231 protein-coding genes and 1 tRNA gene are annotated in these 229,532 nt (G+C 50.6%); 115 read left to right on the top strand and 117 right to left on the bottom strand.

From position 1 onward, the window contains the following. Positions 1-161 precede the first annotated feature (161 nt). The 5 genes from frhB to mptA all read right to left on the bottom strand — a co-directional run bounded on the left by frhB (position 162) and on the right by mptA (position 5,220). The gene (frhB, locus tag McpAg1_RS01160; protein WP_338093450.1) at positions 162-1,034 is read right to left on the bottom strand and encodes a coenzyme F420 hydrogenase subunit beta; all 873 of its coding nucleotides are present in this window, start codon (positions 1,032-1,034) and stop codon (positions 162-164) included. Between the two features lie 17 nt (positions 1,035-1,051). Continuing rightward, positions 1,052-2,017 (bottom strand): coenzyme F420 hydrogenase subunit gamma, encoded by a 966-nt coding sequence (frhG, locus tag McpAg1_RS01155; protein ID WP_338093449.1) that lies wholly within the window; start codon positions 2,015-2,017, stop codon positions 1,052-1,054. Between the two features lies 1 nt (position 2,018). Next, positions 2,019-2,501, bottom strand: coding sequence for a coenzyme F420-reducing hydrogenase, FrhD protein (gene frhD, locus McpAg1_RS01150; RefSeq protein ID WP_338093448.1), 483 nt, complete (start codon positions 2,499-2,501; stop codon positions 2,019-2,021). A gap of 8 nt (positions 2,502-2,509) precedes the next feature. Continuing rightward, on the bottom strand, positions 2,510-3,877 hold the full coding sequence (gene frhA / locus McpAg1_RS01145) for a coenzyme F420 hydrogenase subunit alpha (RefSeq protein WP_338093447.1): 1,368 nt from the start codon (positions 3,875-3,877) through the stop codon (positions 2,510-2,512). A 407-nt stretch (positions 3,878-4,284) separates the two neighbouring features. Continuing rightward, on the bottom strand, positions 4,285-5,220 hold the full coding sequence (gene mptA, locus McpAg1_RS01140; RefSeq protein ID WP_338093446.1) for a GTP cyclohydrolase MptA: 936 nt from the start codon (positions 5,218-5,220) through the stop codon (positions 4,285-4,287). A gap of 111 nt (positions 5,221-5,331) precedes the next feature. On the opposite strand from mptA, the gene ilvC reads away from it, so the two are divergent. Further along, on the top strand, positions 5,332-6,336 hold the full coding sequence (gene ilvC, locus McpAg1_RS01135; protein ID WP_338093445.1) for a ketol-acid reductoisomerase: 1,005 nt from the start codon (positions 5,332-5,334) through the stop codon (positions 6,334-6,336). Between the two features lie 727 nt (positions 6,337-7,063). Here the strand turns inward: ilvC and McpAg1_RS01130 are convergent. Next, positions 7,064-7,438, bottom strand: coding sequence for a VOC family protein (locus tag McpAg1_RS01130; protein ID WP_338093444.1), 375 nt, complete (start codon positions 7,436-7,438; stop codon positions 7,064-7,066). 626 nt (positions 7,439-8,064) lie between these two features. Here McpAg1_RS01130 and McpAg1_RS01125 point away from each other — a divergent pair. Continuing rightward, on the top strand, positions 8,065-9,558 hold the full coding sequence (locus tag McpAg1_RS01125; RefSeq protein ID WP_338093443.1) for a RecQ family ATP-dependent DNA helicase: 1,494 nt from the start codon (positions 8,065-8,067) through the stop codon (positions 9,556-9,558). Between the two features lie 475 nt (positions 9,559-10,033). After that, positions 10,034-11,854, top strand: coding sequence for a Na+/H+ antiporter NhaC family protein (locus McpAg1_RS01120; RefSeq protein WP_338093442.1), 1,821 nt, complete (start codon positions 10,034-10,036; stop codon positions 11,852-11,854). 89 nt (positions 11,855-11,943) lie between these two features. Here McpAg1_RS01120 and McpAg1_RS01115 read toward each other — a convergent pair whose 3' ends face one another. Beyond that, positions 11,944-13,182, bottom strand: a complete 1,239-nt coding sequence (locus McpAg1_RS01115) for a hypothetical protein (RefSeq protein ID WP_338093441.1) — start codon at positions 13,180-13,182, stop codon at positions 11,944-11,946. Continuing rightward, complete coding sequence (pepD, locus tag McpAg1_RS01110; protein ID WP_338093440.1) at positions 13,179-14,609, bottom strand: beta-Ala-His dipeptidase; 1,431 nt, start codon at positions 14,607-14,609, stop codon at positions 13,179-13,181. Before pepD ends, McpAg1_RS01115 begins: the two co-directional genes overlap by 4 nt. Before the next feature lie 269 nt (positions 14,610-14,878). On the opposite strand from pepD, the gene McpAg1_RS01105 reads away from it, so the two are divergent. From McpAg1_RS01105 to McpAg1_RS01080, 6 genes are all read left to right on the top strand, one after another. Continuing rightward, positions 14,879-15,460 (top strand): NfeD family protein, encoded by a 582-nt coding sequence (locus McpAg1_RS01105; protein ID WP_338093439.1) that lies wholly within the window; start codon positions 14,879-14,881, stop codon positions 15,458-15,460. After that, complete coding sequence (locus McpAg1_RS01100; RefSeq protein WP_338093438.1) at positions 15,461-16,522, top strand: SPFH domain-containing protein; 1,062 nt, start codon at positions 15,461-15,463, stop codon at positions 16,520-16,522. It abuts the gene before it with no gap. Between the two features lie 340 nt (positions 16,523-16,862). Further along, on the top strand, positions 16,863-17,795 hold the full coding sequence (locus McpAg1_RS01095) for a DUF432 domain-containing protein (protein ID WP_338093437.1): 933 nt from the start codon (positions 16,863-16,865) through the stop codon (positions 17,793-17,795). A 1-nt stretch (position 17,796) separates the two neighbouring features. After that, the gene (locus McpAg1_RS01090; protein WP_338093436.1) at positions 17,797-18,810 is read left to right on the top strand and encodes a mechanosensitive ion channel family protein; all 1,014 of its coding nucleotides are present in this window, start codon (positions 17,797-17,799) and stop codon (positions 18,808-18,810) included. Next, positions 18,810-19,289: a HEAT repeat domain-containing protein gene (locus tag McpAg1_RS01085; protein ID WP_338093435.1), complete on the top strand. Its 480-nt coding sequence runs from the start codon at positions 18,810-18,812 to the stop codon at positions 19,287-19,289. The genes McpAg1_RS01090 and McpAg1_RS01085 overlap by 1 nt, the downstream gene beginning before the upstream one ends. A gap of 2 nt (positions 19,290-19,291) precedes the next feature. Further along, positions 19,292-22,723 carry a DNA polymerase II large subunit gene (locus tag McpAg1_RS01080; protein ID WP_338093434.1) on the top strand — a complete coding sequence of 1,144 codons (3,432 nt, stop codon included), beginning with the start codon at positions 19,292-19,294 and terminating at the stop codon, positions 22,721-22,723. Positions 22,724-22,885: 162 nt separating this feature from the next. Here the strand turns inward: McpAg1_RS01080 and aspS are convergent, their stop codons facing one another. The 6 genes from aspS to McpAg1_RS01050 form a co-directional block, all read right to left on the bottom strand. Beyond that, a complete protein-coding gene (gene aspS, locus McpAg1_RS01075) occupies positions 22,886-24,175 on the bottom strand; it encodes an aspartate--tRNA(Asn) ligase (RefSeq protein ID WP_338093433.1) in 1,290 nt (429 codons plus the stop codon). A 265-nt stretch (positions 24,176-24,440) separates the two neighbouring features. Continuing rightward, a complete protein-coding gene (locus McpAg1_RS01070; protein ID WP_338093432.1) occupies positions 24,441-26,123 on the bottom strand; it encodes a cache domain-containing protein in 1,683 nt (560 codons plus the stop codon). An 82-nt stretch (positions 26,124-26,205) separates the two neighbouring features. After that, the gene (locus tag McpAg1_RS01065; RefSeq protein WP_338093431.1) at positions 26,206-26,457 is read right to left on the bottom strand and encodes a 4Fe-4S binding protein; all 252 of its coding nucleotides are present in this window, start codon (positions 26,455-26,457) and stop codon (positions 26,206-26,208) included. Further along, positions 26,458-26,985, bottom strand: coding sequence for a 2-oxoacid:acceptor oxidoreductase family protein (locus McpAg1_RS01060; protein WP_338093430.1), 528 nt, complete (start codon positions 26,983-26,985; stop codon positions 26,458-26,460). Further along, complete coding sequence (locus tag McpAg1_RS01055) at positions 26,985-28,115, bottom strand: transketolase C-terminal domain-containing protein (protein WP_338093429.1); 1,131 nt, start codon at positions 28,113-28,115, stop codon at positions 26,985-26,987. Before McpAg1_RS01055 ends, McpAg1_RS01060 begins: the two co-directional genes overlap by 1 nt. Then, on the bottom strand, positions 28,112-29,002 hold the full coding sequence (locus McpAg1_RS01050) for a thiamine pyrophosphate-dependent enzyme (protein WP_338093428.1): 891 nt from the start codon (positions 29,000-29,002) through the stop codon (positions 28,112-28,114). The genes McpAg1_RS01055 and McpAg1_RS01050 overlap by 4 nt, the downstream gene beginning before the upstream one ends. 131 nt (positions 29,003-29,133) lie before the next feature. On the opposite strand from McpAg1_RS01050, the gene McpAg1_RS01045 reads away from it, so the two are divergent. Next, positions 29,134-29,895 carry a hypothetical protein gene (locus tag McpAg1_RS01045; protein WP_338093427.1) on the top strand — a complete coding sequence of 254 codons (762 nt, stop codon included), beginning with the start codon at positions 29,134-29,136 and terminating at the stop codon, positions 29,893-29,895. Positions 29,896-29,906: 11 nt separating this feature from the next. After that, positions 29,907-30,872 carry a biotin--[acetyl-CoA-carboxylase] ligase gene (locus tag McpAg1_RS01040; RefSeq protein ID WP_338093426.1) on the top strand — a complete coding sequence of 322 codons (966 nt, stop codon included), beginning with the start codon at positions 29,907-29,909 and terminating at the stop codon, positions 30,870-30,872. Positions 30,873-31,157: 285 nt separating this feature from the next. Here the strand turns inward: McpAg1_RS01040 and cbiB are convergent, their stop codons facing one another. The 5 genes from cbiB to McpAg1_RS01015 all read right to left on the bottom strand — a co-directional run bounded on the left by cbiB (position 31,158) and on the right by McpAg1_RS01015 (position 34,859). Further along, complete coding sequence (gene cbiB, locus McpAg1_RS01035) at positions 31,158-32,081, bottom strand: adenosylcobinamide-phosphate synthase CbiB (protein WP_338093425.1); 924 nt, start codon at positions 32,079-32,081, stop codon at positions 31,158-31,160. After that, positions 32,063-32,626: a DUF7524 family protein gene (locus McpAg1_RS01030; RefSeq protein ID WP_338093424.1), complete on the bottom strand. Its 564-nt coding sequence runs from the start codon at positions 32,624-32,626 to the stop codon at positions 32,063-32,065. The genes cbiB and McpAg1_RS01030 overlap by 19 nt, the downstream gene beginning before the upstream one ends. A gap of 12 nt (positions 32,627-32,638) precedes the next feature. Continuing rightward, entirely contained in the window at positions 32,639-32,818 is a 180-nt protein-coding gene (locus tag McpAg1_RS01025) for a methytransferase partner Trm112 (protein ID WP_338093423.1), read from the bottom strand. Position 32,819: 1 nt separating this feature from the next. Continuing rightward, a complete protein-coding gene (locus McpAg1_RS01020) occupies positions 32,820-33,830 on the bottom strand; it encodes an adenylosuccinate synthetase (RefSeq protein ID WP_338093422.1) in 1,011 nt (336 codons plus the stop codon). A gap of 327 nt (positions 33,831-34,157) precedes the next feature. After that, positions 34,158-34,859, bottom strand: coding sequence for a JAB domain-containing protein (locus McpAg1_RS01015; RefSeq protein ID WP_338093421.1), 702 nt, complete (start codon positions 34,857-34,859; stop codon positions 34,158-34,160). 132 nt (positions 34,860-34,991) lie between these two features. On the opposite strand from McpAg1_RS01015, the gene McpAg1_RS01010 reads away from it, so the two are divergent. From McpAg1_RS01010 to McpAg1_RS00995, 4 genes are all read left to right on the top strand, one after another. Then, positions 34,992-35,492, top strand: coding sequence for a rubrerythrin family protein (locus McpAg1_RS01010; RefSeq protein ID WP_338093420.1), 501 nt, complete (start codon positions 34,992-34,994; stop codon positions 35,490-35,492). Positions 35,493-35,807: 315 nt separating this feature from the next. Further along, positions 35,808-36,851: an AI-2E family transporter gene (locus tag McpAg1_RS01005; RefSeq protein WP_338093419.1), complete on the top strand. Its 1,044-nt coding sequence runs from the start codon at positions 35,808-35,810 to the stop codon at positions 36,849-36,851. A 353-nt stretch (positions 36,852-37,204) separates the two neighbouring features. Beyond that, positions 37,205-38,380 carry an FAD-dependent oxidoreductase gene (locus tag McpAg1_RS01000; protein WP_338093418.1) on the top strand — a complete coding sequence of 392 codons (1,176 nt, stop codon included), beginning with the start codon at positions 37,205-37,207 and terminating at the stop codon, positions 38,378-38,380. 302 nt (positions 38,381-38,682) lie between these two features. Beyond that, positions 38,683-39,414 carry a pentapeptide repeat-containing protein gene (locus tag McpAg1_RS00995; RefSeq protein ID WP_338093417.1) on the top strand — a complete coding sequence of 244 codons (732 nt, stop codon included), beginning with the start codon at positions 38,683-38,685 and terminating at the stop codon, positions 39,412-39,414. Positions 39,415-40,321: 907 nt separating this feature from the next. On the opposite strand, the gene McpAg1_RS00990 is transcribed toward McpAg1_RS00995, so the two are convergent. Continuing rightward, positions 40,322-40,903 carry an FmdE family protein gene (locus McpAg1_RS00990; RefSeq protein ID WP_338093416.1) on the bottom strand — a complete coding sequence of 194 codons (582 nt, stop codon included), beginning with the start codon at positions 40,901-40,903 and terminating at the stop codon, positions 40,322-40,324. Positions 40,904-41,115: 212 nt separating this feature from the next. Here McpAg1_RS00990 and McpAg1_RS00985 point away from each other — a divergent pair, with 212 nt between their 5' ends. The 3 genes from McpAg1_RS00985 to McpAg1_RS00975 are packed head-to-tail and all read left to right on the top strand — an operon-like array spanning position 41,116 to position 44,173. After that, the gene (locus McpAg1_RS00985) at positions 41,116-42,180 is read left to right on the top strand and encodes an ABC transporter substrate-binding protein (RefSeq protein WP_338093415.1); all 1,065 of its coding nucleotides are present in this window, start codon (positions 41,116-41,118) and stop codon (positions 42,178-42,180) included. An 8-nt stretch (positions 42,181-42,188) separates the two neighbouring features. Beyond that, positions 42,189-43,253 carry a FecCD family ABC transporter permease gene (locus tag McpAg1_RS00980; RefSeq protein WP_338093414.1) on the top strand — a complete coding sequence of 355 codons (1,065 nt, stop codon included), beginning with the start codon at positions 42,189-42,191 and terminating at the stop codon, positions 43,251-43,253. Further along, a complete protein-coding gene (locus McpAg1_RS00975) occupies positions 43,250-44,173 on the top strand; it encodes an ABC transporter ATP-binding protein (RefSeq protein ID WP_338093413.1) in 924 nt (307 codons plus the stop codon). The genes McpAg1_RS00980 and McpAg1_RS00975 overlap by 4 nt, the downstream gene beginning before the upstream one ends. A gap of 184 nt (positions 44,174-44,357) precedes the next feature. Here McpAg1_RS00975 and McpAg1_RS00970 read toward each other — a convergent pair whose 3' ends face one another. Next, positions 44,358-45,581 carry an MFS transporter gene (locus McpAg1_RS00970; RefSeq protein ID WP_338093412.1) on the bottom strand — a complete coding sequence of 408 codons (1,224 nt, stop codon included), beginning with the start codon at positions 45,579-45,581 and terminating at the stop codon, positions 44,358-44,360. Positions 45,582-45,822: 241 nt separating this feature from the next. Between McpAg1_RS00970 and McpAg1_RS00965 the strand changes: the two genes are divergently transcribed. From McpAg1_RS00965 to McpAg1_RS00925, 9 genes are all read left to right on the top strand, one after another. Next, on the top strand, positions 45,823-46,245 hold the full coding sequence (locus tag McpAg1_RS00965; protein WP_338093411.1) for a GxxExxY protein: 423 nt from the start codon (positions 45,823-45,825) through the stop codon (positions 46,243-46,245). Positions 46,246-46,426: 181 nt separating this feature from the next. Then, entirely contained in the window at positions 46,427-46,582 is a 156-nt protein-coding gene (locus McpAg1_RS00960) for a rubredoxin (protein WP_338093410.1), read from the top strand. Between the two features lie 6 nt (positions 46,583-46,588). Next, complete coding sequence (locus tag McpAg1_RS00955) at positions 46,589-47,773, top strand: FprA family A-type flavoprotein (protein WP_338093409.1); 1,185 nt, start codon at positions 46,589-46,591, stop codon at positions 47,771-47,773. A gap of 68 nt (positions 47,774-47,841) precedes the next feature. Beyond that, positions 47,842-48,225 (top strand): desulfoferrodoxin, encoded by a 384-nt coding sequence (locus McpAg1_RS00950; protein ID WP_338093408.1) that lies wholly within the window; start codon positions 47,842-47,844, stop codon positions 48,223-48,225. 345 nt (positions 48,226-48,570) lie between these two features. Continuing rightward, entirely contained in the window at positions 48,571-50,055 is a 1,485-nt protein-coding gene (locus McpAg1_RS00945; RefSeq protein WP_338093407.1) for a TrkH family potassium uptake protein, read from the top strand. A gap of 66 nt (positions 50,056-50,121) precedes the next feature. Continuing rightward, positions 50,122-50,928 carry a Ni-sirohydrochlorin a,c-diamide reductive cyclase ATP-dependent reductase subunit gene (gene cfbC / locus McpAg1_RS00940; protein ID WP_338093406.1) on the top strand — a complete coding sequence of 269 codons (807 nt, stop codon included), beginning with the start codon at positions 50,122-50,124 and terminating at the stop codon, positions 50,926-50,928. A gap of 7 nt (positions 50,929-50,935) precedes the next feature. Next, positions 50,936-51,955, top strand: coding sequence for a nitrogenase component 1 (locus McpAg1_RS00935; protein ID WP_338093405.1), 1,020 nt, complete (start codon positions 50,936-50,938; stop codon positions 51,953-51,955). Beyond that, positions 51,948-53,084, top strand: a complete 1,137-nt coding sequence (locus McpAg1_RS00930) for a nitrogenase component 1 (protein WP_338093404.1) — start codon at positions 51,948-51,950, stop codon at positions 53,082-53,084. Before McpAg1_RS00935 ends, McpAg1_RS00930 begins: the two co-directional genes overlap by 8 nt. 164 nt (positions 53,085-53,248) lie before the next feature. After that, positions 53,249-53,821 (top strand): acetate uptake transporter, encoded by a 573-nt coding sequence (locus McpAg1_RS00925; protein WP_338093403.1) that lies wholly within the window; start codon positions 53,249-53,251, stop codon positions 53,819-53,821. A gap of 256 nt (positions 53,822-54,077) precedes the next feature. Here the strand turns inward: McpAg1_RS00925 and McpAg1_RS00920 are convergent, their stop codons facing one another. The 4 genes from McpAg1_RS00920 to McpAg1_RS00905 form a co-directional block, all read right to left on the bottom strand. Continuing rightward, positions 54,078-55,208: a pyridoxal phosphate-dependent aminotransferase gene (locus tag McpAg1_RS00920; RefSeq protein WP_338093402.1), complete on the bottom strand. Its 1,131-nt coding sequence runs from the start codon at positions 55,206-55,208 to the stop codon at positions 54,078-54,080. Continuing rightward, entirely contained in the window at positions 55,205-55,624 is a 420-nt protein-coding gene (gene ribH / locus McpAg1_RS00915) for a 6,7-dimethyl-8-ribityllumazine synthase (RefSeq protein ID WP_338093401.1), read from the bottom strand. Before ribH ends, McpAg1_RS00920 begins: the two co-directional genes overlap by 4 nt. Before the next feature lie 225 nt (positions 55,625-55,849). Then, positions 55,850-56,443, bottom strand: a complete 594-nt coding sequence (locus tag McpAg1_RS00910) for a LytS/YhcK type 5TM receptor domain-containing protein (protein WP_338093400.1) — start codon at positions 56,441-56,443, stop codon at positions 55,850-55,852. Positions 56,444-56,592: 149 nt separating this feature from the next. After that, positions 56,593-57,666, bottom strand: coding sequence for a DMT family transporter (locus tag McpAg1_RS00905; RefSeq protein ID WP_338093399.1), 1,074 nt, complete (start codon positions 57,664-57,666; stop codon positions 56,593-56,595). A 409-nt stretch (positions 57,667-58,075) separates the two neighbouring features. Here McpAg1_RS00905 and McpAg1_RS00900 point away from each other — a divergent pair, with 409 nt between their 5' ends. The 3 genes from McpAg1_RS00900 to McpAg1_RS00890 all read left to right on the top strand — a co-directional run bounded on the left by McpAg1_RS00900 (position 58,076) and on the right by McpAg1_RS00890 (position 61,100). Continuing rightward, complete coding sequence (locus tag McpAg1_RS00900) at positions 58,076-58,735, top strand: signal peptidase I (protein ID WP_338093398.1); 660 nt, start codon at positions 58,076-58,078, stop codon at positions 58,733-58,735. Beyond that, positions 58,732-59,844 (top strand): 5-amino-6-(D-ribitylamino)uracil--L-tyrosine 4-hydroxyphenyl transferase CofH, encoded by a 1,113-nt coding sequence (cofH, locus tag McpAg1_RS00895; protein WP_338093397.1) that lies wholly within the window; start codon positions 58,732-58,734, stop codon positions 59,842-59,844. Before McpAg1_RS00900 ends, cofH begins: the two co-directional genes overlap by 4 nt. A 356-nt stretch (positions 59,845-60,200) precedes the next feature. Next, entirely contained in the window at positions 60,201-61,100 is a 900-nt protein-coding gene (locus McpAg1_RS00890) for a 4Fe-4S dicluster domain-containing protein (RefSeq protein WP_338093396.1), read from the top strand. Between the two features lie 385 nt (positions 61,101-61,485). Here the strand turns inward: McpAg1_RS00890 and McpAg1_RS00885 are convergent, their stop codons facing one another. From McpAg1_RS00885 to McpAg1_RS00860, 6 genes are read right to left on the bottom strand one after another with little or no spacing between them, the layout of a single operon-like run. After that, entirely contained in the window at positions 61,486-61,752 is a 267-nt protein-coding gene (locus McpAg1_RS00885; RefSeq protein WP_338093395.1) for a DUF3781 domain-containing protein, read from the bottom strand. Further along, positions 61,752-62,597: a deoxyribonuclease IV gene (locus McpAg1_RS00880; RefSeq protein WP_338093394.1), complete on the bottom strand. Its 846-nt coding sequence runs from the start codon at positions 62,595-62,597 to the stop codon at positions 61,752-61,754. The genes McpAg1_RS00885 and McpAg1_RS00880 overlap by 1 nt, the downstream gene beginning before the upstream one ends. Next, the gene (locus McpAg1_RS00875; protein ID WP_338093393.1) at positions 62,590-63,405 is read right to left on the bottom strand and encodes a DUF7714 family protein; all 816 of its coding nucleotides are present in this window, start codon (positions 63,403-63,405) and stop codon (positions 62,590-62,592) included. The genes McpAg1_RS00880 and McpAg1_RS00875 overlap by 8 nt, the downstream gene beginning before the upstream one ends. 48 nt (positions 63,406-63,453) lie before the next feature. Then, on the bottom strand, positions 63,454-64,413 hold the full coding sequence (locus tag McpAg1_RS00870; protein ID WP_338093392.1) for a radical SAM protein: 960 nt from the start codon (positions 64,411-64,413) through the stop codon (positions 63,454-63,456). Continuing rightward, positions 64,398-65,285 (bottom strand): methanogenesis marker protein 11, encoded by an 888-nt coding sequence (gene mmp11, locus McpAg1_RS00865; RefSeq protein WP_338093391.1) that lies wholly within the window; start codon positions 65,283-65,285, stop codon positions 64,398-64,400. Before mmp11 ends, McpAg1_RS00870 begins: the two co-directional genes overlap by 16 nt. Continuing rightward, positions 65,269-66,222: a tRNA(Ile2) 2-agmatinylcytidine synthetase gene (locus tag McpAg1_RS00860; RefSeq protein ID WP_338093390.1), complete on the bottom strand. Its 954-nt coding sequence runs from the start codon at positions 66,220-66,222 to the stop codon at positions 65,269-65,271. The genes mmp11 and McpAg1_RS00860 overlap by 17 nt, the downstream gene beginning before the upstream one ends. A gap of 626 nt (positions 66,223-66,848) precedes the next feature. Between McpAg1_RS00860 and McpAg1_RS00855 the strand changes: the two genes are divergently transcribed. From McpAg1_RS00855 to McpAg1_RS00810, 10 genes are read left to right on the top strand one after another with little or no spacing between them, the layout of a single operon-like run. Beyond that, positions 66,849-67,130, top strand: a complete 282-nt coding sequence (locus McpAg1_RS00855; RefSeq protein ID WP_338093389.1) for an indolepyruvate ferredoxin oxidoreductase subunit alpha — start codon at positions 66,849-66,851, stop codon at positions 67,128-67,130. A 28-nt stretch (positions 67,131-67,158) separates the two neighbouring features. Next, positions 67,159-68,328, top strand: coding sequence for a 4Fe-4S binding protein (locus McpAg1_RS00850; protein ID WP_338093388.1), 1,170 nt, complete (start codon positions 67,159-67,161; stop codon positions 68,326-68,328). 9 nt (positions 68,329-68,337) lie between these two features. Further along, positions 68,338-68,922, top strand: coding sequence for a CoB--CoM heterodisulfide reductase subunit C (gene hdrC, locus McpAg1_RS00845; protein WP_338093387.1), 585 nt, complete (start codon positions 68,338-68,340; stop codon positions 68,920-68,922). Beyond that, positions 68,922-69,848, top strand: a complete 927-nt coding sequence (hdrB, locus tag McpAg1_RS00840; protein WP_338093386.1) for a CoB--CoM heterodisulfide reductase subunit B — start codon at positions 68,922-68,924, stop codon at positions 69,846-69,848. Before hdrC ends, hdrB begins: the two co-directional genes overlap by 1 nt. Before the next feature lies 1 nt (position 69,849). Then, positions 69,850-71,895: a 4Fe-4S dicluster domain-containing protein gene (locus McpAg1_RS00835; protein ID WP_338093385.1), complete on the top strand. Its 2,046-nt coding sequence runs from the start codon at positions 69,850-69,852 to the stop codon at positions 71,893-71,895. After that, a complete protein-coding gene (locus McpAg1_RS00830) occupies positions 71,896-72,330 on the top strand; it encodes a hydrogenase iron-sulfur subunit (RefSeq protein WP_338093384.1) in 435 nt (144 codons plus the stop codon). 1 nt (position 72,331) lies between these two features. Continuing rightward, a complete protein-coding gene (locus tag McpAg1_RS00825) occupies positions 72,332-72,904 on the top strand; it encodes a molybdopterin dinucleotide binding domain-containing protein (protein ID WP_338093383.1) in 573 nt (190 codons plus the stop codon). Then, positions 72,897-74,264 (top strand): formylmethanofuran dehydrogenase subunit B, encoded by a 1,368-nt coding sequence (locus McpAg1_RS00820; RefSeq protein WP_338093382.1) that lies wholly within the window; start codon positions 72,897-72,899, stop codon positions 74,262-74,264. The genes McpAg1_RS00825 and McpAg1_RS00820 overlap by 8 nt, the downstream gene beginning before the upstream one ends. A 2-nt stretch (positions 74,265-74,266) precedes the next feature. After that, on the top strand, positions 74,267-75,976 hold the full coding sequence (locus tag McpAg1_RS00815) for a formylmethanofuran dehydrogenase subunit A (RefSeq protein WP_338093381.1): 1,710 nt from the start codon (positions 74,267-74,269) through the stop codon (positions 75,974-75,976). A gap of 3 nt (positions 75,977-75,979) precedes the next feature. Then, on the top strand, positions 75,980-76,786 hold the full coding sequence (locus McpAg1_RS00810; RefSeq protein ID WP_338093380.1) for a formylmethanofuran dehydrogenase subunit C: 807 nt from the start codon (positions 75,980-75,982) through the stop codon (positions 76,784-76,786). Positions 76,787-76,862: 76 nt separating this feature from the next. Here the strand turns inward: McpAg1_RS00810 and McpAg1_RS00805 are convergent, their stop codons facing one another. Next, positions 76,863-77,681, bottom strand: a complete 819-nt coding sequence (locus McpAg1_RS00805) for a nucleoside 2-deoxyribosyltransferase (RefSeq protein WP_338093379.1) — start codon at positions 77,679-77,681, stop codon at positions 76,863-76,865. A 510-nt stretch (positions 77,682-78,191) separates the two neighbouring features. Here McpAg1_RS00805 and McpAg1_RS00800 point away from each other — a divergent pair. The 4 genes from McpAg1_RS00800 (at position 78,192) to hcp (ending at position 83,287) form a co-directional block, all read left to right on the top strand. Next, positions 78,192-78,908, top strand: coding sequence for a nucleotidyltransferase domain-containing protein (locus McpAg1_RS00800; RefSeq protein ID WP_338093378.1), 717 nt, complete (start codon positions 78,192-78,194; stop codon positions 78,906-78,908). Positions 78,909-78,918: 10 nt separating this feature from the next. Continuing rightward, a complete protein-coding gene (locus McpAg1_RS00795) occupies positions 78,919-79,440 on the top strand; it encodes a DUF367 family protein (protein ID WP_338093377.1) in 522 nt (173 codons plus the stop codon). 54 nt (positions 79,441-79,494) lie between these two features. Continuing rightward, a complete protein-coding gene (locus tag McpAg1_RS00790) occupies positions 79,495-81,141 on the top strand; it encodes an ABC1 kinase family protein (protein WP_338093376.1) in 1,647 nt (548 codons plus the stop codon). A 532-nt stretch (positions 81,142-81,673) separates the two neighbouring features. Continuing rightward, positions 81,674-83,287 (top strand): hydroxylamine reductase, encoded by a 1,614-nt coding sequence (gene hcp, locus McpAg1_RS00785; RefSeq protein ID WP_338093375.1) that lies wholly within the window; start codon positions 81,674-81,676, stop codon positions 83,285-83,287. 1 nt (position 83,288) lies between these two features. On the opposite strand, the gene McpAg1_RS00780 is transcribed toward hcp, so the two are convergent. The 14 genes from McpAg1_RS00780 to McpAg1_RS00715 form a co-directional block, all read right to left on the bottom strand. Beyond that, positions 83,289-84,911, bottom strand: coding sequence for a uracil-xanthine permease family protein (locus tag McpAg1_RS00780; protein WP_338093374.1), 1,623 nt, complete (start codon positions 84,909-84,911; stop codon positions 83,289-83,291). A gap of 357 nt (positions 84,912-85,268) precedes the next feature. Further along, on the bottom strand, positions 85,269-86,207 hold the full coding sequence (locus tag McpAg1_RS00775) for a cation diffusion facilitator family transporter (protein ID WP_338093373.1): 939 nt from the start codon (positions 86,205-86,207) through the stop codon (positions 85,269-85,271). Positions 86,208-86,565: 358 nt separating this feature from the next. Continuing rightward, positions 86,566-87,546, bottom strand: a complete 981-nt coding sequence (locus McpAg1_RS00770) for a hypothetical protein (protein ID WP_338093372.1) — start codon at positions 87,544-87,546, stop codon at positions 86,566-86,568. 162 nt (positions 87,547-87,708) lie between these two features. Continuing rightward, positions 87,709-88,923: a hypothetical protein gene (locus McpAg1_RS00765; protein ID WP_338093371.1), complete on the bottom strand. Its 1,215-nt coding sequence runs from the start codon at positions 88,921-88,923 to the stop codon at positions 87,709-87,711. Next, a complete protein-coding gene (locus McpAg1_RS00760; protein ID WP_338093370.1) occupies positions 88,920-89,264 on the bottom strand; it encodes a hypothetical protein in 345 nt (114 codons plus the stop codon). The genes McpAg1_RS00765 and McpAg1_RS00760 overlap by 4 nt, the downstream gene beginning before the upstream one ends. 3 nt (positions 89,265-89,267) lie before the next feature. Then, entirely contained in the window at positions 89,268-89,576 is a 309-nt protein-coding gene (locus McpAg1_RS00755) for a hypothetical protein (RefSeq protein ID WP_338093369.1), read from the bottom strand. A gap of 30 nt (positions 89,577-89,606) precedes the next feature. Beyond that, positions 89,607-89,963 carry a hypothetical protein gene (locus McpAg1_RS00750; RefSeq protein ID WP_338093368.1) on the bottom strand — a complete coding sequence of 119 codons (357 nt, stop codon included), beginning with the start codon at positions 89,961-89,963 and terminating at the stop codon, positions 89,607-89,609. Positions 89,964-89,980: 17 nt separating this feature from the next. Then, positions 89,981-90,409 carry a hypothetical protein gene (locus McpAg1_RS00745; protein ID WP_338093367.1) on the bottom strand — a complete coding sequence of 143 codons (429 nt, stop codon included), beginning with the start codon at positions 90,407-90,409 and terminating at the stop codon, positions 89,981-89,983. Between the two features lie 80 nt (positions 90,410-90,489). Next, positions 90,490-90,846: a hypothetical protein gene (locus McpAg1_RS00740; RefSeq protein ID WP_338093366.1), complete on the bottom strand. Its 357-nt coding sequence runs from the start codon at positions 90,844-90,846 to the stop codon at positions 90,490-90,492. 80 nt (positions 90,847-90,926) lie between these two features. Then, positions 90,927-91,763 carry a rolling circle replication-associated protein gene (locus McpAg1_RS00735; RefSeq protein WP_338093365.1) on the bottom strand — a complete coding sequence of 279 codons (837 nt, stop codon included), beginning with the start codon at positions 91,761-91,763 and terminating at the stop codon, positions 90,927-90,929. Between the two features lie 319 nt (positions 91,764-92,082). Next, positions 92,083-92,253, bottom strand: coding sequence for a hypothetical protein (locus McpAg1_RS00730; RefSeq protein ID WP_338093364.1), 171 nt, complete (start codon positions 92,251-92,253; stop codon positions 92,083-92,085). 402 nt (positions 92,254-92,655) lie between these two features. Beyond that, the gene (locus tag McpAg1_RS00725) at positions 92,656-93,021 is read right to left on the bottom strand and encodes a hypothetical protein (protein ID WP_338093363.1); all 366 of its coding nucleotides are present in this window, start codon (positions 93,019-93,021) and stop codon (positions 92,656-92,658) included. Further along, on the bottom strand, positions 92,999-93,322 hold the full coding sequence (locus tag McpAg1_RS00720; protein WP_338093362.1) for a hypothetical protein: 324 nt from the start codon (positions 93,320-93,322) through the stop codon (positions 92,999-93,001). Before McpAg1_RS00720 ends, McpAg1_RS00725 begins: the two co-directional genes overlap by 23 nt. A 3-nt stretch (positions 93,323-93,325) precedes the next feature. Beyond that, the gene (locus tag McpAg1_RS00715) at positions 93,326-93,463 is read right to left on the bottom strand and encodes a hypothetical protein (protein WP_338093361.1); all 138 of its coding nucleotides are present in this window, start codon (positions 93,461-93,463) and stop codon (positions 93,326-93,328) included. A 61-nt stretch (positions 93,464-93,524) separates the two neighbouring features. On the opposite strand from McpAg1_RS00715, the gene McpAg1_RS00710 reads away from it, so the two are divergent. After that, positions 93,525-93,776, top strand: coding sequence for a hypothetical protein (locus tag McpAg1_RS00710; protein ID WP_338093360.1), 252 nt, complete (start codon positions 93,525-93,527; stop codon positions 93,774-93,776). Between the two features lie 13 nt (positions 93,777-93,789). Here McpAg1_RS00710 and McpAg1_RS00705 read toward each other — a convergent pair whose 3' ends face one another. Then, positions 93,790-94,227, bottom strand: coding sequence for a hypothetical protein (locus McpAg1_RS00705; protein ID WP_338093359.1), 438 nt, complete (start codon positions 94,225-94,227; stop codon positions 93,790-93,792). A 31-nt stretch (positions 94,228-94,258) separates the two neighbouring features. After that, positions 94,259-95,368 carry a tyrosine-type recombinase/integrase gene (locus tag McpAg1_RS00700; protein ID WP_338093358.1) on the bottom strand — a complete coding sequence of 370 codons (1,110 nt, stop codon included), beginning with the start codon at positions 95,366-95,368 and terminating at the stop codon, positions 94,259-94,261. A gap of 82 nt (positions 95,369-95,450) precedes the next feature. Here McpAg1_RS00700 and McpAg1_RS00695 point away from each other — a divergent pair, with 82 nt between their 5' ends. Continuing rightward, complete coding sequence (locus tag McpAg1_RS00695) at positions 95,451-96,557, top strand: hypothetical protein (RefSeq protein WP_338093357.1); 1,107 nt, start codon at positions 95,451-95,453, stop codon at positions 96,555-96,557. A 1-nt stretch (position 96,558) separates the two neighbouring features. Here McpAg1_RS00695 and McpAg1_RS00690 read toward each other — a convergent pair whose 3' ends face one another. After that, entirely contained in the window at positions 96,559-97,059 is a 501-nt protein-coding gene (locus McpAg1_RS00690; protein ID WP_338093356.1) for an NUDIX hydrolase, read from the bottom strand. A gap of 131 nt (positions 97,060-97,190) precedes the next feature. On the opposite strand from McpAg1_RS00690, the gene McpAg1_RS00685 reads away from it, so the two are divergent. Next, on the top strand, positions 97,191-97,703 hold the full coding sequence (locus McpAg1_RS00685; protein WP_338093355.1) for a GNAT family N-acetyltransferase: 513 nt from the start codon (positions 97,191-97,193) through the stop codon (positions 97,701-97,703). Positions 97,704-97,936: 233 nt separating this feature from the next. Here the strand turns inward: McpAg1_RS00685 and queC are convergent, their stop codons facing one another. From queC to McpAg1_RS00670, 3 genes are read right to left on the bottom strand one after another with little or no spacing between them, the layout of a single operon-like run. Next, the gene (gene queC / locus McpAg1_RS00680; protein WP_338093354.1) at positions 97,937-98,605 is read right to left on the bottom strand and encodes a 7-cyano-7-deazaguanine synthase QueC; all 669 of its coding nucleotides are present in this window, start codon (positions 98,603-98,605) and stop codon (positions 97,937-97,939) included. After that, positions 98,602-99,219: a 7-carboxy-7-deazaguanine synthase QueE gene (locus McpAg1_RS00675; RefSeq protein WP_338093353.1), complete on the bottom strand. Its 618-nt coding sequence runs from the start codon at positions 99,217-99,219 to the stop codon at positions 98,602-98,604. The genes queC and McpAg1_RS00675 overlap by 4 nt, the downstream gene beginning before the upstream one ends. Beyond that, a complete protein-coding gene (locus McpAg1_RS00670) occupies positions 99,216-99,623 on the bottom strand; it encodes a 6-carboxytetrahydropterin synthase (protein ID WP_338093352.1) in 408 nt (135 codons plus the stop codon). Before McpAg1_RS00670 ends, McpAg1_RS00675 begins: the two co-directional genes overlap by 4 nt. Before the next feature lie 57 nt (positions 99,624-99,680). Between McpAg1_RS00670 and McpAg1_RS00665 the strand changes: the two genes are divergently transcribed. The 5 genes from McpAg1_RS00665 (at position 99,681) to McpAg1_RS00645 (ending at position 105,254) form a co-directional block, all read left to right on the top strand. Then, positions 99,681-100,820 carry a type III PLP-dependent enzyme domain-containing protein gene (locus McpAg1_RS00665; RefSeq protein ID WP_338093351.1) on the top strand — a complete coding sequence of 380 codons (1,140 nt, stop codon included), beginning with the start codon at positions 99,681-99,683 and terminating at the stop codon, positions 100,818-100,820. Positions 100,821-101,022: 202 nt separating this feature from the next. Further along, positions 101,023-101,451, top strand: a complete 429-nt coding sequence (locus McpAg1_RS00660; protein WP_268922812.1) for a 30S ribosomal protein S12 — start codon at positions 101,023-101,025, stop codon at positions 101,449-101,451. Positions 101,452-101,456: 5 nt separating this feature from the next. Beyond that, positions 101,457-102,044, top strand: a complete 588-nt coding sequence (locus tag McpAg1_RS00655; protein ID WP_338093350.1) for a 30S ribosomal protein S7 — start codon at positions 101,457-101,459, stop codon at positions 102,042-102,044. Positions 102,045-102,075: 31 nt separating this feature from the next. Further along, positions 102,076-104,274, top strand: coding sequence for an elongation factor EF-2 (locus McpAg1_RS00650; RefSeq protein WP_338093349.1), 2,199 nt, complete (start codon positions 102,076-102,078; stop codon positions 104,272-104,274). A 218-nt stretch (positions 104,275-104,492) separates the two neighbouring features. Beyond that, complete coding sequence (locus McpAg1_RS00645; RefSeq protein WP_338093348.1) at positions 104,493-105,254, top strand: protease inhibitor I42 family protein; 762 nt, start codon at positions 104,493-104,495, stop codon at positions 105,252-105,254. A 313-nt stretch (positions 105,255-105,567) separates the two neighbouring features. On the opposite strand, the gene npdG is transcribed toward McpAg1_RS00645, so the two are convergent. The 4 genes from npdG to McpAg1_RS00625 form a co-directional block, all read right to left on the bottom strand. Further along, positions 105,568-106,263, bottom strand: a complete 696-nt coding sequence (npdG, locus tag McpAg1_RS00640; protein ID WP_338093347.1) for an NADPH-dependent F420 reductase — start codon at positions 106,261-106,263, stop codon at positions 105,568-105,570. Between the two features lie 301 nt (positions 106,264-106,564). Beyond that, positions 106,565-107,467: a MerR family transcriptional regulator gene (locus McpAg1_RS00635; RefSeq protein WP_338093346.1), complete on the bottom strand. Its 903-nt coding sequence runs from the start codon at positions 107,465-107,467 to the stop codon at positions 106,565-106,567. Positions 107,468-107,570: 103 nt separating this feature from the next. Beyond that, positions 107,571-108,809 (bottom strand): L-lactate MFS transporter, encoded by a 1,239-nt coding sequence (locus McpAg1_RS00630; RefSeq protein WP_338093345.1) that lies wholly within the window; start codon positions 108,807-108,809, stop codon positions 107,571-107,573. Between the two features lie 28 nt (positions 108,810-108,837). Further along, complete coding sequence (locus McpAg1_RS00625) at positions 108,838-109,575, bottom strand: SDR family NAD(P)-dependent oxidoreductase (protein WP_338093344.1); 738 nt, start codon at positions 109,573-109,575, stop codon at positions 108,838-108,840. A 576-nt stretch (positions 109,576-110,151) separates the two neighbouring features. Between McpAg1_RS00625 and McpAg1_RS00620 the strand changes: the two genes are divergently transcribed. Beyond that, positions 110,152-110,988, top strand: a complete 837-nt coding sequence (locus tag McpAg1_RS00620) for a PHP domain-containing protein (RefSeq protein ID WP_338093343.1) — start codon at positions 110,152-110,154, stop codon at positions 110,986-110,988. A 321-nt stretch (positions 110,989-111,309) separates the two neighbouring features. Here McpAg1_RS00620 and purC read toward each other — a convergent pair whose 3' ends face one another. The 3 genes from purC to McpAg1_RS00605 form a co-directional block, all read right to left on the bottom strand. Continuing rightward, the gene (gene purC, locus McpAg1_RS00615) at positions 111,310-112,023 is read right to left on the bottom strand and encodes a phosphoribosylaminoimidazolesuccinocarboxamide synthase (protein WP_338093342.1); all 714 of its coding nucleotides are present in this window, start codon (positions 112,021-112,023) and stop codon (positions 111,310-111,312) included. 46 nt (positions 112,024-112,069) lie between these two features. Then, positions 112,070-113,044: a 7,8-didemethyl-8-hydroxy-5-deazariboflavin synthase subunit CofG gene (gene cofG / locus McpAg1_RS00610; RefSeq protein ID WP_338093341.1), complete on the bottom strand. Its 975-nt coding sequence runs from the start codon at positions 113,042-113,044 to the stop codon at positions 112,070-112,072. Positions 113,045-113,134: 90 nt separating this feature from the next. Then, on the bottom strand, positions 113,135-113,332 hold the full coding sequence (locus tag McpAg1_RS00605; RefSeq protein WP_338093340.1) for a hypothetical protein: 198 nt from the start codon (positions 113,330-113,332) through the stop codon (positions 113,135-113,137). 63 nt (positions 113,333-113,395) lie between these two features. On the opposite strand from McpAg1_RS00605, the gene cls reads away from it, so the two are divergent. Continuing rightward, complete coding sequence (gene cls / locus McpAg1_RS00600) at positions 113,396-114,898, top strand: cardiolipin synthase (protein ID WP_338093339.1); 1,503 nt, start codon at positions 113,396-113,398, stop codon at positions 114,896-114,898. A gap of 50 nt (positions 114,899-114,948) precedes the next feature. Next, complete coding sequence (locus McpAg1_RS00595) at positions 114,949-115,605, top strand: flavodoxin family protein (protein WP_338093338.1); 657 nt, start codon at positions 114,949-114,951, stop codon at positions 115,603-115,605. A gap of 684 nt (positions 115,606-116,289) precedes the next feature. Here McpAg1_RS00595 and ileS read toward each other — a convergent pair. Beyond that, entirely contained in the window at positions 116,290-119,496 is a 3,207-nt protein-coding gene (ileS, locus tag McpAg1_RS00590) for an isoleucine--tRNA ligase (RefSeq protein ID WP_338093337.1), read from the bottom strand. 274 nt (positions 119,497-119,770) lie between these two features. Between ileS and McpAg1_RS00585 the strand changes: the two genes are divergently transcribed. Continuing rightward, complete coding sequence (locus tag McpAg1_RS00585) at positions 119,771-121,234, top strand: ATP-binding protein (RefSeq protein WP_338093336.1); 1,464 nt, start codon at positions 119,771-119,773, stop codon at positions 121,232-121,234. Positions 121,235-121,361: 127 nt separating this feature from the next. Here the strand turns inward: McpAg1_RS00585 and McpAg1_RS00580 are convergent, their stop codons facing one another. The 4 genes from McpAg1_RS00580 to McpAg1_RS00565 form a co-directional block, all read right to left on the bottom strand. Further along, the gene (locus McpAg1_RS00580; protein WP_338093335.1) at positions 121,362-122,006 is read right to left on the bottom strand and encodes an HAD family hydrolase; all 645 of its coding nucleotides are present in this window, start codon (positions 122,004-122,006) and stop codon (positions 121,362-121,364) included. A 53-nt stretch (positions 122,007-122,059) separates the two neighbouring features. Next, positions 122,060-122,866, bottom strand: coding sequence for a transglutaminase-like domain-containing protein (locus tag McpAg1_RS00575; RefSeq protein ID WP_338093334.1), 807 nt, complete (start codon positions 122,864-122,866; stop codon positions 122,060-122,062). A gap of 10 nt (positions 122,867-122,876) precedes the next feature. Continuing rightward, positions 122,877-123,305, bottom strand: a complete 429-nt coding sequence (locus McpAg1_RS00570) for a hypothetical protein (protein WP_338093333.1) — start codon at positions 123,303-123,305, stop codon at positions 122,877-122,879. A gap of 344 nt (positions 123,306-123,649) precedes the next feature. Then, positions 123,650-125,335, bottom strand: coding sequence for a hypothetical protein (locus McpAg1_RS00565; RefSeq protein WP_338093332.1), 1,686 nt, complete (start codon positions 125,333-125,335; stop codon positions 123,650-123,652). A 336-nt stretch (positions 125,336-125,671) separates the two neighbouring features. Between McpAg1_RS00565 and def the strand changes: the two genes are divergently transcribed. After that, positions 125,672-126,163 carry a peptide deformylase gene (gene def / locus McpAg1_RS00560; protein WP_338093331.1) on the top strand — a complete coding sequence of 164 codons (492 nt, stop codon included), beginning with the start codon at positions 125,672-125,674 and terminating at the stop codon, positions 126,161-126,163. After that, positions 126,160-127,107: a methionyl-tRNA formyltransferase gene (fmt, locus tag McpAg1_RS00555; RefSeq protein WP_338093330.1), complete on the top strand. Its 948-nt coding sequence runs from the start codon at positions 126,160-126,162 to the stop codon at positions 127,105-127,107. The genes def and fmt overlap by 4 nt, the downstream gene beginning before the upstream one ends. Positions 127,108-127,311: 204 nt before the next feature. On the opposite strand, the gene McpAg1_RS00550 is transcribed toward fmt, so the two are convergent. Both McpAg1_RS00550 and McpAg1_RS00545 read right to left on the bottom strand, forming a co-directional pair. Beyond that, on the bottom strand, positions 127,312-127,764 hold the full coding sequence (locus McpAg1_RS00550; RefSeq protein WP_338093329.1) for a GIY-YIG nuclease family protein: 453 nt from the start codon (positions 127,762-127,764) through the stop codon (positions 127,312-127,314). Continuing rightward, positions 127,757-128,359 carry an MBL fold metallo-hydrolase gene (locus McpAg1_RS00545; RefSeq protein ID WP_338093328.1) on the bottom strand — a complete coding sequence of 201 codons (603 nt, stop codon included), beginning with the start codon at positions 128,357-128,359 and terminating at the stop codon, positions 127,757-127,759. The genes McpAg1_RS00550 and McpAg1_RS00545 overlap by 8 nt, the downstream gene beginning before the upstream one ends. A gap of 38 nt (positions 128,360-128,397) precedes the next feature. On the opposite strand from McpAg1_RS00545, the gene thiC reads away from it, so the two are divergent. Continuing rightward, positions 128,398-129,663, top strand: a complete 1,266-nt coding sequence (gene thiC, locus McpAg1_RS00540; protein WP_338093327.1) for a phosphomethylpyrimidine synthase ThiC — start codon at positions 128,398-128,400, stop codon at positions 129,661-129,663. Between the two features lie 164 nt (positions 129,664-129,827). Here the strand turns inward: thiC and McpAg1_RS00535 are convergent, their stop codons facing one another. The 5 genes from McpAg1_RS00535 to McpAg1_RS00515 form a co-directional block, all read right to left on the bottom strand. Beyond that, positions 129,828-131,999, bottom strand: coding sequence for a PAS domain S-box protein (locus McpAg1_RS00535; protein ID WP_338093326.1), 2,172 nt, complete (start codon positions 131,997-131,999; stop codon positions 129,828-129,830). Positions 132,000-132,567: 568 nt separating this feature from the next. Further along, on the bottom strand, positions 132,568-133,074 hold the full coding sequence (locus McpAg1_RS00530; protein WP_338093325.1) for a putative immunity protein: 507 nt from the start codon (positions 133,072-133,074) through the stop codon (positions 132,568-132,570). Further along, positions 133,074-134,471 carry an amidophosphoribosyltransferase gene (purF, locus tag McpAg1_RS00525; protein WP_338093324.1) on the bottom strand — a complete coding sequence of 466 codons (1,398 nt, stop codon included), beginning with the start codon at positions 134,469-134,471 and terminating at the stop codon, positions 133,074-133,076. The genes McpAg1_RS00530 and purF (McpAg1_RS00525) overlap by 1 nt, the downstream gene beginning before the upstream one ends. A 374-nt stretch (positions 134,472-134,845) precedes the next feature. After that, entirely contained in the window at positions 134,846-135,109 is a 264-nt protein-coding gene (locus tag McpAg1_RS00520) for a TfoX/Sxy family protein (protein WP_338093323.1), read from the bottom strand. Continuing rightward, entirely contained in the window at positions 135,102-135,659 is a 558-nt protein-coding gene (locus McpAg1_RS00515) for a pyruvoyl-dependent arginine decarboxylase (protein ID WP_338093322.1), read from the bottom strand. The genes McpAg1_RS00520 and McpAg1_RS00515 overlap by 8 nt, the downstream gene beginning before the upstream one ends. A 173-nt stretch (positions 135,660-135,832) precedes the next feature. Here McpAg1_RS00515 and McpAg1_RS00510 point away from each other — a divergent pair, with 173 nt between their 5' ends. From McpAg1_RS00510 to McpAg1_RS00500, 3 genes are all read left to right on the top strand, one after another. Then, positions 135,833-138,040, top strand: a complete 2,208-nt coding sequence (locus tag McpAg1_RS00510; RefSeq protein ID WP_338093321.1) for an adenosylcobalamin-dependent ribonucleoside-diphosphate reductase — start codon at positions 135,833-135,835, stop codon at positions 138,038-138,040. A gap of 308 nt (positions 138,041-138,348) precedes the next feature. Then, positions 138,349-139,221 carry a hypothetical protein gene (locus tag McpAg1_RS00505; protein WP_338093320.1) on the top strand — a complete coding sequence of 291 codons (873 nt, stop codon included), beginning with the start codon at positions 138,349-138,351 and terminating at the stop codon, positions 139,219-139,221. Between the two features lie 96 nt (positions 139,222-139,317). Further along, positions 139,318-139,797: a hypothetical protein gene (locus McpAg1_RS00500; protein ID WP_338093319.1), complete on the top strand. Its 480-nt coding sequence runs from the start codon at positions 139,318-139,320 to the stop codon at positions 139,795-139,797. Positions 139,798-139,807: 10 nt separating this feature from the next. Here the strand turns inward: McpAg1_RS00500 and McpAg1_RS00495 are convergent, their stop codons facing one another. Further along, positions 139,808-141,082, bottom strand: a complete 1,275-nt coding sequence (locus McpAg1_RS00495) for a hypothetical protein (RefSeq protein ID WP_338093318.1) — start codon at positions 141,080-141,082, stop codon at positions 139,808-139,810. A gap of 104 nt (positions 141,083-141,186) precedes the next feature. Beyond that, positions 141,187-141,738 carry a hypothetical protein gene (locus McpAg1_RS00490; protein ID WP_338093317.1) on the bottom strand — a complete coding sequence of 184 codons (552 nt, stop codon included), beginning with the start codon at positions 141,736-141,738 and terminating at the stop codon, positions 141,187-141,189. Positions 141,739-141,860: 122 nt separating this feature from the next. Here McpAg1_RS00490 and McpAg1_RS00485 point away from each other — a divergent pair, with 122 nt between their 5' ends. Then, entirely contained in the window at positions 141,861-142,310 is a 450-nt protein-coding gene (locus McpAg1_RS00485) for a hypothetical protein (RefSeq protein ID WP_338093316.1), read from the top strand. After that, positions 142,297-142,536 (top strand): DUF3413 domain-containing protein, encoded by a 240-nt coding sequence (locus tag McpAg1_RS00480; RefSeq protein ID WP_338093315.1) that lies wholly within the window; start codon positions 142,297-142,299, stop codon positions 142,534-142,536. Before McpAg1_RS00485 ends, McpAg1_RS00480 begins: the two co-directional genes overlap by 14 nt. A gap of 117 nt (positions 142,537-142,653) precedes the next feature. Here McpAg1_RS00480 and thsA read toward each other — a convergent pair whose 3' ends face one another. Beyond that, the gene (thsA, locus tag McpAg1_RS00475; RefSeq protein ID WP_338093314.1) at positions 142,654-144,309 is read right to left on the bottom strand and encodes a thermosome subunit alpha; all 1,656 of its coding nucleotides are present in this window, start codon (positions 144,307-144,309) and stop codon (positions 142,654-142,656) included. 161 nt (positions 144,310-144,470) lie between these two features. Next, a complete protein-coding gene (locus McpAg1_RS00470) occupies positions 144,471-144,890 on the bottom strand; it encodes a winged helix-turn-helix transcriptional regulator (RefSeq protein WP_338093313.1) in 420 nt (139 codons plus the stop codon). Between the two features lie 132 nt (positions 144,891-145,022). Here McpAg1_RS00470 and McpAg1_RS00465 point away from each other — a divergent pair, with 132 nt between their 5' ends. Continuing rightward, positions 145,023-145,577, top strand: coding sequence for a ferredoxin domain-containing protein (locus tag McpAg1_RS00465; protein ID WP_338093312.1), 555 nt, complete (start codon positions 145,023-145,025; stop codon positions 145,575-145,577). 387 nt (positions 145,578-145,964) lie between these two features. On the opposite strand, the gene McpAg1_RS00460 is transcribed toward McpAg1_RS00465, so the two are convergent. Then, positions 145,965-146,381, bottom strand: coding sequence for a winged helix-turn-helix transcriptional regulator (locus McpAg1_RS00460; protein WP_338093311.1), 417 nt, complete (start codon positions 146,379-146,381; stop codon positions 145,965-145,967). A 158-nt stretch (positions 146,382-146,539) separates the two neighbouring features. On the opposite strand from McpAg1_RS00460, the gene McpAg1_RS00455 reads away from it, so the two are divergent. Then, on the top strand, positions 146,540-147,094 hold the full coding sequence (locus tag McpAg1_RS00455) for a ferredoxin domain-containing protein (RefSeq protein WP_338093310.1): 555 nt from the start codon (positions 146,540-146,542) through the stop codon (positions 147,092-147,094). A gap of 23 nt (positions 147,095-147,117) precedes the next feature. Here the strand turns inward: McpAg1_RS00455 and McpAg1_RS00450 are convergent, their stop codons facing one another. Next, complete coding sequence (locus tag McpAg1_RS00450; protein WP_338093309.1) at positions 147,118-148,068, bottom strand: transcriptional regulator; 951 nt, start codon at positions 148,066-148,068, stop codon at positions 147,118-147,120. Positions 148,069-148,120: 52 nt separating this feature from the next. Between McpAg1_RS00450 and McpAg1_RS00445 the strand changes: the two genes are divergently transcribed. The 4 genes from McpAg1_RS00445 (at position 148,121) to pyrF (ending at position 152,447) form a co-directional block, all read left to right on the top strand. After that, positions 148,121-149,332, top strand: coding sequence for a TiaS agmantine-binding domain-containing protein (locus McpAg1_RS00445; protein ID WP_338093308.1), 1,212 nt, complete (start codon positions 148,121-148,123; stop codon positions 149,330-149,332). A 309-nt stretch (positions 149,333-149,641) separates the two neighbouring features. Then, complete coding sequence (locus tag McpAg1_RS00440) at positions 149,642-150,562, top strand: hypothetical protein (RefSeq protein WP_338093307.1); 921 nt, start codon at positions 149,642-149,644, stop codon at positions 150,560-150,562. A 307-nt stretch (positions 150,563-150,869) separates the two neighbouring features. Beyond that, positions 150,870-151,808, top strand: coding sequence for a deoxyhypusine synthase (locus tag McpAg1_RS00435; RefSeq protein WP_338093559.1), 939 nt, complete (start codon positions 150,870-150,872; stop codon positions 151,806-151,808). After that, the gene (gene pyrF, locus McpAg1_RS00430; RefSeq protein ID WP_338093306.1) at positions 151,809-152,447 is read left to right on the top strand and encodes an orotidine-5'-phosphate decarboxylase; all 639 of its coding nucleotides are present in this window, start codon (positions 151,809-151,811) and stop codon (positions 152,445-152,447) included. A 259-nt stretch (positions 152,448-152,706) separates the two neighbouring features. On the opposite strand, the gene cofD is transcribed toward pyrF, so the two are convergent. From cofD to McpAg1_RS00410, 4 genes are all read right to left on the bottom strand, one after another. After that, on the bottom strand, positions 152,707-153,621 hold the full coding sequence (gene cofD / locus McpAg1_RS00425) for a 2-phospho-L-lactate transferase (protein ID WP_338093305.1): 915 nt from the start codon (positions 153,619-153,621) through the stop codon (positions 152,707-152,709). Positions 153,622-153,928: 307 nt separating this feature from the next. Beyond that, positions 153,929-155,329, bottom strand: a complete 1,401-nt coding sequence (gene purF / locus McpAg1_RS00420; RefSeq protein ID WP_338093304.1) for an amidophosphoribosyltransferase — start codon at positions 155,327-155,329, stop codon at positions 153,929-153,931. A 12-nt stretch (positions 155,330-155,341) separates the two neighbouring features. Further along, positions 155,342-155,515, bottom strand: coding sequence for a 50S ribosomal protein L37e (locus McpAg1_RS00415; RefSeq protein ID WP_338093303.1), 174 nt, complete (start codon positions 155,513-155,515; stop codon positions 155,342-155,344). Positions 155,516-155,535: 20 nt separating this feature from the next. Further along, entirely contained in the window at positions 155,536-155,763 is a 228-nt protein-coding gene (locus tag McpAg1_RS00410) for an LSM domain-containing protein (RefSeq protein ID WP_338093302.1), read from the bottom strand. A gap of 216 nt (positions 155,764-155,979) precedes the next feature. Between McpAg1_RS00410 and McpAg1_RS00405 the strand changes: the two genes are divergently transcribed. Genes McpAg1_RS00405 through McpAg1_RS00390 form a run of 4 tightly spaced genes read left to right on the top strand, consistent with a single transcriptional unit; the run spans position 155,980 to position 158,876 of the window. Beyond that, entirely contained in the window at positions 155,980-156,477 is a 498-nt protein-coding gene (locus tag McpAg1_RS00405; protein WP_338093301.1) for an RNA-binding protein, read from the top strand. Between the two features lie 50 nt (positions 156,478-156,527). Further along, entirely contained in the window at positions 156,528-156,902 is a 375-nt protein-coding gene (locus McpAg1_RS00400; protein WP_338093300.1) for a cell division protein SepF, read from the top strand. A 6-nt stretch (positions 156,903-156,908) separates the two neighbouring features. Continuing rightward, a complete protein-coding gene (locus McpAg1_RS00395) occupies positions 156,909-157,463 on the top strand; it encodes a ZPR1 zinc finger domain-containing protein (protein WP_338093299.1) in 555 nt (184 codons plus the stop codon). Positions 157,464-157,478: 15 nt separating this feature from the next. Continuing rightward, a complete protein-coding gene (locus McpAg1_RS00390; RefSeq protein ID WP_338093298.1) occupies positions 157,479-158,876 on the top strand; it encodes a DUF8157 domain-containing protein in 1,398 nt (465 codons plus the stop codon). 141 nt (positions 158,877-159,017) lie between these two features. On the opposite strand, the gene McpAg1_RS00385 is transcribed toward McpAg1_RS00390, so the two are convergent. From McpAg1_RS00385 to McpAg1_RS00355, 7 genes are all read right to left on the bottom strand, one after another. Then, positions 159,018-160,229 carry a hypothetical protein gene (locus McpAg1_RS00385; RefSeq protein ID WP_338093297.1) on the bottom strand — a complete coding sequence of 404 codons (1,212 nt, stop codon included), beginning with the start codon at positions 160,227-160,229 and terminating at the stop codon, positions 159,018-159,020. Positions 160,230-160,268: 39 nt separating this feature from the next. Beyond that, positions 160,269-160,763, bottom strand: coding sequence for a hypothetical protein (locus McpAg1_RS00380; RefSeq protein WP_338093296.1), 495 nt, complete (start codon positions 160,761-160,763; stop codon positions 160,269-160,271). Positions 160,764-160,835: 72 nt separating this feature from the next. Beyond that, positions 160,836-161,831 carry a phosphoribosylformylglycinamidine cyclo-ligase gene (gene purM, locus McpAg1_RS00375; protein ID WP_338093295.1) on the bottom strand — a complete coding sequence of 332 codons (996 nt, stop codon included), beginning with the start codon at positions 161,829-161,831 and terminating at the stop codon, positions 160,836-160,838. After that, the gene (locus McpAg1_RS00370) at positions 161,828-163,225 is read right to left on the bottom strand and encodes an aspartate kinase (RefSeq protein WP_338093294.1); all 1,398 of its coding nucleotides are present in this window, start codon (positions 163,223-163,225) and stop codon (positions 161,828-161,830) included. The genes purM and McpAg1_RS00370 overlap by 4 nt, the downstream gene beginning before the upstream one ends. Before the next feature lie 387 nt (positions 163,226-163,612). Then, positions 163,613-163,798, bottom strand: coding sequence for a hypothetical protein (locus McpAg1_RS00365; RefSeq protein WP_338093293.1), 186 nt, complete (start codon positions 163,796-163,798; stop codon positions 163,613-163,615). Positions 163,799-163,839: 41 nt separating this feature from the next. Continuing rightward, positions 163,840-164,301, bottom strand: coding sequence for a riboflavin synthase (gene ribC, locus McpAg1_RS00360; protein WP_338093292.1), 462 nt, complete (start codon positions 164,299-164,301; stop codon positions 163,840-163,842). After that, a complete protein-coding gene (locus tag McpAg1_RS00355) occupies positions 164,298-165,431 on the bottom strand; it encodes a pyridoxal-phosphate-dependent aminotransferase family protein (RefSeq protein WP_338093291.1) in 1,134 nt (377 codons plus the stop codon). The genes ribC and McpAg1_RS00355 overlap by 4 nt, the downstream gene beginning before the upstream one ends. Positions 165,432-165,480: 49 nt before the next feature. Here McpAg1_RS00355 and McpAg1_RS00350 point away from each other — a divergent pair, with 49 nt between their 5' ends. Then, the gene (locus McpAg1_RS00350) at positions 165,481-165,873 is read left to right on the top strand and encodes a 5-(carboxyamino)imidazole ribonucleotide mutase (protein WP_338093290.1); all 393 of its coding nucleotides are present in this window, start codon (positions 165,481-165,483) and stop codon (positions 165,871-165,873) included. A 214-nt stretch (positions 165,874-166,087) separates the two neighbouring features. On the opposite strand, the gene McpAg1_RS00345 is transcribed toward McpAg1_RS00350, so the two are convergent. From McpAg1_RS00345 to McpAg1_RS00335, 3 genes are all read right to left on the bottom strand, one after another. Then, positions 166,088-166,945: a transporter substrate-binding domain-containing protein gene (locus McpAg1_RS00345; protein WP_338093289.1), complete on the bottom strand. Its 858-nt coding sequence runs from the start codon at positions 166,943-166,945 to the stop codon at positions 166,088-166,090. Between the two features lie 243 nt (positions 166,946-167,188). Further along, positions 167,189-167,482, bottom strand: a complete 294-nt coding sequence (locus tag McpAg1_RS00340) for a ferredoxin-thioredoxin reductase catalytic domain-containing protein (RefSeq protein WP_338093288.1) — start codon at positions 167,480-167,482, stop codon at positions 167,189-167,191. A gap of 405 nt (positions 167,483-167,887) precedes the next feature. After that, the gene (locus McpAg1_RS00335; protein WP_338093287.1) at positions 167,888-168,397 is read right to left on the bottom strand and encodes a peptide deformylase; all 510 of its coding nucleotides are present in this window, start codon (positions 168,395-168,397) and stop codon (positions 167,888-167,890) included. A 95-nt stretch (positions 168,398-168,492) separates the two neighbouring features. Between McpAg1_RS00335 and McpAg1_RS00330 the strand changes: the two genes are divergently transcribed. From McpAg1_RS00330 to McpAg1_RS00320, 3 genes are all read left to right on the top strand, one after another. Next, on the top strand, positions 168,493-168,807 hold the full coding sequence (locus tag McpAg1_RS00330) for a DUF1805 domain-containing protein (RefSeq protein ID WP_338093286.1): 315 nt from the start codon (positions 168,493-168,495) through the stop codon (positions 168,805-168,807). 40 nt (positions 168,808-168,847) lie between these two features. After that, positions 168,848-170,146: a PEGA domain-containing protein gene (locus tag McpAg1_RS00325; RefSeq protein WP_338093285.1), complete on the top strand. Its 1,299-nt coding sequence runs from the start codon at positions 168,848-168,850 to the stop codon at positions 170,144-170,146. Between the two features lie 220 nt (positions 170,147-170,366). Continuing rightward, positions 170,367-171,248: a PEGA domain-containing protein gene (locus tag McpAg1_RS00320; protein WP_338093284.1), complete on the top strand. Its 882-nt coding sequence runs from the start codon at positions 170,367-170,369 to the stop codon at positions 171,246-171,248. A 26-nt stretch (positions 171,249-171,274) separates the two neighbouring features. On the opposite strand, the gene McpAg1_RS00315 is transcribed toward McpAg1_RS00320, so the two are convergent. Then, positions 171,275-171,916 carry a hypothetical protein gene (locus McpAg1_RS00315; RefSeq protein ID WP_338093283.1) on the bottom strand — a complete coding sequence of 214 codons (642 nt, stop codon included), beginning with the start codon at positions 171,914-171,916 and terminating at the stop codon, positions 171,275-171,277. 120 nt (positions 171,917-172,036) lie between these two features. Between McpAg1_RS00315 and tfrA the strand changes: the two genes are divergently transcribed. From tfrA to McpAg1_RS00300, 3 genes are all read left to right on the top strand, one after another. Continuing rightward, positions 172,037-173,668 carry a fumarate reductase (CoM/CoB) subunit TfrA gene (gene tfrA, locus McpAg1_RS00310; protein ID WP_338093282.1) on the top strand — a complete coding sequence of 544 codons (1,632 nt, stop codon included), beginning with the start codon at positions 172,037-172,039 and terminating at the stop codon, positions 173,666-173,668. Beyond that, complete coding sequence (gene tfrB / locus McpAg1_RS00305; RefSeq protein WP_338093281.1) at positions 173,665-175,116, top strand: fumarate reductase (CoM/CoB) subunit TfrB; 1,452 nt, start codon at positions 173,665-173,667, stop codon at positions 175,114-175,116. The genes tfrA and tfrB overlap by 4 nt, the downstream gene beginning before the upstream one ends. A gap of 669 nt (positions 175,117-175,785) precedes the next feature. After that, the gene (locus McpAg1_RS00300) at positions 175,786-176,670 is read left to right on the top strand and encodes an SPL family radical SAM protein (RefSeq protein WP_338093280.1); all 885 of its coding nucleotides are present in this window, start codon (positions 175,786-175,788) and stop codon (positions 176,668-176,670) included. Here McpAg1_RS00300 and McpAg1_RS00295 read toward each other — a convergent pair. The 3 genes from McpAg1_RS00295 to McpAg1_RS00285 form a co-directional block, all read right to left on the bottom strand. After that, positions 176,652-177,155, bottom strand: a complete 504-nt coding sequence (locus McpAg1_RS00295; RefSeq protein ID WP_338093279.1) for an alpha/beta hydrolase — start codon at positions 177,153-177,155, stop codon at positions 176,652-176,654. The two genes, McpAg1_RS00300 and McpAg1_RS00295, sit on opposite strands and share 19 nt — an antisense overlap. Position 177,156: 1 nt before the next feature. Then, positions 177,157-177,315, bottom strand: coding sequence for a hypothetical protein (locus tag McpAg1_RS00290; protein WP_338093278.1), 159 nt, complete (start codon positions 177,313-177,315; stop codon positions 177,157-177,159). Between the two features lie 320 nt (positions 177,316-177,635). Next, the gene (locus McpAg1_RS00285; protein ID WP_338093277.1) at positions 177,636-178,133 is read right to left on the bottom strand and encodes a methylated-DNA--[protein]-cysteine S-methyltransferase; all 498 of its coding nucleotides are present in this window, start codon (positions 178,131-178,133) and stop codon (positions 177,636-177,638) included. Between the two features lie 380 nt (positions 178,134-178,513). Between McpAg1_RS00285 and lysS the strand changes: the two genes are divergently transcribed. The 4 genes from lysS to McpAg1_RS00265 are packed head-to-tail and all read left to right on the top strand — an operon-like array spanning position 178,514 to position 182,669. Then, positions 178,514-180,019 carry a lysine--tRNA ligase gene (gene lysS / locus McpAg1_RS00280; RefSeq protein WP_338093276.1) on the top strand — a complete coding sequence of 502 codons (1,506 nt, stop codon included), beginning with the start codon at positions 178,514-178,516 and terminating at the stop codon, positions 180,017-180,019. Between the two features lies 1 nt (position 180,020). Continuing rightward, the gene (locus McpAg1_RS00275) at positions 180,021-181,025 is read left to right on the top strand and encodes a radical SAM protein (protein WP_338093275.1); all 1,005 of its coding nucleotides are present in this window, start codon (positions 180,021-180,023) and stop codon (positions 181,023-181,025) included. Continuing rightward, positions 181,022-181,789, top strand: a complete 768-nt coding sequence (gene uppS / locus McpAg1_RS00270; RefSeq protein ID WP_338093274.1) for a polyprenyl diphosphate synthase — start codon at positions 181,022-181,024, stop codon at positions 181,787-181,789. Before McpAg1_RS00275 ends, uppS begins: the two co-directional genes overlap by 4 nt. A gap of 31 nt (positions 181,790-181,820) precedes the next feature. Further along, positions 181,821-182,669, top strand: a complete 849-nt coding sequence (locus tag McpAg1_RS00265) for a hypothetical protein (RefSeq protein ID WP_338093273.1) — start codon at positions 181,821-181,823, stop codon at positions 182,667-182,669. Positions 182,670-182,676: 7 nt separating this feature from the next. Here McpAg1_RS00265 and McpAg1_RS00260 read toward each other — a convergent pair whose 3' ends face one another. After that, positions 182,677-183,285: a flavodoxin family protein gene (locus tag McpAg1_RS00260; protein WP_338093272.1), complete on the bottom strand. Its 609-nt coding sequence runs from the start codon at positions 183,283-183,285 to the stop codon at positions 182,677-182,679. Positions 183,286-183,561: 276 nt separating this feature from the next. Between McpAg1_RS00260 and McpAg1_RS00255 the strand changes: the two genes are divergently transcribed. Both McpAg1_RS00255 and McpAg1_RS00250 read left to right on the top strand, forming a co-directional pair. Continuing rightward, a complete protein-coding gene (locus McpAg1_RS00255; RefSeq protein WP_338093271.1) occupies positions 183,562-183,942 on the top strand; it encodes a carboxymuconolactone decarboxylase family protein in 381 nt (126 codons plus the stop codon). Between the two features lie 139 nt (positions 183,943-184,081). Next, entirely contained in the window at positions 184,082-184,852 is a 771-nt protein-coding gene (locus McpAg1_RS00250; protein WP_338093270.1) for an A24 family peptidase C-terminal domain-containing protein, read from the top strand. Between the two features lie 17 nt (positions 184,853-184,869). Here McpAg1_RS00250 and McpAg1_RS00245 read toward each other — a convergent pair whose 3' ends face one another. From McpAg1_RS00245 to McpAg1_RS00230, 4 genes are all read right to left on the bottom strand, one after another. Further along, entirely contained in the window at positions 184,870-185,295 is a 426-nt protein-coding gene (locus McpAg1_RS00245; RefSeq protein ID WP_338093269.1) for a hypothetical protein, read from the bottom strand. Between the two features lie 12 nt (positions 185,296-185,307). Continuing rightward, entirely contained in the window at positions 185,308-186,981 is a 1,674-nt protein-coding gene (locus McpAg1_RS00240) for a hypothetical protein (protein ID WP_338093268.1), read from the bottom strand. A gap of 86 nt (positions 186,982-187,067) precedes the next feature. Beyond that, positions 187,068-187,970, bottom strand: coding sequence for a DUF1848 domain-containing protein (locus McpAg1_RS00235; protein WP_338093267.1), 903 nt, complete (start codon positions 187,968-187,970; stop codon positions 187,068-187,070). 3 nt (positions 187,971-187,973) lie between these two features. Continuing rightward, positions 187,974-188,576 carry an undecaprenyl diphosphate synthase family protein gene (locus McpAg1_RS00230; RefSeq protein WP_338093266.1) on the bottom strand — a complete coding sequence of 201 codons (603 nt, stop codon included), beginning with the start codon at positions 188,574-188,576 and terminating at the stop codon, positions 187,974-187,976. A 251-nt stretch (positions 188,577-188,827) separates the two neighbouring features. Between McpAg1_RS00230 and McpAg1_RS00225 the strand changes: the two genes are divergently transcribed. From McpAg1_RS00225 to McpAg1_RS00200, 6 genes are all read left to right on the top strand, one after another. After that, positions 188,828-189,145, top strand: coding sequence for a DUF2551 domain-containing protein (locus tag McpAg1_RS00225; RefSeq protein WP_338093265.1), 318 nt, complete (start codon positions 188,828-188,830; stop codon positions 189,143-189,145). A 43-nt stretch (positions 189,146-189,188) separates the two neighbouring features. Beyond that, positions 189,189-189,470, top strand: a complete 282-nt coding sequence (locus tag McpAg1_RS00220; RefSeq protein ID WP_338093264.1) for a hypothetical protein — start codon at positions 189,189-189,191, stop codon at positions 189,468-189,470. Then, positions 189,460-189,873: an archease gene (locus McpAg1_RS00215; protein WP_338093263.1), complete on the top strand. Its 414-nt coding sequence runs from the start codon at positions 189,460-189,462 to the stop codon at positions 189,871-189,873. The genes McpAg1_RS00220 and McpAg1_RS00215 overlap by 11 nt, the downstream gene beginning before the upstream one ends. Positions 189,874-189,876: 3 nt before the next feature. Further along, positions 189,877-191,316, top strand: a complete 1,440-nt coding sequence (locus McpAg1_RS00210; protein WP_338093262.1) for an RtcB family protein — start codon at positions 189,877-189,879, stop codon at positions 191,314-191,316. Then, positions 191,313-191,906 carry a hypothetical protein gene (locus McpAg1_RS00205; RefSeq protein ID WP_338093261.1) on the top strand — a complete coding sequence of 198 codons (594 nt, stop codon included), beginning with the start codon at positions 191,313-191,315 and terminating at the stop codon, positions 191,904-191,906. The genes McpAg1_RS00210 and McpAg1_RS00205 overlap by 4 nt, the downstream gene beginning before the upstream one ends. A 284-nt stretch (positions 191,907-192,190) precedes the next feature. Next, a complete protein-coding gene (locus McpAg1_RS00200; protein WP_338093260.1) occupies positions 192,191-193,177 on the top strand; it encodes a biotin--[acetyl-CoA-carboxylase] ligase in 987 nt (328 codons plus the stop codon). Positions 193,178-193,386: 209 nt separating this feature from the next. On the opposite strand, the gene bioB is transcribed toward McpAg1_RS00200, so the two are convergent. After that, a complete protein-coding gene (gene bioB / locus McpAg1_RS00195) occupies positions 193,387-194,358 on the bottom strand; it encodes a biotin synthase BioB (protein WP_338093259.1) in 972 nt (323 codons plus the stop codon). Between the two features lie 52 nt (positions 194,359-194,410). On the opposite strand from bioB, the gene McpAg1_RS00190 reads away from it, so the two are divergent. The 7 genes from McpAg1_RS00190 (at position 194,411) to McpAg1_RS00160 (ending at position 200,507) form a co-directional block, all read left to right on the top strand. Further along, the gene (locus McpAg1_RS00190; RefSeq protein WP_338093258.1) at positions 194,411-194,941 is read left to right on the top strand and encodes a biotin transporter BioY; all 531 of its coding nucleotides are present in this window, start codon (positions 194,411-194,413) and stop codon (positions 194,939-194,941) included. After that, positions 194,938-195,537 carry an ABC transporter ATP-binding protein gene (locus McpAg1_RS00185; protein ID WP_338093257.1) on the top strand — a complete coding sequence of 200 codons (600 nt, stop codon included), beginning with the start codon at positions 194,938-194,940 and terminating at the stop codon, positions 195,535-195,537. The genes McpAg1_RS00190 and McpAg1_RS00185 overlap by 4 nt, the downstream gene beginning before the upstream one ends. Before the next feature lie 50 nt (positions 195,538-195,587). Then, positions 195,588-196,100, top strand: a complete 513-nt coding sequence (locus McpAg1_RS00180; RefSeq protein WP_338093256.1) for an ATP-binding cassette domain-containing protein — start codon at positions 195,588-195,590, stop codon at positions 196,098-196,100. Then, positions 196,093-196,737, top strand: a complete 645-nt coding sequence (locus tag McpAg1_RS00175) for a hypothetical protein (protein WP_338093255.1) — start codon at positions 196,093-196,095, stop codon at positions 196,735-196,737. Before McpAg1_RS00180 ends, McpAg1_RS00175 begins: the two co-directional genes overlap by 8 nt. A 386-nt stretch (positions 196,738-197,123) precedes the next feature. Beyond that, positions 197,124-198,866 (top strand): pyruvate/oxaloacetate carboxyltransferase, encoded by a 1,743-nt coding sequence (locus McpAg1_RS00170; protein WP_338093254.1) that lies wholly within the window; start codon positions 197,124-197,126, stop codon positions 198,864-198,866. Then, complete coding sequence (locus tag McpAg1_RS00165) at positions 198,863-200,365, top strand: acetyl-CoA carboxylase biotin carboxylase subunit (RefSeq protein ID WP_338093253.1); 1,503 nt, start codon at positions 198,863-198,865, stop codon at positions 200,363-200,365. Before McpAg1_RS00170 ends, McpAg1_RS00165 begins: the two co-directional genes overlap by 4 nt. A 68-nt stretch (positions 200,366-200,433) precedes the next feature. Then, positions 200,434-200,507, top strand: a tRNA-Met gene (locus McpAg1_RS00160). Between the two features lie 14 nt (positions 200,508-200,521). Here the strand turns inward: McpAg1_RS00160 and McpAg1_RS00155 are convergent. After that, a complete protein-coding gene (locus tag McpAg1_RS00155; RefSeq protein ID WP_338093252.1) occupies positions 200,522-200,734 on the bottom strand; it encodes a type II toxin-antitoxin system CcdA family antitoxin in 213 nt (70 codons plus the stop codon). 627 nt (positions 200,735-201,361) lie between these two features. Here McpAg1_RS00155 and McpAg1_RS00150 point away from each other — a divergent pair. Then, positions 201,362-202,453: a Fic family protein gene (locus McpAg1_RS00150; RefSeq protein ID WP_338093251.1), complete on the top strand. Its 1,092-nt coding sequence runs from the start codon at positions 201,362-201,364 to the stop codon at positions 202,451-202,453. A gap of 3 nt (positions 202,454-202,456) precedes the next feature. On the opposite strand, the gene McpAg1_RS00145 is transcribed toward McpAg1_RS00150, so the two are convergent. Then, positions 202,457-203,323 carry a LysR family transcriptional regulator gene (locus tag McpAg1_RS00145; protein WP_338093250.1) on the bottom strand — a complete coding sequence of 289 codons (867 nt, stop codon included), beginning with the start codon at positions 203,321-203,323 and terminating at the stop codon, positions 202,457-202,459. 99 nt (positions 203,324-203,422) lie between these two features. Here McpAg1_RS00145 and McpAg1_RS00140 point away from each other — a divergent pair, with 99 nt between their 5' ends. From McpAg1_RS00140 to McpAg1_RS00115, 6 genes are all read left to right on the top strand, one after another. Then, entirely contained in the window at positions 203,423-204,301 is an 879-nt protein-coding gene (locus McpAg1_RS00140) for a DMT family transporter (RefSeq protein ID WP_338093249.1), read from the top strand. Positions 204,302-204,807: 506 nt separating this feature from the next. Then, a complete protein-coding gene (locus McpAg1_RS00135) occupies positions 204,808-205,671 on the top strand; it encodes an EFR1 family ferrodoxin (RefSeq protein WP_338093248.1) in 864 nt (287 codons plus the stop codon). Between the two features lie 82 nt (positions 205,672-205,753). Further along, positions 205,754-206,656, top strand: coding sequence for a protein translocase subunit SecF (locus McpAg1_RS00130; protein WP_338093247.1), 903 nt, complete (start codon positions 205,754-205,756; stop codon positions 206,654-206,656). Beyond that, a complete protein-coding gene (locus tag McpAg1_RS00125) occupies positions 206,653-208,119 on the top strand; it encodes a preprotein translocase subunit SecD (protein ID WP_338093246.1) in 1,467 nt (488 codons plus the stop codon). The genes McpAg1_RS00130 and McpAg1_RS00125 overlap by 4 nt, the downstream gene beginning before the upstream one ends. 109 nt (positions 208,120-208,228) lie before the next feature. After that, on the top strand, positions 208,229-208,726 hold the full coding sequence (locus tag McpAg1_RS00120) for a hypothetical protein (protein WP_338093245.1): 498 nt from the start codon (positions 208,229-208,231) through the stop codon (positions 208,724-208,726). A 27-nt stretch (positions 208,727-208,753) separates the two neighbouring features. Further along, a complete protein-coding gene (locus McpAg1_RS00115) occupies positions 208,754-209,839 on the top strand; it encodes a hypothetical protein (protein WP_338093244.1) in 1,086 nt (361 codons plus the stop codon). A 1-nt stretch (position 209,840) separates the two neighbouring features. On the opposite strand, the gene McpAg1_RS00110 is transcribed toward McpAg1_RS00115, so the two are convergent. The 4 genes from McpAg1_RS00110 to fhcD form a co-directional block, all read right to left on the bottom strand. After that, on the bottom strand, positions 209,841-210,401 hold the full coding sequence (locus McpAg1_RS00110; RefSeq protein ID WP_338093243.1) for a manganese efflux pump MntP: 561 nt from the start codon (positions 210,399-210,401) through the stop codon (positions 209,841-209,843). A gap of 4 nt (positions 210,402-210,405) precedes the next feature. Beyond that, on the bottom strand, positions 210,406-210,690 hold the full coding sequence (locus McpAg1_RS00105; RefSeq protein ID WP_338093242.1) for a DUF1894 domain-containing protein: 285 nt from the start codon (positions 210,688-210,690) through the stop codon (positions 210,406-210,408). Next, positions 210,669-211,133 (bottom strand): DUF1890 family protein, encoded by a 465-nt coding sequence (locus McpAg1_RS00100; protein WP_338093241.1) that lies wholly within the window; start codon positions 211,131-211,133, stop codon positions 210,669-210,671. The genes McpAg1_RS00105 and McpAg1_RS00100 overlap by 22 nt, the downstream gene beginning before the upstream one ends. A gap of 282 nt (positions 211,134-211,415) precedes the next feature. Beyond that, positions 211,416-212,300 carry a formylmethanofuran--tetrahydromethanopterin N-formyltransferase gene (gene fhcD / locus McpAg1_RS00095; RefSeq protein WP_338093240.1) on the bottom strand — a complete coding sequence of 295 codons (885 nt, stop codon included), beginning with the start codon at positions 212,298-212,300 and terminating at the stop codon, positions 211,416-211,418. Between the two features lie 119 nt (positions 212,301-212,419). Here fhcD and McpAg1_RS00090 point away from each other — a divergent pair, with 119 nt between their 5' ends. Together McpAg1_RS00090 and McpAg1_RS00085 are read left to right on the top strand one after the other, a co-directional pair. After that, complete coding sequence (locus tag McpAg1_RS00090) at positions 212,420-213,307, top strand: PEGA domain-containing protein (RefSeq protein WP_338093239.1); 888 nt, start codon at positions 212,420-212,422, stop codon at positions 213,305-213,307. Positions 213,308-213,754: 447 nt separating this feature from the next. Next, positions 213,755-214,453, top strand: coding sequence for a PEGA domain-containing protein (locus tag McpAg1_RS00085; protein ID WP_338093238.1), 699 nt, complete (start codon positions 213,755-213,757; stop codon positions 214,451-214,453). 256 nt (positions 214,454-214,709) lie between these two features. Here McpAg1_RS00085 and McpAg1_RS00080 read toward each other — a convergent pair whose 3' ends face one another. The 3 genes from McpAg1_RS00080 to dph2 are packed head-to-tail and all read right to left on the bottom strand — an operon-like array spanning position 214,710 to position 217,445. Next, entirely contained in the window at positions 214,710-215,891 is a 1,182-nt protein-coding gene (locus tag McpAg1_RS00080; RefSeq protein ID WP_338093237.1) for an MFS transporter, read from the bottom strand. Continuing rightward, positions 215,888-216,493: an METTL5 family protein gene (locus McpAg1_RS00075; protein ID WP_338093236.1), complete on the bottom strand. Its 606-nt coding sequence runs from the start codon at positions 216,491-216,493 to the stop codon at positions 215,888-215,890. The genes McpAg1_RS00080 and McpAg1_RS00075 overlap by 4 nt, the downstream gene beginning before the upstream one ends. Positions 216,494-216,497: 4 nt before the next feature. Next, positions 216,498-217,445: a diphthamide biosynthesis enzyme Dph2 gene (gene dph2, locus McpAg1_RS00070; RefSeq protein WP_338093235.1), complete on the bottom strand. Its 948-nt coding sequence runs from the start codon at positions 217,443-217,445 to the stop codon at positions 216,498-216,500. Between the two features lie 285 nt (positions 217,446-217,730). Here dph2 and carA point away from each other — a divergent pair, with 285 nt between their 5' ends. The 3 genes from carA (at position 217,731) to hpt (ending at position 222,646) form a co-directional block, all read left to right on the top strand. Further along, a complete protein-coding gene (gene carA / locus McpAg1_RS00065) occupies positions 217,731-218,804 on the top strand; it encodes a glutamine-hydrolyzing carbamoyl-phosphate synthase small subunit (protein WP_338093234.1) in 1,074 nt (357 codons plus the stop codon). Next, complete coding sequence (gene carB / locus McpAg1_RS00060; protein WP_338093233.1) at positions 218,797-221,961, top strand: carbamoyl-phosphate synthase large subunit; 3,165 nt, start codon at positions 218,797-218,799, stop codon at positions 221,959-221,961. The genes carA and carB overlap by 8 nt, the downstream gene beginning before the upstream one ends. 166 nt (positions 221,962-222,127) lie before the next feature. Next, entirely contained in the window at positions 222,128-222,646 is a 519-nt protein-coding gene (gene hpt / locus McpAg1_RS00055) for a hypoxanthine phosphoribosyltransferase (protein WP_338093232.1), read from the top strand. A 29-nt stretch (positions 222,647-222,675) separates the two neighbouring features. Here hpt and McpAg1_RS00050 read toward each other — a convergent pair whose 3' ends face one another. The 7 genes from McpAg1_RS00050 to McpAg1_RS00020 all read right to left on the bottom strand — a co-directional run bounded on the left by McpAg1_RS00050 (position 222,676) and on the right by McpAg1_RS00020 (position 227,530). After that, entirely contained in the window at positions 222,676-223,155 is a 480-nt protein-coding gene (locus tag McpAg1_RS00050; protein ID WP_338093231.1) for a C-GCAxxG-C-C family protein, read from the bottom strand. Continuing rightward, positions 223,152-223,676 carry an OsmC family protein gene (locus McpAg1_RS00045; protein WP_338093230.1) on the bottom strand — a complete coding sequence of 175 codons (525 nt, stop codon included), beginning with the start codon at positions 223,674-223,676 and terminating at the stop codon, positions 223,152-223,154. The genes McpAg1_RS00050 and McpAg1_RS00045 overlap by 4 nt, the downstream gene beginning before the upstream one ends. A 271-nt stretch (positions 223,677-223,947) precedes the next feature. Further along, positions 223,948-224,172, bottom strand: coding sequence for a sulfurtransferase TusA family protein (locus tag McpAg1_RS00040; protein ID WP_338093229.1), 225 nt, complete (start codon positions 224,170-224,172; stop codon positions 223,948-223,950). A gap of 10 nt (positions 224,173-224,182) precedes the next feature. After that, positions 224,183-224,704: a YeeE/YedE thiosulfate transporter family protein gene (locus tag McpAg1_RS00035; RefSeq protein WP_338093228.1), complete on the bottom strand. Its 522-nt coding sequence runs from the start codon at positions 224,702-224,704 to the stop codon at positions 224,183-224,185. A 1-nt stretch (position 224,705) separates the two neighbouring features. After that, the gene (locus McpAg1_RS00030) at positions 224,706-225,239 is read right to left on the bottom strand and encodes a YeeE/YedE thiosulfate transporter family protein (protein ID WP_338093227.1); all 534 of its coding nucleotides are present in this window, start codon (positions 225,237-225,239) and stop codon (positions 224,706-224,708) included. Between the two features lie 444 nt (positions 225,240-225,683). After that, entirely contained in the window at positions 225,684-226,319 is a 636-nt protein-coding gene (locus tag McpAg1_RS00025; protein WP_338093226.1) for a formate dehydrogenase accessory sulfurtransferase FdhD, read from the bottom strand. A 2-nt stretch (positions 226,320-226,321) separates the two neighbouring features. After that, positions 226,322-227,530, bottom strand: a complete 1,209-nt coding sequence (locus McpAg1_RS00020) for an aminotransferase class V-fold PLP-dependent enzyme (RefSeq protein WP_338093225.1) — start codon at positions 227,528-227,530, stop codon at positions 226,322-226,324. Positions 227,531-227,672: 142 nt separating this feature from the next. Between McpAg1_RS00020 and McpAg1_RS00015 the strand changes: the two genes are divergently transcribed. The 3 genes from McpAg1_RS00015 to McpAg1_RS00005 all read left to right on the top strand — a co-directional run. Further along, on the top strand, positions 227,673-228,239 hold the full coding sequence (locus tag McpAg1_RS00015; protein ID WP_338093224.1) for a hypothetical protein: 567 nt from the start codon (positions 227,673-227,675) through the stop codon (positions 228,237-228,239). A gap of 48 nt (positions 228,240-228,287) precedes the next feature. Further along, a complete protein-coding gene (locus McpAg1_RS00010) occupies positions 228,288-228,461 on the top strand; it encodes a rubredoxin (protein ID WP_338093223.1) in 174 nt (57 codons plus the stop codon). Positions 228,462-228,793: 332 nt separating this feature from the next. Then, positions 228,794-229,532 (top strand): molybdopterin-dependent oxidoreductase (locus tag McpAg1_RS00005; protein ID WP_338093222.1); only part of this gene is annotated, 739 nt, incomplete at its 3' end.

The following is a 229,532-nucleotide window of genomic DNA, read 5'->3' as shown; positions in this document are numbered from 1 at the left end:
GCTCCGTTTTTCCGTGGGCGGAGCAGTGAGTAGGAGGCCGTAGGCATGCGAACCGTGGGCGGAACAGGCAGTGAGCAAGCAGAAAAAAACTCATGAAAACAATTTTCAAAAATAGGTTGTACCCGAGAGGGGTGGGTACATGTACAACCCTTGGGACACGGTTAGATGTATGGGTTGCGCAGTGGTTTGAGTGCAGCGTGCTCCGCGTGGTTGCGGTGCTCGATGTAGCTCTGGTTCTTGGTGATCTTCTCAGTTGCGAGTTTGGTGACGAGTTCAAGTCCTGGCTTGACACCGTCCATAGACTCTGCAATGATCCAGCCTGCTTCGACTGCCTTGTTGAAGGCTGCCTCTCCTGCTGCGGAGCGGACGAAGACGGTAGACCATCCGTCCGGAGTTCCGACGGATCCGGTAGAGATATCTGCCATGTTTGCAACGTAGTCAAGACACACGTGGCATCCCGGCTGCTCGTACTTGTGAGTAACCTTCAGCGGGATCTGAGAGTTCACACCGCGCTCGGTGTAAACACTGAACTTGCCCTTTCCGATGTCCATCTTGGTGACGTTGTCGATCTTGGTTGCACAGTGGTCTTCAACCATCTGGAAGAGACCCTGGTACGGGAAGTTCTCCATACAGAAGATACCCAGTGCCAGTGCAATCTTGTCTGGAACGTCACGCAGTCCGATCGGATAGAGCTGTGCCTTACGAAGTGCCTGAATCTGACAGGGAGTACCAACAATACCGATCTTATCAAGACCGTAGCTGCGGGTTGCCTCCTTGATCAGGGCCATGTTCGGAGAGATCGAGTATTTCGTTCCACGTGCTGCGAGAAGCTCGTCAACGGTGGTGGCGATCATCGGCTCAGGCTTGTATGCCTCGTCTCCTGGTCCAGCGACGATTGCTCCGTCAATAATGCCTGTCTCAAGTGCGTAGGCAAACATTGCGGTGACGATTCCTCCGTCCTGGGACTTTGCGAGAATGTCTTCACAGCCGGCTTTGGCTTTGTAGACTGCCTTGTATTGTCCAAGATATTCCATTTTTTTCGCCTCCGACCTTATGGTTTCATGACCTCTCCAATGAGGTTCGTAATCGATTCATACTGTCCACAGACGTCGAAGCTGAAGAAGCTTCTCGGGCACTGTGCATAGCATGCGCCGCATTTGATACACAGATCGCGCTCGATCTGCGGCTTGCCGTACTGCATGGTAACTGCACGAACAGTACATGCTGCTGCACAGCTGCCGCATCCGCAGCAGAGGCCCTGGTTGATGACTTCGGTCATCAGGTCGCATCCGCATGCCTCGGTTCCTGCTGCTGCAAGGTTCATCAGCGGGGTGAGGTATGCAGTTGCAAGTGCCTTCTGTTCGTCGTTGCCTTTCAGCAGTAAGTATGCCATTAAGCACACGTTACGGATCTGCTGCGGGGTCGGTGCACATGCTGGGATGTAGACATCGACTTTGATCAGATCGCCGATCGGCAGGAAAGCCTCGTGCTGGGGCTGGTTCTGCTGGCCACCACGGCAGAAGCGGGTGGTGTTTCCATAGCAGGCACATCCTCCAAGAGCCACAACGATTGTTGCGTTCTCACGGGTTTCCAGAATCTCTTCCATTGAGCACTCGTCATTTAAACAGACGGAACCCTCGACCAGTGCGACATCCATCTTCGGGATGTGGCGCACATCGGCGAGCGTCAGGCAGTAGACGAGGTCAGCGTATTTGTCAAGGATAGTAAGTAATCCTTCGTAGTTATCTGCAAGGGACACGAGACATCCGGTACATCCGCTCATGTGTACGTGTCCTACAGTAATCTTGTCAGCCACTGGCTTCTCCTCCTTTGGTTTTTGAATAATTGGCTTTTGTTCGACCTTCATGTCAGCCGGCTTTGCCTCGTTAACAGGCGATTTGTGCATTGCTGACACAGGCTCATCCTGTTTACTGGCAACAGGCTTTTCGTCCTGCGTTCCCTCGCTGACATCGCCTTTTCCGAACAGTAAGCTTTTGAATTTATCGAATAATCCCATTTTAGCTTCCTATTTCTTTCAAGATGATACTAACAGTTTTGGGAATGGCCCCTTGTACTTCCGGACTCAGCTCAAGAGCGAACTCTTCGCTGTCCGGAGCTGGTATATACGCGGGCTGGCATCCGAGAACAATAATTTCCATCTTTCCTTTCAGTCTGCCGATAGGATCCAGCAGATTTCCGGAATGGGCATCCATGTAACGCTCTTCTCTGCCTTTGGGCAGAAGGTCGGCGGGGATCTTTGTCAGGTTTCCGGGTTCTCCCCCGAAATCCATGCAGTCCACAATGATCAGTTTCTTCGTCTCTTCCGGATCGATCATGGAAAAAATAAGGTGCGGGCCGCCAAGACCCACATCCATAGCTTTCACATTGTCGGGAAGTTCATGCTCGGAAAGTGCTCTGATCACGGCGGGACCAAATCCGTCGTCGCCAAAGAGTTCGTTACCGACACCGGCGATTATTACTTCTGGAAACAGTCCATCCATGTATATACTCACTCAAGGAGCTTCTGTGCCACAAGCCGGTTGTCTTCATCCAGTACAATCATGTGGGTTGCACAGGATACACAGGGGTCATATGCACGGACAATGACTTCTGCAAGTTCCCATGGTGCGCCGGTAAGTGCACGGCTGCAGGTCGGGAAGTTCCAGGTGGTCGGAACGAGCATAGAGAACCACTCGACTTTGCCGTTGCGTACCTTTGCAAGGTGAACGTCTGCGCCACGCGGTGCTTCGTTTGCTGCCCATCCGATGGATCCGTCGCCCTGCGGAATGACGTCTGCAACGACGCTTCCGGAAGTGTTGATGGCATCTGCTGCCTCAATCATCTTGTAGACGGAGTCCATGTATTCCATTTCACGTGCAATGTTGAGTCCAATGGCTCCCTTGCGGTCGTAGTTTCTGTACGTTGCAAGACGTGCACGCGGTCCGACTTCGACGGGCTGTCCGTCGTAGAGTGGGACACCAGTGCATGCCTGCATCTGCGGCCAGGCTTTTCCGCCTGCTTTGGTGGTTCCGCCAACCGGGTATGCCGGGTCTTCGAGGGTGATATCCTCTTCGCCCATGTACCAGTCCCAGGGTCTGACTTCGAGCCAGCGTGCCGGGTCCCAGGTCGGGTGCTCGTCAAGAGAAGAGCTTCCGTAGCACGGGTCGGTTGCCATGTATCCCTGGTTGTGGAAACCAAGGTCTTTCGGGATTGCAACTTCGCGACCGCACATCTCTGCCCAGTCACGTTTTCCATAGTTCTCGAAGATTGCAATCATGAACTCCATCTGCTCGCGTGCGAGCGGGAGTGCCTGCTTTGCAAGGTCATAGATCTTGGTTCTTGCACGCGGAGTGATATTCTTGTACATACCACCAACACGGGTGTTGGACGGGTGTACTGCTTCTCCGCCTACGATCTCACCAATGGTCTGACCGATCATACGCAGGGTCTGGATACGTTTTGCAACGGATCTGACCGGCTCTTCGGGAGAGAACGGGTTGATCTTCGAGTCAGTGCCTGGCAGGTACATATCCGGCAGTGCAAGAATGTCATGCAGTGCGTGGGAGTGCAGTCTGTTTGCACACTGGAGAATAATACGCAGAAGATATGCGTCGTCTGGGATCTCTACACCCATCGATGCTTCCATTGCCTCTGTTGCGGCAAGAGTGTGGGCAATCGGACAGATACCACACACACGGGATGCGATCTTGGGAACCTGCTCATAGGTCTTACCGATGGCAAGCTTTTCTACTCCACGAACCGGTGTGATGGAAAGCCAGTCTCCGCGCTCAATGATTCCTTCATCGTTTACTTTCAAAACGAGCTTGGAGTGACCCTCATGTCTGGTGGTCGGGGAAATTTCTACTACTTTCGACAATGTTATCGCCTCATCCTAAATATTTTAGGTTGTTCGATCAGCTATACAGGAAAATTACCATTGTCCTTTTGGGTTAATGACACGTACCGAAGTACGCTATCTTAATTTTCTTTCATAGGATTTATTAAAGATTTCCTCTTTCCGCGGGCAGGTATTTTCCCGATTATTTCTGATTTTATTTGAATATTCACACGATGATATTTTTTAACTCGCAATGGGTGTTACAACATTAACTCAAAATAGCACTTTGTGCAAAATGATCAGGTTTTTTCCAATTTCTTCCGAATTTTGTGATACATGATTTTCCCATGTCCGGCTCTTTCTTATGCGCTCCGGGAAAATTCCGAGAAAATACCGGCGAAATCCGTATAAACAAAAGTTATCCGAAAAAAAGTAGGTTGGGAGTGTTATATGTTCAGTTCTTCACGCAGTTCGGCAAGAGTTGCCTTGCGCTCTGCGTATGCATCATGCTGATGGATGCTTTCCTCGTTCGTCTGGCGGATCGTAATGTGGGTGTCGCCCGGGAGGTTGACGAAGGTGGTTACTACCTGACGTGCCATCTCACGCACACAATCCTCTACAAACCGTGCATTCTTGTGAGCTGCCATGACGACGTAGCTCTCGTCTCCGCGTTTGAGGAGTTCATAGATCTTTGCACTCATGGACTCTTTGAGAACGTTCACGATCGACTCAAGCGGAACAACGATGTCATCATCTGTTTCCACACAGAGGAATCCGCGTCCGCGCTGGTTGTGGCTCGCCATCGGAACTTCCTGGAAGAATGCATCAATTTTATCGTCAGCGATCTGCAGGTCCTGCATCACCCGCATTGCATGATCCTTCATGATGTTCTGTGCACAGGGGCATGCGGTAATACCGGTAACCTCTGCACCCACACTCTTGCGAACGATTGGTTCACCGTCGGTTCTCTGGGCGATCGCATGTGCGTACACATTCACGACCTCCTGACACGAGGTCTTGGAGACCGGCGTGTCGCGGTTGATCATGTAGAAGCTGCGCATGAACACTTCGGTCCTGTCCGCATACTCATGATGGTCGAGGAGTTTTCGGGAGACGATTCCACACACATCTTCAATACCACGGACGTCGCCGGAGGTTGCCTGCTGCAGTACCTCGTCGATGACCTCGAAGTTGCGGGAAAGGTTTGCGCCTTTCAGGCTGCTTGGGAGATCGACAAAGACGTCGAAGTCGGAGATGAAAATTGCCGGGCGTGCTTTGCCGGGGCGTCCAACTACAACGAGCTTCTTGACATTTTTCACACCGACACGGGTCAGGCTAATTCGTACGTCAGGAGCAGTGGACTGCACATCTGGTAATGACATTATACTATATCCTTCGTTACTCGCCGAAATATTCACAACAGGAACTGGCGGGTTAACGTGCATCTATCTGTATAGCCATGAGGGTATATAATTTTATACGTGTCCTGACCTATGTTATCAATAACGCGTATGCTGAAAAAATATTATGATGCTGACGTTAATTGGGCGGTAATCGCCGAAAAAACGGTGGCAGTGATTGGATACGGTTCTCAGGGGCGCGCCCAGGCACAAAATCTTCGTGACAGTGGTCTTGCTGTCATTGTGGGAGTTCGGCCTGGAAAAAGTTTTGAGACGGCGAGTCTGGATGGTTTTACCGTAATGCCGGTGTGCGATGCGGTGGCCGCAGCGGATGTTGTTGCGATGCTGGTCCCTGATGAGTCGGCTGCTGAGATATTCCGCCGCGATGTTCTTCCCTGGACGCATGACGGTCAGGCGATTGTGTTCGCCCATGGTTTTACGATTCATTACGGTCAGATAACGCCTCCGCCGAATCTGGATATTATCATGGTCGCACCAAAAGGTGTGGGTCCGCAGGTTCGCAGACTTTATGTTGAGGGGTCGGGCGCGGCTTCTCTGATTGCTGTTCATCAGGATGTGACAGGCCACGCAAAGCAGACTGCACTTGCATTTGCGAAGGGAATTGGTTCTGCCCGTTCTGTTATTATGGAGTCCACGTTTGCGGATGAGACCGAGACGGATCTTTTCGGTGAGCAGGCGGTTATCTGCGGCGGTGTTATGAATCTGATGAAGGCCGCGTATGAGACGCTTGTTGCGGCAGGTTACGAACCGGAGATGGCGTACTTTGAGTGCATGCATTCACTGAAGCTTATTGCGGATCTGTTGTATGAGGGAGGGTTTACGAAAATGCATGACTCGGTGTCGAAGACTGCCGGGTACGGCGGTCTGACCCGCGGCCCCCGAATGGCAGGGCCGGAGACGAGAGCTGCGATGAAGGAGATTCTTGCAGAGATTCGTTCAGGTGCGTTCGCCCGCGAGTGGCTGCTGGAAAATCTGGTGAATCATCCGCAGTACACTTCACTTGTGCGGCTGGAGAAGGAGTGCGGTTTGGAGAAGGCCGGGGAAGAGGTCCGCAGAATAATTTCCGGCGGAAAATAATTTTTTTTGTTTGTTTTCTTTGGTTTTGATCAGCTCCGCCCACGGAAAAACGAGACGCATGCCTTCGGCCTGCTTACCGCTTCGCGGGAACACACGGAAATTTTACAGAAAAAAAGATCACAGAGTAGACGTGAACATCACGGAAATTATTTTTTCGATTATTTTTGTATTCCGTGTTGTTCACGTCTACTCCGTGATGTTTTTTTCCGAGAATGTTCCGTGGGCGGAGCTACCGTACGATCAAAGCCGCAACCTCCAGAAAATATATCAGCTCTCACTACCGAAATACAGACTGATCGAAATGGTATAGATTCTGAAACGTCCACTATTTGGAGAATATTATAGTTGCACCTCAGTGGATACGCTGAGGCCCACCTCCTTCGGACAGAATCTATGATCTTCTCCATATTTTTTCGTACTTTATACGAGTACGTGTAGCGATTTTTTACCAACAGGCCGACTCTCTCTTCGCCTTGTTCAGGCTGAACGGAATAATTATGATTGGAACACAAACGAAAAGAAAAAACAGGTCGCACCTCACCGAGATGTACAGCTTGCAATCCAGAATCAATAAACATGGTCTGATTGCAAACCCTGTGCCCCGCAGATGCAACTGGAATCAGATGCATCAGCATCGCCGCATTACAAACTATAAGAGATAACAAAAAAAATTTCGTGCGGGAGAATCGTCTCCCGCGCCTCACTTCACAGGCCGCATTCAATTTTTTTATCCTCTTCCCGGAGGGAGCACCTCAAGCCAGTAACCGTCAGGATCGGTGATGAAATAAATTCCCATCTCTTCATTGATGAACTCAACACATCCCATCTTTGTGTGTTTTGCAAGAGCGCCTTCGTAATCGTCGGTACCAAACGCAAGATGGAACTCATTGTCGCCGAGATCGTACGGCTCATCGCGGTCCCGCAGCCAGGTCAGCTCCAGCTTGTGGCATCCTGATCCGTCTCCCAGATACACGATAATAAACTCCCCGGACTCAGGAGCGATGCGTTTCACTTCGGTAAGGCCAAGAGCCTCCTCATAAAACTTCATCGACTTTTCCAGATTCAGCACATTGATATTATTGTGAATCATCGTGAACTTCATAGGAAAACAGTTGTACCTGATCGGTTATCTACTCTGGGGCATCACATCATCATTTTTGCTCCGCCCACGGAAAATCTGAACACACGGAGCTTCACAGAAAAAACATCACGGAGCAGACGTGAACATCACGGAAATAAATTATTTTCGAATTCTGTGATGTTCTTGTCTGTTCCGTGATGTTTTTTGTGCTCTCACAAAAAGATTTAGTTGATTTTTTTTCTGGAAAACGTAAGAGGATGAGTGATGTACGTGGTTTTACTTGGAAAAATTAATTACTGTTTCACACTGATTGCATTTTTGAAAAAAAATGTGAGTGAACACACTGAGAAAAATCACATACCACTCCAACAAAAAACCGAAAAATTTGCCAGCTGTTATCCAGTGAGGTCGAAGAGGACGCAGGCGATTAGCCGAAGTCCCGACCGAACGCAAGATAACAGCGATTGGCAAATTTGGAATCTGCGTGAATCTGTGGTTGTTTTTTCACACAATGCCACACTCACCACTAACCCGTTTACATTTTTCAGAAAAGAATCAATTAAATCATTTCATGATATCACAATGATCAGTAGCCGAATCACACTATTTTATAATGCACCTTGCCGGATAACTAATCATACACCGCCATGACGCAGGACATCCAAAAAACTCTGGAAGCATTCTTCCACCACCAGACGTTCCGGCCCAATCAGGAGGCGATCATCAGCGATGTGGTCGCGGGCCGAGACGTTCTTGCAGTCATGGCAACTGGTGGTGGAAAATCCCTCTGCTACCAGCTCCCGGCCATGATGCTTGAAGGAATGACTGTTGTCATCTCGCCTTTGATCGCCCTCATGAAGGATCAGGTGGACGCCCTTTCTGCTCAGGGCGTGCGGGTCGGAACCCTCAACAGCACCCAGACCTATGATGAAAAACTCCGTGTCGAACGGGAAATATCTTCAGGCAGTCTCCGCATCCTCTACGTCTCGCCCGAGCGTGCCGTCACTCCTGCATTTTTTCAGGTACTCTCACGCTGCCGCGTCGCACTTTTTGCGGTGGATGAAGCCCACTGCATCTCGATGTGGGGGCACCAGTTCCGGCCCGAGTACCGCGAGATCAAAGTTCTGCGGGAAAAATTTCCAAACGTTCCGGTCATCGCCCTCACCGCGACCGCGACTGAACGCGTCCGCGAAGACATTGTCCGCGAGCTTGGCATGAAAAATCCCCGCGAGTACGTCGGCAGCTTCAACCGGAAAAATCTCAGATACGAAGCCTATGAGGAGTCGATTGGCATGGTGCGCATCCAGAGAATTGTCAGTTACGTGGTTGCCAACCCGAACGTTTCAGGCATCATCTACTGTTTTTCTCGTGCAAGCTGCGAAGAAATTGCCGAGCGGCTGAGACGCCATCATATTCTTGCAAGCCCGTACCATGCCGGCATGCCGACGCCTGAGCGCAACCGGATTCAGGAAGGATTTCTGAACAACACGATCCGCGTTATCTGTGCAACGGTCGCGTTCGGCATGGGAATCGATAAACCGGATGTCAGATACGTCATTCATGCCCATCTCCCCAAAGACCTTGAGTCCTATTATCAGGAGACGGGTCGGGCAGGCCGCGACGGAAAACCCTCGGACTGCATCCTCTACTACTCATCAGGCGACCGGGCAAAGATCTCGTCCATGCTGGAACGTGAGTTCACTGATACCCAGAGGCTGCGGATTGCAAAAGGAAAAATTGCTGATATGTACAGCTACTGCACGACGTCCGGCTGCCGGCGTAAGACCCTCCTCTCCTACTTTGGCGAGGATATTTCGCCATGCAAAAACTGTGACATCTGTGATCGGTCCAACACAAAACCAAAAAAGATCGCGGCCCCTTCAGGAGATCTTTCGAAGATTGTTTTTGATGCTGCAAAAGATCTCAGCGGCCAGATGACGATGTCATCGTTTGTTTCTTTTCTTCTCGGCCTTGACCGGGCACACACAAAAAGTTCAGGACTCACGACTCATTCGTTCTATGGAGCGGCAAAAGATTACGACAGGGCCGAGGTGATGGGTGTTGTGCAGGATCTTGTCGCTTCTAAAAAACTTTTTTTGAAAGGAAAGTCAGTGATGAAACTCTGCGTTGCGGAGAAATAATTCGTGTTTTACATCTTGATTGATCAGCTTCGCCCTGATCACGGCTCCGCCCACGGAAAAGCGGAACGCATGCCTTCGGCCTGCTTACCGCTTCGCGGGAACACACTGAATGCCGCAGAAAAAGATCACGGAGCAGACGTGAACAGCACGGAAATATTGTTTTAGAATTTCATGCGATGCTGCAAAATGTTTCATGACGAGTTTTCAAAAAACCAATTAAATTTTTTTGTTGTATCAATGTTTTAGAATTCCGTGCTGTTCACGTCTGCTCCGTGCTGTTTTTTCCGCGAAATTTCCGCGTGCTCCGTTTTTCCGTGGGCGGAGCAGTGTTCATGCCATAGTCATGTGAATCGTGGGCGGAGCTGGATGAAAAACACCAATCCCGAAAAACAAAGATCATAAATATATTCTCGTTTAATATCTTTTTCATTCAGGTAATTATTATCTGAGGTGTGTTCTTATGGAAAAATCAAAAATGGTTGATATCATCGCCCTGATTGTGGTGATCGTCGCCTTTGCAATACCGCTCGCAACCGGTCTTGTCGGCGCCGCTCCCGAAGGAGGGTCTGCAGCAGAATATGCTCAGATTCTCGGCGTCTGGACGTTGATACCGCCAATTCTCGCACTGATTCTGGCATTCCTCACAAGAAATGTCATTCTCTCCCTGTTCCTTGGCGTACTTTCCGGTGCATGGATGCTTGCCCTTCTTGGCGGCGACATCATTGGCGCTATCGGCGGGGCATTCTTCGGCTCAACCGAGTACTTTATCGGAACTCTCGCTGACCGCTGGAATGCAGGTATCATCATGCAGGTCCTTGTGATCGGTGCCTTAATCGCACTCATCACCCGGATGGGCGGCATGCGTGCCGTCGCAGAAGCGGTTGCCAAGCGGGCAAAAGGTCCCAGAACCGCACAACTTGCAACATGGGTCATGGGTTTTATCATCTTCTTCGATGACTATGCAAATGCTCTGATTGTAGGTCCGATCATGCGGCCGGTCTGCGATAAATTCCGCATATCCCGTGAACGTCTCTCCTACATTGTAGACTCAACGGCAGCACCTATTGCAGGTATCTTTGTTATCTCAACATGGATTGGGACTGAACTTGTCAACATCAATGAAGGTCTTGCAATTGCCGGCATTACCGGAGTCTCTGCATACAGCATCTTCATTGACACGATTCCGTACAGATTCTACAACATCCTTGCACTCTTCTTCGTGTTTGCCTCGGCAATGCTCCTTCGCGAGTACGGTCCCATGCTTACCGCAGAACTGCGTTCCCGCAATACCGGCGCAACACTTCGTCCGGACTCTGAGGTTGAGACTGACGATGACATGGTTCTGCAGGATGACACCGTCATCCCTGAAGAGGATCATGCGGTGGTAAAGCAGTCGAAAAAAGTGGTCAAGGCAAACATCTGGAATGCAATCATTCCGGTTGGTGTCCTGATCGTCTCGGCTTTGATTCTGTTCTACACAAACGGTGCGTCTGCTATTATGGCGGGAGCTGGAATCAATCCTGATCTCACTCCTGAAATGTTCCTCCAGCTTGGATTCTTCGACGCGGTGCGTGAAGCCTACAGTGCGTCTGATGCAAGTATTGTTCTGTTCCAGGCCGCACTGCTCGCATGTATTGTTGCGATCATTATGGGTTTTGTCCAGAAGATCTTTACGTTGAAGGTTGGTATCGAAACCTGGGCGCATGGTATGAAGTCGATGCTGTTTGTGTGCATCATTCTGATTCTCGCTTGGTCGATCGGGTCCATCATCGGTGATCTTGGAACCGCACACTATCTTGTCGGTGCGTTGTCTGAATCTCTGCCGATGTGGATTGTTCCTGCACTGATCTTTATTGTTGCCGGAGTTATCTCCTTTGCAACAGGAACTGCGTATGGTACGATGGCAATTCTTCTGCCGCTTGTGATCCCGCTTGCAGCAGCAATTGCAGGATTTTCTTCCGGCACGCCGGATCCTGAGATGTACTCATACATTGTTATCTGTTCATCGGGTGTTCTGACCGGTGCAATCTTTGGCGACCACTGTTCTCCTATCTCGGACACGACGATTCTCTCGGCAATGGGGGCCGGGTGCAGTCTGATTGACCACGTGGATACGCAGATATGGTATGCGCTGACGATTGCGGCTGTTGTTGTTGTCGGCTACATCATCGTTGGTTTCGGCATGAATGTGTGGATCACGCTTCTCATCACGATGGCAATACTGGTGGGAGTGCTTCTGGCGATCGGAAGAAAAGTTCCGACATGGAAGCCTGATGAAGAAAAACTGGTGGAGTAACTCTGCCAAAATATTTTTTTTTAGCCGGGATGTACGCGGTGTGATTCTGTGATCCGTGGTTCCTCGAAGTAAAACCGCATGCAATATAATCACTCAGTCTCTATCGACTCAAGAATCTCCATCATCCGCAAAAGAATGCGCTCCGCAATTTCAGCGGTTGCATCCCCTGCAGTAATGCAGAAGTGCAGAACATTCCGGTAGGTCAGCACCGTGATTGAAAACGGCATCCCTCCTTCCGCTACGCTGCAGAACTCCATGTCCGTAACCGCGACGCTATCACCAAAGTTCAGAAAATTTTCCGGAACAACTCCCGGGTTGGTAAGAAACGGAATGCCGGCAAACTTCTCCGCATCCTCCGGTGAAATTTTTGCGGTTGTAAACGGTTTTGCCGCTCCGATACCAATGAAGTTCTCCTTCAGATGTTTCGACAGCTGTACTGCTGACAAAACAGTCGCGGAAAAATTTTCTCCGCAGACAACCCCCGACCAGTAGGGAATCGTATAGTTTGCCGCAGGCGTTTCCTCTTCTTCAGAAATATATCTGCGAAGATCAACCGTTGAGCAGAGAGGAATTTTTTTCGGAATCTTAGTCCCTGACCTGCAAAGATGATCACGCAGCGCTTCAGCGTACGCTGCAACCAGAAGATCATGAATCGTTGCGCCAAAATTTTTTGCAAAAATTTTCATTCGTGCTAACGTCTCAGGTCCCGCGTCGGCCCTGAGGAGAATCGCATTCGCATCGGGAGTGACGGAAAAATATTTTTTGTACAAAAAAGTTTCCCGGGTTCGTTCCTCTTCAGTTGCAAAAATTTTTGCAAGCTCGTTTTCGGAAAATTTTTCGAACACCATCGCAAGTGTCCGGTCAATTTTTTTCGGCGAAAAATTTTCTCCAAATAATTTCTGCATCCTGTACTGATCACCGATCTGTTCTGCGATCTTCATCAGTCCGCGAAAATCCGTCAGGAGATGAGCGACCGAAAAGATCAGCGTGTCAGAATCTTTACCGCGGCAGATGGTGATCCGCAGCAGCGCATCATTTTCCGGATGCAGCGTTGTCATGACGGAATCAGGCGTCTGGTCCGTCACAATAACCGGGACCTGGGCCCGGTTCGGGCCCAAGCTCAAAAGAAAATATCCCAACTCTCTTCCCCCGACAAATCTGCCGGAGAGAATGGGAAACTCCGCGGCAGTGCGGGCGACTGCATCACGCAGCCGCTCTGCATCAATTCGCCCCGCAAGCGCAACTGCAAGACAGATCTGAAATGCCTGCTTTGGGTCTCCCAAGTACAGCTGAAACAGATCCAGAGATGAAGCAAAAACTTTGGTCACTTCTTCTCTCCGATCGTCTCAAGAATTTCGCAGAGATATTCCCAGACGCGATTTGCAGAAGATATCTGCATTCGTTCCTGTGGCGAGTGGGCGCCGGTAATGTTCGGCCCGATTGCGATCATGTCAAGTTCAGGGCGAACCCTTCGGAACAGTCCGCACTCAAGCCCTCCGTGCGTCGCCCCGATCAGTGGCCTTTTCCCGTAGATTTTTTCATGCACAATAACTGCTGTTTGCAAAAGCGGTGAGTCCGGGTCCGGCATCCATCCGGGGAATTCATTCTCTGTTGTAACAACGGCTCCGCATTGCTCAAACAGCTTGGTAATTTCCTCTGACACTGCGGTTTTTTCCGACTCCGCAACACTTCTCTGGAGCGTTGTGATCGTGAGTGAGTTGTTCTTCATCTCTAATGCCGCCAGATTTGTTGAGGTCTGCACAAGATCAGGAATGGTTGTGCTCATTGCAATCACTCCATTCTTGCATGCGTCAAGCGCTGCGACGAGACTTTTGGCAACGCCGGCAGGGATGCTCTCGGCCTCGAACGATCCGGGTTCAAGCGAGAGAGCGATGTCCGGATCAGTTTTCTGATATTTTTGTGTGGTCTCGCACGCAAACGCAGAGAACATGTTCTTGACATCTTCGACGTCCGCCGCCGGAACGCCAAAGATCGCCTCTGCATGCCTCGGGATTGCGTTTGATAAATTTCCTCCAAAGAGTCTGCATATGGTTGCTCCGGGAATTTTTGCAAGAAATTCTGCAAGAATTTTTATCGAGTTTGCCCGTCCGAGATGAATTTCCATTCCTGAGTGTCCGCCGGAAAGTCCGTCGATGGTGAACCGGAAGTAGATATTTTCTGCCGGAGACGGCGCTGGCGTCCATGAGATCTCAGCAACCGTCTCCACTCCTCCGGCACATCCGGTACAAATCGCTCCCTCCTCCTCGCTGTCAAGATTGATCAAAAGCGAGCCTTCAAACATCTCTGCCGAGACCGCTTTTGCGCCGGTAAGTCCGGTCTCTTCATCGACCGTGAACAGGCACTCGATTTTTCCAGCCCTGATATTTTCGGTCAGAGCCGCAAGACTGTAGGCGATGCCGATGCCGTTGTCTGCGCCAAGCGTTGTTCCTTTCGCGCAAATCCAGTCGCCGACAATCTCTGTTTCGATCGGATCTGTTTCGAAGTTGATTGTCTTCGTTTGATCCTTTTCACAGACCATGTCCATGTGAGACTGCAGAACAACTGCCGGAGCACTCCGGCAGGCAGGGTCCGGCTCGCGGACGATGCAGATGTTGCCTGCGGCATCCTCGCGTGCTGAAAGATTGTGTTCTTTTGCAAATGCCAGAAGGTACCTCCGCATTTTTTCTTCGTGTTTTGAGGGGCGGGGGATTTTTGTGATCTCCTCAAAGTACTGAAGAACTGGTCCGTGATTCATAAGAGCTCCTGCCAATTTTTTGGTTTGCAAGATATTGGGTGTAAAAAATTATCATCCTTCGGGTGGGACCCATCGGCTTTGGTCTTACATGAACCGCCCACGATTCGCATGCTTCCGCCTTGTTCACTGCTCCGCCCACGGAAAATCTGAAAACACGGAAATCCCACTGAAAAAGATCACGGAGCAGACGTGAACATCACGGAAATAGATTACGCTCGATTATTTCCAAATTCCGTGTTGTTCACGTCTGCTCCGTGCTGTTTTTTTCCGTGAAGCTCAGTGTTTTCAGATTTTCCGTGGGCGGAGCTACGATCAATGCCCGCAACACAAAACCAAACCGCACCCTACCATTTATTGCCTCTCCCCTGCTATTACTACATTATACCATGCTTGAAACACTTTTGGACCCTGCGGTACTCCCTTGGGTCCTCATAGTCGCTGGCGCGGCTTTCCTTGTCATCGAAGCGACAACGCCTGGATTTTTCATGGCTGTGCCCGGAACCGCCATGATCGTTCTCGGACTCATGGTCCTTGCCGGAGTTGACATCTTTGCATCGCCGGTCGGTGTCGGCGTTGCCGTTCTCGCCGCAATCGTTGCGGCGGTGATCAGTGTTCTGTTGTACCGGAGACTGTCTCCGGATCAGGAACCGATCACAACCGGCAGGGACTCGCTTATCGGAAAAACCGGCCATGTTGTTGTTGAGGTGGTTCCAGATACAATCTCCGGCAAAGTCGATATTGCAGGCGTTGTCTGGAGCGCAAAAAGCACGGGCGCAAAAATTGCGGCCGGAACAAAAATACAGGTGACCGCCGCGAGCGGCGTTCACATAACCGTTGAGGAGGTTTCCTAAATGGACATATTTACTCTCATCTCTATCGTACTGATAATTATCATTCTCTATATCTTTGCAAAAGGTGTTGTGATCATCCAGCCGTACCAGAAGGGTCTGGCGATTCGTCTTGGAACCTATGTGGGCCAGATGAATCCCGGATTCAAATGGGTCGTGCCGTTCATCACAACGGTCATCAAACTGGATCTCAGAACCCAGGTCATCGATGTTCCGTCCCAGGAGGTTATCACCAAAGACAACTCGCCTACCGATGTCGATGCGATCATCTACGTCCGCGTGATGGATCCTGAGCGGGCATACTTTGAGGTCTCAAACTATCGTCAGGCAACAGTGGCTCTTGCGCAAACGAGTCTTCGTGGCATCATTGGTGACATGGAGCTTGACGAGGTTCTCTACAACCGTGACATGATCAACCGCCGCCTCAGAGATATTCTCGATAAGGAGACCGATCAGTGGGGTGTCAAGATCGAGCGTGTTGAGATCAAAGAGGTCAACCCGATTGGTGCCGTCAAGCAGGCAATGACCGAGCAGACCGCGGCGGAACGTGAGCGGCGTGCGGCAATTCTTCGTGCTGACGGAGAGAAGCGTGCGGCGATTCTGAAAGCAGAAGGTCTTCGTCAGAGTATGATTCTTGAGTCCGAAGGTGAGCGGCAGAGTAAGATTCTCCGCGCTGAAGGCGAACGTCAGAGTAAAATTCTGCAGGCGCAGGGAGAAGCCCAGGGTCTGCGGATTGTGGCGCTCGGCTCGCGTCCTCTTGACAAGAGAGCAATTACGGTTCTCTCGCTGAACGCTCTGCAGAAGATGGCGGACGGTCAGGCAACGAAGATTATCTTCCCGTTCGAGGTCTCGACCCTCATCAAGCAGGGGGCAAAATTCCTTGGAGCTGAAGATCTTACCGAGGTTGATGATGCGGCCCCACTTGATCTCGACGAGAGCATCCTTGGCGATCTTCCAAACCCTGCCGAGATTGCAAAAGTCGTCGAGGCAATCAAGCCGCCGGAGGATCCGGTCGCTGATCCTGCTACAGCAGATGAAGTTCCGCCTATTGCCGGATCAACATAATTTTTTTCTTTTTTCCATTACGTTCTGCTCCGCCCACAGAAAAACGGAACACACGGAAATTTCACAGAAAAACATCACGGAGCAGACGTGAACATCACGGAATTTGAAAATGAAGTTTCGTGTTTACTCAAAGCGAAATCAATGACAGATAAAATTCCAAACAATGAAACTCACCACTGGGTAAGTCCTAAATAATTTATTTCCGTGTTGTTCACGTCTGCTCCGTGATGTTTTTTTCTGTGGCATTCAGTGTGTTCCGTTTTTCCGTGGGCGGAGCAACGAAGTAGTGAGTAGGCCAAGGGCATGAGAGTCGTGGGCGGAGCAGAACGTAACCCCCCTCTTGCCCAATACGAAACTGCATTATAGTTTTCCCTCCAACGTATTCATCAACCAACCGGAGGGAACGACAATACCGCTGAGAAGAATTACCCGTCGCAAATCTACCGAGCAGCCAGTACAGACTTCACCGTCCGCCCCCTCCTCAGCTTCTGCTACCCCGCCTGTGGATGACGAATCCTCAGACGAGATCCCTGCCTTTGCCTATGGCAGGTTCACGTTTGACTATGCCGTCAACTTTGCCGGCCTCTCCCTCGCGGTTGAACAGAGCCGCGGCATGTATCACTATCATCGTGCGATCGGAAAAGCAGTCCGCGAAGCAACCATCTCCTCCTCAGCAGGCGCCCGCATGATCATCCATCCGGTTGAGCCGCTCTATGTTCCTGATCCGGTCACCGACTTTCTGGAGATTAAATTCAGCGAGATCATGATCGAGCCGAACGGCAAAACCGTCATTTTCCTCACGTTCCCGATCGAGATTGGTGTCTTCATCGAGTCCAAGGGAGAGACCGATGTGATTGACGTGTTCACCTTCAAGCAGCCAAAGTACTCTATGTACGGCTCATCCCACCGCGGCGTCATCACCAAATGGCACAAATCGCAGGTTCATGCCTATCCGCCGCAGGTGAAAAATTATGAAGAAGGAGTTCTCAGGCTCACCATTCAGAACACCACCGACGAATGGGTGTATGTGTCACGCGTCATCATCTATGAAAAAGGAATGTTCATCCACTATGATGACTCCGTCGTCTCAATGGCTGCTGAGATGACCATTCTGAATCGCGAAAGTGCTGACGTTGCCGGTGTTGACCGACCTCTCAGGCCTGAGATGTCCCGCTCGATTCGTCTCTACAAACCAAGAAAAATGTCGGCATTCTCCAATGTCTCCGGCTCGCTTGTGGATACCGTCTTCACCATGGACCTGGGGCTGATCTGAAATGGCTGAGATTAACGTCTCCGGCATCATGGACAGTCTGTTCAACGGGGCGGAATCGCTTTCCACAAACGTTGAAAACACAAGTTTCCTTGCAACAAAACCCTTCGAAAGTTTTGGCATCGCCATGACCTACGGCGACATCATCGCTGTCGTCGTCATCATTGCCGCAACCTTCATCATTGCAAAACTGCTCTCCAACATCGTGCGCAGGATGTTCTCCGGAAAGATTGACAAAGGCAATCTCGCCTTCATGGAAAAGCTCACCCGCTGGACCATCTACTTCTTCGGATTCCTCGCGGTCAGCACCCCGCTCGGCATTGACTTCAGCGGTCTGATGGTTGCCGGAGGAATCATTGCGGTTGCGATCGGTTTTGCGAGTCAAAGCACTCTTTCCAACTTCATCTCAGGTCTTCTGCTGATGTTTGAGCGGCCGGTAAGCCTTGGCGACAACATCGCCGTCAAAGGAACCGAAGGCTACGTCGAGGACATCGGCCTGATGTCAACAACGCTCCGTACCTACAAAGGCGTCTATGTCCGCGTGCCGAACGAAGCGATGTTCACCTCAGACATCACCAACTACGTTGCCCATATCGCACGACGCTTTGACTACAACATCACCATCCGGTACAAGGATGATGCAGAAAAAGCGATGAAAATCATCAAGGATACGGTCGACAAACATCCGTATGCCCTGAAGAGTCCTGCCCCTTCCGTGTTCGTGGACAACCTCGGCCCGAACGGCTCGAACCTTCTGGTTCGTATCTGGGCCCCGTCCGGATACTGGTGGGATGCAAAGACCGAACTTCTCGGAAAAATTGTGCAGGCTCTTCGTGCCGCAGGCATTGTCATTCCGTTCGATCAGAACGTCGTCTGGTTTGGCCATGATCAGAACAAGTCGCTGGACCGGGCAATGTACGGCCGTCCGATGCAGCCCTCCTCCTCTCCCGAATATCTCCAGACCGCTGGTCCCGGCAGGGAACAGTCAGCTCCGGAAAATGTTGCCCAGGTGAAATAATGGAAAATCTGAACGCGTGTTTTAGTTCCCTCAATGATGAGTCCCTCGAAGTCCGGCATGCCGCTGTCGATGCAATCGCAGCAGCAGGCCGCACCGCACCGGAAAGAATTGTGCCGATTGTGATCGCCGAGATGTCTGATGCAACATTGGACAACCGCTGGTATCTTGGGAGATCACTTGTCAAGATGGGGCAGGGAATTATTCCGATCATTTTGGAGTACGCAGAGATTGAGCAAAATATGGATATCCAAAAATATTACGGTGCAGTTCTCGCCTCGTTTGGTGAGGACGCAGTGCCTTCCTTAATCTCGCTCTTCTCTTCAACGAATCCCACCGCTAGAGGCATGGCGTCTGCAGCTCTTGAGCGGCTGGAGGCAAAAGCTGTTCCCGCACTTGTTGAGGCGGCGAACGGTCGCGACCCGCAGGTGAAGCTCTGTGCAGAGCTGACGCTTGCAAAGCTCCACATCTTTGAGTATTAATTATGGCTGAACTTGCAACCTCACCCCGCTATCGTGCGTATCTGGATCATTTAATCAGTGAACTCGACCGGGCGATGGAGGTTGCACAGGCAGCAAAGGCGAAAGGGTTTGATCCGCGAACCGAAGTGGAGATCCCGATTGCAAGTGATCTTGCAGGACGTGTTGAGGCGCTCCTAAACTACAAAGGAGTTGCTGCATGTATCCGCGAACTGGAAGAGCGGATGAGCCGCGAGGAGGCGTCGCTGAAGATTGGTGATGCGTTTGTGTCCCGCCAGTTCGGAGAGACGACCCGCGAAGAGATTCTTGATCATGCGATTCGTGCGTCGATGGCGCTGCTTACGGAGGGTGTGGTCGCAGCGCCAACTGAAGGTATCGGCAAAGTCGGGATCAAGAAAAATGATGACGGGTCAGAGTATCTGGTGATCTATTATGCAGGCCCGATTCGTTCCGCAGGCGGAACAGCCCAGGCATTGTCGGTCCTTGTCGGCGATTATGTGCGGAGGCTGTTAAACCTTGACCGCTACAAGCCGCGGGAGGAGGAGGTCGAACGGTACATTGAGGAGATCAAGCAGTACAACGGCATTCAGAGTATGCAGTACCTCCCCAAAGATGATGATATCCGCCTCATCATCCAAAACTGTCCGGTCTGTATCGATGGCGAGCCGACGGAAAAAGAAGAGATCTCCGGACACCGGAACCTTGAGCGCGTGGAGACGAACGTTGTTCGCGGCGGTATGTGTCTGGTGATTGCCGAAGGTATCGGACTGAAGGCGCCAAAGATTCAGAAGAATGTTGCAAAAATGCGTCTTGACGGATGGGAGTGGCTGGAGACGCTGATCTCAGGAACTGCGTCTACTTCTGATGAAGAAGAAGAGCCGGGCATTCATCCAAAAGACAAGTACATGCGGGATATGCTTGCAGGCCGTCCGCCGTTTTCGTATCCGATGCGCAAAGGGGGTTTTCGTCTGCGGCTCGGACGCGGACGAAACACCGGGTTTGCAACCTGCGGATTTAATCCGGCGACACTTCACGTGCTGGATGATTATCTCGCGGTCGGGACCCAGATGAAGGTGGAGCGGCCAGGCAAAGCCTGCGGTGTTGTGCCCTGCGACTCGATCGAAGGGCCGACTGTGCGCCTGACCTCAGGTGAGATCCTGCGAATCGATACTCTTGAAGAGGCGAACAAGCATGTTGATGCAAAAGAGATTGAGTACATCCTTGACGTCGGCGAGATTTTGATCTCGTACGGTGAGTTCCTTGAGAACAATCACGTGCTTGCGCCGCCGAGCTACTGCGAAGAGTGGTGGATTCAGGAAGGCGGTCCCCGCCATCCTGAGAGTGAGGCTGAGGCAATCTCGTTCGTCGCTGAAGGTGCGTATCTGCATCCAGACTTCACCTGGTTCTGGGATGACTGCACTGAAGAGCAGCTTCTTTTCCTCTCTGACGCCGTGGCAAAAACCGGATCAGTGAAGGACGGTGTGCTCTACATCCCGCAGGATCCTGCGGTGAAGGCAGTACTTGAGGAACTCCTCGTTCCCCACACGGTGGAAAACGGTCAGTATGTGATCAAAACGCCGCTTGCCTTAATCGCAGGCCTCGGTCTGTCGTACTCGCTTGAAAGAAATGCGACATGGAACACACGACCTCCTTTCACGAACGGTCTTGCGATGGCTGCGTACCTTTCAGGAATGAAGATGCGGTCCAAAGCCGGAACCCGCATCGGCGGGCGTATGGGCAGGCCGGGGAAGTCTGCTCCCAGAAAAATGAAGCCGCCGGTTCACGTGCTGTTTCCGATCGGTGAGTCGGGAGGCATGAAGCGGTCGATCGACAACGCGGCAAAGTTCTGCAATGCGGATCTGTCTGGTGATATGTTTTCGGGAACCGCAGTGACGAGCGGACAGGTGGAAGGCATGATCCATGTCGAGACCGGAGAGCGGAAGTGTCCGTCCTGCGGTGCGGTGACGTTCAAGAGCAGGTGCAGCTGCGGCTCACACACCGACGCGGTTTATCGCTGCCCGCGATGCAACACTCTCGGCCAGCCGGGAGAAGAGGTGTGCATGCGATGCGGTGCACCGCTTGTCTGCCAGAAAGACAGCGTGATGAGTCTTCGTCAGGAGTATAACGCTGCTCTTGCGGTTACCGGTATTGCGGCAAATGAAATTCCCGAGCTGAAAGGTGTCCGCGGACTTATCTCAAAAGAGCGTGTGGTTGAGCCGCTCGAGAAAGGAATTCTTCGTGCGGCAAACGAGGTGTATGTGTTCCGGGACGGAACGGTCCGTTATGATATGATCGATCTGCCCTTGACGCATTTCCGTCCGGCAGAGATTGCGGTTTCGGTGGAGAAACTTCGGTCTATCGGCTACACTAAGGACATGCACGGCGCTGAACTGACTTCTCCTGATCAGCTGATCGAGTTAAACCCGCAGGACATCTTAGTCTCCGAGGACTGCGGCGAGTATCTGGTGCGGGTGGCAAACTACATCGATCAGCTGCTTGAAAAACTCTACGGACTTGATCCGTTCTACTGCGCAAAAACCTCAGAGGATCTGGTTGGCCAGCTGATTCTTGGCCTTGCTCCGCACACGAGTGCAGGCGTTCTTGCCAGACTGATCGGGTTTACGAAGGCGAAGGCAGGGTATGCACATCCGTTTTATCATGCGGCAAAACGGCGGAACTGCGACGGCGATGAGGACTGCGTGATGCTTTTGATGGACGGACTCGTGAACTTTTCGCGTTCCTTCCTTCCGAGTACCCGCGGCGGCACGATGGATGCTCCGCTCGTTTTGACCACGACGCTGAACCCGAAAGAGGTTGATAAGGAGACGCTGAACGTGGATGTGATGAGCCGCTATCCGCTCGCGGTGTATGAGGCGTGCCTGACCTACACGCCGCCGAAAAATCTGGAAAAAATTGTGGATCATGTGGAGAACCGCGTGGGGACTCCCGAGCAGTTTGAAGGATTCTCGTTCACGCATGATACGCAGGACATCTCCGCAGGCCCGCTTGATACGATGTACACCAATCCCATCCTGAAGGGAACGACCGACAAGATCAAGGCAGAGCTTGATCTTGCCGACCGCATCAGGGCTGTTGAGACAAATGATCTTGCGGAGCGAATCATCAACAGCCACTTGATGCCTGATATGATCGGTAACCTGCGTTCGTTTTCGAAGCAGTCATTCCGCTGCCCACGATGCAAGACAAGTTTTCGCAGGATTCCGATCTCAGGGAAGTGTACAAAGTGCGGGGCTGTGTTGAAGGCGACGATGCATAAAGGAAATGTGACAAAGTATCTGGAGATTGCGAAGTACATGGCCGAGCATTATCAGTTGTCCGAGTACACGAATCAAAGAATTGCAGTGACGGAGATGAACATCTGGTCAACGTTCGGGCAGGAAGAGAAACAGCAGATGGATTTGTCTGACTTTTTTTGAAATGCGTGTTTCCTCCGCATATCGTAGCTCCGCCCACGGAAAATCTGAAAACACGGAGCTTCACGGAAAAATTCTGTGTGTTCCGTTTTTCCGTGGGCGGAGCAACGAAGCAGTAAGCAGGCTATAGGCATGCGAATCGTGGGCGGAGCAAAAAAAATATTTTTACGGGCTGACTCTGTGCCGGTCGCGGGGGAAGAGTACGCCTTCGCGGATGTTCTGCAGATCAAGCATGGTCATCACAAGACGCTCTGCGCCAAGTCCCCATCCTGCGTGCGGCGGCATACCGTAGCGGAACGGGTTGAGGTAGAACTCGAATGCGTCCGGGTTGAGGCCCTTTCCTTTGATCTGTTCGACAAGTTTGCTGTGAACATGGCAGCGCTGGGCTCCGGAGGAGAGTTCCATTCTCGGGTGCATCATGTCAAACGCACGGCAGACTTCTGGGCGGTCTTCGAAGGCCATGGTGTAGAACGGTCTTGTTGAGGACGGCCACTCGGTGACGAAGTACATGGTTCCCATCTCTTCGCCGACAATTTTCTCTGCTGCGGTGGTGAGGTCGTCGCCGAAGGTGAGTGCCTCGCCTTTTTTGCTTGCGATCTCAATTGCCTCCTGATAGGTGATCTTCGGGAAGGGTGCTGTTGGCACCTCGAAGTCGTTTAAGCCGAGGACGGCGAGTTCGTTACTACACGTGTCGGCAACTTTTCCGTAGGCATAGGAGACGACCTCTTCGAGGACCTTCATCGCATCCTTCTCGTCAGCAAAGGACATCTCGATATCGATTGAGGTTGCTTCGTTTAAGTGGCGGACGGTGTTGTGCTCTTCTGCGCGGAAGATCGGGCCGATTTCGTACACACGGTCAAATCCTGCGCTCATGAGCATCTGCTTGTAGAGCTGCGGGCTCTGGTTGAGGAATGCTTCCTTGTCAAAGTATGCGAGGGGAAAGAGTTCTGTCCCTCCTTCGGTTGCGGCTGCGACGACCTTCGGGGTCTGGACCTGGGTGAAGTGGTGGTCCCAGAGGAACTCGCTGACTGCACGAAGTGCAGCGTTTCTGATCAGAAAAATCGAGTTGACGCGAGGCTTTCTGAGGTCAAGGTAGCGGTTGTCAAGGCGGGTGTCCAGTTCTGCCGGAACTTTTTCCGAGACATCCAACGGCAGAGGGGTGTCTGCACGGGAGATGACCTTCAAGGTCTCCGGGACAAGTTCACGTCCTCCGGGTGCTTTGTCGGTTGCCTTGACAACTCCTTCGCAGGAGATGACGGATTCGCGGCTTGCTTCTTTGACTGCGGCGAGCACTTCGGGGCTGACCTTTTTCTTCGGGATGGTCACCTGAAGAATTCCTGTTCTGTCGCGAACGAGAAGGAACGTGAGGCCGCCGAGGTCACGTTCTTCGTGAACCCATCCGGCAACTTCTGCACGTTCACATTCGGGGGTGACGTCTTTTATTGGAATGCGCATAAAATCTCTATATTATTTGCGGTGGAGATAGATTAGTGTTTGCCGTGGGGTGGTTGGTCAGAGTTTTTAGGTCGAAAAGTATCTGTGATCATTGGGTTTGGCTGGTACTATTTTCGGAAGTAAATCACTCACAATATCGGAAGTGAAATGTTGACAAAATGCGTGAGTCATCTTTTCTGATGATTCTGGCCGGTATTGAGATTGCTTTTCAGAAAAATAATTTTTTTCAAACAGACAACTTCATTTCATTTTATCCGGTCGAACATCACACCGTTTCCGCGACCGTCCCCAACTCAACCGTCGTCCCGATAACCCACTCATCATCCACTTGTTTGATGTACTCCAGAACAACACGGATACCTCCATTGGGTGCATCATGCAGCGACAGCATATACCCGCCGCCGTTCATTCCTGTCATCTCCCCAATCCGGCTCTGGGACCCGCCGTACCTGTCAATGAAGAAAAATCCGTTCTTTCCCACATTATACGGCCGCTTCCCGTCAGAAAGAATCGTCCCGTTCCTGTCCACCGCATACATCCGGATACCCTGCTTCAGAAAAATATCCTCAGGATCCATAAACGCAGCAAGGGTTGCATCTTTTCCGTTCTCCTCCAGGTACGTGAAAGCGGTCAGCACATTATCCAGCGCCTCATCGCGTTTGGAAATATTGTACGGAACCGGTGTCGAAGAAAGCGGCTGCACTGCTCCGATAAACCATGTTTCATTCACCGGCTGAACATATATCAGACAAAGCAGTGCCGTATTTTCTCCGAGTTCTCCATTCACCGGATAATAATAGGGCACATACCCCCCGCCCTGACTACTGCGTCTGATCAGCAGCTGAATCGTCTCAACCCCGTAACCATCATGGTAATTTAGGAAACTCTCCCCGATCAGCTCATCCCGCTCCGTATTTGCAAGAAGAGTGCCATTGACATCATAGGCAAACACCGCTCCATCCTCCAGAATAAATCTGCTTTTTGGATCACTAAGTGCCGCAAGCGTCTTCTCCTGACCGTTACTCTCAGCATAACTGAAGACATTGGTCGCAATGTCTTTCATGGACGTAAGATTATTGTCTGCTGCGTAATACACAACCGGAACCTCTTCGACTGGTTCTGTCATTATAACGGTGATGTTTTTGCCGCCTGTCTGCATACTCTTCCAGAGAAACACTTTCTCAATCATGCGGATGTACGCCGAATCATATCCTTTCCCGAACGTCACTCCTTCAGGAACGGTTTGAATATTTTGTATGATCTCTGCATGTTTCGAGTCTGCAAATACCGGACTAATCAGAACATTTTCTCCGGTTCCAATCCCTTCCGGAGAGCTGTAGACTACTCCTGATGCATCAATCATCCAGATCTGGTACCCGGGATAGTTTGTCTCCCGCATCATCTGCTGAGTATACATCCATGGATCAATCTCGAGAGTTACATATCCGTCGTACTCGCCGCTGCTCGTATATACCGGAGCAGACACGGACATGAGATCCATTCCTTTTGTATTGATCTTCGGCTGCGACAACAGATAACCAGTATCTGCAAATGCGTTTTCGGTAACTGATGAGTCACGCAGATACGGCGTGTCAGCTCCATACACCGGATATCCGGCAACCACCGTACTGTTGCGGTCATACCGGACAGCCCACTGTGCCCAGGGGTAGGTCTGACGCAGTTTCTGAAGCGAGGAGTTCAAAAACGGATCCGTATACGAATATCCTGACTGGCTGACTGCCGTGTTTTCCACGTCTCTTCCCATGGCATCCATTGAAAACTGGACATGCTCATATACGATGGAAAAAGTTTCGTTCATCTCCTCGGTTACAACATCCGGCAGCGGGGTCTCCCGGGTATCGATGCATCCTGCGGTGAGGAGCAGTACTGCAAGGAGAACTATCATCAGTACTCTTCCGGCAGTTCGTAAGTTAGCTATCGTATACATATATCATCGTCCACATTTACAATGAGATACTATCTTTTTGGGAGCAGAGTAGATATCTGCTTGGTTGAAAAAATTGAAAGTATTAGTGCTCTTCTCTCACCATTACAATACATTTCTTCGGGCACTCGTTTGCACAAATGCCGCATCCTTTGCAGTAGATTAAATCGATCTCCTCGTTGTCAGGGTCGATTACTGCATCAGGACAGAACATTGCACAGATACCGCAGTGGTTGCAGATATCGCGGTTCACCACAGGACGGAACGTCCGCCATGAACCGGTAAGCCCTGCTGCCCCTTCCTTTGGAACACTGATCGTCATCTTCGGCATCGCCATTTACTTCACCTCTTTGTATGCTTCCTTTGCCGCCGCAACATTTCTCGGATCGGCAAACGTCTCGGTAATGGATTTTGTTCCTGACTCAGGCGTAAAGAGTCCGAGTTTTGCCAGAGCTCCAATTACCGGCGTGTTCAGAATCGGACTTCCGGCAACAACCAGATTCTCGCGGAGTGCAATTCCGGTCAGGTCTGCTTTGTGCACGGTGAACTGTTTTGGAAACTGCACATCCTCATGCGTGTTGATGAAGATCGAACCGCCCTCCTTCAGACCGTCCAGCACATTTACGGTGTCCATGACGGTCGGGTCAAGGATGATGATCATGTCAGGTTTTTTGATCTGGGAGTAGATTCTGACCGGAGAATCATCAATCCGAACAAACGATACGATCGGTGCACCGCGACGCTCTGCTCCATAGAACGGGCAGGCTGTTGCAAACTTGCCGTCTTTCACGGCTGCTGCTGCCATCATCCGTGCTGCGGTCACACCGCCCTGGCCGCCGCGTGAGTGAATACGAATCTCGTACATTACTGCTCCTCCGAAGGAATACCGAACCAGAACTCGGTACCGACTTTCCGCGTGCGAACAAAGGTCGCCATATCCTCATATGTCACTTCCTGACCGCCGAGACCGGCGATCACGCTTGCAATTTTTGCCTGCGGGTAGCGTGCCTGAATCTCTCCGGCAACAACACCGCCGAAACCAAACGAGTAGTCACGGTCGATCACTACCAGATCCTTTCCTTCGATCTTCATATCAATCGGGAATGGACGCAGCCAGCGGATGCGCATTACGCCTGCCTTGACTCCCTCTTTTCTGAGGATATCTGCGGCGACCTCTGCTTCTTTACCAAGAGTTCCCATTGCAACGATCACAACATCCGCATCATCACAGAGATACTCTTCGATCGGAGCATAGCTTCTGCCGAAACGTTTGGCAAACGCGGCTTCGGTCTCTGCAATCACAGTGCGTGATGCACGCATTGCTTTTTCCATGTCATGACGGAACGTGAAGTGAATGTCAGATGGTGACATTGCGCCGTAACCTTTTGGATCATTCACATCGATCTTATGCGGCAGAGAGATCTGCGGAACAAAGTCTCCGGGCTCGGTCATCTCGAACGGCTGCATGATGTGGGAGAGCAGGAACCCATCCATGTTGATCATCACCGGCAGGAGAACACGGTTGTCCTCTGCGATTCTGAACGCCATGATCGTTGCATCGTATGCTTCCTGAACTGTTGACACATACACCTGAAGCCATCCGGTGTCGCGCTGCGAGAGAGCGTCAGAGTGTTCGGCCCAGATGTTCCATCCGGGGGCGAGCGTTCGATTGATCTGGCCCATCACGATTGGAAGTCTTGCGCCTGCTGCCCAGTGCAGCATCTCATGCATGTAGAGCAGTCCGTGCGAGCTTGTTGCGGTGAACACGCGGATGCCAGTAATCGATGCTCCGATACATGCGGTCATTGCCGAGTGCTCTGACTCGACCGGAATGTATCTGGCATCCATCTCGCCGCCGCCCACGTACTCTGCAATTGCTTCGATGACTTCGGTCTGCGGGGTGATCGGATACGCTGCGACCACGGTCGGCTTCACCATCTTCACGGCAGCTGCCATGGCCTTGTTGCCGGTTGACATCACCAGTTTATCGCTCATGCGTTTTCCTCCGAGTAGGCAGCTTCTGCTGCGATCTTTTTCAGGTTTTTGTCAACCTGTGCCTGAATCTTTGCGGCGGTTGCGTCGTCCACTTTGCGGAATCGTCCCTGCGCTTTCAGATAGTCAGCAACCGGCGAGGGCTTTTTCATTGCTGCGCGTGACGGTGCGCTGATGGTGAACTTGTCGTACTCTTTTTCCCAGAGTACCCAGATACCGGACTTGACCGCCATTTTTCCGATCTCAACCGTCTTCTCGGACGGTGTTCTCCAGCCCGGCGGGCAGGGAGCTAAGATGTGGATAAATTTCGGTCCCGGAATTGAGAGAGCCTTCTTGACTTTGTTGTAGATGTCAGCAGGGTACGATGCACATGCGGTTGCCTGGTAGGGCAGGTTGTGTGCTTCGATGATTCTGTCGAGATCTTTTTTGTTGACCGTCTTACCGTTCGGGGTTGTTGTGGTGATTGCACCAAGCGGTGTTGCTCCCGAGCGTTGCATACCGGTGTTGCCGTATGCTTCGTTGTCGTAGCAGATGTACAAGAAGTCCTCTCCGCGCTCCAGTGCACCGGACAGAGCCTGAATGCCGATGTCAGCGGTTCCTCCGTCGCCTGCGTACACGATGACGTTGGTCTTTTTTCCAACTGCTCTGAATGCCTCACTCATTCCTGAGGCGCAGGCAGCAGCAGCTGCAAAGGCGATGTTATACACAGGGACTGTGTGCAGCATGTAGGGATAGACTCCCTGAATGACACTGTTGCAGCAGGCAGGAATTACGAGAACCGTATCCTTTCCTGCGGCCTTCAGAATATAGCGAAGTGCCAGCAAAGATCCGCACCCGGCACAGGTGGACGGACATTTTAACAGCATCTCCTCTTTTGGAATTTCCGTCATGAAATGGTATCATATTTGTCATGATTAATAATGAGGCTTGTTCTTGAGTATGACAAATTTTATCTTCATTGATCTCTTCTCCTCCCCCCGTCAGCAAAAGTATTTATCCGCGCTTATCCATCAACTGTTATATGAGTCAAGACCCGAATACGGGAGCAGATCCGAAAAAAGTCGAGGAGCTGCAAAAAGAAGTCGAACGTCTCAATCGGGAAAAGGCCGAAGCCCAAGCTCAGGCTGAAGCTGAGGCTCATGCTGCTGCTGCAGCCGCAGATGAAAAGGCAGCAACCGAGATGAGAATGAAACAGGAGCTGGAGTCTCAGAAAATAGCAGCTGATGCAAAGATGCAGTCTGAGCTTGAGGCGCAGCGTCTTGCGGCAAAAGAGTCGGAGCTTAAACGAAAGGAGAAGCAGGCGACAAGCAAGAGCCGCAAGCGTAAGGTGATCGGCGGAATTATTCTTCTGATCATCCTTGTCCTTATTGTGCTTGCCGCCTCCGCGTCGGTTCAGGTACAGCCAGGATCAGCAACGAGCTATCCGTACATCACAACCTATGGCGTCTGGTTCCCCATCGGTCAGCCGGTTGATATCAGCGGCCACACCCTGATTGCCCTTGCTGACGGAAATGAGATGATGTTCTCTGCCGACGGCAGTGTTACGAAACTCGTTCGCGGCCAGCCGATAACGATCGGTGAGCAGAGCGCGAAGCTGACCACACTGTTTGGAAAAGTTCCCCTGATGACGATTAACTACAAGGTTATTCTTGAGTATCAGGGAAACACTCCGGAAAATCAGGCATACTTCAAGATGCTGATTCAGAGCGACAAGTCGATCCCTGAGTTTGTGGTGAAGTTCCTGCTGCCGAAGAATGTGATTGCCCAACCGATGGCATCATAACTTCTTTTTTTATGACGGTGAAAGAGTCTGTCCTCCGTGTTCTTGAAGAGAGACGGGGATCGTTTGTTTCAGGCGAGGATCTTGCGACGACTCTCGGGGTGTCAAGGTCTGCTGTGTGGAAGGCGGTGAAGTCGCTTGAGGCAGAAGGGCACTCGGTTACTGCGGTGACGAACAAGGGCTACTGTCTTGACGCCCTGTCAGATATTTTGTCGCAGGAGGGTATCCGCCCCTGGCTGCTGCCGAAGTATCAGCAGCTGCCGATCATCATTCACAAACGTACCGGCTCAACGAATGATGATGCAAAAGCTCTTGCGGTTGCAGGAGCAGTTCACGGAACTATGGTACTCGCTGAAGAGCAGACCGCAGGCAAGGGAAGGCTTGGCAGATCTTTTTACTCGCCGAAAAATTCCGGCATCTATCTGAGTGTGGTTTTGCGGCCCGAACTTTTGTTTACAGACGCTGTGCTGATCACGACTGCTGCGGCGGTTGCGGTCTGTCGGGCGGTTGAGGAGATGACGGATCAGACTCCTGAGATCAAATGGGTGAACGATGTGTTTGTCGATGGCCGAAAAGTCTGCGGGATTTTGTGCGAGGCGGTCAGCGGGTTTGAGTCAGGCCGCGTTGAGTGCGTGGTGGTTGGTATCGGGATCAATGTTTCTGCATCAGAGTTTCCTGAGGAGATTCGTTCTGTTGCAGGATCATTGTTTGAGGAAAATCCGGGGTTTTCCCGCAACCGTCTTGCGGCGGTTGTTGCAAATCATCTCTTCACTCTCTCAGAGACGATGACCGACCGGTCGTTTCTTGATGAGTATCGGAGAAGATCCATGATTCTTGGAAAACCGATCCGGTTTTTGGAAAAAGGAGAATGGCATGATGCGGTCGCGGTCGCGGTGGATGACTCGGGCGGCCTTGTGGTGGAGACTGCTGCCGGACGACGGACGCTTTCCTCGGGCGAGGTCAGTGTTCGTGCTGTATGAGCTCCGCCCACGGAAAAACGAGACGCATGCCTTCGACCTGCTTACCGCTTCGCGGGAACACACGGAATTTCACAGAAAAACATCACGGAGCAGACGTGAACATCACGGAAATATTATTTTAAAATATCATGCGATGCCACAAAATGTCCCGTGAAAATTTTTCAAAAAAACCAGCTAAATTTTTTTGTTGTAAATGTTTTAGAATTCCGTGGTGTTCACGTCTGCTCCGTGATGTTTTTCTGTGAAATTTCCGTGTGTTCTGATTTTCCGTGGGCGGAGCCGCGATCAGATCACAAGCAGAACAACAATCACAATCCCGGCAAAAAGTATCGTCACTTCCCGCAAAATTCTGATGATGCATCCTCCGCCCTCGGCGAGTGTCCGCTCGGGAGAGCCGATCGTGTAAACACCAGGCTTGTCAAACATAATACCGCATCCTCCGGCGATGAGGCTCATCGGGATGCCGCCGTTGAACCCCGGACGTTTTTTGTGGTCAGCACGGTATGCGGCAACAGCTTTTTTGTATCGACCACGGCAGGCAAACAGAATCAACAGAAGCCCTCCGGTGATCCGTGCCGGAATGTATGCAAGTACGTCGTCCATCCGTGCCGCAAACCAGCCGATGCGGATACGATCATCCTTGTAGCCGAGCATCGCATCCATCGTGTTTGCCGCGCGGAAAAGTGCCGCTCCCACAATGCCCATGCCGAACAACAGCTCAAAGACCGCAAACCAGAACAACGGAGCAACAATACTGTCCACCAGATTCTCCGCAGCCGACTCGTACGCAGCTGATCTGATATGCTCATGCGACAGCTTCGCCGTATCGCGGCTGACCAGCATCTGAACAGCAGCTCTCCCTTCCGCATCACCCTTGGAAAGCGCTGTTTCAACCGCTGCAACATGCTCCTCAAGAGACCGCGACGCAAAACAAAAACTCAGCAGAACAACAGCAAGCGGCAGCTGAACGAACCAGTACTGATCAGGTATCAGACAGATCAGAAGAAACGGCAGAGTGAACGCGGCAACCGTCAGCAACCAGCCGAGGATGCCAATGGGCCGTTCCATCTTTTTTGGATAATAATTTGTCCTGCCCCAGAGTCCTATCAGGCTCCCAAGCAGGGCAACCGGATGGAACCTTGAATGGGGGTCACCTATCAGCCTGTCGAAGATCAGTGCAAAAAAAAGAGTTATTGCGCCGAACGCCATGCGATGATGACTCCGGCGAGCATGATTAAGTAGATGATGATCGCCATGGCAAGTCCGTCGATGTTCAACGGAAGGTACTGCCAGAGAATCAGAATCACTGCCGCAATGATCGGCATAATTGCAATCACTGCAACATTTCCTGCGCCGCTGCCGAGATCCTTCGAACGTTTTCGTTTCGGGATCTCAACCTGCTCCTCGGGAAAAATGACCGGCTCCGGTGCAGGGACCGGACAGAATTTCATCACATTAATCGTAAACGACTCGCGCCGCATACCATAGCCGGTGATCACCTGCATGTTGAAACTTCCCGACCCTGCCTCCTCTCTTATCTTGATCTCAAGCTCGGCCTCGCTCTCGACATAGATGTTTTCATAGGTAAAGTCGGTGTACGCGGATGCTTCGCATCTGAGTGTTGCATGGGTCGGTGAGCCGTGGTTTATGAACCGGACGTGGAGTGCGGTTCCTCCGCTCACGTCCACCGCGTCAGTGGAAAGTTCTAACGAATTAATTCCAAGACGATTCAGCTGAATTTCAACAATGGCCATATACGTTCAACCTCATTTTTCTTCTTTTGGAAGAAGGTTTGCGATGCCGGAGGATATCGGGTACACCCGTTTGCAGGATGTGCAGGTCAGCAGTCCTTCGACAATATCTGTATCATTACCCTCCATCTCTGTAAGCATAAACTTTCCTTTGCAGACAGGGCAACAGATGATGTCGAGGACCCAGCGCTTCATCTTACAGCTCGTCTCTGATGTCGATGATCTGTGACTGTTCGGGTCCGGTTGAGATGATGCCGACCGGGCAGCCGGTGTCTTCTTCGATCTGATCAAGGAACTTTTTGACCGAGGGAGTGAGTTTGCTGTACTCTTTGACGCCAAAGACGCTCTTGTCGATGTGGTCAACGCCGGTGATGGCGATTGCCGTGCAGCCGTTGATCATTGCCGAGTAGCGTGCCATCTTTCCATCCCATGTACCGATTCTGCGTTCGCGGCGGGTGACGGTACCGAACTCCTGAATGCCCATTGCCATGGAGTCATCGTGGGAGAGTTCGGTCGGGAACGGGCCTTCGCCTACTCTTGTCGGGAATGCCTTGAAGACAACGATGACGTCGTCGATTTTGGTCGGGCCGACACCAACGTCTGCTGCCATCTGGGATGCGGAGGTGTCTTTGCTGGTGACATACGGATAGTTGCCGTAGTAAAGAGAGATGCCGAATCCTTGGGTTCCTTCAATGATGACCGAGTCGCCTGCATCGATTGAGTCGTTGACGTTCTGTGCAACGTCAATGATGTACGGGGCGAGTTCAGGGACGTCGCGTGCGAGCCGTGCGGTCCGCATTACGCGGTCAGAGTTTGCCGGTCCGCATCCGGAGCCGGTTGATCCGACGGTCTTTGAGAGGTGGGAGTCGTTCTTGTCTTTGTAGATGTGCTCTTCTTCGATGACACCGCAGCGGCCGTCAATGAAGGTACGGTCGCCACACTGCAGGGTTTCGAGTTCATGGGCAAAGACCCGCGGGTCCACCAGTACGCCGCTGCCGATCATGAGTTTTGCGTTCGGGTAGACAAAACCGGACGGTACCATTCTGACACCGTACTTTTTGTCACCCACTTCTACGGTGTGACCTGCGTTCGGACCGACACCGCCGCGTGCAATAATTTTTGCTTTATCCTGCTGGGCAATGTGGGCAACGATTTTTCCTTTTCCTTCGTCACCAAAAAAGCCGCCGACAATGATCGTGCTTGGCATAATTGTATCAGTAGTATTTGGCTTGGCACTCACATAAGGTCTTGGTTTTCTTTGGTGCTGTGTATCATATTCTGCCGTTCACGATTCGCATGTCTTCGGTCTGTTCGCTGTTCCGTTGCTCCGCCCACGGAACACACTGACCACACGGAAATTTTACGGAAAAAAACATCACGGAGCAGACGTGAACATCACGGAATCCAAAAATAATCGAAAAAATTCCGTGCTGTTCACGTCTGCTCCGTGATGTTTTTCCGTGATATTTTCAGTGTATTCCGTTTTTCCGTGGGCGGAGCAGTATGCGGGGCAGAGCATGATCTGTGGTGAGTGTTACTGAGCATGTTGATAATCTGCATCGTTTTCGCCAGACTCCTCCTCCTCTTCAAGGATGCTTTGGAAGCCATCGCAGGGGCCTATAATAATGTGGTCCAGCAGTTTGATGCCGAGGATTGTTCCTGCCGCCTGAATTTTTTCGGTGACCAGTATGTCCTGTCTGCTTGGTGCGAGGTTTCCTGACGGATGATTGTGAATGAGAATTATTGCCGCCGCACGGTCGGTGACGGCGCCGGCAAACACTTCTCTTGGATGCACATGACTTTCGTTGACAAGTCCGCGGGTGACGAGGCGGATGTTGAGTATTTCATGTGCGCCGGAGAGAGTGGCGGCAACGACGTTTTCCTGTTTGTCGTAGCGGTACTGACTGACGAACGGCAGGATGTCTTCGGCGCGTTTGATCACCGCATGTTTTCTGTCTGGCGGAGGAAATCTGCGGGCAAGTTCGAGCGCGGCAAGTATCTGACAGGCTTTTGCAGGACCCATGCCGTCAACGGATGCGATCTCTTTTACTGTGGTGTTGTAGGAGTTTTCCATCAGGATGTCGCTGACCATTTTTCCTATCTTGAGTGCATCGTTTCCTGCCGTGCCCCGGCCGATGATTGCCGCGACAAGTTCTGCGAGTGTGAGGTTTTGCGGTCCGTTTGCTATCAGTTTTTCCCGCGGTCGGTCTATCTCGGCGGTGTTTTTCAGACTCATCTTGGTTATGTGAGTATTGTTCAGAGAAAAGTAATTAAATTATCGTGGTATTTTTTCATATTTGATCCGCAATTTCTCCTGCAAAGTCCTCATCCCAAACCTTTATTCCCCAACTTCGGCAAATAATAGTGCATGGACACTAAGACATGCATTGCAGATGCTTTTGCCGGTGAATCACAGGCAAACCGTAAGTACAAATCTTTCTCAGAAGCAGCCGCAGACGAGGGATACGACCATGTTGCAAAGCTTTTCCGTGCAACCTCCGCAGCTGAGGAGATCCATGCACGCCGTCTTCTTCGTGTCGGCGGATACATTGGAACGACCGTTGCAAATCTTGAGGCAGGTATGGCAGGCGAGCTGCACGAGACCAACGAGATGTACCCCTCGTTCATCAAAGTCGCTGAGGCTGAGGGCCGTCAGGATGCACTCATCACGTTTGAGCATGCCATGAAGGCAGAGGCAATTCACGCTGATCTCTACAAGCAGGCGCTCGCAGCAGTGAAAGCAGGCAAGGACTTTGAGGTCAAGACTGTGTATCTCTGTCCGGTCTGCGGCAACATTGAGATCAACAAGACGACCGACCGCTGCCCGATCTGCGGCATCCCGGGCGCATCCTTTAAGATTGTTGAGTAAATTCTCACTCTATTTCCAACTTTTTTGTGCATTTAATTAATGATCAACCCACGGAAAAACGAGACGCATGCCTTCGGCCTGCTTACCGCTTCGCGGGAACACACGGAATTTCACGGAAAAACATCACGAAGCAGACGTGAACAGCACAGAAATATAATATTAAATGTGAATTCCGTGCTGTTCTCGTCTGCTCCGTGATGTTTTTCCGTGATATTTTCTGTGTCTTCAGTGTGTTCTGTGGGCGGAGCAACGAAGCAAAAAATGAAGCCACGCGCTTCCGTGAGTTTATCATCTCGGCAACCGATGTATTAACCAATGAATATTGGCGTCTTTGCACGGGATCATTTCAGTCTCATTGTTATTGCCGCAATTTTTCTTCTCACCCTAATTCTTGCCCGCGACTATCTTTTCATTGCCGTCTTTTCCTTATCGATAGCTGTTGTGTGTATGCCGCTTCACCGGTGGCTTTCCAAAAAGGTTCCTGATTGGATCTCTGCGGGATTTATTGCCACAGGTATCACGGCAGGTGTTGTCGGTGTCGGCATTGGAGCGATTATTGTTCTGTTGTCGGACTTGGAGTATCTTGTTTTCATGCTGAAAACAATTATAGACAAGATTTTTTTGATTCTTGGCCATGCGGGTGGAAGTCATGATGTGGGAGGGTTTGTTGATGCACTTACTTCGATGATTACGGCAGCGTTTCCCAAAGTTGTTCTCGGTTTTGCGGAGTTCGTTCCTGCTCTTATTATTGATGTCATTCTCTTCTTTGCCCTGCTCTACTGTTTCATTGTTCTGGGCGACCGGATTTGGGACGATCTCTGGTCGGTCCTTCCGGAAACTTCGAAGGGCAACATGGGTCTGATGGCTACGAAGACGAAGGATATTTTGTACGCGCTCTACATTGTGCATGTGTTCCTTGCGGTGCTGACGTTTTTCCTTGCGTACGGATTTTTCCTTATGCTCGGATACGGGCATGAGATGTTTTATGCGATGCTGTGTGCGGTGTTTGCGCTGATTCCATTCCTCGGCCCGATCATGGTTCTGATATTTGTTGGTCTGTACTCGCTTGCGATCGGTGACTGGCGCGGCGTTATTCTGATCTGTACGATCGGTTATTTCCTGCTGTGCGTTGTGACGGATATTATTCTGCGACCGCGACTTACCGGAAGGAAGGTGGAGATCCGGCCGATGCTGATGTTTGTCGGATTTTTCGGCGGTGCTATGGTGATGGGACTCTTGGGTTTTGTTCTCGGCCCGGTTCTTTTGGTGTTGACCATGGCCGGTTATGAGATTTTTATCAAAGAGGCCCGAAAAGGAAAGCAGGTTCAGTCGGAAGTGACTGATTCTGTTTCCGAATAATTTTTTTTGTGGTTAAGGTTGTTTGTTGGCAACTAACGTTCGCCGTATATCGTAACTCCGCCCACGGAAAAACGGAATACACTGAAAATCTCACTGAAAAACATCACGGAGCAGACGTGAACACCACGGAATTTTAAATTATTCGTGTTTTTTCGTGTGGTTCGTGTTTAAAAAATCATAATGGGAGGTGTGTTGAAAAATTATTCATGGCAGTCTCATCACTTCGCAGAATTGCACCGTGTAAGTCCTATTTCATGTTATTCTTGTCTGTTCCGTGTTGTTTTTCCGTGGGAGGCCTATGAATAAACTGTCGCAATCCTACTCTTTTAATTTGTTCCCGTCGAAAATTGGTTATGAATGCTCATGATATTACCATATATTCCACAAAAAATTGTCCTCATTGTAATAATCTGAAGGCGTGGCTTGATGGAAAGGGATTTTCCTATCGTTCGCTTGATGTCGGCAAGGATGTTGATGCCGCACGGGAGATGATCGATCTCACCGGTCAGCGCGGGGTGCCGGTTATTGTGATCGATGGAGAGGTTATTGTCGGATTTGATCGCCGCAAGATTGAGCCGCTGCTTTTGATCGACAAGACCGGACACATTCCTGATGATCATGAGCTCATCATTATCGGGTCAGGTGCTGCGGGACTTTCTGCTGCGATGTATGCCGGACGAAAGGAGATCGAGACTCTGGTGATCGGCGGGGCACGCGGGGGGATGGCTGTCAGAAGTTCGGAGATTGAAAACTATCCGGGATTTTATCAGATCAGCGGGGAGTCGCTGATGAATCTGTTTGTGGATCAGGCCGAGTCGCACGGCGGCGTTATCTTTGATGATGTGGTGACCGGATTTTCCCGGTCCGGCGATACATTTCAGGTGGAGACTCTTTCGGGTAGAAGGTTCACTGCTGATGCGGTGATTGCCGCGCTCGGCAGGTCTCCGCGTATGAGCGGAGTCCCGGGGGAAGAGGAGTATTTTGGACGCGGGGTTTCCATCTGCACGACCTGTGACGGCCCTCTGTTTAAGGGAAAGGAGGTTGCGGTTTACGGCGGCGGGAATACGGCGGTCGATATGGCTCTTGAACTGAGTGATATTGCATCAAAGGTGACGCTTGTTTCCCGCAGTGCCTTGAAGGCTGATGAGATTTCGGTGGAACGGCTGAGAGCAAAGAAAAATGTGGTAATTGAGACAGGGTTTGTGATCACGGCGATTCACGGCGAACGAACGGTTGCATCTGTTGATATTGCCCAGGCTTCTGATATGAAAAATGTCAGAACGATTGTTATCGATGGTCTGTTCCTTGGTCTCGGGCTTACGCCGAATACTGCGGTGTTCAAAGGTCAGGTTGCGATGAATGCATCAGGCGAGATTCTTGTTGATGAGAACTGCCGGACGAATGTTCCGGGTTTGTTTGCGGCAGGAGATGCGACGTCAGTTGAGAGCAAGCAGGTTGGTGTTGCCGCGGGTGAAGGGATTAAGGCGTCTCTTGCGGCGTATTCGTATCTGAAAAAGCGTAGTTTGTGAGATGGCTTGATCAACTCCGCCCACGGAAAATCTGAAAACACAGAAAATTTCACGGAACAAAGATCACGGAGCAGACGTGAACATCACGGAACCCAGATTCAACATCATATTTCCGTGCTGTTCTCGTCTGCTCCGTGATGTTTTTTTCCGTGAAGCTCCGTGTGTTCCGCTTTTCTGTGGGCGGAGCTGCGATTAGTGACGAACCTCGGTCCCCAACAAACGAATTTATGGGTAAAGCCTGAGTCGGAGACAGATTCTTATAGAGACCAATACATAAGAATATCAAAGGAGGGTTTTCCACAATGCCGCCACGACGTCGTACGCGATTTGATCAGGATCAATACGAGATGTTCCGCCGCTGTTCAGAAGCGATGGACTTTACGGAGTGGAACGGCTGGTATGCGGAAGATCTTGTGCAGACCCAGTATCTGCGGAGTACTGACTCTTACGGGGCGCATCTTGCCGGTGCAGATCTTGCGTACTGGTATCTGGAGGGTGCGGATCTGCGGTATGCCCAGCTGCAGGGTGCGGATCTTTCGTATTCGTATCTGAAGCGGGCGAATCTTGCGAATGCAAATCTTTCGGGTACGAATCTGTGGCGTGCGTTCCTTGGCGGAGCAGAGCTGTCGGGAGCAAATCCTGATGCTGCGGTGTATGACGGGGCAGGAAAGATCAAGTATGATGCAACCCAGGCTTCGCTTCTGCGGTCAGCTGCCGAGTCAGGAAATATTGCTCTCTGGAATGACTGGTATCAGAAGGAGCTTTCCAAGGATGGGAACGATATTCGGATGTACGGGGCGCATCTGGAGGAGGCGTCTCTTCGCAATCTTGATCTGAGCGGGGCTGTTTTGTGCTATGCACATCTGGAGGGTTCGGATCTCCGGCATGTGAAGTTGTGCGGTGCGAATCTTTTGCATGTGCATCTGGAGGGAGCCGATCTGTGGCAGGCGGATTTGTGCGATGCGGATCTGCGGCATGCGGAGCTTGGCGGTGCGAACCTTGCGGGCGCGAAGAAGGATAGGGCGCTGTTTTAACTCATCGTAGCTCCGCCCACGGAAAAACGGAACGCATGCCTTCGGCCTGCTTACCGCTTCGCGGGAACACACGGAGTTTCACAGAAAAAAAGATCACGGAGCAGACGTGAACATCACGGAAATATAATTTCGTTGAGTTTTTTCAACATGGCAACTGAAAACTATTTTATGAGTACAGAAAAAATAATTTCGAATATAATACCACGAAAAAAATTTCGTTGAATTTTTTTTAATAGGAGTTACGCGGTGTGATATTGCAAAAAGATCTCAGTTCCTTTTTTTCTGAAAATTGTAAGCAGGTAACTGATGAACGTGGTCTCGTGTGAAAAAAAACCGCCACGGATTCACACAGATATTTAATTTGCCAATCGCTGTTATCTTGCGCTCGGTCGGGACTCCGGCTAATCGCCTGCGTCCTTTTCGACCTCACTGGATACCAGCTGGCAAATTTTTCGATTTTTTGTTGAAATGATGAGTATGTTTTTTGCATCGTACTCACGCACATTTTTTTTCCGAAAATGCAATCTGTGTGATTATGTAATTGATTTTTCCAAGCAAAACCACATGTACCACTCAACAAAAAACCGAAAAAAATTTGCCAGTCATTATCCAGTGAGGTCGAAAAGGACGCAGGCGATTAGCCGGAGTCCCGACCGAACGCAAGATAATGACGATTGGCAAATTTGGAATCCGTGTGAATCCGTGGCGGTTTTTTTCTCACGAGGCGAGATCTCACCACTCAACAGTACACCGCGGAACTCCTATTTGAATATGAATTCCGTGTTGTTCACGTCTGCTCCGTGATGTTTTTCTGTGAAACTCCGTGTGTTCCCGCGAAGCGGTAAGCAGGCCGAAGGCATGCGTTCCGTTTTTCCGTGGGCGGCGAAATCATCCTCTCATAAAAAAATTATTTTTTCTGGCAGGGGATGCAGACGTATTTTCCGTCCACCTGTTTTGCCCGTCCTTCTGCAACATGTTCACCGCAGACCGAACACATCACATTATAGTAGATGGATGCCTCACTTGGGAGGGGGAGCGTTGTCTCTTTGATCTCAAACAGTTTTTCTGCAGGGATTGAAAGAATCTGATCCACATGTTCGTGGACCAGATGATGGTACTCGACATTTTCGCCTTCGGTTGCGTCTCCTCTCATAATCTTCGGCCTGAGCTCGTTCATTCGCGGGTCTTTTGGCACGGCGTCCGGGATGGCGACAAGCCGGATCGAGGTGTTGTTGTCGCGGCGGTAGAAGGAGAATGCGGTTTTGCCCCAGTTGTTGACGAAGAGATTTCCTTTGCCTGCGGTGCAGCCGAACAGTACCTGGATTGCATCAACCGTACAGGAGTCTGTCTCGGTGAGTGCCACAATCTCCTCATCTTCAGAGAAGTCGAGGCCAAGTTCCTGTGCGGCAAGTTCACAGGCTTTGTATCCGAGCGCAAGACCACCGCAGACGTGACCGTGAAATGCTATGACATCGGCAAAATCTTTCATAGCAACATAATCGCCCCTCAGGACTATTAATAGTATTGATCTGAATATATGTTCGTGTGTTCGACGAGCGTTTTGGAATAAACTTATTACTCAGTATGAAAAAATAGTATTTTGATAACATGTTTGTAAGCGAAAAAATAGTGTCTGTATTTCTTGTTTGTGTCTTTCTTTCTATTTTCTGCATATCTGCGGGTTGTGTCTCTTCTCCTGATGTGGGGAATACTGCCGGTACCATCACAATAATCGATGCATTCGGTCGCGAGGTTACCATTCCTGACAATCCGCAGAAAATTGCGGTTTCCGGATCAGGTTCGATGCGGTACTTTGTGTATCTGGATGTGAATCTGGACCGCGTTGTTGCGGTTGACTATCAGGACAGCGATCTCTTCACTCGTCCAAATGAGCTGAGACCCTATCTACTCGCAAACCCTGAGATCAAAAATCGTCAGGCCCTCGGCTCTGCAATGGCTGTTGTTGACAATGAAAAACTTCTCGCATCAGGTGCAGAGGTTCTGTTTATGGGAGGCGCCAGCAGCTCAAACGTTGCGACCGCCAACATGATCACGGAAAAGACCGGTATTCCTGTGGTGATGTTTTATGTCGGCGACTATGTCACCAAAGGTGATCAGATCCGTGAGACTTTGCGGATGCTTGGAAAAATATTGCACACAGAGAAACGTGCTGATGAGATAGTCGCGTACTTTAACGGGGTTGAAGAGGATCTGAAAGGCCGCGTTGCAGACGTGCCGGACGCGGGAAAACCGACGGTGTATGTTTGCGGAATTTCCTACAACGGAGCTCACGGAGCTGACGGGACCGATCCGAATTATCTGGCATTCACCCTGCTTGGTGCAAAAAATGTTGCCTCAAATATTGGTGAGGTGAGTCAGACGGGTTATGCAAAAGTTGCAAAAGAGCAGATTCTTGCCTGGGATCCTGACATGATCTTTGTGGATCTTGGAACGCTTACCGCAGCAGAAGGCGGTGCAGTTGTCGAGTTTGGCAGTGATGCAGCGTATCAGGGGCTGTCTGCGGTGAAGAACGGCGAGGTGTATGCGGTAAATCCTCACACGTCGATGAACGTGAATCATGAGACAAGCCTTGCAAACGCGTACTATATCGGAAAAGTTCTGTACCCGGACAAGTTCGCAGATATTGATCCGGCAGCAAAGGCCGATGAGATCTACGAATTCGTTGTCGGTGCTCCGGTCTACGAACAGCTGAAAGCAAATGTGCAGAATTTGTCGTTCACGAAGCTGGAGATCCCTCTGTTGTGAGAGCAGCCATGGAGACTGAAACTTCGTCAGGACAGTACCGGGCATATGTCGCACGAAAAATTCTCCTGATCCTTTCAGGCGTTGCCCTCACTGTGATCATGTTTTTTGTTTCGGTGTCGGTTGGTGCGGTCTCGATTCCGATCCCTGATATTCTCGGAACACTGCTGGGCGGGCAGGGGACTGGACTGTTTGAGCGAATCATCTGGAATATTCGAATCCCGCAGGCGCTGACGGCAGTTGTTGCGGGAGCCGGTCTTGCGATTGCAGGAGTTGCGATGCAGTCGATTCTTCGAAATCCTCTCGCATCTCCTTTTACACTGGGTCTTTCCAATGCCGCGGCGTTTGGTGCTGCGATCGGTATTCTGCTGTTTGGTGCGGGCACGACCGGCAGCAGTATTGCTGACGCGGTGGTCGTGCATAATCCGTATCTGACGACGCTCTGTGCATTTATTTTCAGCATGCTGACGACGATGATTATTCTTCTGATTGCCCGGATGCGGTCGGCTACTCCTGAGACGATGGTCCTTGCGGGCGTTGCTATCAGTTCACTTTTCAGTGCGGGTCTGATGGCGATTCAGTATTTTGTGGATGATACGAAGCTTGCGTCGATTGTGTTCTGGCAGTTCGGGGATGTGTCGCGTTCAAGCTGGACCGAGCTTGGGATTATGGCGGTTGTGGTGGTTGCGGCGTTTGGCTACATTTTGTTCAAACGCTGGGACTACAATGCGATTGATGCGGGTGATGAGACTGCCCGGGGTCTCGGGGTGAATGTTGAGCGGACGCGTTTGATTGGTATGATTGCGGCATCTGTTATCAGTGCGGTGATTGTGGCGTTTCTTGGTGTGATCGGTTTTGTGGGTCTTGTCTGTCCGCATATTGTGCGTCGGCTGATCGGTGATGATCACCGGTTTTTGATTCCGGGAAGTTTTGTTTGCGGTGCGGTTCTTCTGCTGGTGTCTGATACCGTTGCCCGAACAATTATTGCGCCACATGTTCTGCCGGTTGCGGTGCTGACTGCGTTTCTTGGCGCTCCGGTGTTTCTGTATCTTATCATTCGGGGGCGGCGGATGTGAGGGAGGAGTCTGAGCACAAAGAGCACGTGGGTCATGAGGGTCATGAGGGCCATGATGCTCATGAGGGTCGTCATGTGCATCCGCATTCGCATGTGGAAGGTTACGTGCATACGCATGATCACTCGCATGACTGCCCGCATTCGCATCACGGTGATGTCCCGGGCAGGGCTATCCTTCAGGTTGCAGGGGTGAGTTTTGAGTACCGGAGCGATCCGGTTCTTGCAAATGTTTCTGTTGGGGTTGCACGCGGAGAGATTCTTGCGATTCTCGGCCCGAATGGTGTGGGGAAGTCGACGCTTCTGAAGTGTATGAATCTGATTCTTACGCCGAAGACCGGCACGGTTCTTCTGGAGGAGAAGGATCTGATGAAAATGTCGGGGACAGAGATTGCGAAAAATGTCGGGTATGTTGCGCAGCGGAATGAGTCTGCAAAGATGAGCGTGTTTGATACGGTGCTTCTCGGGCGAAAACCGCATCTTGGGTTGCGGGTGAGTGAGAGGGATTATGTGATTGTTGAGGAGGCGCTGTCGCGTTTTGGTTTGTTGGAGATGCAGCTCCGCTCTATTGATGAGCTGTCGGGAGGTGAGCTTCAGCGGGTGTGTATCTGTCGTGCGATTGTGCAGGAGCCGTCTGTTCTTCTGCTGGATGAGCCGACGTCGGCTCTGGATCTGTGTCGGCAGATGGCGATTTTAGGGGTTATCCGGGATGTGGTGGATCATCATAATGTGGCAACGGTTATGACGATGCATGATCTGAATCTTGCGCTGCGGTTTGCGGACCGGTTTTTGTTTATGAAGGGCGGTATGGTGTATGCGGCGTGTGATCGGTCCGGGGTGACTGCTGATGTGATTGAGGCGGTGTATGGTATTGCGGTGGATATTGTGATGCATAAGGGTCTGCCGATGGTCGTGCCGCGATAATTTTTGAAAAATATTTTTTCTTACTACTACTACTATGTACTGTACTTAGAAGTACAGTACAGTGTACTAAAAATGAGAGTTTGTTTTTTTTAAGGGAAGTTATGCGGCGATGAGTTTCATTCATTGCCTATGATTATTCTGTTTTTTGCCTTGTTTGGAGTAATCACTCCGTGGAAGTCCAATTTTATATGTCCCCGTCAGCTCCTCTATCATGTCCCCGTGCCAGACTCTTCAGCGGATACTTGATCAGCAGTGCCAGAACCGGACACAAAATGATCGGCACAATCAACAGAAACATCGCACTTGACAACGACCCGAGCACATCAGCTGCCCATCCGATCAGCGCAGCACCAAGACCTCCGACCCCCATCGAAAACCCAAGAGTCAGCCCTGACGCAAACCCCACATTTCCCGGCAGCAGATCCTGTGTCATCGTCACCGACATCACATAACACGACGACGCAAAGAACGCATACATCATCACGCCAAAATACATCAGCACCTCATTCGTCGAAAAGATCAGACAGAAAAACGGAATTGCACACGCAAGACCAAGCACCAACATCTCCTTTCTCCCAAACCGGTCCGACATATACCCGCCCACAACCTGTCCCGCAACACCGAAGAACAGCATCACCGTAACAATCGCAGACGCCGTAAACATGTCCATTCCATGATGACCAAGAATCAGTAACGTCGGCAGATACGTAATCACGCCGAGATATGCCCACGCACGAAGCGAACAGATCGAAACAACCAAACCTGCCGGCACCCACCAAAACCGTTTCCGGGGTGCCGCTTCACTCGCATTTTTCTCAACAACCTTCGCTTTCGTACCTGCACCAGACTTACCGCGGGACCTGCGGTTGTTCCGGTACATCCATGTCGCCCCGAGAATCCCGGGAATCATCAGCCATGCAACCGCCGGAAGACCACCGACCACAATCAGAATACCTGCAATTAGCGGCCCGACCGCATACCCGATACTTCCGCTCGTCGTAAAAATCGAGTTATATAATCCCCGCTTTGCCGGAGGACTCAAGCGGTACATAATATCCATCGCCGCCGGATGAAACAGTGCGTGGCCAATAGCAGCTCCCGCTGCAAGAAACAGCAGCAGAACATAATTTCCCGTAACCGCCGTCAGACTAATCCCCACACTCCCGATCACCAGACACAGCGGCACACTCGCCCGCCATCCGGTCTTATCCCCGTACCAGCCCACAAACGGCTGGGACACCGACGACGTCACATTAAACACCGTCACAATCATACCTGCAAGGAAATAACTCAGATCCATCCCTGCGATCAGCAGCGGCAGGATCAGCGCCAGAATCGGTGTGTAAATATCGATCAGAAAATGCCCGAAAATAACTCCCCGGATCTTTTGGCCAGCACTCTCGTCCATAAAGCCTCTTACCAGATGTACCTATTGGCGGTCTGAGATTAAAATCAAATCCGGAGTTGGCAATTTTTTATTTTTGATCTTTTATGCTCCGCCCACGGAAAACCGGAACGCATGCCTTCGGCCTGCTTACCGCTTCGCGGGAACACACTGAAATAAAAAACATCACGGAGCAGACGTGAACATCACGGAATTTCATCAGCAACTATTATTTCAGCTCACTTCCTGATCATTTCATAAGAGCATGAGCCTAATTTTTGAAGATGAAACCTATCGTATTCGTGGAGCAGTATTCGAAGTCTACAAATCACTTGGTCCGGGATTTTTGGAATCAGTCTATCAAAGCGCTCTCGAACATGAATTGAAACTTCGTGGAATTCCATTCGAATCTCAGAAAGAATTGCCGGTTAGTTACAAAAATATCTCTGTAGGTAAATTCCGGGCCGATATCGTGTGTTATAATAAAATAATCCTTGAACTCAAAGCAGTCGAAGAGATAACCAATGAACATCTTGCCCAAATCAAAAATTATCTGAAAATAACAAATTTTGATCTTGGCCTTTTGATCAACTTCAATCATCATCCGGGGGTCGACATCAGGAGATGTATCCGCGACGGAGTAACATATTCAGTCAGAGAAGATGATGTTCCATACAATTATTCATAATTTCCGTGGTGTTCACGTCTGCTCCGTGATGTTTTTCTGTGAAGCTCCGTGTGTTCCGTTTTTCCGTGGGCGGAGCTACAAAACAAAATTTCCACCTACAACCAACCTGCCATATCCCAACAAAATATAACCAATCATTCCCAATAGTATTATGCCTTAATTATAAGGAAGGAAAGTTAAAATGGACAAATATCGTTGCACAATCTGCGGATATGTATATGACCCGGAAAAAGGAGCAGGCATCATGTACCCTGCCGGAACTTCGTTTGAAAAACTTCCTGACACCTGGAAATGCCCGGTCTGTGGCGCACCCAAAACCCAGTTCAAAAAGGTGTAACAATCCATGGCAACGCGTGAGATTGCTGACCGTATCTACTCGGTTGGAACCATTGACTGGGATCTGCGGTACTTTGACGCAATCATGCCCACCCCGCGAGGAAGCAGCTACAACTCCTACCTCGTAAAAGGCAGCGAAAAAACCGCCTTAATCGACACCTGCAAACCCAACGACGAGGCAGACTTCATCACCAACCTCATGCGTCTGGACCAGCACTCGCTGGACTACATCATCATCGACCACGCAGAACAGGACCACTCAGGTCTCCTGCCTCTGCTGCTCGAAATTTTCCCCGGTGCAAAAGTTGTCACCAACGAAACCTGCAAGGGTCTCCTTTTGGCAATGCATCATCTCGAAGAAGTTGAGGAACGCTTCATCGTCATCGGCGACCGGGAAACCCTCTCGCTCGGCGACAAAACCCTGAAGTTCTATCTCGCCCCCTGGGTCCACTGGCCCGACACCATGTTCACCGAAGTCATCGAAGACAAAGTACTCTTCACCACCGACTTCCTCGGCACGCACTATGCAGCGCCAACGCTCTATCAGGACGACGAAAGTCCCGACTACCTTGAAGCAGCAAAGCGTTACTATGCAGCCATCATGATGCCGTTCCGTTCCTCAGTGCAGGAGCACCTCAACCTCATCGATGAAATTGCGCCAAAGATCATCGGTCCAAGTCATGGTCCGGTTCTCAGAATGCCGGCGAAAATTATCGACCTCTATCGCGACTGGTCGGGCGACTCCCCCAAAAACCTTGTCATCGTAGCGTACGTCTCCATGCATGGAAGTACCGAACTCATGACAAAGTTCCTCGTCGACGATCTTGTCCAGCGCGGCATTCCGGTCCATCAGTACAACCTGCTGGAGACCGATACCGGCGTGCTTGGCAGCGCCATAGTGGATGCAGCAACAATCGTCATCGCAACGCCTACCGTACTCTTCGGCCCGCATCCGGTAGCGGTCAACGCCGCCTACCTCATTCGTGCACTCCGGCCCAAAGTACAGCAGATCGCGGTCATCGGCTCTTACGGCTGGGGTACCAATGCAGTCAACTACCTTGAAGAGATGCTCTCACCCTTAAGTGCCAAAATACTTGAGCCGGTATACATCAGAGGTCAGCCCGAGGAGACTGCAATTACTGCGCTCCATGCAATGGCAGATGCAATTGTTGAGCACCATAAAACCCTCTAAAACCCCTTTTTTTCGAACATCTTACCCCGATACTCACGTATATATTGTCTTGTGCGAAACATATCCTCATGACAGAAGTAAGTGAGATCTACAAGTGCAACATCTGCGGAAACACCGTAAAAGTCATCGGCAAAGGAGCAGGTCAACTCGTCTGCTGCGGCGAAGCAATGCACAAACTCGTCGAGAACACCACCGACGCAGCTCAGGAAAAGCATGTTCCGGTCATCACCAAAACCGACGGCGGATACAAAGTAGCAGTAGGCTCAGTCCCGCACCCGATGGATGCAGACCACTACATCACCTGGGTAGCACTCAAGACTGACGACGGCATCGTTCATGAAAAGTTCCTTGCACCCGGAGAAAAACCTGAGATCATCGTCAAGACCTCTGCTAAGGCAGTCAAAGCCTGCGAGTACTGCAACAAACACGGTCTCTGGGCAAAAACCGAATAACTTCTCATTTTTTTGTTTTCTATTACGTCCTGCCTCCTACGGGAAAACGAAACACATTCTTCCACCATGATCACTGCTCCGCCCACGGAACACACCGAACACACGGAAAATTTCACGGAAAAAAGATCACGGAGCAGACGTGAACATCACGGAACTTTGAATTTTCAAAGCACAAGGTCTCCTCCCACGATTTATTTCGATATATTTCCGTGTGTTCCGTTTTTCCGTGGGCGGAGCTACGACGTGCGTTAGTTACCAATAAACGAATGTCTGAAAAAAACCGGAAAAATATGAGGTACGATACCCTACCATTATATTTTCGCAGGTTAGATCATCATATATCAAATGGGCCTCATCCGTGAACTCGCCAGCGTCGGACGCGATCTGGGAGCTGTATTCCTTTTAGTAGGCATTGCAACCATCCTGCCGATCATCGTCGGGATCTACTATCAGGAATGGCACGTTCTCCCCGTCATGCTGGTGCCCACGCTCCTGTTTTTCGCACTGGCAATCTTTCTCCGTTTCCTTCCCAAAGGCGACAAACCCGCACGCAACAGTCTCTCTATTGCAGCGACCGCTCTTGTGTGGGTCTTTGTCAGCTCCATCGGCTGCATCCCGTTTATGATCACCGGGATGACATTTCTCGACGCCTCCTTTGAATCCATGTCTGCATGGACCGGTACCGGATTCACCTTTGCCCTCAACATCGAAGAATGGCCAAGAACCCTCCTCTTCTGGCGTTCATTCATGCAGTGGATCGGCGGTCTTGGAATCATCGCATTCACCCTCACTGTTGCCAGCCGGTCGGGCCTCATCACCCGCGGCCTCTACCGCTCCGAAGGCCACTCGGAAGCCTTCATGCCGAGCGTCATTGCAACAGCCTTTCAGATGTGGAAGATCTACTTTGTACTCACCATAGCCTCGATTCTCGCCATCATGGCAACCGGTCTTGATCTCTGGGACGCTGTTAACGTAGGATTCTCCGCAATCTCCACCGGCGGTATGTCGATCTACGCCGCAGGAATATCTCACTTCGACAACCTCGGCCTCGAACTGGTCCTGATCCCGATTATGCTTGCAGGAGCTCTGCCGTTCCGGCTCTATTATGTTCTCTACACACAAGGCTCACTCAAAAACGTTCTTTCAGACCGCATCCTTCATCTCATGATTGCAGTGTTTCTGTTCGTCTCCGCAGTTCTCATACTCGATCTCTGTTCCAGCGGACTTTCCGTCGCTGAAGCCGCCCGCGAAGGACTGTTCATGGCAGGAACCGCGATCAGTTCGACCGGATTTCAGAACACCACCATGGCAGGCTGGGGTGCTGCAACAATTCTCTTCCTCGCAGTGTTCGTACTCATTGAAGGAGGAACCGGCAGCACATCAGGAGGTATCAAACTCGACCGCATTCAGGTCATGTTTGAAGCAATGATCTGGTGGTTCAGAAAAACCATCGTCAGCCCCCGCGCCTACATCCCCATGCGTCACAACGGCAGATCGATCGCGAGCAAGGAAGCCGACATGCTGATCGCAAAATCCCTGCTGCTGATCCTTCTCTACATCGTGATGGTAGTGATCGTGCTCATTATTCTCCTGCACGACCCCTACTTCTCCAAGGACGTTGTCGGAACCATGTACGATGTGTTCAGCTGCGTCGGTAACAACGGCAGCACCAGCGGCGTTTTCGGCCCTGATATGCCCGAGTATGCAAAAGTCATTCTCTATCTTGCAATGTGGATCGGCAGACTGGAAATCATTCCGGTGATCATCCTCGTATGGGGAATATTCCGCAGATTTGAATGGCACACAGGTAGCGGCCCGTCCCGTAAGTAATTACTTAAGAAAGGCAGATTGTCACAAGTCAAAATATATGTGGCATGCAGGTCAATAGAGTAGGGAATGAGACAGATAGCCCTCTACGGCAAGGGAGGTATCGGAAAATCCACCACATCCGCAAACCTGTCGGCTGCGTTTGCAGAAAATGGTCTGGATGTCATGCAGATCGGATGCGATCCCAAACATGACAGCACCAGAATGCTGATGCACGGCCGCTGGATTCCTACCGTACTTGAGCAGATGTACGAGCGCAAGGATCTTGAAATGGATGACGTCATCTTCACCGGCTTTGGCGGTGTCCGGTGCGTGGAGGCGGGAGGGCCTGAGCCCGGTATCGGTTGTGCTGGCCGCGGCATCATCGCAACATTTCAGCTGCTCGAAAAGATGAAAGCCCTGAATGGTGACGTGGTGGTCTACGATGTTCTGGGAGATGTTGTCTGCGGAGGGTTTGCAATGCCGATGCGTGACGGCTATGCACAGGAGGTCTATCTGGTAACAAGCGGTGAACTGATGAGTCTGTATGCGGCAAACAATATCTGCAAAGCAATTGCCCGGCTCTCAGAACGTAGCACCGCAAGATGCAGACTTGGCGGCGTCATCTGCAACTCGAAAAATATGGATAATGAACGAGAGCTTGTCGCCGAATTTTCAAGACTGATCGGATCAAAGATGGTGCAGTTTGTTCCCCGCGACAAAGCTGTGCAGGCTGCCGAAGTCAACCAGATGACCGTAATCGAACATGCCCCCGCGTCCCCGCAGGCAGACGTCTACCGCGGGCTTGCAAAAACCATTCTTGCAAACGATGACCTACGTATCCCCACAGCCCTCGATCTTGATGAACTGGAAAAACTTGCCAGGGCATATTTATGAGTTACGAATGGCAGGATGCACCTTAACCGGTGCCCTGTCGGTCGCCTGTTTTATTCCGGGAGCAGTAGCCGTCGTGCATGCTCCTGAGGGCTGCGTGCATCAGACATTTTCAATGCTGCATGCGATGATGAACGACTGTGATGTATCTCAGATTCCTGAGATCATCGTTTCAGGAATCGGGGACCGTGAGGTGATCTTCGGCGGCGAGGACTGCCTGACCGCAGCCCTCGACCGTGCAGCTGCGCTAAATCCTGATCTGATCTTTGTGGTGACCTCCTGTGTGCCGGAGACGATCGGTGATGACTGCGGTGCGGTCTGCAGCCGCCATCCGTACGCAGACAAAATCATCTATGTGCCAACGTCAGGATTTCTTGGAGGAAGTGCAAAGGACGGAGAGAACGCAGTTCTCACCGCTCTTGCATCATGCGTCCCGCTCTCCCAGGCGACTCCGGGAACGGTTGCTCTCATCGGCGAGAAAAATCTTGAGTCTGAAGCTGATCAGAATTATGCAGAGGTTGAGCGCCTGCTTGCCCGTCTCGGCCTTCGGGTGACGGTCAGGTTCTGCCGGGGATGTGATGCTGCAACCCTTATGCATCTTGGAACTGCGGAGTGTTTCATTCTGCGTGATGACCGATGTCGGCCCGCGGCCGATGCTATTGGTGAGCGGTTCGGCCGACCGGTCGTGCCGGAGTTTCCCCGCGGACTTTCCGGCTGCATTAATTTTCTGAATGCTGTTGGTCACTCCTGCGGGATTCCCGAGGAAAAAATTGCAGCGGCAGTGCAGGACGAACTTTTGTATCAGGATCAGATGCTGGAAAAATTTTCAGGACTCACCAAAAAAACAATCTGTCTTGGTGCTGAACCGTTTGCCGGAACATCTGCGGTTGCCCGTGAGGCGATGGCAAGACTTTTGATGCAGGAAAACGACTCGGCCCTTCCGATCAAACTGCCGTTTTATCTTCCGGTCGGTGCTGCTGGTGTTGAAAAGATGCTCTATCTCTGGCGTCGGGCGGTGAACAATGGCTGAAAAAGGATGCACTAATCCGGTCTGGCCGTGTGCAATGACCGGCGCTGCGGCAACCCTTGCAGGGTTTTCTGATCTCTGTGTGATCATTCACGGCTCGTCCGGCTGCTACTATTACCCGAAGTCTCTGCTGAAGGTTCCTTTGTTCAGCACGTACCTGCTGGAGTCTGAGATTGTGTTTGGAACAGTCGACCGGCTGCATGAGGTGGTGTCTGAGGTCGCTGCAACCGGCAGACCGGTTGCGGTGGTGAACACCTGTGTTCCGGCACTGACCGGCGAGGATCTGAAGACTGCGTTTTCCAGCGGCTCGGCAATCTTTGTCGATGCTCCGGGCTTCTCCGGAAATGTTGAGGCGGGAGCTGCAAAAGCGTTCGCCGCTCTTGCGCCGCACTGTTCCAGAGAGCGGTCAGGCGTGAACATTGACGGCATCAATCTGTTGGATATTTTCTGGCGCGGTAATCTGCATGAGACCGAGCGTCTGCTCGGACTGCTGAAAATTCAGGTGGCGGTACGATTTTCCCGCGACAGTTATGCAAATCTTTGTGCAGGAGCAGCACCGTTCACGATCTCTGCAAACTCTTCGTACGCTTCCGGTGTCGGGGACAATCTTGGCAGCATGCTGTTTTCAGACATTCCGGATACTGTTGCAAAACTTCAGGAACAGTTTCCTGATGCTGACACGGACGCTGTTCTCACGGAGTGGTCGCGTGCTGAGGAGCAGATCTATTACTCCTGCGACAAGTACCTGCGCAAGTATAATCCTCCGATCACCGCAGTTGCTGCGCAGGAAAGTTATGCGGTCTTTGCAAAGACCATGATGGAGCGGTACTTCGGTTCTGATGTGCCGGTTGTGTTTGCGAGGGATCAGGGCTTTGGTCGTGTTCCCTATTCCGTGAACTCTGTTGAGATCAACGCGGCTCTTGGTTCAGTCGGACCTGATCTGATTCTTGGCTCAACCTTTGAAGCAGCCGCCAGTAGAACAGCGGCATTCTTCGGGATCACGCCGCCTGACCGGAGCCGCATCTCAATCTCCGCACGTCCTCTTGCAGGTATTGAGGGTGGCCTTGTTCTGATGGAAGGAGCACTGAATGCTCTGATGAACATGCATGCCGGACAACGAAAACAGGGATGATGTTTCAAACATATTATTCTGAGAATATAATCATGTAATCTCTCATTTGTTCATATTCTGCGCGAAACATGTTCGTTTCGTGCTCCATATTCCCTATTTGTAATGATTCATCATTTTCAACCGCCAGTAATTTATAGTTCAGAAAACAACGCGTACTTCGACACATGACTGAAAGCACTACAACAAATGTCGCAGGAACGATCAATCCAGCACCAATCGGTCTGTTTGGATTTGCATTTACCACGATTATGCTGAGCTTATGCAACATCGGCATCTTCGAAATGAACACGGTGATCATCGGCCTTGCATTCCTGTTCGGCGGTCTGGCACAGTTCCTCGCAGGCATTCTGGAGTGGCGGGGCGGCAACATCTTCGGCATGGTTGTCTTCAGTTCGTTCGGCATGTTCTGGCTGGTGTTCGCACTCGCAGCTGTCCTTCCTGCAATGGGTCTGGGCGAATCCGCAACTCCGGTCGCCATGGGATGCTATCTTGTACTCTGGGCAATCTTTACCGCAACCGTTGCTCTGGCTGCAACCGGCAAAGGAATCGTACTTCCTGTAACACTCTGGCTGGTCTGCGCCGTCTTCATCTGCCTCGCAGCCGCTGACTTCACCGGTCTTACATCAGTGAAAGTTTTCGGCGGTTTCCTTGGTGTGGTTGCCGGAGCCTGCGCCTACTACATCGGCACCGCGGACCTGATCAACGGCATCCATGGATGCAAAAAACTCAAACTCTAATTTTTTTGCGTTGTTCGTTATTAATCGTAGCTCCGCCCACGGAAAATCTGAACACACAGAAATTTCACGGAAAAACATCACGGAGCAGACGTGAACATCACAGAAAAAACACTTTGAATGTAAATTCCGTGTTGTTCACGTCTGCTCCGTGATGTTTTTTTTTCTATGATATTCAGTGTGTTCCGTTTTTCCGTGGGCGGAGCTATAACAAACAACAAAAAAAGTCTGCGGCAGTAAAAACCGCCGCGAAAATATCTTACATCACTGATTCTATTCTGTTCATCGCCTCTTCGAGTCGCTCCATTGAAGCCGCATACGAAATGCGGATCCATCCCGGAGCGCCGAAAGCCGTCCCCGGCGTCGGAGCAACATGCGCCTTGTCAAGCCACAGATTTGCCGTCGCCACATCATCGCCGCCGACATTGATGAACGCATAAAATGCTCCCTCCGCAGGCGCTGTTCTGAGGCCCAGTCCCGCAAGCCTGCCGATCACAAACTTCTTGCGGCGCTCAAACTCCTTTCTCATCTCCTCAACACAGGTCTGATCCCCTTGCAGTGCAGCAACACCGCCCCACATCGCAAACGTATTCACGCAGCCGACCGAGTGCTGCATCACCTTATCCATTGCAGGAATCACTTCAAGTGGAGCCGCAAGATAGCCGAGCCGCCATCCGGTCATCGCATAAGCTTTGGAAAATCCGTTGATGGTAATCGTCCTCTCATGCATGTCACCCACCGTTGCAATAGACACATGCTCTTTACCGTAGACAAGCTTCTCATAGATCTCATCAGACAAACAGTACAGATCATGATCCATGCATGCATCAGCAATCAGCCTGAGTGAAGATCTTCCGAGAATTGATCCAGTCGGATTTGACGGCGTGTTCACAATGATCATCTTGGTCTTGTCGGTGATCACGTCATAGATCGACTCGTCCACCTGAAAATCTGCGTTCAGCGAGTAGTGAACAGCACGTCCTCCGGCAATCTGCACGCACGGCTCATACGAAACCCATGACGGATCAATAACCACAACCTCATCACCCTTGTTCAGCATCGCCATCATCGTGATCCGGATCGCATCCTTCGCACCCGCGGTCACCATGATCTGCTTCTGCGTTGCCGGAATATGGTTCTCGTTCTTCAGCTTCTCTGCAACCGCACTCGTCAGCTCGGGAATTCCCCGCGACGGTGCATAATGCGTCTCGCCGCGGCTCAGTGCATCAACTGCCGCCTGCGTGATATGTGCAGGCGTTGCAAAGTCCGGCTCTCCCACCGCAAGACTGATCACATCAATACCTGACGCGATCATCTCCTTTGACCGGTTGCTCATTGCCATCGTCGCCGACGGCGCAACTCCTGCTATCGTCTCCGAAAGCTGTCTCATTCCGCAAGTCTCCGGACCATCTTCACCGCAGACTCAACAGCACGCTTGCCGTATTCAACTCTCTCAGTTGCTTCAAGTCTGGTCATACCGGGCCCTGAGATGCCCAGAGCCACCGGTTTGTCAAACTCAAGGGAAAGATCGATGATCTTTCGTGCTGCATGCTGGACCACAATCTGATCATGATCGGTTGCGCCTTCAATCACGCATCCGATTGTTATGACTGCATCAATATCGGATTTCTTCAGAAGTTTGCGAATGGCAAGCGGCATATCGTACACACCCGGGACGTAGAGGCGGTCCCTGATAGCGGCTCCGAGAAACCGTGCATGCTCTTCTGCTTCCATCTCCATCATGTAGGTAAGATCGCGGTTGAATTCTGCGACAACGAATCCGAGTCTGACTGGTTGATCGATCATGAGTAATCTCTGTACATTTCTGTCGCAAAAGTATATAGTGGTTCACAAAAACGTGTCAACTCAAAAATGAGTATTATGGGCAAAATCGGTTGTCGGAAAAAATCGTTTGCTTAACAAATATTGTTCGTAGTTTCGCCCATGGAAGACACTGAACGAAAGGCCAACGGCATGCGTTCAGTGTATTCCGTGTGCGACTCAAGAAATCAAGTCACAAAACCGATACAATTATTTTTTCTTCGCCACTGCTTCTTTTGATCTCAGGTAGCACCAGGAAAAGATCAGAACCGACAGAGGAACCAGCGTAACAATACCGATACCGGTTGGGGTCTCTGTGATCAGATACCATCCGAAGTTGTTCGGCGTGAGGAAGATGAGCAAAACCATGTGAACAAGACTCAGAGCAAGGGCAATCAGTGTTGCAATCACCACGGTGATCTTTTCGCGGAAGAAGTACCAGATAATTCCGCTCACTAAACCTGCGATAATGGTCGCAAGACAACAGGGAACAACTGTTGCGCCGCCGAGACTGAACCGGTATGCCGCACCAATAATTGCCGCACCGATACCAATAATCGGACCAAACCAGAGACCGCCGTAGATCGGACCGCCGTCACGAACATTCAGCAGCGCACCCTCGTACTGAATACTTGCAATTGATCCTAAAAGCGACATTATACCAAACAACACTATACCGATCGAGTATCTGATCCAGTCAGTAAAGTCCCCTTTCATGTTGTCAAGAAGTCCGCTTCTCCCAATGGCGATACCCAAGAGTGCTGCAAAACCGAGATTGACACCAATCAAGGTAATAAAATCCATCACCACATCCATGAATACTATTTATTTATGTTTCAGTATTTTATGATGACGGTCGTTTGTATGATTTTTAGGTAATTATGTACTTACCTTCCGTAAAAATTCGAAACGCCATCAGTAAATCGCCGCGAAAAAGAATAATTGTTGTTTAATCACTTGCGCTCATGTTCGTGATGATGATGCATATCCGGCGTGTGAGGGTGATCATGGACCTGTTTTTCATGCGTGTGCGTGTGAGAATGTTCATCGGTGACCGGCGGACTGTGCGTGTGGGTATGGTGTCCGTCATCATGGCTGTGGCGGTGTTCATGCGTCAGAACGGTATGTGCATGTTTGTGGTGATGTCCGCCGGTCGCGGCAAAGTACGCTCCAAGGATCATGATGACAGTAGCCACTGCAAACGAGAGCGTGAGTTCGGTTCTGAATATGATAAATGAGAGGGCGACACCAATGAAGGGAGCGACCGCATAAAATGCGCTCGTCCGCGCTGCTCCGAGTGTCCGCTGGGCAAGGACATAGAAGTAAATCGACAGACCGTACGCAAAAAATCCAAGCATTAATGCTGCAAGAATGCTTCCCATGCTGCTGAAGATCACCTCTCCTGCAAAAAATGCGAGAATCAGTGCTCCGGTTCCGGCACCAAATCCTTTGATCACCACAATCTCCACAGGATCTTTTAAGGAAAGCATTCGTGTGCAGTTGTTCTCAAATCCCCAGGCAACGCAGGCAAGCAGAACGAGAATAGATCCTTGCGAGAAGACAAGACTTCCTGCATCTTCGACAGTGAGAAGGATGCTTGCAAAGACGATCAGAATGATCGCAAACCCCAGCCTCCGGTCGATCGCTTCCCGGAAGACAAAAAATGCAACGAGAACTGTTGTGACAATCTCAAAGTTGTTGAGAAGCGAGGCGTTTGCGGCCGTCGTCATGGAAAGTCCGAACATCAGAAGAACCGGTGCGGCAATGTCAAGCAAAATCATGCCGATGACATACGGCAGATCTTTTTTTCCGAGCGGAGCCTCCCGCCGTACTTTGTTTCGTGATGACTGGATGATGCTCACAGCAAACATGCCGATTCCTGCCCCCAGATACAGGAGTGATGCAAGAAGTGCCGGAGGGACACTTTCAAGCAGCAGTTTTGCGGCAGGCGAGCTGATGCCGTAGAGTACTGCCGCAAGAACGGCAAAACCGATCGCTGCATGCTGTGGGGTTATGGTGTTCTGCATATGTTTGAGAGTAGTAATTTTCTTGGTAGGTCCATATAATTCTGTGTTAGATCTGGAGTTTGTATTTTTGTCATAGCTCCGTCCACGATTCGCATGTTCCCGCCATGATCATTGCTCCGCCCACGGAAAATCTGAATACACGGAAATACCACGGAAAAAAAGATCACGGAGCAGACGTGAACATCACGGAAGGCGAATAATAATTTCAAAAACGATTCATTTCCGTGTTGTTCACGTCTGCTCCGTGATGTTTTTTTCCGTCAAATCTCTGTGTGTTCCGCTTTTCCGTGGGCGGAGCAATGATCATGGCGGGAACATGCGAATCGTGGGCCAAGCTGCGACAAAAATACAAAGACCCAGGGGAAAGAGAAACTTCTATACCGGTGAGGACTTAGTTAGATACAGCATTATGTCATCAAAGCCCTCGCTGTTAGAGAAGCTGAAGTCAGATGATCCGAAGATCAGTCTCGTTCGCGACATCCTGTCGGTCATCATCATTGTTGCCGTGATTGGCGCAGTATTATTTGGTGTATCAGGAACATGGCCGGCGATCGTTGCTGTTGAGTCAGGCAGCATGGTGCCGAACATGAATGTCGGCGATCTGATATTTGTTGTTGAAGAAAACCGGTTCGGCCCTTTGATGACCTCACTTGAAGCGCAGGCAGCAAATGTCACCTCCTTTGGCGGATACGGGGATGTGATCATTTACCAGCCGAACGGTAACTCGCAGGTGACGCCGATAATTCACCGTGCACTTGGGGAGATCAATGAGTCAACAGCTCTTGAAGCTGGTCTTGCGAATGGCGGGTACATCACCAAAGGCGATCACAACCCGACCATTGATCAGGGAAACATCTTCACCAGCGTCGGCATGATGCAGCCGGTGAAGGATGAATGGGTTGTCGGCAAAGCACTGTTTGCCATTCCGCTGGTCGGATACCTGCCGCTGCACATCTGGGAGTTCGCCGTTGTTGTCATAATAATTCTGATCGCATGGGAGCTTTACAGCCGCAGAAAAGAAAAAGCAAAGGAAGATGCGAAAAAATCTCAGAAGAAAGGTAAAAAATGACCACCCCACGACTGAACAACGCAGAGCTGCACAGAATTCTTGACGACGCCAAAACAGGCAGCCGCATGAGTGAGTCTGATGCAGCAGCTCTCTTCCGGCTTACCGGCCGGGATGTGTGGAAAGTGGCATCAGCAGCTGACGAACGCCGCGAGGAGATGGCGGGTGATGTCGTGACCTATGTCCGCAACATGAATCTGCATGTAACAAACATCTGTAAAAACCGGTGCGGCTTCTGTGCGTTCGGCAGAAAATCAACCGATCCTGATGCATTCTGTTTCACGGATGAAGAGTTCCGCGAGCATGCCCGCGATGCCGCGAGCAAAAATGTCACCGAGGTCTGTTATCTTGCAGGCGTTCATCCATCGTTCACCATCGAAAACTATGAGTCGATGATTCGCACCCTGTGCGAAGAGATCAGAGGCGTCCATGTGCATGGATGCAGTCCTGATGAGATCGCGTTCGCCGCACGGCAGAGCGGCCTTACCACCCGTGAGGCGCTGACACGTCTGAAGGCAGCAGGTCTCGGCTCGGTGCAGGGGACTGCTGCTGAAATTCTTGTGGACTCGGTTCGCGAGGTTATCTGTGAGAAAAAAATTCCGTCTGCCGAGTGGGTGAGAATTATTCGCGAGGCAAGTGAACTCGGCTTTCAGGCAACGTCCACGATCATGTACGGCTCAGTGGAAAATCCCAAGGAACGTGCAGCTCATCTTTCGATCCTTCGCTCTCTGCAGGATGAGACAAATGTGTTCACCGAACTTGTGCCGCTTTCCTTCCTGCACCACAATACACCGCTCGCACAGAACGGCAAAGTTGTCTACGGTGCTACCGGCCGCGAGGACATTCTCCTTGTTGCGGTCTCGCGTCTGTTTCTGGACAATATGCGAAATATTCAGGTTCCCTGGTCAAAGATCGGACAGAAGATGACGCAGGTCGGCCTTATGGCGGGCGGCAATGATGTTGGCGGTACGATGTTTGTGGACTCTTTGTCAAGAACTGCCGGTGCAGGGGAGGAGTCTGATTTCTTTGATCCAAATGATATGCGGTATCTGTGCAGCGACATAGGCAGAACGCTCGCACGAAGGGATACGCTGTATCATATTCTTGAATAACTTTTTTTCGGGCTTTGCCCATAAATTCGTGTATTGGAAACTAGTGCATCGTTGTAGCTCCGCCCACGGAAAATCTGAACACACGGAAATTTCACGGAAAAAAGATCACGGAGCAGACGTGAACATCACGGAATTTTGAATTTTCAAAACACAAGATGCCCTCCCACGATTTATCTCGATATATTTCCGTGCTGTTCACGTCTGCTCCGTGATGTTTTTTCTGTGTGTTCCGTTTTTCCGTGAGCGGCAGAACGTAACGGCAACACCGGAAAAAATCTGTAACCAAATCTGCAAACAGATCATTAAATGCAGAAAAGGGAATTCTTTTATCATACCCTCTCCAATATCGAGGTACAATGGCAGATCCGAATCTCTACTTAAAAGGCGGCGTTATCCCTGAACGGGACAACGAGCACTATATCATCCGGCTCCGTGTTCCGGCAGGAGTGCTTGACGTTGAAGCACTGGCAGGTATCGCCAAGATTGCAAAAAAATACGGAATAACCAATACGCATCTCACCACCCGCCAGACAATTGAACTGCTTCATGTAGGACCCGAGGTCCTTGACGATCTTCTTGCCGCCCTTGAGAAAAACGGTACTCCGATCGGTGCGGAACGTAACGAGGTCGTCAACATCACCGCATGCCTTGGCAATGCCAACTGCAAATACTCTGTCATTGACACTCTCTCCCTCGCCAAAAAACTTGATGAGAAGCACTTCGGCAAGGAGATGCCGGTAAAAGTTCGTATTGCTATCTCCGGCTGTCCGAACGGCTGTACCAGCGAGCGACTGAATGAGATCGGTATCACAGGTCTGCGTCGTCCGGTGCGAAACGAAGGACTCTGTACCGGATGCGGTACCTGCGGTTACTACTGTAAAGAAGATGCAATTCTGATCGAGAACGGAAAACTGAAACTCAATCAGGGTGACTGCATGCTCTGCGGATTCTGCATTCATGCGTGTCCCTTCCAGTACATCAACTTCGAAGACCCGCTCTACTTAATTACGCTCGGCGGCAGACGCGGCAGGCACCCGAAGATCGGCAGAACATTCTACATCGCAAGATCAGAAGATGATGTGGTTGAGATTGTCGGAAAAATCATCTACTGGATCTTCCGCAGCATTGCATCCGACAAAATGCTTCCCGAACAACTCACCGATGAAGAGTTCGCTGAGTTCCGTGAAAAAGTAAAGAAGAGTCTCAAGCCGCTCGGCATCGAAGGAATTGATCCGACCAACGCTTACTGCGTGTGAATATTTTTTTTCTTTTTTTTTTGTTTTTCCCATAAATTCGTTTATTGGCAACTAACGTGTCGTTGTAGCTTTGCCCACGGAAAAACGGAACGCATGCCTTCGGCCTGCTTACTACTTCGCAGGAACACACGGAAATTTCACAGAAAAACATCACGGAGCAGACGTGAACAACACGGAATTTGAAAATAAAAACGTTGCAAAAATATTTCTTCACGATTTTTTTCAAAAAAAGATCATGTAATTTTTTCATGGTATCCCACTGAATCCCAAATAATTTATTTCCGTGGTGTTCACGTCTGCTCCGTGATGTTTTTCTGTGAAATTTCCGTGTGTTCCGTTTTTCCGTGGGAGGCAGGAGTTAATAGATCCCTCATTCGAAAAAAATTCACCGCGAAATCAGATGTGCGGTGATGATACTACAGCTGCGGGCATGAATTGTTATCTCACATTCGTCAACCCTGACATAGAAGTTCTTCCCCTTCCTTTCTATCTCAGCATCGGACTTCGTGATCTGCTCCCTGCACCAGCTCACCACATCGTCAGCTGACTCAAGCGAAAGATTTCTTCTGATTCTTTCCGCACCAAGCACGGTCGTGTGAAGTTTTGAAAGATCAAGGGTCAGCTCCTCCGAAGTTGCGGCATTCATCTTCATCACATTCCGGCAAGCCTTCGTGCGACGGCCATGTTTCCTGCATCATCACGGCGATCATCCGACGGCGTCTCCATGATGAAGGAGCAGTGGGAAATTTTGGGGAACGTCAGCACATCACGAATCGTTTCCTCACCGAGGCTGCCAAGACCGATATGTTCGTGGCGGTCGAGATGCGAGCCAACGCCTCCCTTCATATCGTTTAAGTGAATCACTTTGAGGCGCGAAAGATCTCCTGCCTCATCGGCAAACCAGCCGAAGACCGTTGCCGCACCATGACCTTTCAGATCGTATCCTGCCGCTGCCGCATGACAGGTGTCAAAACAAAAACCAACTCGCGCCTCACGACCGAGCCCGTCAGCAATAGCTCCGACATCCGTGAATGTTCCGCCAACCGTATTTTTTTCGTTCGCCGTATTTTCAAGAAGAATCATCGTGTTTCCTTCGGCATTGTCAAGGGCGTGGCCGATTGCGGCAATCACTCTCTCCTGTCCTTTCTTGTGCCCCTCCTCTCCGTGATGGCCGAGATGCGTCACAAGGTAAGGGATCTTCAGCATCGCACACCGGTTCAGTTCCTCGGTGAGCGTCGCAATCGACCGGTCATAAATTTCCGGTTTTTCTGCCGCAGGGTTTGGCAGGTACGGCATGTGATCTACCACGGGACCGATACCGGACGCAGCAAGCGCTTTTGTGAACGAATCTGCGACAGAAGGTTCGATCGGTTTTGCCGCCCAGACCCGCGGGCTTCGCGTAAATATCTGAAATGTATCACAGCCGAGTGCCTGCGCACGCTCAACAGAATTCGCCATTGCCCCGGCAATCGAAACATGCAATCCAAGCTTAACCATGATATTCCTCCTTTCTCTTATGCCACTCCTCAAGCATCGCATCAACCGCTTCGAGCATCGTTCTCGGCGACGACCCCCAGTGAACCACTGCCCCGAACTTTCCATTGTACATGCCTACTCCGCTCCGATCAGCACGACAGCATCGTGCGATGAACGGCTCTTCTGCAATCTGCGAAAGCGGACAGGTGTCCTCATAGACAAACTCATCATCATAACACTCGCTGCAGATGTGGCGACCGGTTACACAGCAGGCAACATGTTCGCCGCCATGCAGCTCGTCGCGGTCAAGGGTTTTGGGAAACCCTCCGGCTCTGCATGGATATACATCAGCCGGAATTTCGGAGATGTCGCGGACATGATGGTCGAACATAATATTCTGCTGCCCGAAGAATCCTAAGTCTTCGAGGATATGAATTGTGGCAGAAAGGTTCGGCCGCGGCGGCTTGATGTCATAGACATGCACTGTTTCAAGCCCTGCAAAATCCGGATCCAGTATGAACGTCATGTGTTCGTCCTGTGCCCCAAAAATAGTACACCGTTTTTTTGTTGAGAGGGCTTTTCTGATGAGACCCACTCTGTCATGCGGCGTGATCGGCCCTTCCCACACCGCAATATCCTCAGGACCCACCAGCCTTCTGACCGATTTTATCGGTCTCATGTACCCGCTATCCCCGACATGCTCCACTTCCAGAATTTCAAAACCTTCGGGCACTGGGTGTATCAGATATTTTGTCAGGAAATACACGGTGTCTCCGTGCGGCTTTGTTGCCGCACTGCCGATGTATTTGCATTCGCTGGGAAAGATCATAGAGTTACTCTACTTATGTCATGTGGAAAGTTAAATGCGACTATCGGGTTAGTCGAGGCCCGGCACCATATCGCATCCGGTACAGGCGATGCACATGGTTTCTGCTTTGGTAGCGTCAAGTCCGTTTGATGCAAGGGCTGCACGATGATGTTTGTAGAGATTCATGAACCGCTTGAAACCCGGACGAGGGAGATCCTTCAGCTCTGCTGCCGGAGAGAAAGGACGAAGTGTCGGGATGATGCCGCGTCTGCATACCTCATCGATCGTTGACTTCATCTCATCATCGGTCTCGCCGAGCCCGAAGATGAGATTGGTGAAGACATGATTTTTCCCAAACAGCTCTACCGCCGTATCAAGTTCTGCGTTGATGAGATCTCTGTCCATCCCCGGGCACATCTCTCTGAAAAGTTCGGGCGTTGCGGTTTCAAGATTGAACTTTACTTCGGCAGCTCCTGCTTCATGGAGTCTCTGTGCGGTTCCTGCAACAGGATAAATCGAAACTCCGATCGGGAGGTTGAACTGTTTCAAAGCTTCCACTGCATCAAGAGCACGTTTCTCTTCCTCTTCGACAGTTCCGACAACGCCGCTTGTCAATGATATCGCATGAATGTCGCCGGCATTTTTCACGAGCGTGACGATCTCATCAATGGATTTTGTCGGTGCCGCATTGCCCGGCACCGGACAGTATCTGCAGTGGTAGATGCATGAGCCGCTAATGGTGATGTAGGCCTGGCCCGGGCAGTGGCTTCCCGGCTTTTCGAGTTTTCCGAGAACCTCGATACAGCCGTAAGTCAGCATCACGGTTCCGCCGCCGATGTGGCGGATGGTGATCGGTGAGTCGTCAGTGACCGCGAGACGCACGCGGTGTCCTTCGTAGCTGAAAAATACCGAACCGCGTCCTCCGGCCCCGGGTCCTGCGGTTGACTTTGATTCGTACTCGGTCGCGTCAGCTCCGATGAGTTTCACGTTGCCGACCTCAAGCAGTTGTGCCTTTAAGGATGTCCACATAGTAACAGTGCCTCTTCAAATCTGGTGTAGAGCGGAATTGCTGCGGTTGCGCCGATAATTCCTGACCCGCCGATGCGGATATCGATGTATTTTTTGATCGCTTCCATCTGGTCAAGCGTGATCTCTCCGCGTTTGACCATCCATGCGTACTCTTCGAGCGGTGACGGATCAAATCCGCGGAAGACCACCATGCCGGTTTTGTCGGAGAGCGTGTACTTCTCCACAAGTTTCTGGACGTTTGTGATCAAGGTCTCAGGCTCGGTTGTGGCAAACTCGATCGCGACTGCGACACAGTTCTTCGTTCGCTGTGCTACCGGGAAGAGCTGGGTGATGGTGTGGGAGAGGTAGCGTGAGTTGTCGTTCTCCACTTCGCGGGCAATATTGTGCGTCAGTGCCCAGGTCGCTCCGACCTCCGGCGTGTCGGTGTCGTCGATGCCGATAATGACGCGTTCCATTCTTTTCAGATGCAAAGTTGAGCCGGCGAGTTTTCCTCCGCCGCACGGTGTGGTCTCTGCACGAAGGACACCTTTTGCTCCTGCCCGGCAGATGGATGCACCAACTCCGCCGCCGCCCATGCCGAGGTACGAGATGGCAATTTCGTTATCAGTAACCGCAGTCCCCGCAATTCCTGCGGGAAACTTTGATCCGACCAGCTGCAGCTCTGCTGAGCCGGGAGTTATGTGGTACCGGATCGTGGTTCCCACTTTTCTGACACTATTGACCAGCGGACTTTGGGCGTAATGTTTTGCGACCCACATCCCTCCGCCGATACAGTCGAAGCATTCGATGAGTTCGATCTGTTTGCCGTCACTTGATGCGACTGCGATTATTTCCTGATAGGGAGCCTGATATGGATCATGGAGTTTCGCCATATAGCCCTGCAACTTCTACACCTCCGTTCGCCCACAGCAGTGCTCCAAGAGCACCGATTCTTCCTTTACCGTTTGCTGAGTCGATGAAGGAGACACCGAGTTTCTCTGCTTCTTTGTTTGCTTCATCCTTCGTCAGCAGTTCGGTCTTGATCCGTTTTGCGTAGGATGATTTCGGCAGTTTAATTCCCGACCAGCAGCAGATGCCGGTGTCAGGGCTGACTGATCTCTCTTCGATGAACTCTCTGACGAACTTGATGAGTTCCTCTTTTTTGTCTGGCCGCACTGCAAAGGTGATAACGGACCCCGTGCAGTTGGTGGTTTTTTCCGGTGCTTTTGGATTGAGCTGAATAATTCTCATGCCAAGAAAGATTGCGCCGTCAACTGTACAGGCCTCGCCGCATTTCATGGCGAGGACCCATGTTGCTCCGCTCTCTTTGGTGTCGGTGTCGTCGATGCCGAAGGTGATCTTTTCGTACTTTGGTAAGACGATCGTGCTTCGGCAGATGTGTGCTCCGCCGACATGCAGATCTTCTTCTGAGTTGTATTCGGTTCTGATGACTCCGGGCGCCTGGGCAAGACATGCGGCAATGCCGACTCCTGCTCCTGCCGCTCCCGCCCATTTGGTTGCGACTTCATCACCGTTCACGATGACCGCTTCCAAAGCCTGACCGCCGAGTTCGGTGTCTGAGGGGCCGAATTTGATCGGATAGGATCCGATCTTTGCCGTCATGGTCATGGTGGTTCCTTCGGTCTTTGCAGTGATGAGTGCACCGCCCGCCCTGCGGCGGTTCATATGATCCCATTCGATGGGCCCGCGGGCATGACACTGTTCGTGAAGTTCGGCGACTCCTTCCTTTTCGTCGGTCATCACCAGCAGTCGGCGGCAGAAGAGCGGCCCAAACCGCTCTTTTACCTGTTCCGGATATAGGGTAATCATAAGTATCCTTGAGTTGTCTCCGATGAGTAGCCACCGGAATTTTCGGTAACAGAATTATCGGTGGTGAGAGTATAAGAGGTAATCGATACCTGAACTTTTGCATTCCAATTCGTTTGGTTATCTTCGGCCGTTCACTACTCATCGTACCTCAGTCCATGGAAGACACATGAACTAAGATGTAAACTCGATACCTGAGGTTTTTGTAATTCATGGTCCTCACTATAATAATAGATCAGTTACCGACTCCTATACCCACCGATAATCTCTCAACCAACAGATAATCAAAGATTGTTGATATGTTGATCTATTCAATAACTCTCACGTCTCATCTTCAGTTATAAATAAACGCGCAAATGAGATATTCCCTGATTATTTCCCGTTTACTGAGTTTATATTGAAATCCAGATGTTATTCATTGCCCACTGTCACATTAGGTTTCCTGTGGTTCTTTCGGGTCTTATCTGTCATGATTATGTTTACTGCTCTATGTTATCAATGTTTTTTTATTTACATATATCAAAATACGCCCGGATTCGGCTTGCATTGTATTAAGAAACTTTATCTATATTCTACCACAACCATTTCAGTAATCGATTTCGATCGATATAGGCTGGTGCATATAAGCAATGGCATTTGCAATGCATATCAACATGGAGCGATGTACCGGTTGTAACAATTGTGTGGTCGCCTGCCCGGTAAACGCACTGGAACTTAACACAGTAGATCCTGCCTCAATTGACAAGATCTACCTCGTACAGGATGGAAAGGCAATGATCCTTGACATCGATCACGAGCTGTGTGCTGGTTGCGGTGTGTGCGTCGAAGCATGCCCATATGATGTTATTAGACTGGTAGGACCGCAGGATGGACCTGTTGCAGCGAAAGCTGCTGAGGGAGCCACCCACTAAGTAAGATTGGAGAACCGAGGATTCATACATGGCAATGAGCACAATGTATCCAAAATACTCCACGAAGATGGAGAATGACACCGTCACCATGGAGCAGCGCCTCCTGAGTAAGGTGTCCAACCTCGTGTTAAACACGACCAAATGTACCGGATGCGGTATCTGTTCTGAAGTCTGTCCCAAGGACGCCATCGTTCTTGGCCTGGTCGGCGCAGTCTGCCGCGGCGCCGTCGAAGACGAAGCCGCAATCTCCGTTGACCCCGCAAAGTGTTCCTACTGCGGTGTCTGTACGATCATGTGTCCGTTTGACGCCCTTGAGGTCAGAGTTGACGGTGAACCCAGCCTTCCGATTAAGGAGCAGGAAGGTTTCCCGGAGTATGACTTCACCGCTGAGATTGACGAAAACAAATGCGTCCGCTGCACAACCTGCAGTGAAGCATGCCCCAACGATTCTATCGTTCGCAACACCCCGATCTATGAGGGTGAGGTTGCTGACGGTGTCAAACGCCAGGCTGCTCTTGACGCTGTGACCACTCTTGTTGTCGACAAGGAAAAGTGCAGTGTTTGTGGTATCTGCGCCTCCCTCTGTCCGGCACTGATGATTAAGCGTGTACCGTTTACCGCTGAGCATGTCGGCTCTGCCGGCGAAGTTGTGTGGGACAACTCCCTCTGCAACGCATGCCAGGTTTGTGCGCTCGCCTGTCCGGATGACGCCATCACCGTTGAACGTGTGGTAACTCCTGAGAGCAAGCTCCCGGGTAACGTTGTCATCGACCAGGATACCTGCATTACCTGCAGCTGGTGTGAGAAAGTCTGCCCTGAAGAAGCTGTTACTATTAAGAAGTTCTTCGACGGCGACATCATCTTCAACGCTGACAAGTGTCCCGGAGGATGTTCAACCTGTGTTGACATCTGCCCGTGCAATGCTATCTATCTGCCGACCCCTGTCCCTGCTCTTCAGATGAAGAGAAACAGCATCGAGCCGAATATCGCCGTCAACAAAGACCTCTGCATTCTGTGCGGTGCCTGTGTCAACGCATGCCCGTCAGAAGATGTCATTACCATCAAACGTACCGGCATCCACGTCAAGGGTCCCGAGACCGACCTGTACAAGACCATCGCTGCCAAGCTGTGTATCCCGCGTTCCTCCAAGGTTCGTGAAGACAAGTTCGGCCAGGTCGAATTAAAATCTCTGGAGTGAGGAGAAAGAATGGCAAGTGCAAAAGCATACAAAGATGCAGCGTTATCCAAACGCCTTGCAGACCGGTCTTACCGCCCTGCTCTGGACTCTGACCCGACCTTCGTCGGCGACGTCGAAAGAATCAGCGGTACGACAGCCCACCTCTGTTACCAGTGTGGTACCTGTACCGGTTCCTGTCCGTCTGCACCCCGCAGCAGCTACCGTATCCGGAACTTCATGCGGCGAACCAACCTTGGCTTAAAGGAAGTCAGCCTCAACGACCCTGATCTCTGGCTGTGCACAACGTGCTACACCTGCAGTGACCGCTGTCCGCGAGACCTGATCCCGACCGATGTCATCATGGCAATGCGCAACATGGCAGCTGCCCAGGGCATTCTCCCAAAGAACATGCTCGGCACGGTCAACTTCATCTACCAGACCGGCCATGGTGTTCCGAACTCCGACGGCAACCGCGCTGCAAGAGTCAAACTCGGTCTTGAACCCGAACCGGAAACCACCTCCAAATACCCCGAATATCTGCCGGCCATCCGTAAGATCCTTGAAGCCTACGGAACCAAACAGCTCGCAGACAAAGTTCTTGCGGAGGGTCAGTAATGTCAGGCAACAATCATCAATTCGCATTCTTCCTCGGCTGCATTGCACCAAACCGGTACCCTGGTATTGAGTCTGCTGCAATCCGCACCGGCAAAAAGCTCGGCATCGACCTTGTCCCGTTAAAGGGAGCATCCTGCTGTCCGGCACCGGGCGCATTCGGATCCATCGATCTGAACGTCTGGTATGCAATGGCAGCACGCAACCTGGTTCTTGCCGAACAGATGGGTATGGACATTGCATTAATCTGCAACGGCTGTTACAAGTCCATCTGGGAAGTCAACCACAAATTAAAGCACAACGCAGAGCTTCGCGACGCAGTCAATGAAGTCTTAAAGGAAGTCGACATGGAGTTCAAGGGCACCATCAACGTGTACCACCTTGCCGAACTTTACTACAACGACGAGATTTGCGGCCTTGCTAAACTGAAAGACAGCGTCAACACACCGCTTACCGGCGTCAAAGTTGCCTGCCACTACGGCTGCCACCTGCTGAAACCAAGAAAGGACCGTGAGTTTGCCGGCGACGTCATCGGCGACACCGAGCACCCGACCTGGTTCGAAGAGCTTGTCGACGCCCTTGGCGCAGAAGCTGTTGAATACCGCAACAAAATGCAGTGCTGCGGTGCCGGCGGAGGTGTCCGCGGCTATGATATCGCTCATGCCCTTGACATCACCAACGAAAAGCTGATCAACATGACCGATGCAGGCGCAGAGGCAATCGTTGACACCTGTCCGTTCTGCCAGCTGCAGTTCGACCGCGGTCAGTTTGAGATTCAGGAGAAGTTCGGTGTCGAATGGAACCTGCCGGTTCTTCACTTCTGTGAAATGCTCGGACTCGCACAGGGTATGAGCCCGGTCGAGCTCGGACTTGACCTGCACCAGATATCCTGCAACCCATTCCTTGACAAGATTAACGGAGGTCAGTAACATGGTATACTCTGGTAAGAAAGCTTCTGAGTCAAGCGAGCCACCTGTTGAGCCGAGAATCGGTGTGTTCATCTGCCACTGCGGAACGAACATCGCCGGCTCCCTCGACGTCATTGCTGTCAAAGAATACGCTCTGACTCTCCCGCACGTCGTCGTCTCTGAAAACTACGCATACATGTGTTCGACCCCTGGTCAGAACATGATCCACGACGCTATCGAGAAAGATCACCTCACCGGTATCGTCGTCGCAGCATGTACTCCGCGTCTTCACGAGCCTACCTTCCGTACGGCAACCGCCAACGGCGGCCTGAACCCGTTCCGGTTCGAGATGGCAAACATCCGTGACCAGGGCTCCTGGGTTCACATGCACGACTGGGACGGTGGAACCGAAAAAGCAAAGGACGCCGTCCGCATCGCTGTTGCAAAAGCAACCATGCTCGAGGACCTCTATCCGATGGCAGTTCCGGTTGAACACCGTGCAATGGTCGTCGGTGCCGGTGTTGCCGGTATTCAGACCTCCATGGACCTTGCCAAAGCCGGCATCGAGACCTACCTCATTGAGAAGGAACCGACCATCGGCGGCCGCATGTCCCAGCTCGACAAAACATTCCCGACTCTTGACTGTTCCCAGTGCATTCTGTCTCCAAAGATGGCAGAAGCCGGCCGTATGCCGGGCATCAGACTCTTCACCCTCGCAGAGGTTGAAGCAGTCGAAGGTTACATCGGTAACTTCGATGTCACCATCCGCCGTCACGCCCGCGGTGTTCTCACTCCGGACGAGGCAGCAGCAAAAGGAATCGTCGGTGGAGGCTGTACCGGCTGTGGCGACTGTTCACAGGTCTGTCCGGTTGTTCGACCGAACACCTGGGAATTCGGCATGGCTCCCCGCAAGGCAATCTACATCCAGCACGCTCAGGTCGTTCCGCTTATCTACACGATCGACTTCGATGCATGTGTGAAATGTGGTCTTTGTGAGACTGCGTGTGGCACCAAAAAAGCAATCGACCTCAACATGGAAGATGAACTCTTCACTGTCAAGGTCGGAACCGTCATTCTTGCAACCGGTTACGAAACCTTCCCGATCGAAGAGAAGTCAGAGTGGGGTTACAAACTCTACGACAACGTCATCTCCTCACTCGAGTTCGAGCGTTTAATCTGTGCATCCGGACCCACCATCGGTCACCTTGTCCGTCCGTCCGACGGCGAGACCCCGATGTCAGTCGGATTCGTGCTTTGTGCAGGTTCCCGTGACAACACCGGAATCGGCAAACCGTACTGCTCCAGATTCTGCTGCATGTACTCGCTGAAGCACGCCCACCAGGTCATTGAAAAGATCCCGGGCTGTAAAGCATACATCTTCTACATGGACATCCGTTCCTTCGGTAAGGCATACGAGGAGTTCTACTACCGTATCCAGCACGAGGGTGCAAAGTTCATCCGTGGACGTGTCGCTCAGATTCAGGAACTGCCGAACAAGAACCTGCTCGTCATCGCCGAAGACACGCTCCTTGGCATGCCGGTCGAGATCGAAGTCGACCTCGTCGTTCTTGCAGCAGCTGTTCAGCCGACCGCAGAGACCGAAGTCGTCCGCAGACTCTTTGGTGTCTCCTGTTCTGCAGACAAATGGCTGCTTGAAGCACACCCGAAACTTGACCCGTGCGGAACTACTACTGCCGGTGTCTATCTCGCCGGTGTCTGTCAGGGTCCAAAAGACATTCCTGACACCGTAGCACAGGCAGAAGGTGCAGCATCCGCAGCATCCATCCCAATCCACTCCGGCCAGGTTGAACTTGAGCCGTACTATGCCCAGTGCGTGGAAAAGCTCTGTGCAGGTTGTGGAATGTGCGTTGGCCAGTGCCCGTACTCTGCTCTGTCGATGATCGTCGCTGACGATGGTCGCACAGTCATGACCGTCACTGCAGCAAAGTGTAAGGGTTGCGGTACCTGCGGTGGATTCTGTCCAGGCGGAGCAATCCGTATGCAGCACTTCACGAGCCCGCAGATTCTTGCCCAGATTGATGCATTCTTCCTGGGAGGTGAGCAGTAAATGGCTGACGAGTGGAAACCCAAGATTATCGGTATCATCTGCAACTGGTGTTCCTATGCCGGAGCAGACGGTGCGGGCTCAGCCCGTACTCAGTACCCGCCGGACGTAAGAATTGTCCGTGTGATGTGTACCGGACGTATCGACACGCTCTTTGTTCTGAAAGCATTCGCTGACGGAGCAGACGGCGTTCTCGTTTCCGGCTGTCACTTCGGTGACTGCCACTACCTTGCAGGAAACTACAAGGCAGCAAAGAGAATGTTCCTCGTAAAGAGTGTCATGCAGAACATGGGTCTGGAACACAAACGTTTCAGAATGACCTTTGTGTCTGCATCAGAAGGTGCAAAGTGGGCAGTCGTCATCAACGATGTTATCAACACCGTCACAGAGATCGGTCCAAGCCCCATTGCAGCAGAAAGAAAGAGAAGAGGTCTTTAAAATGGCAGAAGGAGAATACTCCCCCCTACCAAACCTTTTTCAGAAGGAAAACTTCGAAGACTGGTCTAAGCCACACCTCGTCGGTGGAACCACCGAATACTCCTCACTCCTCAAACTTCAGGCAATGAAGGAAGGCGGACTGAGAAAATACGGCAACGGTATCATCGTCAGTGTTGTCACCTGCACAGAAATCAAGCAGGGTGTTGCAATCGAAACCGGAAAGACATCTCAGAAGTACTTCGACGCATGTTCAATCATTGAACTCCACGAAGAAGACTTCAAAGCACTCGGAATCAACCACAACACCAACGTCAGAGTCACCAGCGCAGCAGGAAGCGTTATTCTCAAGGCAGTTACCACTACCCAGAGTCTGTACCCCGGACTTGGTCACATCCCGATGGGACCGTGGGCAAACATCCTTGTTCCGTCATACACGTACTCAACTGGTGAGCCATGCTTCTGCGGATTTGACTGTCTTATCGAACCAGCTCCGCAAGAGAAAATTGAGAAAGCTGTAAAGCTTATGCACGAAAAATGTGGTCTGAAATATGTAGGAGACCCGCACTATGACTAAAACAATTAAGAACGTAATCTGTACATTCTGCGGTACACTTTGCGATGACCTTGAAGTCGACGTCACCGACGACGGAAAGAAGATTTTGCAGGTCAGAAATGCCTGTGCAATCGGTGCAGAAAAATATCTCCACGTTGGCAACCCGGGTCGTGTAATTGTTCCGCGTATGCGTCAGGCTGACGGAACGTACAAGGACGTTTCCTACGACGAAGCAATCGACTTCACTGCAAAGACACTCCTCAAAGCAAAGAAGCCGTTGTTCTACGGATGGTCATCCACCAACTGTGAAGCAATCTCAGCAGGTAACGTACTTGCAGAGAAGACCGGCGGTGTCATCGATAACTGTGCAACCGTCTGCCATGGATCCTCTCTCCTCGCAATTCAGGATACCGGAGTTCCGTCCTGTACCCTTGGTGAGGTTAAGAACCGTGCTGACCGTATCATCTTCTGGGGATGCAACCCTGCACACGCTCACCCGCGTCACATGTCCAGATACTCTATCTTCCCCCGCGGATTCTTCACCGCAAAGGGTCAGAAAGGAAGAAAGATCATCTGTGTTGACTGCCGTGAAACCGACACTGCAAAAGTAGCAGATGCCTTTGTGCGCATTAAACAGAGCTACGACTACGAAATCATCGATGCATTCAGAACCGTTCTTCGCGGTGAGGAAATCCCCGCTGAAGTCGGCGGAGTTCCTGCAGAGAAGATCAAAGAAGTCATTGAGATCCTCAAGTCCGGTCGTTTCGTGACCCTCTTCTTCGGTATGGGACTTACCCACACACTTGGAAGAAACCACAACATCGACGAGGCAATCAACTTCATCCGTGACTTAAACGACTACACCAAAGCAGTGCTCATTGCAATGCGCGGTCACTACAACGTTACCGGTGCAGGTCAGGTTCTTGGATGGCAGTATGGTTACCCGTTCGCATGCGATCTGTCAAGACTGACAGTGGCACGTCACAACCCGGGAGAGACCACCTCTGTGGACTTACTTGTCCGTCACGAAGTTGATGCCTGCGTAGTCATTGCAAGCGACCTTGCCGCCCACTTCCCGTTCGAGGCAACCAGAGTTATGGCAAGCATTCCAACGATTACCATCGACCCGCACATCAGCATGTCGACAGAACTCTCAGACCTCCACATTCCGGTCGCAATCGTCGGCGTTGAAGTCGGCGGATGCTGTTACCGTATGGACAACGTCCCAATCGAGACCCGTAAGTGTGTCGATGCACCCGAAGGAGTCCTTGATGATGAGGAGCTCTTCAACCGTATCGCCAAGAGAGTCGACGAGATTCTCGCAGAGAACGGTGTGAAGGACGCATCCGAGTATCTTGCAAAGATTGAACAGGAGACCTGAATATGACAGAAATTATCATTAAAAACGGTCATGTGTTCGATGCAGTAACCGGTCACAAAGGCGACGTCGCTGACGTCTGCATGAAAGACGGCAAGATTGTTGACAAAGTCAGCAACTCCGCAACCGTCATTGATGCAACCGGCAAGTCTGTCATGGCCGGTGCTCTTGATGTGCACACCCACGTCGCAGGTCCGAAGGTCAACCTCGGCCGCTGGTACCGCCCGGAGGATAAGTTCCGCCTTGGCGAGCGCTGCTCTGCAAAGATCGACCCGAAGACAAAGATCGAGGGTGGATTCTCTATTCCGACCGTCTACAAGACCGGATACGAGTACGCACGTATGGGTTTTGCCTTCCTGATGGAAGCTGCAATGCCGCCACTTTACTCGCGCCACACGCACGAGGAGATTCGCGACACCCCGATCGTTGATGAAGCAGCAATGCCGGTTTTCGGCAACAACTGGTTCATGTTCGAGTACCTGAAGAACGGCGAGATCGACAATGCAGCAGCATATGTTGCATGGATGCTCCGCCAGACCAAAGGATACGGTATTAAGTGTGTGAACCCGGGAGGATCCGAGGCATGGGCCTGGGGTCTGAACTGTATGACCGTCAATGATCCGGTGCCGTACTTTGAAATTACGCCCAAAGAGATCATTGCAGGTCTTATCACCACGAACGAAGAGCTGCACCTGCCGCACTCCGTCCACCTTCACTCCAACAACCTGGGTAACCCGGGCAACTTCCAGACGACCCTTGACTCTCTGAAGATCGCAGAGGACTTTAAGCCGAACAACAACCTCGGCCGTAAGACTGTTCTGCACCACACCCACATTCAGTTCCACTCCTACGGCGGAACCGGATGGGGCGACTTCGAGTCCAAGTCCAAGGAAGTCATGGACTATGTGAACAAGACTCCGCAGATCTCCATCGACTCCGGTAGCGTCACCCTTGACGAGACCACGACGATGACTGCTGACGGTCCGTTCGAGTACCACCTTGGTGCCCTGAACCACCTGAAGTGGGGTAACGTGGATGTCGAGCTTGAGACCTCTTCCGGTGTTGTTCCGTACGTGTACGACCCGAAGGTAAAGGTCTGCGACATTCAGTGGGCAATCGGTCTTGAGGTTCCGCTCTTCGCAGCAGATCCGATGCGGACGATGATCACTACCGATCACCCGAATGCAGGTCCGTTCACCCGCTACCCGCGTCTCTACGCATGGCTGATGGACAAGAAGTATCGTGACGATCTCCTGAACAGCTTCAAGTACGCAACGAAAGTTATCGATGCAACCTATCTTGCTGAGATCGACCGTGAGATCAACCTCTACGAGCTGTCCCAGATGACCCGTGCAGGACCTGCACAGGTTCTTGGTCTGTCCGGCTCTATGGGTGGTCTTGCTCCCGGCATGAATGCAAACGTTGCAGTCTACAACATCAACCCTGACAATATGCAGAAGGGTATTGAGCTTGAGAATGCATTTGCAAAGTCTGCATACTTCATCAAGGACGGCGTTAAGGTTGTTGAGAACGGTGTTGTTCTCGATGCTGACCCGGTCGTTAAGAAGACCTACTGGGTCAATGCAAAAGTACCTGAGAACAAGCAGGTCATGCATGATATCAACGAGAAGTTCCTGAAGTACTACAGTGTCAGCCTTGGCAACTACGAGGTTATTGATCACTATGCTCCGCACCAGGAGATTATCGAGGTGTAAGACATGAAGACGGTAACCATTAAGTTAAAGAAAGTCCCGACCCTCTACCTCGAATGCGAGAGTGTTACTCCGGACAAGTTTGCCGGAAAGTCCCTTGAGGCTATTGCAGCACTTCCATGTTCGGAGGGTAAGTCCAACTACAAGCTCGGCGACTGGTTCGAGATCTCAGGATCTGCCGGTGCAACCGCAGCAGAGACGAAGATCGATGTCTATGGTCCGGGAACCTCGAAGTGCAAGTACTTCGGTGCATGGATGAGCGCAGGCGAAGTTGTTGTCAACGGAACCGCAGATATGTTCACGGGCTCCTGGATGACCGGCGGCAAGCTCCACGTTAAGGGAGATGTCCGCTCCTTCTCCGGCCTTCAGATGAAGGGCGGAGAGATGCTGGTCGAAGGCCGTGCCTGGAACTATCTCGGCGCAGCATACCGCGGCGACTGGCGTGGAATGCAGGGCGGTCTCATCCGTGTTAAGGGTGATGCAGGCTCTGACCTTGGTACCTTCATGAACGGTGGAACGATCATCGTTGAGGGTAACGTGGATATCCACACCGGTACTCACGCTGACGGTGGAACAATCATCATCAAAGGCAAGGCTCACCGCCGTGTCGGTGGTCAGATGGTAAAAGGCGAGATCTACGTCTTCAAGGGCTGCGATGTAATGATGCCCGGTTTCAAGAAGGTTGAGGAGCGGGAGATTGAGGTTGACGGTGAGAAGCATGTCTTCAACGTGTTCATCGGTGACCTTGGCGAACGCCACTCAAAGAGCAAGGGCGAGGTCGTTTACGGCCACCTCTACACTCTGAAGGAGTAAATCCTTCTTTTTCTTTTTTTTTTGAAAATTCTTTGGAAAAATTATTGCGGCATTGTCCAGAATTTTTTTTGCAGTATCACAAAAACAACAGTGCCATCAGTTCCTCACTGCTCCTCACTACTTCTGCCTCCATCTCAAGCATCAGATTCACGAGCTCCCTCTCGCTGTACTGCCGGAAATCCGTCCGGACAGCAATCACTCGTTTGCCAAGAGCGGTCGCATACCCCATCTCCCATGCGGTGCCGGAGTCTGCGTCAGACCCGTCAATTACCGCAACCACAATGTCACTGTCCCGCAGATCGGAAAGATTCTGGTGATAGATGAACTCCTCACGGCCTTCACCCCGCGACTCGGCGGTATCAAGTTTCTGCGGCAGATGAACGTCATAACAGCGTGAGGAAAGCAGATCAGCAAGAGCCTGATTGTAAACTCTCTGTGCCTCGGAAAATAACGGCGCTGCAAGATAAATCCGGTACTGCGCAAACTGTCTCACATCAATCAATGGAATATCAGAAAACCGCTTCAGAAAAACTCCGGGACCTGCTGACTTTTCATCGCTGTAATAGGTCGTTGAGATACCGCAGGTAGGGGACGAGTTCACGCCGATAATTGCAAGCGGCGCTTCACCTCTCTCTGCAATAAGAGCTCTGACATCAGCCTCAAGCCTCTCAAGAAGAACAGAAAACTCCGGCACATTCAACCGGTCAAGAAAAGATCCGGGAGTACGGGGCACGCCGAGAAACAATGTCTCGGGACAGGGAAGCGGAATAATTTCTATTGAAAAACGTCTGCATCTCGCAACAGCCGCAGCCCATACAGCACGGTCTGCATCGGTGGTGATTCCTTCAGCACGAAGTTTTTCGTTCAGAATGCAGGGCGAGGCAAGGACGTACATTAATTAGTCTCATAGGAAGTCATGAGGGATAAAGGCCGCGGGAGGGTATGTCGGTATTATTTTCTGTTTGTCCATTACGTTCTGCTCCGCCCACGGAACACACGAGACGCATGCCTGCGGCCTGCTTACCGCTTCGCGGGAACACACAGAAATTTCACGGAAAAAAAGATCACGGAGCAGACGTGAACAGCACGGAACTCTCACTCAAAAAAAATATTATTCGGGCTCTCACGAAATAATTTTTGAAAATTTTTTTTAGAAATATTTTGTGAACAAGATCGGCCACATAACTTCACTAAAAAAATATTTTCAGACTCTCACAAAATAATCTTTGAAAAAAATTTTGAAAATTTCCGTGATGTTCACGTCTGCTCCGTGCTCTTTTTTTCCGTGCCTATTCCGTGTGTTCTGTTTTTCCGTGGGCGGAGCTGAAGCTACAACACCACAACAGACAAAACACTTATCCGCATTTCATACAGACACAGTACCGCAAATATCAGAGAAGAGATCATGATAGAAACACAGAGCTGGATGAACGAACTCACCGCAAAACTACTCTCGCAGTTTGGCGAAAGGCTCATCTTCGCAGGACTTCAGGGAAGCTATCTGCGAAACGAAGCAACCGAAGAAAGTGACATCGACGTCATGGTCATCCTTGACGAACTTGCGCTCGCAGACCTTGCCGCATACAAAACAATCGTCGCGAAAATGCCTGAGGGAGAGAAGGCATGCGGATTTATCTGTGGGAAAGAGGAACTTCTCGCCTGGCCCAAACATGAACTCTTCCAGCTCGCCAAAGAAACAAAAAACTGGCACGGAGAACTCGCACAACTCCTTCCGCCGGTCACAAGAGAAAACATCTGTGACAGCGTAAAAATTTCTGCGGCAAACCTCTATCATGAAGCATGCCACAGATACCTCTACGACCAAGGAGACAACAGAGTCGAAAATCTTCAGTATGCCTACAAAACTTCCTCCTTCCTCCTCAAACTCGTACATTATCTCAGAACATACGAGTACATCACCACCAGAAAAGATCTCCTCACAGAGCTCTCAGGAATCGAACAGGAGATACTTCTCTCGTTCATGAACTGGGATGGCGAAGCTGACATGCGTCAGAAAAATCCTGGCCGAAATTATCAGCAGCTGATCTCCTGGACAGGAGCTCTCCTCAGAGAAATGCAGGACGCCTCACCCGAAATCAGAATAACCGTGCAGGCCCAATAACATACAAACAATGGCGGACCAAACACGGACAAAAGGAATACCTCTCATCGCATACCGCGACAACTCCTGCGATCCGAAAAAATGTACCATGAAAAAACTGGAACGGTTCGGCATGATGCGGATAGTTGGCCGCATCCAGGAAATTTCAAAAAGTACACTTCTTCTGGACCCGACCGCAGAGTTTGTCATCTCGCCTGCCGACAGAAACTGGGTGCGGTCAATCACCGCACTTGACTGTTCATGGGAAGTACTCGACACCGCAAACCTCACCTCATGGAAAGGAAGGCGGGCGCTTCCCTTCCTCGTCGCCGCAAACCCGGTCAACTTCGGCAAACCCTTCACCCTCACCTCAGTCGAAGCAATCGCCGCAACCCTTCACATCCTCGGAGAAGCAGAACAGGCAAAAGCAGTGCTCGCAAAGTTTCACTGGGGCCTAAACTTCCTTGCCCTCAACGCCGAACCGCTCGCCGAGTATGCGGAGGCAAAGAACAGTGAAGAAGTACTAAAGATACAGAGCGAGTATATCGGGTAAAGTCGTCCCCACCGTGACAATTAACATCTGCGACGACTAAATAACACATATACAATGGCAAGCGTAAGCATTCGGAGATACGGACAGATCTTTGATGTACTGATGAAGTACGGATTTTCCTACTATCTCAACGAACTTTTCCCGGGATTTATCAACACCAAGAAGTCGACACAGGACGATTTCAGCTCATACTCGATCTATGCAAGAGTCCGCATGGCCCTCGAAGAACTTGGCCCGACCTTTGTCAAGTTCGGTCAGCTGATGAGTACGAGAACCGAACTCTTCCCGCCCGAGATGATCGACGAACTCTCCAAGCTGCAGGACAGGGTCGGTGTTGTTCCGTTCGATGAGGTCATCCCGACACTGGACGAGTACATCCCTGACTGGCGTGACGTCTTCACCTCGCTTGATCCAAAACCGCTTGCCGCAGCATCCATCTCCCAGGTGTATCGTGCCGTTATGCAGGACGGAACCGAGCTTGCCCTGAAGATTCAGCGCCCCAACATTCAGGAGAGAATTGAACAGGACATCGTGCTTCTCAGATCCCTTGCCGAAAAGATTGAGGAGAAACGTCCTGACCTTCGTCTCTATAATCCGGTAACGCTTGTCGATGACTTTTCTGTTCAGATCAAAAAAGAGCTGGACTTTACCCGCGACGGTATGAATGCAGAAAGGCTCGCACGAAACATGCGTGTCTCAGGAATTCCCGGTATCAAGGTCCCGAAAATTTACTGGGAGTTCTCGGGAAAACGTCTGCTTGCAATGGAGTTTGTCTCAGGAGTCAGATGTGATGCGGTGGAGGAGATTGTTGCGATGGGTATGGATCCAAAAGATCTTGCCAGCCGCGGGCTGAAATCCTTCATGGTTCAGATTTTCCAGAACGGATTTTATCACGGTGACCCGCATGCAGGAAACATCCGTGTCTCGCCGAAAGGTGATCTGGTTTTCCTTGACTTTGGTGTCTGCGGTGTTCTGATGAAGGACACGCGGAACAAATTCATCTCTCTCATGCTTGCGCTGTTTTCCGCGGATACTGATATGACGATTCGATACGTCAAAAATCTCGGGGTGAAAATTCCAGCATCAGGCATCGATGAGTTCCGCGGCGAACTGTATCTTGCTCTGCAGGACAGCAAGGATATGGGAGCACAGATGAACTTCTCGGGACTCGTTGGCGCAATTCAGGAGCTGTTCCAGAGAAACAATATTCGTGTTCCACCAAATCTTATGCAGCTGTTAAAGGCGCTGATGCTTGTTTCAAACATTGCGTTCACGCTTGATCCTGAGCTTGAGTTTGCCAAGGAAGCAGAGCCGTACTTAAAGAAGCTGATCGCAGAGGATGTCAGGGATCCGGAGAATGTGCAGAAGAAAATCCTTGATGCAAAAGTCAGGCTCGAAGATCTTTCGCGTGTGCCGCAGCAGTTGTCTGCGGTTCTGGAGATGGCATCCGAAGGAAAACTCAGAATCGATGTGGCGGCAAAAGAGATCGGCGATCTTCGGGTAACACTTGAGAGTTCGATTGACAAACTGGTTATCGGTCTGATGGTTTCAGCGATTGTGATCGGTCTCTCACTTGTTCTGATGAGTCAGCCGGCAGAGGCTGGATACTTCTCTCTGCTCTCATATATTGCGGCGATCGTGGTGATTGTGATCGTTTTCTATAAGATGCAGACCCGCGGGAACAAACCTAAGAACGAGTAATTTTTACGAATTCATTTTTTTTATTTTTAGTGGTTTTTTTCATTAAATTCTGCCACCCACGGAAAATCGGAAAACACGGAGCTTCACAGAAAAACATCACGGAGCAGACGTGAACATCACGGAACTCTCATTCAAAAAAATATTTTCTGACTCTCACAAAATAATTTTTAAAACTTTTTTCAGAAATATTTTGTGAATGTGGTAGGCCACAAAATCTCACTGAAAAAAAATATCACGGAACTCTTACTCAAAAAAATATTTTCTGACTTTCACAAAATAATTTTTAAATTTTTTTTTTGAAAATTTCCATGATGTTCACGTCTACTCCGTGATGTTTTTTTTTCTGTGAAATTTCTGTGTGCTCCGTTTTTCCCGTGAAGCGGTGAGCACGACGGAACGACGTGGGAATCGTGGACTGATACACGAGTCAGCACCATTTTTGGTACTATCTCCAACTACATCTAATCAAAGAGTTATATAGAGTAGTATCCGTTCGAACCCCTTTGAATGGAAAAAAACAGGAGATAAAAAAATGTTCTGCCAGCAATGTGAAGAGACCGCACGTGGTCTCGGCTGTACTGCCGGTGGCGTCTGCGGAAAAGACAACGACACTGCCTGTTATCAGGACGCAGTAAACTTCGCCCTTTCCGGTCTTGCATACCGCAAGATTCACCAGCCTGCCGGCGCAAAAGTTCCGGCCAATACCGTAAAACAGGATAAGGATGTTGTCGCGATCTTGTTTGCGACTCTTACCAACGTCAACTTCGACAAAGAGCGGTTCAAAACATATCTGAAAACCATCATCAGCTACCGCGACGCATATCCGAAAATTTCCGGAGAACCAAAACAGTGCTCCTGGATTCCAGCATCCGAAGAGGACATCGTTCATCTTGAAGGAGGAATTGGTCTTCTTGCTATCGAAGACGAGAACGAGCGGTCGCTGTTCTCCCTGCTTCTCTTCGGGCTGAAGGGAATGTGTGCCTACTACTCACATGCCGAAGCTCTTGGAAAAACTGATCCTGAGATTGTATCATTCATCTACAAGGGCCTTGCATCAAGGTTTGAGAAACACAGCATTGAAGAGCGCACAGCACTGGTTCTTGAATGCGGCAAAATGGGCGTGAAGATGCTTGCACTGCTCGATGAAGCAAACAAGCATTACGGAACAACCGCTATCACCAAAGTTCACTGCGGTGTTGGAACAAAACCGGGAATTCTCGTGACCGGCCATGATCTCAAAGACCTGGAGATGCTTCTTGAGCAGACGAAAGGAACAGGCGTTGATGTCTACACGCATGGTGAGATGCTGATCGCCCACGCACACCCGGACTTTGCCAAGTACGACAACCTGATCGGCAACTACGGTACATCCTGGGCAAATCAGAAGGACGAGTTCCCAAAGTTCGGCGGACCGATTCTGTTTACCACAAACTGTCTGGTCCCGCCGCCGGAAGAGTACCGCAAGAAAATTTTCACGACCGGCTCGGTCGGATTTGCCGGCGCGGTACATATCCCTGAAAAGGCTGACGGATCAAAGGACTTCTCTGAGATTATTGCAATGGCAAAGAAATGCAAAGCTCCGCAGGACCTCAAACTGACGGATATCACAACAGGTGCAGGACATGACGCAGTTCTTGCGGCAGCGCCAAAGATTCTGCAGTTGATCAACGAGAAAAAGATCAAACGCTTTGTCGTGATGGCAGGTTGTGACGGACGACACAAAGAGCGTGTCTACTACACCGAGTTTGCAAAAGCTCTGCCGAAGGATGTGATCATTCTCACTGCAGGCTGTGCAAAGTTCAGGTACAACCGTCTCGACCTCGGTGACATTGAAGGAATTCCCCGCGTGCTGGACGCAGGCCAGTGTAATGACTCGTACTCGCTTGTCGTGATTGCGCTGGAGCTTGCAAAAGTACTCAAGACCGATGTCAATGCTCTGCCGCTGTCGTTCAACATTGCATGGTATGAACAAAAAGCAATTCTGGTGTTCCTGACTCTGCTTGCCCTTGGCATCAAGGACATCATGATCGGTCCGAACTTACCGGCATGCGTCTCGCCTGATGTGCTGAACACGCTGGTGAAACAGTTTGGCGTTCAGCCGAACACGACCGTTGAAGCAGATATGAAAACACTTCACATCGTCTGAGTCAGACAAGAAGATAGCTGGCACGAACGATAGTTTGTGCAGCAGTTTCTGCGACCGTGACAATCGCCGGATAATGTCCGGCGGTTTTTACGGCAGTCTCATTGACAGGACCAGAAACGGTCAGGTCGGCAACAATTGTTCCGGTGCTGTTTTTCAAGGTTATCAAAAGTTTTTGCGGAACCGTTTCTTTTGGCAGGGCAAGGATCACTGCCTGAAGGTGATGGGTTATCTGAAACATCTGGGTTTTGTCCATCGTCCAGGATTTTCCGCAGTCAAAGAGCAGTTTTGATACGTCCTCAAGCGGCCGGTCACCCAGAGATCTTGTCAGATGAGTTGGTGTGCCGATTTTGAAGAGAAGACCGAAAACGACGACGAAGATGGCGCCTGATGTCAGGGGTGAATCAAAGAAAAGTCTGAGACTTTCCGGCAGGTCGGTGTAGAGGTAGGAGCACATCACTGAGGAGACGCCGATCATGATCGGCAGAATGACGACGAAAATCCTGCGGTTGTCAAGGACGCGTGAAGAGATGCTCTGTACTCCGCCCATCATGATGAAGGTGATCGCATAGATGACGACAGCTCCCATGATCGGTTCGGGCAGTACATGGAAAAACCAGCCGATCACCGGGAGAAATCCGCAGATGATGAGAAGAACGCCGAGGCCCAGACCGATCTGTTTTGATGCAACTCCGGTTCCGGGTATCAGGCCGGTGTTGGAGGCGGACGAGCCGATGCCAATTCCGCCGATCGCAGAGCAGAACATTGCACCGAATCCTTCGGAGAAAAGTCCGCGGCGAAGATTATTTTTATTGGTCTCGCCGGTGTACTCGTCAAGAAGCGAGATGTTTCCGGCAGACTTGAGCATGACGCAGAGCATGCCGATTGCAAACGGGATAACAAGACCGATGTCGAAGCTGTAGCTGACAATTCCGATCGGGTTTGGAATGGAGAAGAGAGAGAACGTTCCTGCCGCGGCAATGCTTGCGGGCGTCAGGACACCAAACGCGACGGATGAGATGAGGCCGATGATAATTCCGATCAGCACCGCATAAAATTTGAAAATTTTCTGCTTCTGCATGCCGAGAACTATCATGGACCCAAGTGTGATGATGCCGACCAGGGTCGAGGCAGGGTCGAGCGGCCCTTCTGCAGTGCTCCCGAAGAACAGCGGGAACGAAAACGGAATGATCGCAAGACCAAGCATGAACATGACGACGCCGACGACTTCGCCGGGAAAAAGGAGACGGAAGTATCGGGTAAGCCGGCTGAGAAGTATTTCAAGAAATCCGGCAACCATCATCATGCCGTAGAGAAGCGGCAGGCCGCCAGCAGTTGCGGCAAGAATTGAGGCAGGGAGATAGGAGGAGTTTGGAACCATCGGAAAAATATGGCCGCATCCGGTGTAGTGCATTGACTGGAGAACGGTTGCAATACCTGAGCCGATCAGAGTTGCACTGATCAGAAATGTGGAGAGGTCTTCACCGCCGCCGATTGCTTTGGTGATGATGACAGGATACGTCATGTAGACGGCAAGTACAAAAAAGTGCTGGAGAATGCTGAGAGCGAGAACGGACGGCGGAACTTTGTCGCTGACATTGTACACCGGACGATCCCCAAGCTCCATGATTAAAAGGAAATTGGGTTTCGGCAGTAATTATAGGTTATGGACAGGAATGATTTGCATGAGACGTTTGTCGTAGCTCCGCCCACGGAAAAATGGAGTACACGGAAATTTCACAGAAAAACATCACGGAGCAGACGAGAACATCACGGAATCCTAAAATTCTATTTCTGTGATGTTCACGTCTGCTCCGTGATATTTTTCTGTGTGCTCCGCCTTTCCGTGGGTGGCAGGACTTAATAGGCAACACCGTTGAGTGGCGGGTGAGGTTTTGCCTCCCCAGAACAAAACCTCACGTACTACTCAGCAGTAATCAATAAAAAAAATTTCGTGAAAAAATTCTTATCAAAAAATAAAAAATTATTTCTCTCGTTTGCACACAAACGAACACACAGGGCCGCCACATCTCCCGTCGCACGGATCAAGATGCACAATAACCGCAATGCGGGGAATCTCATTCTGAAGATCATGTTCGATCTCCTTGAGTACCGCATGCGCCTCTTTGAGAGGAGTTGCGTGCGGCATCATCAGATGAAACTCAACAAACCGTCCGGGCCCGGACCTGCGTGTCTTCAGACTGTGGAAGTTCGTGTACTCGTTTGCATACCGGCAGATGATCACCTCAATTCTCTCGATCTCCTCAGGCTCAAGACTCTGATCCATCAGATCCGCAAAACTTCTGCGGATCAGGAAGTACGCCTCACGAAGAATCAGCAGCGCAACAATGATCGCAATAACCGAATCAAGGAACACCAAGTGCGTCAGCTGAATCAGAACAAGTCCTGCAAGCACACCGACAGACGTCAGAACATCGGTTCGCAGATGCCATGCATCGCTCTCAAGAGCGATCGACTCGGTCTCCTTTGCAACCCGCATCAGTTTCTGCGACACAAAAAAGTTCATCACCGCAGAAATTCCCATCACAATCATACCAGCATACAGCAGTTCAAACGAGATCAGATCCTCTCCGTGAATCAGCTTCTGCACCGCTTCCCAGATGATGATGCCTGCCGCAAGAACAATTAAGAGAGCCTCAATCAGGCCCGACGCATCCTCGTACTTCCCGTGACCGAACGCATGATCTGCGTCTGGAGGCTCAGAAGATTTCCGCACCGAAAAGTAGGCAATGCATGAAGCAAGGAGATCCATTCCTGAATGAATGCCTTCAGAGATAATACTGACCGAGCCTATCGACATACCGGTCACAATCTTTGCAGCAGTCAGAAACAGATTGGAAAATACGGACAACCGGGCAGCATTCTGTTTTTTCCGGTTATTCTCCTCGGTGTCTATGATCACTATAGTAGAGAATATTTCACTGCCAATAATGATATAGTTTTTTCACCAAGCCTAAAAAGACTTGTGCCTACTCCCCATCTGGGAGCTTGTTACGCGTGCGGTCAAGCCAGCGGTCAGCCCAAGCGTACATCATCGGCCCGATGGTAGTAAGCAGGAACCCAGCGCCAGCAATGGCGACAAATCCACCTGCTACGATCTCAAGCGCAGTCCAATTCTCTAACATTCTTTTTCACCTCCTTTTTTGTGATCGGGCAGCGCTTACACAGCCCTACCCGTGTCTCAATCCGAATCACTCGGCGCAGCAATTCCAGTGTCAGCCCCAGCAGGCCACACTGCAGCAACAGCTCAAACGTGATCATCAGAATAACTCCGCGAACGACAACCTAAACCGGGGAATCGTCAACGCCGGATGACTGTAGTAATAATAACCACTACTACTATTTACCGAAGAATCGCGCGTCATTTTCAAAACAATGCTGCCAATCTTTACACCCACAGGAATCGTTAATGTCAACGTGCCTTCTGATGCAGAAGAATGATTGTTGGATACCGAAATTCCACCTCCTGACAACGAAACAGTACCTGCGCTAGTAATCCGATACGGAACCCTAACAACAACATTAGACGTGGAAAAAGCATCAACAGTAAACAACGTAAAGAATGTGCCTGAAGCTGAAACCATACCGGAAGTCTGAGGGGAACTATAGGCAGCAACTGACAATGCAGTCAAATCTGTTTTTACTACCAACGGAACGCCACAAAATTTCAATACTGTAACATCATCATGAGAATGTGTTTCTGGCTTAAACGTAGTCGGTTTACCCGTAATTGCCGACCAGTCCACCGCAGACGCCGCACCGGCAGTATATGCAACATACCCGTCCGGACTGTTCAACTTCGTTTCATCCACTACGAAATACATCGTTGATGTTGCCACAACCTTCACAGTGTCCCCTTCCTGAATTTCCGCCGTTGTCAGCGCAAATCGTGCGGTATCGTCCTGTACGATCACCAGCCGCTCAAGGCACCCGTGCGGAAGTCGTGCCAGCGGAACCGTACCGGAGGTAATCTGTGACGCATCCAGAGCCAGCAGATCACCGCCACCCTGCCCATGAGTCGCCGCGTGCAGAGTTGCCGGAAACGTATTTGGTTTGGACGTTACATCCTGCCAGGCAACAGCAAGACCAGACACATTATGTGTATGATTTTCCGCAGCTGCTCCTATGTCAGCAGGGGTAAGGGGGTCAGACCCCCCTTTCTTATGTTGCGAACCGTGCACCTTCGGAGCCGTGTTGTTCAGATCAACCGGATTCACGTAAGGATTGTTAATTACCGGCATCAGCAGACGACCCCCGGCGCATTTCCGTTACCGTTGAACCAGCGAGCCGGACACACCCAGAACATAGGACAACGGCAGCAACCCGACCCACACGGAAAACCCAGTTTACCGGTCGTAGAGTTGCCAAATGTATCATTCATTGCATTCATTTTTCACCTCATTTCAATGTACTTTTGTTCCCGACGCAGTCGAAGACCAGCCGGACATACTGCCAGACCGGTTGTTATATGACGCACTTCCGGAACTGCCAGAGGAACTACTGCCTCCGGAGCCTGTCGTTGTCTTGCCCCCTGCTGCTGTTGGCACTGCCCCGCCACCGGAACCGGAACCACCAGAAGCGGATTTAGGGATATACTGATTAAAGAACGCCGAAGCAGCACTTCCGGAGCCGGAACCGCTCGAACCACTCGAACCGGTAGAACCAGCAGACGAACCCGAAGATTTCGCCGCCTGTGCAGCCTGTTGAGCAGCCAGAGCCGCCGCCTGTTGAGCAGCCAGAGCCGCCGCCTGTTGTGCTGCCAGTGCAGCCGCCGCCGCTTTTGCTTCCTGTTGTTTTGCCGCAGTAACCGCATTCGTTTGTATCGCTGCGGTAACCTGCGTCTGACTCTGCGCCGAAACCGTCGATCTCTGCGTAAGTCCTGTCTGAGGAGACCACGAAAGCCCCATGCTTGCCGCCTGATTAACCTTCGAGGAATCTTTCATATACGGACTGTCAAACCATTTCGCGATTGATGTAGCAACCGCAAAAGGTGCCTGTTCCTGCGAAACGCCCGCGATAGCACCGCCCAGAAGGCCAGAAGCCGCAAGAGCATTGCTGTCCGGAGTTCCCGGGAGACCTTCTCCCTTCTCCTGTAAGAAGTAAATCGTCTTTCCCAGACCGAGAACCGGATTCAGGTCAGACCCCAGCGAAACCACGTTTCCGGCCGCATTCGTAACCTGTGTTTTTTCCGTATTCAGATAATTCTGATACTTCACGCCCAGATCATAGTTCACCGTCTCATTTCCGTAGTTCGACAGGCTCAAAACATTTGCCACACTGCTTGACTTTGCCCCGTATGACTCGGCAAACGTTGAAAGAGCCGACCCGCTACTTGTATCAAAACTTCCGCCAGCGGTTGCAGAACCACCCGGAAGCTGCGGCACGTTTGGCAGTACCGGCAGCTCAGGGTTCAGCGACCCGTCACCGGATCCACCAGCCAGCGATTCAGAATAACCGCCTCCGGAATTGTTTGCATTCGCCGTGTTTTTACCCCTCAAGAAAGCATAAAAACCAATCGCCACAATTCCCAGACCCGCAACCAGACCCAGCCAACCAGAAGATTTAGTCCTGTTTGCCGTTTCTGCATTCGGATTGTCAAAGTAATTCACATCCGTCATTTTGTTTTCACCGCCTTGATCACAATCAGACCACCGGCCAGAATCAGCCCAGCCGGAACAAGAACGCTCGGCCAGTTCACCGAATCAAACCAGTTTTTCACTCCGGCAAGCGGATCAAAACCGGCAATAGATTTCTGCAAATTGTCCAGCGAGTTCTGTAACCCATAATCAAACAGGGTTGTTCCCGGAACATACCCGTCTCCAGAAAAAGAAGTAGTGGGGTCGGGTGTAGATACACCCTCATACAAATCCGGACGGTTTTCTCTCAGCTGAGCCATGACTGCATCAAATTCAGCCTGAGAGACATTTACCACCTCGCCGTTTTTGTAAATGTATGGCATGGATCATACCCCCGTTTTCGCATCGTCATAGCAGTAGAGCACCGAAACAGGTACTGCTACCGTATCAGCTGCACAGAGCCGGATTTCTACATCCTGACCTGTTGAAAATCCCAGAAATTCAGCGGAACTATAGATCAGCTGTTGCTCCGGCTGAAGGGTGAACACGCCTTCACAACCACGAACAACCTTTCCCGCCTTACCGTGTACGGTAATCGTCGCAGAAACAAGAGATGCAGTGTTAAACACCAGAACGGTAACCGGCTTTTTGTCAGCCGGAAGCGTCAGGCTTGCCGTAACTTCTTTGTACGCCATTTTTTGCACCTCGGAAAAAGGAGATGCGGCCTATGCCGCAAATGCCTCAACAACTCTGAAACGGTACTGAACACCCTTCACGAACGGGAAGGTGTACTTTGGCCGTGCCGTGTTTGCTGCGTAGTTCTGTCCAACTTCAAAGATTCTGCCGGTCGGATTGCCATCTGCAATCACTTCAAACGCACCCTTTTCACCGGCTGCCGTAGTTGCAATGAGATCGGTCATAATCGTGTCCGCCCCAAAAATCACGGAATCCGGAGAAGATGCGGTCGGAATTGCAGATTTGTCTACCGGAAGGTAGGTACCAACTGCAGCGGAAGAAGCAACGTGCATACGCACAGCTTTACCGTCAGCAGACTGGAAAATAATTTTGTGTGGTCCTGTCATTTTTTTTCACCTCAATTTTACGCGGAATACAGCGCCGCGACGCTCATGTTCGTTGTGTTCTTCGTCTGTGCGGTTCCGAGCGGGATTTTCACGCCGGTGTACTGGCTGATAAGCTCACCAATGATCACACCGCCGCAGAAGTTGCGGACTTTCCGCCCGATGCTGCCACCGATTGGCATAGCCGCACCAAGCAGCCAGAGCTGACCCGGTACCATGCGGTCAATGTCAGAAAGACCGACTGCAGCACCAGCGGCAACCGTCAGGTCGGGATAGACCTTGAACTGAGAGTTACCAAAGCCCTGAGAGGCGCGTTTGTTTGCGTTCCATGCAGCACGACCACCACGCCGAGCGTAGCCGCCGAATTTGCGCCCATAGGTGCGGGCACCGGAATAAGCACGACCGCCATAACTGCGTGCCTTGGACTTGAAATTGTTCCATCTTGCCATGTTTTTACCTCAAAATTGATTTCAGTAAGCGGAATTTCTCGCCGAGCGTCAGGTTACCCAGATACTCGCCAATCATCCGCTTAACTTGTGGATGCTCCAGTATCCCCTCCAGAGACGATACCGGGAAAGGGAGCCGCCGGAGCGGTCACCCCCTGCTGTGCAGCTTGTCCCTGTTTCTGCTGCAAGAGCGGCAGGATCATTGGAAGATACTGCATCAGGTTGCCCAGACCGCCCTCATCAGGCGGTGTCTGGGACTGATTGAAGACACCCGCTTCTAACTGAGCATTGACATATTCCCTGCCTGCGGCCACTCTGGCGCGGTTGGTTTTCTCCTCCTCTACTGCGATAATGCGGGTGTTCTTATCGGCCTCAAGCTTGCGCTGATGTCCGAGGTACAGGGAAGTAACCCCAAGACCAGAAACAACGATACAAGCCATTAAGACACAAATCAGGACTGTAAATTCATCCATGAAAAGAGTGGGATGTTTAAGTATTATAGAGAATTTTTCACCGGTTTTCACAGTCCGTTTTCAGAAAGGAAGTTCCTTAGACTTTCTTTCGATAAACGAACGATGACTTCGGGTATTTGACCGCCAAATCTTGCATATTGAACGCCGTTCTGCGTTGCATCGATTTCTTTGGCGTCAAATTTCATAATTTGGGTGAGTTGCCGTGATGCTCCCCAGAGCCGGAAGGCTCCGCCGCCCGTGCTTTTTGGGGCAAATGTGCCGCTTGCAGTCCAATAAGGAATTTTCCAAGACCATTGGCTTTTGTCGTAAAAACTCCAAAGAACGGCAAGGAATACGAAATGCGGGACAGTTACGTTCGATAAATCAATACTCTTCTTGACATATTCCAAGATGTATGCGCGGACATGATGAATTTCTTGATGCTTCCGCGGAAGTGAAATGTTCAGACCGTGCTCATAAGATCCGATTTTGTATTTGTCGCTCCAAAGCCGCCGCAGACGCTCTACATCATCATCGGTCAGATTACCAAACAGAGCCACATGAATATGAGGATATCCCGATTTATGCGGCTCGTAAACGTAAATATATTCAATTTGCATCCCTTTTTCCTGCCTCATTTTCCGCAGCACATGCGCCAGATTTCGCCAGCCTTCCCGCAAAACGTCAAACGCTTCCCTGATAGTCTTATTTTTGCTTGATGTAGTCAAACTAAGCAAGTAAACCGGCGTTTTGTGCTCTTTATACCATTCTTCCAGTCGCGAAAATTTCCAGAGCAAACCCTTCAGATACGATTCAGTAAAGCGATGAACATACTCAAGTTCCATCGTTACAGGCTTACAGCTAAATGTGTCATATCCATCAATATTTAGCGTTTTTCCCTCCATTTCATCAAGATATCTCGCAAAGAAGTAACAGACTTTTTGGTACTCCTTAAACCTCCGTGATCGTCGGATTTTCGGCATGAAATCTGATTCAAAGCTCAATCTCAAAAACTCCTGTTTTGTGAGTTGGTGCGCTTTGCTCTAAGTAAGCCAAGGGGAGGGCTTCCGCCCTCCCTTTCATCGGCGCCACGCCGATGAACAACAGCTGCCCGGCATCTGTTGCGGCTTCGCTTGCGCTCGCCGTGTTTCCGTGTCGCGGCCTTCGCCGCTCCCGCTCCGCAGGATAACCAAGGGTATGGGAGGGAGAGAGTAGGGGCATGCCTTACAACCACTGCCTCACGTCTGCGCAGCTTGTTGCTGCTCTTTCTGCTGGCTGCTCCGGTCGTGCGGAAGTGTAGCCGCATCCGGTCATCCTCTGAGCTTTGAGCATCTGCCGTTTGCAGTAGTCAGCGCCCGGCTTCCACCACAAACAGCCTTTGCAGTCTTTAGTCATGAAAAACACCTTCAAAAAAAGATTTTAGACCTTGCAGGTTTTGCCCTGCATGCGGTGACTCGGATAACAATGCGGTTCTCGCGGACAAGTCCGGCAGCTGGGCAGCCATAGGGCACGCCAGCGTGCCACATCCTCCTTGTCACATGTTTCCTGAAATTCGCGGCAGCCGGGACACTGTCGGTCTTGATCGGAGATGTAACTCTCGTCTCGGCCCGCATCATACCATAGGTCTGACATGCTTGTCTCCTCCAAGAGGACGGATCATCCAGCGGGAAGTGCCAAAGCGGGACGCAGCGACACGCCCAAGATAGGCTATGTTGCTGCTCTGAGATACCCGCTGGTATTTGCGTGTGCAAGAGTTATAAACAAATAACGCAAACATCTATCCGTCCTCAAGCGTGATTACGCCGACCCCTGCAGTTCTGCAAGCAGTTTTGCAAGTTCTACGTCTTTCCTGCTTTTGAGTTCTGCGGCTACTTCCGAGTTGTTGAAGGCTCGTCGGATGTAGTCCGCCTGTAATGCAGTCAGTTTTAACACCTTGTCGCCAGAGACAAGTTTTACGGAATCGTTCCATTTAATGAGTTTTCCAGTCACTTCGTCGGTCGTTTCACCGGCTTTAATGAATCTGATACCAACGCCGAGTTGGTCAGAGATCAGACTAATGCCGCGTTCCCTATCAACGATGGTCGGAGCGGGTGAGAGAGTTGTAGACGATGCAGAGCCAGCCGGTGAGCCGGTTTTTGTTTCAGTTACAGATGATGTAGACATTTGAGTTTCCTTCTTTTACTTCGGGTTTTTCAGAAGTTGATACGTTTTTTGGAGAAAGGAGGCCTAAAGCACACAGCGCAGACAACGCAGCAATACTTAGTCCGCAGCCGACGGCGACGACTCCAAGAGGAACGTCTTTCTGTGCGTCGGGTTCTGGCGGTGTGGGGGATGTGGAGGTTTTTTCATGCAGTTGTTTCAAGAGATTTTCCTGAAACCCAAGCAATGCACTTAAACGGGCATTTTCAGATTCAAGATGCTCCAATCTTGCCTCAATCGAAGCAAATTTTGTTTTACAGTTCATTTTTCACATTCCTTCTAAGATGATAACTTTTCCTTGGTCGACGTTCGACATGACCCGATCAATCAAGAGCGGGTACCGGTCTTTCCACCGGTCAATGTCTGAGCGGTAAACCACTCGGACGTTGTTTACATTGTTTATCATGTAAGTATAAGTAATTATGCACACGTAATATATATTATTTTTGAAAGTCCACTTACCTGAAATGATTGACAAAGCAACAAAAACCGAGACCGTATCCTTCCGAATTGACGGCGAACTTTTAAAAAAGCTTGACACGATCTGCAACACTGAAAACAAAAAAGTATCATCCGTAGCCTATGACGCCTGCATGATCTACGCGGAGCTCTACCCCTTCATGCACGCGCTAAAATCACAAAAACTCTACAACAAACTTGCCCTAAATGAGGAGGTAATAAAAGAAGAGATTTTCACTGCAATAAAAAAACTCATCTAATTCTTTTTTTCAATTAATCCCAAAACCACCTATACTCAAAATCATATTTAACACCTTTACCACCCTCTAATTTAAATGTAATTTCTTGCAAATATCCCGGATTTAAATAATCAATGTGGTATGTCGAGGAATCCAAAATAACGTCCCTTCCTTCCAAGTACATATAACAATAAACATCAATATTTCGGGCAGTAACATGACTCGGATTGTATATATTAACCTTATACACATAACAAGTCATAGAATCACCCACCGGATAATCCCAGTAATCAATCTCAGCTAATTCAAGATCGGCAACACGAGATACAGTAGGAACTGGTGTCGGTTCAGGCGTTTGATACACATAAACTATTTTCTCAATTACTTCTGATTGTTGCTGTGGATACACACAACCTGCTGCTGACATCATGCAAATACAAAGAAGAAGTAATGCCACAAACACCTTTTTCATGCAAATATGTATCACACATAAACTAAAAAAGTTATTTCTCTGTGTCTAACAAACGAACAAGAGAATTAAGCGTGTCCTTAATGACCTTATTGTCCGCTTTTATCTGGTAATTTTCTTCCATCAATCCCACAAGCAGCTTATCATGAGATGCCAGCTGCTGCTGTGTCTCGCTCTTCAGATCTGCATACTCCTGTGGTGCAAGAATCGTAAGATATGGCTCCACCTTCGCATAAGCTTCGCGGAGCTGCTCACGAGTATAGCGACGATAAGATGAATCACCTGCTTCAAAGTGGCCAATGAGTGCATTGGCAAGATTTGATGAAATGTGAATTTTCATTGTGGAATCCGTCCACTTTCGAATAGAATGAAGAGTAATTCTACCTCGTCTCGTCACCATATCACGTTCATACAAACCGGCTTTTTGCATAACTAAGGTAAACTTAACACCAATCGAAGAGTACGAATACGGAAATACACAGGACGAAATAACCGAAGAATGCCCCAAACATTTTTTCGTTTTTAGCAAGGCACGTGTAGCAAAAACATCCCGAACCTTTAACCACTCATTCACCGCTTGCACAGCTTCCACAGAGATAAAATAAACGTGTGGTTTTTGCCCCTTCATCTGAGAAGCACGCATATGAATTTCATTCCCATGCATCTGTGAAATATCAAAGGAAAGCACCTCTCCAATGCGCATTCCAGAACTCGCCAGAACTAAAATAATCGCCCTCATCATAACATCCGACTGAGCAAGGACAGATCTAAGCCGTTCGGTTGTCAGGTAATCCTCATCATGAACTGTAACCGAACGAGGAAGTCTACCAGACAAAATAGAGTCCTGTGCAGCAGAAAACGCAATATCATTCATCTTCAAATAATGAATTAAAAACCCAATTCGTAATGAAATTGTTTTTGGAGATAACGAATAAATCGAATCGAAATAAGAATTCGCATCCGCAAATATTTGATCAATAGAGCTATTTTCCAAATACTGCAACGAATAAGTATCAAGGTCTTTCGTCAGCAACTGCTGTTTTGAAACATGTCTGAAAAATTGAGTGAGTGATCCACGAACTACAGACTTTGTATTCTTAGTTCGTTTCGTATTCACATAGTCAGTAACGGAGAGTTTAGTCATTAACTACATCCTTATTGGCAATACCGTAGTAGAGATTATAGGTTACCGTCACGTAAATAAGTTAAGCGGCCTGGATGAGAATATGATCACCAAAGAAGTACTGATTACCCGCATCTCCACTCAGATTGAAACTGAAGAGGAGTACGGCACAACACTTGAGAAGGGAAAACGCAGACTCGCAAGAACAAAATACTGGGTGCCGCTGCCCGCAGCCCTTCTCATCATCTGGGGTTTCATCAGTGCAGCGAACGGTATTCCGCCGATTGATATTCTGATGCTCTGGGTTGTTGGGAGTTTTTTCATCTACATGTTCTACTTCTTTTTGATGATGATCCCTTCCCTTGGATCGGACTCAACGAGTAGTCTGTTCGACGGCAGCAGTTCAATACAGATTAAGGAGTTTCTGCGGCTGGCGAATCTTCTGCGGACGGTCAAAAAGAACAAGGTTACGTTTCTTGAAATATTCTGGAACGCATTTCTGATCAATGCCAAGCCGCTTGCCAAGGGATTTGCCGTAATTTATCTGACCGATCTCATCTGTGCAGGAGTTCTCTACTTCTATGGTGTAATAGACTTACATCTGCTGCTGCTGATCATTGTGCAGATAGTAGTGATACTGCTCTTTTATGGAAAAATTGTGATGGCAGAACCTGACACCCCGGGATTTTTCATCGGCAGATCATTTTCTTCCGAGAAGGCTGAGGGGGGTGAGGTGGCAAAGCTGAAGATCTGGCTCTACATCAGTGGGTTTGCTATGTTTACCGGACTGCTGATTGTAGGGGCAATGATGTTTCCGGGACTGACGCTTGGTCAGTATCTTGCAGAGATAACGATTCTTCCAACTGAGTTCCCCATAATTCTCATCCTTGTGCTGATCACGCAGGGAGTGATCATCAGATATTTCCAAGGGATTGAGAGCAGAAAACTGATGGCCGAACTCAACAGCCGTCATCTTGCGGTGCTCAAGGATGATCTGCTTGTGCGGGTCAAAGCAGCAGAACCGGATCAGCTGGATGAGCTGCAGCGGGAGTTTCTGCTGCTCAGGATGAACAAGCTGATGGTGCAGGAGTTTTTCAAGAGATTTCCTGCATACGCACTGGTGCCGAACTTTTTGCTGATCGGTGATCCTACGGCACGCGAAGTGCTGAACACGACGGGGGACACAAAACGGATCAGGGAGCTACTCTGATTCAGAGCAGGCTTCTCATCAAAAGCGCGATCGTTTTCGCATCGCAGATGCGTCCGTCGATTGCCATCTGCAAAGCTTCTTCTTTTTTCACGCGGACAACCTCGATGATCTCATCCTCGTCACAGCAGTATGTATCACACAAAGAAAGGCCGCGTGCCTCATACAGCCAGAGTTTTTCCGTGCAGAATCCCGGAGACGAGTAGACAAATCCACGCGGGATAAGTTCTTCAGCGAAAAACTTCGCCTCTTCGGCAAGCTCACGCCGTGCGGCAACGACTGGATCAGTATCCTCAGGCTCCATGCCGCCTGCCGGTACTTCGTAGATGTATGAGTCGATCACTGCTCTGTACTGGCGGATGAGATACACAAAATGTTCGTCGGTTGGAAGAATGCAGACCGCAGGGACCGGTTCGACGAATAAGTACTCACGATCAAAACCATTCGGGAGATGTACAGGTTTTGTGGAAATTTTCAGACGCGGGGTATCGTAAATGATCGGCATTGCAGGATGCTCTCTGCTTTGTGAATTGGTTGCGAGATGAGATAAATGAAACGCGAATCGCATTTCACAAAACCATTGCATCAGTATATGAAATCTGCCGCCCCATGAGTAGATACGGAAAAAATTTGGCCATGATCATCAGACCAGAAAACCCGAAAGAGTTTGAAGAACTCTATCAGCTGATCGAAACAGCATTCAAAACCGCCGAGGTAGCATCCGGAACCGAGCAGGAGTTCGCGGACCGTCTTCGTGCAGGAGAAAATTATATTCCTGACCTTGCACTCGTTGCAGAGGCGGACGGAAAAATTATCGGCCATGTCATGTTCACGAAGCTTCGAATCACGGGAGGCACACGGGAACATACTGTTCTCATTCTCGCACCAATCGCAGTGGTGAAAGAGTTCCGCGGTCAGGGCGTCGGCTCGACTCTCATTCGTGAGGGCTTTGTTCGTGCAAAAGCTCTCGGCTACGATGCGGTAATTCTTGTCGGCAGTCCCTTGTACTATGGCCGCTTCGGCTTCACCGAACTTGCAGGATTTGGTATCCGTCACTCGGAGGATTTTCCATCCATGTATGTTCTCGGAGTTGAACTGAGGCCCGGAGCTCTTGCAGGCATCAATGGATACGTGGAGTTTCCCACATAGGTGTACTGAATGATGACCGAACTTGGTGCAGGTTGTGATACCACTAAATGTGGTACCACGAAAAGGTATCATCACAATTTTTTGGTAAACGCGTGATTTTGAAACGCGAATAACGCTAATAGCGCGAATAAAAAAATCAATGTTTTTGCAAAACAGATAATCATCCAACACTAATTATTTTTAAAAATCGCCATTGGCGATTTTTTTATTCGCGTTCTTCGCGTTTCATTTAATCAACGATTAGCATACGGGATAGGATCCTCGATTCCCAGATCTGCAAACGCCTTCATCCGTGAAAGACAGGAGCTGCACACACCGCACGCCGTATCCTCAGTATCATAACAGGACCACGTATCCTCGTACGGCACACCAAGCCGCAGCCCCTCACGAAGAATATCGGTCTTGTTCATCGACACAAACGGCGTCAGCAGCTTGATCTCCTTTTCCGTCTGCGTTCCGATTTTGATCACATTCTGCATCGCCGCAATAAACTCAGGAGTACAGTCCGGATACCCGATGTGATCTCCCGACTGCACACCAATAAACACCGCATCGCCGTCACGCGACTCACAGTACGACGTTGCGATCGAAATCAGATTCGCATTTCTGAACGGCACATACGTATTCGGACGATCTGCCCGACCGAGCGTCCCCTCTTCCACCGCGATATCCATATCAGTCAGACTGCTCATCCCGAACTTTGTAAAATAATCAAGCGAGATCTCAACAAAATCCACCGCATCAAGAGTTTGTGCAGCACGGCGGGCGCAGGCAAGTTCCTTATGTTGCGTCCGCTGGCCGTAATTCATGTGAAGCGCCAGAATCTCATATCCCATATCCTTCGCAACATACGCGAGCGTCGTTGAGTCCATGCCGCCCGACATCAGACAGACAGCCTTCATGCAACATTCACCATTTTATGTAGCTGAAGCTGGAACCTGACCGGGAGCTTTTCTGCAATGATCGTCTCAACCAGCCACTTCGTATCAGTTCCGTACACCGGAGTAATACAGACCGGAGCACGAAGCTTCGGATTCGCCGCAAGCACCTCAACCATATACAAATAATCCGCCTCATCACCGATCACAAACTTCACCGTATCGGTCTCGCGAAGAGAAGCAAGCAGCGACAGATCACTCATCTCGCCTGACGACGGACACTTCACATCCATACAAACGGAAGCATAATCCTGCAGCTCACCAAACGGAACCGTTCCGTTCGTCTCAATATCAATCGTGACGCCTGCCTCATGCATCGCCGCAACCAGAGGAACAAGCTCCTCTTTCTGGAGCAGCGGTTCACCGCCAGTGATGCAGACATACGAAACTCCTGATGCAATCGCTGCCTCCATAACCTCTTCAGCAGTCATCTCAACACCGATTGCATTGCCAAGAGCGTACTCTGTATCACACCACGCACAGTGAAGATTGCATCCTGCAAGCCGGACAAACATACAGGGCATACCCTGACGAAGCCCTTCACCCTGGAGACTCACAAACGTCTCGGTGATCTTCATTCCGCATCAACCTCGGCGTAACAGCCGTCAGACTCCCAGACCCGGACTTTTGTTACATGAGCGTCCATATTATTCTCGCGGCAGAAACTGTTCAGCCGATATCTGATATCCTCAGCAAGAAGCTCGCTTGTCGGGTCACCGTTCGTTAAGACCGGCTGCTGGAACGGCAAAATCGCCGCTGCCAGAGGATCATCCTTGTTCAGAATCACCTGATGATCGTACACCTCCACGACCTGCTTTACAATATTGTAGTCGATCAGAATCTTTGAAGTCGCATCAATGATTCCTTCCATCCAGACCTCAACTCCCCAGCGGTGTCCATGCAGGCGGGAGCATTTACCCTGATAATGCATCAGACGGTGGGATGCATCAAAATGTGTTTCTTTAAATATCCGGGTAGCCATAGCTCTCAATATATTGCCTTTGGTGAACTATAATAATAGAGGTAGAGTCCCTGTATCATGACAGCACCCCAGTACATCTATGACGGAAGGATCATTGGAAAAAAGATCGCCGAACTCAAATGCGCCCTGCCGGAGTTCGGGATTTTGTACTCGATCAAGGCAAACCCGTATCCACCTCTCCTCTCCTACATTGCTTCGCAACAGGTAGGTGCAGACGCTGCCGCAAAAAATGAGGTACTGCTTGCGGCGGGTGCCGGGGTTCCCGCGGAAAATATTTACTACTCAGGTCCCGGAAAAACCACCGCAGACCTTGAGGAAACTTTTGATAAATGCGTCATCATCGCCGACAGTTTTCATGAGCTTGAACTCCTCAACCATATCGCAAGAGAGCGCCGCAGAAAAAAATCCGTCGGCATCCGCATCAACCCATCCTTCTGGGGAACCCCGGGGAAATTTGGTATCGATGAAGAGTTGTGCACGGTTGCCGCACTCTCCTGCTATCCGCATCTGGTGATAGCAGGCATTCATGTGCATGTCAAATCCCAGGAGCTTGACTGGCAGAAAATTTACCGGTACTATGAGAACGTATTCTCTCTCGCGGAAAAAATTCAGAACGAGCTTGGAGAAAAACTTTCCTTCATCAACTTCGGCAGCGGCATCGGTGTGCCGTACACCACAGACGACAAACCGGTGGACCTCGCAAAACTCAGCACGGCATGCGATCTCCTCGTGAAAAAATATCAATCGAAGATTCCGGCAAAACTTCTCATCGAGTCAGGACGGTTCATCGTCTGCGAGGCAGGGACCTACACCACCGAAGTCCTTGACATCAAAAAATCCCGGGGCAGAACATACCTCATCGTTGCCGGAGGACTCAACGGATTTGCACGACCTGCGGTTGCCGCACTTCTCGAAGAAGATCATCAGGCAACAGAACCACTCTTCACCAAACATCATGCATGGACGATCTCGCTCGACAAAAAATCTGATGAGATGGAGATGGTTGACATCGTTGGAAACCTCTGCACTGCATCTGACATTCTTGCAAAAGATCTTCTTTTGCCAAAGGCAGAGATCGGCGACCGCATCACCATCACCAACGCAGGGAGTTACGCCTGCACACTTTCCTTTCAGCAGTTCGGAGGTCAGGATGCACCTGTGGAGACATTGGTATTCACTGATGAAGACTCCCATTAAGATTATTAGTACAGCCTGCTCATAAGTATAGGAACATGCGAGGGTAAGGTATCCGTAAGGACTTAGGCCCCCGCATTCACAATATTCCAACAGAGGAATAGTTTCTCCAAACTACGTGCACGTTCTTTGGGAAACAAACCACGCAGGAAACTGCGTATAAAGATTCATCTATCCAAAAATCTACTTTAACAGAGGTAATTTAATGGGACAGGGAAAATTCGCAGCAAGAAAGCTTGTTCGCTCCGCCAAGAAATTCCGGTGGAGTGATTCAGTCTATGCGCGCAGAGCGCTCAAACTGAAGCTGAAAGCAGACCCGCTTGAAGGCGCACCGCTCGGACGTGCAATCGTTCTTGAGAAAGTTGGTGTTGAAGCAAAACAGCCGAACTCGGCAATCAGAAAGTGTGTTCGTGTTCAGCTGATCAAAAACGGCCGCCAGGTCACTGCATTCGCAGTGGGTGACGGTGCAATCAACTTCATCGATGAACACGATGAAGTCACTATCTGCGGTATCGGCGGTCGTGCAGGACGTTCCATGGGAGATATTCCCGGAGTCCGTTTCGTCGTTATCGGTGTCAACGGTGTCACCCTCAATGAGCTTGTCATCGGACGCAAAGAGAAGGCACGGAGGTAAATAATATGACCGAAGAACAGACTGCAACCAGCAAGATCCTGCTGTTCAACAAGTGGGATACCAGCGAAGTTGTTGTAAAAGATGCAGGTCTTATCCGCTATGTCACGGTTACCTCAACCGAGGTCCCGAGCTCCTGCGGCAGACTGACCCAGCAGCAGTTCACCAAAAGCCAGATGGCAATTGTTGAGCGGCTTATCAACCGTCTGATGCAGACGGAAACGAACACCGGCAAAAAGCAGATGTGCACCCGTATGGTTATGGATGCCTTCGATGAGATCAACAAGAAGACCAAGCAGAACCCGCTTCAGGTCCTCGTTGATGCAATCTCCAACGCCGGCCCCCGCGAAGAGACCGTCCGTCTGAAGTACGGCGGTATCAACGTCCCGAAATCCGTGGACTCCGCACCTATCCGCCGTGTCAACACAGCACTCCGCTACATTGCCATGGCAACCTGGAAAGGTTCCCACAAAACCAAGAAGCCGGCATATCAGGTGCTTGCCAATGAGTTGATCATGGCAGCAAAGGGAGATGCAAAATGCTTCTCGGTCGGAAGGAAGGAAGAAGTCGAGCGGATTGCGAAGTCTGCTCGGTAAACAAATATTAAATCTTTTTTAATGGTGTAGAATGTCACGCGGAAAGAAGATGGTTGAGAAGATTACTGACCTCATGAACGAGCCTCAGTACATCCGTAATATCGGTATCGTTGCACACATTGACCACGGAAAGACCACCCTCTCTGATAACCTCCTCTCCGGAGCAGGAATGATCAGTGAGGAGCTTTCCGGTAAGGCATGCTGGATGGACTCTGACGAGGAAGAACAGGCACGTGGAATCACTATTGATGCATCCAACGTGTCCATGGTTCACACTGTCGGTGACCACGAGTACCTCATTAACATGATTGATACTCCCGGTCACGTCGACTTCGGTGGGGACGTTACCCGTGCAATGCGTGCGGTTGACGGCGCTGTCGTGGTCGTCGACTCTGTTGAGGGTCCGATGCCGCAGACCGAGACGGTTCTGCGTCAGGCACTCAAAGAGGGCGTCCACCCGGTTCTGTTCATTAACAAGGTTGACCGCCTTATCAATGAACTGAAGGTTGACCCGCAGGAGATGATGATCCGCCTTGGTAAGGTTATTGACAAGGTCAACAAGCTTATCAAAGGAATGAACGAGGATCTCTACAACAACGGCGGCTGGAAGCTTGACCCGATGAAGGGAAACGTTGCGTTCGGTTCCGCTCTCTATAACTGGGCAATCTCGATTCCGTACATGAAGAAGTCCGGTGTGAGTCTTCAGACGATCATCGACAAGTGTAACGAGGGCGATGCAAAGTACTTAGCAAAGACCTCACCGCTGCACGCAGTTCTTCTTGACATGGTCGTTACCTTCCTGCCGAACCCGCTTCAGGCACAGGGTAAGAGATGCCACATTATCTGGCACGGCGATGTTGAGTCTGAGATCGGTAAGGCAATGTATGCCTGCGACTCAAAGGGTCCGGCAGCCATGATGGTTACTGACATCTCCTTTGACAAGCATGCAGGAGAGGTTGCAACCGGCAGACTGTTCTCCGGAACTTTGACCCGTGGTATGGAGGTCTACATCTCCGGTACTGCAGGTAAGCCGAACAGACTTCAGCAGGTTGGTATCTTCATGGGTCCGACCCGTGTGGATGTGGACAAGGTTGTTGCAGGAAATATTGCTGCAGTTACCGGTATGAGCGATGCGATTGTCGGATCAACCGTGTCTTCCTTAAAGGAGATGACACCGTTCGAGTCACTGAAGCACTACTCCGAGCCGGTTATGACTGTTGCAGTTGAAGCAAAGAACACCAAAGATCTGCCGAAGCTGATTGAGGTTCTACGCCAGGTTGCAAAGGAAGACCCGACTGTCCGTGTTAACATTAACGAGGAGACCGGAGAACACCTTATCGCAGGTATGGGCGAGCTGCACCTTGAGGTCGTTACCGGCCGTATCAAGAGAGACAAAGGTGTGGACATTGTTACGTCCCCGCCAATCGTTGTGTACCGTGAGACTGTTTCAAAGGCACTCGACGGAACTGTTGAGGGTAAGTCTCCGAACAGACACAACAGGTTCTTCCTGTCTGTTGAGCCGATGCCGCAGAATATTCTTGAGGCAATTCAGTCGAACGAAGTTTCGATGAATATGGACAACATTGCCCGCCGTGATGCACTCGCAGCACTTGGTCTTGACAAGGATGAGGCAAAGAACGTGAAGGATATCTATGGCTCGAACATGCTCATCGACTGCACGAAAGGTATTCAGTACCTGAATGAGACGATGGAGTTAGTCATTGATGGTCTGCACGAGGCACTGGACGGCGGACCGCTTGCAGATGAGCAGGTGCAGAATGTTCTCATTAAGCTCCACGATGTGAAGCTGCACGAGGATGCTATCCACCGTGGTCCGGGACAGGTTATTCCGGCGGTCCGCGGCGGTCTGAAGGCTGCTCTTCTGATGGCAGGCGACACGCTGCTTGAGCCGATGCAGAGAATCCAGATCACTGTTCCGCAGGATCAGATGGGTGCGGCAATTTCCCAGATTCAGGGACGCCGTGGTCAGCTGTCCACGACCGAGGCCGAGGGTGACCAGATTGTGGTCAACGGCGAGGCACCGGTTGCTGAGCTGTTCGGTTTCGCTGGAGATATCCGCTCTGCAACGGAAGGCCGCGCCATGTGGTCTACTGAGTTCGCAGGATTCTCTCCGGTTCCGCAGGGTATGCTTTCTGAGATCGTTATCGGTATCAGAAAGAGAAAGGGTCTCAAAGACCAGATCCCAACCCCGAAGGATTACCTCGAGTAATTTTTCGGAAAATTATACAGAGAATACTTCTCCCGGGAAATTCGGGAGTCAACCCCTTCCTCTGTTATCTTTTTTTCTTTGTTTTCCTTTGCGATGCTGCAAGAGATGTCTTTCATCACAGAAAAATAACCAATTTCTAAAGGAATTTTCCGAAAATAACTGCGAATTAAGTTGTAGTTTACGGAAACGGTTTATCTCCTGCGAGATAATGATATCCTATGAAGAAAAACATTATACTCTTCATTGGCCTTGTTTGTGCAGTGCTCGCAGTGGGCATTGTAGGCACGGCAATTGCGGCCAGTCATGAGCCGCAGGACAATAACACCACAGGAATAACTCCGGAACTCATCGTCTCCGTTGAAAAGACTGCAACTGTTTCCGCAGGCGAACAGGTGAAGTTCATCGTTCCCGGTAATCCGACAACCGGCTACCGCTGGATTGTAACAGATGCCGACGGTCTGAACGTGACCGAGGAGTTTATCCAGGCAACTCAGGAAGAAGGCATGGTCGGAGTTGGAGGCTGGCAGGTCTTTGTCCTGACAGCAGAAAACGCAGGAACCTACACCTTCACCGCTGAGTACAAACGGTCATGGGAAACTGATGCAGAGCCAGTCTATACCTTTACCCAGACGGTCGTCGTGACGGAGTCTTCAGGCGAAGCAGCAGAGGAGCCGGTATATGTCATCTCCTTTGACGGAATGATGAATCCGCAGGTAAATGAAGTGGTAAAGATCATTGTTCCCGGCAATCCGACAACCGGCTATGTCTGGAACGCAGCCGCAGCAGACGGTCTGAAGATTCTGAAATCAGAGTACCTCCCTGACGAGCATGAAGAGGGTATGACCGGTGTTGGCGGAACCTACGTCTGGTACGTGACCGCAGAGAATGCAGGAACCTACACCTTCGGTGCAGAGTACAAGCGCTCGTGGGAAACGACTGCGGCTGAGCAGTTCACCGTGAATCTGACCTTCATTGAATAATCAATACAAACTCTCTTGGGAAAACCGGGGAAATCCTCCGGTACTTTTTTTCAATCACGGTTTTTGAAAAAAAATTATTTTCGAAGATCAATCATACGTCGCGTCCCATTCACTCCCAGACCCTCTCCACATCTCCAAATATCTCGAGTGATTCCTTGAGTGAATATTTTACAGAAAAATATTCGACGTTATTGATACATGCATCATATTCTAAAAAAGGATATTGAATGAATAACTCAAATGCATCCATTCAATGTGTGTTTATCCTGGTAAATCATCCTTAGTGATCTGGTGTGTATTATTTGAACACTGCCTATCTAAAGTAAACACCCACGTCCTTTAGACCATTGTTCATTGCAAGGGTTATCACCAGTGGTGTGATACTTTCGATAATCCCTGAAACAGCAAGTGGTCCGCCATTTAACGGCTGAAGTTTGGATACACTTGAAACAAGATCCATTACCCTCTTCTTTGCATCTGCGTCGTCCCCACAGACAACAACACTGTAGTCTAACTCCTCTTCCAACTGCATCCATTTTCCTGCTGCAACATTGTTGAATCCAGTACAAATCTTAGCAGATTCAGGTAACAGTTTTTTCAGAGCAAGTGCTGCCGAGCCCTCTGTAGGACAGTCTGGAAGGAAATACTTCTCTTTTGGGTTTCGAATCATAGGATTTATTAAAGATACGACAATTTTGTTCTCAAATTTTGATTTTCCAATGGTTTCAATGGTCGATTCTAACTTGTCAAATGGAAGTGACATGATTATTATGTCACAGTCGCACACATCAGCGTTTGTCGCGCCGGAGCATGTGGTAAGAGTGCATTTGTTTTCCTTTAAACAACACACAACACCGTCTGCTGCGACTTCAGCTTTTGACGTTTCGCGTGATCCTATCACCACATCGTATTTGCCTCCTAGACAAATTCTGCGTGCAAGACCTTCGCCGATATTACCGGTTCCACCCATTATTCCTACTTTCATTTTGTTTACATCCTCAATGAACATCCTTCGTGATAGTTACGATCTCTTTCGCCTGAGGTTGACTAAAGGGTACTAGAGATTTCCCATTGATTTGAAACAACGGTGATGTGTAATTTTTTTGGGCAGATTCTAACTGCTCAATATCTTCATGTCACTTCGTCATTATCATCAGATTGCCAGACTCAGGTTAGTAGTATGTTCACAAACTAACTACTTAATGCTATTTTTACAGCTACTGTAGGCTGATTTCGCAATATTTTTCAATCATTTTTGAAAAAATGAGACTTATTTGGTTTGTGTGCTGTTCTGCATACTGTTTCTGACTTCAGTAACTGTATCTCCCCGCAAAATGTGCTCTTTTTTTGAATGGCACCCATACTTCAAAAAACCGCTCTGCATTGTTCAGTTTGTTCGTAGAACTCAAAATTAGTCGACCGTAAATGTTTCCATTAATGCTGAAGTCATTATTTTTCATGAATTTCCATATTGAATCAAGCATTGAACCCTGCAGAAACATTGTTCCTTCAACGGAGAATATTGAGTAAAGACACATCATCTTGGGAATATGCTCAGATCCGTCAATCTCATTATATCCCATAATTTCAGAAAATTCATCCTCTAATCCGAGGTTCCAGTCATAAATGGGAATATTTTTCTCCCACATCTCATCCTTTATCTCGTCTCTGTTGATACAGAAAGAATAAAATGAGAGCGGCATTAATTTCATGGCAATCTGCCGTGCTTTCAGGGAGTTTTCATCCATGAGTAGTTTCTTTCCCCGCATATGAGCGTGCTGCCAGAATGCCGGGCGTTCTGCATAAAATACCTTGTTTATTTGAGATTTGATGGATTTACTCCGTGTAAGAATGGATATCAGCCCTTTTTGCCGAAGTTCGAGTTCTTGCATCTGTTTTTCCAGTTTCTTTTGTTCCAGTTCAAATTTTTGGATTACCTCATCTAACTGGTACATATTCAGAAGATCTTCCGAATCTTTCACAGAAAAACCGATATTCCGATACTGTTTCCTAAGCATCAGCTTATAGATGTCGTATATGGAATATTTTCGTTCTCCATTTTTCTCATCCCGGCACGGTGATATAATACCCTGAGTGCCAAAATAGCGAATCGTCTGCGGATGTATGTCCAGCATTTTGGAAACAACACCGATTGAATAAATCGGTTGCGACATATCACCATCGGCATTCTGCAAAACATTTACCTCATCCATGATCATACTCTCCCCAGAATGTCAATATATCTGGCATCATACATAAATATTTGCCACATATCTGTGAAAAAAATCAAAAAAAAGTGATTGATTTCTGCTGAAATCATGTGGTGTATTCACATTCACGTTTTCTTTTAAACATGACTATAAACAGGATCACTCCTGCAACAAGCATAAGTCCTGCCGAGAAACTAAATGCCAGCGTGTAGGCACCAGTTGTGTTTTTGAAATAAGCAAGAAGTTGAGGTCCGATAAGAGCTGCCATTGAATATGCAACAAACATAATCGCATAATTCAGACCAGAATTTTTACTTCCGAAGTTATCAGAGGTGATTGGCGGGAACATAACCAGCAGCGCACCTCCACATGCTCCAAGAATACACATAACAGCCATGAATGGAATCGGCTCGGTAATTGTACCTAGCATGACAATTGCGATGACATCAATCGCGACTGCAATCAGGAGTGTTTTGTATCTTCCAAGTTTATCTGAAACAGCACCGAATAGAAGTCTACCGACAAAATTGGAGATTGCCAATAGACTAACGGCTATTGCTGCCATTGCAAGAGTCATGCCTGCTTGTTGCTGACCAATGGTTGATACTGCACTGAGCATCATCATGTACGGTGTACAGGCAAAGGCAAATACTAAGAAGAGTAGCCAGAAAGTTGGGGTTTTGAGCATCTCATTCCAAGTGTAATCCTTCGTGGAGACAACGTTTGCTGCTCCAGAAGTTCCACAGGTATCAGGTTCCCAACCGTCCGGTTTGTAATTTGCTGGTGGAACTGAGACCATCCAGCCAACTGCAAACATGAGAATACCATAGATGATACCAATAATCTGATAACTTGCCATAACTCCAACGTCGCCAAGAAGGGCAGTGGCGAGCGGGGCACTGAAAACAGGACCTATTGCTGCACCCCCTAACAGGAGACCGGAAATGAGACCTTTCTTGTCAGGGAACCACTTGAGAGTGTTTGTGACTGAGAAATTGTAAAGGCATCCTCCTCCGATACCGGCAATAATTCCGAAACCGAGCCAAAACATCCATATTTCAGTAGCAAATCCGGTAATTATCCATCCTGCTGCGAAAAGAGTCGCGCCCACGTACATGAGAAGTTTTGAATTGATCCGTGGTCCAAGAACTCCGATTACAATACCAAACACACAAATCATAATATTGTAGAAGGTATATGCAAGAGTAACGGAACCCATATCCCATCCAGTAGTATCCATTACCGGTGAGACAAAGGTACTAAATGCACTGGTGCCAGAGAGACAGAAGTTGAATATGAACCCTGCCAGCAGAACCAGCCAACGATTAGATTTTAACTCTATCATTTTACACCAATTAATGATATGGGTATGTTTACTGGATGGTGTATCCACCATCAATCGGGATTATAGAGCCATTCATGAACTTTGCTTCATCGGAAGCAAGGAATACGCATAAATCGGCAACCTCTTCGGGTTGACCAAAGCATCTCGTTGGTACAAGATCTTTTGGAATGTTGTCTACTGAATCTGCAATCAATGGGGTAACAATCGTACCCGGACAGATTGCATTGATTTTGATACCGAAACGTGCGTACTCTGAGGACATGTGCTTGGTTAATCCAATCACTGCGTGTTTGGATGCAGTGTAGGATGCTCCTCCTTTTCCAGCGACAAGGCCGGCAACTGATGCGATATTAACAATCGCTCCGCTCTGCCGCTCAATCATCTGCGGCAAAACCAATTTCGTTAACCAGTAGATGGATTTCAGGTTGATCGTGAAAATGGAGTCCCATAATTCATCTGACGTGTCGAGCAGTTTTGTGTATTTGTCAAATACTCCTGCGTTATTGACAAGGACATCCACACGTCCATAAGTTGACATTACTTTATCAAATAATTCCTGTACTCCTGCTGCAGTGGTGATATCTGCTCGAATGCCAATGGCTTCACCACCATTCTTAATGATGGTTTCTGTGACTTCTTTCAGGGCTTTTTCATTTCTGCCGACTACAACTACCTTTGCACCTTCTTTGGCAAGTACTTCAGCTTCAACCAGTCCCATACCAGAAGTTGATCCGGTAACAATTGTTACTTTATCTTCTAATCTCATTTTTTCTTTCTCCATTCCTAAAGTACCTAAACCCAACAGCTGGATTCGCTGCTTTTGATACGGGGAGTGATGTCGAGAAACAAATTTTGGTCGGCATATTCGGTTGTCAGCATTCCAACGGTCAAATGTAGGCTGATAATATGTATCCTAATTAACTATTTAATGATGATTTTACACTAACTGTAGTGTAAAATAGCGTTTTTTCCCTAAAAAATATAAAAACAGAGGGGGGTCGGTCAGTTACGTTAACACAGGTGTGAATTTCTCTTCAGTAACTGTAGCGTACCCCCTGATAATCAGGTTTACTTCTCTTCTCGGTATTGCATCATCCAGTGATGAAGTATCCTCCGTCCTCCGGAAACCAAAGATTCACCTCCACACACCCTGACGTGAGGGTGAGGAGAAACAGAATGAGCGAAAGTATCATACAGAGAGAATATTTTGACATCATGCGATTTTTCCGAAAAATCTAATATTCCTGTACTAAGGACATAATGCTATACATAATTAATCTCTCAAAAAGAGTACCAGGATAAACTACTTTTTCTTTTTCGCCAGCCAACATACAGAACAGTTATGTCCGGGTCCGTCCAGTATGAATCCTCCTGCCCGCTTGTATTCAGCAAAGGCAGTGCATTCGACATGCATGTCCATACCAGCCACTCAGACGGGCTTGTTCACATCCCCGAACTCCTTGCCTACCTCAGACGCAGAAATCTTTGTGCCGCAATAACGGATCACAACACCATTACAGGCGTCCGCGAAGCCTACGAGCATGACGATGCGAACGATCGAATCATCCCGGGCATTGAGGTCTCTGCCGCTGACGGCCCACATCTCCTCATCTACTTTGACACAGTTCGCGACCTGCAGTCCTACTACGAGTCATCAATAAGCGGTCATCAGGGGGCCTGTCCCCACATGGCAACCGATCTTGTCACGGAAAAAATTGTCAGCGAAGCAAACGAAAGCGGCGGTCTCGTCGCCGCCGCACATCCGTACGGTTACGCCATGCTGGTTCGCGGTGTTCTCAAGGCAATTGATGTCGGCATGGTGTCTCCAACAGTACTCGATGACATCGACGGGCTTGAGGTCATCTGCGGCGGCCTCTCACACTCGCTCAACACCCGTGCCGAAGCCTACGCAGTTGCAAATAACTTCTGCATGACCGGAGGTTCAGACGCCCACACGCTTCGCGAAGTGGGACGCGCCGTAACGGTTGCAGATGAAATGCTTCCGGTACCAGAGTTTCTTGAAGCAGTCCGCCTCCAGAGAACTGATGTCATCGGCTGCGAACGCGGGCCTGCCAACAATCTCCTGATGGGAACGCAGGTCCTCGCCAAATACGTGCCCTATCTTGGCCCGGGCCTTGCCGTGCATCTCAGGCAGGGAAAAATGCGGCTTCGAAGATAGGATCACTTCGCAGCTCCGCCCACGATTCGCATGCCTGCGGCCTGCTCGCTGCTTCGCAGGAAAAACAGAACACACGGAAATTTCACAGAAAAACATCACGGAGCAGACGAGAACTTCACGGAAATATAATTTCGTTGGTATTTTATCAACAGGAGAGCTGAAAATTATTTTGCGAGAGTACATAAAAATAATTTTCAATGAGGGTTCCGTGATGTTCACGTCTGCTCCGTGATGTTTTTTTCCGTGCCTATTCTGTGTGTTCAGTGTGTTCTGTGGGCGGAGCTATGAATAAAGCTACAAGCACCAACACATCGAAAAAAATTATTCGCTGCAGATGCGCTCTGCAACAGCAGCATAGGTCTCCATCACATCGCCCAGCTCTTTGCGGTAGACATCCTTGTCAAGTGATGCACCGACAGAGCCGTGATCCCACAGCCGCATCGAGTCCATACTGATCTCGTCTCCTAGCCGGATCACGCCGCTCGCATCCCTGCCGAACTCGAACTTCATATCGATGAGATCCAGATCCTTTTTCGCAAGATTTTCACGCAGCACATCGTTCACCGCAAGAGCAAGCCGTTTGATCTCACGAAGTTCGCCGGTGGTCGCAATCCCGAGAGCCGTAACGATATCATCGTTCACCATCGGGTCGTGACGTGAATCGTCTTTTAGATCAAGAACAATCACCGGCGGGGAAAGCACCTGGCCTTCGGAAAATCCATAGTTTTTCACAAGAGAACCTGCCGCACGGTTGCGGACAATGACCTCCAGCGGAATCATGGAAAGTTTCCTGACCAGATGGGTGTTTTCTGACACGGCAGAAAGAAAATGCGTCGGAATATGTGCAGCCTCAAGCAGCGGATACAGATACGCGGTAACTTTCGCGTTGTAAACTCCCTTTCCCAACAGGACGTTCTTTTTCTGCCCGTCAAACGCAGTGATATCATCGCGAAACACCACCAGAAGTTCATCCGGTTTGTCGGTCAGATACACGGACTTTGCCTTACCCAAATAGAGAAGATCGCCCTGCTTCATACTATCCCATATATTTCACCGGAGTTGTGATAAGTGTTAGCACACATCACAGACCATATGTCTGATTGGCAAGCCTCTGGACCAGCGGCAGAAGTTCCGGCGCAATCCACTCCGCATTGCAGTACTGCGGATACACGCACAGCCGCTCGCGCAGCTCGTATCCTGATGCAATATCCCGAAGTGCATCAAGCGCCGGCCAGGGATGCTCGGGATTGATGTAATCAATCGTTACCGGAGAGACGCCTCCAAGATCCGTCACACCGCACGAGAGCAGTGCTGATGCGTCCGCCAGGTTCGGCGGGATCTGAATCGAGATACTTTTTGGAAGAATTTCAGCAGCCATCATCAGGGTCTCGCGGATGTCGTCTGCAGTTGCGCCCGGCGTATCCGCCATCTCGGTTCCCGGTTTTGGACAGAAGTTCTGGATGATGACCTCCTGAATGTGGCCGTACTGCTTCTGCAGGTCACGGATCACCATAAGCGACTCCTCGCGGTCCGCAACGGTCTCGCCGATGCCAAGCAGGAGACCGGTCGTGAATGGAATCTTCAGCTTGCCTGCATCAGCAAGCATCTGAATTCGAACGGCAGGATCTTTTCCCGGACTGTGGCGGTGAGCAGGAACTTCGGCGGTCGTCTCAAGCATCAGTCCCATGCTTGCGTTCACGTTCCGCAGCCGTTCCATCTCTTCATACGTCAGGATACCTGCGTTGGTGTGCGGCAGCATCCCAAGGTCGATTGCGGCCCGACTCATTGCCATGCAGTACGACAAAATATCAGGATACCCGGCTCTCTCGATATACTGCCTGAACCCGGGTTCGTTCTCCGGCCGCTCCCCGAACGTGAACAGCGCTTCGGTGCAGCCGAACTCACTGCCGCGCTTAAGTGTTGCGAGAACCTCAGACTCCGGCATCACGCAGCCGTCCCCAACAGGCGCTTTAAACGAACAGTAGCCGCAGGCATTCGCACACACATTGGTTAGCGGGAGAAACACGTTGCGGGAAAACGTAATCGTCTGGGCCATAGCTCTTCTAAGATTGGGTTGCAAGGGGATATTAATCTGATCGATTTCTCAAAAAAGAATGCATAGGAGAAATGCCATCGCACACCGTGACTATTCGTGCAGCTCCTTCATCATCCGTCCTATTACCAGAAATACCACTGCAAGCACCAGCAAAATTGCCGCTCCCTGATACAGAACAATCACCCAGTCGCCGTCGCCGAGCAGCAGACCTGCCACCGCCGCAATAATCGCTGCAACGAGCAGCCCCTTGCCCCAGAGTAGACAAAACTGTTTGTAGGAAAGTGTCATCGATATCTCACCAGCCGTGTGTGTAAAATATATCCCTCTGGACATATAATTACAAAGTATCTCATGATTGATATTCTCTGGAATCTTATCGGGGAAGGAGTCGTATGGTTTGTTGCAATCATCGTCATCCTCGTGAATATCGGGGCCATTGTAACCCTGCTCTTTCTTGAACGGCGAAACCCGCAGGTGGTCGCCGGCTGGCTGCTGCTCATCCTGCTCGTTCCGATAATCGGATTCGTCGTCTATTTGTTCTTTGGCAGACACCTGTATGGAGAACACATCTTCAGCAAAAAGACCGTCGCCGACGAAGGATTCGCAAAAATTGCCCAGTACCAGTACAAACAGATTCAGGAAAAAACCCTGAGACTTCCAGCCGAGATCGAACGCTTCGACAGCGCGATTGCACTTCTCCTCAACTTGGACGATGCCGCATACTCTGACAATAACCAGGTTGACGTCTACACTCACGGAGAAGACAAGTTCGCCGCATTTAAAGAAGCGATCAAATCCGCAGAACATCACATCCACATGGAGTATTACATTCTCCGTGCAGACGAACTCGGAAGAGAGATCATCGATCTTCTCGCAGAACGTGCCGCAGCAGGCGTTGAGGTGCGGGTACTCTTTGATGCGGTCGGTGTCCAGAAGGTCAAAAAAGAGTTCTATGCAAACCTGACCAAAGCAGGTGGACGGGTCGCGATCTTTTTCCCGCTGAAAATTCCGTTCCTCAATACCCGCATCAACTTCCGCAACCACCGAAAAATTCTCGTGGTTGACGGAAAAACCGGATTCATCGGCGGCTTCAACATCGGTGACGAGTATCTCGGCAAAGGACCTCTGGGCTACTGGCGCGATACACACTTACGGATTCACGGGGCATCAGTCGCGTCGTTACAGACGCGGTTCATCATGGACTGGAACTACACCGTCCCGGACGCTCCGGTAGTTCTCGGCTCGCACAAAGACACCGACAACCGGTATTACCCGCTAAAGGAACTTCTCGCACCGCACGGAACCTCGGGAGTCCAGATTGCATCCTCCGGGCCTGATGGTGCAGGCAGGGCAATTTACTCAGGGTTTGTGAGCCTCATCGGCCATGCGAGAAAATCGATCTATATTCACACCCCGTACTTCATTCCTGACGAGACGATCTTCACCGCACTTTTGCTCGCAATCCGTGCAGGAATTGATGTGCGGATTGTGATTCCCTGCAAGCCGGATCATCCGTTCGTCTACTGGGCAAGCTACTCGTACTTGGGCGATCTCGTTCGTGCGGGAGCAAAGGGCTACACCTATGACAACGGGTTCATCCACAGCAAAACAGCAATCATCGACGGGGTTGCGTCAACGATCGGCACGGCAAACTGGGACATCCGCAGTTTCAAGCTGAACTTTGAGACGAACGCTTTCGTCTATGATGAGACGTTCGGGCAGATGATGAATGATATCATGACCAAAGAGATGGAAGAGAAGTGCACGCTGGTGACAGCTGAGATCTACAACAACCGGCCGAACTGGATCAAGTTCAAGGAAGGTATCTGCCGGCTGGTCTCACCGCTGCTCTAAATTATCTCCATTCATCTCCTTTTTGTAGAGCAAGAGAGCATATAGTAGCTATGAAAGTTCTTGCGTTCAATGGAAGTCCGAGAAAGTCCTGGAACACGGCAACCCTGCTGAAGAATGCTCTGGAAGGAGCTGACGCGACAGGGGCGGAGACCGAGCTGATTCATCTGTATGATCTGAATTTTAAGGGATGCAAAAGCTGTTTTGCCTGCAAGATGATTGGAGGAAAAAGTTACGGAAGATGTGCGGTGTCTGACGATCTTCAGGAGATTTTTGCGAAAGTGGAGGAGGCAGATGCAGTAATATTTGGGTCTCCGATCTATCTGGGCCGCGTGTCCGGCGAGATGGCGGCATTTTTGGATCGGCTGGTGTTTCAGTATCTGGAGTACGGGCCAAAGGTGACGCTGTTTCCAAGGAAGATGCAGACCGGATTCATCTATACGATGAATATTACCGAGGAACAGATGAAACAGTCAGGACTTGACTCGCATATTGCGTTCAACACAATGGCGCTTGAGAGGACATTCGGCCCGACCGAGGCACTTCTCAGCTTCAACACCTATCAGTTTGCGGACTATGCCAAAGTGGTTTCGTCAGTATGGAATGTTGCGGAAAAGACGAAACAGCGTGAGGAGGTGTTCCCTCTCGACTGCAAAAAGGCGTTTGAGCTGGGTGCACGTCTTGCGGCAGCTTCGCGTGTGTCTGAGTGAAATAGACAAATAACTTTTTTTGAGGTTTAGATCAGGAATGTGAGCGATGTTTGTGGTTGATTTGAAGGTTCACATTGTTACTATCGAGACTTTGGTCAGAGAACATATATACTCCTTCGTGCTGTGATGCAGGGTTGTGGGGATAATTTTCTTGAATCATGACTGAGTCGAGGAAAAATAGTGTTGTCGGATGAAAAAATTTGGTGGGGATATGTATGAGGTTGGGGGTGAGCGCTATTGAATGAAGCGGAATTTGAGATTTGCGTTTGGTTAGGGTCTGTTTTAGGAATTTGCAGAAAATTTACATGGTGACTTTCAGAAGGCCCTGCGAAACAAAAGGGATATGAAAAATATTCCCGTAAATTCTAGGAATAGAAAATATCCGCAGAAACAAATATTTTTGCGGATTCTACGAAGGATTGCAGGCATGGAATGTGACACTGCAAAATAATTTTCAGAAAAACACAAATAATTTTTTTTATTTGAATAGGAGTTATGCGGTGTGATGTCAAGGAAAACTTATCCGTTTTTTTTTCTGAAAAATGTTGATCGGGTTAGTGGTGAGTGGGAATTACGAGACGACACTTCACTGCTTAACAGTACACCGCGTAACTCCTATTGAAAATCGCCATTGGCGATTTTTTATTCGCGCTATTCGCGTTTATCACAAAAAAAGAAAAAAAATCAGTTTGCCTTCGCAATACTGATCGACAGCTTCAGCTCATCAATCTCCCACTCCATCGAAAGCAGGGCATGCTCGGCAACACAACACGAACACGGCTTCTCCTCAGGCGACCGGATCTTCAGACACGAAGAGCGAACCTCATCAGCAATCAGATCATGCTTCGCATCAACGAGCTTCGCAACACGCTCATCCATCACCACAACCTCGCACGAAATCTTCGCATCCACCGCAAGATCAGCCTGCTTGCGCATCTCCTGAATCCGCCTGATAACCTCGCGGGCATATCCTTCAGACTCAAGCTCAGCAGTCAGCGTCACATCCACATACACCATACTGCCGTCGCCGAGCGGAGAAGAGAACACATTCTCCGGCATCCGCTCCTCGAACGTCATATGCTCATCAGTAAGCTCGGTAGCAAAACCATCCTTCTCCATCGCAACCTTACCGGAAGCGGCGAGGGCTGCCCTCAGGGCTGTTCCGTCCGACTCCTCAATAAACGCCTTCACCTTCGGACCATCGCGGCCGAACTGCTTACCAATAACCTTCATCACCGGCAGAGCAGTCCACTCAACCCTGTCCCAGATGCCGGAAACCGCACGCACCGACCGTGCATTCGCACGATCGCAGCAGAGATCGTTCATCACCAGCACCGCATTCGCAACCGCAGGAGACGCAGCAGCAACCACAACCTCGCCAACCGGCCAGCGCCCTTTGCGCTTACCATTCTGCCGGGCATTTGCCACCGCCTCATCAAACTCCTGCACAATCGTCATCTCCTCCTCAAGAGCAGAATCGATCAACTGCGGAACACCGGAGAACCAGTCCTGCATATGAACCGAAGGAGAGTCGCCTGCACACTTCAGATTCTGATACATCTCTTCTGTGATATGCGGGGCGAACGGCGCAAAAATCGTCATCAGTCTCCGCAGCACGTAGTACATCGTATCATACGCCTGACGCTTTGAAACTGAATCCTCCTCAAGCCACATCCGCGGACGGACAAGCTGCACATACCATCGCGACAGCTCGTCAAGCACGAACGTCGCAATCGGACGCGTTGCACGGTGCAGATTGCAGACCGCCATCTCTTTTGTAACAGCTTCTGCAAGAGAGTTCACGCGGCTGACCAGCCAGCGGTCCTCACGACCGAATTCCGCAATATGATCCTCCACCACAGACGGATCCCAGACTCCTGCCGCAGTCGTTGCCGGAGTGTAGCCGTCCAGCTGCATATACGGCAGCGGGAACCGGTAAACATTCCACAGCACATTGAACATCCGGTGCACCGTCTTCACGCCCTCCATCGAGAACCGCAGATCATCCCACGGCGCACTTGCCGAAAGAATATACTGGCGAAGAACGTCCACACCAAACTGGGCAACAACCTCCTCGGGAGTGATAACATTCCCCAGGCTTTTGCTCATCTTCTTCCCGTTTGAGTCCAGCGAAAATCCGTGCATCAGCACAGACTTGTAGGGAGCTTTGCCAAACGCAATCGTTGACAGCGCCAGCTGCGAGTAGAACCAGCCGCGGGTCTGATCCTGTCCTTCAAGAATGAACTCAGCCGGCCAGGAGTTTTCAAACGCCTCGGTCTCCTGCGGGAAGTGCAGGGTTGCCCAGGACGCAACACCGGAGTCATACCAGACATCAAAGATGTCGGGCACACGCCGCATCGCACCGCCGCATTCGCAGGGAATCGTAATATCATCCACATACGGTCGGTGCGGATCGGTCATCTTCTGACCAGACATCTGTTCAAGCTCGGCATATCTGCCGATCACATGATACTTGTTGCAGACCGGACAGACCCAGACCGGAATCGGGATTCCCCAGTACCGCTGTCTGGAGATACACCAGTCGCGAACCTCCTCGATCCAGTCATGGAACCGGGCAGAACCTGCCCATTCCGGATACCAGGTGACCTCGTCAGCGATCTCGGCAAGCATCTTGTCGCGGACCTCTTTGACTCTGAGGAACCACTGCGAGGTTGCGCGGTAGATGATCGGGGTCTTGCACCGCCAGCAATGTCCGTACCGGTGGGTGATCTTGCGTTTCGCAAGCATGGCTGTCCCGAGCACCTCGATTACTGCGTTGTTGGTCTCTTCATCCTTGACATATTTGCCTGCAAAGATACCTGCATCAGCGGTGAAGTTGCCGTTGCCGTCAACCGGGCAGATGATCGGAAGGTTCTCACGGAGACCGACAAGGTAGTCGTCCCATCCGTGACCGGGCGCGATGTGGACCATTCCGGTGTTTTCGAGCGCGACGTAGTCTGCAATGACGACGCGGTGTTCTACCTGCTGCTGGACCGGGACATGCTCTGCGAGCGGGGATGTGTATTTGGTTCCGGCAAGTTCAGCGCCGGTCTTGGTCTCAATAATCGAGTAGTCCTGATATTTTCCGTATTTGAGGATCTGCTCGGCAAGGTCTTTGGCGATCCAGAGGTCTTCGGAGGCACCGTCTTTGACTGCGCGGACTTTGGCGTAGACGAAGTCAGCGCCAACAGCGACTGCGACGTTTGCCGGAAGGGTCCAGGGAGTGGTTGTCCAGATGACGAGGTATTCGTTTTCGCGGCCGGTAATCGGGAACTTGACGAAGATGGAGGGGTCAGTTTCGTCCCAGTATTCGACTTCGGCGTCGGCGATGGCGGTTCCGCAGCGGGGACACCAGTTGACGACGCGGCTGCCGCGTTCCAGCATTTTTTCTTCTTCGCACCGTTTCAGGGTGTACCAGGCAGCTTCGATGTAGCCGGAGTCGACCGTCTGGTAGGGGTCGTCGAAGTCCATCCAGACGCCGAGGTTTTTGAACTGCTCGGACATGAGGTCTTTGTGGGTGAGAGCAAAGGTGCGGCATTCTTCGATGAAGTTTGCGACGCCGTGTTTTTCGATGTCGGCCTTGTTTTTGAATCCGAGTTTTTCTTCGACTTTGACCTCGATCGGGAGGCCGTGCATGTCGTATCCTGCACGTTCCACGATGTTTTTGCCGGTCATGGAGTGGTAGCGGAGAATGCTGTCTTTGAGGATTTTGTTCCAGGCGGTTCCTAAGTGGATGTAGCCGGTGGTGTAGGGCGGGCCGTCGACGAACAGCCAGGGTTTTCCGCCGGAACGGAGTTCACGGGTTTTTCGATAGGTGTCGTTGGCGTCCCAGTAGGTGCGGACGCCGCTTTCTACGTTTGCAGGGACGTAGCTTTCGGTGATTTCTTTCACGGTATTGTTCCCTCGGGTATAGTGTCTGTATAGGTTGGCGGTGATGGTAGATAGGGATTTGGGAAAGAGAAATTACATATCCATTACATACAAAATCAAGAAATTCAAGCCCTAAGATCGAATCTGGCAGATAAAATAAGAAAATTTTGTTAGCAAAAACACATCAGTTACATAACAAATATATATCAGAACTCCATTAAAGGAACACAAATACATAACATATGCCAACTACAACACATATATACGTGATGCAGATGGGGGGATCAAACAAATCATGAAAACAGAAACATTATCCGAACTAATACGGGGATTCTGTAGAAATGAGCGGGAAGATACCTTCTATGATTTCAAAACAAATTATGCTGAACCAAGAAAGATTGGAAGAGATATATCAGCACTAAGCAATGCGGCAACACTCGCAGATCAGACGCATGGGTATCTCATATATGGTGTGGATGATAAAACACACGAGATTGTGGGGACCACATTTCGGCCAAAAACAGTAAAAGGGGAAGGGAATGAGGATCTGATTCCCTGGCTTACTCGTCTTCTTACTCCGAGATTAGATTTTGAGGTCCGTGAACTTGTTCTGGAGGAAAAACAGGTTGTGATTTTCGAGATCCCGGCAGCATATCTTCAGCCGGTGAGTTTTGAGAAGGTGAAATATATTCGGATAGATACCACAACTGGTCGTCTAGATGATTATCCTCTTAAGGAGAGGGAATTGTGGAAGAAACTGGAACAGAGAAGATTTGAAGCGGATCCTGCTGCGGATAATCTGACTTTGAATGAGGTGTATGAGATTCTTGACGTTCCGAAGGTGTTTTCGTTGCTGGAACTTCCTTTGCCAGAGACAAAGGATGCTCAGATGGAACGACTCGGTCAGGAAAATTTGATTGTACGGATTGGAAATCGCTATAGTATCACAAATCTTGGTGCAATTCTCTTTGCCAGGAATCTGGACAGGCTCCCGAATTTGGGACGAAAAATGCTGAGAATTATTCTCTACTCTGGTTCGGATCGGTTGCATGCGAAGAAAGAGTGGGTTTTACCTGAAGGGTATGCTCTTTCTTTACAGCGAGCAATTACGATAATCGAGGATCAGTTGCCGTCAAATGAAATTATTGAAGGGGCTCTCCGCAAGGATGCAAAGATGTACCCTACTGTGGCAATACGTGAATTTCTGGCAAATGCAGTGATTCATCAGGATTTTTTGGAGACAGGTGTCAGCCCAATGGTAGAGCTGTTTTCCAAGAGGATGGAGATCATGAATCCAGGTAAACCACTGGTTGCGATTGATCGTTTGATTGATTGTGCACCGAGGTCCCGAAATGAACGACTGGCACGATTGATGAGGAGAATGAGAATGTGTGAGGAACGGGGAAGCGGGGTGGATCGTGCGATTACGGCGATTGAGGATTATCAGTTGCCAGCACCGGATTTTGAGGAGGGAAATGGATATTTCCGAGTGACGATGTTTGCGTATGAGACGTTAGCGGAAATGGGACAACAGGATAAAGTTCGAGCTTGTTATCAGCATAGTTGTTTGTGTTATGTGAAGCGGGAGTACATGACGAATACGACGTTGCGCAATAGGTTGGGTATTGAAGAGAGGAACTATCCGCTGGCGTCGCGAGTCTTGAAACAAACTCAGGAGAAAGGATTAATTAAGATTCAGGATCCTGAAGGAGAGGGGAGGTCTGCACGGAATCGCAAGTATCTCCCTTATTGGGGATAGAATGGTGTTACATATCCATTACATATAATTCAGGTAAATTATTTGGCGCAATTTCGAAAAACACCGAAAAATACATCAGATGAGTTTGGAGGGAGATTTTCGGGTTACAATACATTTATATGTTATATTACAGAAAGGACGTCAATATCTCTTCCACCTTTCTCACCGCTCCTTCCTCGCCCGCCTCAAATGATCCGTAGACTACGTGAACCGCACGCATGCCTGCTTCCCGGGCCGGAATTACGTCGCGATCAAGCCGGTCGCCGATCATGACTGCTTCATCAGCTGAAACGCCAAGCAGCTCAAGGGTTTTCTGATAGACAAGCGGGTTTGGTTTTTTGACGCCGAAGGTCTCGGGGGCGACGACTGCGGTAAAGTATTCGAAGAGTCCAAGAGTTTTCAACCGGTCAAGAGCATCGGTTTCTTTGGAGTTGGTGATGACAGCAAGCCGAACTTCGGTACTGTGCAGGGTGGCGAGAAGTTCTGCGATGCCAACAAATGGTTCCAGGCAATTTCGTTCAACGGCAAAGTAGAGCCAGCTGCACTGGGCGAGCAGGTCTTCGGAGAGGTTGTCACGCTCCGCAAGATACGGTGTGAGAGTATCAGTGACGAGCGTTGGTTTGTCGCCGTTCAAAAACCGGAGGGTCAGTTCGCCCAAAGGGTCGTCGAGATGGATTGCCAGGACTTCTGCTGCACGGATGCGGGCGAGGAGGAGGCTGTGCAGGGTGTTGTCGAGGTCGAAGATGACGGCTTTGGGGAAGGAGTCGGGCATAGAGAGATCACACCTATTGATATCAGAAAAACAGGACAATAAATATGTAGGAATTATATTGGGATAATCTTCACCTTCGTATTTTTATATTCCGAGGGCATTTGTCCAATATCCCAACCACTACTTGTTGTTTCCAAATAGAAGTACTTTACTCCATTATAATTATAATAGGTACCATGAACATTTTCCCCACCTTTCACTCCGACAGCCATATGACCCGGTGGATTAATCAGCACTACTCCATATCCCATCTGCCGCAGTAAAGCCGCGGTAAAGATAGCGGTATCCTCACAGTCTCCACCGTTGTCCACGAGTGTCTCAATCGGATATCGCGGATACTCATCATAGCCTGTGGTCACCTTGTCTGACGTATAGGGAAGTGATTGAACAAAAGCAACTGCATTCATGACATTTTCCGAATCAGAATATCCGTACTCCCTCCCCTTGTCCTTAAACATCTTGGCAAGATTGCCCAGATATTTTTTAGTATATTCGTCTGAACCATACTTAGAATAATCGCGAGAGGTATGATCCAGATTCCGATAATAATTGTATGTACTCTTCGGAATTGATATGGAATAATACCACGTTGTCCCCTTATATTTCCAAGTATATTCTCGATCATAATACCCCGCCTCTGTGGGTGTTGGACTCGCTGTTCGCATCATCGCATTTGTAGGGGAGGCGTATCCCGATGTGGAGACAGGAATATTTTGTGTTGGCGCCGCAACGATCGGAACAGTATTGGAATTTCCCCCTAACACAGAATCAAAAACAACACCGACGACACCACTTTGCCAGAATCCGAATACGATACCAAAAACAACGAGCCATATACCCACAGATTTCAGAAATGTCATTGACCACACCTCATACCATAATCCTCTCTGTTGTCACCGATAATGGAGAAATATTATTGCCGGTAAGTGTTGCGGTAAATGCAGTGGTGACACCAAGTGGCACTGTAAGATATTCCTGAAATGTCTGAGAAGAATTCCCCGGAAAATTGCCGATGGAAAGAGTGGTTTGATCCCAGACTTGGTCTGACCCCTCTGTAGGAGCATCAGCACTGATATGCAGGGTGAGATTGATCAAAGTGGAAGAGTGGTAATTTTTGAGATCACAGAAAACACAAAAATCAGCGTCATTTCGATGTTTTTGTCGAAGTTGTGCCTGGATGAATAATTGATGTCCGCCTGATACATTGCCTTTGTTACTGTTCAGTTCATAATCAACAGCTAACAGAATCAAACCAACTATAACACAGGTGGCAGATATCCATACCCACAACGGCAACATATGTGATAATTATTTTTTTTCAATGATAAATATTCGTATCACAATTGAATATATAATATCTTATAAAAATGTCACAAAAAACACTATCCACATGCTAGCCATTCCAACAAGAGATAGGATTGTTTCTCTCTCAAACAGAAATTTTACCCACAAAAATAATGTAATTGCTATGTTGCTAGGTTCAGAGGAATTTCACAACCTTCAAAAATGACAACAGAAGAGGACCATATGATCCAAACCATAAATACACTCAATCAGGCAACCTAGCAATATCTAATTGAAACATCCCATAGCAAAAAATACCAAGATTCAACCAAAAAAAAGATGATAAGGGTAGCAGAGTATTAGCAGAGGACAGTTTGACTCTCCACCGGAACGAGATGATACTGTCGAACGTTTTCGATTCTAACATCAGATCTCTCCACATACCACTCTGCTCCTGCAAACCGTGTCCCCACATACTCTTTCAGCCACATTCCCACCTTCACCGAAGAGAGCGTGCCAGAAACCGCGGACCGGATCATCGCCTCATCCGCATAATTCAGCAGACCCTCATGCCCGGTCCCGCTCTTTCGGGCGGCACCTTCCGCAACCAGAATCTTCAGCAGCGCCTTCGCTGAAAATGCTCTCTCGCCAAACACCGCATACAGCGCCGCCACCAACTCAGCCCCTTCAACATCCGCCTCGTTCTCCTCGCTCTGCATCTCGCCCTGATTGGCCAGAACCGCAGACCAGCCGGCGTGCGCAAGAGCGCCGCCCACCACACGCAGCCACTCGGGAAACTCCGACAGATTCCCGGACACGAGCCTGAATGCAGGCTCGCCTGCCTGTTGCCAAAACCGGAGCAGCACCGCAACGCCCCAGACCGCCTGCGGGTGCATCGCGGACGCAAGTTCCAGCAGCTCGGTCTTTGTGCGGGAGAAACGAATCTCCTGCCAGGCCTTTGGTGCAGCGAGCCGCACCAGAAACATTCTGCCGGTCACGTCAGCCCGGATGTTCAGATGCACCCCGTTCACCACAAAAAACGCCGGAGTTTTTCCGGTAAACGAAGAGTAGGTTCCCATGTTCCGGGACATCACCCGTCCGGATCCCGAAGTCGCCGAAAGCAGAACTTCAGGCGTCCAGTCGGTTCCGGCAACCACATTGTCCAGAACAACGTATCCGAGATTCTCGCGGACCGTCATCCGCACAATCTTCTCCATCTCATCGCGGCGACGGCTCGTCGCATGCACGATCGGAACCTCGCCGTACGCAAGAGCGCCCACCGCAAGGGCAAGAAGACTTCCGCCGGCACGCGGCGTGTTCTTGTCGATCGCCCAGATAGGAACCGGGCCCTGCATGGTCGGACGAAGAACGGCAGTCATCAATGCCGCAACCGCGTTCGCTGCGTCCGCAGGACCGGCAAACAAAAACTCGCCGAAAATATCGGCAAGCATCTCGCGGACGAAACCGACATCCGATTCACTCGGATGCTCGGGCACTGGCGGAAGCGTGTGCGTTGCTGTCAGAAAAAATCCTGATGCCGCATCAAACCCTGCCGTGCATGCAATCGTTCCGTCAGCTCTGAGGAGGACGCCGGAGTGCAGACCGGCAAGCACCGGAATCAGCCGATACCGCTCCGAAGGAGCGGCGATCGCCGCATCCAGCAGGGCATTGTGCGGCTCGACGATGACGTCCTTCAAAAAGCGTTTCCATGTGCCGGCTTCCGAGAGGATCAGGCGAAGCCGGTTGCGGTCCAGCGGGACAACAGCGTAGCTGCCGTCCTCGTTTTGAACAACACGGACGAGATGTCCGTCCTGTCGGAATACCGTAGGCCCATGGCCTGAGGCATTGAACCGCGCGAGTGCAAGATGCACCTGCTTCACTGAATCAGTGATCTTTTCATGAAGATAGAACACAGCGGGAAACACCGGAGACTCCTCGGAAGGAGAGACGGCGTTTTGACTGTGTTCGAACGGGGTCAGGAAATCGGCAAGATTGCCGAAGTCCGAACCTGCATTTTTGGGGTGGATTTGTTCGCTACTTGGCATGAATATCACCTTGGGAGTGGGTGAGTGGAGGTGAGGGAATGGTTCCGCTTCGATTATGCTGGCGGGAGTTCAACGGGTCAGAACCCGGACCTATATATAGCGCTCTCTGAGATGATAATTGTATATTTTTGGTTGTTGTTGTACTATTATGTTTGAGATGCCCACGGGATGCATGCCGCAGGCGTGCGTCCCGTGGGCTGAAACATGTACTCTCACAAAAAAATCGACTAAATCTTTTCGTGGTATCACAACTTGTCACCGCATAAGTCCTATTTTATCAGAAATATTCCCCAAAACAAAGTGTTCATGATTTCTGCCGTTCAATATATTCCATACATGCGGGTCTATATATACGGAGAAACGGTCCTGTCCGCCGGATGCACGCCGGTCGATGCAATAACGCCGGAACTGGTGCAACAGCTCGAGGAGATGGTGCCTTTCATGCGGAACAGCCGCGGCGTCGGGCTTGCCGCGCCGCAGATAGGTGTCCCTCAGCGTTTTTTTGTGATGGATGCAGGCGACAAACTCCGCAAAGTGATCAATCCCGAGATCCTTTCAGCCGGCAACTCCACATCTGAGATGGAGGAGGGATGTCTCTCGATACCGGGCGTTCACAAAAAAGTCCGGAGACCGAAGCGGATTTTGGTGCGGTATCAGAACGAGACCGGAGAGACGATCGAAGAGGAGCTGAAGGACTTTCCGGCACGGGTGTTTCAGCATGAGTATGATCATCTGGACGGGGTTCTGTTCGTCGACCGGCTGACACCGATCGCACGCAAGATGGTAGCCCGCGATCTGGAGCGGCTTGCTGGGGAGAAGGCCGAATGAGAGTTCTGTTTATGGGGACGCCTGCGTATGCGGTTCCGGCTCTTGAGGCGGTCGCGGCTGAGCATGAGATCGTCGGTGTGGTGACAAGGGTGGACAAACCGAACCGACGCGGGAACAAGATTGTTTTTTCGCCGGTGAAGGAGTATGCGCTTGCGCATGATATTCCGATCTTTCAGCCTGAGTCGATGAGGGATCCGCAGTTGTTCGCGGATCTTGCGGCGCTGCATGCTGATATCGGCGTGGTGGTGGCGTTTGGCATGATGATTCCTGATGAGATCATCAATCTGCCGCCGCAGAAGATCATCAATATTCATGGCTCTCTGCTGCCCCGCTACCGCGGAGCAGCGCCGATGCAGTACTCGGTGCTGAATGGGGATGAGGAGGCGGGAGTGTCGATCATGTACATCACAAAGGACCTGGATGCAGGGGACGTGATTCTCTCAAAGTCGCTTGCAGTAGGGGGCGATGAGACGTTTGGGGAGCTGCATGACCGGCTCGCAGCTCTCGGGGCCAAGGCGCTCGTTGAAGCGCTGGAGAGAGTTTCATCCGGAGATGTTTGCGCAACGCCGCAGGATCATGCGAAGGCGACGTTTGCTCCGTCGATCACAAAGGAGGAGTGTGTGATTGACTGGTCGATGCCTGCGAGGATGATTCATAACCGGATTCGCGGGCTGTCGCCGGCGCCGTGTGCGAACACGAGGCTTCCTGACGGAAAGCGGCTGCTGGTCTACCGGAGCGAGCGGGTTTTCGGGGAGCATGCAGGGGAGCCCGGACAGGTGGTGGACGTTCTGAAACGAAAAGGGCCGGTGGTGATGACCGGAGACGGGGCTTTGTGTATTCTGTCGGCGAAACCGGAAGGAAAGAAGGAGATGCCAGGGTTTGAGCTGGTGAACGGACATTATCTGAGTGTCGGGGCCAGATTAGAATCTCTGAAACGCGAATAGCGCGAATCGCATGCCTTCCACACGACGTTCCGTCGTGTTAAACTCCCCCTTCGGGAGTCGTTTCGGCCTGCTTACCGCTTCGCGGAATAGCGCGAATAAAAAAAATCACCAATGGCGGTTTTTAATAAATTATCAAAATTATTTATTTTTTTTTTTTGGCAGAATTTTTCGTTTAGATATTCATAGATTATTTTTTTATTCGCGCTATTCGCGTTTCAAAATCTCATCAACCACATGCACCGACCCGCACAGCCCTGTTCTCTCAAACGCCGCAAGAACCTCAGCCTCCGGCATCTCTTTCCGATAAAACAGATGCGTCGCACAGTCGCAGTCTGAGCAGCCGAAGGAAGGAACCCCGTCCCCTCCAAGAGAAGCCGCAAGCACACACTCAAGATCCGACTCGGTCTTTGCACAGACCGTCCTGCAGAGCCGGACCTCAGGCGACGCCAGAAGATAATCGATATGCCACTTCGGTTTTCGGTACTGCTCGCGATAGAACCGGACATGGCGGCTGACCCGCGAGAGCCCGCCGCTCCCAAGGGCCGAGCCTGCATACAGATACCAGCCTGAAGGAAAATCCAGTTCCCCAAGAGCACCGACTCGCACCGTCTGCGGAGCAGTACACTCAAGAATCAGACAGTAGATCCCCTTATCCATACTTCGGGACTTCCGCCTGAGACAGGAGAACATCACGCATCGCACCGGACGGAACAGGCATATCATGACCGCACCAGAGTGACTCAATGCGGAGCTCCGCAAGCCGGTTCACGGATGCGATGAGATCAGCGTGATTGCCGGTCGGGAGATCAGTTCTGCCGAATGAACCGTGCGGGAACAGCGTATCCCCTGCAATTAACGCACCGTCCTCCTCGCGGTAGAGACAGATACTGCCGCGGGTGTGACCGGGAGTGTTGATGACCACGAACTCACCGACGCGGTCCCCGTTGTTCAACGGGGTTGCTGAAATGCCTGGGGCATGCTCGCCGAAGTGTGTTGAGAGGCAGAGCGAGTCGTCAGAAAGAAATGTCAGATCGCCCGCACCGACACAGACCTCTGCATTGCAGAGGTCTGCAAGAGCGCGGACATTGGCCATATGATCATAATGGCCGTGGGTTAAGACGATCGTTTCGATCTGGTCTTTATAGGGGGCGACTGTTGTCACCGGCTGGGAAGCATCGACGAGAATGCTGCCGCATACATAGGAGTTGGAACGCCAGCCTATCTCACGCAGCCAGCGAATGGGTTCACTCATACACTATAATGAGTCGTGAGGACAAATGATATATTCGAATGCACTCAATTCTTCGTGACTGCCGAAACGGCGACCTTTCTGGTCTGGTGGAGGCAGCAAAGGCCGAGGGCATGACGCCTGAGGCGCTTGCCGGAAATATTGCCGCGGGCAGAACGATTCTTCTGAAGAATGCCCGCCGTCCCTATACTCCCTGCGTGATCGGAGAAGGGGCGAGGGTGAAGGTCAACGTGAATATCGGAACGTCGGGTCAGCGGTGCGATCCGACGATGGAAATAGAAAAAGCGAACGCAGCGATTGCAAACGGTGCGGACGCGATTATGGATCTCTCGACCGGCGGCGATCTTGCAGCAATGCGTAAGGAGATTCTAAAGCTCCCGATTCCGGTCGGAACGGTGCCGGTGTACGAGGCGGTCCGGCGTGCTGGCAATGTGATTGATCTGTCTGCTGATCTGTTGTTCAAGGTTATCCGTGAGCAGGCTGAGCAGGGCGTGGATTTTATGACGCTGCACTGCGGGGTGAATCTTGAGGTGGTGGAGACGCTGCGTCTGGACCCAAGAGTGATGGGCGTTGTCTCCCGCGGAGGCTCGTTTCATACGGCGATGATGCTTGCGTCCGGCGAGGAGAATCCGCTGTATGCTGAGTATGAGTATCTGCTGGAGATTTTGGATGAGTATGAGATTGCGCTGTCGCTTGGGGATGGGATGCGGCCCGGCGCATACGTGGACTCAACACGGCTTGCGAAGTCGCAGGAGTATCTGACGCTCGGGAAACTTGCCCGTGTTGCGCACGCGAAAGGTGTGCAGCGGATGATTGAGGGTCCGGGGCACATGGACTATAATGAGATTTCGTATAATGTGAAGATGATTAAGGAGATCACAGGTTTTGCTCCGCTGTATCTGCTCGGGCCGCTGGTAACTGATATTGCTCCCGGGTATGATCATATTACGGGCGCTATCGGCGGGGCTGCGGCAGCAGCTGCGGGGGCCGATTTCCTGTGTATGGTGTCGCCGTCAGAGCATCTGGCGCTGCCTGATACGAGGGATATTATTGAGGGGACGCGGGTTGCGAAGGTTGCGGCGCATGTGGGCGATCTGACCCGCAGGCGTGAGGCTGAGCTGCCGCGTCAGGCGGCGATGGCTGAGGCACGCAGAACGCTTGACTGGGAAGGGCAGTATGCGTTGTCGCTGTTTGGTGATCATGCCCGTGCGGTGCATGACCGCGATGGTGCATGCGAGACCTGTTCGATGTGCGGGGATCTGTGTGCGATTAAGATCGTTGAGAAGGCGCTCGAGAAGAAGATCTGAGAAGGATTTTTTTTATAATTTTTTTTTGGTGTTGCCTATTAATTTCTGGCCTCCCACGGAAAAACGGAACGCATGCCTTCGGCCTGCGTTCCGCTTTTCCGTGGGCGGAGCTGTCCAAATTCGAACAGTGTTTACCGATAAACGAATTAATGGAAAAAACGCACTTACTGCCCGGCACCCTCATCAGGAATAATTTCCCCTGAGGACACCACGCCCGCAACCGTTCCGCACTCCTCGCGAAGAAGCGAGTTGCGCCACCGGATCGATTTTTCCGTGCCGTCACTGCACAGAACCGTGCCGCTGTAGACATGGTCCTCCACATCCACCATGCCTGAGATCAGCTGCTCAAACGCCTGAAGGCGTGCCTCGCGGGCATGGGCCGGAACAACATCCTCAAACCAGTTCCTGCCAATCAGCTCAGCCTCACTGTAGCCGAGAATCTTTGCCCCGTACCGGTTGATCATCTCAATCACCCCGTCGCGGCGCACCACAACCAGCATCACACCCGCAATATTCAGATAACTCTGTGTCCGGTCGCGTTCGCGCTGCAGTTTCTCCTGCAACAGACAGCGGGAAGCAACGGTACTGATCTGAAACGACGTTGACATAAGAATACCTCGGAGCACCGTGTCCGGCGACTGGGGGGCGGTGGAACCGAGCACAATACAGGCAACCGTCCTGCTCTCATGAACCACCGGCATCAGAACAAGCGACGCAGCACCATCCATCGTTGACAGCGTCCCCTCCGGAAAAAGCTCCATACGATACGCATCAAAGATCACCGGCTCGCCCTTGCGGATGATCCGGTCCACAATCGAGTCGAGAGGAATTGCCGGGGCAAACCTGCCGTTCTTTGACATAAAGAGAATATAATCATCAAAAATACTGCGCTGATAGACCGCGACCGCAGTAAACCCGCTGATCTTTGGCAGCATCTCCAGAGCCGAGTTCCAGATCTCCTGCGTCGTCGTCACACCCTCAAGCACAAACGCAAGCTCGCGGGTCTGAAGCTGCCGATTCCGGTCAGCAACCTCATCGGAGATGTCGGTTGCCATCGTGAGCAGATACTCGCGGTCAGCGGAGAGAACCATTGGCAGCACGCGGGCAGAAACATAACGGACATCGCCGTTCACCACAATCCGGTCCTCAGGAACATTCACCGGCTTTGCAAACGCCTTCACCTTATCATGCGCATCAGCAAGATGCGTGGACCCTAAACGGGAGAGAAGCTTCGGGATGGACAGGCTCCGCAGCTCGGCGCGGTTGATGCCAAGATACTGTTCAGCCCCGCGGTTCGTGTACACAATCTTGTTGGTCTTCGTATCGGTAACGATGATGATGCCCGGAATATTGTGCATCACACCATCAAGAAACAGCTTCCACCGCTTCACATTCTGCTCAGCATTTCTGCGGTCGGTGACATCGCGAAGCGCTCCGTTGTAGCCAAGGAACATCCCTGACTCTTTGTCAAGGATCACTGGTGTGCCTGAGAACTCGCAGTAGATGCGGCTGCCGTCCTTACAGATGAACGGGAACTCAAGAAGCGTGAACCCGGTCTCTTTGGAAAGTTCCGCGGAAAGTTCCCAGGAAAAACGTGAGCCTGCACCCGGCGGCATGAACTCAGTAAAGGAGCGGCCGATCAGCTCCTCGGGTGCGTATCCGCATATTTCGGTTATCTGGGGGCTGATGTAGCGGATGAGTGAGTCCTCGTCCAGCGACCAGATACAGTCCCGGACGGTTTCGACCAGACGGCGGAACATTGCTTCGCTTCGTTCAAGGGCGGCCTCCGCGTTTTTGTGGTCGGTGACGTCGTCAAGGACGACGGTCACCCCCGGCCTGCCGTCGGCAAGCACCATCGGGTAGATCTTTTGATCAAGATAGCACTCGCGCCCTTCATGAAAGACCCGCAGCTCCCCGCGAACGGTGTCGCCCCTAAGTGCGCGTCTGATATGATCCGCGAGCATGTCGCTGCACAGAAGATTGCAGGGGCCGCTGTAGACAAGCGAACCAACGACACCTTCGGCGTCGACGGAGAGGAATGAGAGAAGTGCTTCGTTGGCCTGGATGATCTTCAGGTTCTCGTCGATTAAGAGCACCATCTCTGAGGAGAGGTTGAGCATTGCAGAGACCGGCACGCGTTTTGAGATGAAGAAGACCTTTGCTTTGCCAAAGGTTCGCATCTCAACCTGGCCGGAGACGAGGAGATTGTCCATGTAGCGTGCAATGGTGTTTCGGTTGAGGTGAGCGGCGTCTGCGATCTCGGTGACGGACATCCCGCGGGGATTGTCCTTGAGAAGGGTAAGAATATCGGTAAAATCGCCCGCCGACTCGCTCATTACTCATTCATTAATCCTGAATCGTGATAATGCTTTCTTCATGGCGAGGCTATGATGCCACACGTCAATGCCGTGCAATGAAACATACATTTATAACTGATAACTGCGAATAGAGTAGTAGCAGCCGGTGATGATACCACCGGCCGCGGACAGACCTGCGGAACAAACGCAAAATGTTCATTCCATGCAGTCAAAGTTTCAGGAATATTTACACCACACACGATTCTTGAAGAGAGAGACACACCTCATCACACCTACACACCAGCCATTTCCGTGCGGGCGTCTTCTCGGGTCTGCCACCAATACGATATCATCACACCTCCAAACAAAACGGTTAATGACACACGTACCACTCTCAAAACCCCCCAATTTTTCTTTTTTAGTATTTTCTTCTGTGGATTCATGCATTTTAAACGCGAAGAGCACGAATAGCGCGAATAAAAAATCGCCAATGGCGATTTTCCCAAAGGAAAAAAGAACATCGGTGTTTCGTTATGCAGATAATTATTCAAAAATCGCCATTGGCGATTTTTTATTCGCGCTATTTGCGTCATTCGCGTTTTTTTTTCTACAAAAACGATGCCCACACCATCTCTGACTTGTCAATCTCTGACCAGTGCTCCAGACGATTCATGAGAAGGATGCACTGCTCGGCACAGAAAGCATCAGGGTCAACAGGGTCTGCTGCAAATATTTGTGCGTTGACTGCGTAGGGGGCAAACGCCATGGAGTGGGTGCCGACATGCACAGTGCCGACAACATGACCTGCGGCCCGGGCTGCTGCACAGGCGGCAGGGTCTGTATCTGCAACAGCGGTTGCGGCACTGTGCGACGCAAGGGCATACCGTCGTGCCTCAGGCATTTTGATCTCGCCGCGGGACCATGCACGTGCTGCGGCAACCGCCTCCCAAGGGCGAACATCCTCAGGATAACGTTCGGTAAAAATAGGGAGGACCAGATCAGCGCAGTCAAGCGCCCAGAGAATCAGTGTTTTTCGATCCTGTTGTGCAGTAAGCTCTTTCAGCGGCTGAAGGGCTTTGAAGGTCTGCATCAGGGTTCGTTTTCTCTGTTTCATCACTTATACGGATCAATCTTCTCGATTTCGCGCGGATCCTCTTCTTCGTCATTGATAGCCAGCGGATACTTTCCGGTAAGGCAGCCGGTGCAGAGATGGTTGCAGGGAAGGCCGATGGCTTCGACGAGGCCGTCAAGAGAGATGTGTGCAAGGCTTGTTGCATTGATTGCTGCTCTGACGTCTTCGACATTTTTGCAATGGGAGATCAGCTCCTCTCTTGTCGGGAAGTCGGTTCCAAGATAGCAGGGCGCAATAATTGGCGGGGATGCGACGCGGAGATGAACTTTTTCAGCGCCGAACTCACGGACAAGGGCGATGATGCGGCGCGAGGTTGTGCCTCTGACGATGCTGTCGTCAACCAGCACCACGGATTTTCCGGTGATGTGGCCGCGGACCGGATTGAGTTTCATGCGGACAGCCATCTCGCGTTTTTCCTGCGTCGGCATGATGAAGGTGCGGCCGGTGTACCGGTTTTTGATCAATGCTTCGCGGAACGGCGTGCCGGACGCATCAGCATAACCGGTCGCAGCAGCAATTCCTGAGTCAGGAACCGGTGAGACGAGGTCGGCCTTTGCAGGGGCTTCGCCTGCGAGCAGTGCTCCGGTTTTCTGGCGGACATTGTAGACCGAGACGCCGTCAATGACCGAGTCGGCTCTGGCAAAGTAGATGTACTCAAAGACACAGTGCGCAGGAGATTTTGCCGACATTATCTGTCGCGGGTAAACTTTGTCGGCTTTTAAAAGCAGGCTTTCTCCGGGGACAACGTCACGGAGAAACTCTGCGCCGACTGCGTCAAGGGCAACACTTTCGGATGCGACGATGTGGCCGCCGTCCGGAAGTACGCCGATGCAGAGCGGTTTGATGCCAAGCGGGTCGCGGAATGCGTAGAGAGCACCGTCCAGCATGAAGATGACAGCATACGATCCGCGAATGGTGCGCATGCAGAAACTGATGGCTTCGCCGACGGTGTGGCCGTGAATGATCTCGTTTGCAAGAATTGCGGAGATCACTTCGGTGTCTGATGTGGTGGAAAAGATGTGGCCGCGCCCTTCGTACTCGTATCTGAGTTCGTCGGTGTTGACCAGGTTGCCGTTGTGCACAACCGAGAGGGTGTGGCCGCGGAACATGAAGTTGAACGGCTGGATGTTCTCCGGTTTTGAGCCGCCGGTTGTCGGATACCGGACGTGGCCAAGTCCTGTTTTGCCGGAGAGGCTCTGAAGAATTTCCTGGGAAAATACCTCAAAAACCAGTCCGTATCCTTTGTGTTTGTGGACAGTTCCGTTGTCATAGGTGGAGATGCCACCGCTTTCCTGTCCCCGGTGCTGAAGAGCATACAGCGCCAGATACAAGGAACCCGATACCTCGATGTTTGCGACGATGCCTGCGATACCGCACATGTGGAGAAGTATTGGTGCTGTGGGGATTTAGTTATGTTTCTGATTGAGGTATCGCATTATTATTCATGAGTCGCTCACGAGACGCATGATTCCCTCCTGCATACTGCTCCGCCCACGGAAAAACGGAAAACACGGAAATTTTACAGAAAAAAAACATCACGGAGCAGACGTGAACAGCGCGGAACTCTCATTCAAAATTATTTTTATGTACTCTCGCAAAATAATTTTCAGTTTTTCTGTTGAAAAAAACCAACGAAATTATATTTCCGTGATGTTCACGTCTGCTCCGTGATGTTTTTTCCGTGGAATTTTCCGTGTACTCCGTTTTTCCGTGGGCGGCTCGTGAATTAAGATGAAAAGCCCGATAAAAAAGATCAGACTTGGCTAGCGAAACTCTGATAGAATGCTTTCAGTTCAGCCTTTACCTCAGGGGGGAGCTCGGACTTTTTTATGCCGCGGATCGCTCCTTCAAAAGAATACAACCGGTGAATGCAGGCTGAGTCATCGATAGCGCGAATCTTCAGCCACGCGCCCCTGCTGCCTGCAGCACACAGATCTGCTGCAGTAAAGATGCCGACCGCGTTCAGCTGGTCTTCGACCACTTTGCCGATGTTTGGAAGAAGAGACAGTTCACCCATGGTTTGGCATAATGAATACAGCCGCAACAACCACTGTCGTCCACGCACCATCAGTGCAGGTGGCCGATGCAGCGACATTGCTGGTTTTAATGATCTTGCCGCTCGCAAGATAGATCTGTTCACGTTCCTGCCAGGCAGTTTCCGGATCAAACGGAATATCAAAGATCGTCGCAAGCATCGTCGCCGCGAGGTCCTCGGCGTACTCACCGCACTCGCGTGAGGAGACATCGCGTGCATGATACTCGGAAAGGTACCCGTGCTGCTTGTCATGAATCTGGGGGACAGCAAGTCCGACTGATGCCGCGACTTTTTGTCCCGCAACATTGGTCTGGTCCCGCGCCATCACACAGAACACAATCTCACCCGGGGAGAGATGGGGGAGTCCCTCCTCGCGGCTGATGATATCAGCATCCGGCGGCATGATGGATGAGACCGTCACAAGATTGTACGGCGCGAGCCCGGCGTTCCTGAGAGCCATTTCAAAAGATACCAGTTTGTCCTTGTGGACTCCGGTGCCTTTTGTAAAGAATACCTTTTCGGGAACAGCCATACTTCAATACAAGTTGCTGTCTGATTCAATAATAATTGTGTTTCACCTGCCACACTCATGACCCATGTGGGAGCAAATGACCAAGATAAATATCAGGGAACTCTAACTAGTAAACATCTCAGTCAGTCGTGCCCCTCACGACACAGACTGAACAATACTATTAGGTTGATGCTATGGCGGACTCAGTTGTTGACAGTATTCTTGCCGCGCGGTATTACCGTGCAGGCGAGAAATCCTTTGAGGATGTTTGCAGGCGTGTGGCAGACGCTCTCGGTGAAACTCCGGAAGAGACTAAAGAATATTTCGAGGCAATGATGAACCTCGAGTTTCTTCCAAACTCACCGACACTCATGAACGCGGGCACGCCGCTCGGCCAGCTCTCTGCCTGCTTTACTTTGCCGGTAAACGACTCTCTGCCTGAGATCTTTGATGCCATCCGCTGGGGTGCAATCATTCACCAGTCCGGCGGCGGCACCGGCTACAACTTTTCTCATCTCCGTCCTGAAGGTTCTCCGGTCAGATCGACAGACGGTGTTGCATCAGGTCCCGTCTCATTTATGCGGGTCTTCAATGCGGCGACCGATGTCATCAAGCAGGGCGGACGCAGGCGCGGCGCGAACATGGGCATCCTCAATGTCTGGCACAAAGACATCATGAAGTTCATCAAGAGCAAGGCCACGGAAGGCGACTTCTCGAACTTCAATATCTCGGTGATGGTGAACGATGAGTTCATGAAGGCCGTTGCAGCAGGAGATCTGGACCGCGAGTGGCTGAAGACTGCTGAAGGCGAGACCGTTACGGTCCGTGAGATCTGGGATGGTATTGTGGAAGGAGTCTGGAAGAACGGCGAGCCGGGCATTCTCTTCTATGATACGATAAACTCAAAGAACCCTACTCCGCAGCTTGGCCCGATCGACACGACGAACCCCTGCGGCGAGCAGCCGCTGCTGCCGTTTGAGTCCTGTGTTTTAGGCAGCATCAACCTTGCAATGTTCATCCGTGCGGATGGTGTGAACTACGAAGCTCTGGATAAGATGACACGGATGGCGGTCCGGTTCTTAGACGCGGTCATCACGAAGAATGTGTTCCCGATCGAACAGATCAAAGAGGCGACCAACCGCACGAGAAAGGTTGGCCTTGGTCTGATGGGTGTGCATGATGCGATGCTGATGCTCAGGATTCCCTACGACTCCGAGGCAGGCCGCAACTTCTGTGAGGAGATCATGGCACGCATCAATGATGTGGCGATGGAGGAGTCCGAGCGGCTTGGCAAGGAGCGGGGAACGTTCCCTGCTTACAAGGGTTCGGTCTGGGACAACCAGGGACGCATTATGCGAAACTCTGCCCTCACGACGATTGCGCCGACCGGAACGATCTCGCTTCTTGCCGGATGTTCGTCAGGTATTGAGCCGGTGTTTTCGTATGCGTACACGCGCCGCAACACGGTCAACAAAACGTTCATTATGGTGCATCCCTACTTTGAGTCCGAGCTCCGCCGCGTGATTGCAGGACTCGGTTTCTCCGGTGATGCTGCCGAGGCAAAGCGTGATGAGGTAATTAATCATGTTCATGAGACCGGGTCGGTGCAGGATGTTGCCTGGCTGCCGGAGACGTTCCGTGCGGTGTTCAAGACTGCGCTTGATATCAAGTGGCGCGATCATGTTCTGATGCAGGCGGTGTTCCAGAAGCATGTGCATGCGTCAATTTCAAAGACGATCAATATGCCGTTCTCTGCAACGAAGGAGCAGGTGGCAGATGCTGTTATCTTGGCATGGCAGGAGGGCATTAAGGGTATGACGCTCTACCGGACCGGATCGCGTGAGGATGTGGTGTTGGCTCTTGAGAAGAAGGAGGAGAAGAAGGCTGAGCCGGCAGCGGCAACTCCCGAGCCGCAGATTGTGCAGCAGCTGTTCTCCCGCCCGCGTGAGCTGGATGGAAGGACGTTCCTCGCCCAGTCCGGATGCTGCCGTCTCTATATTACGGTGAACACGCTTGCAGGCAAGCCGATGGAGGTGTTCATCAGGACGGTCGGTGCAGGATGTGAGGCAAGCAGCAATGCTCTTGGAAGAAGTATCAGCACCGGTTTACAGAATGGTGTGCCGTACGAAAAGTTCGTGAAGCAGTTTGCAAAAGTGAACTGTATTTCAGCGGTGCGGAACAGAAGTTCGGAGGGTATCTCCTGTGCTGATGTGGTGGGCAAATGCATTGAGCTTGCGGCAACGAATCAGGCGATTACGACGCTGGACAACTGGGTGGTTCAGACGGTGACGCCTGGTGTGAAGAAGGGAAATCCGTGTCCTGAGTGCGGGGAGCCGCTGGACTTCGGCGAGGGATGCAATATGGGCATCTGTAAGCACTGCGGCTGGAGCGGGTGCAGCTAACCGCCCCGCTTTATTTCTAAAGTGGGGTTGCCGCCCGGTTCCCGGGCGGGCAACCCCACAGAAACAAACCGGCTCGGACGGAAAACCTGCTTCGCAGGTTCGGACACGGTTGATTGGGGTTTGATCAATCTTTTTTATACTTTTTTGGCAGAATGTCTGTTCTGAGATGGATGATATTTTGTATTCTGATTGTTTTGCTGCTTGTTGGGGCGGGGACATCAGTACTGCTCGCACGGAAGTGATGAGACTTTGGTCAATCTTTTTTTATACTATTTTGATCTACATATCAGCATTGGAGTTTACGTGAGATGAAAAAACTGTTTTTGATAGCGACGCTCTGTGTACTGCTGATCTTTTCCGCAGGGGTTGTGGCAGACGAAGAGTACTGGATAGAGGTTGATCCTCTTGAAAATGTGACGGTTGGCGTGCCGGTGACGCTGTCTGGAACGACAAATCTTGAGCCCAGAACACTTTTGAAGATCAATCTGATGCCTCTTGGAAGTAATTATCCAAAAACCATAATCGTACCGGTGCTGCAAGGCCAGAATGGAGTAAATATCTGGAGTGGTTCAGTAGACATGGATTATTATTTTCCCGGAGTCTGCAGGATAACAATCACTGGCCAGTCAGGAAACTCCTCGGTGTCTGTTGACAGAGAAATTGTGGTACCTGATCCATGGATCACCATCGATCCGATTCCATTCGTCACCGAGGGCATGAACGTGACATTTTCAGGGACAACCAATCTCGCCCCGGGCCTCCGGATTCTTGTTGAGGTCATGAACTCGGATGCCACTCTGTGCGGGATGAACAATATTTTTGGACGTTCACTCACAACGAATGTTCTTGAGGGAAATGACGGAACTCAGACATGGAATGCTACGATCGATACCACTGGTTTCCCTTCCAAGGAGTTCACTATCAAGCTGAACGGTATCGAAGTGGATGTAACCAAAACGGAACATTTCATGGTCTATCCGGCGGGTTCCACAACGCTAGTGCCGACAAAAGAGATCACAAAAAAACCGACAGCTGATCCTAACGTGATCACCTGGAAAGGAAAGGAGATTGACCTGAACAAATATTCATCGGCAGAAACTACGCCGACACAGGCCCCGGGCTTCACGTTCATTATGGTACTTCTTGGAGGAACTGCGGCAGTGATGCTCAGACGGAAGTGATGAGAATTTGGTCAGATTTTATGTATACATCTCACGTGAGCATACCACAAAAAGAAACAGGGAATTAGGAATGAAAAAATATTTTTCGCGGCACTGATGTGCGGACTGCTGATCTTTTCCGCAGGGGTTGCGGCAGACGAAGAGTACTGGATAACCATTGATCCGATTCCGGATCAGATGCTCGGCTCAACCTACATAATCAACGGAGAGACAAATTTGCCGATTGGAAGCAGACTGCTCTTTGAACATGTATGGACGAGCGATAAAAAATGTCGCGATAACACGCGATTATATATCCGATCATCCGACGATGGTGTATTTTCAAGAGTATTGGAAGTGCAAAAAAGTACCGGAGATACAAACATCTGGTACACATCCGTCGATACATCACGGTGCGGAAAAGAGAACAACTTTACCACGAGAATCTACTTCCTTGACACGACAGCCTGGAATAAAACAACCTACAATCTGATTATACCATCTTCCAACCAGACACAAACCCCCGGATTCGGCTTAGGCATACTCGTACTTGCATTCACCACAGCTGTCGTCATGAGTTTACTGCGCAAAAAATAAAATAAAAAGATCAGAGACCGGTCTCTTTGAAGAGGCGGAGACACCGTTCCTTGTACTCCGCCTCGGTGATCACACCAGTATCCCGCAGAAGCTTCAGCGAATCAAGGCACGCATCGATCATCTCCTCCTCGATCGCATCCTGCGGCTCAAGCGTAATCGACATAGGAATACTCTTCTTCGTCTCCGTCGCTTGCGGCTGTTTCACTGCAGCAGGTTGCTCCTGCAAAACCGCAGCCGCACGCGGCAACGGCGTTGGAAGCAGAGACTTGACCGGCTCCTTACTCTCCGGCTCCTTTGGGACAGGCAGACTCTCCAACTCCTTTGAAATAACCGCCGCCGCCTCAGCCGCAAGTTTCTCTTTCTTTGAGAGCGGCTTTGTCGCCGACACATACACCTCGGAATCATCCTCATCGGCAGGGACCAGAGGTTCGGTTGCAAGCTTTGCAAGCCGTCCGGCACCCGGGGTCTTGGACTTCGAATGGCTGTCCGGCAGGATCAAAGCATCGCCCCCTTCCTCATTCGCCCACTGATCATCCGTAACCCCTGCACCCTTATCAAGAACAGTCGCATCGTTCACAGGAGAATCAGGATCAAGCCCCCGCTCCTCCGCATCAGCTGCAATCTCAGCAGTCTCCACCATCCGCTGAATGCGGGAGTTCACCGCAACCGAGTTCATCTCCTCAGCAGCAGCCGAGACCGACTCGGCCGGCTCCTCAAACACATCCTCGTCCGCAGCCTCGGGCGGGAAGTGATCGAACAGCTTCTCGGTTGACTCATAACACCCGATGCCCGGCATCTCCTTGTCCTCAAACAGATCCTCGGAAGGAATGGTCGGAACTGAAGACAGCACCGGATCATTTTCCCTCAGCATATACTCGTCGAACAAAATATTCTGGCGATGCAAAAACTTCCACTCGCCGCCAACCTTCTCAAGCATCACCTCGCGAAGCGTGAGCAGCATCCTGCGCATCTCCTCAGCACTGTTTCGAACACCGTTGAAAATATTTTTCTCGCCGTCAATGCGGGTGAGGGTGAGAACGGTGGAGAGACCGCGGGTGAACTTCACATGAACCTGGGCCAGGTCCACATAATTTATCACAAACAGCCGGTAGGTCACCGAGGTCTCGGGATATGCTCCGAGAATGCGCAGGCGGGTGAACAAAATCGGCAGATGATAGTTGTCACTGCTGCGGGCATATAAAACCTCCAACACCTCTTCGGTCGGAGGAATATCATCCAGAACTTCAATCGGGAGATCGTATTCGTAGAGAACGTCGTGTCGCACAGTATCGTCCTAAATACTGGGAGTATATTGGTGCTGTTTCTTAGTTAAACTTAGTAAATGTACACGGCACTCTGGCTTGTGGAAACTATGCAGATACCTGAAGTTCAGGTATTTTTCTTTCTTCGAATTTTTCGGAGAAATGCGTTGCGTCCTTCGCGGTCGCCTGAGATCCACCACGGTGTCCATGCCGGATTCCAGTGCAGTACACACCATGTGGCAATTGAGCAGATGATTGCAGAAAAGATTGCGGCCCCGATAAAAAATCCGAAGATCGATTCTCCTACGAGCGAAACAAATGCAGAGGAGAGCATCACGCAGTACGCGGCGAGATGAGAGCAGATGATGATCAAAATCCAGCCGAGATTGCGTTTCGTTAACGATGCAACCGCAAGATAGCTGACTGCACAGCCGCTGCCGAGAGCAAACAGACAGAGGGGATAGCCAAGCTGCGGGAGAACGGATGCCGGGATCAGAATGCCGGTTCCGATTATGGAGACGATTATTCCGATTACCGCAGGAATCAGAATTCTCTGGACAACTGGGAGACTTTTTGTGAAGTAAACTATGGCAAGGGCGATGACCGCTGCACCGAGGGTGTAGTTGAGTGTATTAACCCAGAGGGAAAAGTATGCGAAAAGAACGGTCAGCGGATCCATGAACTGCTTTAATGTTGGTCGCAGGAGAATATAGCGTTTCAGGGGTGACTTTGTGATCACAACATTCTTGATAGCTCGATGAGTATAGTATCACATTGAACTGTTGGGATACGTAAAGAATCATGCAGAAACTTTTCATCATCATTGGCCTTATTGTCTGCTGCATTGCCGTTGGAGCGGTGTCGGCAGGACCAATTACTGACAACACGCCATTTCTTTCAGGGGAAGAGATGAAAACCGGCTGGAAGTACACGGACACGTACACAAAAGAAGTTCCGGTGAAAAATATTTTCGGGAGTGAGGTAGGAAAAATTATCCTGTCCGGCTACTTCCGCTATAACGGCGTTGATACTCCCGAAGGAGTAATCACCGAACAATATGCAAAGGCTGACTCTCTGAGCAAGGTTCAAAAAACTGTTCGGGTTGTGCCGTACTACAACACATTGGAGACGAAACTAACGCTGCAGGCAGAAGCAACAACTGATATGATCATTCCGCTTCACCGACACTGGTACCTGTGGATAGACTGTACAAAAGACGGGGAGGTGACAAGTGGATATGAGACATTCTGAATATCTCACCGCAGATAGATATCTCCTTGCCGTGCTGGTGATATCAACAATTTTGACACTGCCGTATCTGTTTTTGCTTGGGATACCGTCCCCTGAAACCGCATGGATGTACATGCTTGCGGCATGGATCGGGAACTTTATCGCCGTCAATCTGTTTGTTCTGGTGCTTTGGATTTTTGTGCGGATACTCTCTCATCTGTTCCCCAGAAGGAATGCCGGAGCCTGACGGGAAAAATCTGAGCCACCCACGGAAAAACGAGACGCAGGCCGAAGGCATGCGTCTCGTTTTTCCGTGGGCGGAGCAGAACGTAATGGGCAAAAAAAGAAAAAAATTATTTGAGTTTTACATCATTCCAGGTGGCATGCCGCCCATTCCACCCATGCCTCCGCCCATTGCGGCCATCTCTTCCGGAGACGGACCTGCGGATCTTGCGGATGCAATGACGTCATCGATTCTGAGAATCATGACAGCTGCTTCTGCTGCGGATGCAATTGCCTGGGTCTTCACGCGGAGCGGCTCAACAACGCCTTCCTTCCACATGTCAACCGGCTCGCCCTTGAAGACATCAAGACCGAAGGTCTTCTTGCCCTTCTCGTGAGCTGCACGGAGCTCAACAAGCTTGTCGATCGGGTCAAGACCTGCGTTCTCTGCAAGGGTTCTCGGGATGATCTCAAGTGCGGATGCGAATGCCTCAATTGCGAGCTGGATACGTCCGCCCTGGGTTGCTGCGTACTCACGGAGTCTGAGGGATAACTCAACTTCCGGTGCTCCTCCGCCTGCAACGACCTTCTTGTCCTCAACAACAACACCGACAACGCGGAGTGCGTCCTCAAGTGCACGGCCAAGCTCGTCAACAACGTGCTCGGTTCCGCCTTTGATGATGATGGAGACTGCTTTCGGGTTCTTGCACTTCTCAACGAAGATCATCTCTTCGCCGCCGACCTTGCGTTCCTCAACAAGGCCTGCAATACCAAGCTCGTCACCGCTGATTGCATCAATAGAGGAGATCAGTGCGCCGCCGGTTGCACGGGCGAGTTTCTCCATGTCAGACTTCTTGACACGGCGGGTTGCAAAGATACCTGCCTTTGCAAGGTAGTGCTGTGCAATGTCGTCGATACCCTTCTGACAGAAGAGAACATTTGCGCCGGATGCCTTAATCTTCTCGACGATGCCCTTAATCATGCGCTCTTCCTCATCGAGGAACATCTGGAGCTGGTCCGGGCTCGTGATGCTGATCTCTGCGTCAACTTCAGTCTTCTTGTACTCGACTGCTGCGTTGAGGAGGAGAATCTTTGCATTCTTCACGGTCTTGGGCATACCAGGGTGGACACGCTCTTTGTCGATGATCATGCCTTCGACAATCTCGGAGTCCTCGATTGCACCGCCGACACGCTTCTCGACTTTGACGTTCTCGGTGTCAACAGTTCCGTCTGCGTCTGCGACGAGAGTGATTGCACGAACGATTAAGTCGCAGAGTTTGTCCTTGGATGCCTCGGCATTCTTGCCGGTCATTGCGGTTCCTGCAATCTTGGAAAGAATTTCTTTGTCTTTTGCTTTGACATCGACTGCAATGGTCTTGAGAAGCTCCTGTGCTTTCTCTGCTGCCTGGCGGTAGCCGAGCGTGATAACGGTCGGGTGAACGTCCTGCTCAAGAAGCTCTTCGGATTTCTTCAGAAGTTCGCCTGCGATAACGACTGCGGTGGTGGTTCCATCTCCGACTTCGTCGTCCTGGGTCTTTGCGACCTCGACCATCATCTTTGCTGCCGGGTGCTCAATGTCCATCTCTTTGAGGATGGTTACACCGTCGTTGGTGATAACGACGTCACCAATGGTGTCGACGAGCATCTTGTCCATACCTTTCGGACCAAGAGTGGTTCTTACTGCACCGGCAACTGCCTTTGCTGCAGCAATGTTCATGCTCTGTGCGTCCCGTCCGCGGGTACGGGATCCGCCTTCTTTAAGAATCAGAATAGGCTGTCCGCCAAGTTGTGCTGACATGATTATTTATCTCCAAGTACTCTGCCGTGCAGAGTAATGTATGCAGATTAGGTTGCTTTGTGGTTCTATATAAATTTGATTATATTGCAATTTCATGGAGACAAAAAAAGTGGGACGAATGCCTGAGGGGAATCACATCTGTTTGAGGCGCGCCCAAAATCTCAGATCTGATCATTTGTGCCTGAGGAACATGAGGGATGTGCATCAGGACAGATTTCTCCGCCCGGACTTTTTCTGATATAGCCGGCAGGAATCTGATCAGGGTAGTGAAGCGCAGCCCAGTCACACAAGGTGGAGAGAACCGGCAGAAGAGCGAGCCCTGATTCTGTTAAGCAGTACTCGACCCTTGGAGGGATTTCCTCGTACTGTGTTCTGATGATGAGGCCGTCCTCTTCAAGGCTTTTCAGCTGTAGTGAGAGCATGTGCGCGGTGATGTTGGGGATGGTGTCTTTGATCTTTGAGTACCGGATACTGCCGTAACCGATGATCCAGATGATGCTTGCCTTCCACCGTCCGCCGATGCGGTCAAACGCTGCTTCGACCGGGCAGTGGTACGGATGTTTTCTGGTATTTTTCGTCATGGGGTGGCTTGTGCAATAGGTGTATCCTCATGCCATTTATGTTTTCGTGGAAAAACACAGTATCAGTGATGATACCGAATCTGTTCGCTGATACTTTTTTGTATTTATGGAAAAATCGCAAAAGAAGTATGCATGATATCCGAGATTGATACCGTGGAAATTGTTGCAGGACTGATGACGGTCGCAGCCCGAACCGCACCGAAGTCAATGGGAATTGATTCGATCGTAACAAAAATCGTTCCGGCCAAGGAACTGGAAAGTTTTGCAACAAAGATGGATGAGATCGGGGAACAGACCGGCATGACATTTTTCAATACCAATGCAAATCATCTGAGAGCTGCTGATCTGATGGTTCTGATTGGTGTGAAGGGTTGTCTGCCGCTTGGTGCAAACTGCGGCGGATGCGGTCACTCTACCTGTGCGGAGTTTGGAAAAGAAGTCAGGGCTGCGCAAGCGGACGCAGATTATCCTGGCCCGAACTGTATCTTCAAAGTAACCGATCTCGGCATCGCAGTAGGGTCTGCGGTGAAGTGTGCGGCGTCACACAATGTGGACAACAGAGTCATGTACACCGCAGGAGTTGCGGCGCGAAAACTTCAGGTGATGGATGAGTGCAGCATTGTCTACGGCATCCCTCTCAAAGCGTCGGAAAAAAATATTTTCTTTGCAGATGCTGTGATGCATTGAACAAATATTTTTTTTTCAGTAGGACTTACGCGGTGATGAGTTTCATCGTTTGAAATTTTTCTGTCCTTGACCTCACTTGGAGTAACCACGGAATGCACGGAGTACACAGACCTTCACGGAAAAAAATGAAATCGCATGCCTTTGGTCTGCTCATTGCTTCGCAAAAATGCACGGAGAACGCCTGCGGCGCCGGAATGCACGGAAAAACTAAGAGCATGAGTATATGTGTCTGTTATTGGTTAAAGAGCCAACTTCCTTAGCTCTTCCGTGCATTCCGGCGCCGCAGGCGTTCTCCGTGCATTCAGTGAAGCTCTGTGTACTCCGTGCATTCCGTGGTTATTCCAAGCAAAATAGCATACTGCAAAACCCCACCGCGTAACTCCTATTTCAAAAAATATTTTCCGCAGGTGAGCAGGAAGAAAAATTTTCAGAACTATCCTGACAAAAAAATCTCCTGCGGGTTTTCCCGGCAGGGGATGTGATCCTCTCGGGAAAATGCAGTGAAGTCCAGCAGCAGAGATACTCAAGTATTGGCAGAAGTTCAAGACCTGCCGGCGTCAGATGATACTCGACCCGCAGGGGCATCTCCTCGTACTGTGTTCTGATGATGAGGCCGTCACTCTCAAGACTTTTCAGCTGACGGGACAAAATGTGCGGACTGATCGTCACAAGACTTGCCTTGATATCAGAGTACCGGACCCTGTCGTACGCAATGCATCTGATGATCAGTGATTTCCACTTTCCGCTGATGCAGTCAAATGCGGCTTCGATCGGCCACTCTGGTGATTTATCTCGAACGGTCATTACATACCTGCGGCGTTTTTTCGATATTTAGGAATTAATCCCTCATCTCATATATCTCCTCGGACCCTGACAAATTTCTTTCATGATCACCTCAATGATACCTTGTATCATCAGCATTACTTTTGCTATTTTTTCGTTCAAAAAACAAAAGAACAACCATGGTTTCAGAAACAGAAGTAGTCAAATCTGTCGCAGGTCTCATGGTCGTTGCAGCCAGAACCGCCCCGAAGGCGATGGGGTTTGACTCAATTATTGCAACCGTTGTCTACGGAAATGACATCGCACGGCTTGCCACCGAAATGGAAGAGTACGCTAAGGAAAAGGGTGTAGGATACTTCAGCGACAACGCAAAACAGATCCGAAAGTGTGATGCGATCGTTTTGATCGGCGTGAAAGGCTGGATGGTAGTTGGTGCAAACTGCGGCGGATGCGGTTACCACACCTGCAAGGAGTTTACCAAAGCGGTGCGGAGTCATCCGCCAACCGAGTACTCAGAGTACCCTGGCCCGAACTGTGTCATCAAAGTAACGGATCTGGGTGTTGCGCTCGGCTCGGCAGTGAAATGTGCGAGCCAGAACAATGTGGACAACCGGATTATGTACACCGTCGGCGTTGTTGCACAGCGGCTGCATCTGATGGATGCATGTACCATGGTCTACGGCATTCCGCTCAACTCGTCAGGCAAGAACATCTTTTACCCGACAAAAATATAATCCCGGGGCAGCCCCCTCTGCCCCTACTGTTTATCTGCAACCATCTCCAGAAGATCTGATCCGTCGGAGACATCCTTCAACCGCTCTTCCCCAATCACGAGCGTTTTTCCAATCTTTTTTTCCTTCCGGTAATCAGAGACGACACAGAGCGAGTGCGTACCTGATATCTGGGAAATGTTGCCAACAAGTTCCGCACGGCGGACGGTTTTTTGCGCAGTGCCGTAACAGGTGAGAATGGTCTCATCCTCAAACACCGCAAACGCATGGAACGGGGCACGGCGAAGTTCATGAACGCTGATCCCGATCGACCGCAGCCGGTCGGCAGGCTGCTGATGTGCGTCAGCATCCGTGCTGTGGCCAGCCGGAAGTGAGGCCGGACTCTTGACTTCTGCTGCCGGCGTGTACCGGAAGAGATCGATCGGCATCACAATGTCATCGTTGAACAGCTCTTCAAGCCGCATGGCAACATCAAGCGTTGTGCCCATCCCTCCTTCGTACTTGCTGATGGTGCGGCGGGACACACCGAGGAGATGGGCGAGGTCTCCGAGGGACATCGACTGCTCTTCGCGAAGTTCGCGAAGTTTGTCTGCATCGATGTTGACATAGAGACCGCCGGGCGAGGCATAGACGAGCGGCAGTTCTCCTTCGGCAAGATAATCGTAGAGGGTCGCGGATGATACGGCATTGATGCTGTAGCGAAGATAAATTGCGCCGCGTTCAAGAGGAGCGTCTCGTGCACGCTCACCAATTATCAAAGGAATTGCTCCAAGGTGCCGCGCAATTTTGTCCAGGTCCCAGGCGATGTCTTCGTTGACGCTGTCGATCTGGGACACGACCTTGATAACGAGCAGATGTTCACCGTCTGACGTCATCAGATCGAAACTCCGCGGACGAATCTCGCAGCGTTCCGACACATCATAGCCTGCCATGATCAGGATGCTGACCACGTTCTGAAGCAGCCGGTCGTTGGACATAAAATGGTATAATCGTAATAGTAATGCAGTTCAATAAAATAGTATCGATAGTATGTTCATCGGAATGGATGACACCGACTCCGTAGACGGGATGTGCACTACGTATTTAGGCGCGATGCTCGCTGAAAAACTTCAGCGCGCAGGCTGCATCGTAGCGGAGCTGCGGCTGGTCAGACTGAATCCGAATGTGGTGTGGAAAACACGGGGGAATGCGGCAGTGTGTCTGGAGGTTTTGGATGGAAAACCAGAGGAGGTGTTTGCCGTCGCGTGCGAATTAGTCGAAGAGTTCGCAGAGTTCGACTGCGAGAAGACCAATCCGGGTGTGGTGGTGGTTGAGGAAAAACCTGATCCTGAGTATTATTATCAGGCTCTGCAAAGATTCTGCACCATCGAGGAAACTATTCAGCGGCTGGATGCAATCAAGGCACAATACCGGGGATACAAATGCGGGCGCGGGCTCATCGGTGCTCTTGCGGCGGTGTCGTCGGTTTTGCCGGACGCAACCTACGAGTATCTCGCATACCGGTCGAAGGACCGGTTCGGGACACCGCGAACCATTCAGCCTGAGAGTTTTTTTGTATCAGCCAAAGCAACCGCTCCGCACACCTGGGATACGGTTGATTTCACCGCAGAAACGGTTGTGTGCGTGCCGCATGGAAAGGATCCGGTGCTTTACGGTATCCGCGGCGAGTCGCCCGAATGGGTTGCAGCATCAGCAGAGATGCTTGAAACCGAACAGCCTTCGCTCACAAAAATTTGGAAAACCAATCAGGGAACCGATGCGCATCTGATCGAGTATGCCGGAGCACCGGAAGAGGGATTTTCATACAAAGTATTCGGCACGGTTGCGAGTACGCCGGAGACCGAGCGCGGCGGGCATGTGCAGTTCCTCTTTCAGCCGGAGATCGGCGAACAAAAATTCACGGTGTTTGCGTTTGAGCCGACCAAGGAGTTTCGGCATATGGTGCGAAAACTTCTCCCGGGAGACATCGTCACGCTCTGCGGCAGTTATCAGAACGGTGTTCTGCATCTGGAAAAGTTCTGCCTGCACACGATCGCAGCAGCAGAGCTCCGCACATCACCCAAGTGTCCGGTCTGCGGTGGCCGCATGACCTCTGCCGGCCGCGGTAAAGGATACAAATGCCGCAACTGTTCGGGCCGCGTCCGTGATGCTGTGGAGATGCCGAGGGATATGAGGGAGGGATGGTACGAAGTCCCGCCCGGCGCACGAAGGCATCTCGCAAAACCGGTTGTGCGGATGTAAGATCCCGCCCACGGAAAACACTGAGCACACTGAATTCCACTGAAAAAAATCACGGAGCAGACAAGAATATCACGGTATCCAAAGATGATTTATTATTTGTGCGCGATGTCATGAAAATTTTTTAAAACGAATCCAAATGAATTTTTTTGTGGTATCGTACAATATATTTCCGTGATGTTCTCGTCTGCTCCGTGATTTTTTTCAGTGGAATTCAGTGTGTTCCGTTTTTCCGTGGGTGGCTCATGAGTTCGAATGCACCGCACGCGTCGGAAAAGATAACCCCTTCCGCGTCAAAAATATACTACAACCATGACGCTTGAGGAAAAGATCACATTCTACTCGCGGGAGAATGCCGCAGAGTTCCAGAAATATCTCAAGGAAAAGGACTGCTCTGCCCGCATATCAGTAGAGCACCTCTTCTCCGGAACCCCGTACTTTGAAGGAACCATCGCAGCATTTGCAACACTCATCGACACCATCATCGCCAAAGAAGAGGACAGCGAACTCTCGGAGATCAAAGCTGATCTGCTCAGCCGTGAAAAAACCCTCACCGAATTTTTTGCAGAACACAAAGTCGGCGATGTCTTAACCGACGCAACCCCCTCACAGCTTCTCGCACAGCTGGAGACCATTGAAGCAAACGGCAACGAAGACATTCAGAAGACCGCCACAGAAAAATTCGTCAACTCTTTGATGATTCTTGGAACTCTTGAGGACAACGAACTCTTAAACGTCGCAGGAGAAACACCTGAGTACACACTCACCGGCATCAAAGATCCCAAAGAGATGCGCGTCATGTACGCCTACACCGATCTTGCCGGAATCACCCCCGAAGACCTGGATGGCTCCGGTATTACCAGCCACATACGCACCTCGTCAACAACAGGCTACGTGATCACCACAGGCCCTGAGATCATGCTCACCTCAGGCATTGACGATCTGGGCGACGTCCTCGAACACCTTGACGTCGACGACGACGAGGCAGGACGGTTTGTGGACGCAATATTCTTCAAACAGGCATTAATCGCAAAAATTCACGAACTTATCGTGGGCGGCATTACAACCGAAGACGCACTTCTCAAAGCGTTTGATGCACCAGCCTTCCCTCTCGGCGACACAACCGATGTGATCTCGTTTGACCTCACCGCCGACTACCTCTCAGGCGTCCTCAACGATCTCCGTAAACAGGGATTCATCAAGGGCAGAGACGGCAAGATTAAAAGTTGTTAACGCAAATAGTATAGCTAGGTGGGGGATGTGGAGTACAAAGCAGTGTGGATACTGCTGCCCTCACCACACCCATAACTGTTTTCCGGCTTTGTAACTGAATTTGTTTGTTGATATCAGCGCGCTCCGTTTTTCCTGCGAAGCAGTAAGCATGCCGAAGCGACTCCTGAATGGAGGAGTTAAACACGACGGAGCGGCGTGTGGAAGGTATGCGAATCGTGGGCGGTTCGTCAAGTTTTCCAATATCTTATTGCTCAGTCTCGCCAAATGGTATATTACTCGCTTTAGGCAGGTACACAATACAATGCATATGCACAAACACTGTAATGATCCGGTAAAACAGTTCATCCCCCGCGCAGGCATGACGGTGAACGAACTTGTTTCCGAGATGGGGGGTGCGGGAGCTTACAACGGCGGCAGCCTCTTCCACGCGGTCGATGTCTATGAGAAAATGCTCACCGACCCGGATATGACGAAGTTTTTCGGGCTGTCGGGGGCAATGGTTCCGGCAGGAATGGGCGGCATCGTCTCAACTTTGATCGAAAAGGGGCACATCGACATTCTCACCTCAACAGGTGCAAACCTCACGCATGATTTAATCGAGGCAATCGGCTGCCACCATTATCACGGAAAGGTTGAGTGCGATGATCTTGAGCTGAGAAAAGAGGAGATCAACCGCATCTATGACATTTTCCTCCCGAACGAAGCCTATGAGGAGCTGGAGGATTTCATTCAGGATGTCTACACCGGTCTCCCGGAACAGCCGATCACGATCAGTAAACTTCTGCGGGTGATAGGCGAGCAGCTGGATACAGGAATTCTTGCGACCGCAGCAAAGCATGATATTCCGGTCTACTGCCCGGCATTCCAGGACTCAGTCTTAGGACTCCAATACTGGATGTTTTCCCAGTTCCACAAGAAAACAATTCTGGATGCGATCGGCGACATGCATGATCTGCTCAATACGGCATTCAATGTGAAGAAGGCAGGAGCTGTTCTTGTGGGCGGCGGTGTTCCCAAGAACTTCACATTGCAGACGATGCTGATGACGGAAAATGCGTTCACGTATGTTGTTCAGCTGACCGGCGACCGACCCGATCTCGGCGGACTGTCCGGGGCAACGCTGGATGAGGCAAAGTCCTGGGGAAAAATCGGCGAGGGCGGTGTCGGCGTTACGGTGTACGGCGATGCAACGATCACGCTGCCGATTCTTGCAACGGCAACGCTTGAACGGCTGGAGAGAAAGTAAATGGCGGATCTTCTTCTCGCACTGGATGTGAAGGGAAAGGCCGAGGCGGTCCGTGTGGCAACTGCGTGCACGGGTGAGCTTGATGCGATCAAGATCGGGTATCCGCTGGTGCTTTCAACCGGCCTTGAGATTGTGAAGGATCTCGCAAAGTCAGAGATCCCGATCATCGCAGACTTCAAGGTCGCTGATATTCCAAACACCAACTCCCTCATCTGTGAGGAGGTGTTTGGTGCAGGATGTGCGGGCATCATTACGCATGCGTTCTGCGGGTCAGACTCGCTTGCGGCATGTGTGGACGCGTCACATGATCACGGCGGTGTCTGTTTTGTGGTCTGCGAGATGAGTCATCCGGGAGCTCTTGATTTCCTCTCGGGAGAGAATGCAGAAAGGATGGCACGGATGGCAAAGGCTGCGGGAGCTGACGGCATCATTGCTCCGGCGACGCGACCTGAGCGGACGGCAACTCTTCGTACCATCATCGGCTCTTCGATGAAAATTTATTCGCCAGGTGTTGGTGCGCAGGGAGCACAACCCGAAGACGTGAAAAAATATGTGGACGGCATCATCGTTGGTCGTGCGATCTATGAGGCTGCCGACCCGAAGGCTGCGGCACACGAGTTCCGTGTGCGGGCAAGATAAAAAAATATTTTTTTTTGAAACGCGAATAGCGCGAGTCACATGCCTTCGGCCTGCTCACCGCTTCGCACGCCGTTCCGTCGTGCTCACTGCTACGCAGCTTCGCGGAATAGCGCGAATAAAAAAAATCGCCAATGGCGATTTTTGAGAAATTACTAAAATAATTTATTTTAGATAGATTTACACGCCAAGAAAAACACAAGAAATTTTTTTATTATTCGTGCTATTCGCGTTTCAAGATCTCATCCTGTATCGAAATAGTTTATTTCCGCGGGAAGTATGAGAGCAAATCCCATGCAAGGGACTCGGCCTTCTTTTCATTCGTCATCATCGTATCAAGCCGGTGAGCTCCCGGGACCTCGATCTCGGTGTCGCGGGTGTCCTGAATAAACATGCTGACGCAGTCCTTGTACACCTGCCATGTACCGTACGAGGTCGGCTCATGCCCCCATGCCCGCATAAGGGCAGCGGCCGGACCGCTGAACGGACGATTCCCAATAAACGGACTTACAGCAATCGTGAACTTTTTTGCAAGAGCTTCACGCACTCCCGTACACTCAAGAATCGGGCCGATGCTGGTAACCGGATTGGACGGGCCGATGATGACGCCGTCACTGTTTTCAATTGCTGCGATAACTTCTGGAGTTGCCGCAAGTGGAGCATCGTTCGCAGTTTTTCGGACGATTCCGGTGATCGGCACATTCCCGCGCCTGCCCACCCAGTACTCCTGATAATGCATGAGGCTGCCGTCTTCGGTTTTGACGTAGGTTGTCACCTCCTGATCAGACATCGGCAGAATTGTTGCCTGCACTCCGTAAGCTCTGGCAATTTTTTCCGTCGTCGCAGTAAGCGTCATGCCCTGCCTGAGAAACTCGGCACGGCAGATATTGGTCGCACGGTCCTTGTCGCCGAGCGGGAGGGGTTCAACATAACCGAGTTTTTCCATCGCATGAAACGTCTCAAACGAATCCCCTCTGATGCCCCACCAGGAATCAGTATTCAGAAGACCGGAAAAAAGATACTGCACGGTATCAATGTCAGGCGAAACATAAAGCCCCGACATCCACATATCCTCGGCCGTGTTGACCACGACCGTGATCTCGTTGTCACGCAGAATCTGACGGAGTCCGCGGATGAGTTTCGGTGTGCCGGTTCCGCCGGACAGTACCGTAATCATGATACTAAATAGAAAGGTGTTGTGCCGTAATCAAGATAGCGAATTCTTGGTAGATCGGCAATAAGTGTTGCCTATTTAGACCCTGCCGCCCACGGAAAAACGGAACACACAGAAAAAAACATCACGGAGCAGACGTGAACATCACAGAAATATTGTTTCAAATGTGAGTTCCGTGATGTTCACGTCTGCTCCGTGATGTTTTTTTTTCTGTGAAATTTCCGTGTACTCCGTTTTTCCGTGGGCGACTCATGATTAAAAATGCAACACCGATCTGTTTTCAAAAAAATAGAAGTGAGGCAAATGCCGATCAGTTATCCTTTGCCGGATACACTCTGCGGCACGCACACTGAGGCTCGCCCGGAATTGCAAGCGGATACTTACCACAGGCACAGGCCATGCAGAGATCAACGCCCGGGATACCGACAGAGTCCACAAGATCCTCTTCAGAAACATACTCAAGCGTTGTTGCATGAATCATTTTTCGGATCTCTTCAACACTTCTCCCGTTCGCGATCAGCTCCTCGCGGGTCGGCAGGTCCACACCAAAGTAGCAGGGCGCAATAATCGGAGTGGAACCAATACGCATGTGAACCTCGGCCGCACCGAAATCACGGACCATCTCAACAATCCTGAGCGATGTTGTGCCGCGGACAATACTGTCATCCACCAAAACAACCGACTTGTTCTCAACATGCCGACGGACCGGATTGAGTTTCATCCGCACAGCATTCTCCCGAAGACTCTGGGCCGGCATGATAAACGTTCGTCCGACATACCGGTTCTTCAAAAGACCTTCCATGTATGGAATGGCGGACATATCAGCAAATCCTGTTGCAAACGCCGTGCCCGAGTCCGGCACCGGCGAGACAAGATCAGCCTGCACCGGATTCTTCGCAAGTTTTTCACCGATTTTTCTGCGGGCATCATACACCAGAACACCATCAATAACCGAGTCGGGCCGTGCGGTGTAGACATACTCAAACACACAGAACGCACGATGATCAGCCTCAAGCACCTGACGGCCGCTGACACTGTCTCCGGTAATAGTGACAAGTTCTCCCGGCACAACATCGCGGATGAGCATGCCCGAAAGCGTATCGATTGCCACACTTTCCGAAGCAACAATGTAACCGGTAGCGAGTTTTCCAAGACACAGCGGCTTTGTTCCGAGAGGATCGCGGAACGCATACAAAACACCATCGAGAATTGCAACACCCGCGTAGGCTCCTTTCAGCCGCCGCATTGCATTGACAAACGAGTTCTCTGCATTCTCTCCTGAAATGAGCTCATGAGCAATCATCGCCGCAATCAGCTCAGCATTTGTGGTCGTCGAAAAGATGTGTCCCTTCCCCTCATACTCAGTCCGAAGAGCCTCGCGATTGTCCTGCACCAGTGCAGCGCTTACCGTAATCGACAGCACATGACCCTGAAAAGAAAATTTCAGCGGCTGGATATTTTCCGGTCTGCCGCGATGAGCCTTCTGTGTGTACAAAACCTGACCAATTCCAACATTGCCCGGGAGTTTTGCCAGAACTGACTCGTTAAACACTTCGGAAAGTTGTCCGGGACCCTTGTACAAAGACAAGTCTCTCCCGTCAAAAGTAGATATGCCTGCTGCCTCCTGACCTCGGTGCTGGAGGGCATGCAGAGCATAATATAGGGGGTAGGCGACACCGCGTGAATCGACGATGCCGGCAATACCACTCATACAACAACCTTTTTAGTTATCTGCTGCTTTTTTCGTCCAGCTGTACCCGCGGATCTTAGCGCTCTTGCCAAATCCGCATGAGGAACAAACACCGTGCCGTGCGTGGAAGGACTGTTTTCCGCAGCGGCGGCAGATGATGTGGGAGTGCTTGTTCCGCAGACCCATTGATGGCGTGCCTTTTGTCATTGTTGTAATTCACCTCAAGTTTATTCTACAGACGGAGAGATGTAGATAACATTGTCGCCGCGAACGATAAGCGTTCCAAGCTGCAGTGTTCCTTTCTCTCCTTCTTCCTCAGCCTTGTCAAGAACCAGGTTCATGTGAACGTCGTAGCCCTGGAGAACCCCGCGGATCTCCCTCCCGCCCTTCAGTGAAATGATCACCGGCTGGCGGTTAAGGACCTGATCTAAAATTTCAAGCGGTCTCTTTGTCATAAGGATACCTCGTTTGTCTCATCAGGTAGAGTTTCGCTCGGGAAGAGCGAAACATCTCACGAGTCCTACGGACTCATGGAAGAGTGCTTAATGTATTCGTTTCAGTCCCACATAAAGATAGCGCAGAGCAGGGTTATGGCATCGTTTATCCTGAACCGCAATACTATGAGAAACTGAAGCATTATAATTTCCCATGACAAAACGGATATAGAACAAATGGTAGAACTCACGATCAAAAAACGTCACGCAATAAAAAAGAGTCAGCTCGCATCACTCATGAAAAAACTCGGTGAAAGCATCGGCGAAGACGCCGCGCTTTACAACGCCCAGATGATTGAGATTGCCGAAACCGCTTCCAAGTTCAACATCTATATCATCGACAAAAAACCTCTTGTCATGGAACAGGAAGAGTGGGCGTTTCCGACACTTCGCGGTGCAGTCCTCAGACCCTTTTCCGGCAGGCGTATCTCGGTTGATATGGGCGCGGTCCCATACATGATCAACGGCGCTGATGTCATGCGGCCCGGCATTGTTTCGGTCACTGACGACGTCCGTGCCGGACTTCCGGCACTCGTCGTGGATGAAAGCCACGGCAAGCCTCTTGCAGTCGTCATTCCACTCTACGATGCTGCAGGAATCATTGCGCTGGAGAAGGGAAAGGCCGCAAAGAATCTGCATTACATCGGTGATGAACTCTGGAACCTTGAACTCTGAGCCTCTGGCATACAAAGCATTAAATAAACAACAAATAAACTATTTTTCATATGGGATTTCTTGACGGAGTTTTCGGATCAAAGAAGGATACCCCTTCCGAAGATGACTACATGAAGCTGGACCTCGCCTCCTACGAAGGAGTCGCAGGCGCGGAAGAGCCGGCAGTCATGTACGTAAAAGTTGCAAGCATCGCTGACATCAAAGACTGTCCGCGTGTCAAGGACGAGGTCTACAATAACAATATTGTCATCGTTGACATTACCAAACTCAAACTCGACAAGATCATGTTCGACCGCGTGATGGGTGATCTCCGTGCGGTCTCAAAGGATGTGAACGGCGACATCATTGGTCTTGGCGACCAGCGCTATGTCATCATTACGCCGACCGGCGTTCGCATCTCCCGCGAGAAGATCGGAGGCATGTAAACTCCGATGCGTCAGGTTGTTCCAGGCCCCTGCCCAGACTGCGGCAAGGATATCGAATACATTTACGATACGGAAAACATTCCCTATTTTTCCGATATTCTTCTGCTGAGCGGCGTCTGTCCGGACTGCGGTTTCCGCGTTACTGACACGATGGTGCTCAATGACCGCGAGCCGTGCCGCTGGGAGATGAAGGTGGAAACACCCGATGATCTGAATGCACGCGTCGTCCGCAGCATGCAGGGGGAGATCGATATCCCTGAGTTCGGCATAAACATTCATCCGGGTCCTGCATGCAGCGGTTTTGTCTCCAACGTCGAAGGTATTCTCCTTCGTGCTGAGGATGCCGTGCGTCGTGCGCTCACCTCCTGCGAGGGAGAAGAGATCCAAACCGCACTCGAACTGCTGGAACAGATTGAGCTGGCAAGAAAGTCAGAGATTCCTGTGACGGTGATCATTACTGATCCGTCCGGAAACTCCGGCATTGTCTCATCAAAGGCCGTACGAACAAAGCTTGACGTGGAGGCCGAGCCGGACGGATGTACGATTCATCCGCTGGCATAAACTCTTTTCTGATTTATGGATTCATTACCAAAGCGGCACGCTCTCACAGAAGAGGAGGAGAAGCGGCTCGACAATCTGATCAAAAACCGCGGAACTGATCAGCGGCTGGATGCCCTTACCCTCTCGTACATCGAAAAGGTCTCCGGAAAACCATGGAAGGATGAAACGGTTCTCGAAAAAATCCGTCATGCGGTCAGCTCCCAGAAGGATGCCTACTGGAAGGAGGGCGAACGCCGCGTTGTGCAGTACAAAGGCGGGTACAGTGTCCTCGCCTACATGGCGTACCAGATGCCGGGCTACGTTGCAGAGTTCACAGAATTTTTCGTCCGGCTCATTCGTGACGGACTCATTCGCGATCATATCAGAGTTCTGGATGTGGGAGCCGGCCCCGGAACGGTCACAGTCGCAATCGCCCGCGTGCTGGATCAGTGCGAGGGGATGACTGCAGAGGTCACCGCTCTTGAGCGGTCCGAGATTCACCGCGAGGCGTACTTACATGTGGTGCCTGAGTTTGTGAAAAAAACCGGCGGCCATGTAACAGCACACAAACCGGTCGCCGCAGACATCATGGAAAAAATTCCTGACGGCGAGTTTGATCTGATCGTCTGCTCAAACATGATAAACGAGCTGGCGGTTGATGATGAGAAACGTGCAGAGATTATGATGCGGCTCTCCGAGCACCTCGCCTCCGACGGAAATCTGATTCTGCTTGAGCCTGCGGATCTTTCAAATGCAACCATGCTTCGAAATCTCTCACGCACTCTGAAGCAACGCGGGCTCACTCTCTATGCGCCGTGCAATGATATCCGCGGGGTTCCCTGCATGGTGTCTCCCTGCTGGACGTTTGTGACGTATGAGGATATCTGGCCCACGAAGCTGATGCTGGCGCTTGGCGAGGGCGAGGAAAAATACCGGTTCGTGAACACGGATGTGAAATTTTCCTATGCGGTTCTCAGGAAGGACGGACACCGCAGATGCGGTTATCGTGTTCCTGCGGCGGCGAAGCGTGCGAGATTATCGCAGTTGAAAAAACATCTGGGAAAACGCATTCATGTGACCGTGTCGGTGATGTCTGCTGATATCGGGGACGCGAAAAATTATCTGTACCTTGTCTGCGACGGAACCGGTGAGGTTCCGGCATATGTTGCACTGCCTGCACATCACCGGAACCCTGAGCACGAAGCACTGCTCTCAGCACCGTACGGTTCGGTTGTTGCGATCGATTCGGTGCTGGTCAGGTTCAACAAAGATCAGAAGGCCTACAATCTGCTGATGGGGCCTGAGAGTTTCACGCGGATGATTGTGGGAGTCGCAGGACCAAAAGTGCCTGACAAACTTGCGGCGCTGAAGGAAAAGTACGGGAAAAAACCGATGTGGACCGGTAAAGGCCGGCCGCAAAAAAATAAAAAATAATTTTTTTCTGAAACGCGAATAGCGCGAATAAAAAATCGCCAATGGCGATTTTCAAGAAGTTACTAAAATTATTTTTTTTTGAAAAATCGCCAGTGGCGATTTTTTTATTCGAGCTATTCAATTCGCGTTTTAAAAAATAATTTACGCATCAACAACCGTAATTTCCCAGCTCATCATCTGACCGCCGCCGATCGGTTCAACCGTCACGATGTAATTGCCCGGAGAAACTGCGGCGGTTGCTGACCAGACGTTGATACCTCCGGCACCTGCAACTACCGGCACCACTCCCGACCATCCTGAGAGTTCAGCGGAACCCTTCGGAGCTGCGGTGAAGTACGGCTCGATCGATACGGCAAATTCCTTCTCGGTTGAAAAGATGGTCTCGCCCGAGATGGTGATCGCTCCATCCTTCAGAACATAGCCGACCGGCTCTGCTGCTGAAGCGCGGAAGAGACCGGAGAACCATGCAGCGATCTGATCCCAGATGCTAGGGACCGGAGTCTCAACCGGCTCTTCCGGGCCGATTACAACCGGCTCGGTTGGAACAGGAGTTGCCGCGGTTGCGGACGTTTCAGGGATGCCGCCGTAAACTCCTGCGGTCATTCCCGGACGCGTGAGTGTGACTGAGTAGGTCGAGTAGCTTGCATCGGACAGAGAGTACCGGTTTGCCGGACGGTCTACTGCGTAGATCGTGTAAGTACCTGGGTCAAGCCGGCCCGAGGTCTGCCACTTGTAGGTCCACATATTATTGTTCACCGGCCGCGAGTCAAAGGTGTCGGGATCTCCTGTCACCGAAGCGACCGAGGGGTTCGAAAGTTTCACGCCTCCTGCCGGGAGGTTCGGGCCGGTCATAAACAGGTACACCTTGCTGGTTCCGGGAGCCGCACCCGAAAGCGTGATCTCTGAGCCGATCGGGTACGTGTTTGACGCAGGTCGCGGCGTTGAGACTGCGGTTGCGCTCACGGTACCGCGAGTGATCGTAACTGATGTTGTGTCGGAACTCGAACCATCAGAGACGGAAAACCGGCAGGTGGACTCCTCGCCGCCCGACTGTGTTGTGTACTCAACGCGGGCACGACCGGATGCATCCAGCACCACGCTTGCAGAACCTGCCGAGCCTGACACACCCACCTGACCCGGGAGCAACTGCAGATCAGGCCGGTCGCCCGAGGTCATCGAAAGCGTTACCGTCCCAAGCGGGTTGCCGCCGGCAACAGAGAGCGTGAAGTCATTTCCTGCAATAATGCTGGACGGACCGGACAGGCTCAGATCACTTGCCGAGGCTGCCGGAATCAAAGCGGCTGCGGCAAGGAGGAGAAGAAGAAGTATTGTTGTCTGGTATTTTTTTATCATTGAAAAATAGTGGAGAGGGAAGGATATAGTGTTTTGGATTTAGACAGTGACGTCCACCCCGACAACACCGTAGATATACGGCTTTGTCACATCAAATGATTTCACACTGGCGTCTCGCGGGAGCATTACATCGATCACCCGCTCGTTTGCCGGGTAAATCCGATCAATCTTGGTCACATAGGGAATGCCTGCGTTGACAACATCCTCGTAACTCTGAGGAGTCCAGTCTTTTGCAACAGAGTCGGTGTTGTAGACAAAGAAGGTGTACCTGATGTTGTAGCCGTCCTTTCTCAGGTCGCGTGCCGCAACTGCTTTGAGGCGCATCTCAACATTTCCCTGTTCAGCAGACTGCTTCGCGGTGAGAGAGTAGGTAATGCCCGGGATCTCCGGTAAAATTGTCACCGACTCAAGAACTGATGCCGGGGTTGGTGTAGGCGTTACTGTTCCGGTCTGATCGCCGCCATCATTAACACATCCGGCGGAAAAAATCATGCAGGCAAGGAGAACAGCTGCCAGTAGTAGCTGGTATTTCATAGAGATGTATCGGCAGGAGATGAGATAGAGATTGCGGGTGGAAAAAAAGATGAATCGCTGACAAAAAAAAGTTTAGAGGATCTCAACGCCTTTCAACAGGACCTTGTGTTCCTCAATAACACGGCCGACCACTTTGGCGCCGTCAACCATTGCGAGAATTTTTGCAACACTTGCTTCAGAAACGATGAACGCAAAGCCCATGCCCATGTTGAAGGTCCGGTAAAGCTCGTTTATCTCAAGCTCTCCCTTCTCTGCAATCCACTGCAGAACTTCAGGAACCGGCATCGGATCATCGATCGAAAAACCGTACTCACTGATGCGCAGGAAATTCAGCAGACCTCCGCCGGTAACATGGCACATCCCATGGACCTCAACCGCACGGCAGACATCTAGGACCTCGGAGTAGATACGGGTCGGCGTGATTAATGCCTCTCCAATCGTTTTTCCGGACGGCAGCTTTACCGAGTAACCGCCGTTTTCAGTGGCAACTTTTCTTGCAAGCGTGTAGCCGTTTGAGTGAACGCCGGTACTTGCAACACCGATGACCACATCGCCGGGTTTCACTTTTTCACCGGTCACCACGCGGTCACGGTCCTGCACGCCAAGACAGGTGCCGGCAAGATCCAGACCGTTCACCATACCTTTCAGCGTCGCCGTCTCGCCGCCGATGATGTTCATGTTCGAGAGCCTCGCACCTTCGTTGAGACCGACACCGATCTGAATCATCTGTTCGGTGTTGATGCCTTCGGTTGCGATGTAGTCAACGAACGCAACCGGCTCGATGTTCATCACGTACATGTCGTTGACGTTCATCGCAATACAGTCGATGCCGACCGTTGACCAGTCGCGGAGATCATCAGCCACCCGCATTTTGGTGCCGACACCGTCAGTGCACAGCGAGAGAACCTTTGGTCCGAAGTCGATCAGTCCGGCAAAGTGGCCGACGCCGCCGACCATACCGTGCTCGCCGCTTCTCCGGAAACTCAGCTGGCGGATCAGTGACTTGACACCATCTGCTTCCAGATCGATGTCCACTCCCGCATCCTTGTACGAATATTTTTTGCTCATGCCTGTTCCTCTGCCTCCAGATGGTACTCTTCGTGAATTGCACGAACCGCTTTGACGCCGTCAGCTTCCTTCACGACAAACGAGACGTTGACCTCAGACCCCTGCGAGAGCATCATCACATTGATGCCGCCGACACCAAGGCCGTGGAAAATTCTGCTGAGGGTCCCGTACGTCCCTGCCATTCCTGCACCGACAACCGAGACGACCGCAACGTCGCGGTCAAAGTCGAACTCGCGGATGACGCCTCTTCTCTTTACGTCGGCAAGCGCCGTGAGGGCTGCGTCAAGCTGCTCTTCGGTGATGATCAACGAGATGGTCATCTCTGAGGAGCCCTGCGATATCAGCATGACATTGACTCCGGTTTCGGCAAGAGCGGTGAAAATTTCTCCGGCAACGCCCGGTCTCCCTGCCATGATTGCGCCGCTGATTTTGATGAGACAGCCATTCTTTATCAACGAGATCGCCTTCACGACTCTCTTGTCAGCATGCGGTTCGCGGATCACGACGGTGCCCGGGTGCATGGGGTTGAAGGTGTTCTTGACGCGGACCGGGATATTTTTCTGCATTGCCGGAACAAGGGCACGCGGATGGATGACCTTTGCGCCAAAGTAGGACATCTCCATCATCTCAAGGAAGGAGATGGAGTTGATCACGCGTGCTTCAGGAATCAGACGCGGGTCGGTGGTCATGACACCGTCAACGTCGGTCCAGATGAGGATCTCATCAGCATCAATTCCTGCACCAATGATTGCGCCCGAGTAGTCCGAGCCGCTGCGGCCGAGTGTGGTGACTGCGCCGTCTGCGGAACAGCCCATGTATCCCATGACGACCGGCACCTGTTCGGTGAGGAGTGCGCCGACGCGTGCCTGAATTCTCGGGTAGCTCTCCGGAAGTGCGGTTGCTCCGTTGTGCACGCCGTCGGTGAGAATTCCTGCGTCACAGCCGCTCATGTAGCTGCTTAGGATGCCGCCCTGACGAAGTGCCGCGGAGATGATGGGAGCTGACAGTCGTTCGCCAAACGAGATGATGTAGTCTCTGGATCTCGGGGTCAACTCGCGGAGGTTATGGACTGCGAGAAGGATGTTGGAGAGTTTCATAAATCTTGAGTCAAGATACTCACCAATCTCGTCCATGTAGTCCGGGGCGACCGCTTCGAGCACTTTCATGTGGCGGCTGCGCAGGGACGCAATGAATGCATCAAGAGCCGGTTTCTGTTTGCAGTTGATGACCTCTTCTGCGGTTGCGATAAGCTGATCGGTGACGCGGGTCATTGCCGAGACAACGACTGCGATTTCATTACCGGCGTCGCGGGATTCCTTGATGATCTTGACCACGTTGGCAATGCTTTTTTCATCGCCAACAGAGGTTCCGCCAAACTTCATTACGAGTCGCATCGAATTAGCACCTGTGAGATAGTGTGTATGTGATGGGTTTTGTGAACTGATATAAATTATCCAGTGAATAGGTTTTGGATTCTTTCCAAGTCGCCCACGGAAAAACGGAACACACGGAAATTTCACAGAAAAATATCACGGAGCAGACGTGAACAGCACGGAATTATATGGGAGTTACATAGTGTGATTTCTGAAACACGCGAACAAAAATATAAACTGAGTGGTGGTTGAGTAGGCATGATGAGAAGAAAATCACAGATTAATTTTTTTGATATCATTCCGTGATGTTCACGTCTGCTCGTGATATTTTTTCTGTGAAATTTCCGTGTGTTCAGTGTGTTCCGTGGGCGGAGCTGTGAACGCAATAAAACAGAAAATGAAAAAAGATTAGTTGGTGTTCTTGCGGTACACATTCAGCCCGATCTTGACATCATGGTCAGGAACAATGGACTGGTTTCCTTCGGTTGATGCGATGATGATCGATTTACCGGAGCCGGACACACCAAACTCTTTGGAGATGTCCACTTTGATGGTCAGAATGTTTCCGTCAAGTTTCATGTCAACGTTCTTCATATGAATACCTCACAGGGAGATCATATAGTCTTTTCTGCCGGCTATCGTCTGGCAGGCCCTGCATCGTCAAATCCCTGACGCTGACCGGTGCCGGCAAGTTTTGTCATCTCCTGCGGGCGGGTGAGCATGAGGACAACATTGACCGCATGTTCGCGGGTCCGCTGCTCAAGCAGCCATGCAAGCTCGGCATCATCCTTTGCCTCGTCTTCATGGACGAACACTTCGATGATGTGGCGGTTCGTCATCAGCTGTGCCATCATGATTCCCTGCGATGCTTCGTGGGCGCAGACCTTGTCCTGATCTTTTCCTCCGGGCATTCCAAGTGCCATCACAATGTCGCACTTCTCCTCTTCGATCAGTTTCTTTGCGGCGACCGGCAGGTCTTTGACTCCCGGGACCGTGACCCGCACAATGCGGGCACTCGTGTGTCTCTTGAGTTCATCGATTGCAAAGGCGCCCATGTTGGCACGGGCGAACGTTGTGTCGGCAACGCCAATGATCATGCGGACAGGACCTCGACTGCGGCGGCAAGACCGTCACCTTCGAGTTTGTATCCGGCCTTTTTGAACGACATCTGAACGGCTGCAACGGTTGCGAGAATTTCGGGGGTGTCGATGATTCCCATGTTGCCGATACGGAAAATCTTGCCTTTCATCCGGTCCTGACCGCCGGCAAACTCAATGCCCATTTTCTTGCATGCGCCGCGAATCTGGGAGTCGTCAACGCCTGCCGGATAGAAAAATCCGGTGACGGTGTTTGAGGGTTGGTGGAGTGCGTCAACCTGCGGAACGAGGGAGAGTCCCCATGCCGAACCCGCGGCACGGACTGCGGCAGACATTTTGTGATGACGGGCGATGCGGTTTTCGAGGCCTTCTGCTTCGATCAGTTTGCATGCCTCGCGGAGTGCGAGGAAAAGCGGGACTGCCGGAGTGGTCGGGGTCTCCATCGGGTTGCCGTCGGCAGACTTCTTTGCTTTCTTGAGGTCAAGATAGAGCGGGCGTTTTTCAGAGAGTCTGTCCCAGGCACGCTGTGAGACTGAGACTGCGGCAAGTCCTGCGGGGGCTGCAAGACACTTCTGGGAGCCGACAATTGCAACATCCGCGCCCCATTTGTCAGCCTCAACAACGTCGCCGCCGATTGAGGTGATGGCATCAAGGATGAAGAGCGCGTCATGTTTGCGGGCGAGTTTTCCAACTTCTTCGGCCGGGTTGAGGATTGCGGCAGAGGTTTCGTTGTGAACGAGGGTGACGACTTCAGCACCGTTTTCAAGAGCCTCTTTGAGTCCTTCGAGGTTTAACGGGTGTCCCCACTCGGACTCGATCATGACCGCTTCGCCGTAGATGTCAGCGATCTGTCCAAGCCGTTCACCGAATTTTCCGTTGACAAGGGCTGCGACTTTTTTGCCTTTGGCAAAGCTGCCGATTGCTGCTTCCTGTCCTGCGGTTCCGGAACCTGAGAGGACAAGGAGGTCGTTCGTGGTGCCGAACACCGGTTTTAAGATGCGGACAATATCTGCGTAGCAGGCACCGAACTCTTTGCTGCGGTGGTTGATGGCCTGCTTTGTCATGGCGTTTCTGACGGACTCGGGCATCGGCACGGGTCCTGGCATCATGAGAAGTGTTTCGTTGTACATGGTATCAGGGATGTTTGTACATATATGTGAAGAGACAATACTTATACTAATGGCAGATGTTGCAGTTATTGCCGGATCAGCATCAGATCAGGCAATTATCGATAAAGTCACTGGCACTCTCGCGCAGTATAAGATCAGTTATGATATGCAGATTATCTCAGCGCACCGCGATGCAGACAGGCTTGACTCCTATGTGAAAGCGAGCGATGCGAAGATCTTCATCTGCATTGCCGGTATGTCTGCTGCACTTCCGGGAGTTGTTGCGGCGCGAACAGAAAAACCTGTGATCGGTGTTCCGGTTTCAGGAAAAATTGCCGGCGGACTTGATGCCCTGCTCTCGATCGCCCAGATGCCAAAAGGTGTGCCGGTAGCCTGTATGGCTGTGGACGGCGGAGAAAATGCTGCCCATATGGCGCACAGAATTCTTTCGCTGATGCAGTAATTTTATTTTAACTATTTTTTATTTCCGCCCACGGAAAACACTGAACACACAGAAAAATATTACAGAAAAAAACATCATGGAAATGAATTGTTTTTGGATTCAGTGATGTTCACGTCTGCTTCGTGATATTTTTCAGTGAAATTCCGCGTGCTCCGTTTTTCCGTGGGCGGAAATAAAAAAAGAAAATCTGCCGATTGGCAGATTGCAACCCTGTTTACGCAGTAGTTGCCGTATCGTTTGTCAGATCCAGGGTGGTTTCCCCTTCGATCAGCACAACGGTTGGCTCTTCAGTGATAATGTACTTCTGAATAAGCTCGTTCCACTTCTCAGAGCTCATGAGTTTGGTAAGACCCGCGTTCATCGTCTCGCGAAGCTCGTTATCATCCTTGCGAACTGCAACGCCATAGAACTCTTCAGTTTCAATGACACCGATAATTGTCAGATCAGGCTTGGATGTAATGTAGTTCTCAATGTTGACGTCATCGAAGATGACGGTCTGGACACGTCCCTGTTCAAGAGCAACCATCGACATCGGGAAGGTATCATAGAGTTTGATCTTTCCATCCTTTATCATCTGATTGTACTTCTCATCGCCAAAGAAGTCCTGCATCCACTGGTCTGCAGAACAGCTGCGCTGTACACCAATTATCAGCTCATTGTTCTTGAACTGTTCAACGGTAAATGTTGAGCCGTTCTTTGCTGCAATACCCTGGTTCACCTGCCAGTACGGGATTGTGAAGTTCACTTTTTCCGCACGTTCCGGCGTGATGGTCATACCCGAGTAGACCATGTCAATCTTGCCGGTCTGCAGTGCCGGAATAATGCCGTCCCATGCAACAGCTTTAATCTCAACATTGAATCCCTGCTGTTCAGCGATCCACTTTACCGACTCAACATCAAAACCAATGAACTGGCCATTGTCGCCAAGGTACGAAAACGGCGGGTAATCAGCGTCAATACCGACAATATAGGTCTTCTTATCGTCATCCCCCGGCGTGGTCACACACCCAGCCATCAGGACTGCGAAAAGAAGGCAGAGACCTGCCATCCCATAGAGCACTTTTTTATCCATGCCAGTAACATAGGATTTAATCAATATAAATTATTTACCACATGGAAAATGATGATTATTTCCAAAAGTGCCGCCCATAAAATCCCATCTCCCATAGATTAACTGAATAACGCAAAAATATCGTTTCAAACGTGAGTTCCGCAAAATTCCACATGCTCAGTTTTTTTCTGCGAAGCTGCGGTCGGTGACAAACATCGGTTGATAAAAAACAAATTTATGGACAAACCCATTTTCAGAGTGAAATTATTTCATATAGAGATAACAGTGGCAGTGGCCGTCCCTCTCCATATCCTCTTCGAGATCCCGGCACGGACAGATGTAGTGTTTGTCAACTTCAGGGTCACCGCTCGGAAGCCGGCAGGGGCAGAAACGTTTTCCCCTCATCAGTTTGTTGCGGGCAAGTCCTTCCAGAACGGATTCGGTGATAGGATCATTGGGATTGAGTGTCCAACCTTTCAGTTTGGCAAACTTTTCACTGTCCGCACGGATCTTTGGGACAAGAGCTGCAATCTCTTCCGGGGTAGGAGCGGTTGTCATGAGGAGTAGTTCTGTTTCTCACAGATTATGTGTTTTTGGTTTGGGGACAACTTGCTATGGCAATTTTATCTGAAAAAGTAAATGGGTCAGTGAGGTATGGACAAGATGGGTTTTAAAACGCGAATAGCGCGAATAGCGCGAATTGCATGCCTTCCACACGCCGTTCCGTCGTGTTTAACTCCTTCTTTCAGGAGTCGTTTCGGCCTGCTCACCGCTTCGCACGCCGTTCCGTCGTGCTCACTGCTTCGCAGCTTCGCGGAATAAAAAAATCGTCAATGGCGATTTTCAAAAATTATCAATGTACTTCTGAGTAGCCAGATGAGTCTGAAAATAAGTAATAGTAATAAATCATTTAAAAATCGCCATTGGCGATTTTTCATTCGCGCTATTCGCGCTATTCGCGTTTCAAATATCCATTTCAGTCCGGGTTTGGCTCGCGGCAATTTTATCAAGATCTTTTTGGATCAGTTTTCGCTGAACCGGTTTGAGATGATCGATGAACAGTTTTCCTTCATGATGATCCTTTTCATGAAGAAATGCTCTGGCTGCAACACCTTTGAGTTCGCACTCAATTACAACGCCTGACTCATCCAGATACCGGACTTCAATTTTTCTTGGACGGCGGACCGGACGCTGAATGCCCGGAACACAAGGGCTCCCTTCCGTCTCCTCAACGAGTGCCCCAACAGAAAGTACCTCAGGATTTGCCCCGCGAATCACCACCCCACCGGCGTTTATCACAAACAGTCTGAGCGAAACACCAATCTGCGGAGCGGAAAGGCCCACGCATCGGTTTGCCGCCATGGTATCCCACATGTCCGTTAAAATATCCCTCACTTCCGGTGTGATCTCAGGCACCGTTTCTGCCGTGCCAAAAAGTACCGGATCGCCGTACTGCCGTATCTCCCGAATCATAGTATAGTATTTGGTCTGTATATCTCGATACATTTTGCGGATGGTCCCTGATGGGTAAATCCATTTAGCATACCAATACAAGATACTAACATACTATGAACATCGAATACCTCTCACCCGACCACGCCAAACTAACCGCACCCAACTTTTCCGCCGACGCCTACTGCATCGAACTCGGTCCGGCAAACCTCATCTTCGCAAAAACATCCGAAGGATTTCTCGGCTGCGGATTCTTCGACCTCTCGGTCTTTGAAAAACTCGGCATCCCTGCCGCAAAAGTCACCGGTATCTCCAGCATTGAAGAGCTCCTGAGAAAAAACGTCGCCGCAGCAACGCCAGCTGCAATACTTCGCGGAGCAAAACCGGGAGTCTCGGGAGAAGAAGCCCTGACGCGGCTTTTTTCCTGTTAACCAAAGATTATATTATCCTATCACACAATGGTAACATATTATGAGAATATCTCATCTTGTGTTGGTGTTGCTGATCGCAGCAGCATTATGCGTAATCCCGGCAGCCGCCAACGTCGGCGGGGACACCGCAACAATTTACGTCACATCCTCCCCGTCAGGTGCGAGCGTCTATGACGCGGGAGTATACGAGGGCACAACACCCTGCTACATCACCGTTTACACAACAGGAACTCCTGTCAGTCATGACATAACCGTATCCAAAAGCGGCTATTATGACTATCACCAGTACGTCGGCGACGTAACAACCGGAGAGTACATCACCGTAGATGCATACCTTACCCCGATTGTGCAGAACGGCTACCTTGACATTTCCTCCTCTCCGTCAGGAGCGAACGCCTATGTGGACGGGAACTACAAAGGAACAACCCCGCTGACTGTATCTGTTGACTCGGGAACCCACTCGGTCCGTCTCGAAAAACCGGGATACAACACGTTCTACGGAACCTACTCGGTATCAAACGGCCAGACCACTTATGTGTCCGCAACTCTTGGAAGTGCAGTCAGCTATGGCTACATTAACGTCCAGTCCTATCCGAGCGGCGCAAACATCTATGTCGACGGAAACTACTATGACACAACGCCGGCTGTCATCACCGTCACGTCGGGAACCTCGCACAACGTGAAACTTGTCCTCTCCGGATACAATGTCTACACCCAGACGATAAGTGTGGGCGCAGGCAGTACGGCATACATGAATGTGAATCTGGTATCAAGTTCTGATGCCTACCTCAGAATCACTTCCACACCTGCGGGAGCTGCAGTCTATGTGGACGGAACCTACATGGGCAACACTGCTTATTCGTCAGGCTCGTCAGTCAGTTACCTGAATGTCGGCCCGCTCTCATCAGGAACGCACTCGATCATGCTCAAGAAGGATGGATACAACACCTACACCTCCTCAGTAACCCTCTCGCCAAACGAGGTCAGGACACTGAGCATCACTCTTGTCCAAAGCTCGCCGACTCCGTCCGGCAACGCGGCACTGAGTATGGACTCAACGCCTTCGGGCGCTGAGGTGTATGTGGACAATGTATTCCGCGGATACACGCCGCTCTATCTTTCCGACATCCCGGAAGGACGCCACACTCTGCTTCTGCAGCTCAGCGGATACAATGACTGGACCGAGTATGTGAACTTCGTCGCAGGACAGACTGTGACGATGGATGTGCCGCTCACCACTGCGGTCGTGCCAACGCCGTCACAGTCATCGTTCCCGATTCTTGCATTCGCAGGAGTGATCGGTCTTGCGGCAGTCCTTGTCCTCCGCCGGACAAACTAATTTTTTTTTATTTTTTTTTGAAACGCGAATAGCGCGAATAAAAAAATATTGTTACTCCCTGAATGGATCTCTTCATCTAATAATAAATAATTTTAGTAGCACCCTAAAAATCGCCATTGGCGATTTTTTATTCGCGCCATTCGCGTTTCAAAATCTCACATACGAAAATTTTTCAGACGATCGACACCTTAACATCCAGACGACGCCTATTCAATCACATATGAAAAAAATAATTCCATTTCTGATAATCCTTATAGCAACAATCTGCATAGTCCCGGTACTTGCAGACGAAGCAGGATACATCGCAGTCACCACAAACCCGACCGGCGGCCAGATCTACATCGACAACAAGTGTGTGATGGACTCGCCCGGAACTGCTATGGTCCAGCCCGGAGGGCATCTGGTCACCATCCAGTCATCCGAGTACTTCCCCTGGTCTGATATGGTGTACGTGAACTCGGGAGAGACCACCTATGTTGATGCAGTGATGCATTTTTACAAGTCGCCCGGCTCAATTGGTGTAACATCCACCATGCCCGAAGTCGATGTCTACATCGATGACATGTACTATGCGAGCGTGAAGTCAGGAACCGTAACCATTCCCAATCTCTCTCCGACGACTCATGAAGTCCGCGTGGTAAAGGCAGGCTATCATGATTTTGTCACTTCAGTTGAGGTCATCTCCGACAAAATTGTCGGCGTCTACTCTGACCAGACGAAGGACACGCGCCTTGCAGGAATCCGTGTCGGCTCAGACCCAGCAGGAGCTGTGGTGTTTCTGGACAATGACTACATAGGAACCACACCGTCAGGAAACGACTGGCTGCAGATCTCTGAAGTGCTGCCGGGAACCCGCACGCTGAGCTTCTACAAAGACGGCTATGAGGTGTATGAGGTCTCGAATGTCTACAAAGCAGGAGACGTCACCGATGTTCGCGCAAAGCTTGTCCTGATCCCAGTAGAGACTGCAACCGCAACTGAACTCCCGACAAAAACGGCGTCTCCAACCGAAACTGTTCCGCCCGCACCAACCAAAAGCCCGGCCCCGCTTGCGGCACTGGCAATTCTCGGAGCGGCAGCAGTTCTCCTGAGACGACCGTAAATTCATGAAAAAACAGCTGAGTAATCTCAGCTGTCATCCTCTTTTAACCGCTCCACAGTATCGCCAATCAGAAACAAACCGGTCAGAGGGAAGAGAATAAGATAGCCTCCAGCCCCTCGGAGAAACATCAGCATGTTTGGGTCAGTGGAAAAATATTCTAAAAAGTACGGTGAGACCGCAGACAACCCGAACGCGGCGAGAGAAAAGATCTCCCACAAAATCGAAAGACCCGTGAGTACGAGAATAACCTCCCGATATGTGGATGAGAGTGGATAGGCAAGCAGCAGAGAGAAAAGAAGAAACGCAACCGGAAACGCAAAATATGCCGGAGTTGTGATTCCGAGATCAGAAATCCACGATGACATCGACGTAAGATGGAACGAAGCAAATGCAAGGGCCGGCATTCCCACAAGAAACGGAACAGCATAGTACCATTTTGCCGGACGGGAGCGAAGGACCCAGAAAAGACCGCCGGCAAACGACAAAAGATACAGACAAGAGAGCCCATACATCGTCCAGATATCAGACAACAAAGTTGTCAACCCCATGCTGCCTGCTGCTGCGAAGAAAACACCTGAGATCACAAAACCAAAACAGCACAGACTAATCAGAACTGATGGAATACCACGGGACAACAGTTTTCCAGCAGGCAATGACTTCTGGCCCATACTACCATAATTGTCAGTAACCTTTCATGAATTTTTTGGACAGATCATCATATACAAACCCGCAGCTATACAGGAATTTATCTTCTGCGGCCTACTATACATAACTGAAGAGGGGAAACCATGGGAATCGAAAACAGAAGCGACTGCCACGTGCTCGTCATCGGGTCTGGCGGTGCAGGAATTCGTGCCGCAGTCGATGCGTCCGCATCCGGCGACACCATCATCGTATCAAAAACCATCACCGGCAAAGGCGGCTGCACGGTCATGGCCGAAGGCGGATACAACGCGGTAATGAGAAACGCAGACTCGGTTGCCACGCATTACGAAGACACACTCAAAGGAGGGGCATTCTTGAACGACCCCGCCCTTGTAGAAGTACTCGCACGCGAATCTCCTGACCGGATCCGCGACCTGTTTACTTGGGGAGCGGTCTTTGATCTCACCTGCGACAACGAAGTAGCCCAGCGGCCGTTCGGCGGCCAGCGGTTTCCCCGCACCTGTTACGCAGGAGATCACACCGGCCATGAAATCGTCATGACTCTGCTTGAAAAACTCCGCGGCTCACCGGTTGAGATTCGTGACGAGCTGACGGTCATCGACCTGCTCAAAAACGGCAGTGAAGTTGCCGGCGCAATCACCTGCGACCGCGAAGGAGAACTGGGAATCATCACTGCCGACGCAGTCGTTCTTGCAACTGGAGGGGCCGGACAGGTGTACGACACCACAACCAACTCCACCGCCGGAACCGGCGACGGTTACGCTCTCGGTTACCGGGCCGGAGCTGAACTCATCGACATGGAACAGGTCCAGTTTCATCCGACCGGAGCGGTCTACCCTTACGACACCCGCGGCCGGCTCATCACCGAAGCGGTCAGAGGCGAAGGCGGAGTTCTCAAAAACAGTGTCGGCGAACGGTTCATGGAAAAGTACGATCCCGCACGAATGGAGCTCTCAACCCGCGACGTCGTCGCCCGATCGATCGCGACTGAAGTTCTCGAAGGACGCGGCACCGAACACGGCGGCGTCTGGCTCGACGTAACCCACCTCCCTAAAGAGCAGATCGAAACGAGACTCCCATTGATGCTGGAACAGTTCCTCAAGTTCGGCACCGACATCAGAACCGAACCAATGGAGGTCGCACCAACCGCCCACCACTTCATGGGCGGACTGCGAATAACGCCGGATGCCGCCACCACACTGCCGCGTCTCTTCGCCGCAGGCGAAGTGACCGGCGGCGTTCACGGAGGAAACCGGCTCGGCGGCAACGCACTCGCAGACACTCAGGTGTTTGGAAGACGGGCGGGAGTCGCAGCAGGTGCTGCCGAGCCCTCGGCAAAGCATCGAATCGATTATGATCAGATTGAAGCAGCCGAGAAAAAAGTTGCCGCACTTTACTCCGGGACAGCCGCATCAGCCGATGTTCGGAGAACGATGAAGATGCTGATGTGGAAGAATGTCGGCATCTATCGAAACGAACTCGATCTCAGGGTCGCCGAACGCGACATTGCAAAACTTCGGGCGACTCCGTTGAAGATCAACTCACCGCGGGAGATTGCGGACGCTGTCATCACCGAGAACATGCTGCTCGTTGCATCGATGATCATCGACGGTGCTCTCCTGCGCCGCGAGTCACGCGGTGCCCACACGCGGACCGACATCAAGACGCCGTGGACGAACGAGAACTCGCCCTTCGGCCACACGTTCTTCTCGCCGGAAAGATCAGGCATCGAGATTCTGGAGGGAAGGGTATGAAGGTCCGCATCTCACGGTTTGATCCGAATGTGGACGCGGCCCCCCACGTTGAAGAGTACGAGGTTCACGTGGAAAAAGGTGCCCGCGTGCTGAACGTGCTTGACGAGGTTCGCGACCAACTTGATCCAACGCTTGGTTACCGGCACTGCTGCCGGGCAGGCCAGTGCGGGTCATGTTCGGTTCGCGTCAACGGCGAGCCAGTACTTGCCTGCATGGAGGAGGCACGCGACGGCGATCTGATCGAGCCGCTCGAACTCCCCCGCATCCGTGATCTCATCACCGATATTGCGCCGGTCATGGCACAGATCGCCTGGCTGAATCCGGGAACCGGAACGGCCGCTCCGGCCTGCGGATGCGAGTGCGGCATTTCACAAGAGGCGGTTGAAGAGATCAAACCGCTCCGCGAATGCATTGAGTGTTACAGCTGCATCTCCTCCTGCCCGGCGTTCGCTGCGTCAGAGTATGCAGGCCCTACGGTGATGCGTCAGGAGCAGCGGCTGAATCTTGATCCCCGCGACACCGCCGACAGAATTACTGAAGCAATCGATAAGGGTCTGTTCGCCTGCACGACCTGTCACAAGTGTGTTGAGGTCTGTCCAAAGGAGATCGAGACTCCAAGAAAGGCGGTGGAAAAACTTCGGGCCGAGGCGGCAAAGCGCGGCCTTTCCCTGCCGGCGCATCGTGCTCTTGCAAAACTTGTTGAGGACACCGGACGTTCGGTTGAGCGCAAAGAGACGCCGTTCCTCGAACGCGTGCCCGAGGTCATCGAGCCGTACGGCGAGGTGCGGGCGACGGTGGGATTTTTCGTCGGCTGTATGTTCAACGGGCGGGTAATTCAGCCTGCGCTTGATGCGATGGAGGTCCTCCGGCTGAACGGTATCAGAGTTATCATTCCCAAAGATCAGGTCTGCTGCGGCTCGCCGCTTATCAGAACCGGACTTTCGGGTTTTGTTCCCGAACTGCAGAAACGCAACATCGATGCGTTCGTGAAGACCGGCGTTGACACCGTTCTTACGATGTGCGCAGGATGCGGGTCGACGCTGAAGAATGATTATGACACGCCGTTCCGTGTCGCCGACATCACCGAGTATCTTGCAGAAATCGGCTTCGTCCCGCCGAAAAAAGTTGAAGGAACCTACACCTATCATGATCCCTGCCATCTTCTCCGCGGTCAGGGCATCAGTGAACAGCCGCGGGAGCTGCTGGAGTCGGTTGCCGAGAAGTTTGTGGATATGCCTGCCCGCTGCTGTGGTGCAGGTGGCGGAGTGAAGTCCGGGCGGCCTGAAGAAGCTGCGGCTATTGGTGCGGTTCGCGCCGAGATGGTAAAGGAGACGGGGGCAGATTATATTGTGACGGTCTGTCCGTTCTGCGAGTTCCATCTGCATCAGGTGACTGGCCTTCCGGTGAAAAATATCGCGACGCTGATGCTTGAAGGATATAAAAAATAATTTTTTTTGAGATTGGCCGGGATGTGGTCTATTAATTCCTGCCTCCCACGGAAAAACGGAGCACACGGAAATAAAAACATCACGGAGCAGACGAGAACAACACTGAATTCGAAAACAATTCATTTCCGTGATGTTCACGTCTGCTCCGTGATGTTTTTTTTCTGTGAAATTTCCGTGTGCTCCATTTTTCCGTGGGCGGAGCTACTATGAACGTTAGTTGCCAGTAAACGAATTTATGGGAAAAAACCAATGGTTGATGGGAAAAATAAGTCCAAATCTGGCTTATTTTAGAGGTACTTCGTGGCTAACTCCCCAATGTAGCTTCATGTATTGAGCCTGAGATGAGAACACTGCCATTTTGATTGAAAACCTGGTTGGAATTTCTGTTCTGTACGGCTTTTTAGCGAGACCTATATATAGGAATAGAGGCTCTTTTGGTGACGGGTAGGGTGATTCATCGTCTGAAAAACATGTGTTCTGCTGAGTGTGGGGTAAGAATTGGTGATTTAAGGCATATATGAGGTTATTTTGGCACATCTCTGGTGTTCTCTGCCACAGTTGCGTGGGATTCATTGGCCAAGGCCGAAGACTCCCCATAATCGGAAATAATTCACCCAAAAGTTGGAAAATGCCATATACCAAAAAACCAAAGTACCATTCAATTCATCCATGCAGACAATCCCCGCAAAAACCATCCTCTCCGCATACCGCGAAAACGGATGGTTTGCAACCAATTACACCGCAAATCTCTACCGCGGCTGTTCCCACAACTGCATATACTGCGACAGCCGAAGCGAATGCTATCGCATTGATGATTTTCCAACCGTCCGGGCAAAAGACAACGCTCTCAAAATTCTCGAACAGGAATTACCTGCAAGGAAAAAGAAGGGAGCGATCATTACCGGAGCGATGAGCGACCCTTACAACCCGCTCGAAAAAACCCTGGAACTCACCCGCGGATTTCTCCTGCTCTGTGATCGATATCACTTCGGCGTTGTTGCACTCACCAAATCCGATCTCGTCTGCCGCGACATCGACCTCTTTGCCGCAATCAGCGAACACTCTCCCGCAGCAGTAAACATCACCATCACCGCCGCAAGCGACGCGATTGCGAAAACGATCGAACCGCATGCCCCCTCCTCCTCGGACCGATTTAGAGCAATCGAAAAACTTTCCGCGGAAAATATTTTGTGCGGAGTAATCCTTCTCCCAACCCTCCCGTTCATCACCGACACCAGAGAAAATATCACCGAGATCGTGGAACGTGCGGCGAACGCAGGGGCAGCTTGGGTCTATGCAGAAAAAAACTTCGCGGTCTCGCTGCGTGACCGTCAGCGAACCTACTTCTACGAACGACTCGACGAACATTTTCCAAGGGTTCGCGAGCAGTACGAAAAAACCTACGGCAAATCCTACTGGTGCTGCTCAAAAGAGCCGGGACTTCTGGAAACATTTGTCCGCACGTGCGAAAAATGCGGTCTTCTCTTCAGACACGAAGAGATCGATGCCAGAATTTTGGGAAAGAAAAAAGATGTTCAGTCAAAGTTGTGGTGAATTTCGGCAACCGAGATCTCCCACACCAGCTGCGACGCAGAAATTTCCTCGCGGCAGTTTTCGATCACGAGACTGTTTTTTTCGGCGAACAGAATCATTCCGGCAAACTCGTCTGCTGTGCAGAGCAGATGCTGTTCAGGATGTGTGCCTCGTCTGATATCACATCGCATCTCAATTTTTTCTGCGGCCGATACGACGTATGAGATGCGGCGGCTTGCCGGATGATTTTTTCCAAGAGCAATCACCGGCAGGTGATGCGTCGCTACCATCTCCAAAAGATAGAGTGCCGGCATTACCTCGCCGCCTTCGGGAGCGGAGACCACAATCAGATCGTCAGGAAAAACTCCCTGAACCAGTTCTTCTGTGTCGGTTTCAATCACCAGAGGAAACTTTTCTTTCGCGCGTGCGACAAGCAAAAAGGCAGAGCGTCCTCTAATCAAAATCGGTTTGTCTCCGGTAAACGGAATCCGGATGGTTTTTGGCATCTTAGATCTCGGTGACGTTTTCGGACTGGCATGACGGGCACATGGGGTGTTTGCCTAAGCCGGTAAACGTCTGGCCGCAATCATTGCACCGATACTTTTTCCCTCTGTCTTTGAGGGGGTCGTTGAGGTCGACCTCAATTGGTCCGCCTGCGGAACACATACTGGATGATTGACTTGAGAGCTGATAAGTATTTTTGCTCCTTTATTGTTCAGTCGCCCACGATTCGCATGCCTTCGGCCTGCTCACTGCTTCGCAGGAAAATCGGAACACACTGAATTTCACGGAAAAAAACATCACGGAGCAGACGTGAACGTCACGGAAATTATCAAAAAAAATCAAAAATTATTTTGTGAAAGTATGAAAATATTTTTTCGAATGAGAATTCCGTGATGTTCACGTCTGCTCCGTGATGTTTTTTTCTGTGAAATTTCCGTGTACTCCGTTTTTCCGTGGGCTCCCCATCAAAAAAGGCGCAAAACCTACCCTGACTTTTCCAGGTCCAGCAGCTTCTGCTTCATCGCAAGTCCACCGCGGTACCCGGTCAGCTGCCCGTTTTTTCCGATAACACGATGACAGGGAATCAGAATTGGAATCGGATTTTTGTTGTTGGCAAGTCCCACTGCCCGGGCTGCATTCTTTTTGCCGATCCGCTCTGCAATCTCCTGATAGCTCACGGTTGTGCCGCAGGGAATTTTTTGCAGCTCGGCCCAGACGCTTTGCATGAACTCTGTTCCTTTGGGGGCAAGAGGAATTGTGAACGGATGTTTTCCTCCGGCAAAGTATCCGCCAAGCTGTTTTGCGGCGCGTTTGAGAACCGGCGTCTCCCACAAATCCGCGTCTATTGGCGCGGGGGTTCCGGGAAACCAGAGATTGGTGATGAATCCATCCTCTTCCGCCATGCCGATTTTCCCGATGGGTGTCTGGTAATAGTACATCCGGCGCATAATTACACCATGAGCGTGAAGCGGTTTAAGCATTATGGGTGCTGGAGATGTTGTCCATAAATTCGTTTATTGGCAACCAACGTTCGTTGTAGCTCCGCCCACGGAAAAACGGAACACACGGAATTTTCACAGAAAAACATCACGGAGCAGACGTGAACAACACGGAAATTTAAAAGACAATCAAAAATTATTTTATGAGAGTACGAAAATACTTTTTTTCGAATGAGAATTCCGTGATGTTCACGTCTGCTCCGTGATGTTTTTTCTGTGAAAATTCCGTGTGTTCCGTTTTTCCGTGGGCGGCTCATGGATAAAGATGAAAATCTGATGAAGAGGGTAGTTGGGCAATCAAGAGATATATCTCAATTGAGATCACATAAATATCAATTATATATCCACAGGAGTACAAAAGCGTGAATGAAAAAATCCACTGGGCTGACGCCAGAGCCTCCGGCGTTCCGGCCGACAAACACCAGCTGATCGCCACAGGAATCACTCCATCCGGACCAATTCACCTTGGAAACATGCGTGAAATCATGACCGGAGACATGATCTTCAAGGCACTGAAAAGCCGCGGTGTTGACGCAGAACTCGTCTATGTGGCTGACGACTTCGATCCACTCCGCAAAGTATACCCATTCCTCCCCGCCTCCTACGAAAAATATATCGGATGGCCGGTCTCAGACATCCCCTGTCCGTGCGGCAAACACAAAAGCTACGCAGAACACTTCCTTGACCCGTTCCTCTCCGCAATTCAGGAACTTGATATTCATCCCCGCATTATTCGGACAAGCGAAGCCTACCGCTCCGGCATGTTCACCGAACAGATCAGACTCGCTCTTGTCCATGCAGAAGAGATCAAAGAGATCCTTGAGAGAGTCTCCGGCAGAAAACTTGAGGAAGGCTGGACTCCGTACTATCCGATCTGCGGGGAGTGCGGCACCATCTCACGGGCAACCATCCTTTCGCATGATGCAGAAAAACACACGGTCACCTACAAATGTTCCTGCGGTCACGAAGGAGTCTCCGACTACTCCAAAGGCGAAGGAAAACTTGTCTGGCGTGTTGACTGGCCGATGCGCTGGTCGGTCTACGGCGTAACCATCGAACCCTTCGGCAAAGATCACGCCTCACCCGGAGGATCGTACGACACCGGCAAATACATCACCAAAGATATCTACGGCTACAACGCCCCGATGCCGGTAACCTACGAATGGATCAGCCTCAAAGGACGCGGCGAGATGCACTCATCCAAAGGAGTCGTTCTCACCATCCGCGACATGCTCGAGATCGTACCGCCTGAGGTTCTTCGCTTCCTGATTGCAAAGACCAAACCCGACAAGACGATTGAGTTCGATCCGGGAATGGGGCTGCTCAGACTCATCGACGAGTACGACCGTGCCGCAGCAGCAGGCGAGTCACGCGAGTACGAACTCTCCAAGATTGCTTCTCCCCAGACAACCATTCCGTTCCGTCACATGGTCGCAGTCGTGCAGATTGCCCAGACCGATGATGCGATCTTTGATATCCTCAAGCGCAGCGGCTACGCAATTGTGGACGAACATGCAGTGATGGACCAGGCAGATCGTGCGAAGAGATGGCTCGAACTGTACGCGCCCGAGGATGTGAAGTTTGCAATTCAGCAGATCCTTCCAGACGTTGCCGCAGCAGAACCGGCAAACGTCAAGGCAGCAGTCGCTGCCTACGCAGCAGCAGTTGCCGCAGGCGAGTGGAAAGCAGACGTCCTGCACAACGCAGTTTATGACGCAGCCGCAGCCGCCGGAGTTACCGGAAAAGAGCTGTTCACCGCAATCTACCGTGCATTCCTCGGAGCTGACCGCGGCCCGAGGCTTGGCTGGTTCTTAGAAGCAATCGGCCGCGAGGCAACACTCGCCCGGTTGAAAGAGATGGCCGCATAATATGGCAAAGGACAAACTTCCAAAAAATCTCAGCGAGGGATGTAGGCTCTGTTATCAGGGAGCGAAGCTGGTGCTGTTCATCACCGGAAAATGCGATCGCGACTGCTGGTACTGTCCGCTCTCTGAGGAACGCAAAAATGTGGATGTTATTTTTGCGAACGATCAAAAAATAACAACGCCTGAAGAAGCAATTCCTGAAGCAGAAGTGATGGACGCGCTTGGCACCGGAGTTACCGGCGGCGAGCCGCTGCTGGAACTCGACCGCGTGGTTGAGTTTTGTACGTATCTGAAAAACCACTTCGGTCCTGACCACCATATTCATCTCTACACCGGCCATGCCCCAACTGAGGAGGAACTCGCAGCCCTGCGGCCCTGTGTTGATGAGATTCGGATGCATCCTCCGCACGAGGAGTGGGCCGGCATTATGACCTCCAAGTTCCCTGAGTCTATTGCGAATGCGAAAAGAATGGGATTTTGTGTGGGAATTGAGGTTCCGTCACTCGCAGGCCTTCGCCACTTTTTCCCGCTGCTGGACAGTCTTGACTTTTTCAACATCAATCAGCTGGAGTGGGGAGACAGTTGTGCAGAAGCGATGCGGGCGAGAAAACTTGAGCCGGAGAATCCTCTCTGCAATGCGATCAAGGGTTCGACGAAGTGGGCGGGCGAGATCAACGGTCATCCGAAGGTTCACTACTGTACCTCGACGTTCAAGGATTCGGTTCAGCTGCGTGAACGGCTGAAACGGATTGCGATGAACTCCGCACGGCCGTTTGATATGATAACCGACGACGGCACCGTGATGTACGGCTCGATGGACCCGGGGGCAGATCTGGAGATGATCCTTCCCTGTCTGAAGGCCGGCAGCTACTATGAGGAGATGGATGACGGGACGATCGAGCTCGACTGGCAGCAGATGCGAAAAATCCCCCGCAAGTTCGGCGGCGAGCGAAAAATTATCGAGCGGTATCCGAACGACGGGATGATTGTTGAGGTGATCCCGCAGTGAGTATCCGGTCGGTTGCCGAAGCGGTGTATGCGAAGAGGCTTCGTGGAAAGCTTTTGCATATCCCAAGTCATGTCGCAATTATTCAGGACGGCAACCGAAGGTTTGCAAAATCGCGGGGGATGGATACCAGCTACGGCCACCGTCTTGGTGCTGATACGAGCGAGAGGGTGCTTGACTGGATGGGCGAACTCGGCATCCGTCATGTGACATTTTTTGCGTTTTCAACAGAAAATTTCAGAAGGCCTGAAGAAGAGAAGGCCGAGCTTCATCTGTTGTTTATGGATACGTTTTCGCGGCTGCTGACTGATGAACGTGTCTACAAAAATGAGATCAATATAACGATTATCGGGGATCGGGCACTTCTTGATGACGAGCTTCTGCAAATAATTGAGGAGACGGAAGTTGCAACGAAAGATCATTCCAGATTTTTTGTGCATATTGCCATCGCCTACGGCGGAAGAAATGAGATTGTGGCAACTGCGAAAAAAATTGTGGCTGCTGTGCGGGACGGAAGTATTCCCGTGAGTCAGATTACGCCTGAACTCGTGACAGAAAATATGTATCAGGGTATTTCCATGCCGCCTGTTGATCTGATCATTCGCACGGCAAATGATCGCCGGACTTCGAACTTTCTTCCCTGGATGGCGAACGGCAATGAAGCGGCGGTCTGTTTCTGTACACCGACCTGGCCCGAGTTCCGGTACGTGGATATGCTCCGGGCGCTCCGGGTTTATGATGAGCGGATGAGCGGGTTGTCCGCATAATATTAAGAATCCTGACCAACAATACTCTGGCATGGCAGGATGGCGGACTGTTTTTCTGGCGGTAATGATTGTTTGTTTTATCTGTTCTGCGGGATGTATCGGAACAAATGATGTAGATAACGCAACACAACCGCCAATCTCAGGCAAACCTACGGAGATTCCAATTGCGGACGATTCAAAAAGTCAGGTTATTCAATCCTTTGGAGCTCCACAAAAAGATTCGTGGATGGTTCGTCTTTTGGCTGATTCGTATCATGATAATCCGGTTATGGCAGAACTTCGAGAATTCATGAACGAGACATGGTATCCGAACGGACCCGTTCTTGGCTGGAAGGAGATGGATCAGACCATCGTTCTCTACGTCGATGCAGAGCATCCGCCGTCTTATGAGGAGATGAGCCGCATTTATCAGAAGTGGAATGAGGCGGCAAATCTGAACGGGTCGGTTCCGTTTATGAATAGATCGCTGAGCATAACCGACATCCCGCTGATGTTTGAGGGCGTTACCTTTCCCGCAGACGACACGGATGAACAGATCAAAGTAGAGATTCTATCTCCGCAGGAGGGTGCAGTCTTCTGGGGGGACGTGGTGCCGCATCATATCCTGGTTGATGTGAGAATTCTCAGCAAATATGGTCTCAGGGAAGCTGAGGTCCAGAGTAATTTCTATAAAGATTATTATAAAGAGCCCTATACAGGTGACTGGTCGACCGGGATTGTTTCTACGCCTCTGCAAAATCATATCACGATCGTTTCCGTTCCAACCATCTCGGGAAAAACAAATATTTCCGTGGTCGCTGTTGATACCAAGGGATATGTGGTGAAAAAAATGGTGAATATTACGGTGAATACCGGTATTCCTTATGCACCGCGATGGTAAGGGAGAGTTACTCCCCATCCCGCATTTTTACGATACGTTCACCGAGGGCTTTTCCCTTCTCGTACGCCGCTGCGAGAAGCTCTGGTTTTTTCTCGACATTTAGAATGGTATCCATATCGTTCTGCAGCAGTTCGTCGGAATATTTCGCATCCACAATTGCACAGAATGCCTTTGTCGTAAGAACAGGCCCGGTAAAAATATCAGGATCCTTCATTCCTCCGATGCAGATGAAGAGTGTTCTGCGGATTTTCACATGTTCGGGTGTGATGAACGGCTGTTTGCGGTAGTATTTTGCCATGTAAAACGGCTGGCACCGGTCCATAAATGATTTCAGTGCGCCCGGAACTCCGTAGGTCATCACCGGCGTTGCAATAATGATGCCGTCCGCCTGTTTTATTTTCCGGTAGGCATCCTTCATGTCGTCCTCGATTGCGCAGGTTGGTTCTATCATGCAGGAGTAGGTCTGGTTGCAGGGACCTGCATTCAGATGGGCAACATTGATTCGCTCGACCGTACAGCCGGCGTCCTCAACTCCTTTGATCGCCTGTGTCAGGAGTTTATCGGTGTTTCCTCCGATGAGATTGCTCCCGAACAGCGCCAGCACTTTTTTTGTCATTACTGGTTGTATTGGGTTTAGCGAGTATAAAAAAATCTGGGATACGGAAAAATCTCCTTCGCAGTCGCCCACGGAACACACTGAGTACACGGAAATTTCACAAAAAAACATCACGGAGCAGACAAAAAACATCACGGAATCCATCTTTGAAACAATATTTCCGTGTAATTCCGTGCTTTCTGTTTTTCCGTGGGCGGCATCGTCATCCCACAAAATTGCCACCACCTAAAAGGCTAATATCAAAACCTGCAGATATATGAAATAGGTGAGACAATCATGACCGAACAAAAAATACCCTGCGGTGGCCACAACTACAAAGCTGGCGACATGAAACAACTTGAGGAAAATATCGGCCACGTTCCGGTCTTCTTCCGCGATCTCGCAAAATCTGACCCTGCAATGCATGAGGCGGTTTTGAAGCTTGACAACTACATCTGGTCTGACGGGGCACTTTCCCGCAAACAGAAAAAACTGATGGCAATCGCAATCGCCGCATCAATGCGTGACGACCACGCACTGCACGCACAACTTCAGGGAGCAAAACACCTCGGCGTCACCATGGCCGAAGTAGAAGAGGCTCTCCGTGTCACCTTCATGCTTGCCGGCATGCCGTCCTATGTCTACGGCAAAACCGAAGCAGCAGAGATCTTCAAATAATTTCTATTTTTTCCAACACTACGGCTTTGTGGTGATTATTTCTGTGTGTTCCGCTTTTCCGTGGGCGAGGCTCATACGATAAAATTGCAAAGCCCTCTCGCTAAAATTTCAAATTCTTTCACATCCAACTATTTGCATAATGTATGAACTCCTGCCTCTTGCCATCTCCGCAATCGCGGTTCTCATAACATTCCTCTACGCATCATGGCAGGACATCAAAACCCGCACGGTCCTGACCACAACCTGGTACCCGGCAGCAGTCATCGGAGGAATTGCAGCCCTATACTTCTGGTATCAGCAGTTCCTTCAGCCCTCAGCACTTTCAGCAAGCATCCTTGCAACCTCGGTAATCGTCTGTATCATGATGTGGGTGTTTGCCAAAGCAGGTATGTTCGGCTGGGCTGATGCAAAAGCAATGATCCTCCTTGCAGCAACCGTCCCCGTAACACCGTTCGCCATATGGATTGTTCCCTCGCTTGCCCTCTCAACCCTTCTGAACGCAGGCGTCATCGCCCTCCTCATACCGCTCGCCCTCCTCATACAAAATATTCTTCGCAGACAAAAAGCCCCCTTCTGGCTGATGTGTTCAGGCATGCCGGTCTCAGGCGACACCATCACCAGACACTTCGGATTTGTCGCCGAAGAGATCACCGACGGTGACGAAATCACAAGAGAGTTTCTCCCTGCATCAAGCTCCGTCCGCGCTCTGAAAAAAAGTTCCGCTCTCTCAATCCGCAACCTTCGCGAATACCCGGAAAAGTACGCAAACGAACTTGACCTCTACCGGCGTGCGGGGAACGTCTGGATCACCTACGGCATCCCGTTCATGATTCCCATCACTCTCGGCTACATCCTTGCACTCTTCGGCTACAGCCTCTCAGACGCAATATTGATGATCCTACTCGGATAAAAAATAAAAAAAAAGTTTTACGAGAACTGCACTCTTGTGTAATGAATAACAGCAGACGTTCCATCCGCAAACATCGCATTGATCACAACAAACTTTGATCCCGTAACTCCCACAGCAATATCATCACAGAATACCGGAGTCCCGAGCGTGACCGGTATTACCATTCTGCTATCAGAAACTCCGTCGATCGAGACCTCAATGGAAATAATTTCCTCTGCAAATGAGCTGGAAAGGATCATCACCTCAATATCATCCCCATGCAGATGCACCGTTACCGCCGCATTACTCTCCACCTTCTCAACAATTTTGTCCATCGCCATAATTCCTACAAACACCATTCCAAAAATAATGCCTGCAATAAGAATGGCACCAACCAGCAGGGAAAACCCCCCCGGTCTGGCAGACTGTATCTCATAGATATTTGCGTGTGCACATACGTTCATATCTCTTCCTCCTCAGGTTAAAGGATGGGAATCACCCACCCGCAAACTGCTTCCCATATACCAAGTATCATCCACCGGCTCAACATAGATCATGTAAATACCCTTGTCAGTATCATAAAGTGTGTACCCTCCTCCAGACTTTGCCAGAATCACCAGCTCCCTGCCGGCAGACCCGCCATGGTACGAAATCATCGAAAAAGAATTCTCACCGGCTTTGAGGGGGAAAATATCTGCATCCGTGAGCATGGTTCCATTATAATCTCCGGCAAACACCGGAATATTGTTCGTATGGAAAAAACCGGACGGGTTCATCATCTCTTCAATCGTCTTCTCCTTTCCATATGTGTTGAGGTACTTTCTGGCAGTCTCCAGATTTTGGTGCATATCATCCCTGACTCCGGTATCGTAGGTGAACAGCGTATTGTTTACCGGCATCGCCGCACCGACAAACCAGGTATCATCCACCGGCAGAACATAACAGAGATCAAAGGTTGCCAGATGATCAGTGTACGGAACCGCCGTGTAATAATGTGTAAACCCTCCACCCTGTGAAGCACGGTTGATCATACCGGTAACCGGAGTAAGGATACTGTAGGCTCCCCGGTAACCCAGCCGCTTTTCTCCGATCAGATACTGAAGGGTGGAGTGGGCAAGCAGCGTTCCATCCATATTATAGGCAAACGCGATAACTCCTTTTTCAGCAAACGGTCCTTTTGGATCATTGATTGCCTTAAACGTCTGCTCTTTTGTGTGGGAACCTGCATAGAGGTACATGGACCGCACAATATTCTGCAGATGCATATCCGTCATATTTGTTGGAAACACAACCTCGGGTTCGGCATACTGATAGGTTGCCAAAATTACACGGTACGCCGTTTCATCAACCATCACGGTCTTCCACACCGCATCTTTTTCAAGAATGGTCTGGTCATAGCCAAGCCCCCGATACCGGTACGAAGTTTCTCCTTCGGGTTTTTCCAGAATCGGCAGTATATCATCTCTGAACTCATCAAACAGATGTGATGTGTAGATGCTCTTTCCGATCAGATCGGTGTTCGGATGCCACAGAATAGTACCGTCAGGACGGATTATCGATATATCGTAGCGTTCACTGGAGTTTGCCGTATATGGGGACAGATGATCAAGCAGAATTTCATCAGGAGACTGACCGAGGCAGATGTATCCGTCGTACTTGCCGTCTTCGGTATATACCGGCATCATAAAAGCCAACACCATGCCGTAAGACTGGGTGTAGACAGGCCCTTCCAGTATCAGATCAGTCTTGTTTGAAAATGATTTTTCGTTGATTGCCCGAAGCTCAGGGTTGTTGAGAGCATCAGTCATGATTCTGTACGGCACTGTGGTGATAATCTCGCCTTCGGCATTTGTCCGGTAAATACCCGGGCCTTCAGGATGCTCCCAGTAGAGTTCGTACAAAATGTCGACAGCCTCTTTTTCATCCGTGACTCCGGAAAGTGCGAATGAGGCTTGCCGCATGTCGGTGTTGATCTCTTTGGTTTTTTCCACCATGAAGCCCTGAAGTTCATCCAATGTTTCCCGCATCTCGTCAGAAATGTTTGCCTGACGCGGCTCGGGACTGGGCGGCAGATGGCATACTGCAAAAATACTGCACACAATGATGCATACTACAATAATCGCACACAGGAGTACCCATCGCCTTTTCATATTCTTAATGATTTAAGCCGATTATTTATATACATTGTTACAAAAATGTTTTTATTATAATTAAATACAAAGACAATTGTTTTCGATTATTTAAAAGACAATCGTGTCTGACAATCTGATGAATTTGGTATATTATTATGCGATATGAGTTCATTTTCATTCGGAAATCCTGAGATGAGCGGTGAGTGTTGGTCATGTGTCTCCGGCATTTTCCCCCCGCATGCATAACAGTAGAGGCATCCGTTTCTGCAGGTATGGTATCCGCCAATGTCAACACTTTTTACACATCCGCATGAGGGTCGCTGCTGCGGATCTTTTTTGACTGTGAGCGGTGAGCCGCACAATTTTTCGCACAGATCTTTGTCGATGCAGGATGCAGGGGTGATGCCAAAGGTCCTGAGTCCCTCCCCTTCCGCGCATGACATGAGCGGGATTCCAAAATTTTTTGCGGTCACAGAAAATTTTTCCGCAAGAAAATTTTTTTCAGAGATCGTGCACTCACGAAATGGTGAGGAGGGATAACTGTCAACAAAACTGATGGTGCAGCGTGAGGTTGCGTCTGAAAATTTTTCACAGAATTTTTCAAATGCTTTCTCGTGAAACGATGTTGAATATTTTTTCGTGATAAGTATCGGGTCGTACCGCCAGAGTACGCGATCTTTTCCGATGATGCTTGAGAGTGCAAGAAAATTTTCGATGCAGTGATCTTTGTTCAGATTTGTTTCAATCTCAGGGCCGTACGGTGTTATGGTGTACTGAAAATAGTATGGAATACTGCTTGCATCGATTTTGGATAAATGCGAAAGCATTGGTCCGGCATTTTTTGTCCAGAATACAACTGCATCAACGTCCTCTTTTTTCAGGGAGACGTGAGTAATTTTCTTTGAGTACGGGTTACGCACGAGGCAGAATTCTTCGGCGAGTCTTTGGCAGAACCATTCAGGAAAATGTGCAGGGATGTCGGTTCGTCTGCTCGCAGAGATGATCATATTCTACTGACCGTATCGCCTTATCCGTGTCTGGTAGTCGCGAAGTGCACGAAGCAGATCTAAACGTCTGAATCTGTTCCAGTTGACATCGGTGAAAAAGAGTTCCGAGTACACAGACTGCCAGATCAAAAAGTCTGTCAGGTGGCTGCCGCCTGTTTTGATGACAAAGTCCGGGTTTACCTGATAGCGGAGATGTGATTCGATGGTCTCTTCGGTAATTTCGGCAGGGTCGATCTCTTCTTTTGCGATCTGTATAATTGCGTCTGTTATCTCTTCGCGGCCGCTTCGTCCGACGACGAGAAGAATTTCAGGCTGGCCGGTACCAAAGGTCTCTTCGCCGGACGGCGTACTTATGCGAACGATTGCGGTGTCAGCAAGATTTTGGAGGAGAGGTGTCATCTCTTTTTGGGAGTTTGGATTTTTCGAGCTGATGTGAAAGATGATCTTTTTGATTGCCGGGAAATCCATACACCACCGGCAAACCGTTTCTACCCGCCCCGGGTTTGCAAGAAAATCCGCTTCGCTGAGCATGAAGCAGATCTCTTCCGGAAACATATTCTCATCAAGCTTACGCCTGAGGAGGTATTCGTAGAGTAGGCAGACCATTCAGTACTTCTTTTGCATTGGGAGAATATGAATTCGTTCATTTTCCGATTTTTTTATTATTGATATTTTCGTGTACTCCGTGTTTGCTCTGAGTGAGGCCAAGGACAAAAAAATCCAGCAATGAAATTCATCACCGCGGAAGTCCTGCGGTATCACATAATTTCACAAAAAATCCTGTCTGTTCAGTGGTTTTCGTAGAAAATACGACAACTGTCGATACTTATTTATATGTTTAAAATAAATTAAAAGATATGCTATCTCGTTCAGACCTGCGAAAAGAGATAGAGGAACGACTTCACAAGTATCTTGCACGCGACAAATCCGGCATCAGAAAAGAGTTGCTGAGCCTGTTTATCCGCGCAAAATCATTGACGGTCGCACAGATTCACGAGACGTTGGCAGAGCGGTTTAGTGTCAGTTACCACTCGATTGCATCGATGGTCGGCACGATCGCCGCGAAACTCGGAATTCTCTCTACACGCCGCGGCCCTGACGGAACAGTCGGGGTATACGAAGTCAAAGAACAGTACGTTGATGTTATTGAACAGGCGATCGCAACCGCGGTCTAGCCTCCCTCAACTTTTTTGTGGGGCAAACCCCAATAAATACAGAATGGATATACAACAGGACGGCCCCCGTCCCCTCTCCCATATTACCGTCACCGACGAGGTGATCGCCTATATGGACAAACGCGGCGGCGATTTCCGCATCAGCACCTCATGCAGCGGGCCTACACTTATGCCGATCAAAATTACTCCGGTAAAACCCAGTGACATCCCGATCAAAGCAGGGGATCATCTGATCTACATCTCGCGCTATCAGGTCCAGTGGATTAGTGAGATCAATATGCGGCTTGTGCCCCGCATTCTCTACACCGAAAACGATGACCTTTGAAGAGCTCGATCACACCGCCGACGTGCGGATGAAAATTTCAGCGCCGACGCTTACCGAGTTGTACATAGAGAGCGGATTTGCTCTTGCTGCAACACTCTACGGCGAATACTCCCGCGAGAAAGGAGAGGTCTCCTTTCCGATCGAGGCAGAAGGAAAGGATGCAGAAGAGACATTTGTTAATTTTCTCTCCGAACTCCTGTTTCTCACCGAGACCGAGTACCTTGTTCCAACATCCTTTGATCTTGTCGTTTGTGAAACAACGGTCAGCGGCAATGTCTCTGGAGTTCTCTTTGACCGGAAAAAACATGCGGGCGGCATCGGCGTAAAAGGCATCTCGTACTCAGGCATCTCGTTTGAAAAAAACGCGCATGGCTATGAACTCATCATCATCTTTGACATCTGAATCATGAACGAAAAAATTCAGCACATAGCAGATTCCGAATGGGAAATTCCCACAAATTTCGTTCCCGGCATGCGGGTGCCGGGCAGGTTTTTCCTCTCCGAGAGTCTGGCAAAGGGCCTCGAAGAAGGAGCGCTGACCCAGCTGGCAAACGTTGCGACACTGCCGGGTATTCTCTGCAACTCGCTTGGCATGCCTGACATTCACTGGGGATACGGATTTCCCATCGGCGGCGTTGCAGCGTTTGATGAAGAGACCGGCATTATTTCCCCGGGCGGCGTCGGGTTTGATATCAACTGCGGGGTTCGGATGATCACAACACCCCTCACACTTGCCGACATCCCTGACATGAAAGAACTTGTCGAAAGCCTGTATGAAACCGTGCCTACCGGGGTCGGCTCAAAAAGTCCGGTGCGGCTATCGCAGAATGATCTCTCTTCAATGCTTACTGACGGCGCAAAAAATGCGGTTGAGCTTGGCTATGGTATGAAAAGTGACATCAGCAGATGTGAGGAGAATGGTGCAATGCCGGGAGCTGAGATCGAGTTTGTCAGCAAGAAAGCACGGCAGAGAGGAGTGCCCCAGTGCGGAACGCTTGGGTCCGGCAACCATTTTCTTGAAGTGCAGGTAATCGATGAGATCGCTGATGAAGCTACGGCGAAAACATTCGGTGTTGCCGAAGATCAGATCTGTGTTATGATCCACTGCGGGTCACGCGGTCTTGGCCATCAGGTCTGTACCGATCATCTGCAGGTCCTTGAAGAGGCGACAAAAAAGTACGGGATTCGTCTGCCCGACCGTCAGCTTGCCTGCGCACCGCTTCATTCGCCTGAGGGCGAGGCCTACTTCGGTGCAATGGCAGCGTCTGCCAATTATGCATGGGCAAACCGTCAGGTGATTACGCATCTGGTCCGCGAACTTTTCGCGAAAAAGTTCGGCATCAGCTATGAAGAGATGCCGCTCGTCTATGATGTTGCCCACAATGTGGCAAAGTGGGAAGAGCATGATATCTCATGCGGCGGGCCACGCCGCCGCGTCTGTGTTCACCGCAAGGGCGCGACCCGCGCCTTTGGCCCCGGCAGAAAAGAGATTGTGCAGGAGTTCCGCGACGTCGGCCAACCGGTCATCATTCCCGGAAGTATGGGTACCTCCTCCTATCTTCTTGCAGGAACTGCGGGTGCAATGGAAAAGACGTTCGGCAGTACCTGCCATGGCGCTGGACGTGTCCAGAGCAGATCATCAGCCAAGAAAAATCTCACCGGAGATATGGTTGCACATGATCTTGCCAGGCGCGGAATTATTGTGCGGGCACCAAACGCGGCGGCAATTGCCGAGGAGGCGCCGGATGTTTACAAGCCCAGCAGCGAGGTTGTGCAGGTTGTGCATGATGCGGGAATTTCCCGCATCGTTGCCCGGTTCCGGCCTCTTGGAGTGATCAAAGGATGAATGAAAACTCAGGTCATGTTGCGGTATTCTGGGACAGCAAAATGATGTTCCATCGTCTTGTCGAAGATTCCTGCGGATACTGCGAGGCGGTAACGCCTCTGATGCTTGCGGCCCCGTTCTACAAAGGAAACTACTCAGGCGTAATAATTCCAACCGGCTTTGGCAATCTGCAGTACTCCAAACTCCTTCCTGCTCTTCGTGCGGTCTCTGACCGCGTGGAGGAGTATCTCGAAGAAGGCGGACGGCTGTTTGTTTACGGAGCAGCAGATTCGGCAAACTCCGGCAATCCGTACAACTGGCTGCCGGTCGAGGTGGAGTACCACTTTGAGTTTGCCGAGCATAAGCTTACCATCGATGAGTCATCGCCTTGGAAGTCGTTGTTCGATGGTTATGACACGAACGCGTTTCCAACCGACGGCTGGTTTACCAAATACTCCGGCAAACCGATAGCTGTTGCTGAGAACGGCTGTCCGGTTTTTGTTGAGTGCAAAATAGGCGAAGGAACCCTGCTGCTCGCAACCGCCCATGAGTATCCGGCGGACGCGTTCCTCAAACAGTTTGGTGCAGAGGGTCAGACGTTTAGATTCTGATACTGGCAACTAACACTCGTCGTAGCTCCGCCCACGGAAAAAACGGAACAGACACGGAAAAATCACGGAGCAGACGTGAACATCACGGAAATAATTTTTTTTGAATTCTGTGATGTTCTCGTCTGCTCCGTGATGTTTTTTCGTGAAATTCTGTGTGTTCCGTTTTTCCGTGGGCGACTCAGAATTAAAAATGCAACGCCGTTTTGAACGAAATCTTCTTCATGATCTAACCCATAGATTGATACTATAGATGTTCCGGATGAAAAACCCGGAGCGGAGCGGTTATGACACAGACACTATTTGATGTTCTGCGGATCCTTGATGAGGCCGGTATTGGCCATCCGGTGCCGGGAGAGGTTATCAGCGAACGCCTTGGGATTACCCGTACCGCCGTGTGGAAATATGTGAATCTTCTTCGCGAGATCGGATACCGGATAGATGCACAGCCAAAGACAGGCTACTCGCTGGAGAAACGGTCATGGCTTCTGCTTCCCTATGAAGTGAAGCGGTACCTCAAGACCCAGGTCATCGGTCAGGAGATGCATCACTTTGAACAGGTTCCGTCAACCGATGCACTTGCACGCCAGCTGCTGCACGAGGTCGGCGATGAGGTGGCCCCGGGAACGGTGCTTGTCGCAGAACAGCAGACCGGCGGCATCGGAAGAATGAACCGCGTCTGGATGAGTCCTGAGGGCGGCATCTGGGCAACAATTGTGCTGATGCCCAAACTCAATGTTGATCAGACGTTCACTATTATGATGGCAGGTTCCCTTGCACTGGCGCGTGCAATTCGTCAGGAGTTCGGGCTTTCGGCACTGATCAAGTGGCCGAACGATGTGTTTATCGGCGACAAAAAAGTTGCCGGCATGACGATTGAGCTTACCGCAGATGATGATATTCTCCGCTACTGTCTGGTCGGTGTCGGTATTGATGTAAATGTCTCGGTGGAGAAGACGATGCCGAATATTTCCAATCTGGTTACGTCCATCTCCGACGAGCTCGGTCATGAGGTGGAGCGGGCGGAGTTCTTTGCAAGATTCCTCAAGGAGTTTGAACGCCGCTATAATATGGTGCTGAAAGGAGAGACCGAACCGCTGTTCCGCGAGTGGCGGAGTCTGTCCTGCACCCTGCACCGCCGCGTCCGCATCCGGACGGTACGGGAGAGCTTCGATGGAGAGGCTATCGATATTGATGAGCACGGAGCTTTGATCGTCCACCGTGACGGTGGCGAGGTCGAACGCGTTATTGCGGGCGACTGCTTCATGCTCTAACTATTTTTTTAAACGCAAATAGCGCGAATAAAAATCGCCAATGGCGATTTTTCAATATTGATTGTAATTACTTATTTTTTAGACGAAATTCTTCGTTTCGAGATGTACAGATATTTTTCTGAAAAATCGCTATTGGCGGTTTTTTTCATTCGCGCTATTCCGCGAAGCGGTAAGCAGGCCAAAGGCATGCGATTCGTGCTCTTCGCGTTTCAAATTCTCACACAGTCCGCAGTAAACCCAAGCTCAGCAATCATTTTCACATCCTCCAAAAGACAAACACCCGCAGTCGTCAGCATGTCTCCAGAGATTGCAGCATTTGCACCGGCAGTGAACAGCTCGCTGTCGGCATTTGGCAGAAGTCCGCGGCCGCCCGCGATGCGGATTTTTGCATCAGGCAAAAGAAAACGATACAGGGAAACAATTTTTCTCGCGTCAAAAAGTCCGAGTGGCTTCGCATTCTCGAGCGGGGTTCCCGGAATCGGATGCAGGATGTTGATTGGAACAGATTTTATCCCAAGTCCCCGAAGCTCCAGCGCCATATCGATACGATCAGTCACGGTCTCACCGATTCCGAAAATTCCGCCGCTGCATACCTCAAGTCCTGCCTCTTGTGCTGCTTTGATCACTGCTATCTTGTCATCATACGAATGCGTTGTGCAAATTTTTGGAAAATAATTTCTGGACGTCTCCAGATTTGCATGATATCTGGTGACTCCTGCCTCCCTCAGCCGCCTGAGATCTGAACCGGCCAGCAGACCATGGGAAGCGCAGAGGGAAATTTTGCAGATCTTTTGAACTGACCGGTAGTTGGTCAGAAGAGTTTCCAGCTCATCACCACTCAGTGTTTTTCCGGCGGTGACAAACCCGCAGCGGTTAGCACCCAGAGAATAATTTTCAGCAATTCTGAAAAGATGCGGCGTGATGTCTTTTATGCCGGAGGATGAAGTCCCTTGGGAGTAATGTACTGACTGGGCACAGTAGATACAGTCCTCAGAACATCCGCCGGATTTTGCATTTAAAATCATGCAAAGATCAAATGATTTTCCGCAGAAGTGTTCGCGGATCTCATTCGCCGCGACCGCAAGAGGAGCATGATTCTCCTTTGAGAGGGACAGCGCATCCTCTCTTGTCAGCTCTCCGCCGCTCAGAACTTTTTCCTGCATCTGATCTATGACACTCATTGCCAACCTCTATCTTTATTGTGAACTTATGCCAAATAAATAGTTTACAATAATGTACGGGAATGAAAAACGTTCACAACTGATTGCCTTCTCGGCCGTCTTCGTTGCCCTCATTGCAGTCGGAGGATGGATATCCATTCCGATCATGATGATTCCCTTCACCATGCAGAATTTTTTCATGCTGCTCGCAGCAGCAGTCATGAAACGGTACGCAGTAATTCCCGTAGGACTGTATGTGCTGCTTGGAACGCTCGGGCTGCCGATTTTTCACAACGGAACGGCAGGAATCGGTGTGCTGCTCGGGCCCACCGGAGGATTTCTGATCGGTTTTTTCCTCATGTCAGGAGTTGCCGGACTGTTGTTTGAGAAAAAATCCGTCCGGTTCGACATTCTCGCGCTTGTTCTGTTCGGCGTCGGCAGCTATCTCTTTGGTGCCGGATGGTTTATGATCTCAACCGGTGCGTCCGTAGTCGCGGCTTTTGTTGCCTGTGTTCTGCCGTTTGTGATAGGAGATGTGATCAAATTCGCAGTCATCGAAGTGATCGTACTTCGGCTGCGGAAATCAGGAATAGATCTGCTATGATCTCTTTTGAAGAGATCAGATCCGGGATACTTGAGATCCCGGAACTCTCGCTCGCTCCTGGGATAACCGCAGTTGTCGGAGATAACGGAGCAGGAAAAACAACATTTCTTCGCATCTGTGCCGGACTTTCCCTCCCGAAAACCGGAACCGTTTCAATCGACGGAAAAAATCCAAGAGAGTGTGAGGTCGGGTATGTCTCAGAGTTTCCGGACCGTCACATGATATTTTCTGTTGTGCGGGATGAGATCGCATCACCTCTGCGGTTTGCCGGAAAAAGTTCTGATGAAATTTTTGAATCAGTATTGGCGGTTGCCGAAATACTCAACATCACCCACCTTCTGAATCGCGAATGTAAAACACTTTCCGGCGGAGAAAAAATGCTCATCGGTGTTGCGACCGCACTTGTTGCAAAACCAGTTCTGCTGGTGATGGATGAACCTGACTCGCATCTTGATCCACAAACCTCTGCAGAACTTTTCACAATCATCAGAGAATCAGACTGTCCGCACGTACTCTGGAGCACGCATGCGAAAAAAATTATTCAGCGTGCGGATCAGACTCTCGAACTTGTCCAAGGCAGAGTGAGTGAGCCATGAAACTTTTTTTTGACTCTGTCAAAATTTCGCGGGATGAATTCACGCTCTCTGTGAACGAAACATTTCAGGAAGGGCTGCATCTGTTTTCAGGAAAAGTCGGCTCCGGCAAAACAACACTCGCCCTTGCAGCGGCAGGGCTTCTGGCTCCGGACGCAGGAGTCGTTCGACATGATGGGTTCGAAAGCAGACCAGTTCTCCTCATGCAGTTTCCCGAGTATCACGTGACCGGCTCGACGGTTTCTGAAGAAATTGCATCATGGAAAGTCTTCGGTACCGAAGAGCCGTTCGGCTTGCTCGGCGTGCAGGCGTCAGACCGCGACCCGATCACCCTCTCCCGCGGAGAGCTGCGGCGCCTCGAACTTGCCTGTGTGTTTTCGCGGGAACCGGATCTGTTGATCCTTGACGAGCCTTACGCATCCTTGGATATGTCTGCAAAACCAATCCTCACCACACTTCTGGAAATGCGGCGCGGCACAACACTGGTGTTTTCCCATGAAACTGAAAATGTGCCGGACAATGCCGAACACTGGAGGATTTCGGCAGGGGGCGTTCATCATGAGTGATGCAAGGATTCGTCTTGTATCAGTCATCGTCCTCTCGCTTGTTGCATTCTCCGGAATTTTTGGTGCGGCTCTTGCGCTTCTCTGGTGGCTGGTGTTCTGTTCACGCGAAACATTTGCAAAAATATCCTGGAAACTTGTGCTGCCGGTAAGTATTCTCACCGCAGGATTTCCCGGCCTTGTTTTGACACTCACGGGCAGCGGTGATGGATTCATTTATGCCGCAAAAATTTTCGCACTCCTGCTCTTGGCATTCTGGGTTGGCGCTGCACGAAAATCCGGGGAGTTTCTGGATCTTGGTGTCTGGGCGTTTGGCAACAGACTTGGATTTGATCTCGGACTCACCGCTGAACTCTCCATGCAGTTTCTTGCAGGCATCGCAGACGATTTCTCTCACATGAAAACCGCTCTTACGATCAAAGAACAAAAGCTCAACACAAAAACCGTTCCCTCCCTCATGCTTGGTGTTCTGCTGTTATCTCTTGCGCGTGCAAAAAATGTCGGGTCACTTCTTGCAAGAAGAGGCTACATCTCAGGAGGTACGTACATCCCTTCGTTTTCTCATGCACGAGCTGATAACGTCAAAATACTCTGCGTCGCATGCATTGCCGCGGTCGTATTTTTCAGTATTGCCTCTTAAGTCTTGCCTCCCACGGAAAAACGGAGTACACGGAAATTTCACGGAAAAAACATCACGGAGCAGACGAGAACATCACGGAATTCGGAAAAATTGATTTCTGTGGTGTTTTCGTCTGCTCCGTGATGTTTTTTTCCGTGAAATTTCCGTGTACTCCGTTTTTCCGTGGGCGGCTCATCAATCCCAAACAGTGTTTTACCCATAACCGAATGTATAATCAGATTCGTATTTTTCCGGTGAAATCATTTTTGTGTAGTGATTCACTCTATAATACTCTTTGGCAAGAGGCAGAATAGGCCGAATCAATCAGGACTACTTTTTTATCTTTTCATTCCAAAACAGTATAGGTTTAGATAAGCTGCACTCATGATGCAGAACGGGAGACAACCATGACAAAGCTTTACATTACGGACACAACCCTTCGGGACGCACATCAGTCGCTCGCCGCAACGAGGATGCGTACCGAAGATATGATCGACCTCGCAACGGCGATGGAGAAGGCGGGCTTCTGGTCAGTCGAAGCATGGGGAGGTGCCACCTTTGACACCTGTATCAGATATCTGAATGATGATCCATGGAAACGTCTGCGGGATCTGAAACAGATCTTCGTCAAGACACCAATACAGATGCTGCTTCGCGGCCAGAACCTGGTCGGCTACAAACACTACCCAGACGACGTCGTTGACAAGTTCGTTGCCGCTGCGGCATCGAATGGTATCGACGTTTTCCGTGTATTTGACGCGCTCAACGATATCCGCAATATGACGCGTTCAATGACTGCTGTCCAGAATGAAGGAAAACATCTGCAGGGAACCATCAGCTATACCACAAGTCCGGTCCACAGTACAGAGACGTTCATCGACATGGCCGAAGAGCTCTACAGCCTCGGCTGCAACTCCATCTGTATCAAAGATATGGCAGGACTCATCATGCCGGAGGCAACCCGCGAACTGATCACCGGCATTAAGAGACGCATCGATATCCCAGTCTGTCTGCACACCCACTCAACAAGCGGCATTGCCCCGATGAGTTATCAGGCAGCTGTTGAGGCAGGAGTCGATATCCTTGACACCGCCATGTCCCCGTTCGCCGGCGGAACCTCACAGCCTGCAACCGAAAGTATCGTCGCATCCTTGATCGGTACCGAACGCGACACCGGTATCTCCCTTTCCGTTCTCCGTGACATCAAGAACGAAGCGTCCGCAGTCCGCTGCAAATATGACTGTCTCATCAACCCGATCTCGGTTCGGATCGACAGCGATGTTCTGATCTATCAGCTCCCGGGCGGTATGATCTCAAACCTTGTCTCCCAGCTCAAAGAACAGGGAGCACTTGACAAGATGGATGATGTGCTGCTCGAAATTCCGGTGGTCAGAAAAGATCTTGGATACCCGCCGCTGGTCACGCCGACCTCGCAGATTGTCGGAACCCAGGCTGTTCTCAATGTTCTGATGGGCGGCAGGTACAAGACGGTGACCAACGAGGTCCGCGACTATCTGAAGGGAATGTACGGAAAGTCTCCGGCTCCACTCGATAATGCGCTGGTCACATCAATTATCGGTGATGAGGAACGCATCGACTGCCGCCCGGCAGATACGCTTGGCCCGATCTATGATAAGATGAAGACCGATGCCGAGTCGCAGGGTCTGATCAAAAAGGAGGAGGATGTCCTGACCTACATTCTCTATCCGGCAATTGCCCCGGCATTCCTGAAAGGCGAGAAGACCGCAGAGGCACTCCCTGCCGTTGCACCTGCGGGTGCTGCGGCAGCGCCCGCGGTTGACATTGATATCCCACGATCGATGGAGGTTGAGGTTGACGGCGAGGTGTTCATGGTCAGGATTCTGTCGGTCGAAGGCGAGTCGGTCTCTGCCGGCAGCTCGGAGCCAGGGAAACGCCAGACCTCCCGCGGCGATGTGCCGGGTGGTGTGAAGAGCAGTATTCAGGGAATGGTGCTTGACATTAAGGTACAGATGGGTCAGAAGGTTTCGGCAGGCGACACTCTTCTCGTGCTGGAGGCCATGAAGATGGAAAACCCGGTGGTCAGTCCGGTTGACGGAACGGTTACGGAGATCTTTGTGGAGAACGGTGCGGTTGTACAGAGCGGCGACGTTCTCGTGGTGGTGAAATGAACAAAGACCGGTACTTCGACAAGGTTCTGGTCGCAAACCGCGGCGAGATCGCAATTCGCGTGATGCGTGCATGCCGTGAGATGGGCATTGAGACTGTGGCGGTCTACTCGGATGCGGATGCGGATGCTCTGCATGTGAAGTATGCGGACGAAGCGTTCATGATCGGTTCTGCGCATCCGACGAAGAGTTACCTGAATATGGATCGTATCTTGGAGGTCGCACAGATGGCGGGAGCCGATGCGATTCATCCGGGATACGGATTTCTTGCGGAAAAAGCTGCATTTTCTGCTGCGGTGAGCAAGGCTGGCCTGACCTTTATTGGTCCATCGGAAAAAACGATCTCGATGATGGGATCAAAGATCGGATCAAAGCAGGCGATGGCTGATGCTGGCGTTCCGGTACTGCCGTGGACGCGAAGTACCGAGCATGATGAGGCGAAGGCGTTTGCAGACTCGATCGGTTACCCGGTAATCGTGAAGGCTTCGGCTGGCGGCGGCGGTATCGGCATGACGATTGTTCGCAGCGCTGCTGAAATGGATGAGGCGATCGAGAAGTCGATGCGCACAGCTGCGTCTGCATTCGGTGACCCGACGGTGTTCATCGAAAAGTATCTGGAAAACCCGCGACACATTGAGGTGCAGATCTTTGCAGACTCCAAGGGCGATGTTGTTCACATGTTCGAACGCGACTGTTCTATTCAGCGCCGTCACCAGAAACTGGTGGAAGAGGCACCGTGCCCGATCATGACACCTGAGCTGCGCGAAAAGATGACGCAGTCTGCAATGACGGTCGCAAGGACCTGCAACTATGAGAATGCCGGAACGGTGGAGTTTCTGTATGACAACGGGAACTACTACTTCATGGAGATGAACACCCGTCTGCAGGTGGAGCACACGGTAACAGAACTCATCACCGGTCTTGACATGGTGCGGATGCAGATCAAGGTTGCGGCAGGCGAGCCTCTGCCGTACTCGCAGGATCAGATCATCTGCCGGGGCCACGCGATTGAGTGCCGTATCAATGCCGAGGATCCTGCGAACAATTTTGCGGCTGATGCCGGAAAAATTACCCGCTACCGGTCTCCCGGAGGACCGGGCATTCGTATTGACAGTTGTATTCACGTAGGGTACTCGATTCCTCCGCTGTACGATTCGATGATCGCCAAACTCTGCGCCCGCGCGATGACCCGCGAGGAAACAATTGCCAGAATGCGCCGCGCGCTGATGGAGTATGTTATCCTTGGCGTGAAGACGACACTGCCCCTGCATTATGCAATTATGAACAATCCTCAGTTCGTTGCCGGAGATACGCACACGAATTTCCTTGAAGAGCCTGCGGTGAAAAAGTATCTGCCGCGCTATATGCGGGAGAGCGAGACGCGTATGAACCAGCTTGCAGACTCGCTCGGCCGCGGAAAGGAGAAGACGATTGCGGTGACGGCTGCGGTGAATGCCTATATGGCAGCAGCTGCGGCGAAGAATGCGAAGGGGAAACAGTAACCCTTCTTTTTTGGAATAAAATCAGTAACGTATATATTTGGAAACATCCTTCTTGTAATGCACTTCTTGCTGCGGTGGCCTAGCTGGTTAGGGCGCGGGACTCATAATCCCGAGGTCGGGGGTTCGGATCCCTCTCGCAGCACTTTTCAAACGATTTTATGATTTTATTTGTGAGAACAATACGAGACCTACTATTTCTCTTTCTGAGTGAGTTTCAATCTCGGAGATGAAATTTTTGATCGCCATTTCTACGAACTGGGATAGATTAATTCCATTTTCTCGAACAAATGCAATGCACTCCTCCGGCAATGTGATGTTTACCGGTTTTCTCATGCGATTGTTTTTTTGTATTTTTTCTTTATGCGCCATTTTTTTCTCATTCATCGTATGTGGGTGACATCATGAAATATTTTCGTCCTTTTTTCTAACAGAAGTTGCGCGGTGTGGTGTCAAAAAAAATTTAGTTTCTTTTTTTCTGAAAAGTGTAATCGAGGGAGGTACGATGAGAAAAAAAACCATACTCACCACTCCAACATAAAACCGATAAATTTGCCAGCTGTTATCCAGTGAGGTCGAGAAGGACGCAGGCGATTAGCCGGAGTCCCGACCGAACGCAAGATAACAGCGATTGGCAAATTTGGAATCTGTGTGAATCTGTGGTTGGTTTTTCCAAGTAAAATCCACTCACCACTAACCTGTTCACATTTTTCAGAAAAAAAACAGACTAAATTTTTTGACACCACACACCACGTAAGTCCTATTGAAAAAAATAGTTCACTTTTTTCCTGCGACAGCACATTTTTTCTGTACGCACATGTGCGCACATCTGTATACGTGGTGAACACGTCCAATAACTCGTGTCGAAAATTTTCAATTTTTTCGACAGATGCAAACACATCTGTATACGCGGTGAACACGTCCGACAACTCGTGTCGATATTTTTTGATTTCTTCGACAGATAGATATGGGTGGTAAACAATATTATTCAAAGAGACAATGGCGCACACAGATCCGAACACCCCCTACAATACCATGCCAAATCTTCCACCGGAGGCTGAGATTGAGACGATTCGGATATGGAGAGCCTGTGCTGAAGCAAAAACATCTCTTGCACGGATGCGGGAAGCAGGCAAACTCATTCCAAACCAGAGGATCCTCATCAGCTCCATCCCGTTACTCGAAGCAACTGCGAGTTCCAGAATTGAAAATATTTTCACCACCAGTAATGCCCTCTACACTGCACTCTCGGTTCCTGAGGAAATATCAGATCCGGCAACAAAGGAGGTGCTTCGGTACCGGGAAGCACTCGCTGTCGGCGTCGGCGAATTAAAGTCCGGAAAAAAACTCGGAGAAATACTGCTGACCCGTGTCTGTTCCGTTCTGCTGGATCATGAGGTTGATCGACGAAGAGCGGGCGCAGATACTTACATCAAAGGCCCGGAAGGACGCGTGTACACTCCTCCGGATGATCCAATCATTCTCGAAGATCTGATACACCATCTGGAAGAGTACATAAACGGCGACAGGGAACCTGACCCGCTGATTCGTCTCGCACTAATTCACTATCAGTTTGAAGCAATACATCCGTTCGGGGATGCGAACGGAAGGACAGGGAGAATTCTGAATATATTATACCTGATCGATCAAGATCTCCTCGATATCCCGATACTCTACCTCAGCCGGCATATCATCCAGCACAAATCCGAATATTACCATCGACTTCGGCAAGTTACCGAGAACGAGGAGTGGGAGGAGTGGATTGTTTTCATGTTGAACGCGGTCAGGGAAACCGCTGACTGGACCTATGACCGGATTCAGGCGATCAAATCCCTGATGGATGAAACGATTGAGATCTGTAAAGAGCGTCTGCCGAAGATTTACTCGTATGATTTAGTTGAAGAAATATTTCTTCAGCCGTACTGCAAACCTGCTTTTCTTGTTGATATCGGTATTGGAAACCGGCAGACCGCGATGAAGTATCTGAAGGCCCTCGAAGATACTGGCATTCTTGCATCGATACGGATCGGAAAGGAGCGGATCTATGTGAACACCAGACTGTTTGAACTGCTGAAGTTCATCGATGAGTAGACGTCACCGATACTTCAGGTACTCCAGAAACCGCTTGACCGCAAGAGACGCAGTTTTGGTATCACGGAGAGCAATGCCGATGTTGCGGAACGCAGGAACGTTCAGTTCCTTTGCAGCAATTTTATAGGGGACACGCCGGAGAATCAGCTGCGGCAGGATGCTGATGCCAAGCCCGCTCTCGACCATCGACATGATCGCGTAGTCATCCCATGTCGTGAAGTGTACCTTTGGCGTCAGATGATTTCTCTCAAAGATCTCGGAGATCTCTGCCTTCGCCCCTTTCTCCAGAAGCATAAATGGATCATCACAAAGTGCCTGAACCGGAAATTTTTCGCAGTCCGCGAGACGGTGATCCTCAGGCAGGATCACACGCAGCTGATCCTGTTCGAGAAAAATTGTTTCTAAGTCAGGATGAGTGGGGAGACGGAGGAACCCGCAGTCCACGCGGCCCTCCAGAATCCATCGCTCAATCTCGGTGTAGTCGCCGAGCAGCAGTTCGTAATCGATGTTCGGGTAATCCTTCTGGAACTCTTTGATGATGTTCGGCAGCCAGTGGGTTGCGACGCTGGAGAATGTTCCAATCCTGATGAGGCCGGTTTCCAATCCATTCAGTTCGTTCATCTGCATCTGGAGTTTCTGAAACTCGTCGCAGACGCGTTGAGCATGCGGCAGAAGTTTGAGTCCTTCGGAGGTGAGCCTCACTCCGGCACGGCTTCGTTCAAGCAGTGCTACCTTCCATTCGGTTTCGAGATCATGGATCATTCGGCTGATTCCCGACTGGGAGCAGCCGAGTGCCTCGGCTGCTTTGGTGAAGCTGCCTGACTCCACAGTTTTGATGAATGCCTGATACTTTTGAATGTTCATATCCATGCGGTTTTCGCCACCAATACATCCGTTTTTGTAATTTAAAACTAATAAAACATTTGTTTTTGTAATCTTTAAATAGCTAAAGAGAGATATGTGTAGCGAATGAATGGGGCTTACGCTGCGTACGTCGTTTCGCTGATTCTGTTTGGTTTGAATGGAGTTGTGGCGAGCTACATCTCTCTTCCCAGTGATCAGATTGTATTCTTGCGGACGCTCATCGGCAGTGTTGTGCTGCTCTCGGTCTTTCTTGGCCTGCGAAAAAAGTTTACGTTCCTTCAATACAAGCGGGATTTTTTGTATGTTGCAGCATCCGGTGTTGCGATGGGGGCAAGCTGGATATTTTTGTATGAGGCGTACCAGCTGATTGGTGTGAGTGTTTCCTCACTTGCCTACTACTGCGGGCCGGTTATTGTTATGCTGTTTGCGCCGATTTTGTTCCGCGAGAAGCTGACATGGGTGGGCATTGCAAGTTTTGTTGTTGTGTTGTTCGGGACATTTTTTGTGAACGGCGATGTTTTGTTGGCAGGGGGAAACGGCTGGGGACTGTTTTGCGGGGCGATGTCTGCGGTGATGCATGCGGCGATGGTTATCTGTACGAAAAAAGCGGTACATATCGGTGGGCTGGAGAATGCGACATGGCAGCTGATCTTTAGTTTTCTTGCGACCGTTGCGTTTATGATATGTATCGGCGGAAGCTTTTCGTTCGAGATTGCAGCAAGTGATTGGCTGCCGATTTTGATCCTTGGTGTGTTCAATACCGGCATCTGCTGTTATTTGTATTTTTCTTCAATCGGTCATCTACCGATTCAGACTGTATCCATCTGCGGATATCTTGAGCCGTTGTCGGCTGTTGTGTTCTCAGTACTGCTGCTTGGAGAGGTGATGCTGCCGGTGCAGATCTTTGGAGCGGTACTGATCTTAGGGGGCGCTATGGCAGGAGAGATGTATGTGTATCGGAGTAAGGAGAAGGTGTTAGGATGAGAATTTGAAACGCGAATGGCGCGAATCACATGCCTTCCACACGCCGTTCCGTCGTGTTCAACTCCTCCTTTCAGGAGTCGTTTCGGCCTGCTCACCGCTTCGCGGAATAAAAAAATCACCAATGGCGATTTTATTTGTGTTTTGCTGAAAAATGGTGAACGGATTGCAGGAAGGCGATTTATATATCTCAACCATCTACATTTTTCAGAAAAAATCTGAATGAGATGAGCTCGTGACATCACTTATGTGTCGATTTTTTTCAAATTATTTTCTCTACTACTACTATGTACTGTACTTCAAAGTACAGTACAGTAAGAAAAGAAGAGAAAAACATCGGGGAGGAAAAAAGTGTTAGGCAGTCGCCCAAGAGATCATAGACTACATCCCTCTAATCTTTCCAAGGAATTCTGAGTGCAATAAAATCCCATTAATCACATTTGAATAAACAAAAATCTTCCCTAGCACAATCTATAACCACCCATCCGACAAATATATTCACAGGAGGAATGCCGGCCTCATACCTATACCAAAAAGACCGGCCGATCACCACCATGAAAACAATACTCTACTACTTTACCGGTACTGGCAACAGCCTTGCGGTTGCAAAAGCCATAGCCGACCGGCTGGCTGACACAGAACTCGTCCCCATCCCCATGCTCATGCTCAAAGGCGAAATGATCCATGCGCCAAAAGACGCAAACATCGGCATCGTCTACCCGATGTATGCGCTCGGCCTGCCGAACATCGTCGTAAACTTCTTCAAAATCCTTGACCTCAAAGAAGCAGGTTACGTCTTCTCCGTCGTCACCGAAGGAGGAAAATTCGGCTCACCCACCAAACAGATTGCAGCCCTCACCAAAACAAGCGGTCACGACCTCAACGCTGCATGGTGGATTCAGATGCCGGACAACTACATCCCCATGTCTGCGCCGCCCGCAAAACCGGAACAAAAAATCATCCGTGAAGACGCACTCAGAAAAGTTGCCGTCCTCGTCGATGCCGTTGGCAAACGCCAGCCCAGACCAATCGACCTCACCATCCCGGGAAAAATCCTCAAGTTCGTGATGTACAAACCATTCATCAAAAGAATTCACACATTCGGCAAAAAATTCGTCGTCAGCCCAAGCTGCAACGGCTGCCTCATCTGCCGCGATGTATGCCCGGTCAACAACATCGAAGCACTTGCAAAAGGCAAAAAACAGTGGCTCGACCACTGTGAAGGATGCCTCGCCTGCCTGCAGTTCTGCCCGGTCGAAGCCATCTCCTGCGGAGGAAAAACCGACGACCGGCCAAGATACCACCACCCCAACGCCACCGTCGCCGACATGAAAGCACAAAAAGGCATGAATCCCGACGAACCAAAACAATAATCATCTTTTCTTTTTTTCCTGCGGAGATCACCAACCCCTCAGGGGCTTTCTTTTATCCTTTGAAAATCAATACTACTAAGCTATGGAACTACCCCGGTATGATATCAACAAATATGATCCGAAACGGATGATGCTCATCCCGTTTTTGATCTTTCTTGTTGCCGCGGCCATCGTCGGATTCACCTTCGTGACCACCGGCATGCCCGTCACCCCCGGCATCGACTTTGCCGGCGGTACCGCCGTGACAATTCACACCACCGATACCAAAGAACAGATCGCTGCATACTACGCAGACTATCCCATAAAATCCATTGACGAAGGAGTCGGCAGCGGAGGATACTACCTCAAGTTCGGACCCATGTCCAACGAAGAGATGATGCAGTTCAACGAAGACACACTCGCCAAATACCCTGACGCAAGCATCGACCAGATTGGTGCAAGCTTTGGCGCAACACTCCAGTCCCAGGCGATGATCGCAATCCTCTTCGCCTTCATCGGCATGGCAGTTGTAGTCTTTATTGCGTTCCGCAAACTCATCCCTGCAGCAACAGTCGTGTTTGCCGGAGTCGCCGACATCACCATCACCGCAGGCGTCATGAACGTTGTCGGAATCGAACTCTCCCTTGCAACCACCGCAGCACTTCTCATGCTGATTGGTTACTCGGTTGACAGCAACATTCTGCTCACGAGTAAAGTACTCAAACGCCAGGGAAAACTTGCCGACAAAATGGCAGGTGCATTCCACACCGGATTCATCATGACCACCACAACGCTCGGGGCAATTGTTGCCATGTTTATCGTTGCCCTGATCGGCCAGGTGCCGACGCTCTACAATATTGCGGCGGTTCTGATCATTGGTCTGATCTGCGATATGATCTTCACCTGGGCGTTCAACGCAGGAGTTCTCCGCATCTATATGGAAAAAGAGGAGAACACCAAACAGCCTGCTGCAAATAAACCAAAGATTAAGGGGTCGAAATCATGAGCGAAAAGAAATCATCAGGATGGCTGTCAACCATCAAGGACGTGCGCGTCCTTCTGGTCATCATCCTTGTCATCATCTCCCTTATCGCAATCTTTGTTCCGTTCGGCGACCGCGGTGACGCAATGACCAACCTCCAGTTCGGTCTGGACCTCGACGGAGGTTCATGGATTCAGCTTGAGTTCCAGGCAGAAGTTGTCACGATCGGTTCCGGGGCTGATGTAAATACAGTTGCCGAAAAGATGGGAGCTGAGCTTGACTGCACCGTGATACCAATAGATCAGTATCATCTGGAGGTCCAGAAGAAGGCAACCGAAGAAGAACTTCGTGCCGCAGTTGAAGCGGCAGGCGCGACCTTCATCGGTTACGAAAAAGGTGTCAGCTCCGCGACCGCAGATACCGTCAAACGAATTCTTGAGTCCAAGGTCAACAGTCTTGGAACAAGCGACGTGAAAGTCAATACTCTGGCCAACACGAACGGTGTTTCCCAGTATGTCCGCATTGAGATGGCGGGCGTTGACATGCAGACCGCCCAGCAGCTCGTCGGCAAGCAGGGTCTCTTTGAGATCAGAATCGTTACCTCGGGTAACGAGACCGCTCATGTCCTCTACGGCGATGCGGTCGCATCTGTGCAGAACCCGACGCAGAATCCGGCAGGTTCCAACAACTGGGGTGTCGGATTCAACATCAACAATGACGGAGCAAAGGCTCTGCAGCAGGCAGCGATTCAGTACGGAGCTACCACCAACCCGCAGGCACATAATCTGAATATGTATCTGGATGGCGAGGAGGTTTACAGTGCCCCGCTCTCGAATGATCTTGCGATGCAGATTGCAACCCATGCGGTGAACAGTCTGTATGCCGGAACCGGTTCGGGCGAGGCAGGACAGAAGCAGGCTCAGGAGCTGGAGATTCACTTACGTGCAGGCGCACTGCCGGTGCAGGTGGAGATCGCAGGATCCGGATCAACGTCTGCGACGCTGGGCGACTACTTTAAGATCGTCTGTCTGATTGCAGGTATTGCCGCACTTGCGGCGGTTGCGGTTATGGTTTATCTCCGTTACCGGGTAATTGAGATTGTTCTGCCGATGATTGCAACAAACGTTGCAGAGATTATCATCCTGCTCGGTATTGCAGTCTTCATCCAGCAGCTGGATATTGCGGCGATTGCTGCATTGATCGCGGTTCTTGGAACTGGTATTGATCAGCTGGTGATCATCACTGATGAGGTGGTGCATGAAGGAAAAGTTCCGTCACAGGCTTTGTATATGAAGCGGCTGACACGGGCACTGACTATCATCACGACATCTGCGGCAACGGTTATCATCGCAATGTTCCCGTTGATCCTGATGGACCTCTCGACCCTCAAGGGTTTTGCGATCATCAGCATCCTTGGTATTCTGATTGGTGTCCTTATCACAAGACCGGCGTACGGTAAGATTGTGATGGATATCATGGCGAAGTGAGAAAAATATTTTTTTTCTTTTTTTGTTGGTGTTTTGATCATAGCTCCGTGGGCGGCTCACAAATACCCCCGGCAAATCTTTATTCCTGCTCACATGCAACAACCTTTGCATGAAAATTTCGGTTGCCGCGAGCGTCATTGCAATCCTCGTCCTCACCATACTTTCCGCAGGATGTATCGGGGACCAGACAACCGACATCACGCTTGGCAACCAGTCGATCGGAAAAATTACCATAACACCGGTCTACGAAAATATGTTCTCCAACACCTCCATTCAGGACAAATTCAATGTCAAAATCGAACTGTTCGGCATGGTCTTCTCTAAAGACGGCGTAACAAAAGCAGAGGCCGACGACATTGCCGCAGGAATTCTGAATCCTGAAGGTGCTCTCAACATGTCATTTGTGAATGACTCCGGACTTACAATGCCTGAGATCAACGACGAAAGCCCGAACCTCACCGCATTCATGGACAATATTTTCAACATGCCGCTAACCAACAGAGACAAAAACAAAACCATCAACAACATCGACTGGGACGGGGCATTTACTCGAATGCAGGAGTCGATGAACCGCACCAGCTCACTGCTTGGTCTATCAGATACATAAATAATCTCAGACGGAAAATGGACTGGTATGCATCATCGATACCTCCTGCTCTGTGTAATACTCCTTCTTCTTGCAAGCCCTGCGGCAGCAGTGGAATATGACAACACCCTCACCGTATCTTTTTCCGGTTACGACGACTCGTCCCCGGTGCAGGTGTATCCGAACGGCTCAACCGTCATCATCCCGTACGGCAGTACGGTATGGATCGGGGCAACCCAGTACCCGGGCGGAACCTGGGACACCACCGTTCCAAATCTCTACTTAATCAAACCATCAGGAAAAGAGATCGTCCAGCTGAACTTCGGTAACGTGCAGGGACTGTTCAGCATAACCTATCATGTCCCGGCAGTCTACTACACGAACGGCGCTCCACAGACAATCACTCTCCAGCTGAACGTGGGAGACGTCGGCGGCGACTCGTATCAGGACTCCATCTATGCAAAACATCCAAATCAGTACACCCTCCTCTTCTCTGATGCATATCCAATCATTCTCAACGGAGGGACCACAGCACAGTTCACGTTTGGAAATCCCTATGACGCACCCTACATCCGCCTCATCTCGGTGACCACAAACGGTGCAGTCATTCCCCAGAACGCGGAAATTGTAATGATCCCGCAGAAATCTGCAAACCCGATCCCGACTCCGGCCCAGCCCTACACTGCCCTCTACGACATGAAGGTTGAAAATATTCCGACCGCCTCGATCAAAGAGGTTGATTTCCTCTTCGGTGTACCGGTAGGTGTGGTAACTGATGCAGGATTTGATCCAAGATATGACATCGAGCTTCTCCGCTACACCAATGCATGGGAAAAACTTGAGACCTCCTATGTCTGGGAAGGGGAGGGACAGCAGGCAGGAATGGACTGGTATGCGGCAAAGTCTCCGGGATTTTCCTACTATGCCGTAGGTTTTGCAGAGAATGTGACCAAACTCCCAGACGAAGTTTTTGGAACGCCGACGCCGACCGCGACAACTGAAGTTGTCACACAGCCAACAACCGTCCCCATCAGAACCGCGAGCGTTCCAACCCCTCCGCAGGAGTCATCATCATTCATGTTTGCAGGAATTTTTGTATTGGGAGCTGCGGTAGCAGTGGTGCTCCGCCGCTGACTCACAAAATATTTTCCAGCAAAAACTTGCAGCCGATCAGAATGAGAATAATGCCGCCGAAGATCTCCATCTTGTTGCCAAACGCATCCCCGAGTTTACTGCCGGCAACAACGCCGACAAAAGAAAACACAAACGTGACAATACCGATGATGATCGCGGCGAGAAAAATTTCCTGGCCGAGCAGTGCATAACTTACACCGATCGCAAGTGCGTCGATGCTTGTGGCGATCGCAAGAACTGCGAGAACTTTCCAGCCGGTGAGATCAATGCCGGCTTCTTCGCCGCCAAAGAGTGCGTCGTAGATCATTTTTCCTCCGACAAACAAAAAGAGGAAAAAGACGATCCAGTATCCGTACGGGTCGATGAGGTTGGTGATCGGAACACCAATCACGTAGCCGATCAAAGGCATCGCAAACTGGAAAAATCCGAACAGAAGACCAGCGGTAAGAGCGGTCTTGAGAACATCTTTTTTGAGTGATGCGCCTCCTGCGAGCGAGACGGAAAATGCATCCATCGCAAGGCCGACTGCGATTAAAAGAGTGGGGATGAGGTACTCCAGCATGGATTTACCACACAGGTTTGCCGTTTTTGCGAACCATGTCCACGCCTTCCGGGTCTTCGACGACCACAACGAAGGTTCCGTGGCACGGTTTTGTGTACCCGTAGATCAGTTTTTCGTCTTTGACGCCGACGATGACCGGCGGGATTCCCATCAAGGGTTTTTCGAGCAGTTTGAATCCGGGCGGGACTTCATACTTTTCGGTGCTGTTGCTTTTGATGATGTCTCTGGCTTCTTTGAAACTGCAGTTTTTCGCCAGGACTTCGTAGTTCATATTTTCAAGGCAGCCCATTCCAGAACCTCGTCGATTTTTGCAAGAAGCGGTTTTGTGTTGTGTGTAACCGGTGCTACAACTTTTTCTGCAGGAAATTCAATCTCCTGAGCGATGTCGTAAGCATGTTCGCCAAACAGGATGGTGACCATTACAGATTTTGGCGCAAGAGCTGCGGCGGTTGCGGTGTAGGTAAGTCCTGCGTCATTGTGAATCAGGGAGATTATCAGCGGGTAGCTGACTTTGCCGTCCGCAAGATCACTAATGGTCCGGTCAACGTCGCGGTACTCTTTGATGTAGTATTTTTTCGGGTCGCTTGCCACGATCAGCTGTTTTGCCGACGGGTTTGCAGCGAGTACCAGGGTTTTGCCGAGATCGTTTATGAAATCAGCAATATAGAGAGCAATCGGCGACTGGACCGGAATCTGCGGGCACCCTAATAGGAGGAGCACTTCAGCGGTCATACGTGATTGTACTAGTGGCGCTTAGAAGGGATAAATATTGGTCTGTGGGTGGTTTTGTTTTTTATTCATGAACAGCCCACGGAAAATCGGAGTACACGGAAATTTCACGGAAAAAACATCACGGAGCAGACGTGAACATCACGGAAATAGATTTTTAGAATTTCCTGTGCGAAGTTGTGATAAAATAGAAATGAAGAAAATATTTTTTTTACTTCAGTGAAATTCTGTGTGTTCCGCTTTTCTGTGGGCGGAGCTATAAAAAAAAAGAAATGAAGAAAATATTTAGATGCAGTCTTTGAGCTGGAACTTGAACGGGCCGAGGTTGCCGCCATAGTTTCCTGCGGTGATCTTGACGACACCCGGAACTCTGCATGCTGCCTGAACGCCTGCCTTCATTGCTGCATTTACGCTTGCCACATCGACACCGTCAATGACAATTTCGTAGACTGCCTTGACGCCTGCCGGAATCTCGGTGTCCTCGACTTTGGCTGCGATGGACGGACAGAACTTTTCGTTGGTGGATGCGCCCATGAACTTGTACTTCTTGGAGCCGACCTTGGAACCTGAAGAGACAACGCCTCCCGGGAACGGAGTGATACAACCCGGGACATCGGCAATTGCCGTGACTGCAGCTTCTGCTGCAACCAGTGCAGACATCTGGGAGTCGCCCATGATCAAGAAGTTGCCGCCTGCGACACCTTTGACTGCGCCGACCTCCTCCTCAATGATGAAGTCGCCGCCCATGATTGGGATGGACCAGCACTGGATACCGCCAACCTCGACCTTGGACTCATAGCCGTCGCCGAAGAAGTGGAGCTTGACCGGAATGATCTCTTCAGATCCTGCTTTGCCGTTGAAGACTGCGGTGGTCGGTGCGGTCAGGACACATTCTGCAATGCGTTCAAGAACCTGTTCCTTGAGTGCCTTCTTGCCGCAGCAGATCAGGATTGAGTAGCCAGGGCGGTGGTCCGGAGTCTCGGATGCCGAGAGGAACTTTTCAATGCCTGCTTCGCACGGACATCCAATCGTGGAGGTTGCAAAACCGGTTGCTTCGGTTGCTGCCTTGTATGCCCATTCCTTCGATACTGCAGTGATTACGACACGGGCGACCCACACCGGGAAGCCTTCTGCATATGTGTCTTCGAGTATTACACCGTTGAATTCCATATGTTCACCAGTTTTAGTGATAGTATACCAATAGGACACCAAAGATAAATAGCATTTTCTTTCCATCTGATTTTGGCATCAGCATAACTTATATGCGTGACCATGCTGAATAGACTGCTATGAGAAAATCCATGATTGCAGCTCTGGCCCTGCTGCTGATTCTCCTCGTGTTCGCACTCCCCGCGTCTGCGGCAGAGGGGGAAACCGGAGCACTCTCCGTGGTATCATCACCGTCCGGCGCTGATGTCTACGTGGGAGATATGTACGTTGGTCAGACGAACAATGCATTTGTAAATATTTTGCAGGGAACCTACACGGTTCGTGTGGTGAAGGCAGGATATAATGTGTATGTGGTGGAAAATGTCTACATTCCCGGAGGGTCCAGTGCGAATACAGTTCCAATGTCGGCAGACTTGCAGAAGTCAGTGAACATGGGAGGTCTCATTGTGGACAGTTCGCCAACCGGCGCTTCGGTCTATGTGGATGATGTCTTTTGCGGGACGACACACTACGGTGGTCTGCAGATTGCGGATCTGATTCCTGGCACTCATACGATACGCTTTGAGCTTGCCGGCTACAAACCCTACACGGTGACTGATTATAATACACCGGCCGGGTACGGAACTCCTCTGACCAATGTCAACCTCGTTCCAATCGCAACGCCGACGCCGACGCAGACGTCTTCGGGACCGGCAACGACTGCTTCGATGATGCTTGATTCTTCGCCGTCCGGTGCGACTGTGTCCGTGAACAATGAGTTCCGCGGCTATACACCGCTCACGCTTTCAGGATTTGTGCCTGGGAGTTACAGTGTGTTGATCAGTCATGACGGGTATATGGCATGGCAGTCAACGATGACGGTTTCTGCAGGAGAGACGGTGAGACAGACTGCGTATCTGAACCCGGCATCTGCTGTACCAACGCCGACTCAGTCTCCCGCAGGAGTTGTGCCAATATTTGCCGGAGTGCTTGCGGTGGCCGGCTGCCTGATCTTTTTCAGGCGCTAAATTTTTTTGGCTTTGCCAATAAATTCGTTTATGGGTAACTAACGCACGTCGTAGCTCCGCCCACGGAAAAACGAGACGCATGCCTTCGGCCTGCTTACCGCTCCGCGGGAGCACACGGAAATTTCACGGAAAAAAACATCACGGAGCAGACGTGAACATCACGGAAATAGATTTTTTAAAATATCGGAGGCGGAGATATGATAAAAAAAGAAATGAAGAAAATAATTATTTTACTTCCGTGCTGTTCACGTCTGCTCAGTGATGTTTTTTTTCTGTAAAATTCCGTGTGCTCCCGCGGAGCGGTAAGCAGGCCGAAGGCATGCGTCTCGTTTTTCCGTGGGCGGAGCAACAAACAATGGGCAACACCAACTTTTTTGATCAAATACTACTTATGCGGCCGCGTCCACTATTTTTGTAATCACTTCCTTTGGGAGACGGAGACGTTCCATGCTGAAACATCTGTGTATATTTTGTCTGATTGCTGCCCTCCTGCTGATCGCTCCGGCAGCGGCAGCAAATGCCTCGGTAATAGAAAATACGAACTTCATTACAGTGCAGTCCAGCCCGCCGTACGCTGATGTCTATATTGACGGTGTGTACAAGGGAAAAACACCGGTGAGTGCTCCTGATTATTATGAGGGACATTATGAAGTTCGTGCAGTTCTTGCCGGATATGATGAGTATGTTGTTCCTGATTTGTATGTGAAGCCCCAGGGCTCTGGCGTTGCTTCGGTCACGGCAAATCTGATGAAGAACACCTCGATTGCAGGCGTGATTGTGTACAGCGATCCTGATGGTGTTCGCGTATATGTGGATGATGTGTATGCGGGAACTGTTCCGCCGCTGAAGGATGGAGGACTGCAGCTTGCCGGTTATGCTCCTGGCACTCACACGTTCAGGTTTGAGAAGGACGGCTACAATACGATGACGAAAAATAATTATGTGCTGAGTGCCGGAAACACGGAGACCATTCGTGTAACGCTTGGCAAAGCCGCCCCAACAGAGACCCCGACAGTTGTTGTTACCACAGTTCCGACAACAACAGCCACAACTTTTGCACCGGCCGCACCAACGAAATCTCCGGTGCCGCTCGCAGGAGTACTGATCGGTCTTGCGGCAGCTGCTCTTCTTCTGAGAAGAGATTAATTATTTTTTCAAAAAATATTTTTCAAAAAAAATTCTGCAAAACTTTTTTTTTTTATTTCGAGAGAATTTTTTCTCATGAGGAGTTACGCGGTGATGAGTTTCATTGTTTGGGATTATTCTGTAGGTGGTTACTCCAAGCGAGGCCACAGTCAAAGAATTCTTTTTCCTTATGCTATTTCACACCGCGTAACTCCAATTAAGAAAAAAAATATTTTTCAAAAATATTTTTCAAAAAAAAATTTCCACAAAATTTTCTCTACTTCGAGAGAACTTTTCTGCGGAAATATTTCATCGGATACGGCAGGGCAAAACAGCACACAACCGCGAGCCCCATAAACACAACCTGCCAGGTGAGGGCAGTCGGCATGCCGATACTATCGGCAAGAGCACCGATCACTACAATCGACACCGCACTCAATGCCTGCGGAATGCCGATCACAATACCTGACGCAAACCCGACACTGCCCGGCATCATCTCCTGCACGGTTGCGATCTCAATTGTTGCCGGAGCCATCAGGAAAAATCCTGCTGCAAGAAGTGACACAAGGGACAGAGGGGCAGGGAGCAGGAAAATTCCCAGGTATGCAGGAATCGAACAGGCGTAGGAGATCAAAAGTATCTCCTTTCGACCAAACCGATCGGAAGAAAATCCTGCGACAAGAGTCGCAATCATTCCTGCATAAAACATACCGGTCACAAACAGCGTTGCATAGAAGTAAGGGATGCCTGCATACGTAGTGAGGTAGACCGTTGCAAATGCCAGAAAACCGTAGTAGACCCAGGTTCGCATCGAACTAATCCCAAGCATCATTCCTGCCCGTCTCCATCCGGTTGAAGTGCCCGAAGCTGCTGCTCTGTCCTCTTTTTTCACGAGTTCAGGTTTTTGCGGGAACCGGAAGAGAATGGCGGTCACAATAATTCCTGGAATTATCAGATAGATGAGACCCGGAAGGCCGGCCCACACCAGAAGTGCGCCGGCAACAAGTGGTGCTGCCCCGTATCCGAAACTGCCGCCCACGGAAAACAGGGACAGGAGAGTTCCCCGGTTTGCGGGTGTGGAGAACTGATAGATCTGCTGATATGCATTCGGATGAAACATCGAGTTGCCGATTCCCGCAACAACTGCGAGGATCAGAAGAATCCAGTAGTTTTGGATGAACGCAAACATGCTGATGGCAACTGCGGTCATCAGCACTGACCAGCTGGCACCGATCGTCCATTTCCCATTGTCCTGCAGCCAGCCGGCGAGCGGCTGAACCACTGCAAGCGTGAGCGTGATAGCTGTTACCAGAAATCCTGCCATCGCGTATGAGGTGATTCCCTGCGAGGCAAAAACCGGAATTAGTACCGGCAGGCTCGCTGAGATCACCGGCAGATAGAAGTCAACTGCCCCGTGCCCTGCGGCAAGGACGGAGATACGTTTTGCAAGTTCGTTCATTCTATCCTTTCCAGATGCACAATTTCAACAGGGATCTCCAGAGAGTCTTTGGTGTGGAACGCAAACTGCCTGGGGATTACCAGACTTGCAGCAATTTTTTCCACCATTCTGGCACGGCCTTTTGTGTAGGCTGAGAGAAACGGGATACTCCCTGCATTGAATATGCCGTAGCAGGTTGGGGCGATCGCGAGAGCTGTGTCGATGAACGGCCGGTCGGCGTGCTCCTTTTGTGCGCCAAATGGCGGGTTCATCACGACAGTGTCGGCAGTGATTTCAAGCGGAGCGGCTCCCCCAATACGATGCTCGATGAATGTAATCTCGATATCGAACGCCTCGGCATTTTCGCGGGCAACAGCAAGTGCCGCAGAATCAAAATCAACGGCAGTCACTTCGGCCCCGAGCAGTGCAGCACCAACTGCAAGCATGCCGGTTCCGCATCCAAGGTCGCAGACGCGGGCACCTTCGATGTCGCCGTTCATGTTTGCGTGAAACAGCATGCGTGCCGCAAGCGTTGCGGGCGTCATGTACTGCTCGAATGATGCGTCAGGCCGGTCGAAGCCTTTGATCTTTTGAAGCTGTATCTCAAGCTGGCGGAGTTTCATATTTTTATTCTATCTCGTCAATTGCGTAGTCATCCCAGGACCGAAGCCCGAGCACAATCTCAAACTCGGCGGGCGAAAGCACAGGTACCGGAAATCTGCTCTGATCATCAAGCGCAAGCCGCGGGCATGCCGTGTTCACGTAAGCGTCAAAGCCGAGGTTGCGCAGCTGCATCTCCGAGACCTCGCGGATGAGAATGATCGAGGCTTTGTCGGTGAGGCTTTCAAGATACTTTGCCAGATCTTTTCTGCACTGACCGGATTTGGCGGAGAGCAGGATGCCGAAATTTTGTGCAGACTTTGCTTTTTCAATCTGCACAAACCGTTTGCGCAGCAGTCTGTCCGCCGAGACCTCCTGTATGCCTCCTTCAGCGTAGGGATCAAGGGCGAACGTCGGCTTTGCGGTTGCAAGCGAGACGCCGATTGCATGAAACACACCGGTTCCGATAAACAGATAGGCGTCAGCGTCCGCTGTCTTTGCTGATGCATACGTGCAGCCGAGTACCTGACCTGCGAGCGGAGTGCGGGATGATCCTGCGCCAGTAGTGGCGCAGACACCGTGATCGTTCAGCCATCGAACGATGTCGTCAGTCTGGTGGGCGTGCTGAATCGTTGTCACGACTCCGACTTTTCCAAAGTTCGAGAGAGTCGGAACTGCGGAGGCAAGGGTTTCGATGTCAATGTCCTGATGGAAGGGAATATAGATCACATTTTCCTGATTTGTGACCGGCGTGTGGCCGATGTGCACCAGTACATCAGCATCACAAAGTGCGTCGAGCGCGAGATCGCACGCGCCCCAGCATGCATCGCCAGAGATGACAACCTCAAACCCTTCGGCTCGCAGAGCGTTTGCAAGCATTGCGGTTCCCGGCTTCAGGCCCTCCGGCAGCTGGACGGCGACCCGCTGTGCGTTTCTTGCGTGAAGGTCATCGATCAGATCCGAAAGCGGAATCATACCAGGCTGCACCGCCGCTTCAGTGATTCAGACATGTGTAAGTAGTTTTGAGCGCCGGAAGAGAAACATCTATCGACTATATCGGTTTTGCATTTTTTTCATTCCGGGCTATTCACGATACCAACAACACAACACCGAACCGGATTCAAAAAAACACATAAATTTTTGGGTTGCTATTGGGTTATTATTGAAAATATATATTTTTTAGAATTACAAAATATTTAGTAAAAGATACTCAATAGTAATCATAGATTAATCTTATTATCCCTCGCAACCGACATGTAGATGGTACAAAACATGAAGGCGGTCTTAGGACTTGAAGACGGAACTATCATTACCGGCAGCGGATTCGGCGTTGAAGGCGTTGCAATCGGTGAAATGGTAGTCACCCTCGTATCCAACGGATACATGGAAGCCCTCAGTGACCCAAGCGCGGCAGGACAGCTCCTGATGTTCGGCTACCCGCTTGTCGGAAACTATGGCGCAAACCCCGATCAGCTCCAGAGCAGCAAAGTACATGCAGCGGGCGCAGTTGTCCGCGAGCTTTGCGAGTTCCCTAAGCACGAGCCTACTCTGGCGCAGTACTTCGAGGAGAACGGACTGATCGGAATCGAAGGAGTTGACACCCGTATGCTCACCATCAAACTCAGAGAACATGGTGTCATGCGTGCCGCACTCCTTACCGGCTCTGACGACGGACACGAAGCAGTCCGGCTCGCCCAGCACGCACCGGTTCAGGAAACCCGCGAGCTGATCCCAGACGTCACCTGCAAAGAAACCTATCATATCAAAGGCTCAGGAAAAAAGATCGCAGTGCTTGATCTTGGCTGTAGAAAATCCATTCTCCAGAGCCTGAATAATCGCGGCGCAGATCTCACTGTCTACCCGTACGGAACTCCGGCCGATGTAATCCTTGCCGGAAAACCGCAGGCACTCTTTGTCACAAACGGTCCCGGCTATCCGTTCGCCGCACCCAAAGCAGTCGCAACGGTCAAAGATATTCTTGGAACCATTCCGGTGCAGGGCGTTTGCATGGGAACCGAGATCATTGCCTGCGCACTTGGCGGAACGGTGGATAAACTCAAACTCGGCCACCGCGGCGCAAGCCAGCCGGTAAAATTCTCCGACGGCTCGGTCGCCGTCACCTTCCAGAGCCACGGCTACGCAGTCAATGGCGACAGCCTGCCGGAAGGATGCGAAGTATCCTGCGTCAACTTAAATGATCACTCAGTCGAGGGATTTGTCAACAATGACCTCGGCATCTACTGTGTGCAGTTCCACCCCGAACACGACGCTGTTCACGACGGAGCGGAAAAACCAATCTACGACATCATGTACAGAGGAATCCCAGATGCCTAAAAATCCAACACTCAAAAAAGTCCTCTTAATTGGTTCCGGACCGATTCAGATTGGACAGGCTGCAGAGTTCGACTACGCAGGAAGCCAGGCATGTAAAGCCGTCCGCGAAGAAGGCATCGAGGTCGTACTGGTCAACTCCAACCCGGCAACGATCCAGACCGACCCGGAAACCGCGGACAAAGTCTATGTCGAGCCGCTGAAGGCCGAGATAATTGCCGAGATCATCAAGAAGGAAAAGCCGGACGGAATTCTTTCCGGTATGGGCGGCCAGACCGGTCTCAACCTTACAGCAGAGCTCTACGAGATGGGCGCTCTTGAAGGCGTTCAGATTCTTGGAACACCGCTTGAAGCAATCTATCACGGCGAAGACCGTGAGATGTTCAAAAATCTCATGGTCGAGATCGGTGAACCGGTCCCGCGAAGTTTCATCTTAACCAAGATGGAACAGCTCGAAGAAGCATTCGCCGTCGTCGGCCTTCCGGCAATCATCCGTCCCGCATACACCCTTGGCGGCAGCGGCGGAGGAGTTGCCGCAACCAAAGAGGAACTCAGAAAAATTGTTGAGCACGGTCTTACCAAGTCCCGTGTCCACCAGGTGCTGATCGAAGAGTCGGTCAAAGGCTGGAACGAGATCGAGTTCGAAGTTATGCGTGACGCAGCCGACACCTGTATCATCATCTGCGGAATGGAAAATGTTGACCCGATGGGTGTACACACCGGCGAGTCTGTCGTAGTCGCACCGATTCTCACGCTGACTGCTGACCAGTTCGGCATCATGCGCAGAGCTGCGATCAAGATCATCAGATCCCTCAACATTCAGGGAGGGTGCAACATCCAGTTCGCATTCAAAAACGGCGACTACCGGATCATCGAAGTAAACCCGCGTGTCTCGCGAAGCTCGGCACTCGCATCAAAAGCAACCGGTTACCCGATTGCAAGAGTTGCCGCAAAGATTGCGATCGGTATGCGGCTTGATGAGATCACCAACACCGTTACCGGCACAACGCCCGCATGCTTTGAGCCGGCAGTCGATTATGTTGTGGTCAAAGTTTCCCGCTGGCCGTTTGACAAGTTCAAGACTGCTGACCGGACCCTCACCACAGCGATGAAAAGTACGGGCGAGGTCATGGCAATCGGCAGAACGGTTGAAGAAGGATTCAAGAAGGCGCTTCGTTCTCTTGACACCGACATTTACCACCACACCGACATCAACGAGATCAGAATGATCCTCTCGCGCCCGACCGACGAACGGTTCCCGACACTGTTCGATGCGTTCCGGCTCGGCATGACGATCGATGAGGTTCACCAGCTGACCCAGATCGAACCGTTCTTCTTAGAAAAGATCCAGCATGTCGTTGACATCGAGCTTGAGCTGCGCGAACACCCGACCGAAGAGCTGGTCAAGACCGCGAAGAAGTTCGGCTTCTCGAACGCCGAGATTCGCGAACTTACCGGATGGAACATCTATAAGATCGAAAGCCTCGTCGGTCTCCCGACCTACAAGATGGTGGACACCTGCGCAGCAGAGTTCCCGGCAAAGACGCCCTACTACTACTCCACCTGGGAGCAGGAGTGCGAACTGCGTGACTCGCCGAAGAAGAAGGTACTCATTCTCGGTTCCGGTGCGATTCGTATCGGTCAGGGTATTGAGTTCGATTACTGTACAGTGCATGCGGTCAAGTCGCTGCGTGAAGAAGGCATCGAGGTCCACATTCTCAACAATAATCCTGAGACCGTCTCAACAGACTTCGACACTTCTGATCGGCTCTACTTTGAACCCATGCAGCTCGAAGACGTGGTTAACATTCTCAGGAAAGGAGACTACGACGGCGTGATGGTACAGTTTGGCGGACAGAACTCGGTGAACCTTGCGATTCCGATTCAGGAAGAGATCAAGCTGTTCGGTCTGAAGACAAAGATTCTTGGAACGAGTCCTGACAACATGGATGTTGCTGAGGACAGAAACCGGTTCAGTGTTCTCCTCGAAAAAGACGGCATTCCGTCCCCTGCGAACGGTTCCGCATACTCGGAAAAAGAGGCGTACGAGATCGCAAAGCGGATCGGCTACCCGGTTCTCGTTCGCCCGAGCTATGTTCTCGGCGGCCGTGCGATGGAACTTGTCCATGACGAACTTGAGCTGCAGACCTACATCAAAGAAGCAGTCAGAGTGTCAAACACCCATCCGGTGCTGATCGACAGATACCTCGACAATGCAACCGAGCTTGATGTGGACGCGGTCAGTGACGGAACAGATGTTCTGATTGGCGGAATCATGGAGCACATTGAGGAGGCCGGTGTTCACTCCGGAGACTCAGCCTGTGTGATTCCAACCCAGACCTTAACGCAGGAACAGATTGAGACGGTGAAAAACTATACCAGAAAGATTGCGCTCTCGCTTGGCGTGGTTGGTCTTATCAACATTCAGTACGCTCTGCACAATGGAACGATCTATGTTCTTGAGGCAAACCCGCGTGCAAGCCGAACGGTTCCGTTCGTGGCAAAGGCAACCGGCCTTCCGCTTGCAAAGATTGCAGCAAAGGCGATGCTTGGCAAGAAGCTTGCAGACATGCCGTATCAGGAAAAAGAGATCAAGCATGTCGCGGTCAAAGAAGTTCTCCTGCCATTCTCCCGACTGCCGGGTGTTGATCCGATTCTCGGCCCTGAGATGAAGAGTACGGGTGAGGTCATCGGTATCGATTATGACTTCGGCCGCGCTTTCTACAAGGCAAGTCAGGCGGCAGACAACAAACTTCCGCTGAAAGGAAAGGTGTTCATCTCAGTAACCAATCAGCAGAAGAATGAGATTCTGCCGATCGCAAAGAAGCTCGCCGACCTCGGATTCTCGCTCTACGGAACTGACGGAACGGTCAAGTTCATGGATCAGCAGGGCATCAAGATGAATCTGGTCAGAAAAGTGCAGGAGGGTTCGCCGAACATTATTGATATGATCCGTGCGGCTGATATTGATCTGATCATCAATACGCCGGGCGACAAAAATGCACGGGCTGATCACTTCCAGATCATGCGGGCGACGATCGATTACAGTATCCCCTACATCACAACCATCTTCGGAGCAGAGGCAGCAGCACTTGCAATCGAGTCGATGAAGACGAATACGATCACGATCGAACCGCTCAGCCACTATCACGCTGAATAATTTCAAAACTTTTTTTTTCAAATATTTGGCTTTGTTTATTACGTCCTGCCGACCACGGAAATTTCACCGAAAAAAACAGCACGGAAATAAATTGTGTAGTGATATCACTACATTTTTTTACCGGCAGAGTTATTGGCGGATTTGTGCAATAGATCAGCAGAGTTGTATGGCGGATACTATCGACGTTTTGATTTCTGAGGAAAAAATCAACGCACGCATCAAAGAACTGGCAGAGAGCATCGATCACGATTACGCAGGAAAAGAGATCATATTTCTCTGTACTCTGAAAGGCGCCTGCTTCTTTGCCTGCGAACTTGCGAAACGCGTGACCCTTCCGGTGTTCATGGAGTTCATTCAGGCAAAAAGTTATGAGGGAAAAAACTCGACCGGAAATTTAGTGATGAAACTGGATGTGCCCGAAGAGGCAATCGCCGGAAAGCATGTAATTATTATTGAGGATGTGATTGATACCGGCAGAACGCTCAGCCATGTAAAACAGCTGATGCTTGATCGCAATCCTGCATCAATTGCGGTATGTTCGCTACTGGACAAACATGAGTGCCGGGTCGTTCCGTTCGAGGGAGAGTACATCGGATTTTCCATCGGCGATGATTTCGTTGTGGGATACGGGCTTGACTGGGATCAGAAGTACCGAAACCTGCCGTACGTGGGCATCGTACGATAAATTTCCCGTACTTTTTTTTGGTTGCACTATTACGGTGCTTTTGCTTCTCTCTGAATAATCTCGGTAACAATCTCAACAACCTCGCCGGTAAGTTCAGCACACTGTTTCTTACGTTCCGGCGAGTCTTCGAGCATATTTTTTGTCAGCACCCGACAGCACACCGACGTGTTTTCTTTGCGGAACCTGTCGTGAAGCTCACGTGCATACTTCATACACTCTGCTGATTTTGCTTTCTCCTCAGGTTTTGTTCTGCCGAAAACAAGACCAAGAGCCATAATCCCTCCTGCAACCGCTCCACACGTGCATCCTCCGCCGCCCATGCCAACAGGAAAACCTGATGCGGCCGCAATAATCTCATCTGAAACTGACGGACAGAAGGTGTCTCTAATCATTTTCACCACAATCTCAGAACAGTAGAACTGTCCGCTGTTGAAAAGTTCTTCAGCCTGAATTTGTAATTGGGCACAGTCGAGATTTTCCGGAATGGAAAAATAGGAAGGGAGCGTCATGCTCTCTTTGCAGAAACGGTTAACGGAATTGCATTTCTCACCGTAAACAGCGCCATGCATCCGTTATATGCCGCCTGTTTCAGGCTCTCGATCTCCTCATCGGTTGCCTGTGCGCTCGTTACATTGAACGTAACTCTGTACGCGCCAACCAGAGGCTGGTCGCCAAGCTGGAACTGTGCATGATAATCGAGGTCAGCTTCGATGTCGGTGTGCAGAGCATCGATCTTGATTCCTCGTTTTGCTGCGGCGGTCATGAAAGTAGCCGAAGCACATCCGCAGATCCAGAACAGACCATATGCCATTGGTGACGGATAGTTGCCAAGCTTCTCGAAGTTCGGGTGGGCTAACGCAAACGTGACCGGTCCTGCGTCGGTCTTTGCGTCTGCTGTAAACTGTGGGCCGTTCTCGTCGAACTGCCAGGTTCCGCTCATCTTGGTCGTGAACAATGCTTCGTTGTCGTCAGCCTTTATCTCGGCCTCGTACTGCTTTACCTGTGCTATATCGATATTGTTGAGTGACATTTGCGTATATTCTCCAAATATTTTTGTAGATGTGATGACTTCAGGTTTCTGTTAATGACAATGTGATAAGATAGCAGTCATCTCCTTTTTTTGTGGAGCTGACTGTATAACCGCTTGCAGGAAATGATCCTTCCACTGTTTTCACCTGTGTCGATGTACCGAGAAAACTGAAAGCGCCTTTTTCTTTTTTTAAGGCAACTTTCAGCCTCAGCATTAGATAAGTACACGATTCTTCACGGAAGTCAGGTATCATCCTAATCTATTTGGTTTCTCAGTTCTTAGTGATACTGATTTCCCAAAGTCCGTTTTCAATCATTTTTACACTGCATCTGTGGTTTCTGTTTTCGCAGTACTCGGGAATGGATGCTGTAGCTGCGGGTGCGTGGTCGCATACTACAACGAGTTCTTCGCCTGAAGAGAGTTTTTTCAGCTCTTTGTCTACTGCCAGAAGACAGATCGGACAGACTTTTCCGGTGATGTCTAATTTTTCTGTCATGATTTTTCCTTCAGAGTCCTATTGCGGTAAACGCTTGTACGATCCATGGGGAGAGAAGTGCGGTGAAGATGACTGCACCTGCAAGCATGCCGACCACGAAGATCAGGGATTTCATGTTTCCTTCCGAGGTCATTACCAACTGACGCAACGGGCATCCGCCAAGGAGTGTTCCAATAATTCCAACGAAGATTCCGCCGATGATCATGAGGATGATGACTCCTACAGTACCTACTGCCGGAGCTCCACCGATTGCGGTGAAGAGCTGTCCTTCCTGAAGGCACCAGAAGAATTTGGGAATTGCTGCGGGAACGATTAAGGAGAAGATGAAGTAGAAGACGAATGCTGAGATGATGAGTGCGATGTATCCTTTGAGGAGACGGGTCTGGCGGAAGAGCATGTAGTCGCGAATACCGCCGATTGAACAGAATCCGCTTCTCTGACCAAGCCATCCGATGACAAGTCCGAGGATGATCGTTGCGATTGGTACAAGCAGTACTGCTGTTTCTTTGGGAATTAAGAATCCGTCAACCATGTTATTTTCCCTCCATTCTTTTCATGGCGATTTTGATGCCGATGAATACTCCGACGATGAGTGCGATGAGTCCGAAGACTGCAACGAGGTCGCCGTAACCGATTCTGAGTGCAAGGCGGTACGGGCATGCTCCCATACAGAGTGCGAAGATCATGAAGAGGATTCCGCCGATTCCATAGACTGCGTAACTTTTTGCGTCGCCTTTTTTGACTCTGAACTCTTTGTAGAGAACTGCTGCTCCTGCTGCTCCAACTAATACGCCGATGATGGTTAAGACCGGCAGAGTTCCTGCAGCAACTGCGTTTGCGGAAAAGGGTGCAAGAAAAAGGTTGCTTCCGGTGAGGGAGTTTGTTACGTAGTTGATTAAGTCACGGCTGTGGCATGCGACACAAAATCCATACGCCTGTGGTCCGCCAGCGGCAAACAAAAGCGCCTGAATGAGTGCTGCGGCAAAACCGATGACGGCTCCACCCAGAAGTGGTATCTTGAGATACGTGTCCACTCCTTTCCTTTTTTCAGAAATATCTGTTACCATGTGTATGATCTTTCTTTGGCCGTTTTTATTTATTAATGTTATTGGGTATATTTTTATAGGTGATTATTTTTGAAAAAATGAATTATTCATATATATTAAGGTGGCATGTGTATTTTTATATTGGTTCTACCCACCATCATTTTGATACCATCTCTCACTTCTCAATCGAAAAATATCAGACCAACACAAACCAAAAAAAATCCCGCAGACTTTCAAAACAGTAGATAGTGCTCCGTAAGTACTCTCGTGTTATATATTTCTTTCTAAAAGTATATAAATGTGTGTATTGTCTGGATAGGAAAAATCATCAACTCCTCTCCTCTTCCAAATATTGTGAGAAGTGAGAGATGGTATCAAAATAAACAGAAGTTACTCCAAGCGAGACCAAGGACAGAAAAATCTCAGACGATGAAATTCATCGCGTAACTCCAATTTGAAAAAATATTACCGATTATTCACGTGAACAAGCGTAAGATTTGCCTCTTTTGCCGTCTTTGCAGCGGTCGCGGTCACATCACCCGAAACTGCGATGAACGGAATTTTTGCGATGATCGCTTTTCGGACCGTTTCGGTCATCAGATTACCGATGAGGACTACGTAGGTCTCGGAAAATACTGTTCCAAGCGTTAGTCCGTGACCGATAAGCCGGTCGAGAACATTCTGGGAGCTGACATCCTCGACTGCTGCGAGCAGGGTACCATCCTTCGCAAAAAGTCCGCCGCTGTACCAGAGAGACGCTGGGAGCTGATCAAAACTGCGGGAAATCTCTTCCTTTGAAGGAGTAAAACCGGCAGTCAGTTGTCCAAGCCTTCCTGAATCAAGAAACGACGAAGCCCCTCCGCATCCGGCAAGCACGGTCTTTCGGGAGAGCAATATTCCAAACGGCTTTGACGTCACCACACTGACCTGGCTTCCGTCGCGGTGTATGGAAGTAATATCTGCATACGTCTCCACCACACGTTCCGTAAAAATATGGCCGGTCACAAGATCCTTGGGATCTTCTGCTGATGTCATCAGCGTCATTGCGGCTCGGCCGTTGATAATAATCTGCACAGGTTTTTCTTCGATAGATTTTGTCATTCTTACTTCACCATCCCTGCAATCTCTTCGACCGTTGCAGTCAGCATATCGATGTCATCCTCGCTGTTGTAGCAGTAGGCACTCGCCCTCACTGTTCCACCCGCAAGTCTGAGACCTTTCATTAACGGCTGACAGCAGTGTTCTCCTGACCTGACCATAATGCCTGCCGCCTCGTCAAGAAGATAGGCGACCTCGTGGGGATGCACATCCTCAAGCGTAAACGAAACCGTTCCGATTAAAGGCACGCCACTTGGTGTGTAGACGTGAACTCCGGGAATCTCCGAAAGTCCTGAGATCATTCTCCTCGCAAGGTCAGCACTGTGGTCTGCGACATTTTCCATGCCAAGCCGCATTAGATATCGTGCGGCTTCTGCAAGACCGACCGCTCCGATAACATTCTGGGTTCCTGCCTCAAAGCGTGCATGCCCTTCAACGCGGGTAAACGAGGTTCCATCTACCTGTGCAACCATTCCTCCGCCGGCGAAAAGCGGTGCCGGAATATCCGGTTCTGCGACATCCGGGCTTATCCAAAGTCCTCCGGTTCCCATGGGGCCGAGCATCTTGTGTCCTGAGAAACAGAAGAAGTCGCAGCCGAGTTTTTCCAAGTTTAGGGGGAGATGGGGCGCAGTCTGTGCTCCGTCAAGCAGCAGGAGAACACCGTAATCCTTGCAGATCTTTGCAATCTCTTCTGCCTCGGTAATCGTTCCAAACACATTGGAGGCATGACCGATCGCAACAAGCCGCGTGTCCTTCGTGATGCATGCCTCAACATCCTCAGGCAAAATCACGCCGGAAAGACCTCTGACTACGTCAACTTCTGCAACCCTTCCCTCATTCTTCAACCGATACCAGGGAAGAAGGTTGGAGTGATGGTCCTGGATGGTTGTAACAATTCGGTCGGTTTTGTTCCAGCGAAGTCCGAGCGAGACGGTGTTTATCGCTTCGGTGGTGTTTTTCGTGAAGGCCAGCGTTCCGTTCTCTCCGCCGAAAAACCGTTTGAGTGTTTCGTGCGCTTCCAGATACTGGTGGGTTGCGATGCGGGAGAGACGGTGAATTCCCCGCCCGACGTTGGCACGATAGTTGTACTCGGCATCATTCTGTGCTTCGACTACCTGACGTGGGGAAAGAGAGGTTGCGGCGTTGTCCAGATAGATTAGTTTCTGTAGAATCGGGAAGTCGCCGCGTATAAGTTCAGGGTCGAATGCTGCCATTGGTTGGTTGAGTTTTGTTTTTCTCACTAATAAAGATTACATCTGTTTTTAAATATGGATAAATGGCCATTATTCCGATATTTAATGATTTCTGCATTCTCGAACTAATTGTTTATATTCGTTGCTGACAAATATTGTACCAATGACAAAGAACGGTGAATACATGGAGGCATTCTTCGGCGTCGAGCTGTATAAGAAGTTCGAAGATGTCCTCGGTGATCTGGAGAATATCGAGATTGATCTCAAAGATATTTCCAAAGAGGTCGGGCGCCTCGGCGGAAAAATTGATGATCAGGATCGTCTTGAGACCGCCCGCGAGATGCGTGCGGCAACGTACGAGTCAGCCCAGCAGGTGCGTGACGTGCGATCTTTCTTAGGCTTCTACTTCACCCAGAGCCAGGAACTTTCCCAGGTGATTCTTGAACGCGATGCCTACATGCTGCTCTACCAGATCTTCAAATGGGATATGAATGATGTGCGTGACCTTCGCGGTTGGATCCGCGACTTCAATCATGTCTGTAAAACGATCGGTTACCGGCCTGAGGATCTGCTCAATATGAACCGCCTGACTGTCAATCCTGTCCCTGAAGATGTTGTCCGCTATCCGGTCTATGCGGTTGACAAGCATGACTACTGTCTGTGCGGCAAAAATTACGATGATATTATGCATATCAGCGAAATTCGCGAAGAAATGCAGGATAAGAGCTAAGGGTGCCTCAACCCCAGAATATTTATCGACGTTGGGAGATATGAGATCATGGCAAAATATCTGTGCATTTTCTGTGCATACATCTATGATGAGGATCTGGGTGACCCCAAGCATGGTATTCCGGCAGGAACCAAGTATGAGGATGTTCCTGTTACCTGGAAATGTCCTACCTGCATGATCCCGAAAAGTAAGCCCGGTCTTTTCCGCAAGATCGAGGACTAAATTTTCTTCAATAATTTTTTTTTGGCATCCGTTTTTTTCTCTATTTTTAACAACTGTATAGTTACGTATTTTCCCTCAACTTTGGAAAATGATTTACTTGTTCATTGTGTTTGGTTTACACTATCTTCCATGATCTAAATTTGTGATCAAAATCGATGAAATGCGCGCCCTATCAGTAGATGTGTTTAACCGGTAAATCAAATTAACCGCGAAAACTGAATTCAGACCCCTGTGGTTTCAGCCTCAACCCACCGTTAACACTCAAAAAATCGAAAAAACTGGATAGGTATTTATGCCCTCTTTACAGAGTTTATAGTATCCGAGGTTTATCCATGGAAATTAAGTATGTAACCACTACCTGCCCGTACTGCGGTGCCGGCTGTACCTTTAATCTCGTCGTCAAAGACGGCAAGATCTGTGACGTCCAGCCCTGCCAGCGCGGTCCGGTCAACGAAGGCAAACTCTGCCCGAAAGGAATCTACGGCTGGGAGTTCATCGTCTCCGAAGACCGTCTCAAGACCCCGCTGATCAAAGACAAAGCAACCGGTCAGTTCAAAACCGCAACCTGGGACGAAGCACTCGCTGTCGTCGCAGAAAACTTCGCCAAGTACAAGCCTGACGAGATCGCTGTCATCTCCTCTGCCCGCTGTTGCAACGAAGACAACTACGCAATGCAGAAGTTCGCCAGAGTCGTTCTCAAGACTCCGAACGTCGACCACTGTGCCCGTCTCTGTCACGCCCCCACCGTCGCCGGCCTCAACATGGTCTTCGGCTCCGGAGCCTCGACCAACTCTTTTGACGACCTTGCCATCACCGACTGTCTGTTCATTATCGGTTCCAACAACTTCGAAGCCCACCCGCTCGCAGCCCGCAGAATGATGCAGGCCAAAGCCAAAGGCGCTCACGTCATCGTCTGCGACCCGCGTATGACGCCTACTGCAAAACAGGCCCACCTGCACATCCAGCACTACCCGGGAACCGACATCCAGCTCCTCAACTGTCTCATGAAACAGATCATCGAGCGTGGATGGGTTGACGAAGAGTTCGTCAAAAACCGTACCAACGGCTACG

Source organism: Methanorbis furvi (assembly GCF_032714615.1).
Classification (GTDB): domain Archaea; phylum Halobacteriota; class Methanomicrobia; order Methanomicrobiales; family Methanocorpusculaceae; genus Methanocorpusculum; species Methanocorpusculum furvi.
The sequence above is the reverse complement of the archived record's forward strand: the minus strand, read 5'-3'. Positions and strand labels throughout refer to the sequence as shown.

Bases quoted from the DNA above. Each gene is read 5' to 3' on its own strand.
- McpAg1_RS00570 (WP_338093333.1), bottom strand. From the start codon at position 123,305: ATGTTGCCGTTGTGGGTATGGATATCTGCCACCTGTGTTATAGTTGGT.
- McpAg1_RS00260 (WP_338093272.1), bottom strand. From the start codon at position 183,285: ATGACAAAAAAAGTGCTGGCGCTGTTCGGGAGCAATCTCATCGGAGGA.
- McpAg1_RS00315 (WP_338093283.1), bottom strand. From the start codon at position 171,916: ATGGGCCAGAAGTCATTGCCTGCTGGAAAACTGTTGTCCCGTGGTATT.
- McpAg1_RS00255 (WP_338093271.1), top strand. From the start codon at position 183,562: ATGACCGAACAAAAAATACCCTGCGGTGGCCACAACTACAAAGCTGGC.
- McpAg1_RS00090 (WP_338093239.1), top strand. From the start codon at position 212,420: ATGAGAAAATCCATGATTGCAGCTCTGGCCCTGCTGCTGATTCTCCTC.
- McpAg1_RS01130 (WP_338093444.1), bottom strand. From the start codon at position 7,438: ATGAAGTTCACGATGATTCACAATAATATCAATGTGCTGAATCTGGAA.
- tfrB (WP_338093281.1), top strand. From the start codon at position 173,665: ATGAAGGTCCGCATCTCACGGTTTGATCCGAATGTGGACGCGGCCCCC.
- McpAg1_RS00860 (WP_338093390.1), bottom strand. From the start codon at position 66,222: ATGATTACCCTATATCCGGAACAGGTAAAAGAGCGGTTTGGGCCGCTC.
- McpAg1_RS00740 (WP_338093366.1), bottom strand. From the start codon at position 90,846: ATGGCTTGTATCGTTGTTTCTGGTCTTGGGGTTACTTCCCTGTACCTC.
- McpAg1_RS00655 (WP_338093350.1), top strand. From the start codon at position 101,457: ATGACCGAAGAACAGACTGCAACCAGCAAGATCCTGCTGTTCAACAAG.
- McpAg1_RS01005 (WP_338093419.1), top strand. From the start codon at position 35,808: ATGAATATTGGCGTCTTTGCACGGGATCATTTCAGTCTCATTGTTATT.
- purM (WP_338093295.1), bottom strand. From the start codon at position 161,831: ATGAGCAAAAAATATTCGTACAAGGATGCGGGAGTGGACATCGATCTG.
- McpAg1_RS00530 (WP_338093325.1), bottom strand. From the start codon at position 133,074: ATGAAACAGAGAAAACGAACCCTGATGCAGACCTTCAAAGCCCTTCAG.
- McpAg1_RS00010 (WP_338093223.1), top strand. From the start codon at position 228,288: ATGGCAAAATATCTGTGCATTTTCTGTGCATACATCTATGATGAGGAT.
- McpAg1_RS00995 (WP_338093417.1), top strand. From the start codon at position 38,683: ATGCCGCCACGACGTCGTACGCGATTTGATCAGGATCAATACGAGATG.
- McpAg1_RS00230 (WP_338093266.1), bottom strand. From the start codon at position 188,576: ATGGTCTGCCTACTCTACGAATACCTCCTCAGGCGTAAGCTTGATGAG.
- McpAg1_RS00140 (WP_338093249.1), top strand. From the start codon at position 203,423: ATGAATGGGGCTTACGCTGCGTACGTCGTTTCGCTGATTCTGTTTGGT.
- frhG (WP_338093449.1), bottom strand. From the start codon at position 2,017: ATGGGATTATTCGATAAATTCAAAAGCTTACTGTTCGGAAAAGGCGAT.
- hdrB (WP_338093386.1), top strand. From the start codon at position 68,922: ATGTCAGGCAACAATCATCAATTCGCATTCTTCCTCGGCTGCATTGCA.
- McpAg1_RS00695 (WP_338093357.1), top strand. From the start codon at position 95,451: ATGATCACCAAAGAAGTACTGATTACCCGCATCTCCACTCAGATTGAA.
- McpAg1_RS00750 (WP_338093368.1), bottom strand. From the start codon at position 89,963: ATGACAGGACCACACAAAATTATTTTCCAGTCTGCTGACGGTAAAGCT.
- McpAg1_RS00235 (WP_338093267.1), bottom strand. From the start codon at position 187,970: ATGATCATCTCTGCGAGCAGACGAACCGACATCCCTGCACATTTTCCT.
- McpAg1_RS00355 (WP_338093291.1), bottom strand. From the start codon at position 165,431: ATGTACAACGAAACACTTCTCATGATGCCAGGACCCGTGCCGATGCCC.
- McpAg1_RS00320 (WP_338093284.1), top strand. From the start codon at position 170,367: ATGAAAAAAATAATTCCATTTCTGATAATCCTTATAGCAACAATCTGC.
- fmt (WP_338093330.1), top strand. From the start codon at position 126,160: ATGAGAGTTCTGTTTATGGGGACGCCTGCGTATGCGGTTCCGGCTCTT.
- frhB (WP_338093450.1), bottom strand. From the start codon at position 1,034: ATGGAATATCTTGGACAATACAAGGCAGTCTACAAAGCCAAAGCCGGC.
- McpAg1_RS00715 (WP_338093361.1), bottom strand. From the start codon at position 93,463: ATGATAAACAATGTAAACAACGTCCGAGTGGTTTACCGCTCAGACATT.
- McpAg1_RS01125 (WP_338093443.1), top strand. From the start codon at position 8,065: ATGACGCAGGACATCCAAAAAACTCTGGAAGCATTCTTCCACCACCAG.
- McpAg1_RS00800 (WP_338093378.1), top strand. From the start codon at position 78,192: ATGATAGAAACACAGAGCTGGATGAACGAACTCACCGCAAAACTACTC.
- pyrF (WP_338093306.1), top strand. From the start codon at position 151,809: ATGGCGGATCTTCTTCTCGCACTGGATGTGAAGGGAAAGGCCGAGGCG.
- McpAg1_RS00685 (WP_338093355.1), top strand. From the start codon at position 97,191: ATGATCATCAGACCAGAAAACCCGAAAGAGTTTGAAGAACTCTATCAG.
- McpAg1_RS00980 (WP_338093414.1), top strand. From the start codon at position 42,189: ATGGAGACTGAAACTTCGTCAGGACAGTACCGGGCATATGTCGCACGA.
- McpAg1_RS00125 (WP_338093246.1), top strand. From the start codon at position 206,653: ATGAGCGAAAAGAAATCATCAGGATGGCTGTCAACCATCAAGGACGTG.
- McpAg1_RS00370 (WP_338093294.1), bottom strand. From the start codon at position 163,225: ATGCGACTCGTAATGAAGTTTGGCGGAACCTCTGTTGGCGATGAAAAA.
- McpAg1_RS00650 (WP_338093349.1), top strand. From the start codon at position 102,076: ATGTCACGCGGAAAGAAGATGGTTGAGAAGATTACTGACCTCATGAAC.
- McpAg1_RS00595 (WP_338093338.1), top strand. From the start codon at position 114,949: ATGAAAGTTCTTGCGTTCAATGGAAGTCCGAGAAAGTCCTGGAACACG.
- McpAg1_RS01090 (WP_338093436.1), top strand. From the start codon at position 17,797: ATGGCTGAGATTAACGTCTCCGGCATCATGGACAGTCTGTTCAACGGG.
- McpAg1_RS00045 (WP_338093230.1), bottom strand. From the start codon at position 223,676: ATGTCACTCAACAATATCGATATAGCACAGGTAAAGCAGTACGAGGCC.
- McpAg1_RS00250 (WP_338093270.1), top strand. From the start codon at position 184,082: ATGTATGAACTCCTGCCTCTTGCCATCTCCGCAATCGCGGTTCTCATA.
- McpAg1_RS00440 (WP_338093307.1), top strand. From the start codon at position 149,642: ATGACGCTTGAGGAAAAGATCACATTCTACTCGCGGGAGAATGCCGCA.
- McpAg1_RS00960 (WP_338093410.1), top strand. From the start codon at position 46,427: ATGGACAAATATCGTTGCACAATCTGCGGATATGTATATGACCCGGAA.
- McpAg1_RS00245 (WP_338093269.1), bottom strand. From the start codon at position 185,295: ATGAACGTATGTGCACACGCAAATATCTATGAGATACAGTCTGCCAGA.
- McpAg1_RS00135 (WP_338093248.1), top strand. From the start codon at position 204,808: ATGCCGGCCTCATACCTATACCAAAAAGACCGGCCGATCACCACCATG.
- McpAg1_RS00115 (WP_338093244.1), top strand. From the start codon at position 208,754: ATGCATCATCGATACCTCCTGCTCTGTGTAATACTCCTTCTTCTTGCA.
- McpAg1_RS00340 (WP_338093288.1), bottom strand. From the start codon at position 167,482: ATGACAACCGCTCCTACCCCGGAAGAGATTGCAGCTCTTGTCCCAAAG.
- McpAg1_RS00945 (WP_338093407.1), top strand. From the start codon at position 48,571: ATGGGCCTCATCCGTGAACTCGCCAGCGTCGGACGCGATCTGGGAGCT.
- McpAg1_RS00925 (WP_338093403.1), top strand. From the start codon at position 53,249: ATGACTGAAAGCACTACAACAAATGTCGCAGGAACGATCAATCCAGCA.
- cofD (WP_338093305.1), bottom strand. From the start codon at position 153,621: ATGATTACGGTACTGTCCGGCGGAACCGGCACACCGAAACTCATCCGC.
- McpAg1_RS00795 (WP_338093377.1), top strand. From the start codon at position 78,919: ATGGCGGACCAAACACGGACAAAAGGAATACCTCTCATCGCATACCGC.
- McpAg1_RS00885 (WP_338093395.1), bottom strand. From the start codon at position 61,752: ATGAAGATGAATGCCGCAACTTCGGAGGAGCTGACCCTTGATCTTTCA.
- pepD (WP_338093440.1), bottom strand. From the start codon at position 14,609: ATGAATCACGGACCAGTTCTTCAGTACTTTGAGGAGATCACAAAAATC.
- McpAg1_RS00710 (WP_338093360.1), top strand. From the start codon at position 93,525: ATGATTGACAAAGCAACAAAAACCGAGACCGTATCCTTCCGAATTGAC.
- queC (WP_338093354.1), bottom strand. From the start codon at position 98,605: ATGAAGGCTGTCTGTCTGATGTCGGGCGGCATGGACTCAACGACGCTC.
- McpAg1_RS00390 (WP_338093298.1), top strand. From the start codon at position 157,479: ATGGATTCATTACCAAAGCGGCACGCTCTCACAGAAGAGGAGGAGAAG.
- McpAg1_RS01060 (WP_338093430.1), bottom strand. From the start codon at position 26,985: ATGTACGAGATTCGTATTCACTCACGCGGCGGCCAGGGCGGTGTGACC.
- McpAg1_RS00730 (WP_338093364.1), bottom strand. From the start codon at position 92,253: ATGACTAAAGACTGCAAAGGCTGTTTGTGGTGGAAGCCGGGCGCTGAC.
- McpAg1_RS00625 (WP_338093344.1), bottom strand. From the start codon at position 109,575: ATGAGATTAGAAGATAAAGTAACAATTGTTACCGGATCAACTTCTGGT.
- McpAg1_RS01050 (WP_338093428.1), bottom strand. From the start codon at position 29,002: ATGACGGAAATTCCAAAAGAGGAGATGCTGTTAAAATGTCCGTCCACC.
- McpAg1_RS00345 (WP_338093289.1), bottom strand. From the start codon at position 166,945: ATGGATAAAAAAGTGCTCTATGGGATGGCAGGTCTCTGCCTTCTTTTC.
- McpAg1_RS00645 (WP_338093348.1), top strand. From the start codon at position 104,493: ATGAAGAAAAACATTATACTCTTCATTGGCCTTGTTTGTGCAGTGCTC.
- hpt (WP_338093232.1), top strand. From the start codon at position 222,128: ATGGCGGATACTATCGACGTTTTGATTTCTGAGGAAAAAATCAACGCA.
- McpAg1_RS00445 (WP_338093308.1), top strand. From the start codon at position 148,121: ATGTTCATCGGAATGGATGACACCGACTCCGTAGACGGGATGTGCACT.
- McpAg1_RS00480 (WP_338093315.1), top strand. From the start codon at position 142,297: ATGAGACATTCTGAATATCTCACCGCAGATAGATATCTCCTTGCCGTG.
- McpAg1_RS00725 (WP_338093363.1), bottom strand. From the start codon at position 93,021: ATGTCTACATCATCTGTAACTGAAACAAAAACCGGCTCACCGGCTGGC.
- McpAg1_RS00380 (WP_338093296.1), bottom strand. From the start codon at position 160,763: ATGAAATACCAGCTACTACTGGCAGCTGTTCTCCTTGCCTGCATGATT.
- def (WP_338093331.1), top strand. From the start codon at position 125,672: ATGCGGGTCTATATATACGGAGAAACGGTCCTGTCCGCCGGATGCACG.
- McpAg1_RS01000 (WP_338093418.1), top strand. From the start codon at position 37,205: ATGAATGCTCATGATATTACCATATATTCCACAAAAAATTGTCCTCAT.
- McpAg1_RS00820 (WP_338093382.1), top strand. From the start codon at position 72,897: ATGACTAAAACAATTAAGAACGTAATCTGTACATTCTGCGGTACACTT.
- McpAg1_RS00805 (WP_338093379.1), bottom strand. From the start codon at position 77,681: ATGTACGTCCTTGCCTCGCCCTGCATTCTGAACGAAAAACTTCGTGCT.
- frhD (WP_338093448.1), bottom strand. From the start codon at position 2,501: ATGGATGGACTGTTTCCAGAAGTAATAATCGCCGGTGTCGGTAACGAA.
- bioB (WP_338093259.1), bottom strand. From the start codon at position 194,358: ATGAGTGTCATAGATCAGATGCAGGAAAAAGTTCTGAGCGGCGGAGAG.
- carB (WP_338093233.1), top strand. From the start codon at position 218,797: ATGCCTAAAAATCCAACACTCAAAAAAGTCCTCTTAATTGGTTCCGGA.
- McpAg1_RS00765 (WP_338093371.1), bottom strand. From the start codon at position 88,923: ATGACGGATGTGAATTACTTTGACAATCCGAATGCAGAAACGGCAAAC.
- McpAg1_RS00830 (WP_338093384.1), top strand. From the start codon at position 71,896: ATGGCTGACGAGTGGAAACCCAAGATTATCGGTATCATCTGCAACTGG.
- McpAg1_RS00190 (WP_338093258.1), top strand. From the start codon at position 194,411: ATGTACGGGAATGAAAAACGTTCACAACTGATTGCCTTCTCGGCCGTC.
- McpAg1_RS00920 (WP_338093402.1), bottom strand. From the start codon at position 55,208: ATGAGACAGCTTTCGGAGACGATAGCAGGAGTTGCGCCGTCGGCGACG.
- McpAg1_RS00755 (WP_338093369.1), bottom strand. From the start codon at position 89,576: ATGGCGTACAAAGAAGTTACGGCAAGCCTGACGCTTCCGGCTGACAAA.
- McpAg1_RS01030 (WP_338093424.1), bottom strand. From the start codon at position 32,626: ATGGCCATTGTTGAAATTCAGCTGAATCGTCTTGGAATTAATTCGTTA.
- McpAg1_RS00080 (WP_338093237.1), bottom strand. From the start codon at position 215,891: ATGAACGAACTTGCAAAACGTATCTCCGTCCTTGCCGCAGGGCACGGG.
- McpAg1_RS00490 (WP_338093317.1), bottom strand. From the start codon at position 141,738: ATGGATCCGCTGACCGTTCTTTTCGCATACTTTTCCCTCTGGGTTAAT.
- McpAg1_RS00295 (WP_338093279.1), bottom strand. From the start codon at position 177,155: ATGCCAAAAACCATCCGGATTCCGTTTACCGGAGACAAACCGATTTTG.
- McpAg1_RS00050 (WP_338093231.1), bottom strand. From the start codon at position 223,155: ATGACGCTCCCTTCCTATTTTTCCATTCCGGAAAATCTCGACTGTGCC.
- McpAg1_RS00635 (WP_338093346.1), bottom strand. From the start codon at position 107,467: ATGGATGAGGTAAATGTTTTGCAGAATGCCGATGGTGATATGTCGCAA.
- McpAg1_RS00205 (WP_338093261.1), top strand. From the start codon at position 191,313: ATGAATGAAAACTCAGGTCATGTTGCGGTATTCTGGGACAGCAAAATG.
- McpAg1_RS00465 (WP_338093312.1), top strand. From the start codon at position 145,023: ATGATATCCGAGATTGATACCGTGGAAATTGTTGCAGGACTGATGACG.
- cbiB (WP_338093425.1), bottom strand. From the start codon at position 32,081: ATGGCGTTCGGCGCAATAACTCTTTTTTTTGCACTGATCTTCGACAGG.
- cfbC (WP_338093406.1), top strand. From the start codon at position 50,122: ATGAGACAGATAGCCCTCTACGGCAAGGGAGGTATCGGAAAATCCACC.
- McpAg1_RS00900 (WP_338093398.1), top strand. From the start codon at position 58,076: ATGTCATCAAAGCCCTCGCTGTTAGAGAAGCTGAAGTCAGATGATCCG.
- McpAg1_RS00470 (WP_338093313.1), bottom strand. From the start codon at position 144,890: ATGACGAAAAATACCAGAAAACATCCGTACCACTGCCCGGTCGAAGCA.
- McpAg1_RS00290 (WP_338093278.1), bottom strand. From the start codon at position 177,315: ATGTGTTCCGCAGGCGGACCAATTGAGGTCGACCTCAACGACCCCCTC.
- McpAg1_RS00220 (WP_338093264.1), top strand. From the start codon at position 189,189: ATGGATATACAACAGGACGGCCCCCGTCCCCTCTCCCATATTACCGTC.
- McpAg1_RS00855 (WP_338093389.1), top strand. From the start codon at position 66,849: ATGGCATTTGCAATGCATATCAACATGGAGCGATGTACCGGTTGTAAC.
- McpAg1_RS00675 (WP_338093353.1), bottom strand. From the start codon at position 99,219: ATGAAGATCACCGAGACGTTTGTGAGTCTCCAGGGTGAAGGGCTTCGT.
- McpAg1_RS00275 (WP_338093275.1), top strand. From the start codon at position 180,021: ATGGCAAAGGACAAACTTCCAAAAAATCTCAGCGAGGGATGTAGGCTC.
- McpAg1_RS00170 (WP_338093254.1), top strand. From the start codon at position 197,124: ATGACAAAGCTTTACATTACGGACACAACCCTTCGGGACGCACATCAG.
- dph2 (WP_338093235.1), bottom strand. From the start codon at position 217,445: ATGATTCCGCTTTCGGATCTGATCGATGACCTTCACGCAAGAAACGCA.
- McpAg1_RS01065 (WP_338093431.1), bottom strand. From the start codon at position 26,457: ATGGCGATGCCGAAGATGACGATCAGTGTTCCAAAGGAAGGGGCAGCA.
- McpAg1_RS00700 (WP_338093358.1), bottom strand. From the start codon at position 95,368: ATGACTAAACTCTCCGTTACTGACTATGTGAATACGAAACGAACTAAG.
- McpAg1_RS00210 (WP_338093262.1), top strand. From the start codon at position 189,877: ATGAACGAAAAAATTCAGCACATAGCAGATTCCGAATGGGAAATTCCC.
- McpAg1_RS00965 (WP_338093411.1), top strand. From the start codon at position 45,823: ATGAGCCTAATTTTTGAAGATGAAACCTATCGTATTCGTGGAGCAGTA.
- McpAg1_RS01045 (WP_338093427.1), top strand. From the start codon at position 29,134: ATGAGTCAAGACCCGAATACGGGAGCAGATCCGAAAAAAGTCGAGGAG.
- McpAg1_RS00120 (WP_338093245.1), top strand. From the start codon at position 208,229: ATGAAAATTTCGGTTGCCGCGAGCGTCATTGCAATCCTCGTCCTCACC.
- ilvC (WP_338093445.1), top strand. From the start codon at position 5,332: ATGTTATCAATAACGCGTATGCTGAAAAAATATTATGATGCTGACGTT.
- McpAg1_RS00990 (WP_338093416.1), bottom strand. From the start codon at position 40,903: ATGAAAGATTTTGCCGATGTCATAGCATTTCACGGTCACGTCTGCGGT.
- McpAg1_RS00400 (WP_338093300.1), top strand. From the start codon at position 156,528: ATGGGATTTCTTGACGGAGTTTTCGGATCAAAGAAGGATACCCCTTCC.
- purF (WP_338093324.1), bottom strand. From the start codon at position 134,471: ATGTGCGGTATCGCAGGCATCGTCGCAAACATCGAGGTATCGGGTTCC.
- npdG (WP_338093347.1), bottom strand. From the start codon at position 106,263: ATGTTCATTGAGGATGTAAACAAAATGAAAGTAGGAATAATGGGTGGA.
- McpAg1_RS00185 (WP_338093257.1), top strand. From the start codon at position 194,938: ATGATCTCTTTTGAAGAGATCAGATCCGGGATACTTGAGATCCCGGAA.
- McpAg1_RS00500 (WP_338093319.1), top strand. From the start codon at position 139,318: ATGTGCGGACTGCTGATCTTTTCCGCAGGGGTTGCGGCAGACGAAGAG.
- McpAg1_RS00565 (WP_338093332.1), bottom strand. From the start codon at position 125,335: ATGCCAAGTAGCGAACAAATCCACCCCAAAAATGCAGGTTCGGACTTC.
- McpAg1_RS00790 (WP_338093376.1), top strand. From the start codon at position 79,495: ATGGCAAGCGTAAGCATTCGGAGATACGGACAGATCTTTGATGTACTG.
- McpAg1_RS00810 (WP_338093380.1), top strand. From the start codon at position 75,980: ATGAAGACGGTAACCATTAAGTTAAAGAAAGTCCCGACCCTCTACCTC.
- McpAg1_RS00365 (WP_338093293.1), bottom strand. From the start codon at position 163,798: ATGAAGAACGTTGACATGAAACTTGACGGAAACATTCTGACCATCAAA.
- McpAg1_RS01025 (WP_338093423.1), bottom strand. From the start codon at position 32,818: ATGAAGCGCTGGGTCCTCGACATCATCTGTTGCCCTGTCTGCAAAGGA.
- McpAg1_RS00155 (WP_338093252.1), bottom strand. From the start codon at position 200,734: ATGGCGCATAAAGAAAAAATACAAAAAAACAATCGCATGAGAAAACCG.
- McpAg1_RS00460 (WP_338093311.1), bottom strand. From the start codon at position 146,381: ATGACCGTTCGAGATAAATCACCAGAGTGGCCGATCGAAGCCGCATTT.
- McpAg1_RS00405 (WP_338093301.1), top strand. From the start codon at position 155,980: ATGGTAGAACTCACGATCAAAAAACGTCACGCAATAAAAAAGAGTCAG.
- ribH (WP_338093401.1), bottom strand. From the start codon at position 55,624: ATGATCGATCAACCAGTCAGACTCGGATTCGTTGTCGCAGAATTCAAC.
- McpAg1_RS00535 (WP_338093326.1), bottom strand. From the start codon at position 131,999: ATGAGCGAGTCGGCGGGCGATTTTACCGATATTCTTACCCTTCTCAAG.
- McpAg1_RS00145 (WP_338093250.1), bottom strand. From the start codon at position 203,323: ATGGATATGAACATTCAAAAGTATCAGGCATTCATCAAAACTGTGGAG.
- McpAg1_RS01040 (WP_338093426.1), top strand. From the start codon at position 29,907: ATGACGGTGAAAGAGTCTGTCCTCCGTGTTCTTGAAGAGAGACGGGGA.
- McpAg1_RS00040 (WP_338093229.1), bottom strand. From the start codon at position 224,172: ATGACAGAAAAATTAGACATCACCGGAAAAGTCTGTCCGATCTGTCTT.
- McpAg1_RS00165 (WP_338093253.1), top strand. From the start codon at position 198,863: ATGAACAAAGACCGGTACTTCGACAAGGTTCTGGTCGCAAACCGCGGC.
- McpAg1_RS00455 (WP_338093310.1), top strand. From the start codon at position 146,540: ATGGTTTCAGAAACAGAAGTAGTCAAATCTGTCGCAGGTCTCATGGTC.
- cofG (WP_338093341.1), bottom strand. From the start codon at position 113,044: ATGGCCCAGACGATTACGTTTTCCCGCAACGTGTTTCTCCCGCTAACC.
- McpAg1_RS00880 (WP_338093394.1), bottom strand. From the start codon at position 62,597: ATGGTTAAGCTTGGATTGCATGTTTCGATTGCCGGGGCAATGGCGAAT.
- McpAg1_RS00905 (WP_338093399.1), bottom strand. From the start codon at position 57,666: ATGCAGAACACCATAACCCCACAGCATGCAGCGATCGGTTTTGCCGTT.
- McpAg1_RS00520 (WP_338093323.1), bottom strand. From the start codon at position 135,109: ATGGGTGAACTGTCTCTTCTTCCAAACATCGGCAAAGTGGTCGAAGAC.
- McpAg1_RS01055 (WP_338093429.1), bottom strand. From the start codon at position 28,115: ATGAGCGATAAACTGGTGATGTCAACCGGCAACAAGGCCATGGCAGCT.
- McpAg1_RS00505 (WP_338093320.1), top strand. From the start codon at position 138,349: ATGAAAAAACTGTTTTTGATAGCGACGCTCTGTGTACTGCTGATCTTT.
- cls (WP_338093339.1), top strand. From the start codon at position 113,396: ATGATTGATATTCTCTGGAATCTTATCGGGGAAGGAGTCGTATGGTTT.
- McpAg1_RS00910 (WP_338093400.1), bottom strand. From the start codon at position 56,443: ATGGATTTTATTACCTTGATTGGTGTCAATCTCGGTTTTGCAGCACTC.
- ribC (WP_338093292.1), bottom strand. From the start codon at position 164,301: ATGATCATTGGCGTTGCCGACACAACGTTCGCCCGTGCCAACATGGGC.
- McpAg1_RS01015 (WP_338093421.1), bottom strand. From the start codon at position 34,859: ATGAGTCTGAAAAACACCGCCGAGATAGACCGACCGCGGGAAAAACTG.
- McpAg1_RS00105 (WP_338093242.1), bottom strand. From the start codon at position 210,690: ATGGGCTGCCTTGAAAATATGAACTACGAAGTCCTGGCGAAAAACTGC.
- McpAg1_RS00760 (WP_338093370.1), bottom strand. From the start codon at position 89,264: ATGCCATACATTTACAAAAACGGCGAGGTGGTAAATGTCTCTCAGGCT.
- McpAg1_RS00825 (WP_338093383.1), top strand. From the start codon at position 72,332: ATGGCAGAAGGAGAATACTCCCCCCTACCAAACCTTTTTCAGAAGGAA.
- carA (WP_338093234.1), top strand. From the start codon at position 217,731: ATGGTACAAAACATGAAGGCGGTCTTAGGACTTGAAGACGGAACTATC.
- McpAg1_RS00450 (WP_338093309.1), bottom strand. From the start codon at position 148,068: ATGTCCAACGACCGGCTGCTTCAGAACGTGGTCAGCATCCTGATCATG.
- McpAg1_RS00770 (WP_338093372.1), bottom strand. From the start codon at position 87,546: ATGCCGGTAATTAACAATCCTTACGTGAATCCGGTTGATCTGAACAAC.
- McpAg1_RS01070 (WP_338093432.1), bottom strand. From the start codon at position 26,123: ATGTATACGATAGCTAACTTACGAACTGCCGGAAGAGTACTGATGATA.
- McpAg1_RS00085 (WP_338093238.1), top strand. From the start codon at position 213,755: ATGCTGAAACATCTGTGTATATTTTGTCTGATTGCTGCCCTCCTGCTG.
- McpAg1_RS00665 (WP_338093351.1), top strand. From the start codon at position 99,681: ATGACAGCACCCCAGTACATCTATGACGGAAGGATCATTGGAAAAAAG.
- aspS (WP_338093433.1), bottom strand. From the start codon at position 24,175: ATGCGCATTCCAATAAAAGACGTCACCCCCGAATGTGAACGTGCAGAA.
- McpAg1_RS00075 (WP_338093236.1), bottom strand. From the start codon at position 216,493: ATGAAACTCCGCCAGCTTGAGATACAGCTTCAAAAGATCAAAGGCTTC.
- McpAg1_RS00620 (WP_338093343.1), top strand. From the start codon at position 110,152: ATGTCCGGGTCCGTCCAGTATGAATCCTCCTGCCCGCTTGTATTCAGC.
- McpAg1_RS00935 (WP_338093405.1), top strand. From the start codon at position 50,936: ATGGCAGGATGCACCTTAACCGGTGCCCTGTCGGTCGCCTGTTTTATT.
- McpAg1_RS00215 (WP_338093263.1), top strand. From the start codon at position 189,460: ATGACCTTTGAAGAGCTCGATCACACCGCCGACGTGCGGATGAAAATT.
- McpAg1_RS01100 (WP_338093438.1), top strand. From the start codon at position 15,461: ATGGACATATTTACTCTCATCTCTATCGTACTGATAATTATCATTCTC.
- McpAg1_RS00385 (WP_338093297.1), bottom strand. From the start codon at position 160,229: ATGATAAAAAAATACCAGACAACAATACTTCTTCTTCTCCTCCTTGCC.
- McpAg1_RS00705 (WP_338093359.1), bottom strand. From the start codon at position 94,227: ATGAAAAAGGTGTTTGTGGCATTACTTCTTCTTTGTATTTGCATGATG.
- McpAg1_RS00550 (WP_338093329.1), bottom strand. From the start codon at position 127,764: ATGGATAAGGGGATCTACTGTCTGATTCTTGAGTGTACTGCTCCGCAG.
- fhcD (WP_338093240.1), bottom strand. From the start codon at position 212,300: ATGGAATTCAACGGTGTAATACTCGAAGACACATATGCAGAAGGCTTC.
- McpAg1_RS00630 (WP_338093345.1), bottom strand. From the start codon at position 108,809: ATGATAGAGTTAAAATCTAATCGTTGGCTGGTTCTGCTGGCAGGGTTC.
- McpAg1_RS00175 (WP_338093255.1), top strand. From the start codon at position 196,093: ATGAGTGATGCAAGGATTCGTCTTGTATCAGTCATCGTCCTCTCGCTT.
- McpAg1_RS00200 (WP_338093260.1), top strand. From the start codon at position 192,191: ATGACACAGACACTATTTGATGTTCTGCGGATCCTTGATGAGGCCGGT.
- McpAg1_RS00015 (WP_338093224.1), top strand. From the start codon at position 227,673: ATGACAAAGAACGGTGAATACATGGAGGCATTCTTCGGCGTCGAGCTG.
- purC (WP_338093342.1), bottom strand. From the start codon at position 112,023: ATGAAGCAGGGCGATCTTCTCTATTTGGGTAAGGCAAAGTCCGTGTAT.
- McpAg1_RS00030 (WP_338093227.1), bottom strand. From the start codon at position 225,239: ATGGTAACAGATATTTCTGAAAAAAGGAAAGGAGTGGACACGTATCTC.
- McpAg1_RS00285 (WP_338093277.1), bottom strand. From the start codon at position 178,133: ATGCTTAAACCGCTTCACGCTCATGGTGTAATTATGCGCCGGATGTAC.
- McpAg1_RS00720 (WP_338093362.1), bottom strand. From the start codon at position 93,322: ATGAACTGTAAAACAAAATTTGCTTCGATTGAGGCAAGATTGGAGCAT.
- McpAg1_RS00240 (WP_338093268.1), bottom strand. From the start codon at position 186,981: ATGAAAAGGCGATGGGTACTCCTGTGTGCGATTATTGTAGTATGCATC.
- McpAg1_RS00020 (WP_338093225.1), bottom strand. From the start codon at position 227,530: ATGGCAGCATTCGACCCTGAACTTATACGCGGCGACTTCCCGATTCTA.
- McpAg1_RS00970 (WP_338093412.1), bottom strand. From the start codon at position 45,581: ATGGACGAGAGTGCTGGCCAAAAGATCCGGGGAGTTATTTTCGGGCAT.
- McpAg1_RS00335 (WP_338093287.1), bottom strand. From the start codon at position 168,397: ATGATTCGGGAGATACGGCAGTACGGCGATCCGGTACTTTTTGGCACG.
- McpAg1_RS00780 (WP_338093374.1), bottom strand. From the start codon at position 84,911: ATGGAGCTTGGGGATCGTCCGGTGTACAATGTCAGCGACAAAGTTCCG.
- McpAg1_RS00930 (WP_338093404.1), top strand. From the start codon at position 51,948: ATGGCTGAAAAAGGATGCACTAATCCGGTCTGGCCGTGTGCAATGACC.
- McpAg1_RS00660 (WP_268922812.1), top strand. From the start codon at position 101,023: ATGGGACAGGGAAAATTCGCAGCAAGAAAGCTTGTTCGCTCCGCCAAG.
- McpAg1_RS00150 (WP_338093251.1), top strand. From the start codon at position 201,362: ATGGCGCACACAGATCCGAACACCCCCTACAATACCATGCCAAATCTT.
- McpAg1_RS00415 (WP_338093303.1), bottom strand. From the start codon at position 155,515: ATGACAAAAGGCACGCCATCAATGGGTCTGCGGAACAAGCACTCCCAC.
- McpAg1_RS00325 (WP_338093285.1), top strand. From the start codon at position 168,848: ATGAGAATATCTCATCTTGTGTTGGTGTTGCTGATCGCAGCAGCATTA.
- McpAg1_RS00545 (WP_338093328.1), bottom strand. From the start codon at position 128,359: ATGAGTGAACCCATTCGCTGGCTGCGTGAGATAGGCTGGCGTTCCAAC.
- McpAg1_RS00350 (WP_338093290.1), top strand. From the start codon at position 165,481: ATGGCAGATGTTGCAGTTATTGCCGGATCAGCATCAGATCAGGCAATT.
- McpAg1_RS00575 (WP_338093334.1), bottom strand. From the start codon at position 122,866: ATGACATTTCTGAAATCTGTGGGTATATGGCTCGTTGTTTTTGGTATC.
- McpAg1_RS01020 (WP_338093422.1), bottom strand. From the start codon at position 33,830: ATGCCAAGCACGATCATTGTCGGCGGCTTTTTTGGTGACGAAGGAAAA.
- McpAg1_RS00300 (WP_338093280.1), top strand. From the start codon at position 175,786: ATGCAGACAATCCCCGCAAAAACCATCCTCTCCGCATACCGCGAAAAC.
- McpAg1_RS01080 (WP_338093434.1), top strand. From the start codon at position 19,292: ATGGCTGAACTTGCAACCTCACCCCGCTATCGTGCGTATCTGGATCAT.
- McpAg1_RS00225 (WP_338093265.1), top strand. From the start codon at position 188,828: ATGCTATCTCGTTCAGACCTGCGAAAAGAGATAGAGGAACGACTTCAC.
- McpAg1_RS00330 (WP_338093286.1), top strand. From the start codon at position 168,493: ATGAACATCGAATACCTCTCACCCGACCACGCCAAACTAACCGCACCC.
- McpAg1_RS00515 (WP_338093322.1), bottom strand. From the start codon at position 135,659: ATGGCTGTTCCCGAAAAGGTATTCTTTACAAAAGGCACCGGAGTCCAC.
- McpAg1_RS00035 (WP_338093228.1), bottom strand. From the start codon at position 224,704: ATGGTTGACGGATTCTTAATTCCCAAAGAAACAGCAGTACTGCTTGTA.
- McpAg1_RS00410 (WP_338093302.1), bottom strand. From the start codon at position 155,763: ATGACAAAGAGACCGCTTGAAATTTTAGATCAGGTCCTTAACCGCCAG.
- mmp11 (WP_338093391.1), bottom strand. From the start codon at position 65,285: ATGGCGAAACTCCATGATCCATATCAGGCTCCCTATCAGGAAATAATC.
- McpAg1_RS01010 (WP_338093420.1), top strand. From the start codon at position 34,992: ATGGACACTAAGACATGCATTGCAGATGCTTTTGCCGGTGAATCACAG.
- McpAg1_RS00580 (WP_338093335.1), bottom strand. From the start codon at position 122,006: ATGCCCGACTCCTTCCCCAAAGCCGTCATCTTCGACCTCGACAACACC.
- thsA (WP_338093314.1), bottom strand. From the start codon at position 144,309: ATGTCAGCACAACTTGGCGGACAGCCTATTCTGATTCTTAAAGAAGGC.
- McpAg1_RS00875 (WP_338093393.1), bottom strand. From the start codon at position 63,405: ATGATCTTTCCCAGCGAATGCAAATACATCGGCAGTGCGGCAACAAAG.
- thiC (WP_338093327.1), top strand. From the start codon at position 128,398: ATGCACTCAATTCTTCGTGACTGCCGAAACGGCGACCTTTCTGGTCTG.
- McpAg1_RS00850 (WP_338093388.1), top strand. From the start codon at position 67,159: ATGGCAATGAGCACAATGTATCCAAAATACTCCACGAAGATGGAGAAT.
- McpAg1_RS00510 (WP_338093321.1), top strand. From the start codon at position 135,833: ATGGCGGACTCAGTTGTTGACAGTATTCTTGCCGCGCGGTATTACCGT.
- McpAg1_RS00130 (WP_338093247.1), top strand. From the start codon at position 205,754: ATGGAACTACCCCGGTATGATATCAACAAATATGATCCGAAACGGATG.
- McpAg1_RS01085 (WP_338093435.1), top strand. From the start codon at position 18,810: ATGGAAAATCTGAACGCGTGTTTTAGTTCCCTCAATGATGAGTCCCTC.
- mptA (WP_338093446.1), bottom strand. From the start codon at position 5,220: ATGTCATTACCAGATGTGCAGTCCACTGCTCCTGACGTACGAATTAGC.
- McpAg1_RS00670 (WP_338093352.1), bottom strand. From the start codon at position 99,623: ATGGCTACCCGGATATTTAAAGAAACACATTTTGATGCATCCCACCGT.
- McpAg1_RS00585 (WP_338093336.1), top strand. From the start codon at position 119,771: ATGAAAACAGAAACATTATCCGAACTAATACGGGGATTCTGTAGAAAT.
- McpAg1_RS00745 (WP_338093367.1), bottom strand. From the start codon at position 90,409: ATGGCAAGATGGAACAATTTCAAGTCCAAGGCACGCAGTTATGGCGGT.
- McpAg1_RS00395 (WP_338093299.1), top strand. From the start codon at position 156,909: ATGCGTCAGGTTGTTCCAGGCCCCTGCCCAGACTGCGGCAAGGATATC.
- purF (WP_338093304.1), bottom strand. From the start codon at position 155,329: ATGAGTGGTATTGCCGGCATCGTCGATTCACGCGGTGTCGCCTACCCC.
- hcp (WP_338093375.1), top strand. From the start codon at position 81,674: ATGTTCTGCCAGCAATGTGAAGAGACCGCACGTGGTCTCGGCTGTACT.
- cofH (WP_338093397.1), top strand. From the start codon at position 58,732: ATGACCACCCCACGACTGAACAACGCAGAGCTGCACAGAATTCTTGAC.
- McpAg1_RS00605 (WP_338093340.1), bottom strand. From the start codon at position 113,332: ATGACACTTTCCTACAAACAGTTTTGTCTACTCTGGGGCAAGGGGCTG.
- McpAg1_RS00950 (WP_338093408.1), top strand. From the start codon at position 47,842: ATGACAGAAGTAAGTGAGATCTACAAGTGCAACATCTGCGGAAACACC.
- McpAg1_RS00835 (WP_338093385.1), top strand. From the start codon at position 69,850: ATGGTATACTCTGGTAAGAAAGCTTCTGAGTCAAGCGAGCCACCTGTT.
- McpAg1_RS00435 (WP_338093559.1), top strand. From the start codon at position 150,870: ATGCACAAACACTGTAATGATCCGGTAAAACAGTTCATCCCCCGCGCA.
- McpAg1_RS00485 (WP_338093316.1), top strand. From the start codon at position 141,861: ATGCAGAAACTTTTCATCATCATTGGCCTTATTGTCTGCTGCATTGCC.
- McpAg1_RS00110 (WP_338093243.1), bottom strand. From the start codon at position 210,401: ATGCTGGAGTACCTCATCCCCACTCTTTTAATCGCAGTCGGCCTTGCG.
- McpAg1_RS00735 (WP_338093365.1), bottom strand. From the start codon at position 91,763: ATGGAGGGAAAAACGCTAAATATTGATGGATATGACACATTTAGCTGT.
- McpAg1_RS00265 (WP_338093273.1), top strand. From the start codon at position 181,821: ATGGCAGGATGGCGGACTGTTTTTCTGGCGGTAATGATTGTTTGTTTT.
- McpAg1_RS00100 (WP_338093241.1), bottom strand. From the start codon at position 211,133: ATGACCGCTGAAGTGCTCCTCCTATTAGGGTGCCCGCAGATTCCGGTC.
- McpAg1_RS00025 (WP_338093226.1), bottom strand. From the start codon at position 226,319: ATGACAAAATCTATCGAAGAAAAACCTGTGCAGATTATTATCAACGGC.
- hdrC (WP_338093387.1), top strand. From the start codon at position 68,338: ATGGCAAGTGCAAAAGCATACAAAGATGCAGCGTTATCCAAACGCCTT.
- McpAg1_RS00870 (WP_338093392.1), bottom strand. From the start codon at position 64,413: ATGTGGACATCCTTAAAGGCACAACTGCTTGAGGTCGGCAACGTGAAA.
- McpAg1_RS01120 (WP_338093442.1), top strand. From the start codon at position 10,034: ATGGTTGATATCATCGCCCTGATTGTGGTGATCGTCGCCTTTGCAATA.
- McpAg1_RS00955 (WP_338093409.1), top strand. From the start codon at position 46,589: ATGGCAACGCGTGAGATTGCTGACCGTATCTACTCGGTTGGAACCATT.
- McpAg1_RS00815 (WP_338093381.1), top strand. From the start codon at position 74,267: ATGACAGAAATTATCATTAAAAACGGTCATGTGTTCGATGCAGTAACC.
- McpAg1_RS00890 (WP_338093396.1), top strand. From the start codon at position 60,201: ATGGCAGATCCGAATCTCTACTTAAAAGGCGGCGTTATCCCTGAACGG.
- McpAg1_RS00690 (WP_338093356.1), bottom strand. From the start codon at position 97,059: ATGCCGATCATTTACGATACCCCGCGTCTGAAAATTTCCACAAAACCT.
- tfrA (WP_338093282.1), top strand. From the start codon at position 172,037: ATGGGAATCGAAAACAGAAGCGACTGCCACGTGCTCGTCATCGGGTCT.